Source organism: Cellvibrio fontiphilus (assembly GCF_042646205.1).
Classification (GTDB): domain Bacteria; phylum Pseudomonadota; class Gammaproteobacteria; order Pseudomonadales; family Cellvibrionaceae; genus Cellvibrio; species Cellvibrio fontiphilus_A.
The window spans coordinates 57,672-288,357 of record NZ_JBHRTF010000004.1; the positions used below are offsets into that span (position 1 = coordinate 57,672).

General features: G+C 51.0%; 200 protein-coding genes and 1 tRNA gene (2 of these 201 only partly in view). 127 read left to right on the forward strand and 74 right to left on the reverse strand.

The features are described 5' to 3' along the window. The 21 genes from gspF to ACFODX_RS09025 form a co-directional block, all read left to right on the forward strand. Positions 1-224: the end of a type II secretion system inner membrane protein GspF gene (gspF, locus tag ACFODX_RS08925; RefSeq protein ID WP_378118222.1), read on the forward strand. 1,012 nt of this gene lie to the left of the window's left edge; 224 of the gene's 1,236 nt are visible here — the last part of the coding sequence; its start codon lies beyond the left edge, outside the window; it ends in the stop codon at positions 222-224. A 41-nt stretch (positions 225-265) separates the two neighbouring features. Next, on the forward strand, positions 266-727 hold the full coding sequence (gene gspG / locus ACFODX_RS08930) for a type II secretion system major pseudopilin GspG (protein WP_378118224.1): 462 nt from the start codon (positions 266-268) through the stop codon (positions 725-727). Positions 728-751: 24 nt separating this feature from the next. After that, complete coding sequence (locus ACFODX_RS08935; RefSeq protein WP_378118226.1) at positions 752-1,324, forward strand: prepilin-type N-terminal cleavage/methylation domain-containing protein; 573 nt, start codon at positions 752-754, stop codon at positions 1,322-1,324. Further along, positions 1,321-1,806, forward strand: a complete 486-nt coding sequence (gspI, locus tag ACFODX_RS08940; RefSeq protein WP_378118228.1) for a type II secretion system minor pseudopilin GspI — start codon at positions 1,321-1,323, stop codon at positions 1,804-1,806. The genes ACFODX_RS08935 and gspI overlap by 4 nt, the downstream gene beginning before the upstream one ends. Continuing rightward, on the forward strand, positions 1,784-2,485 hold the full coding sequence (gspJ, locus tag ACFODX_RS08945; protein WP_378118230.1) for a type II secretion system minor pseudopilin GspJ: 702 nt from the start codon (positions 1,784-1,786) through the stop codon (positions 2,483-2,485). Before gspI ends, gspJ begins: the two co-directional genes overlap by 23 nt. Then, a complete protein-coding gene (gspK, locus tag ACFODX_RS08950) occupies positions 2,454-3,596 on the forward strand; it encodes a type II secretion system minor pseudopilin GspK (protein ID WP_378118232.1) in 1,143 nt (380 codons plus the stop codon). The genes gspJ and gspK overlap by 32 nt, the downstream gene beginning before the upstream one ends. A 36-nt stretch (positions 3,597-3,632) precedes the next feature. After that, positions 3,633-4,904, forward strand: coding sequence for a type II secretion system protein GspL (gspL, locus tag ACFODX_RS08955; RefSeq protein WP_378118234.1), 1,272 nt, complete (start codon positions 3,633-3,635; stop codon positions 4,902-4,904). A gap of 10 nt (positions 4,905-4,914) precedes the next feature. Continuing rightward, positions 4,915-5,391 carry a type II secretion system protein GspM gene (gspM, locus tag ACFODX_RS08960; protein WP_378118236.1) on the forward strand — a complete coding sequence of 159 codons (477 nt, stop codon included), beginning with the start codon at positions 4,915-4,917 and terminating at the stop codon, positions 5,389-5,391. Positions 5,392-5,436: 45 nt separating this feature from the next. Then, entirely contained in the window at positions 5,437-6,231 is a 795-nt protein-coding gene (locus ACFODX_RS08965; RefSeq protein WP_378118238.1) for a type II secretion system protein N, read from the forward strand. Between the two features lie 14 nt (positions 6,232-6,245). Next, positions 6,246-7,223 (forward strand): FAD:protein FMN transferase, encoded by a 978-nt coding sequence (locus ACFODX_RS08970; protein ID WP_378118240.1) that lies wholly within the window; start codon positions 6,246-6,248, stop codon positions 7,221-7,223. 336 nt (positions 7,224-7,559) lie between these two features. After that, entirely contained in the window at positions 7,560-8,111 is a 552-nt protein-coding gene (locus ACFODX_RS08975) for an AraC family transcriptional regulator (protein WP_378118242.1), read from the forward strand. After that, positions 8,111-10,048: a hypothetical protein gene (locus ACFODX_RS08980; protein WP_378118244.1), complete on the forward strand. Its 1,938-nt coding sequence runs from the start codon at positions 8,111-8,113 to the stop codon at positions 10,046-10,048. The genes ACFODX_RS08975 and ACFODX_RS08980 overlap by 1 nt, the downstream gene beginning before the upstream one ends. Then, entirely contained in the window at positions 10,045-12,909 is a 2,865-nt protein-coding gene (locus tag ACFODX_RS08985; protein WP_378118246.1) for a tetratricopeptide repeat protein, read from the forward strand. Before ACFODX_RS08980 ends, ACFODX_RS08985 begins: the two co-directional genes overlap by 4 nt. Then, entirely contained in the window at positions 12,896-13,630 is a 735-nt protein-coding gene (locus tag ACFODX_RS08990; RefSeq protein WP_378118248.1) for a tetratricopeptide repeat protein, read from the forward strand. Before ACFODX_RS08985 ends, ACFODX_RS08990 begins: the two co-directional genes overlap by 14 nt. Then, on the forward strand, positions 13,623-14,000 hold the full coding sequence (locus ACFODX_RS08995) for a hypothetical protein (RefSeq protein WP_378118250.1): 378 nt from the start codon (positions 13,623-13,625) through the stop codon (positions 13,998-14,000). The genes ACFODX_RS08990 and ACFODX_RS08995 overlap by 8 nt, the downstream gene beginning before the upstream one ends. Before the next feature lie 39 nt (positions 14,001-14,039). Then, entirely contained in the window at positions 14,040-14,723 is a 684-nt protein-coding gene (locus tag ACFODX_RS09000; protein ID WP_378118253.1) for a MotA/TolQ/ExbB proton channel family protein, read from the forward strand. A 59-nt stretch (positions 14,724-14,782) separates the two neighbouring features. After that, positions 14,783-15,325: an ExbD/TolR family protein gene (locus ACFODX_RS09005; protein ID WP_378118255.1), complete on the forward strand. Its 543-nt coding sequence runs from the start codon at positions 14,783-14,785 to the stop codon at positions 15,323-15,325. Continuing rightward, positions 15,322-15,840 carry an ExbD/TolR family protein gene (locus ACFODX_RS09010; protein ID WP_378118257.1) on the forward strand — a complete coding sequence of 173 codons (519 nt, stop codon included), beginning with the start codon at positions 15,322-15,324 and terminating at the stop codon, positions 15,838-15,840. Before ACFODX_RS09005 ends, ACFODX_RS09010 begins: the two co-directional genes overlap by 4 nt. Before the next feature lies 1 nt (position 15,841). Continuing rightward, the gene (locus ACFODX_RS09015; RefSeq protein WP_378118259.1) at positions 15,842-16,813 is read left to right on the forward strand and encodes a TonB family protein; all 972 of its coding nucleotides are present in this window, start codon (positions 15,842-15,844) and stop codon (positions 16,811-16,813) included. A 438-nt stretch (positions 16,814-17,251) separates the two neighbouring features. Beyond that, positions 17,252-18,403 (forward strand): AGE family epimerase/isomerase, encoded by a 1,152-nt coding sequence (locus ACFODX_RS09020; RefSeq protein WP_378118261.1) that lies wholly within the window; start codon positions 17,252-17,254, stop codon positions 18,401-18,403. A 270-nt stretch (positions 18,404-18,673) separates the two neighbouring features. Continuing rightward, positions 18,674-19,675 carry a right-handed parallel beta-helix repeat-containing protein gene (locus ACFODX_RS09025; RefSeq protein ID WP_378118263.1) on the forward strand — a complete coding sequence of 334 codons (1,002 nt, stop codon included), beginning with the start codon at positions 18,674-18,676 and terminating at the stop codon, positions 19,673-19,675. A 143-nt stretch (positions 19,676-19,818) separates the two neighbouring features. On the opposite strand, the gene ACFODX_RS09030 is transcribed toward ACFODX_RS09025, so the two are convergent. Continuing rightward, positions 19,819-20,820: a LacI family DNA-binding transcriptional regulator gene (locus ACFODX_RS09030; protein WP_378118265.1), complete on the reverse strand. Its 1,002-nt coding sequence runs from the start codon at positions 20,818-20,820 to the stop codon at positions 19,819-19,821. Between the two features lie 305 nt (positions 20,821-21,125). Between ACFODX_RS09030 and ACFODX_RS09035 the strand changes: the two genes are divergently transcribed. The 8 genes from ACFODX_RS09035 to ACFODX_RS09070 all read left to right on the forward strand — a co-directional run bounded on the left by ACFODX_RS09035 (position 21,126) and on the right by ACFODX_RS09070 (position 31,229). After that, the gene (locus ACFODX_RS09035) at positions 21,126-22,997 is read left to right on the forward strand and encodes a sodium:solute symporter family protein (protein WP_378118267.1); all 1,872 of its coding nucleotides are present in this window, start codon (positions 21,126-21,128) and stop codon (positions 22,995-22,997) included. Between the two features lie 145 nt (positions 22,998-23,142). Next, positions 23,143-24,324, forward strand: coding sequence for a 4-O-beta-d-mannosyl-d-glucose phosphorylase Mgp130 (gene mgp130, locus ACFODX_RS09040; RefSeq protein ID WP_378118269.1), 1,182 nt, complete (start codon positions 23,143-23,145; stop codon positions 24,322-24,324). A gap of 3 nt (positions 24,325-24,327) precedes the next feature. Further along, complete coding sequence (locus ACFODX_RS09045; RefSeq protein ID WP_378118271.1) at positions 24,328-25,539, forward strand: AGE family epimerase/isomerase; 1,212 nt, start codon at positions 24,328-24,330, stop codon at positions 25,537-25,539. A gap of 39 nt (positions 25,540-25,578) precedes the next feature. Beyond that, positions 25,579-26,949: a glycoside hydrolase 5 family protein gene (locus tag ACFODX_RS09050; RefSeq protein ID WP_378118273.1), complete on the forward strand. Its 1,371-nt coding sequence runs from the start codon at positions 25,579-25,581 to the stop codon at positions 26,947-26,949. A gap of 141 nt (positions 26,950-27,090) precedes the next feature. Next, positions 27,091-28,293, forward strand: coding sequence for an alpha-galactosidase Aga27 (gene aga27 / locus ACFODX_RS09055; RefSeq protein ID WP_378120071.1), 1,203 nt, complete (start codon positions 27,091-27,093; stop codon positions 28,291-28,293). 140 nt (positions 28,294-28,433) lie between these two features. Further along, a complete protein-coding gene (locus tag ACFODX_RS09060) occupies positions 28,434-28,856 on the forward strand; it encodes a TonB family protein (RefSeq protein ID WP_378118275.1) in 423 nt (140 codons plus the stop codon). Between the two features lie 119 nt (positions 28,857-28,975). Further along, entirely contained in the window at positions 28,976-30,433 is a 1,458-nt protein-coding gene (locus tag ACFODX_RS09065; protein WP_378118277.1) for an alkaline phosphatase D family protein, read from the forward strand. Between the two features lie 28 nt (positions 30,434-30,461). Then, positions 30,462-31,229, forward strand: coding sequence for a hypothetical protein (locus ACFODX_RS09070; RefSeq protein ID WP_378118279.1), 768 nt, complete (start codon positions 30,462-30,464; stop codon positions 31,227-31,229). A 95-nt stretch (positions 31,230-31,324) separates the two neighbouring features. Here the strand turns inward: ACFODX_RS09070 and ACFODX_RS09075 are convergent, their stop codons facing one another. From ACFODX_RS09075 to ACFODX_RS09085, 3 genes are all read right to left on the reverse strand, one after another. Then, complete coding sequence (locus tag ACFODX_RS09075) at positions 31,325-32,824, reverse strand: response regulator (RefSeq protein WP_378118281.1); 1,500 nt, start codon at positions 32,822-32,824, stop codon at positions 31,325-31,327. Positions 32,825-33,013: 189 nt separating this feature from the next. After that, complete coding sequence (locus ACFODX_RS09080; RefSeq protein WP_378118283.1) at positions 33,014-34,732, reverse strand: protein kinase domain-containing protein; 1,719 nt, start codon at positions 34,730-34,732, stop codon at positions 33,014-33,016. Beyond that, positions 34,732-36,210, reverse strand: coding sequence for an MFS transporter (locus ACFODX_RS09085; RefSeq protein WP_378118286.1), 1,479 nt, complete (start codon positions 36,208-36,210; stop codon positions 34,732-34,734). Before ACFODX_RS09085 ends, ACFODX_RS09080 begins: the two co-directional genes overlap by 1 nt. 360 nt (positions 36,211-36,570) lie before the next feature. Between ACFODX_RS09085 and ACFODX_RS09090 the strand changes: the two genes are divergently transcribed. Further along, the gene (locus ACFODX_RS09090; RefSeq protein ID WP_378118288.1) at positions 36,571-37,473 is read left to right on the forward strand and encodes an SMP-30/gluconolactonase/LRE family protein; all 903 of its coding nucleotides are present in this window, start codon (positions 36,571-36,573) and stop codon (positions 37,471-37,473) included. Here ACFODX_RS09090 and ACFODX_RS09095 read toward each other — a convergent pair. Genes ACFODX_RS09095 through ACFODX_RS09105 form a run of 3 tightly spaced genes read right to left on the reverse strand, consistent with a single transcriptional unit; the run spans position 37,466 to position 39,297 of the window. Beyond that, positions 37,466-37,954, reverse strand: coding sequence for a CC0125/CC1285 family lipoprotein (locus tag ACFODX_RS09095; RefSeq protein WP_378118290.1), 489 nt, complete (start codon positions 37,952-37,954; stop codon positions 37,466-37,468). The two genes, ACFODX_RS09090 and ACFODX_RS09095, sit on opposite strands and share 8 nt — an antisense overlap. Positions 37,955-37,994: 40 nt before the next feature. After that, positions 37,995-38,765 (reverse strand): anti-sigma factor family protein, encoded by a 771-nt coding sequence (locus ACFODX_RS09100; protein WP_378118292.1) that lies wholly within the window; start codon positions 38,763-38,765, stop codon positions 37,995-37,997. A 10-nt stretch (positions 38,766-38,775) separates the two neighbouring features. Continuing rightward, a complete protein-coding gene (locus ACFODX_RS09105) occupies positions 38,776-39,297 on the reverse strand; it encodes an RNA polymerase sigma factor (RefSeq protein WP_378118294.1) in 522 nt (173 codons plus the stop codon). 202 nt (positions 39,298-39,499) lie between these two features. Between ACFODX_RS09105 and ACFODX_RS09110 the strand changes: the two genes are divergently transcribed. Beyond that, a complete protein-coding gene (locus tag ACFODX_RS09110; protein ID WP_378118296.1) occupies positions 39,500-40,939 on the forward strand; it encodes a S8 family serine peptidase in 1,440 nt (479 codons plus the stop codon). Here ACFODX_RS09110 and ACFODX_RS09115 read toward each other — a convergent pair. Both ACFODX_RS09115 and ACFODX_RS09120 read right to left on the reverse strand, forming a co-directional pair. Further along, positions 40,894-41,826, reverse strand: coding sequence for a hypothetical protein (locus ACFODX_RS09115; protein ID WP_378118298.1), 933 nt, complete (start codon positions 41,824-41,826; stop codon positions 40,894-40,896). The genes ACFODX_RS09110 and ACFODX_RS09115 overlap by 46 nt on opposite strands. 54 nt (positions 41,827-41,880) lie before the next feature. Beyond that, on the reverse strand, positions 41,881-42,612 hold the full coding sequence (locus tag ACFODX_RS09120) for a hypothetical protein (protein WP_378118300.1): 732 nt from the start codon (positions 42,610-42,612) through the stop codon (positions 41,881-41,883). A 305-nt stretch (positions 42,613-42,917) separates the two neighbouring features. Between ACFODX_RS09120 and ACFODX_RS09125 the strand changes: the two genes are divergently transcribed. From ACFODX_RS09125 to ACFODX_RS09180, 12 genes are all read left to right on the forward strand, one after another. Further along, positions 42,918-44,237 (forward strand): amino acid deaminase, encoded by a 1,320-nt coding sequence (locus tag ACFODX_RS09125; RefSeq protein ID WP_378118302.1) that lies wholly within the window; start codon positions 42,918-42,920, stop codon positions 44,235-44,237. Between the two features lie 11 nt (positions 44,238-44,248). After that, on the forward strand, positions 44,249-45,613 hold the full coding sequence (locus ACFODX_RS09130) for a GntP family permease (protein WP_378118304.1): 1,365 nt from the start codon (positions 44,249-44,251) through the stop codon (positions 45,611-45,613). 40 nt (positions 45,614-45,653) lie between these two features. Next, positions 45,654-46,526, forward strand: coding sequence for a MurR/RpiR family transcriptional regulator (locus ACFODX_RS09135; RefSeq protein WP_378118306.1), 873 nt, complete (start codon positions 45,654-45,656; stop codon positions 46,524-46,526). Positions 46,527-46,543: 17 nt separating this feature from the next. Further along, positions 46,544-48,010 carry an N-acyl-D-amino-acid deacylase family protein gene (locus ACFODX_RS09140; protein ID WP_378118308.1) on the forward strand — a complete coding sequence of 489 codons (1,467 nt, stop codon included), beginning with the start codon at positions 46,544-46,546 and terminating at the stop codon, positions 48,008-48,010. Between the two features lie 113 nt (positions 48,011-48,123). Next, positions 48,124-48,519 carry a RidA family protein gene (locus ACFODX_RS09145; RefSeq protein ID WP_378118310.1) on the forward strand — a complete coding sequence of 132 codons (396 nt, stop codon included), beginning with the start codon at positions 48,124-48,126 and terminating at the stop codon, positions 48,517-48,519. A 23-nt stretch (positions 48,520-48,542) separates the two neighbouring features. Then, positions 48,543-50,939, forward strand: a complete 2,397-nt coding sequence (locus ACFODX_RS09150; RefSeq protein ID WP_378118312.1) for a beta-N-acetylhexosaminidase — start codon at positions 48,543-48,545, stop codon at positions 50,937-50,939. A 207-nt stretch (positions 50,940-51,146) separates the two neighbouring features. After that, complete coding sequence (locus tag ACFODX_RS09155; RefSeq protein ID WP_378118314.1) at positions 51,147-51,977, forward strand: helix-turn-helix domain-containing protein; 831 nt, start codon at positions 51,147-51,149, stop codon at positions 51,975-51,977. Between the two features lie 304 nt (positions 51,978-52,281). Then, a complete protein-coding gene (locus ACFODX_RS09160) occupies positions 52,282-55,587 on the forward strand; it encodes a TonB-dependent receptor (RefSeq protein ID WP_378118316.1) in 3,306 nt (1,101 codons plus the stop codon). 139 nt (positions 55,588-55,726) lie between these two features. Continuing rightward, positions 55,727-57,262, forward strand: a complete 1,536-nt coding sequence (locus tag ACFODX_RS09165) for a tryptophan halogenase family protein (RefSeq protein WP_378118318.1) — start codon at positions 55,727-55,729, stop codon at positions 57,260-57,262. Next, a complete protein-coding gene (locus ACFODX_RS09170; protein WP_378118321.1) occupies positions 57,263-58,279 on the forward strand; it encodes a cupin-like domain-containing protein in 1,017 nt (338 codons plus the stop codon). It abuts the gene before it with no gap. A gap of 46 nt (positions 58,280-58,325) precedes the next feature. Next, positions 58,326-59,834, forward strand: a complete 1,509-nt coding sequence (locus tag ACFODX_RS09175; protein WP_378118323.1) for a tryptophan halogenase family protein — start codon at positions 58,326-58,328, stop codon at positions 59,832-59,834. Between the two features lie 593 nt (positions 59,835-60,427). Continuing rightward, entirely contained in the window at positions 60,428-60,967 is a 540-nt protein-coding gene (locus ACFODX_RS09180) for a glutathione peroxidase (RefSeq protein ID WP_378118325.1), read from the forward strand. 116 nt (positions 60,968-61,083) lie between these two features. On the opposite strand, the gene ACFODX_RS09185 is transcribed toward ACFODX_RS09180, so the two are convergent. Then, positions 61,084-61,341: a hypothetical protein gene (locus ACFODX_RS09185; protein WP_378118327.1), complete on the reverse strand. Its 258-nt coding sequence runs from the start codon at positions 61,339-61,341 to the stop codon at positions 61,084-61,086. 203 nt (positions 61,342-61,544) lie between these two features. On the opposite strand from ACFODX_RS09185, the gene ACFODX_RS09190 reads away from it, so the two are divergent. Both ACFODX_RS09190 and ACFODX_RS09195 read left to right on the forward strand, forming a co-directional pair. Continuing rightward, positions 61,545-64,727 carry a TonB-dependent receptor gene (locus ACFODX_RS09190; RefSeq protein ID WP_378118329.1) on the forward strand — a complete coding sequence of 1,061 codons (3,183 nt, stop codon included), beginning with the start codon at positions 61,545-61,547 and terminating at the stop codon, positions 64,725-64,727. Between the two features lie 43 nt (positions 64,728-64,770). Further along, positions 64,771-67,428: a hypothetical protein gene (locus tag ACFODX_RS09195; RefSeq protein WP_378118331.1), complete on the forward strand. Its 2,658-nt coding sequence runs from the start codon at positions 64,771-64,773 to the stop codon at positions 67,426-67,428. Positions 67,429-67,945: 517 nt separating this feature from the next. On the opposite strand, the gene ACFODX_RS09200 is transcribed toward ACFODX_RS09195, so the two are convergent. Beyond that, positions 67,946-69,706, reverse strand: coding sequence for a hypothetical protein (locus ACFODX_RS09200; protein ID WP_378118333.1), 1,761 nt, complete (start codon positions 69,704-69,706; stop codon positions 67,946-67,948). Between the two features lie 315 nt (positions 69,707-70,021). Between ACFODX_RS09200 and ACFODX_RS09205 the strand changes: the two genes are divergently transcribed. Continuing rightward, positions 70,022-71,215 carry a class I SAM-dependent rRNA methyltransferase gene (locus ACFODX_RS09205; RefSeq protein ID WP_378118335.1) on the forward strand — a complete coding sequence of 398 codons (1,194 nt, stop codon included), beginning with the start codon at positions 70,022-70,024 and terminating at the stop codon, positions 71,213-71,215. Between the two features lie 46 nt (positions 71,216-71,261). Here ACFODX_RS09205 and ACFODX_RS09210 read toward each other — a convergent pair whose 3' ends face one another. Next, positions 71,262-71,918, reverse strand: coding sequence for a histidinol-phosphatase (locus tag ACFODX_RS09210; protein WP_378118337.1), 657 nt, complete (start codon positions 71,916-71,918; stop codon positions 71,262-71,264). Positions 71,919-72,162: 244 nt separating this feature from the next. Here ACFODX_RS09210 and ACFODX_RS09215 point away from each other — a divergent pair, with 244 nt between their 5' ends. From ACFODX_RS09215 to ACFODX_RS09270, 12 genes are all read left to right on the forward strand, one after another. Beyond that, a complete protein-coding gene (locus ACFODX_RS09215) occupies positions 72,163-72,666 on the forward strand; it encodes an RNA pyrophosphohydrolase (protein ID WP_378118340.1) in 504 nt (167 codons plus the stop codon). A gap of 31 nt (positions 72,667-72,697) precedes the next feature. Continuing rightward, positions 72,698-74,965 carry a phosphoenolpyruvate--protein phosphotransferase gene (gene ptsP, locus ACFODX_RS09220; RefSeq protein WP_378118342.1) on the forward strand — a complete coding sequence of 756 codons (2,268 nt, stop codon included), beginning with the start codon at positions 72,698-72,700 and terminating at the stop codon, positions 74,963-74,965. 78 nt (positions 74,966-75,043) lie between these two features. Beyond that, positions 75,044-75,847 carry a prolipoprotein diacylglyceryl transferase gene (gene lgt / locus ACFODX_RS09225; protein WP_378118344.1) on the forward strand — a complete coding sequence of 268 codons (804 nt, stop codon included), beginning with the start codon at positions 75,044-75,046 and terminating at the stop codon, positions 75,845-75,847. Positions 75,848-75,869: 22 nt separating this feature from the next. Beyond that, positions 75,870-76,709, forward strand: a complete 840-nt coding sequence (locus ACFODX_RS09230) for a thymidylate synthase (RefSeq protein WP_378118346.1) — start codon at positions 75,870-75,872, stop codon at positions 76,707-76,709. 57 nt (positions 76,710-76,766) lie between these two features. Further along, positions 76,767-77,270 (forward strand): dihydrofolate reductase, encoded by a 504-nt coding sequence (locus tag ACFODX_RS09235; protein ID WP_378118348.1) that lies wholly within the window; start codon positions 76,767-76,769, stop codon positions 77,268-77,270. Positions 77,271-77,534: 264 nt separating this feature from the next. Next, entirely contained in the window at positions 77,535-78,317 is a 783-nt protein-coding gene (locus tag ACFODX_RS09240) for a DUF3450 domain-containing protein (RefSeq protein WP_378118350.1), read from the forward strand. Then, a complete protein-coding gene (locus ACFODX_RS09245) occupies positions 78,314-79,681 on the forward strand; it encodes a MotA/TolQ/ExbB proton channel family protein (protein WP_378118353.1) in 1,368 nt (455 codons plus the stop codon). Before ACFODX_RS09240 ends, ACFODX_RS09245 begins: the two co-directional genes overlap by 4 nt. 11 nt (positions 79,682-79,692) lie before the next feature. Then, positions 79,693-80,220 carry a MotA/TolQ/ExbB proton channel family protein gene (locus tag ACFODX_RS09250; RefSeq protein WP_378118355.1) on the forward strand — a complete coding sequence of 176 codons (528 nt, stop codon included), beginning with the start codon at positions 79,693-79,695 and terminating at the stop codon, positions 80,218-80,220. Between the two features lie 38 nt (positions 80,221-80,258). Next, a complete protein-coding gene (locus ACFODX_RS09255; protein ID WP_378118357.1) occupies positions 80,259-80,663 on the forward strand; it encodes an ExbD/TolR family protein in 405 nt (134 codons plus the stop codon). Between the two features lie 6 nt (positions 80,664-80,669). Beyond that, positions 80,670-81,296, forward strand: a complete 627-nt coding sequence (locus ACFODX_RS09260) for an energy transducer TonB (protein WP_324259992.1) — start codon at positions 80,670-80,672, stop codon at positions 81,294-81,296. A gap of 13 nt (positions 81,297-81,309) precedes the next feature. Continuing rightward, positions 81,310-82,686 (forward strand): tetratricopeptide repeat protein, encoded by a 1,377-nt coding sequence (locus ACFODX_RS09265; protein WP_378118360.1) that lies wholly within the window; start codon positions 81,310-81,312, stop codon positions 82,684-82,686. Between the two features lie 118 nt (positions 82,687-82,804). Then, complete coding sequence (locus tag ACFODX_RS09270) at positions 82,805-83,281, forward strand: hypothetical protein (protein WP_378118362.1); 477 nt, start codon at positions 82,805-82,807, stop codon at positions 83,279-83,281. Positions 83,282-84,033: 752 nt separating this feature from the next. Here ACFODX_RS09270 and drt3b read toward each other — a convergent pair. The 4 genes from drt3b to ACFODX_RS09290 all read right to left on the reverse strand — a co-directional run bounded on the left by drt3b (position 84,034) and on the right by ACFODX_RS09290 (position 88,424). After that, the gene (gene drt3b / locus ACFODX_RS09275) at positions 84,034-85,449 is read right to left on the reverse strand and encodes an antiviral reverse transcriptase Drt3b (protein ID WP_378118364.1); all 1,416 of its coding nucleotides are present in this window, start codon (positions 85,447-85,449) and stop codon (positions 84,034-84,036) included. 371 nt (positions 85,450-85,820) lie between these two features. Continuing rightward, positions 85,821-86,645, reverse strand: a complete 825-nt coding sequence (gene drt3a / locus ACFODX_RS09280; RefSeq protein WP_378118366.1) for an antiviral reverse transcriptase Drt3a — start codon at positions 86,643-86,645, stop codon at positions 85,821-85,823. 163 nt (positions 86,646-86,808) lie between these two features. Further along, entirely contained in the window at positions 86,809-87,930 is a 1,122-nt protein-coding gene (locus tag ACFODX_RS09285; RefSeq protein ID WP_378118368.1) for an IS1595 family transposase, read from the reverse strand. Between the two features lie 209 nt (positions 87,931-88,139). Then, positions 88,140-88,424 carry a hypothetical protein gene (locus ACFODX_RS09290; RefSeq protein WP_378118370.1) on the reverse strand — a complete coding sequence of 95 codons (285 nt, stop codon included), beginning with the start codon at positions 88,422-88,424 and terminating at the stop codon, positions 88,140-88,142. Between the two features lie 184 nt (positions 88,425-88,608). Between ACFODX_RS09290 and ACFODX_RS09295 the strand changes: the two genes are divergently transcribed. Further along, complete coding sequence (locus ACFODX_RS09295) at positions 88,609-89,577, forward strand: hypothetical protein (protein ID WP_378118372.1); 969 nt, start codon at positions 88,609-88,611, stop codon at positions 89,575-89,577. 94 nt (positions 89,578-89,671) lie between these two features. Here the strand turns inward: ACFODX_RS09295 and ilvD are convergent, their stop codons facing one another. The 5 genes from ilvD to ACFODX_RS09320 all read right to left on the reverse strand — a co-directional run bounded on the left by ilvD (position 89,672) and on the right by ACFODX_RS09320 (position 96,330). Beyond that, positions 89,672-91,516: a dihydroxy-acid dehydratase gene (gene ilvD, locus ACFODX_RS09300; protein ID WP_378118374.1), complete on the reverse strand. Its 1,845-nt coding sequence runs from the start codon at positions 91,514-91,516 to the stop codon at positions 89,672-89,674. A gap of 188 nt (positions 91,517-91,704) precedes the next feature. Then, complete coding sequence (gene argA, locus ACFODX_RS09305) at positions 91,705-93,018, reverse strand: amino-acid N-acetyltransferase (protein ID WP_378118376.1); 1,314 nt, start codon at positions 93,016-93,018, stop codon at positions 91,705-91,707. Positions 93,019-93,068: 50 nt separating this feature from the next. Then, positions 93,069-94,223 carry an acetylornithine deacetylase gene (gene argE, locus ACFODX_RS09310; RefSeq protein WP_378118378.1) on the reverse strand — a complete coding sequence of 385 codons (1,155 nt, stop codon included), beginning with the start codon at positions 94,221-94,223 and terminating at the stop codon, positions 93,069-93,071. A gap of 130 nt (positions 94,224-94,353) precedes the next feature. Next, entirely contained in the window at positions 94,354-95,628 is a 1,275-nt protein-coding gene (locus ACFODX_RS09315) for an inorganic phosphate transporter (protein ID WP_378118380.1), read from the reverse strand. 24 nt (positions 95,629-95,652) lie between these two features. Continuing rightward, positions 95,653-96,330 (reverse strand): TIGR00153 family protein, encoded by a 678-nt coding sequence (locus ACFODX_RS09320; RefSeq protein WP_378118382.1) that lies wholly within the window; start codon positions 96,328-96,330, stop codon positions 95,653-95,655. A 274-nt stretch (positions 96,331-96,604) separates the two neighbouring features. Between ACFODX_RS09320 and ACFODX_RS09325 the strand changes: the two genes are divergently transcribed. Continuing rightward, positions 96,605-98,368, forward strand: a complete 1,764-nt coding sequence (locus tag ACFODX_RS09325; RefSeq protein ID WP_378118384.1) for a GspE/PulE family protein — start codon at positions 96,605-96,607, stop codon at positions 98,366-98,368. 33 nt (positions 98,369-98,401) lie between these two features. Here the strand turns inward: ACFODX_RS09325 and ACFODX_RS09330 are convergent, their stop codons facing one another. Beyond that, a complete protein-coding gene (locus tag ACFODX_RS09330) occupies positions 98,402-99,184 on the reverse strand; it encodes a sulfite exporter TauE/SafE family protein (protein WP_378118386.1) in 783 nt (260 codons plus the stop codon). A gap of 277 nt (positions 99,185-99,461) precedes the next feature. Continuing rightward, positions 99,462-99,992 carry a glycine zipper 2TM domain-containing protein gene (locus tag ACFODX_RS09335; RefSeq protein WP_449245248.1) on the reverse strand — a complete coding sequence of 177 codons (531 nt, stop codon included), beginning with the start codon at positions 99,990-99,992 and terminating at the stop codon, positions 99,462-99,464. 275 nt (positions 99,993-100,267) lie between these two features. Between ACFODX_RS09335 and glnE the strand changes: the two genes are divergently transcribed. The 8 genes from glnE (at position 100,268) to ACFODX_RS09375 (ending at position 113,620) form a co-directional block, all read left to right on the forward strand. Continuing rightward, positions 100,268-103,252: a bifunctional [glutamate--ammonia ligase]-adenylyl-L-tyrosine phosphorylase/[glutamate--ammonia-ligase] adenylyltransferase gene (gene glnE / locus ACFODX_RS09340; RefSeq protein WP_378118388.1), complete on the forward strand. Its 2,985-nt coding sequence runs from the start codon at positions 100,268-100,270 to the stop codon at positions 103,250-103,252. 94 nt (positions 103,253-103,346) lie between these two features. Beyond that, on the forward strand, positions 103,347-104,276 hold the full coding sequence (locus ACFODX_RS09345; protein ID WP_378118390.1) for a branched-chain amino acid transaminase: 930 nt from the start codon (positions 103,347-103,349) through the stop codon (positions 104,274-104,276). A 140-nt stretch (positions 104,277-104,416) separates the two neighbouring features. Beyond that, positions 104,417-105,496 (forward strand): lipopolysaccharide heptosyltransferase II, encoded by a 1,080-nt coding sequence (gene waaF / locus ACFODX_RS09350; RefSeq protein WP_378118392.1) that lies wholly within the window; start codon positions 104,417-104,419, stop codon positions 105,494-105,496. A 12-nt stretch (positions 105,497-105,508) separates the two neighbouring features. After that, positions 105,509-107,467, forward strand: a complete 1,959-nt coding sequence (rfaP, locus tag ACFODX_RS09355; RefSeq protein ID WP_378118394.1) for a lipopolysaccharide core heptose(I) kinase RfaP — start codon at positions 105,509-105,511, stop codon at positions 107,465-107,467. 14 nt (positions 107,468-107,481) lie between these two features. Continuing rightward, on the forward strand, positions 107,482-108,690 hold the full coding sequence (locus ACFODX_RS09360; protein ID WP_378118396.1) for an O-antigen ligase family protein: 1,209 nt from the start codon (positions 107,482-107,484) through the stop codon (positions 108,688-108,690). Further along, positions 108,687-110,459, forward strand: coding sequence for a lipid A export permease/ATP-binding protein MsbA (msbA, locus tag ACFODX_RS09365; protein ID WP_378118398.1), 1,773 nt, complete (start codon positions 108,687-108,689; stop codon positions 110,457-110,459). Before ACFODX_RS09360 ends, msbA begins: the two co-directional genes overlap by 4 nt. 107 nt (positions 110,460-110,566) lie before the next feature. Further along, positions 110,567-111,991 (forward strand): bifunctional D-glycero-beta-D-manno-heptose-7-phosphate kinase/D-glycero-beta-D-manno-heptose 1-phosphate adenylyltransferase HldE, encoded by a 1,425-nt coding sequence (gene hldE / locus ACFODX_RS09370; RefSeq protein ID WP_378118400.1) that lies wholly within the window; start codon positions 110,567-110,569, stop codon positions 111,989-111,991. 84 nt (positions 111,992-112,075) lie between these two features. Beyond that, on the forward strand, positions 112,076-113,620 hold the full coding sequence (locus ACFODX_RS09375; protein ID WP_378118402.1) for a methyl-accepting chemotaxis protein: 1,545 nt from the start codon (positions 112,076-112,078) through the stop codon (positions 113,618-113,620). A gap of 126 nt (positions 113,621-113,746) precedes the next feature. Here ACFODX_RS09375 and ACFODX_RS09380 read toward each other — a convergent pair whose 3' ends face one another. The 6 genes from ACFODX_RS09380 to ACFODX_RS09405 all read right to left on the reverse strand — a co-directional run bounded on the left by ACFODX_RS09380 (position 113,747) and on the right by ACFODX_RS09405 (position 118,816). Beyond that, positions 113,747-114,901: an iron-containing alcohol dehydrogenase gene (locus ACFODX_RS09380; protein WP_378118404.1), complete on the reverse strand. Its 1,155-nt coding sequence runs from the start codon at positions 114,899-114,901 to the stop codon at positions 113,747-113,749. Positions 114,902-114,943: 42 nt separating this feature from the next. After that, positions 114,944-115,276 (reverse strand): Rieske (2Fe-2S) protein, encoded by a 333-nt coding sequence (locus ACFODX_RS09385; protein WP_378120075.1) that lies wholly within the window; start codon positions 115,274-115,276, stop codon positions 114,944-114,946. 24 nt (positions 115,277-115,300) lie between these two features. After that, positions 115,301-116,344, reverse strand: coding sequence for a S1C family serine protease (locus tag ACFODX_RS09390; RefSeq protein WP_378118406.1), 1,044 nt, complete (start codon positions 116,342-116,344; stop codon positions 115,301-115,303). 36 nt (positions 116,345-116,380) lie between these two features. Beyond that, the gene (gene htpX, locus ACFODX_RS09395) at positions 116,381-117,253 is read right to left on the reverse strand and encodes a protease HtpX (RefSeq protein ID WP_378120078.1); all 873 of its coding nucleotides are present in this window, start codon (positions 117,251-117,253) and stop codon (positions 116,381-116,383) included. Between the two features lie 354 nt (positions 117,254-117,607). After that, the gene (locus ACFODX_RS09400; protein WP_378118409.1) at positions 117,608-118,402 is read right to left on the reverse strand and encodes a Crp/Fnr family transcriptional regulator; all 795 of its coding nucleotides are present in this window, start codon (positions 118,400-118,402) and stop codon (positions 117,608-117,610) included. Between the two features lie 126 nt (positions 118,403-118,528). Then, the gene (locus tag ACFODX_RS09405) at positions 118,529-118,816 is read right to left on the reverse strand and encodes a TfoX/Sxy family protein (protein ID WP_378118411.1); all 288 of its coding nucleotides are present in this window, start codon (positions 118,814-118,816) and stop codon (positions 118,529-118,531) included. 228 nt (positions 118,817-119,044) lie between these two features. Between ACFODX_RS09405 and ACFODX_RS09410 the strand changes: the two genes are divergently transcribed. From ACFODX_RS09410 to cysE (ACFODX_RS09425), 4 genes are read left to right on the forward strand one after another with little or no spacing between them, the layout of a single operon-like run. Continuing rightward, positions 119,045-119,719 (forward strand): M15 family metallopeptidase, encoded by a 675-nt coding sequence (locus ACFODX_RS09410; protein ID WP_378118413.1) that lies wholly within the window; start codon positions 119,045-119,047, stop codon positions 119,717-119,719. 30 nt (positions 119,720-119,749) lie between these two features. Then, positions 119,750-121,129: an MFS transporter gene (locus tag ACFODX_RS09415; protein WP_378118414.1), complete on the forward strand. Its 1,380-nt coding sequence runs from the start codon at positions 119,750-119,752 to the stop codon at positions 121,127-121,129. A 56-nt stretch (positions 121,130-121,185) separates the two neighbouring features. Continuing rightward, positions 121,186-121,890, forward strand: coding sequence for an HAD family hydrolase (locus ACFODX_RS09420; RefSeq protein WP_378118416.1), 705 nt, complete (start codon positions 121,186-121,188; stop codon positions 121,888-121,890). A gap of 2 nt (positions 121,891-121,892) precedes the next feature. Beyond that, positions 121,893-122,720 (forward strand): serine O-acetyltransferase, encoded by an 828-nt coding sequence (gene cysE / locus ACFODX_RS09425; protein WP_378118418.1) that lies wholly within the window; start codon positions 121,893-121,895, stop codon positions 122,718-122,720. Positions 122,721-122,743: 23 nt separating this feature from the next. Here the strand turns inward: cysE (ACFODX_RS09425) and ACFODX_RS09430 are convergent, their stop codons facing one another. After that, positions 122,744-123,013 (reverse strand): hypothetical protein, encoded by a 270-nt coding sequence (locus ACFODX_RS09430; protein WP_378118420.1) that lies wholly within the window; start codon positions 123,011-123,013, stop codon positions 122,744-122,746. 203 nt (positions 123,014-123,216) lie between these two features. Between ACFODX_RS09430 and ACFODX_RS09435 the strand changes: the two genes are divergently transcribed. The 5 genes from ACFODX_RS09435 to ACFODX_RS09455 all read left to right on the forward strand — a co-directional run bounded on the left by ACFODX_RS09435 (position 123,217) and on the right by ACFODX_RS09455 (position 129,076). Further along, positions 123,217-124,020, forward strand: coding sequence for a hypothetical protein (locus ACFODX_RS09435; RefSeq protein WP_378118422.1), 804 nt, complete (start codon positions 123,217-123,219; stop codon positions 124,018-124,020). 107 nt (positions 124,021-124,127) lie between these two features. Beyond that, positions 124,128-126,251, forward strand: coding sequence for an AsmA family protein (locus ACFODX_RS09440; RefSeq protein ID WP_378118424.1), 2,124 nt, complete (start codon positions 124,128-124,130; stop codon positions 126,249-126,251). Positions 126,252-126,441: 190 nt separating this feature from the next. Beyond that, positions 126,442-127,581, forward strand: coding sequence for an A/G-specific adenine glycosylase (gene mutY / locus ACFODX_RS09445; protein WP_378118426.1), 1,140 nt, complete (start codon positions 126,442-126,444; stop codon positions 127,579-127,581). Between the two features lie 8 nt (positions 127,582-127,589). After that, entirely contained in the window at positions 127,590-127,868 is a 279-nt protein-coding gene (locus tag ACFODX_RS09450) for an oxidative damage protection protein (RefSeq protein ID WP_378118428.1), read from the forward strand. Positions 127,869-128,008: 140 nt separating this feature from the next. Then, a complete protein-coding gene (locus ACFODX_RS09455; RefSeq protein WP_378118430.1) occupies positions 128,009-129,076 on the forward strand; it encodes an extracellular catalytic domain type 1 short-chain-length polyhydroxyalkanoate depolymerase in 1,068 nt (355 codons plus the stop codon). Positions 129,077-129,147: 71 nt separating this feature from the next. Here the strand turns inward: ACFODX_RS09455 and ACFODX_RS09460 are convergent, their stop codons facing one another. Next, positions 129,148-131,514 (reverse strand): cellulose-binding domain-containing protein, encoded by a 2,367-nt coding sequence (locus ACFODX_RS09460; RefSeq protein ID WP_378118432.1) that lies wholly within the window; start codon positions 131,512-131,514, stop codon positions 129,148-129,150. A 425-nt stretch (positions 131,515-131,939) separates the two neighbouring features. Here ACFODX_RS09460 and ACFODX_RS09465 point away from each other — a divergent pair, with 425 nt between their 5' ends. Next, positions 131,940-132,788, forward strand: coding sequence for a penicillin-binding transpeptidase domain-containing protein (locus ACFODX_RS09465; protein WP_378118434.1), 849 nt, complete (start codon positions 131,940-131,942; stop codon positions 132,786-132,788). A 23-nt stretch (positions 132,789-132,811) separates the two neighbouring features. Here the strand turns inward: ACFODX_RS09465 and ACFODX_RS09470 are convergent, their stop codons facing one another. The 8 genes from ACFODX_RS09470 to ACFODX_RS09505 all read right to left on the reverse strand — a co-directional run bounded on the left by ACFODX_RS09470 (position 132,812) and on the right by ACFODX_RS09505 (position 140,969). Then, positions 132,812-134,038: a beta-ketoacyl-ACP synthase gene (locus ACFODX_RS09470; RefSeq protein ID WP_378118437.1), complete on the reverse strand. Its 1,227-nt coding sequence runs from the start codon at positions 134,036-134,038 to the stop codon at positions 132,812-132,814. After that, a complete protein-coding gene (locus ACFODX_RS09475) occupies positions 134,035-134,526 on the reverse strand; it encodes an ApeP family dehydratase (protein ID WP_378118439.1) in 492 nt (163 codons plus the stop codon). Before ACFODX_RS09475 ends, ACFODX_RS09470 begins: the two co-directional genes overlap by 4 nt. Before the next feature lie 7 nt (positions 134,527-134,533). Next, positions 134,534-135,538 (reverse strand): LpxL/LpxP family acyltransferase, encoded by a 1,005-nt coding sequence (locus ACFODX_RS09480; RefSeq protein WP_378118441.1) that lies wholly within the window; start codon positions 135,536-135,538, stop codon positions 134,534-134,536. Next, positions 135,538-136,275 carry a glycosyltransferase family 2 protein gene (locus ACFODX_RS09485; RefSeq protein WP_378118443.1) on the reverse strand — a complete coding sequence of 246 codons (738 nt, stop codon included), beginning with the start codon at positions 136,273-136,275 and terminating at the stop codon, positions 135,538-135,540. Before ACFODX_RS09485 ends, ACFODX_RS09480 begins: the two co-directional genes overlap by 1 nt. 42 nt (positions 136,276-136,317) lie before the next feature. Next, the gene (locus ACFODX_RS09490) at positions 136,318-136,731 is read right to left on the reverse strand and encodes an ApeI family dehydratase (RefSeq protein ID WP_378118445.1); all 414 of its coding nucleotides are present in this window, start codon (positions 136,729-136,731) and stop codon (positions 136,318-136,320) included. A gap of 92 nt (positions 136,732-136,823) precedes the next feature. Then, on the reverse strand, positions 136,824-137,396 hold the full coding sequence (locus ACFODX_RS09495) for a COG4648 family protein (protein ID WP_378118447.1): 573 nt from the start codon (positions 137,394-137,396) through the stop codon (positions 136,824-136,826). 5 nt (positions 137,397-137,401) lie between these two features. Further along, positions 137,402-139,330 (reverse strand): glucans biosynthesis glucosyltransferase MdoH, encoded by a 1,929-nt coding sequence (gene mdoH, locus ACFODX_RS09500; protein WP_378118449.1) that lies wholly within the window; start codon positions 139,328-139,330, stop codon positions 137,402-137,404. A 1-nt stretch (position 139,331) separates the two neighbouring features. Beyond that, complete coding sequence (locus tag ACFODX_RS09505) at positions 139,332-140,969, reverse strand: glucan biosynthesis protein (RefSeq protein WP_378118451.1); 1,638 nt, start codon at positions 140,967-140,969, stop codon at positions 139,332-139,334. A gap of 327 nt (positions 140,970-141,296) precedes the next feature. Between ACFODX_RS09505 and ACFODX_RS09510 the strand changes: the two genes are divergently transcribed. The 7 genes from ACFODX_RS09510 to mscL all read left to right on the forward strand — a co-directional run bounded on the left by ACFODX_RS09510 (position 141,297) and on the right by mscL (position 148,690). Then, positions 141,297-141,599, forward strand: a complete 303-nt coding sequence (locus ACFODX_RS09510) for a hypothetical protein (RefSeq protein ID WP_378118453.1) — start codon at positions 141,297-141,299, stop codon at positions 141,597-141,599. Positions 141,600-141,792: 193 nt separating this feature from the next. Beyond that, positions 141,793-144,186 carry a response regulator gene (locus ACFODX_RS09515; protein WP_378118455.1) on the forward strand — a complete coding sequence of 798 codons (2,394 nt, stop codon included), beginning with the start codon at positions 141,793-141,795 and terminating at the stop codon, positions 144,184-144,186. Between the two features lie 106 nt (positions 144,187-144,292). Beyond that, a complete protein-coding gene (gene trxA / locus ACFODX_RS09520) occupies positions 144,293-144,622 on the forward strand; it encodes a thioredoxin TrxA (RefSeq protein WP_324259948.1) in 330 nt (109 codons plus the stop codon). Between the two features lie 415 nt (positions 144,623-145,037). Continuing rightward, on the forward strand, positions 145,038-146,297 hold the full coding sequence (rho, locus tag ACFODX_RS09525; protein WP_324259947.1) for a transcription termination factor Rho: 1,260 nt from the start codon (positions 145,038-145,040) through the stop codon (positions 146,295-146,297). A 184-nt stretch (positions 146,298-146,481) separates the two neighbouring features. Then, on the forward strand, positions 146,482-147,963 hold the full coding sequence (gene ubiD / locus ACFODX_RS09530; protein WP_378120080.1) for a 4-hydroxy-3-polyprenylbenzoate decarboxylase: 1,482 nt from the start codon (positions 146,482-146,484) through the stop codon (positions 147,961-147,963). 31 nt (positions 147,964-147,994) lie between these two features. Continuing rightward, a complete protein-coding gene (locus tag ACFODX_RS09535; protein ID WP_378118458.1) occupies positions 147,995-148,186 on the forward strand; it encodes a CPXCG motif-containing cysteine-rich protein in 192 nt (63 codons plus the stop codon). Positions 148,187-148,276: 90 nt separating this feature from the next. Further along, the gene (gene mscL, locus ACFODX_RS09540; protein WP_378118460.1) at positions 148,277-148,690 is read left to right on the forward strand and encodes a large-conductance mechanosensitive channel protein MscL; all 414 of its coding nucleotides are present in this window, start codon (positions 148,277-148,279) and stop codon (positions 148,688-148,690) included. Positions 148,691-148,759: 69 nt separating this feature from the next. Here mscL and ACFODX_RS09545 read toward each other — a convergent pair whose 3' ends face one another. From ACFODX_RS09545 to ACFODX_RS09560, 4 genes are all read right to left on the reverse strand, one after another. Further along, the gene (locus ACFODX_RS09545; protein WP_378118462.1) at positions 148,760-149,659 is read right to left on the reverse strand and encodes a hypothetical protein; all 900 of its coding nucleotides are present in this window, start codon (positions 149,657-149,659) and stop codon (positions 148,760-148,762) included. A 101-nt stretch (positions 149,660-149,760) separates the two neighbouring features. Then, positions 149,761-150,159: a hypothetical protein gene (locus ACFODX_RS09550; protein ID WP_378118464.1), complete on the reverse strand. Its 399-nt coding sequence runs from the start codon at positions 150,157-150,159 to the stop codon at positions 149,761-149,763. A gap of 198 nt (positions 150,160-150,357) precedes the next feature. Beyond that, on the reverse strand, positions 150,358-151,173 hold the full coding sequence (gene cysE / locus ACFODX_RS09555; RefSeq protein WP_378118466.1) for a serine O-acetyltransferase: 816 nt from the start codon (positions 151,171-151,173) through the stop codon (positions 150,358-150,360). A gap of 81 nt (positions 151,174-151,254) precedes the next feature. Next, entirely contained in the window at positions 151,255-152,238 is a 984-nt protein-coding gene (locus ACFODX_RS09560) for a serine/threonine protein kinase (protein WP_378118468.1), read from the reverse strand. 223 nt (positions 152,239-152,461) lie between these two features. Here ACFODX_RS09560 and ACFODX_RS09565 point away from each other — a divergent pair, with 223 nt between their 5' ends. The 4 genes from ACFODX_RS09565 (at position 152,462) to ahpF (ending at position 156,351) form a co-directional block, all read left to right on the forward strand. Further along, positions 152,462-153,223 (forward strand): ParA family protein, encoded by a 762-nt coding sequence (locus ACFODX_RS09565; protein WP_378118470.1) that lies wholly within the window; start codon positions 152,462-152,464, stop codon positions 153,221-153,223. A gap of 43 nt (positions 153,224-153,266) precedes the next feature. Further along, the gene (locus ACFODX_RS09570) at positions 153,267-153,722 is read left to right on the forward strand and encodes a tetratricopeptide repeat protein (protein WP_378118472.1); all 456 of its coding nucleotides are present in this window, start codon (positions 153,267-153,269) and stop codon (positions 153,720-153,722) included. Positions 153,723-154,128: 406 nt separating this feature from the next. Further along, positions 154,129-154,692 carry an alkyl hydroperoxide reductase subunit C gene (gene ahpC, locus ACFODX_RS09575; protein ID WP_378118474.1) on the forward strand — a complete coding sequence of 188 codons (564 nt, stop codon included), beginning with the start codon at positions 154,129-154,131 and terminating at the stop codon, positions 154,690-154,692. 93 nt (positions 154,693-154,785) lie between these two features. Further along, positions 154,786-156,351 carry an alkyl hydroperoxide reductase subunit F gene (gene ahpF, locus ACFODX_RS09580; protein WP_378118476.1) on the forward strand — a complete coding sequence of 522 codons (1,566 nt, stop codon included), beginning with the start codon at positions 154,786-154,788 and terminating at the stop codon, positions 156,349-156,351. A 61-nt stretch (positions 156,352-156,412) separates the two neighbouring features. Here the strand turns inward: ahpF and ACFODX_RS09585 are convergent, their stop codons facing one another. After that, positions 156,413-157,969, reverse strand: coding sequence for a sensor histidine kinase (locus tag ACFODX_RS09585; RefSeq protein WP_378118478.1), 1,557 nt, complete (start codon positions 157,967-157,969; stop codon positions 156,413-156,415). After that, positions 157,969-158,877: a hypothetical protein gene (locus tag ACFODX_RS09590; protein ID WP_378118480.1), complete on the reverse strand. Its 909-nt coding sequence runs from the start codon at positions 158,875-158,877 to the stop codon at positions 157,969-157,971. The genes ACFODX_RS09585 and ACFODX_RS09590 overlap by 1 nt, the downstream gene beginning before the upstream one ends. Before the next feature lie 262 nt (positions 158,878-159,139). On the opposite strand from ACFODX_RS09590, the gene gdhA reads away from it, so the two are divergent. Beyond that, on the forward strand, positions 159,140-160,486 hold the full coding sequence (gene gdhA / locus ACFODX_RS09595) for an NADP-specific glutamate dehydrogenase (protein WP_378118482.1): 1,347 nt from the start codon (positions 159,140-159,142) through the stop codon (positions 160,484-160,486). A gap of 78 nt (positions 160,487-160,564) precedes the next feature. On the opposite strand, the gene ACFODX_RS09600 is transcribed toward gdhA, so the two are convergent. Continuing rightward, a complete protein-coding gene (locus ACFODX_RS09600) occupies positions 160,565-161,200 on the reverse strand; it encodes an RBBP9/YdeN family alpha/beta hydrolase (RefSeq protein ID WP_378118484.1) in 636 nt (211 codons plus the stop codon). A 147-nt stretch (positions 161,201-161,347) separates the two neighbouring features. After that, complete coding sequence (locus ACFODX_RS09605; protein WP_378118486.1) at positions 161,348-161,962, reverse strand: LysE family translocator; 615 nt, start codon at positions 161,960-161,962, stop codon at positions 161,348-161,350. A 101-nt stretch (positions 161,963-162,063) separates the two neighbouring features. Between ACFODX_RS09605 and ACFODX_RS09610 the strand changes: the two genes are divergently transcribed. Next, positions 162,064-162,405 carry a hypothetical protein gene (locus ACFODX_RS09610; protein WP_378118488.1) on the forward strand — a complete coding sequence of 114 codons (342 nt, stop codon included), beginning with the start codon at positions 162,064-162,066 and terminating at the stop codon, positions 162,403-162,405. A gap of 321 nt (positions 162,406-162,726) precedes the next feature. Then, positions 162,727-163,194 carry a nuclear transport factor 2 family protein gene (locus ACFODX_RS09615; RefSeq protein WP_378118490.1) on the forward strand — a complete coding sequence of 156 codons (468 nt, stop codon included), beginning with the start codon at positions 162,727-162,729 and terminating at the stop codon, positions 163,192-163,194. Positions 163,195-163,283: 89 nt separating this feature from the next. Here ACFODX_RS09615 and pelA read toward each other — a convergent pair whose 3' ends face one another. The 10 genes from pelA to dksA form a co-directional block, all read right to left on the reverse strand. Next, entirely contained in the window at positions 163,284-164,492 is a 1,209-nt protein-coding gene (gene pelA, locus ACFODX_RS09620) for a pectate lyase (protein ID WP_378118492.1), read from the reverse strand. A 94-nt stretch (positions 164,493-164,586) separates the two neighbouring features. Next, positions 164,587-165,426, reverse strand: a complete 840-nt coding sequence (gene panB / locus ACFODX_RS09625; protein ID WP_378118494.1) for a 3-methyl-2-oxobutanoate hydroxymethyltransferase — start codon at positions 165,424-165,426, stop codon at positions 164,587-164,589. A gap of 40 nt (positions 165,427-165,466) precedes the next feature. Continuing rightward, positions 165,467-166,150, reverse strand: coding sequence for a deoxynucleoside kinase (locus ACFODX_RS09630; protein WP_378118496.1), 684 nt, complete (start codon positions 166,148-166,150; stop codon positions 165,467-165,469). Positions 166,151-166,225: 75 nt separating this feature from the next. Next, positions 166,226-166,711 carry a 2-amino-4-hydroxy-6-hydroxymethyldihydropteridine diphosphokinase gene (gene folK, locus ACFODX_RS09635; protein ID WP_378118498.1) on the reverse strand — a complete coding sequence of 162 codons (486 nt, stop codon included), beginning with the start codon at positions 166,709-166,711 and terminating at the stop codon, positions 166,226-166,228. A gap of 3 nt (positions 166,712-166,714) precedes the next feature. Then, positions 166,715-168,094 carry a polynucleotide adenylyltransferase PcnB gene (gene pcnB / locus ACFODX_RS09640; protein ID WP_378118500.1) on the reverse strand — a complete coding sequence of 460 codons (1,380 nt, stop codon included), beginning with the start codon at positions 168,092-168,094 and terminating at the stop codon, positions 166,715-166,717. 853 nt (positions 168,095-168,947) lie between these two features. Continuing rightward, positions 168,948-170,348: a sigma-54-dependent transcriptional regulator gene (locus ACFODX_RS09645; protein WP_378118502.1), complete on the reverse strand. Its 1,401-nt coding sequence runs from the start codon at positions 170,346-170,348 to the stop codon at positions 168,948-168,950. Between the two features lie 84 nt (positions 170,349-170,432). Beyond that, the gene (locus ACFODX_RS09650) at positions 170,433-173,402 is read right to left on the reverse strand and encodes an ATP-binding protein (RefSeq protein WP_378118504.1); all 2,970 of its coding nucleotides are present in this window, start codon (positions 173,400-173,402) and stop codon (positions 170,433-170,435) included. 80 nt (positions 173,403-173,482) lie between these two features. Continuing rightward, complete coding sequence (locus tag ACFODX_RS09655) at positions 173,483-173,665, reverse strand: hypothetical protein (RefSeq protein ID WP_378118506.1); 183 nt, start codon at positions 173,663-173,665, stop codon at positions 173,483-173,485. 72 nt (positions 173,666-173,737) lie between these two features. Next, positions 173,738-174,691: a tRNA glutamyl-Q(34) synthetase GluQRS gene (gene gluQRS, locus ACFODX_RS09660; RefSeq protein ID WP_378118508.1), complete on the reverse strand. Its 954-nt coding sequence runs from the start codon at positions 174,689-174,691 to the stop codon at positions 173,738-173,740. Between the two features lie 41 nt (positions 174,692-174,732). After that, positions 174,733-175,176, reverse strand: a complete 444-nt coding sequence (gene dksA / locus ACFODX_RS09665; protein ID WP_078044117.1) for an RNA polymerase-binding protein DksA — start codon at positions 175,174-175,176, stop codon at positions 174,733-174,735. Positions 175,177-175,437: 261 nt separating this feature from the next. Between dksA and sfsA the strand changes: the two genes are divergently transcribed. Then, positions 175,438-176,193 (forward strand): DNA/RNA nuclease SfsA, encoded by a 756-nt coding sequence (gene sfsA / locus ACFODX_RS09670; RefSeq protein ID WP_378118511.1) that lies wholly within the window; start codon positions 175,438-175,440, stop codon positions 176,191-176,193. Here sfsA and ACFODX_RS09675 read toward each other — a convergent pair. Beyond that, the gene (locus ACFODX_RS09675; RefSeq protein WP_378118513.1) at positions 176,144-177,013 is read right to left on the reverse strand and encodes a DMT family transporter; all 870 of its coding nucleotides are present in this window, start codon (positions 177,011-177,013) and stop codon (positions 176,144-176,146) included. The genes sfsA and ACFODX_RS09675 overlap by 50 nt on opposite strands. 13 nt (positions 177,014-177,026) lie before the next feature. Here ACFODX_RS09675 and ACFODX_RS09680 point away from each other — a divergent pair, with 13 nt between their 5' ends. After that, on the forward strand, positions 177,027-177,173 hold the full coding sequence (locus tag ACFODX_RS09680) for a hypothetical protein (protein ID WP_378118515.1): 147 nt from the start codon (positions 177,027-177,029) through the stop codon (positions 177,171-177,173). Positions 177,174-177,178: 5 nt separating this feature from the next. Here ACFODX_RS09680 and ACFODX_RS09685 read toward each other — a convergent pair whose 3' ends face one another. Then, positions 177,179-177,730, reverse strand: coding sequence for a DUF4136 domain-containing protein (locus ACFODX_RS09685; protein WP_378118517.1), 552 nt, complete (start codon positions 177,728-177,730; stop codon positions 177,179-177,181). Between the two features lie 170 nt (positions 177,731-177,900). On the opposite strand from ACFODX_RS09685, the gene ACFODX_RS09690 reads away from it, so the two are divergent. From ACFODX_RS09690 to ACFODX_RS09700, 3 genes are all read left to right on the forward strand, one after another. Further along, positions 177,901-178,719: an undecaprenyl-diphosphate phosphatase gene (locus tag ACFODX_RS09690; RefSeq protein WP_378118519.1), complete on the forward strand. Its 819-nt coding sequence runs from the start codon at positions 177,901-177,903 to the stop codon at positions 178,717-178,719. 95 nt (positions 178,720-178,814) lie between these two features. Further along, complete coding sequence (locus tag ACFODX_RS09695) at positions 178,815-179,759, forward strand: alpha/beta hydrolase (protein WP_378118521.1); 945 nt, start codon at positions 178,815-178,817, stop codon at positions 179,757-179,759. Positions 179,760-179,804: 45 nt separating this feature from the next. Further along, on the forward strand, positions 179,805-181,910 hold the full coding sequence (locus ACFODX_RS09700; protein WP_378118523.1) for an alpha-amylase family glycosyl hydrolase: 2,106 nt from the start codon (positions 179,805-179,807) through the stop codon (positions 181,908-181,910). A 55-nt stretch (positions 181,911-181,965) separates the two neighbouring features. Here ACFODX_RS09700 and ACFODX_RS09705 read toward each other — a convergent pair whose 3' ends face one another. From ACFODX_RS09705 to ACFODX_RS09730, 6 genes are all read right to left on the reverse strand, one after another. Further along, positions 181,966-183,828, reverse strand: a complete 1,863-nt coding sequence (locus tag ACFODX_RS09705) for a sulfatase-like hydrolase/transferase (protein WP_378118525.1) — start codon at positions 183,826-183,828, stop codon at positions 181,966-181,968. A gap of 285 nt (positions 183,829-184,113) precedes the next feature. Further along, on the reverse strand, positions 184,114-184,497 hold the full coding sequence (locus ACFODX_RS09710) for a gamma-butyrobetaine hydroxylase-like domain-containing protein (protein WP_378118528.1): 384 nt from the start codon (positions 184,495-184,497) through the stop codon (positions 184,114-184,116). A 164-nt stretch (positions 184,498-184,661) separates the two neighbouring features. Then, positions 184,662-185,984 (reverse strand): ATP-dependent protease ATPase subunit HslU, encoded by a 1,323-nt coding sequence (gene hslU / locus ACFODX_RS09715; protein WP_378118530.1) that lies wholly within the window; start codon positions 185,982-185,984, stop codon positions 184,662-184,664. Between the two features lie 51 nt (positions 185,985-186,035). Then, on the reverse strand, positions 186,036-186,560 hold the full coding sequence (gene hslV / locus ACFODX_RS09720) for an ATP-dependent protease subunit HslV (protein WP_378118532.1): 525 nt from the start codon (positions 186,558-186,560) through the stop codon (positions 186,036-186,038). Positions 186,561-186,689: 129 nt separating this feature from the next. Beyond that, positions 186,690-187,250 carry an SPOR domain-containing protein gene (locus ACFODX_RS09725; RefSeq protein WP_378118534.1) on the reverse strand — a complete coding sequence of 187 codons (561 nt, stop codon included), beginning with the start codon at positions 187,248-187,250 and terminating at the stop codon, positions 186,690-186,692. Positions 187,251-187,352: 102 nt separating this feature from the next. Next, positions 187,353-189,578, reverse strand: a complete 2,226-nt coding sequence (locus ACFODX_RS09730; protein ID WP_378118535.1) for a primosomal protein N' — start codon at positions 189,576-189,578, stop codon at positions 187,353-187,355. Between the two features lie 328 nt (positions 189,579-189,906). Between ACFODX_RS09730 and ACFODX_RS09735 the strand changes: the two genes are divergently transcribed. The 3 genes from ACFODX_RS09735 to ACFODX_RS09745 all read left to right on the forward strand — a co-directional run bounded on the left by ACFODX_RS09735 (position 189,907) and on the right by ACFODX_RS09745 (position 191,435). Next, positions 189,907-190,191 (forward strand): high-potential iron-sulfur protein, encoded by a 285-nt coding sequence (locus tag ACFODX_RS09735; RefSeq protein WP_324259908.1) that lies wholly within the window; start codon positions 189,907-189,909, stop codon positions 190,189-190,191. A 169-nt stretch (positions 190,192-190,360) separates the two neighbouring features. After that, positions 190,361-190,582 carry a 50S ribosomal protein L31 gene (gene rpmE / locus ACFODX_RS09740; protein ID WP_378118538.1) on the forward strand — a complete coding sequence of 74 codons (222 nt, stop codon included), beginning with the start codon at positions 190,361-190,363 and terminating at the stop codon, positions 190,580-190,582. 10 nt (positions 190,583-190,592) lie between these two features. Then, a complete protein-coding gene (locus ACFODX_RS09745) occupies positions 190,593-191,435 on the forward strand; it encodes a thermonuclease family protein (protein WP_378118540.1) in 843 nt (280 codons plus the stop codon). 9 nt (positions 191,436-191,444) lie between these two features. Here ACFODX_RS09745 and ACFODX_RS09750 read toward each other — a convergent pair whose 3' ends face one another. Next, on the reverse strand, positions 191,445-193,910 hold the full coding sequence (locus tag ACFODX_RS09750; protein WP_378118542.1) for a penicillin-binding protein 1A: 2,466 nt from the start codon (positions 193,908-193,910) through the stop codon (positions 191,445-191,447). 103 nt (positions 193,911-194,013) lie between these two features. Between ACFODX_RS09750 and ACFODX_RS09755 the strand changes: the two genes are divergently transcribed. The 8 genes from ACFODX_RS09755 (at position 194,014) to ACFODX_RS09790 (ending at position 202,439) form a co-directional block, all read left to right on the forward strand. Continuing rightward, positions 194,014-195,081 (forward strand): pilus assembly protein PilM, encoded by a 1,068-nt coding sequence (locus tag ACFODX_RS09755; RefSeq protein ID WP_324259904.1) that lies wholly within the window; start codon positions 194,014-194,016, stop codon positions 195,079-195,081. Then, positions 195,081-195,668, forward strand: a complete 588-nt coding sequence (locus ACFODX_RS09760; RefSeq protein ID WP_378118545.1) for a PilN domain-containing protein — start codon at positions 195,081-195,083, stop codon at positions 195,666-195,668. The genes ACFODX_RS09755 and ACFODX_RS09760 overlap by 1 nt, the downstream gene beginning before the upstream one ends. Continuing rightward, entirely contained in the window at positions 195,668-196,285 is a 618-nt protein-coding gene (gene pilO, locus ACFODX_RS09765) for a type IV pilus inner membrane component PilO (RefSeq protein WP_378118547.1), read from the forward strand. The genes ACFODX_RS09760 and pilO overlap by 1 nt, the downstream gene beginning before the upstream one ends. After that, positions 196,282-196,806, forward strand: a complete 525-nt coding sequence (locus ACFODX_RS09770) for a pilus assembly protein PilP (RefSeq protein WP_378118549.1) — start codon at positions 196,282-196,284, stop codon at positions 196,804-196,806. Before pilO ends, ACFODX_RS09770 begins: the two co-directional genes overlap by 4 nt. A 6-nt stretch (positions 196,807-196,812) precedes the next feature. Continuing rightward, complete coding sequence (gene pilQ, locus ACFODX_RS09775; protein ID WP_378118551.1) at positions 196,813-198,996, forward strand: type IV pilus secretin PilQ; 2,184 nt, start codon at positions 196,813-196,815, stop codon at positions 198,994-198,996. Next, positions 198,996-199,511, forward strand: a complete 516-nt coding sequence (gene aroK, locus ACFODX_RS09780) for a shikimate kinase AroK (RefSeq protein ID WP_378118553.1) — start codon at positions 198,996-198,998, stop codon at positions 199,509-199,511. The genes pilQ and aroK overlap by 1 nt, the downstream gene beginning before the upstream one ends. Positions 199,512-199,627: 116 nt before the next feature. Continuing rightward, on the forward strand, positions 199,628-200,713 hold the full coding sequence (gene aroB / locus ACFODX_RS09785) for a 3-dehydroquinate synthase (RefSeq protein WP_378118555.1): 1,086 nt from the start codon (positions 199,628-199,630) through the stop codon (positions 200,711-200,713). 40 nt (positions 200,714-200,753) lie between these two features. Next, positions 200,754-202,439 (forward strand): AAA family ATPase, encoded by a 1,686-nt coding sequence (locus ACFODX_RS09790; protein WP_378118557.1) that lies wholly within the window; start codon positions 200,754-200,756, stop codon positions 202,437-202,439. Between the two features lie 69 nt (positions 202,440-202,508). Here ACFODX_RS09790 and gcvH read toward each other — a convergent pair whose 3' ends face one another. From gcvH to ACFODX_RS09820, 6 genes are all read right to left on the reverse strand, one after another. Next, entirely contained in the window at positions 202,509-202,901 is a 393-nt protein-coding gene (gene gcvH, locus ACFODX_RS09795) for a glycine cleavage system protein GcvH (protein ID WP_324258638.1), read from the reverse strand. Positions 202,902-202,987: 86 nt separating this feature from the next. Next, positions 202,988-204,076, reverse strand: coding sequence for a glycine cleavage system aminomethyltransferase GcvT (gcvT, locus tag ACFODX_RS09800; protein ID WP_378118560.1), 1,089 nt, complete (start codon positions 204,074-204,076; stop codon positions 202,988-202,990). A gap of 121 nt (positions 204,077-204,197) precedes the next feature. Then, on the reverse strand, positions 204,198-204,758 hold the full coding sequence (locus ACFODX_RS09805; protein ID WP_378118561.1) for a YbhB/YbcL family Raf kinase inhibitor-like protein: 561 nt from the start codon (positions 204,756-204,758) through the stop codon (positions 204,198-204,200). Positions 204,759-204,780: 22 nt separating this feature from the next. Next, complete coding sequence (locus ACFODX_RS09810; protein ID WP_324258635.1) at positions 204,781-205,812, reverse strand: FHA domain-containing protein; 1,032 nt, start codon at positions 205,810-205,812, stop codon at positions 204,781-204,783. Next, positions 205,809-207,224 (reverse strand): S1 family peptidase, encoded by a 1,416-nt coding sequence (locus ACFODX_RS09815; protein ID WP_378118563.1) that lies wholly within the window; start codon positions 207,222-207,224, stop codon positions 205,809-205,811. Before ACFODX_RS09815 ends, ACFODX_RS09810 begins: the two co-directional genes overlap by 4 nt. A gap of 185 nt (positions 207,225-207,409) precedes the next feature. Next, a complete protein-coding gene (locus ACFODX_RS09820) occupies positions 207,410-207,922 on the reverse strand; it encodes a ComF family protein (RefSeq protein ID WP_378118565.1) in 513 nt (170 codons plus the stop codon). A 353-nt stretch (positions 207,923-208,275) separates the two neighbouring features. On the opposite strand from ACFODX_RS09820, the gene bioB reads away from it, so the two are divergent. From bioB to ACFODX_RS09905, 17 genes are all read left to right on the forward strand, one after another. Next, positions 208,276-209,334: a biotin synthase BioB gene (gene bioB, locus ACFODX_RS09825; RefSeq protein WP_378118567.1), complete on the forward strand. Its 1,059-nt coding sequence runs from the start codon at positions 208,276-208,278 to the stop codon at positions 209,332-209,334. 69 nt (positions 209,335-209,403) lie between these two features. Further along, on the forward strand, positions 209,404-210,597 hold the full coding sequence (gene bioF, locus ACFODX_RS09830; RefSeq protein ID WP_378118569.1) for an 8-amino-7-oxononanoate synthase: 1,194 nt from the start codon (positions 209,404-209,406) through the stop codon (positions 210,595-210,597). Further along, complete coding sequence (bioC, locus tag ACFODX_RS09835) at positions 210,590-212,173, forward strand: malonyl-ACP O-methyltransferase BioC (RefSeq protein ID WP_378118571.1); 1,584 nt, start codon at positions 210,590-210,592, stop codon at positions 212,171-212,173. The genes bioF and bioC overlap by 8 nt, the downstream gene beginning before the upstream one ends. Further along, entirely contained in the window at positions 212,166-212,864 is a 699-nt protein-coding gene (gene bioD / locus ACFODX_RS09840; protein WP_378118573.1) for a dethiobiotin synthase, read from the forward strand. The genes bioC and bioD overlap by 8 nt, the downstream gene beginning before the upstream one ends. Positions 212,865-212,885: 21 nt before the next feature. After that, entirely contained in the window at positions 212,886-213,575 is a 690-nt protein-coding gene (locus ACFODX_RS09845; protein ID WP_378120082.1) for a DUF2459 domain-containing protein, read from the forward strand. Between the two features lie 169 nt (positions 213,576-213,744). Further along, complete coding sequence (locus ACFODX_RS09850) at positions 213,745-214,002, forward strand: flagellar basal body rod C-terminal domain-containing protein (protein WP_378118575.1); 258 nt, start codon at positions 213,745-213,747, stop codon at positions 214,000-214,002. A 32-nt stretch (positions 214,003-214,034) separates the two neighbouring features. Beyond that, positions 214,035-214,913: a putative metalloprotease CJM1_0395 family protein gene (locus ACFODX_RS09855; protein WP_378118577.1), complete on the forward strand. Its 879-nt coding sequence runs from the start codon at positions 214,035-214,037 to the stop codon at positions 214,911-214,913. Between the two features lie 153 nt (positions 214,914-215,066). After that, positions 215,067-215,143: transfer RNA gene (locus ACFODX_RS09860), tRNA-Met, on the forward strand. Between the two features lie 299 nt (positions 215,144-215,442). Further along, a complete protein-coding gene (rimP, locus tag ACFODX_RS09865; protein WP_378118579.1) occupies positions 215,443-215,940 on the forward strand; it encodes a ribosome maturation factor RimP in 498 nt (165 codons plus the stop codon). A gap of 110 nt (positions 215,941-216,050) precedes the next feature. Beyond that, positions 216,051-217,532, forward strand: coding sequence for a transcription termination factor NusA (gene nusA / locus ACFODX_RS09870; protein ID WP_378118581.1), 1,482 nt, complete (start codon positions 216,051-216,053; stop codon positions 217,530-217,532). A 59-nt stretch (positions 217,533-217,591) separates the two neighbouring features. Continuing rightward, the gene (gene infB, locus ACFODX_RS09875) at positions 217,592-220,360 is read left to right on the forward strand and encodes a translation initiation factor IF-2 (RefSeq protein ID WP_378118583.1); all 2,769 of its coding nucleotides are present in this window, start codon (positions 217,592-217,594) and stop codon (positions 220,358-220,360) included. Positions 220,361-220,518: 158 nt separating this feature from the next. Then, entirely contained in the window at positions 220,519-220,941 is a 423-nt protein-coding gene (gene rbfA, locus ACFODX_RS09880) for a 30S ribosome-binding factor RbfA (RefSeq protein WP_378118585.1), read from the forward strand. 6 nt (positions 220,942-220,947) lie between these two features. After that, a complete protein-coding gene (truB, locus tag ACFODX_RS09885; protein WP_378118588.1) occupies positions 220,948-221,922 on the forward strand; it encodes a tRNA pseudouridine(55) synthase TruB in 975 nt (324 codons plus the stop codon). Between the two features lie 180 nt (positions 221,923-222,102). Then, the gene (gene rpsO / locus ACFODX_RS09890; protein ID WP_324258620.1) at positions 222,103-222,372 is read left to right on the forward strand and encodes a 30S ribosomal protein S15; all 270 of its coding nucleotides are present in this window, start codon (positions 222,103-222,105) and stop codon (positions 222,370-222,372) included. A gap of 290 nt (positions 222,373-222,662) precedes the next feature. Further along, the gene (gene pnp, locus ACFODX_RS09895; protein WP_378118591.1) at positions 222,663-224,789 is read left to right on the forward strand and encodes a polyribonucleotide nucleotidyltransferase; all 2,127 of its coding nucleotides are present in this window, start codon (positions 222,663-222,665) and stop codon (positions 224,787-224,789) included. A gap of 155 nt (positions 224,790-224,944) precedes the next feature. After that, positions 224,945-225,127 carry a type II toxin-antitoxin system HicA family toxin gene (locus ACFODX_RS09900; protein ID WP_378118593.1) on the forward strand — a complete coding sequence of 61 codons (183 nt, stop codon included), beginning with the start codon at positions 224,945-224,947 and terminating at the stop codon, positions 225,125-225,127. A gap of 68 nt (positions 225,128-225,195) precedes the next feature. Beyond that, positions 225,196-225,612, forward strand: coding sequence for a type II toxin-antitoxin system HicB family antitoxin (locus tag ACFODX_RS09905; RefSeq protein ID WP_378118595.1), 417 nt, complete (start codon positions 225,196-225,198; stop codon positions 225,610-225,612). 216 nt (positions 225,613-225,828) lie between these two features. Here the strand turns inward: ACFODX_RS09905 and ACFODX_RS09910 are convergent, their stop codons facing one another. Beyond that, the gene (locus tag ACFODX_RS09910) at positions 225,829-226,500 is read right to left on the reverse strand and encodes a ChrR family anti-sigma-E factor (protein WP_378118597.1); all 672 of its coding nucleotides are present in this window, start codon (positions 226,498-226,500) and stop codon (positions 225,829-225,831) included. Then, positions 226,497-227,099, reverse strand: coding sequence for a sigma-70 family RNA polymerase sigma factor (locus ACFODX_RS09915; RefSeq protein ID WP_324258617.1), 603 nt, complete (start codon positions 227,097-227,099; stop codon positions 226,497-226,499). Before ACFODX_RS09915 ends, ACFODX_RS09910 begins: the two co-directional genes overlap by 4 nt. 311 nt (positions 227,100-227,410) lie before the next feature. Between ACFODX_RS09915 and ACFODX_RS09920 the strand changes: the two genes are divergently transcribed. Together ACFODX_RS09920 and ACFODX_RS09925 are read left to right on the forward strand one after the other, a co-directional pair. Beyond that, the gene (locus tag ACFODX_RS09920) at positions 227,411-230,248 is read left to right on the forward strand and encodes a DUF4397 domain-containing protein (protein WP_378118600.1); all 2,838 of its coding nucleotides are present in this window, start codon (positions 227,411-227,413) and stop codon (positions 230,246-230,248) included. A gap of 170 nt (positions 230,249-230,418) precedes the next feature. After that, positions 230,419-230,686 carry the 5' end (the start) of an ABC transporter ATP-binding protein gene (locus ACFODX_RS09925; RefSeq protein WP_378118602.1) on the forward strand. 608 nt of this gene lie beyond the right edge of the window, so the window shows 268 of its 876 coding nt (coding positions 1-268); the start codon lies at positions 230,419-230,421; its stop codon lies off the right edge, out of view.

Here is a 230,686-nt window from a genome sequence, read left to right on the forward strand (position 1 = left end):
TTCCACCGCTGTTGGTGCAATTGGTCGCCAGCGGTGAAACCAATGGCACCCTGCCACAACAGCTGGACAACGCCTCCAAAGATCAGGAGCGCGAACTGGAAATGATGTTGGGCGTAGCCATGGGGTTACTTGAACCCGCCACGATTATTTTTATGGGTGGTGCCGTGTGCGTGATTGTACTGGCAATCCTGACCCCGATTTTTGAAATGACAAAACTGGGTTAACCCGGTGTAAACCCAAAACACGCGACACTTTAGGAGCTTTTATGTTTAACAAAACGCAAGTCTCTTCGGCCAAATCTCCGCTGCGTCAGGCAGGTTTTACGCTGGTGGAAATTATGGTTGTAGTAATCATCATCGGCCTCTTGGCTGGCATTGTGGTTCCCAACGTGATGGATAACCTGGATAAGGCCAACGTGCAGAAGGCGCGTGCCGATTTCAGTGCAATTCAAACTGCCTTAAAGCTGTATCGCATCGATAATTTCAACTTCCCGACCACCGAGCAAGGCCTGGAAGCGCTGGTGACCAAAACTTCGATCGCGCCAGTGCCACGCAACTTTAAATCCAGCGGTTATCTGGACTCGCTGAGTAAGGATCCATGGGGCAACGACTATCAATACATGAGCCCGGCGGATGGCCATGAATACGATATCTACAGCCTGGGTGCCGATGGGGTAACCGGTGGGGAAGGCCAGAATGCTGACATCAGCGTGTGGGATGAGCAGTAACCAGTATGCAACGGAGCTGATCGAGTGAGTGCTCGCGAGCGCGGATTTACGCTCATCGAAATTATTTTTGTCGTGTTTATTATCGGCATGGCGGTGAGCGTTATCTCTATCTCGGTTGGCGGTAATTCCTTTGCTGAGCGCACAAAAAAAGCCGCTGAAACATTTATGTTGCAGGCTTCTTATGTCGCTGAGCAATCAGTGCTTAAAGGTGAAACCCACGGTTTGTTCGTGGAGTTGCGCCCAGCGCAGGACATAGATGCCACTGAGCAGTGGTGTTACACCTGGATGCGCATCCGCGATAGCCAATGGCAGGCGGTGCCTGAGTTGCCCCAGTCTTGTCTCGATGAAGGCTTGGTCATTGAATTCAGGTTAGAGGATGAACTTTGGGAGTTCGACCCCGAACTGGAGATACAGGAACCGGTCTTAGGTTTTTTCCCCAGTGGCGATGCCTCCGCCATGGTAGAAATAAGTTTGTTTCCCGATCAAACACAAAGTGATGACGAAGAGGAGACCCAGCTATTTGAGCTGGAAATTACCGGCGAGCTGCGCTGGATCAACGAAGAAAAACGCTTGGAAGAGGAGCAGCGCGGACGATGAAGAGATTGCTGGGGTTCAGGCCTTGTTGCAATCGCCGGCAGCGGGGATTTACGTTGCTGGAGTCCATGATCGCGCTGATGATTGTGGCTATGGCGCTACCGGCCCTGATCACTCTGGTGATGACCCAGCTCGATGGCTCGGGTGCTATACGCGATAAAACTTACGCGCATTGGGTGGCGGAAAACCAATTGGCGCGTGTGCGCCTCCTGCAACAGCAGAAATCCAAAGGTGCATTGCCCAGTTATCAGGTGCCGGAAAAGGACTCAGGTTTGGTTGATCTGGCCGGGTTGCGCTGGCATTGGCAGTTAAACACCATCGCGATGGATACCCTGCCGGTGAAAGGCTTCAAGCGAGTCGAAATTGCCGTGCGTCTAATGGGGCCGGCAGAGGGCGCTTCGCTGGGTTCGGCGATGTTCAATGAGGATCAGCCGGCACTTGCGCGTTTGACGGGGTATATCAGTGATCCTGACGTTGTCCAGTAAGCCCGGGCGTTTGGCGCAACAGGGTTTTACCCTATTGGAGGTGCTGATTGCGCTGGTGATTTCGGCGCTGATTGCGGTCATGGCCTTCCAGTCATTGGATGCTGCCGATAAAGGCGCCCAGCGCACCAACGAGGTGCTGGAAGAAATTAATCGGCTGGATCGCGCCTGGCAAATAATTGCCGCGGATTTGCGCCATATACAACCGCCCTTGGCGAGCGACAGAAATGCTTTATTCCAAGGCGAAAGTTTGCGCTCCTCCGGTGAAAATGCCGATCAACCTGTGCTGTATTTCAAGCGTCGCGGCTGGGTGAATTTTGCCAACTTACCGCGTAGCGATTTGCAGCTGGTGAGCTATCGCGTTGCCGAGGGAAAGTTGTGGCGTGATTTTATGCCCGAGTACAACCGCGAACTGGCGGATATCGACATGGAAGAGGATGCATTGCATCAACTTTTGTTGGAAAACGTGGATGATTTACAGCTGCGGTTTTTACATCAGGGCATTATCACTTCCCGCGGTAAGAGTGCATTGGAAGGGCGTGAGTTTGCCGATGACTGGCTGCAACAATGGCCGGATAGCAGCTTACAGGGTGCCGTGGGATTACCTCTGGCGGTAGAAATTACCATCGACGTGAAAGGAGTAGGGCCCAGTGCGCGTCTTTTTGCCCTGCCCGAGCAGTAATACCTGCTCTGCCTTTGGTGGCTCACCAGCAGCTCGCCAGCGCGGCACAGTATTGGTACTGGTGTTGCTCATAGTGGCGCTGGTAGCAGGGCTGAGTGTGAAATTTGCAGCGCAATACCAATTGGGTTTGGCGCGTGCCGAATCACGTTGGCACGGCGCCCAGGCGAGGGCGTTTTTGGAGGGCACGGAAGAGGTGGCCAAGTTGATGTTCAGTGTGGCCGATAACGACCCCAACATCGACTTTCTGGGCGAGGATTGGAGCGCTCAGGTGCCAATTGAGGATGAGGGTGTAACCGGTGTGGCGCAGTTGGCTGATGCCAGCGCCCAATTGAACATGAATGATCTGCTCAATCCTCTGGTGGCTGAAAAACCCATTGGCGACCCTGAGCGTTATTCGGAACCCCAGCGGCGGTTCATTCGCTTGTTGCAGACTTTTCCGGAGTTTCCGCTGAGTCAGAATGAGGCGGAGTACTTGCTTGAGGCTGTTGTTGATTGGATTGATCCCGACGATACCGAATCGGGTATGGGTGGGGCAGAGTCCAATTATTATCAGGGTTTGCAAGACGGCTATCTGCCGGCAAATGCACCCTTTAAATCGATTGATGAATTGCGCTTGGTGCGCGGTTTTAATGAGTTGCCACAACTGGTATTGCGCCTGCAGCCCTTTGTGACTGTGCTTCCCGGCGACAAGGTGGGCATGAATATCAATACCATTGATCCGGTCAGCCCTTTTGGTGAAGGCATTAACAACCTGCTGTTAACTCTGAACGATGCCACCAACCTAGAGCCCCTGAGCCCCGCTGAAGCGGAACAGTTCATCGCCGAGCGGCCGGAGACCGGCTTTGCGGATGCCTCGGTAATCAGCGAGGCCTGGAATAAATTATTCTCGGGGCGCAACCTGGTGCTGGATGGTTTAACGGTAAAAACAAATTATTTTTGGCTCAATGCAACCGTGCAATTGGTAGAGCAGCGCCGCAGTATGCGCACCCTGATGCAGCGCGGTGAAAATAACAGCCTCAAGGCTATCCAGCGCGATGATGTATTTGAATTGCCCAGCGCGGTGCGCAATGAACAAGATAAAAAGAGTGGCAAAACCGAGTTGGTCGATTAAGCCGCAACCCTAATGTGATCAGAGTTAGAGCAAATTATGTCCATGCAATTGGTGCTCGCCGTAAATACCTCCGAAGATGGTAAAAGCCTCGCCGACAGCTTTCGCTGGTGCTGGCTGGGAGCGGATGGAACCCCGGCCAATGATGCTATTGCCTGTGGCGACCGCGAAGCGCTGCGCCTGGCAGTCAGTTCGCACACCAGCGCGCCGCTGGGTGCTTGGGTGATATTACCTGGCAGCCGTGTCAGCACGCGTCAATTGGAATATTCCGATAAAGAAAAGAAACATCTGCGCAACCTCTTGCCGTTCCAGTTGGAAGATTCAGTTGTGGGTGACGTAGAAGAGCTGCACTTTGCGCTAGGCACACCTGCGGAGGGCAAGGTAGTGGTTGCCTACGCCGACAAAACCTGGCTGCAGGCCGCTTTTGCCGAGTTGGCAGCCATGGGCATTGAGGTAACTCATTGCTGGAGTGCGCCGCTCACCCAGCCTTTGGCGCAGGATGCTAGCAGCGAAGCCGGTGCCCACTGGACACTGGGGCTCTATGAGGGACAGGTGCAGCTGCGCTATGCCGCGACCATGGGGTTTAGTGTCGCCTATGCCCAAGGGCGGTTGGCACTGCAGTTGTTGCTCGCCGAGCAAGTGAGTGGTGAGCAGTTGCCCGCCCTGCATTTGCGCGCGGCCAGTGAGCAAGATCTGGCGGCACTGGTAGAGATGATTCCGCCCGGGCTGCAAGCGCAAATTGCGAGTCAAACCCTTGCAGACCCCTGGGCGCTGGATTTTAGTAACAGTTCTATCGACCTGTGCCAGGGCGATTTCTCCCAGCGTTTGCCAGTTGAACGCTGGTGGAAGTTGTGGCGCTCTATCGCCATTTTTGCTGGCGTTTGTGTAGCGGTTCACTTGGGCACACTACTTTATGAGATTCATAAACTAGGAGCCGATAACCTCAAAATTCGTCAGCAAATCGAAGCGGCGGCACGCCTCGCCATTCCGCAGGGGCGGGTGGTGGATGCGGAAAAACAATTGGCTGCGATCTTGCGCCAAAATCAACCAACGGGCCAATCAGCCAGCGTAATCGAGCTGCTTGCAGTGGCTATGCCGCAAATTGCCGGTGTGCCCTCGGTGAGCATTAAAGGTATTTCCTACGCCGGGGATTTGGGCGAGCTGAATATCAACATCCAGGCTGACAGCTTTGGTGCATTTGAATCGCTGAGTCAGAAAATTCGCGACCAAGGGCTGAACGCCGAGGTTCTGAGCGCCAATGCTCAGGGCAATGTGCAGTCGGCGCGTCTCAAAGTCAGCAAAAATCCTTAGGGCTTAGACAATGAACCAGCTATTTACCCTGCTTAATAAATATAACCGTCGCGAGCAACTGATGATTTTGGTGTGCGCGTTGGCCGTCGCTCTGTACTTGCTGTGGTTAGTGGTGCTAGTGCCAATCCAGAATAAACGCGATCAGTTACTAGCGGCCAATACCGCCTCAACCCAGGCGCTCGGCAAGGTGCAAATTATGGCGGCGCAAATCCAGCAAATGCGCAGTGAGGGTGCCAATACCAATGCCGGCAATATTAGCGGGGTGATTGATTCTTCCCTGCGCGCCAACGGTCTCAGCATGAGTGGCTTCCAGCCGGGTGCCAACGGTGAAGTGCGGGTGCGATTGGAGCGCGCTGCCTACGAACCGCTCATGCAGTGGCTCTACGAAATGGAGTTCAAGCAGGGTATTAGTGTGAGTGATTTATCCATAGCTGCCACGAATGATGTGGGGCAGGTCACTGTCAACCTGCGGTTGCAAAAGCGCTAACCGCCAATCCTCACCGATATTTATTCTCTTCAGCTAGCGATCACTATGACCCCAATAATCAACTCACTGTCTGCGCACAAAAAATTGTGGATTCCTCTCGGTTTGGCGCTTTTTTTAGTGTTTGCTATAGCGCGAATTCCCGCTTCCTGGGGCGGTTATTTATTGACTCGCGGCTCAGGTTTGGCGCTGAGTGGCATAACCGGCACCCTCTGGGATGGTCGCGCCAGTCTGGCAAGCCTGCGCACCCCAACACGCGAGTACTCACTCGGCCAGTTAAGCTGGCAGTTAAAGCCATTTTCACTGCTCACCCTTTCGCCCTGCGCCCAGCTAACCACCCGCTTGCCCCAGCAGCAGTTTGAAGGGGAGGTTTGCGCCGGCAGCGGTGGTCGCTTGCAAGTGCACAGTGCCGATATTTTGGTGCCTTCCGCGCTCTTGCAAACTTATTTGCCCGTTCCTATTCAGGGCCAGTTTTCATCCCATATCGACCATTTGCAATTGCGTGGCAATGTACTCGAATCCCTTCAGGGCAAGCTGACCTGGAATGGTGCCAGGGTAAATACCGGCACAAACTGGCTGGATATTGGCAGCTACGCCGCCGAACTTGCCGACAACGGCAATAATGGTATCAAGGCGCAGTTGTTTCAGCTGGCGGGGCCAATCGATGTCAACCTGACCCTGGAGTTTATGGCGCCCAGCGGTGGCAAGGTGACTGGCGAACTGGCCGGGCCCAAAGCCTTTTTCCAGTCGGCTAACGCCATGGATCTGCTCGCCATGTTTGCGCAGGAGGATAGGGTGGATGAACAGGGCAAAACGCATTACCGCGTAGATATGAACCTGTAAATCGGCCAATACAGATGCGCCTCATACTGATGCTATTGTTGCTCGCTTTTACCGCCGCCGCCCAAGCCAATTGGCACAGTAAAACCTGGGATGCCATGGGCACCCGTCTCAGCCTGACCTTTTGGCTTGAGGATGAGGCAGCCGCCGCCAGGGCGCTTGCCGAGGTCATGGCAGAAATGGAGCGCATCGACCAGCAGTTCAGCCCCTATATCGACACCAGTGAATTGTCCCGCGTCAACCGCCAAGCGGTACATGCGACTGCAGAAAAACCACTGGCGATCTCACCTGAACTTAGCCGCTTGATCGATAAATCGCTGTATTACAGCGGGCTTACCCAGGGGGCGTTTGATATCACCTTTGCCTCTTTGGCGCGCTATTACGATTATCGCAACAAGCTATCTCCCAGCGAAGCCCAGCGCGAGGCGCTGCTACCCGCGATTAACTATCGTTTGATTCACCTGGACAAAAACCGGCACACAGTCTGGTTTGCACATCCGCAGCTGTATATAGATTTGGGTGGCATTGCCAAGGGTTACGCGGTTGACCAAGGGGTAGCGATTTTGCATCGCTACGGTATAACCCATGCCAGTTTCAGCGCGGGTGGCGACAGCCGGGTGGTGGGCGACAAGCGCGGTCGCCCCTGGTTGGTGGGTATTAAAAATCCGCGCGCTGATGCTGTGGCCATCAGCCTGCCGTTGGAAAATGTTGCCGTGTCTACCTCCGGCGATTACGAGCGCTACTTTATTGCCGACACTGGCGAGCGAGTGCATCACATCATCAATCCGGGCACTGGCAAGCCCAGTAAGGGCATTAATAGTGTGACCATCATTGGGCCTGTTGGGTTTGATACCGATCCGCTCTCTACCAGCGTGTTTGTAATGGGCCCAGAGCGCGGCCTGGCGTTGATCAATCAGCTGCCGGGTTTTGATGCGGTGATCATCACCAGTCAGGGCAAAGTGCTTTACAGTCAGGGTTTGACCGACCCCCGCTAGCGGTGCGATGGTTGATTGACCCTTGTATGGATAGAGCATCGCTGAAGCCGCGCCTCGCCGATTGCGCGCAAATTGTTAATTGACGACATAAAACGTAAGTTGGCGCTCTCCTCTGGTTGAACAAAAAGTGCCCGCCGCACAAAATCCCGGCTTCCACAAAACCAAACGCTATTATTTTTCTCATATCTATGCGTATTGGTTCGCATAATAAAAGTGACGCAAGTTGCTAATTAGGCGGTTTTTATCGCGGCGTGCTAATTGGTCTACAAAATGCTTTGGGCTTTCCGATTGCCGCCCAAGTTAGTGAGCGATCTATTCATTCAGTGGAGACAAACCATGTTTCACTTCTTGCGCCGGCAGCTTTCTCTGGCAGCACCTCTTTCATTGCGCAACTTGTTGGCGACGGTGTTGGTCACCTGGCAACTACTGGGCCCTGCGGCCTGGGCGCAAACAGCGGGCCAGGTGGAATCGCTCAAAGAGTCGGTGCTCACCCTCAACCGCGATTTGCTGATTTTGGAGGAGGAATTGTTATACCCCGCCAGTACACAAATCGCGGTCTATGTCTCCATGGATCTGGGGCAGTATTTTGCGCTTGATGCCATCAAACTGGAGATCAACAACCAGTTGGTTGCGAGCGAGCTGTATACCGATAAACAAACGAAAGCGCTGTTCCGTGGCGGCGTGCAGCGCTTGTATATTGGCAATTTAAAGAGCGGCGAACACGAAATCAGCGCCTTTTTTACCGGCCGTGGCCCGCAGCAAGACTATAAACGCGGCGCCAAAATTACCCTCACCAAAAATCAGGAGCCGGTGGTGCTGGAGTTGAAAATTGTCGATTCCACGGCACAGATGCAGCCTGAGTTCACCATCAAACAATGGCAGATGTAATGCCGCGTATCGCCTCCTGCCTCAGATATTGTCTCTGGCCCTCCTTGTTGCTGGCGGGTTGGGCGCAGGCCGATGAGCCGCTGAAAACAGCGGTGGCTGACTTGCGCTACGGCGTGGCGCTCTACCACTACTATCAGCAGGATTATGTCAGCGCGATTGCCGAATTAATGGTGGCGGACAGCCGCGATGGCATTCAGGGGCACAGTGATAACCCGGAGTTGATTGCCGGCGGTATCAGCCTCGCCTTTGGCATGCAAAACCATGCCGAATCGGTGTTTAACCAGATTCTCCAGGATGAGCGCCGGCCCCAGTCAGTGCGCGATGCCGCCTGGTTTTACTTGGGCAAACTGCATTACACCCGCGGTGATTGGGCCGCCGCCAATCAGGCGTTCAATCGCGTCAGTGCCGGGTTTTCGCCGGGGCTGCGCGCCCAATTGCAGGCGCTGCAAATCAATATCCTGATCCGCAACGAGAACTTCAGCCAGCTGACGCCCAAACAAATCGAGCAACAGGAATTGGGCAGTTGGAGTCCTTACAGCCTCTTCAATTTGGGGGCAGCCCACGCCCGTCTCGGCAAATTTGATCAGGCACAGCCTTTTTTTAACGCTCTGGCCGATATGGATGAAACCGGTGATATACGCCGCCGCAAAATCCACTGGGCCATGCAAGACAAGGCCTATACCGCCCTAGGTTATGCCTACCTTGCAGAAAAGAAATACGCTGCGGCCATTCGCGAATTCACCAAGGTGCGGCTGGAGGGGAGCTACGCCAATCAAGCCCTGCTGGGCTACGGCTGGGCCGCTGTCGCCCAAGAGGAATACACCAAAGCCCTGCAGCCCTGGCAGTTGTTGCGCAGCCGCAGTTTGATGTACCCCGCCGTACAGGAATCGCTGTTGGCGCTGCCCTATGCCTATGAAAAATTAAACGCCCAGGGCGAAGCGGTAGCCGCCTATGAACAGGCGGAGGAGTTACTGGCGCGCGAAATCCAGTTGATTCGCGATATGCGTGCCACCCTTACCGAAGGTGAGTTATTAACCCTGATTGACAGCAAGCCTTTGCCAGCCAAAGAGGCGCAAGCCGCGCTGCAAACGACCGGCGATGGGGTGACCGCAGTGATCACGGATGATGGCCAGAACTGGCTCAAGTTAGACAGCACCAGCATCATCAAAACCCGCTCTGCCTACCTCAGCGAATTGTTTGCCCAAAGCCGTTTCCAGACCGCGGTATTGGAGCTGCGCGATTTACTGCGCCTGCAGCGACTCCTGCAAGCCTGGCAGCCAAAGTTGCAGGCTTACCGCGATTTACTGCAGGAAAAACAAGCCCTGCGCGGCCGCCAGGAGCGCCAGTTGGCACAGTCGGCATTCGCGGCGCAGACACGGGCGCTGCAAGCGCGTCGCGATGAGTTTGCCGCGCGCCTGGAACAAATCACTGCCGCTGACGATTATCTCGCCCTCGCCGATGAAGAAACGCGTGAGCTGCAGGCGCGGGTTACTCGGGCCGGTGAAACCATTGCGCGCATGCAAGCGGCAGGTCAGGCGACGGATGAACTGGCGCAGCGCCATAAAATGTTTGCGGGGATTTTGATCTGGCGCGCCGCACAGCACTACCCCATTGCCCTGGCCGCGCAGCAGCGCGAATTGGCGCAGATCGACAGCACCTTGGCCGCTGCGCAAAAAACACTGGCCAATATCGATGAAATTACTGCTACCAGTTTGGATATCCAACCGCTGTTAGCGCGCCTGCTGGCATTGCAAACAGAAACGGCCGGCCGCCTGCAGGCCACAGACGAACTTATTGCTGCGCAAACCCGCTTGTTGCGCGAACAGGTGGATCAACAATTGGCGAGCCATGAATTGCGCTTGAAAAATTATTTGTCGCAAGCGCATTTGGCGGTTGCTCGTTTGTATGACGCAGAGTTGCGGAGGCAACCGGAATGAAGCGCCTGATTCTGGTTCTCGCAATTGCCGCCGCCCAGCTGCAAGGCTGTAGTTATGTTGGCTTGGGCGATGATGGCCGCGGCAAAACCCTGGCTGATTTACCCGAGGCGACGTTGCCCGATGCCAAAGCCAAGGTGGCGGTGGTGGATATGGCGCGTATTGAGCAGAGTTACCAGCGCGCCTTAGCCGTCGCGGAAGACCCCAAATTGCGCCAGCAAATTCTGGTGCGCCTCGCCGACCTGGAAATGACCCGCAGTGAAAAAGCGCAGCTGGATGCGACGGACATGCGCCGTTTTTACGACAAGCCAGTGGCCATGTATCGCGAATTGCTGCAATCCCAAGCGGAGGGCACTGCGCCTGCAAACGGTATTGCGGCCGATCAACTGCGTTACAAACTGGCCAAGGCCCTGTCGCTGGATGGTCGCAACGACGAGGCCGCACAGGTATTGGATCAGTTAGCGGAGACTGCACCCGATTCGGGGTTTATTGCGGAAACCCAATTCCGGCGCGCGGAAAAATCTTTTGCCGATGGCGACTATGCAGCGGCCGAGCGCAATTACGCGGCAGTGGTCAATGGCAGCAATCCGGAATTAAAACAAAATGCGCTCTACATGCGCGGCTGGTCGCAATTTAAACGTGGCGATTACGATTTAGCGCTGTTGTCATTTGCGCAGGTGCTGGATCAGCTATTGGGCAATGCGGCAAACCCCGAGGAGGTGGATGCGGTTCTGGGCGATATAGGCCCATCAAAAGCCAATTTGGTAAAAGACACCTTGCGCGTAATGGGCTTGTCGCTGTCTTATTTGGATGGGGCAAAATCCATCGTCAATTTGCAAACCGAATTGGGTGGCCGCCGCGCTTACGAATACATGTTGTACCAGCAGTTGGGGCAGTTGTATCTGGAGCAGAAGCGCTATACCGACAGCGCCGAAACCTATCAGCATTTTGTGCAGCACAATCCCGATTCTGATTTTGCCCCGAGTTTTAGCATCAAAGTGATTGATGTGTATCAGGAGGGAAATTTTCCCAGTTTGATACTGCCGGCAAAACAGGATTTTGTTGAACGCTATGGCATCAGCAGTTTTTATTGGACCAGTCGCAAAGGTGTGATTGGCAATAATTCCCTCGCTTATTTGCACCAATCCTTGCAGGAATTGGCGCAATACGAACACGCACAGGCGCAGTCACTCAAAGCAAAAAATAATTCCGAAGCTATGCGTGCCTTTGCGCGCGCGGCAAAATGGTATCGCGAATTTGTGCAAACTTTTGCCAAAGATGCGCAGGTGGCAGAAATGACTTTTTTGCTGGCCGAGTGTTTGAACGAAGCGGGCGATTTGCCCGCGGCCATGGACGCTTACGAACAAGTGGCCTATGGCTATATGGATAAATTGCGCGGCGCTGATGCCGGTTACGCGGCCATTTTGCTGCCGCAGCAATTAATCCAATCGGCGCGCAGTTTGCCCGATAATCGCCAGGACGAATGGCAGCGCCGTAAAATCCAAAATGCGCTGAATTTTGCCGATGTCTACAAAACCGATCCGCGTGCGGTGGTGGTATTGGCAGAAGCGGCAAATGATTTGCTGCAACAAAATAATTATGAAGAGGCAAAAACAATTGCCGAGCGCGTGATCCAATGGCAACCCGCCGCCGAGGGTTCCCTGCTATTTTCCAGTTGGCTGATTTTGGGGCACAGTCGTTTTGAAACCAAAGAGTATGCCGCTGCCGAGCAAGCCTATATGCAAGTGCTGAACTTGCTACCGGCCTTTGGTAAAAAACCGGGCGCACCCAGTGTGCAACAAGTGCAAGAGCGCATCGCGGCCAGTATTTATCAGCAAGCCGAAGCGAGTCTAACTTTTGGCGATAAAGATACCGCTATCGCCCAGTTAATGCGCATCACTCAAGTGACACCCAATACCGAGATAGCTGCCAAAGCACAGTACGATGCCGGCGTTTATTTAATTGAGCAGGAGAAGTGGGCCCAGGCTGAAAATGTATATTTGGGTTTTCGCAAAAAATATCCCGCTAACGCGTTAACCGCGACCCTGCCCGCCAAAATGGTGTTGATTTACCAAAACCAAAATAAATGGCAACAAGCCGCAGATGAATTGGTGGTGATGGAGCGCACCAGTAGCGACCCGGATGTAAAACGCCAGTCGCTGTACATGGGCGCCGAACTCTATGAAAAATCCGGCAAGCGCGCCCAGGCGATTGAACAGTATCGCCGCTACGCGACGGAATATCCGCGCCCCCTGGCCAACAACCTTGAAGCGCAATTTAAATTAACCGAATTGTATAAAGCCTCGGGCGAGCGCGATAAACGTCTCTACTGGCTGCAAAATATTATTAACACGCACCAGCGCGCTGGCGCCGCTAAAACGGATCGCTCTACTTATCTGGCAGCGAGCGCTCAAGCGGAATTGGCACAGCCCGCCTACGATGAATTTACTCGCATCCCACTGACGCTGCCGTTAAAAAATAGTTTGCAGCGCAAACGTGCTGCATTGGAAAAAGCACTTAAAGCGCAAGAGCAAATATTGAGTTACGGAGTGGCTGAATTTACCACTGAGGCGAGTTTTAAAATTGGCGAGATTTACGCGCAACTCAGTCGCGATTTAATGGCCTCGCAGCGCCCCAAAGAATTGGATGAACTGGCGCTGGAGCAGTATGAAATTTTGCTGGAGGAGCAAGCCTATCCCTTTGAAGAAAAGGCGATTGAAATCCATCAGGCCAATATTCAGCGCAGTTGGAAAGGCACTTACGATGCGGGGGTAAAACGCAGTTTTGACGCACTCGCCAAACTTTTGCCGGCGCGCTACAACAAACCGGAAACGCGTGTGGAGGTGAGCAATGACATTCACTAAGCGCGCAACATGGGTCTGGTTAATAGCGGCGCTCAGTGTATTGTCCGCCTGCTCCAGCAACGCGCCAAAAAAAGCGACGGGTAAAAAAACTCCCGCAGCAGAAGCAACTCTGGCCGCACCGGGGGCGAGTATTTTGCCGGCCGGCCCGGCAACGCCTAACCCTTATCTGCAAAATAGGCCGGCGGTCAGCCGTGAACTCAACCAACAGTTTGCCGATGCCACGCGCGCTATGCGCAATAAACAATGGGGGCAGGCAGAAAATTTGTTGCAGCAAATTATTCAGGCCGATCCCAAATTGTCGGGTGCGCATTTGAATTTGGGTTTGGTTTATCGCGCTCAACAGGAAAATAAACGTGCAGAGCAAGCGTTTAACAATGCGCTCAACGCCAATCATACAAATTTGGATGCCTACAACCAGCTCGCCATTTTGCAGCGCGAGGCAGGTAATTTTGCGGCGGCAGAAAACAATTACAAAAAAGCCCTGAGTGTTTGGCCCTATCATCCCGACAGCCACAAAAATATTGCGATTCTCTACGATTTGTATTTAGGCAAAAGCGCCGAGGCCTTGCCGCATTTTGAAGCCTATTTGGCGCTGACGGGCGGCGAGGATAAACAGGCAAAAAGTTGGATTGCTGATTTGCAGCGCCGCTTGGGAATTGCCGCCAAGCCCAAAGCAACAGAGGCAGCGCCAGCGGCTGCTGAGGGGGATTCGAATGAATAAATTATGGTGTTTGATAGCGCTGTGCGCTTCGCTTGCCAGCGTTGCACAAGAGGATGAAGTGCAAAACCAAACCGTTCAAAACGAAGCTCCGTCGGCAACAGAAATAACAGGCGGTGCAACAGAAACAAAAAAAAGTGCAGCGCCGAATCAGCCTGCGCGCGGCGAAGCCAATATCAATTTGCGCACGACTGTGACCGGCAATCAGGAGCAGCCGCGGGTTATGTATATTTTGCCCTGGCAATCCCCGCTCAGCCCTGAGCTGGATATGGAAATGTTGGGCAGTGAAGCCGATGCTGTTTTCGGTCATGTAGAGCGCGATGAATTAACCCGCCAGCTGGAAGCAGCGGGCGAGTTGGATACGACAGATTAATTTTTTTAAACATTCTCTTTGGGTGAGGTTGATAGCGTTATGGATACTTTGATTCGTTTTTTTCAGGATGGCGGCGCATTTATGTACCCCATTGCCATTGTATTGGCGGCGGGTTTGGCAATTGCTATTGAGCGCTGGATTGTATTGTCCACCGCCAAGTCGGCCAATCGTCAGGCATTTGAGCGCATTCTGCCCATGCTGCAGAAAAAGGATTACAACGGGGTAGTGAATTTGGGTAAATCCAGCAGCGCACCTATCGCACGGATTATTGCATCGGGCATTGCGCGTATGGCGCAATCCCCACGCCGCGATGACATTGAATTGGCGATGGAAGAGGGGGTGATGGAAGCTATGCCGCGCCTGGAAAAGCGCACACCTTATTTGGCGACTCTCGCCAATATCGCCACCCTGCTTGGGTTGCTCGGCACTATTATCGGCCTGATTCAGGCGTTTACTGCCGTGGCCAGCGCTGACCCGGCGGAAAAAGCCGCGCTCTTGTCATCATCAATTGCGGTGGCGATGAACACTACCGCGTTTGGTTTGGTCGCGGCGATTCCGCTGCTGTTAATTCACTCCATGATTCAAAGTAAAACCACCGAAATTATCGACAGCCTGGAAATGGCCGGCGTGAAATGTTTAAACATCATTGCCCAGAGTAGCGAAGTGGTTGTTCGCAACCGCGCGCCGGAAGCTGCTGCCAAACCGCAGTCAAGCGCTCAATAAAACAGCTGCCCGTTGCAGTTATTACGCAATTTGCAGTGGTCGTTATTGGGGAACTTTTTATGCGTATAAAACGCCGTTACAAAGAAGATCCGGATCTCGATATCACCTCCTTTATGAACTTGATGATCATATTGGTGCCGGTGTTATTGATGAGCATGGTGTTGGCACGCACCACCGTGCTGGATCTCAAATTGCCTGATATGGCGGATTCAAGCACACCGCCTACCGAGGAGCCGCCACAGCAGTTGGAGTTGATTATCCGCGCCGATAAATTTGAAGTGAATTATCCGGCGGGCATCAAATTAAAGTGGGTTGAAAAAACCGCTGATGGCCAATACGACTTTGCGCTGCTGGCAACTGTGTTGCAGGAAACCAAACGTTTATTGGAAGACAAAGGCATACAGAAAAAAGATATTTATATTCTTTCGGAAAAAGACACCGACTACCAAACGCTGGTTACCACTATGGATACCGCGCGCTCCTTTAAGGCCGTGGTTGCGGCGAGTGTTGTCGATGCAGAATTGTTTCCCGAAATTTCGCTGGGCGATGCCCCCGCGCCCGGTGCTTCAACCGGCGCTGTGCAAAACGGAGGTGCGCAATGAAACAATCGCTGCGCGCCAAGCGCATGGCTAAACACCATCGCCGTTTAAAACAAGGCTCCAAATTAAATCTGGTTTCACTCATGGATATTTTTACCATTTTGGTATTTTTCCTGTTGGTGAATTCGGGTGATGTAGAAGTACTGCAAACGGATAAAAGCATTAAATTGCCCGCATCAGTGTCGGATCAGGTGCCGGAAAATAATTTGCTGGTATTGGTTACCGCAACCCAGGTAGTTGTCGCTGGGCAAGCGGTAGGTTCCGTGCAGGAATTGCTCGCGGCGCAAGGCGATCAATTTGAGCCATTGGCCAAAGAGTTGAAATATCACGCACAAAAAGCGGGCCCGCTTGCCGAAAAAGATCAGCTCACCGGGCGCCCGGTAACGGTTATGGCCGATCAGAAGGTGCCCTACCAATTGCTGAAAAAAATCATGGCAACCTGTGCGGCGGCTGAGTATCGCGATATCTCATTGGCGGTGACCAAAAAAGAATTGCCTGCACAGAACGGGGAGGGGTGAGATGACCGGCACCCTGTTAAATACCCAGTTGCCCTGGAGCGCGTCCGCGCAAGACGATCAGCGGTTTACCAAAATTTTGTCTGCCAGTTTGGTGGTGTTGCTGCTGCTGAGTATTGGCGTCACCCTCATCAAGGTTCCTGAAATCAGCCGTGCGGAAAAAGAAAAACTGCCGCCACAGTTGGCGCGAGTTGTTTTGGAAAAGAAAGAGTTGCCGCCCCCTAAACCGGTAGAACCGCCCAAGGTGGAGGAAAAAAAGCCTGAACCAAAACCGGAGGAGAAAAAACCAGAGCCAGTAGTAAAACCGCCGGAGCCGGTGAAAAAACCGGTGGTGGCGCCCCCCAAGGAAAAGCTGGAAAAAGCCCGCGAGCAGGCCGCCAACTCGGGGGTTATGCAGTTTAAAGACGACCTGGCCGAAATGCGCGACATGATGCAGACCTCGGCAGTGGAAACGGCGGCGACTACCGTCACCAATAGCACTGGCGAAGCCGCGCAGGTGGATCGCGCTATGATTACCAGTGGCGCCAAAACCGCAAGTGGTGGCATCAATACCGCCGCACTAAGCCGCGACACTGGCGGTGTGGCGCTTTCGGGCCGTGAAACCACCAAGGTAAAAAGTGGTTTGGCTGAGGCGGGGAATAAGTCCGCCCAAGCCGCTCCCGGCAACAGCGATGGTGCCGGTGGCTCAGCGCGCAGCGAGGAAGAAATCCGCAAGATTATGGAGCAGCACAAAGGTGCCATCTATTCCATCTACAACCGCGCCTTGCGGCAGAATGCGGCGCTGGAAGGCAAGATGGTAGTAAAAATAGTGATCGACCCCAGCGGGAAAATTGTCGAGGCGTCATTGGTGTCGAGCGAATTGGGCGATAGCGATTTGGAAGCGAAAATCCTGCAGCGCATTCGTTTAATCAGCTTCCCGGCCTCCAGGGTGGCGCGCACTACCATCAATCAAACCTTTGATTTTTTACCGCAATAGTTCGTCTTTAGTTAGCGACTTACCCCGGCTTGCCGGGGTTTTTCTTTTTACGGCCAGCTACTGGTAGTCGCGGTTGTTGATGTGATTATTAAAATGATTGAAACCGGTTACATTTTTATTCATAATGCACCCCGCTAAGGCCCGTTTATTCATGTTTTTTATCGGTAACCGATTAAGCTGGTAAGCATTTTTGCTTGCTCCTTGGGTAAAGTTGCCGGTAACTGTGAGTGATTAATGGTTAAGCCGTAGCCCGCTGTTGTGTTTTTTTACCCCGGTTCTCCGGGGTTTTTTCTTTATCAGCGGTTAGCTTTTTTATCGGTGTTCCTGGTGCTTTGTCTGGTTGTTGTTAAAAGTGCCGCGTAAAATTCATCATCAATCCGCCATAATCCCCAAGGTTCATAACTCACTGCAACCGCACTGGCGGTAAATGGAACATTTATGTCACAAGCATTGCATGCGGCGGCCAGTCGCCTTGAAAACTGGATCAAACAGGACGCCCTGCCACTCTGGTTAGCGCGCGGGTTAGTGCCTGAAACCGGCGCTAATTATGAGCGCCTGACCCCGGCCGGTGTGCCGGATCTGGAGTCCAGTACCCGCGTTCGGGTACAGGCTCGCCAAGCCTTCTTTTTTGCCGCTGCCTACCAGCGCGGTTGGTGTCCCGAGGGTAAGTCGGTCGCCAAAAAGTTGCTGGCATTTGTACAGCAACATGCTGCCCACCCCACTGCAGCTGCGGGTTATACCCATCTGCTCGACAAAAACTTCAGGGTGGTGGACACCAAACAAGACCTCTACGACCACGCGTTTTTCCTGCTTGCCAATGCCTGGTGTTATCGCGCGTTTAAGGAGGATGCCTACCTGCAGGAAGCGGATAAATTAATCGCGCATTTGGATGCCGCTTTTGGCTCTGCAGTCGGCGGTTGGATTGAAGGTGATTACGCCTACGCCTGTCGCCGGCAAAACCCCCACATGCATTTATTTGAGGCTTTCCTCGCGCTGTTTGATGCTACCGGCGATGCAAAATACCTGGCGCGGGTAGGTGAATTATTTGCGCTATTCCAAAGCCACTTTTTTGATGCGGAAAAAGGTGTGCTGTTTGAATTTTTTGATGACCATTGGACGCGTCTGCCCAATGCCAAAGGCGATACGGTTGAGCCGGGCCACATGATGGAGTGGGTCTGGCTATTGGACTGGTATCACCGCCGCAGCGGCCGCCCGGTAGCTCAATACACCAGCACACTCTACGCGCGCGGTTTGGAAATCGGTATGGATAAATCCGGCTTGTTATTTGATGCGGTGAGTTACACCGGTGAAGTGATTGATCGCAATAAACGCTGCTGGGGCATCACTGAATTAATTAAAGCCAGCCTGGTGCAAATTCGCGCTGGCAATCCGCAGGCCGAAGCTATTGCCATTAAAGGCGTGGATGATCTGTTCACATATTACCTGTGCGCCGCAACGCCCGGCTCCTACGTAGACCAACGCGGCGCGCAGGATGAAATAGTGGTTGATGTTGCACCGGCAAGCACGCTTTATCACTTGATTGTCGCTGCTATGGAATTGCTGGATCACTTTGAATTAATCAAAACCTAATTTTATTCATGTGTAGTGCCGCTAAAAAAACGGACAGCGAGGTTATCGCTGCCCGTTTTTTTGCACAAATATTGGGCGCGGAAAATAAATATAACCCGCAGTGGTTATACGAAACTTAATGGTTATAACAAGAGATTAGATTTTTTTTTGCTATAGGCGCATTTTTCATTAATGAGCTGCACTTTGGGTCTAGGCTGAATTAAAGGGCGGTAGGGTCGTGCGATAAGCGGATCCTGCAATAAGAAAGTCCTGCAATAAGAGAGACCTGCTATGAAAAGTCATCGCCTCACTTCCGGATTAGCCATCGCGTTAACCATTTTGTTCACTTTGAGCGCAGTACCTGCACTTGCGGTGGAAGTGAAAGAAAAAACCTGTGACGCCATCCAAAAAGCGATTTATCAATTGCCGCCAGAAGGTGGTGAGGTGAGCCTGTTACCCGGCACATACAGCTGCAGCGCTCCCATCATTATGGATCGGCATAACGTAACCCTGCGCGGTACCGGGCCTGCAACTTTATTGCGGCTTGCCGATAAAGCTAACGCACCGGTGATTATTATGGGTATGGCCGAGGGCATTCCCAGTCGCACCACCCGCTATATAAAAGTGCGTGATTTGATGATTGACGGCAACCGCGCCAACCAGCTCTCGGAATGTATGGGTGGGCCTTGCAGCATGGAATTTCCATTGCGCAATAACGGCATTAGCATTCGCCGCTGTGAGGACTGTGCGGTGCAATCGGTCACAGTGTTTGGCGCTATGTCCGGTGGCTTGGTCACTGAATTGGGCTGCCGCCGGTTAAATATCCGCGACTACACGTCATTTGATAATGAATTTGATGGCCTCGCCGGTTATGAAACCGAGGACAGCACGTTTACCGGCATTCATTTGTACGGTAACAAAGCGGCCGGTATTTCCACCGACATTAAATTTAATAACAACAAATTTTACGATGTGACCATCAGCAACAACGGCACAGTAGGAATTTTTATGCGCGATTCGTTGGATAACGCATTTACCAATATGCATATTCGCGACAATATCCAACACGGTGTTTTTCTTGCGCAAGTCAATACCGATGCCGCTACAGGCGCGACAGGAAATACCTTTACTTCCGTTGTTATTTCACAGTCCGGCGGTGTGGGTTTCTTGGCCAACGATGCCAGCTGCGTTAACAACATGCTGGTGGGCGCACAGTTTGTAAATAACCGCCACGGCTGTATTGGCGAGGCAGCATCGGGACTGGTGGAAAATATAGGTGCTATTTGTCGCTAAGCGTTATTCAAGGCGCTTGCTATTAAGCAATTAAACGGTGTTCGGAAAATAAAAAACGCGTTGCGGGAATTCCGTAACGCGTTTTTTATTTTTGCTGATTTTTTTTCGGTGATTTGTTTTTAGCGATTATTTAGCGCAGGGTTTTATTTTTTACTCGGCGCAGGCCCGGTGCTTTTGCGAATAATAAATTCTGTGGGCAGTACACATTCGCGTTGGCTGAGGGGTTCGCCCTCTATCACTTTTAGCAGCATATCCATTGCCATTTTGCCCATTTCTTCGGCGGGTTGGGAAATGGTGGTGAGGCTTGGGTCTGAGTATTTGGCGTAGGCGATATCGTCAAAGCCGGTGACCGACATATCTTCCGGAATGCGAATGCCCTGGTTTTTTAAAGTCTGCATGGCACCTATCGCCATTTCGTCGTTCATGGAGAAAATCGCGGTGGGGCGCACTTTCATATTGCAGAACTGGAAGGCGGCATTCAGGCCAGACCACATGGTGAAGTCGCCCTCGGCAATTAAATCTTTTTCAAAGGGAATACCGGCTTCGGCCAGCGCTTCTTTGTAACCCTCCAGGCGGTCGATGGCGTGTGGGTTGTCCTTCAGGCCGGAGATGACACCAATGCGCTTGTGACCCAGTGAAATCAAATAATTCACCATGGTTTTGGCGGCGGCGCGGTTGTCGATACGAATTGCCGGGCCGGTGGTGTATTCGCAGCCGCAGGCGTTGACGCAGGGAATATCGGGCGGAATGTTGTTCTGGCTTTTTTCCGAGCTGGGGCGCAGCTGCACTATGCCGTCGGCCAGGCGGGTTTCCACGCGGCGAATGTATTCCATTTCACGCTCGGGGGTGCCGCGGGTATCGCCCAGCAGCACGGCGTAGCCTTTTTGCTGGGCGCGGTCTTCCAGGGCGCGAATAAACAGCGAATAAAAGGGGTTGGCTATATCGGGCACCAATACCACCACCGCGTAGGCGCGCGCCGAGCGAAAGTTGCGCGCCAGCATATTGGGGCGATAGCCCACTTGGGCGATGGCTTTATGCACCTTGTCCAGACTGTCATCGGATACTTTTTCAGGGTTGCTCAGGGCGCGTGAAACAGTGGCAACGGAAACGCCAGCCAAGCGGGCGACATCGCGAATATTGGACATAGAAAACGACCTTAAAGAGCCGGAAATGGGCGGATGGCGGTAGATGCATCCAGAAAATGACTTATTTGACTGAAAATTTACTACAGCTCCTCACAAGAGACTAGAAAAATAAAATGTAAACGGTTACATTAGCTTGTCGCCAGGGTGCTTATAGTCTTATGTGCTATTTGTTTCCTGCCGATGCATCCTGGGGGCGGTGATGCCCGGTCGCCGCCTTCGGGTTATGCCGTTTTGTATAAATACAAACAGTAAAAACAAGCAGTAAATACAAATAGTCATCCACATAATAAATCCGGATTTTGTTAATGAATCTTCCCCTGTTGGATATAGCGATCATCCTCGCCTACGTGGCTGCGACATTGTTGGTAGGTTTTTGGATTTCCAGTCGCGCCTCCAAAGACATAAAAAGTTATTTCCTCGGCGGCAATAAATTGTCCTGGTGGCAATTGGGTTTATCCAACGCCTCCGGCATGTTCGATATTTCCGGCACTATGTGGCTGGTGTATTTGTTATTTGTTTATGGACTGACCAGTGTATTTATTCCCTGGCTCTGGCCGGTGTTCAACCAAATATTTTTAATGGTTTTTCTCTCCGCCTGGTTGCGTCGCTCGGGAGTGATGACCGGTGCTGAGTGGATTACGTTTCGCTTTGGCGAGGGCAAGGGCGCGCGCCTGTCGCATTTAATTGTGGTGCTGTTTGCACTGGTCAATGTGATCGGTTTTATCGCCTACGGCTTTATCGGCATTGGTAAATTCGCCGCGGTATTTATGCCCTGGCAGCTGGCTGAAGATCCGCACCTGAACGATGTTTGTTATGGTCTGATTATCACCGCGATTACCACTGTGTATGTAGTAAAAGGCGGCATGTTCAGTGTGGTGTTCACCGAGGTGCTGCAATTTATCATTATGACGATTGCCTGTATTGCGGTGGGCATTATTGCCATGCAGCGGGTGTCCCCGGAGATGTTAAACGCGGCCATTCCGGAAGGCTGGACCAGCATTTTCTTCAGCTGGGAATTGCAGGTGGATTGGTCAGCAAAACTCGCGGCGGCACAGCAAAAAATTGATGCCGATGGTTACGAGTTGTTTGCCATCTTTTTTATGCTGATGTTGTTTAAGGGCATGTTGCAAAGCATGGCTGGCCCGCAACCCACTTATGATATGCAGCGCGTGCTCTCCGCCAAAACTCCCAAAGAAGCGGCCAAAATGAGTGGTGTGGTGACGGTAGTGCTGATGTTCCCACGCTATATGCTCATCACCGGTTTAACCGTATTGGCGCTCGGTTTGTTTATGGACGACTTAAATGCAATGGGCGACAAGCTGGATTTTGAACAAATCCTGCCCATGGTATTGGCGGGCGATATTTTGCCGAGTGGATTGCTGGGTTTATTGATTGCCGGTTTGCTCGCCGCCTTTATGTCCACTTTTGCGGCCACGGTAAATGCCGCTCCTGCCTATGTAGTTAACGATTTATACAAGCGCTACATCAACGCCGATGCCGCGCCCAAAACCTACGTAAAAATGAGTTATCTCATTTCTGTTTTATTTGTGATTTTGGGTGTGGCGATTGGCTTTTTTATTCCCAGCCTGAATCAGGTTATCCAGTGGTTGGTGAGTGCACTTTACGGCGGCTACACCGCATCCAATGTGCTGAAGTGGTATTGGTGGCGGTTTAATGGCTACGGTTATTTCTGGGGCATGGTCACCGGTTTTGCTATCGCGTTCCCGCTGATATTTACCGACATAGCACCAATTCATGCCTTCCCCTTTATGTTTGTTGCCTGTATCGCCGCCTGTGTAATTGGCTCGCTGTTGACTGCACCGGACGATATGGAAGTGCTGAAAAAGTTTTACACCAAAGTGCGCCCCTGGGGTTTTTGGGCACCGGTATTGGCCGAAGCGCAAAAGGACTACCCGCAGGTACAAGCCAACAACAATTTTGCGCGCGATGCCGTCAATGTGGTGGTCGGTATTGTGTGGCAAACCGCACTGGTGGCAGCGCCAATTTTTATGGTGATCAAACACTGGCCGGAATTTATTGTCGCCATGCTCGTTGCTGCGGTAACCAGTATTGTTCTCTGGTTTAACTGGTACAAAAAATTGGAGGACTACCCGGCAGATACCCCGGCCGCGGTATTGCAGGGTAGCAACGACGAGGCACTGATCGCAAAGCGTTAATGCGCGAGTAATTTTTTTTGCGCGTTTGCTGACGGCGGCGCGCAAAAAATTTTAGCGCGCAATGTAATCGATTACGTTTTTTTATGGCCAATATCTTCATGGGTATTGGCAAAAAGCAAACATCACTCACCGGAGTATTCATTGCATGAGTAGTTTTACTGAAAGAGCCAAAGCGCTGTTGCAGGAGCATGAAGCGCTTGTTAGCAAAAAAAATAAACCTGCCGCCAAAGGCAACGGCATTTACACCACCTATGAGCACCCGATTCTCACCGCTGAACACGCTCCAATTTTTTGGCGCTACGATTTAAATGAAAAAACCAACCCGCATTTGATGGAGCGCCAGGGCATTAACGCCGCGTTCAACTCCGGTGCCATGTATTGGAATGGCAAATATATTTTGGCGGTGCGTGTGGAAGGTGTGGATCGCAAATCTTTTTTTGCGATTGCGGAAAGCCCGAACGGTATCGACAACTTTCGCTTTTGGGATTACCCCATCACCATGCCGGAAACAGATCGCCCGGATACCAATGTGTATGACATGCGTTTGACCAATCACGAAGATGGTTACATCTACGGTTTATTTTGTACCGAGCGCAAAGATTTAAATCACCCCAACGACACTTCGGCGGCAGAAGCCCAGTGTGGTATTGCACGCACTAAAGATTTAATCAACTGGGAGCGCTTGCCGGATTTAGTGACCTATTCAGGCCAGCAGCGCAACGTGGTGTTGCACCCGGAATTTATCGACGGCAAATACGGTTTGTTCACGCGCCCGCAAGATGGTTTTATCAGTGTGGGCGCCGGTGGTGGTATAGGTTGGGGTCTGGTGGATGACATGACTCGCGCTGAAGTGAAATCCGAAGTGATTGTGGACGGCAAGGTCTATCACACCATCAAAGAAGTAAAAAATGGCCAGGGCCCCGCGCCGATAAAAACAGCGGAAGGTTGGCTGAATCTGGCCCACGGTGTACGCAATACCGCCGCCGGTTTACGCTATGTGCTTTATATGTTCATGACCGAATTGGAGCGCCCCTGGGTAGTAACCCATCGCCCGGCCGGGCATTTTATTGCACCGCACGGTGCTGAGCGCGTGGGCGATGTATCCAACGTAGCGTTTTCCAATGGTTGGATTGTGAATGAAAAAAATGAAGTGTTTATTTATTACGCTTCATCCGACACGCGCATGCATGTGGCTACATCGACGGTGGAAAAACTTATCGATTATTGCAAAAACACGCCGGAAGATGGCCTGCGTTCAGCGGCATCGGTCGCGGTGCGCAATCAATTAATCAGCGCTAATTTGCAAGTGATGAAGGAACTGATTTAAACCATGAACGCCGCCATGCTTCCTTTATCTGCACAGATTTTACAGCAGGAATTTCGCACAGAATTAGTGGCGATTGCCGATTGGTGGGCAGCGCACACCCTTGATCAGGATCAGGGTGGTTTTTACGGTGAAGTGGGTGCAGACAACCAGCCTGTGCCCAAGGCCACCAAAGGCATTATTCTGAACGCGCGCATTTTGTGGTTTTTTAGCGAAACCGCGCAGCAGCTTGATAACCCTGTGTATCGCCAGTGCGCCACGCGCGCTTACGATTATTTGTGTGAACATTTTTTTGATAAAAAGCACGGCGGTGTTTATTGGGAATTGGACGCGGCAGGGCAGCCCATCAACACCAAAAAACAAGTCTATGCACAAGCCTTTACTATTTATGCACTCTGCGCTTATTTCCAGTTGACTGCTGATGCACAGGCAATCGCGCGCGCGCTGGAATGTTTTAATCTGGTGGAGCAGTTTGCCATCGACCGCGAGAATCAAGGTTACCTGGAGGCCTTTACGCGCGAGTGGGGGTTGATTGAGGATTTGCGCCTGAGCGAAAAAGATTTGAATTACCCCAAATCACAAAATACCCATCTGCATATTTTGGAAGCCTATACCACCCTGTATCAGGCGCACCCAAGTGCAGAAATTCGCGCGGCATTAAAATACAACATCGATATGTTTGATAAATACATGATCGATAAAAATACCTACCACCTGCGCATGTTTATGGATTTGCAGTGGCGGGATTTTTCACCGGGTTATACCTATGGCCACGACATAGAAGCGAGTTGGTTAATTGCCAAAGCACTGGAATCCTTGGGTGATACGGATTACACCCAGCGGCTCACACCCACCTTGATCAATATCGCGGAAGTCACCTTGCAAGAAGGGATTGGCGAGCAGGGGCAGGTGTTGGACTCTTACGATTTTGCAACGGCCAGTGTTAATCGCGAAGCCGTGTGGTGGGTGCAGGCCGAAGCGCTGGTGGGTTTTCTCTATGCGTTTAGCGTGACCGGCGAGAAAAAATATTTTTCAGCCGCAGAAGCAGTGTGGGCGTTTACCAAAAAATACCAAATTGATCGTGAGGGCGGCGAGTGGTTATGGTTATCGCGCTTGGACGATAATTCCCAGTCACATTACAAAGTCGGCTTTTGGAAATGCCCCTACCACAATGGTCGGGCGATGATGGAAGCGCTCCAGTATTTACACGCCGATTAACCCGGCATTGCCTTATAAAATAAATATCCGGAATAGCGAATGAAAAAAATAATATGTCTGCTCGCCGCCTGTTGTGCACTGGTGTTAACTGCGTGCAACCAAAAACCATCTGCGCCTGCAAATTCATCGTCACCAATAGCAGTCAGTGCCGCTGGCGCGCAGCAACATGCGCAGCAGGATTTTGTCCGTGTGAAGGGTGGCCAGTTTGAGCGCCGGGGCAAGCCCTATGTCATCACCGGGGTAAATATGTGGTATGCCGCTTATTTGGGCGCGCCCAATCAGGTGGGTGATCGCGAGCGTCTTGTTAAAGAATTGGATCATCTTCAATCCATCGGCGTGAACAATTTGCGCGTATTAGCCGTTTCCGAAAAAAGCGAAATTAATTCGGCGGTTAAACCTGCAGTGACTAACGGCTTTGGCAATTACGACGAAGAACTTTTGCAGGGGCTGGATTATTTGTTAGTAGAACTGGCCAAACGCGACATGACGGTGGTGCTCTACTTTAATAATTTTTGGCAGTGGTCGGGCGGTATGACCCAATACATGAGCTGGATTGATGGCGAGCCAGTGCAAGACCCGAACGTGACCCAGGAATGGGAAAAATTTATGGCCAAAGCGGCGAGTTTTTATCGCAGCGAAAAAGCCCAGCAGGAATATCGCAACACCCTGCAAAAAATTATCACCCGCGTGAACACTCTCAATGGCAAAGCCTATGTGAATGACGCCACCATTATGTCCTGGCAATTGGCCAACGAGCCGCGCCCCGGTAATTCACAAACCACAGCGGAACAGAAAAAGATTTATGTCGATTGGGTACACGCCAGCGCGGCTTACATTAAAAGCCTGGATGCCCATCACTTAGTGAGCAGTGGCAGCGAAGGCGAAATGGGATCGGTGAATGATATGCAGGTTTTTATCGATGCCCACGCCTCGCCAGACATTGATTACCTCACCTATCACATGTGGATTCGCAATTGGAGTTGGTTTGATAAAACCAAACCGGCGGAAACCTGGCCATCGGCCTGGCAAAAAGCGCAGCAATATATGTTGGCGCATATCGATGTCGCCAAACAATTAAATAAACCGCTGGTGCTGGAAGAGTTTGGTCTGGATCGCGATATGGGTTCCTATGCGATAAATTCCACCACTGAATATCGCGATCGTTATTTTCGCGGTGTATTTGAATTGCTGCTCACCAGCTTAAAACAGGATGAGCCCAGCGCAGGCTATAACATCTGGGCCTGGAACGGTTACGCTCGCACCACGCGCGCTAATTATTGGTGGCAGGAGGGCGATGATTTTATGGGCGACCCGCCGCAGGAAGAGCAGGGCATGTATGGTGTGTTTGATACCGATACTTCCACCATTACGATCATGCAAGAATTTAATCGGCGTTTTCAGACACACTAATAAATGCAAAGCGCTGTTAAAAACTGCAATACAGATTGCAGTTTTTTTTAGCGTTGAATTAAATTATAAGATTATTAATACAAGAAGCTATTCGACGATTTCTCCACGACAAAAAAGGTCAACACCATGATAAAAAAATTAATGATAAATGCGGGTCTATTTGCAATCGCACTGGCTGCCAGCATGGGCGTCAGCGCGCAAAAATTTGAGCAGCTTGCCAAAACGCCGCAGCTCGGGTGGAACAGTTGGAACACCTTTGCCTGCGATGTGAATGAAAAAATGATTCGCGAAATGGCCGATGCCATGGAGGCATCCGGCATGAAAGATGCGGGTTATGAATACATCAATATCGATGATTGCTGGCACGGCGAGCGCGATAAAAATGGTTTTATCCAAGTCGATAAAAAACATTTCCCTTCTGGCATGAAAGCGCTCGCGGATTACGTGCACAGCAAGGGTTTGAAACTGGGTATTTATTCTGACGCGGGCAATACTACCTGTGCCGGTCGCCCGGGTAGCCGCGGTCATGAATATCAGGACGCCATCACCTACGCGAGCTGGGGCATCGATTATGTGAAATACGATTGGTGCGATACCAAAGATATAAACCCCAAATCCGCCTACGCCACCATGCGCGACGCCATCCACAAAGCCGGTCGCCCGATGCTGTTCAGTATTTGCGAGTGGGGCGATAACAAACCCTGGGAATGGGCGCAGGACGTGGGCCACTCATGGCGCACCACAGGCGACATTTATCCTTGCTGGAATTGCGAGCACAACCACGGTTCCTGGTCGTCCTGGGGCGTATTGCCGATTCTGGATAAACAAGTTGGCTTGCGTAAATACGCCGGCCCCGGTCACTGGAATGACATGGACATGATGGAAGTGGGCAACGGCATGAGCGAAGACGAAGACCGCGCGCACTTTTCGCTCTGGGCGATCATGGCATCGCCGTTAATTGCCGGCAATGATTTGCGCAACATGAGCGAGACCACCAAAAAAATCCTCACCAACAAAGACATGCTCGCCATCAATCAGGACAAACTCGGCATTCAGGCCATGAAATGGATTGATGAAGGCGACATGGAAATTTTTGTAAAACCCTTGGACAAAGGTGATTACGCGGTACTGTTTTTAAACCGCGCGGATACCAGCGTAAATTACAGTCTGGATTGGAATTTCCATTACATGAAAGACGATATTTTTAAACACGAGATTTTCTTCGATAAGAAAAAATTCAACTGGCGCGATATCTGGAACGGCGGCAAGGGCACCACAGCGGAAAAACTAAACCTCACTATGGCCGCCCACAGCGTAGTGGTGTTGCGTTTAACACCACAGTAAAAATAATTATGGCAACCAGAGCCTGCTGGAGCAGGCTCTGGTAATATCCGGGAAGCTGTATTCATTGGGGATATGGCGCATCACCCTCAAAGTGACAAGATAAAACTTCTTAAATAATCACTAACGGCAAGGAGCTAAAAATGAAAAAATTCACCATGGCATTGTCCTTGGTTTTGGCGGGCTGTTCTTCTACGCCAACTACACAAAAAATTCCGCATTATCACCCCACACCTTCAATTACCCAGTCTGCTGAAGGGCCCACTTATTGGTTGAGCGATGTCATGGTGCCACCCGATTATCCAAGGGCTGCCCTGATGCGTGGTATTGAAGGTTGCGCCAAAATTGGCTTTACGATTACTCCCGATGGGACAACCGCCGATCCATTTGTAATGCAGTCTTTTCCTGAAGGGGCATTCGATGAAACCTCAATTCAAACTGCCCTGAAATTGACCTACAAACCCGCGGAAACTAATACCAACAGAATTGCTGTCATCGGTTCTAATATTTTTACCTATGGCCAAAGCAACCGCTCTTTTGAATCGCTGTCCGCACCATGTAGATAACAGTTGTTTTTGGATACACAACAAAATACAAAGCCGGCATTTGCCGGCTTTGTTGCATTTTGACTGGCGCAAAAACCTGTATATAGTGCTGCCTTGCCTTATCTGCAGGGAGAACTCAGGTGCAGTTGTTTGCGTACAACCTAATCGGCAAGCCCGATGAATGTTTAATTTGGGTTGGTGTGTTGAGTGTTTACCCGCCGCCTAACGTCTGTTTTGAAATTGCCGGTCAGCCGGTGGCTGCACAATTGTTAGCGCCGGGTTTTTTACCGCTGGGCGATGAGGTTTGTGATGCGCGCGGCAAGGCCATTAATTACAGTGGAGTTTTTCAGCTGGACTGGCCGACCACCAGCGAGCGTTTTACCCTCAAGGTTAGCGCTAATGCCTGCGTCACTACACTCACCAGCCGCCGGCCGCCGCTGCAATTACCGGCTAAAACCTGCGCCAGTTTTAACCTGCTGCTCTCCTCTTGTTATTACCAACCTAATGATAAAAGTCGCGCGCTGGCGGATATTATCAAGCAGATCAAACCCGCGCCGGATTTCACCCTGCTTGCGGGTGATCAGGTCTATTTGGATTTGCCTTCGCAGCAGGATTTGCCCTGCGATAAACAAGCACTCGCCAAAACTCTCGGCAAAAAATATCAACGTAACTGGTTTTCCAACAATCTGCAGCAGCCTGGCCTTGCTGATATTTTGCGGCACGGGCCGGTGCTCTGTGTGCCGGATGATCACGAATTCTGGAATAACTTTCCGCTGTTTCAAGCGCAATTGGACAATACCCACTGCGAGCAGGATCGTGCGAATTGGGCTGAACTCGCCAATCGTTTGTATGAGCGCTACCAGCGTTCGCCCGCGCAAGCCGCAGGATTTTTCCGCATGGATATTGCCCCCTTAAGCATGTTGTTTTTGGATGGCCGCACCCAGCGCGATGCTGAGGGGCTGCACATGTTTAACCCTGCAACTCACGCCGCGATTGTGCAGTGGAAACAGGATTTGCTCGCGCGCAAACAACAAGGTTTACCCGCAGTGGGTTTATTAAGTTCCGGCCAGGCATTGCTTATCGAAACCCCCGGCCCCTGGGCGCGCAAAATCGCCGATATGGAAATGCCCAATTACGCCGACTTTGCGCTGCTCACCCAGGCGCTTGCCGAATTATTTGCCGCTGAAATTCCGGTGCTCTATATCACCGGCGATGTGCACTGGGGGCGCATAGTAGAAGGTAAAAATGCGCGCGGAAAAACCCTGTTTTATGAAGTGATTGCCTCGCCCTCGCGTTTGATTGATACCAACTGTGTGGACGAATACAAAATTGCTCGCAATAACTGGCGCAGCATGTTTGGTCAGGGCGAGGATTTCCCCCTCCACCCCACAGCGGCGGAAGTGGATTGTTTAAAGTTCGCCAATTTGCGTTTGAGTATTAAACATCGCCAGCGCGGTGATCATGTCGCGCTGCTGCGTTTTCACGGCACACCGGCTGGCCTTGAATTTAGCGTGGATTATGTTTGCACCGACGCCAATGAAACATTGCGGCGCGCCTACAGCAAAAGTTGCGGCCCATTTAAAGTAAACAGCTTATAAAAAATTCGAACAAATTGAGGAAAGGAAAATGATCAAACAAACACTGGCCACGCAAACTATGTTACCGGCGGATGTGCACCCGCTGCCGCGCAATCCCGCGGAAAGTAACGAACAATGGCTGCCGCGCGCCTATCAGGATCTGGTATTGGGCGATGGCAGCCAGTGGAGCCTGGTGGTGCTCGCCGGCGGTAAGGACGTCGCCTCGTTTCGTCTGCGCGTGGCCCAATCCCATCTGCGTGGCGATATGCTGCCGTCCTACTGGTCTGACTGTGCGCTGCTGAATGTGAATCAGGGCGATTTTTCCACTGCGAGTTTTTTTAATTTGCCGCTGTTCCAGCCCGCCCATGCCAGCTACGCGCCCACGCGCAACGGCCTGATTGAATTGCCACTGGCACAATTGCCCAGCCAAAAAGATTTTCCCAATTTGGCTCTGCTCGCGATTCCTGTACCCCAGGAAAAAATTCTTGCATCGCTAGCGGATTATCAAAAAGCGCGCGTCAGTTACGATGCGGTGGAAAATATTTTGCCCTGGCTCGCTTTTGTCTGGGGTGCAGGTAATGCCGCTAATCCGCTAATGCAAAATATCGGTTTCCCTTCGGCGATGATGCTGAACCAACTCTTTAGTGCCAACGGCTTTGACTTGGCGCCCGGTGTGAACGCCAATTTATCCGCCCCGGAAACTTTTTGGAGCGGCGTAAAACACTGGCAAGCGTTTTACAGCAACACCCAGGAAAATGGCTTGTTGCCCAAGGCGAGGTTTGTGATTGATCATATGTACGATATTGATGAGCATTAATGTCGCACCTACAAAATGCTCGCCCTAACACCGGGCAATAAAAAAGCGGAGCTGAAATTTAGTCTCCGCTTTTTTATTATCGATTTTGCTGAATTTTATTTGGCTTCCACCAACACCAATTCAATGCGATTATTTTTTTGTGCAATCGCATTCCATTCGCCGGCGAAAAACGTGGGCAGGCGTTCGGGGTATGGCTCTGTGCCTTCCATCGCGTGAATATCTACGCTCAGGGTGCTGTTAATGCTGCCGGTTAAGTTGCGCAAAATCATTTCGGTTTCGCGGGCGTAGTCGGCGCGCAGGCGGTCCATGCCGTATAACTCGCTGGAGAGCATGCAGTTGCTCAGGCTGGTTTCATCGGCGGCGAGTTGATCCATGCCGTTTTTATCTTTGCCGATACAGAAATCGCCAACATAAATACTAATGACCGCCATGCCTTTAAAGCCGCGACTGGCGAGGCGGTGTAACAATTCATGCAGGCGCAGCACAGTGCTGGTGTCTATGGTGTACTGGCGAAACGCCAGCGCGCCCTGCTGATTGAATGTCCAGGCCAGATCTTCCAGGTAATTATCGGATTCTGCGGCGGATGTCGGCGCAGCAGTGAGCTGCGCGTTGGGAGAGGTTGGTTGCGCTGTGCTTTCCGTTGGCAGTTGCGCTGTGCTTTGCGATGCTAGTTGCGCTGCGCTTTGCGATGGTAGTTGTGCTGCGGGTAATTGGGGCGAGAGTAGCGGTGTTGCTGGCGATGGCATTTGCAACAAACTCTGCAATTGTTCGCTGAGTATTTCCTGTTGCTGTTGTTGCTGCCCGAGTTGATTTTTAATTTGAATTAAAAAATACAAACTCAGCGCAACCCCAATCACTAACACAAAACCCAACACCCAGCGATTGCCGCTGTTGGATTCAACCGGGGCTGCTGGTTCTGCAGCGGCTGGTGGTGTTTGTTGCTGCAAAATATCGCTAAATTCCTGCCGCAAACTTTGCCGCAAGCCCTGCAGCTCGCGCGATACCCGCGAGGTAATAAAACGGCGGTTGTCTTCCAAACTGTGTTCCATATGGCTGAGGCGCAGTTCAATATTGCGCGCCTGTTCCATGGCGGCTTGGTTGGGCGCGCGCCGCTCCAGTTGCGAGCTGGCAGTGGCGGTAACCTTATTTGCGGCCGCAATTAATTCCGGGCTTTCCACGCTGTGGTGTGGGTGATTGTCGGGCGCGGCGGATTTGGGCAGTGGATAAATATGAATGGTTTCCATCACCCGCGATAAATCCGTGGCGTTGATTCGGTCTTTGCTGACTACATCCAGCGCGCCCAGTGCACGCGCCTGGCCGGTGTATACATCGCCACTTTTGGAGGTGTACATAATCACCGGAATCATCGCCGTTTCCGGGTGGGATTTAATAATTTGCAGCGCGCGAAAACCGTCCATGCCCGGCATCAGGTGATCCATAAAAATCACGTCGGGCGAGTGGTGTGCAAGGTAGCGCAGTGCGGCTTCACCGGAGTCGACAATATCTATATCGAGCGGGTAGGCGCGCAGCATTTTTTTGAGGCGGTATTGGGCGGTGGTGGAGTCATCCACAATCAGTGCACGTTTACTGGCCATGACAAACATCCCTCTGCGGTGTCGCTGGAATTTTCGAGGTTTATGGTTATTAGTGTTGCGGTCTTATACAGGCGTTTGCAGCAGGCGGGAGCCTAACAGAAAATGGCCGCACCGGGCGGCCAAGTTAATCACAGCTTGGAGGGGTTTTGATTGATCGATCAATGAATCCTTGATCGGCTGCTCGCTCGATCAATGCAGGAAGATGAAGGCTGCGAGGGCTGTCAGCCAGCCGCTAATCGCCAGCACTTTCCATACGCGTTCCGGGTGAGTTTCCAATAGCGGCTGCGAGCGCGCCACCAGCCAGTCGGGGTTGGGGCGTTTTAAATCCTGTAACCATTCGGAGAGTGCTTGATAGCGGTGGTTGGGGTTGATGCTGAGCGCTTTTTCCAGTGCGCGATCCAACCAGTAGGGTACAAGCGGATTAAATTTCATCGCCGAAATATATTTCAATTTCTGGAAGCTTTTTAAGTCCATCGCCTTGCTGTAGCCACTGCCGTAGGGCTGTTTGCCGGTGAGCATTTCATACAGCAATACCGCGAGTGAAAACTGGTCCGAGGCTTCGCTGGTGCTGCCGCCGTAGCGGTATTCCGGCGCGGAGTAATCCAGCGTGCCCAATACCAGGTCGCGTTCAATCGGCGCGCCGGCCTCTTGCACGCCGGCCACCCAGCAGGAGCCAAAATCCACAATCACCGGGCCTTTGCCGCTAATCACTATGTTGTCCGGTTTTAGATCCTGATGCAGGGTTTCCTTGCGATGAAAGGCGCGTATGCCGCGAATCAAACCCTCGGTGAGTTCCACCGCATCGAGTATGGCTAAAACCCCGCGCTCTTTTAATAACTGGGTGAGCGTGGGGCCGGCAATATATTCAGTGAGGTAGTACAAACAGGAGCGCGCTTCCGGGGCGGGAATAACCCGCACTACGCCGGTGCTTTGAATGCGCGCACCGATCCAGGCTTCCATCACAAAACGTTCGATGTAGGCTTTATCGTCCTGATAAATAACCGAGGGTGTTTTCATCACCAGCAAGTGTTTTTTTTCATCCTCCACCAAGTACACCTGGCTGCGTGTTGATTCGTGCAGGATTTTTTTAATGGTTAAACCATCGATACTTTGGCCCGGTGAAAACACTGGCGGAAAAGGCAGGCGCGATAATACCTGCACCGCATCGGTTTGCCCGGCGGTACCCAAATTGTCGATGCGCAGCGCCTGAATGCTCAGGTTGTCTTCACTCTTGTGTTGCAATGCCAGAGGCAGGGCTTGATTTACCAGCGCATCCAGATTGTGTTGTTCGGCAATAATCAGCGCTTTGAATTCGGCGGGCGGAATATGCTCGTGAATGCCATCGCTGGATAAAATAAAAATATCGCCGCGCTGCAATTCCAAGCTGTGCATATCCACTTCCAGGTAGGGATCGGCACCCATGGCGCGGCTTAAATGGGTGGTGTGTTTGTCGATGCGTTGGGTGTGGTCGCGGGTGAGTAATTCCAGATTGTTTTCGCGCAGGCGGTACACGCGGGTATCGCCCACGTGAAAAATAAAACCGCTGTCGCCTTTTAAAATTAACGCCGAAAAGGTGGTGAGGTAGCCCTCGCCATAAATGGAATTCTGGCTGCGCCCCCACAAGCTGGAGTTCAAACTTTGGATCACGCGCATCGCCGATTGCTGGGTGCGCCAGGTGTCGGGGGTGGCGTAATAGTCGCTGAGGAAACCGGCAATCGCGGTCTGGCTGGCTTCACGTGCAGCCGTGCTGCTGCTCACCCCATCGGCAATCGCAATGGCGATGCCTTTGGTGGTGAGTAAATTGCCTTCGGGAATGCGTGCGCCTACCGTATCCTGATTTTCCGGCTTACGGCCTGCGTCACTTTTTTGTGCGAAGGAAATTTGCAGTACTGATTGCAGGTGATCCATTAACTCACTTCAATTTTATGCAGTGAACCATCTTCATTGACTTCAACCGTATGCCCCTTGGGTTCTTTCAGAAATTGCACAAATACCAGCCCAATCGCAGCGGCACCGGCGAGCATCCAGAAAAACATTTGGGTGTCGATGAACGTATTCATGGTCAAAAAGAAGAGTGCACCCACGTTACCGTAAGCACCGGCAAGGCCCGCAATTTGGCCAGTCATGCGGCGTTTGATTAAGGGTACAACCGCAAACACAGCGCCACAACCGGCTTGCACAAACAGCGAGCAAATAAACACGGCGGTAAATGCAAGGTAGAGCGGCCAGCTGGCGTTAATTTGTGACAGCAGCAAATAACCTACACTCACGCCCGCGAGAATAATACTCATGCTAAAGCGGCGACCAAATTTATCGCTCACCCAACCGCCGCCGGGGCGCGCCACCAAATTCATAAAGGCGAAAGAACCGCCCAGCATCGCCGCCTGGGTTACGCTCAGGCCTTCAAAGGTGGTCATAAAAAACGCCGGCAATACCGATACCACCGCAATTTCCGAACCGAAGGTTGCAAGGTAGGCCCAGCTTAAAATCGCCACTTGTTTAAATTCATATTTATCGTGTTCGGCTACGCTGCCTTTTTTCAGCATGTCTTTATTGACGCGATAAATTTGCGAGAACTGGAAGACAAAGAGCGCAAACAATACAGCGTATAAAATGTAAGTTGTTGCGGTGCTTAATAAGGCCAAATTGGTAGGCGACATTTTCCACGCGAGTACCGCGAGGATCAAATACATAGGCACGTTCATCAGCAGGTAAAAAACAAAATCTTTGCGATTACTCACTTCCAAACCGCCAGATTTTTTTGGTTTGAAATAGGTGGAACCTTTGGGGGTATTGCGCACGCTGGCATAAAACGCCACGCCATAAATCATCGCGATAATCGCCGCAGTGCCCATGGCATAACGCCAGCCGTCTTCACCGCCGTAAACATGAATCGCTAAAAACGGCAGGGTAAAACCAGCCGCTGCAGCACCAAAGTTACCCCAACCACCGTAAATGCCTTCGGCCAAACCAACCTGGCGTGCAGGGAACCATTCGCTCACCAAACGAATACCAATTACAAAACCGGCGCCGACAAAACCGAGTAAAAAACGAAACAGTGCGAGCTGTTCAAAACTTTGGGCACAGGCAAATGCAATTAATAAAGCGCCGGAGAAAATCAGCAGTGCCGAATAAATTGCGCGCGGGCCAAATTTATCCACCAGGCTGCCCACCACAATACGTGCAGGAATAGTCAGTGCAACGTTGAGCGTTAATAGCGCGGCCCATTGTTGTGGTGTCATCGCAAAGGAGGCGGTGATGAGTGGTTTTAGCGGCGGCAAGCTAAACCACATCACAAAGGTGAGAAAAAACGCGAACCAGGTGAAGTGCAGGGTCGCTACAGATTTATTGGAAAAATCCAACAGGGGGAAACGATAAGTGCTCATGGAAGATCGCCCAAGCCAGTTAGGAAAATAAAATGTCGCAGCGATTTCCATTTTGGTGCGTCATGGTTTTTCGGTGCGAGTTAAGCGGGCTTTTGCAACGGCTATGCCAATACGAAAATAGTGCGAGATTTCTATCGCTTGCTGCACTCATGTGCGCTACTGGTGCTTTCGTTGCACCGGTTTATGCTCCAATAAAATGCTGCACACTGAGTTTTTGTGAATTAATGGTGCATTTTGTCTGCCCCTGAAATGCGCAGTAAGCAAAGACTGCCGGGCTTTTATTGCGCAATGGCTTTGTGTTATCTATGCCCAACCACTACAGCGGCTCTGGCAGATAGTTAACAATACAAAGAGGTCGCTATGAAAAATGTCTTATTTAGGTTTGTCTATTCGCAAGCACTTTCACTCCTGGCGCTTGCGAGCTGCGCCAGCGCACAAACCACCGATTATGTGGGCGATGGCGTCTTCACCCAGGGCATAGAAGGCCCGGCGGTGGATGCGCAAGGCCGTTTATATGCCGTGAATTTTGCCCAAGAGGGCACCATCGGGGTTGTTGATCAACCACACAATGCGCAGCTATTTGTCACGCTGCCAGAAGGCAGTACCGGCAACGGTATTCGGTTTGGTCGCGATGGCGCTATCTATGTGGCGGATTACACCGGTCACAATGTTTTAAAAATCGACCCAACAACCAAAGCGATTAGTGTGCATGCCCACAGCGCGCAAATGAATCAACCCAACGATATCGCCATCGCTAAATCCGGCGTGATTTATGCCAGCGACCCCAAGTGGGCAGACGGCACCGGCAACCTTTGGATGATCTCCCCCGCCGGCAAGGTCAGCCTGCTTGAGGCCAATATGGGCACTACCAACGGCGTCGAAGTGAGTGCGGATGAGCAACACCTCTATGTGAACGAAAGTGTGCAGCGCCGGGTATGGAAGTACGACATAGATAAAACCACCGGCGCCCCAAGCAACAAACGCCTGTTGATGGAGTTTGCCGATCACGGGCTGGACGGCATGCGCAGCGATGTACTCGGTAATTTGTATATCGCTCGCTACGGTGCAGGAGAAGTCGCGGTGGTATCACCCCATGGCACCCTGCTGCAGCGCATCAAACTCAAGGGCCAAAAGCCCACCAATGTCGCCTTTGGTGGGGTAGATGGTAAAACCGTCTATGTGACCCTGCAGGATCGCGGTGCGATAGAAACCTTCCGCAGCGAACAGGCCGGGCGCGAGTGGCAGTTGCTGCGGGCTAAATGATCGTTTGGGTGGTGTCGGCGTCGTAGCTGTTTTTCTCCGGGCGCACGCCGCGCCCCATTTGGATTTCCAGCAGTACCAGGGTGAAAACCTCATCACCAAACGGGTCTTCATTAGGTCGCTCATAGCGTGTGCTGCGGCAGCCGAGCAGGCCACAACGGCGCTGGGTAATGGTCTCGCGGCGAGCGGGAAACGCCGGTTCATCCTCCAGCCGGCGTTGGGTTTTTTTAATTACCACAAACCAGTCATAACCTTGTTGCAATGTCAGTTCAGCAGCGCGTCGCAGTGCGTAGCGCTCAGCAGTAGCGCGCTGTTGGCCGCGCAACTTGAACTGTACCCGATAGTGGGTTTCGCCCAGCGCCAGTTCTTTATAGCCAGTGCCATCGCCCTTGGCGGGTTGATAGTGGCGATCTTGTTGTTGGCTCCCTTGGCTGGCGCAGCCAGTGAGCAATACCAGCAAACACAACACAATCAGTGATTTCATCTTGCCAATCTCCTGTGTTTGGCGAGCGCAGCGCCGGTGGTTAAGGGGCGCTGCGCCAGTGGTTTTTGATCGCTGCCGCTTCGGCTGCTGCATCAAAGGCATCGCCCTGCATCATGTTATCCAGGGCGTTTTCAATCAGTATATGGTCACTGCCGCTGGCGGTTTGGTAATCATCTGCCGCTGGTCTGGCCTGGCTGTGCACACTCAGGGTTAATTGCCATTGGTTGTCGCGGCGGCAGGCGATATTTTCAGCGCTGCTAGTGCGGCTGGATAAATGGAACTGGCGACAGTAATCGCCCACCTGATCGATAAAACTCAGGCGCGGTATAAGCTCACTGCCATCGGCCAGTGCACGCTGCTCGCCACTGCGGGTGGTATCCAGCGCTTGGGCGATGGCATTCCAGTTATCGCTGCTACCGGTATTGCCCGGCAATAATTGCGCGGCACCAAAACCAATCACCAGCGCCACCGAGGCGGCCATGGCTGCGTGTTGCTGCAGGCTGCGCTGCATGCGGCGCCACAGCGGGAAGGTGATGACGTTGTTGGTTGGCTGCTCGTCGCTTACTTGTGGCTCGTCACTTAAAAGGCGGGTGATGGCCTCCGGCATGGGTTGTTCATCAATGCGGCGATAGTGGCTGGCCACCCGTGTATCCACCATGGCTAACTCTGCCAGGCGATTGGCGAGGTTTTCGTCGCGGCTGATCTGCTCGCGCATAGCCTCCATTTCTGCGGCGGGCAGCTCGGCATCCAAAAAGGCGGAGAGCTGTTCATCGGACACTTGCTGGGGTGACGGTTGATTCAAAACACTCATGGCGGATTCCTCACGCGCCTTCAGCGGCGGGCGGTTGTTCGGGATTTAAAAATCGACACAGGGCGATACGCGCCCGGGCTAACCGGCTCATTACCGTGCCGGTGGGAATGCTCAGGGTGTCGGCCACCTCCTTGTAGGACATACCCTCCAGCGCCACCAGTGAAATAATCGTGCGCTGGTCGTCGGGCAATTGCTGCATCGCGGCATCCACCTCCGTCAGGGCGATCTGGTCTTCAATCGCTTGTGCGCCATCGGCCACCGGCTCCTCGCTGTCCTCAATGGCGTAGTTAAGGTGCTGGCGAACCTTGCGCGCGCGGTACTCATCAATCCAAATATTGCGGCACACGCGAAAGGCCCATTTGGCCAACTCAATATCCTCGGGCACACCACGGCTCAGCAATCGCTCAAGGGTATTTTGCAATAAGTCGTCGGCATCGGCGGGGGAACCGGTGAGCGAGTAGGCAAAACGCCGTAAGGCGGGCGCGAGTTGGGTTAATTCCTGTTTCATGGCGATACTGGTGTCGGTCTTCATAGGCGCTGATTTCAGGTCTGGTGTTGGGGGCTCGTTTGAGGAGTAGTTTTTGGTGCTCTTATCCAGTAAACGGCCCGCTGTTGGTTTTATTCCCATCCCAGTGATTATTTTTGGAATTTTTATTCCCCGCAAACGTTAACCAGGTAATGAACCCAGCCATTTTTTGTGGTTAATTTACCCTATTACTCGCCATGGTGACCCAATGAAACCTTTTTACCGCCGTCATTTTCGTCTTGGTTGTTTGCGTATTGCCTGCAGCAGTCTTGTGCTCGCCTGCCTGTGCCAGCCGGTTGCTGCCCAATTGTTGGAGCGCCTGCCGGTGGACACCACACTGGACGGCGTAACGCGGGAACTGGACGACACAGTCCGCCAGGTGCAGGAATCGGTGCAAAAGGATTTACTGGAGGAGTCAGTATTGCGCGACGCCTTGATACAACCGGTCGATACCGCCCTCGCCAAGGCTCCCGCGCTGGTGCCCGATCTGCTGTCGGCGGTGCTGCCGATTGTTGATCGCCGTGGTGCCACGGTGTTGGTAGATGTCAAAGTGGAAGATGGCTGGCGCGCCGTGGAGCGCGAATGGTTGTTATTGGTCGACCAAACTGCGTTGGCGGAGTTGGCCAAGCTTGATGTTGAAATCATTGAGCAGACCCGGTTTGCCGGACTGGGGCTGCAACTGGTGCGCTTTCGTGTGCCCGCCGCTCTGGATTCCCGCGCCGCGCTGCGCCAGCGCTTGCCCGCCAGTTTGCATCCGCAGCTGGATCGCAATCATATCTATTCGCCCCAAACTGCTGCCCCTCAGTCCTCGCAACCCGCTTCATCACCCATATCATCCACATTGCCACCTCAGGCTCCGGCCTGTGTTGATGACTTGTCTATCGGCATCATCGATACCGCGATTGATAGCGCTCATCCTGCGTTTGCCGGGGTAAAAATCCGGCAGCAGGATTTTATCGGTGCCGATATCGAATCGCCCAAAGCCCACGGCACGGCGGTGGCGGGGCTGTTAGTAGGAAAAGGCGATGAGCTGCAACCGCTACTGCCGGGCGCGACCCTTTACGCGGCCTCGGTATTTTACCCGCGCAATGATTACACCCAGGGTGCCACCATGATGAATCTGGTGCGGGCTTTGAATTGGCTGACAGAACAAAAAGTGCCGGTAATTAATATGAGCCTGACCGGCCCGGACAACAGTATTCTGGCGCAGGCGATTGCGCGGGTAATCGCCGCAGGCAGTCTGGTGGTGGCAGCAGCAGGTAACGAGGGGCCAGCGGCGCCGCCCTTGTATCCGGCCGCCTATAAGGGAGTGATTGCAGTGACGGCGGTTGATCAACAGCAGCGCCCTTATCGCTGGGCCAATCGGGGTGACCATATCGCCTTTGCGGCGCTGGGGGTGTCGGTTGTCACCGCGCGTAGTGCTGGCGGTTATGGCCGTGAGAGCGGTACCTCTATGGCGGCGCCGCTAGTCTCGGCCTTGGTTGCTTGCGAGCTGGCAACTACTCCTGCTGAGACGGTGATGGCGCAATTAATCAAGCGCGCACAGGATTTGGGCGCGCCGGGCCGCGACCCGATTTTTGGTCACGGCCAATTGCAGCGTCATCAAAATGTGGCTTTCAAGGTGAGTGAGGCGCGGGTTTCGGAATAGTCCGCACTGCGCAGGTTGGATTGATAATCGCCCCGTTCCAACTTGCCCACCAGCGCCAACCATTCATGGGTATTGATCTGCCATTCCAGATTTACTACCTGCAGGGTATCGTCGCGTTTGGCTTCCAACGCCGGGGTGATGGCCGAGTAATCGCGCTCCTCATAGCGCCAACCCAGTTGCAGCTTGGTCTTTTTGCCCCAGACGGGGAACTGGTGATTAATGCTGGTTTTTACGCTGATGGCAGTCAAATCAAAGGGATCGCTGGCGGCATTTTCCCTCTCATGGTTTAGGCCAAACGCCACAAAGGTGGTGCCCTGGTTAAAAAACACAAACACATCGCCCGCCACACCCAGGTTATGCGCATTGCGCCCGGCACTGGTGGGAAAATCCTTGTCCTGATAATTCACCGCCCCGCGCACAAATGTGCGCTGATTGAACAGGCGCGACAGGTAAACACTCTGCTGGCGCAGGGTTAAAAAATCGGTGCCGTCCAGCGCGGCGTCGGCCTGGTGATAGCTCAGGCCCAGCTTGAACAGCGGCAGTTCATAACTGGCATCGGCAAACAATTGTTGAATGCCCAGGTCAAACGCGCTCAGGTCTTGATAGGTTTTGCTGTTGTAGCTGGCACCGGCTTTAAATATCGCCTTGGGTGTCGCCTGCCACTGGGCATTTACGCGCGCATTGGCCAGCAGTGCCCAGTCGCCAGCGCTGGAGTATTGGTCAAGCTCAACGACCGCCAAATTGGAATCGTATTCGGCGCCGCTTTCCAGCTCCACATCCAGCTTGTTGGCCCCGTGGGCGGCAATGCTACAGAGGGCGATGACTAAAGGGCTGATAACCCAACGGCCAAGGCTAATAATCAGTTGTTTATCACTGCGTGGGTTCATGATGGTTGCTCCGCAAAAGGCAAAAAAAATCGGCGCCGGAGCGCCGATCTCTTATTACAAACCGAGGTTCAAGCTGTCGGTTAAGGCCGCGCTGATATTGTTATTCACGGTGCTATCCACAGTGTCCTGAATGCTCGCAGCGATGCTGTTGTTGATGGCGCCTTCTACCGCTGTGTTTACCGAACTGCCAATGGCTTGCTCGACTGAGCCAGTGACCGAGCCATTTACCACGCTATCTAACGAGCTATCTACCGAACCGCTAACCAGCTGTTCTGCCGAACCTTGCAGGTTGCTATCGGCAACCAACTGCTGGGTTGAATTCAGCTGCTGGCTAATCGCGCCGTTGGCGGCGGTGCTGGTGGCATTCACAGTGGCGGAGAGATTGGCCGAGAGGTTTTCCTGTGCCGCCGCCCCGCGCTCCAACAATTGGTTTGCCTGTTGGCCGATGGGGGTGAGCACTGCCTGTGCATCCACTGCTGCATTGCCGGTCGCTGCTGCAGAAACGGTGCCGGCGGTTTCTGTTCCGGCATTGGCTTGGTCGGTGTTGTTTTGCTCCGCTTCTGCACCGCTGTCAGTTGCTTCGCTGTTGACATTAGTGCTGGTCGCTGCGCTGGCATTTTGTTGCAACCCAAAAGCGGCGCTCAATGTGCCTTCTTGGGCAGAGAGGCGAGCATCCGCTGCAGTCTGGGTGTTGGCGTTTGTATCTACGGCCAATGACGCGTCTTGTGCCCAGCAAACGCTGGAGGCCAGGGTGCAAGCAGCAATCAATAAAGTGTGTTTGTTCATGGTGATGTCCTCATTCGTTTCAGGGTTTGAAAGCGGGTTGCGCTGCAGCCCGTTTTCGTCGACTTGCAACCTGTTAACGCGGGGGGAGTCATTTTTATTCCCGAACCTGAAAAAATATTTGATGCGGGAAGCAAATGAGGAGGGGGTGGGGGGGGGGGCTAAACAAGGGAATCCCGGTAGGCAAAACCCTGAAAGAAGTTTTCAGGCAAAAACGTCTTTTTGTAAATAATTTTCTTAACATGGCGCATTTTTGCTGGTAGCCTTGTAAAAATGCTCGATTTTTCTGCTATTGGCACAAAAATAATATGACTAAAGAAAATAATTTACAGTCAAACCTGAAAATCAGACCGCTTAGCCCTGTGGGTAAGGGGTTAGGTATTGCGGCTGGGGATTCGCTGGCACAACCCTTGGTGGGCGAGATTGCCGCGCAGGGTTGGAACCTGCTGCGCGAGGATGTGAGTCTGCCCGTGGCTGTGCTCAGCGAGTCTCGCCTGCAGCATAACCTGCAGTGGATGAAAGACTTTATCGCCAGCTACGGGTTGAAACTCGCGCCCCACGGTAAAACCACCATGAGCCCCGCGCTGTTCCAGCGCCAGTTGGATAATGGCGCCTGGGGTATCACCCTCGCCACCGCGCCCCAAGTTCAGGCGGCTTACCACTTCGGTGTACGCCGGGTCATTCTGGCGAATCAATTGGTGGGCCGCGCCAACATGGCGATTATCAGCCGCCTGCTGCAAGACCCGGATTTTGAGTGTTACGTGATTGTGGATTCGGCAGCGAATGTCGAACAGCTCGGGCAGTTTTTTGCCCAAACGGGCCAGCGTTTGAATCTGCTTTTGGAGTTGGGTGTTGCGGGCGGCCGCACCGGAGTGCGCGACGCCGCAACCCGCGCCGCCGTGTTAGAAACCATCGCCCGCTACCCGCAAGCACTCGCATTACGCGGCGTAGAAGTTTATGAGGGTGTACTGAATGACGAAGCCGCCATTCGCGAGTTTCTGCGTTTGGCCCTGCGCGATTTGATGACCTTGGAAGCCCATGGCCAGTTAGCTGCAGGGGCGGCAATACTGACCGGCGCTGGCTCGGCCTGGTTTGATTTGGTGGCGGAGGAATGGGCCGGTGCCTCGTTGGGCGATGCCCGCGTGCTGGATATCATCCTGCGCCCCGGTTGTTACCTCACCCATGATGTCGGCATTTACAAAGCCTCCGAAGCTCGTATCCAAGCTTGCAACCCCATCGCCCGGGCTATGCACAGCAGCTTGCTGCCCGCGCTACAACTCTGGGCTTATGTGCAATCCATTCCCGAACCCGGTCTGGTGATTCTCGGGCTGGGTAAACGCGATGCGGCGTTTGATGCCGGTCTGCCGGTTCCCGCTTTGCACTTTCGTCCTCACAACAAAGGTCGCCCCGGTGATGAAAAACCCGCGCCTGCTCCAGCGGACTGGCAGCTGACCAAAATGATGGATCAACACGCCTTTATGCATGTGCCTGCCGGTGCTGATTTGCAGGTGGGCGATATGCTCGCGCTGGATATTTCCCACCCCTGCCTGACCTTTGATAAGTGGCGCCAGCTATTGGTGGTTGACGATAACTACACGGTGATCGATGCCGTGGAAACGTTTTTTTAAGGCGCGCGGCGATGGATTTTTTTTCTAATGCATTAACATCAGGCCAGTGGCTGTTGGTGTATGCGGCGCTCAGCATTATCGCGCTGATTTTATTAATCGCCCGCTACCGTTTGAATCCGTTTATTACGCTTACCCTCGTTTCCCTCGGTCTGGGTTTAATGGCCGGTATTCCCGCCAAAGATGTGGTGTTTGTGTATGAAGCCGGTGTGGGTAAAACCCTGGGGCACATCGCACTCGTTGTGGCGCTGGGCACCATGCTCGGAAAAATGATGGCGGAATCCGGCGGCGCGGAACAAATCGCGCGCACCATGATTCGCTGGTTCGGTGAAAAAAATGTGCACTGGGCGATGGTGTTTATCGCTTTCCTCGTGGGCTTCCCGATTTTTTTCGAAGTCGGTTTTGTATTGTTAATTCCCATCGCCTTTAACGTGGCGCGCCGCACCGGCACTTCCATGTTGTTAGTGGGTTTACCCATGGTCGCGGGTTTGTCGGTAGTCCATGGTTTAGTGCCGCCGCATCCGGCCGCGATGATTGCGGTAGGCGAATACCAAGCCAACGTTGGTCGTACAATTTTTTATGCGCTGTTGGTTGGCATTCCTACCGCGATTATTGCCGGGCCAATTTTTGCCAAATGGATTGCACCCAAAATTCATTTGCCTGGGCACAACCCACTCGAAGAACAATTTATTCATGCCGATAGCGAGCGCCAGTTGCCCGGTTTTGGTATCACGCTCGCGACTATTTTATTGCCCGTAGTTTTAATGTTACTTGGCGGCTGGGCCGATTTAATTGCTGAGCGCGGCACAGGTCTGAATGACTTTTTATTATTTATCGGCAATTCCGTTGTTGCGCTCTTGATTGCAACGCTCGTGAGTTTTTACACCCTCGGAATTGCGCGCGGTTTTAATCGCGATTCGATTTTAAAATTCAGCCACGATTGTTTGGCGCCCACCGCTGGCATCACCTTATTGGTCGGCGCCGGTGGTGGTTTAAACCGCATTTTAGTGGAAGCTGGCATTGCCAAAGAAATTGTTAATTTTTCTTCCGACATGGCATTAACGCCATTATTGATGGGCTGGTTTGTGGCGGCGTTAATGCGCATCGCCACTGGTTCCGCCACGGTTGCCATGAGTACGGCGGCAGGCATTGTTGCGCCGATTGCGCTCGCCGCCGGTTATCCACACCCTGAGTTATTAGTCATTGCCACCGGCGCGGGTTCATTAATTTTGTCGCACGTGAATGACGGCGGTTTTTGGTTAATCAAAGAATATTTCAATATGACCGTTACCCAGACCTTAAAAACCTGGACGGTATTGGAAACTATTATTTCGTTTGTGGCCTTGGGTTTTGTGCTGCTGGTTGCGGCCTTTATGTAAACCCGCTGCAAGCGCTAACAGAAACAATCAAGTGAAAAATATGACTGCACTTTTCGATATTGTTTACCACATTCGCTCCAATCGCGACCGGCTGTCCGCTACTGAACAAAAAGTCGCGGATATTATTCTGGAGGATATTGCGTTTGCAGCTTCTGCCAGCATTGATCAACTCGCGGCAAAAACCAACGTGAGCATCGCCACTATTTCACGCTTTGCCAAATCGGTTGGGTGCGATGATATTCGCGATTTAAAATTAAAACTCGCACAAGCCAGTGCCGTGGGTACGCGCTTTTTGGCGGAGATTCCTGCACTGGAGGAAAGCGCTTTCTATTCACAAATTTGCAGCGAAGTAGAATCCACCCTGCGCGCGAATCTCGTGCGTTTTGTGGAGGCAGATTTTCGCAGTGCTGCACAATTACTGAATAATGCGCGACTGATTTATGTGGGCGGCATGGGCGGTGCATCCACCATGCTGGCAGATGAAGTGCAATTTCGTATCGCACGCCTGGGCATTGCGGTAACGGCTTATCACGATCCTGTCTTGCTGCGCATGTTTGCCGCGACACTCACCGAAAAAGACGTGTTGGTATTGCTCTCGATTACTGGGGTCACGCCCGAATTATTGGAAGTGGCCGATATCGCGCGCGAGTACGGTGCGCAAATTATTGTGCTCTCCGCGCCCGATTCTCCACTCGCGCAAAAAGCCAGTTTATTTATTCCAATCGTCACCGAAGAGACGGATTTTATTTACAAACCTTCAGCGTCGCGCTACGGCATGTTACTCGCGATAGATTTGTTGGCGACTGAGTTGGCATTGGTGCGCAAAACCGAGAGCAAGGAATTATTGCGCCGGGTGAAGTTTGCGCTGGATGAATATCGCGGCGGCGACAACCGTTTGCCGCTCGGCGACTAAACCAAGGGAAGCGAATAATGCAGGCGGTGAAATTCGATTGTGTCATTTACAACGCACTTATTCTGGATGGCTCAGGCGCTAGCGCGGTGCGCGGTGATTTGGCAATTCACAATGGAAAAATCGCCGCGCTCGGTGACCTTGCCAATGCCGAATCTCACCAGCGTTTTGATGCCCAGGGTTGGGTATTGGCACCGGGTTTTATCGATGTGCACACCCACGACGATATTCAAGTCATTCGCACACCTAATATGCTGCCCAAAATTTCCCAGGGCATTACCACTGTAATAGTGGGCAATTGCGGTATTAGTGCCAGCCCGGTCACCTTAAAAAATGGGCTGCCGGATCCAATGAACTTGCTCGGCACAACAGAAGATTTTTGTTTTCCTGATCTGGCAAGTTACAAACAAGCCGTGAATAAAATGGTGCCCGCTGTGAATGTGGCTGCGCTGATTGGTCACACGGCTTTGCGCAACAACCATATGGATAGTTTGGATCGCAGTGCCAGTGATTCTGAAATTACCGCCATGCGTGAGCAGTTGCGCGCAGCCTTAAATGAAGGTGCGCTGGGTTTATCCACCGGCCTTGCCTATGCCTCGGCAATTTCCAGCAGCACCGATGAAGTAAAACAATTGGCGCAGGAATTAGCGGCAGCGGGTGCCATTTACACCACCCATTTGCGCACCGAGTTTGATGAAATTATCGCGGCGTTAGATGAAGCCTTTGCCATAGGGCAGAGCGCCAAAGCCCCGGTGATTGTGTCGCATTTGAAATGCGCTGGTGCCGGCAACTGGGGGCGCAGTGGCGAAGTGCTGCAAAAAATTGAACAGTCAGCCGCAACACATCCCATTGGCTGTGACTGTTATCCCTACAGTGCCAGTTCATCCACTCTGGATTTACAACAGGTCACCAGCGATTTCGATATCGTCATTACCTGGAGCAAGCCGCACCCGGAACAGGGTGGCAAAAAACTCGCCGACATTGCGCGCGAATGGAATACCGATTTGCACAGCGCTGCCCAACAATTGCAACCCGCTGGCGCTGTGTATTACGGCATGAGCGAAGCGGATGTGCAAAACATACTCGCACACCCACTCACCATGATTGGTTCCGATGGGCTGCCCGTAGACCCGCTGCCGCACCCGCGTTTGTGGGGCGCCTTCCCGCGTGTGCTGGGGCATTACAGTCGCGACTTAAAATTATTTGAACTCGCTGAAGCGGTGCGCAAAATGACACGCTTATCAGCAGATCGTTTTGGATTGGATGATCGCGGTCGCATTGAAATTGGCGCAGCGGCGGATCTGGTTATCTTTGATCCCGCAACAATAAAAGATACAGCAACATTCGCACAGCCACAGCAATTAGCCGAAGGTATTCAGGCCGTGTGGGTAAATGGTGTACTGACTTATCACAACAAGAAAATTACCGGTAAACGCGCAGGAAAGTTTTTGGAAAAGCAGCGGGATTTACGTATCGGATTTTATTAGCTTAACCCCCCCCCTAGCCCCCCCCCCCTTGATAAGGGGGGGCTAGGGGGGGTTAAGCTCCCTTGATAAGACGGTGTAAGCGAAGCGATAAATTACTTAAAGAGAAAAACAAAATGTCAGCAATAAAACGTTACGGTGTTGAAGGTGGTAAAGGAACCGGTGGTCAGCATTTACCCTTTGCGCGAGCAGTAGAGGCCGATGGTTGGTTATATGTATCCGGTCAAGTGCCCATGGTGAATGGTGAAGTCATTGAGGGTGGCATTATCGCCCAATCACATCAGGCGATTAAAAATGTTATCGCGATTTTGAGTGAGGCCGGTTACGGCGTGGAAGATGTGGTGCGTTGCGGAGTATGGCTGGATGACCCGCGCGACTTTATGTCATTCAACCGCGTGTTTATGGAATATTTTGGCGAAAATCCACCCGCGCGCGCCTGTGTAGTATCCAGCATGGTGGTGGATTGCAAAGTGGAAGTGGATTGTGTGGCCTACAAAAAATCTAACCAATAATGTAGTTATTTAATAACAGTGGAATGAATTTTATGTGGCGTGTGTTGTTGTTTTTATTCTGTGGTGGTTTAGCACTGGTGGCGGTCGCGCAAGAATCCGCGCTGCCGCTTATGCCCTATCCACAACAACTCACACATCACAGCGATAAACCTGCGCTGGTGTTAGGAAAAAACTGGACGCTTGCAGTTAAGGGGGAAAAATCCCGCGAGCTGGATGCTGCACTTAAGCGCTTTGCAGATCGTGTCGAACGGCAAACCGGCACTGCAATTCGTTTCAAAAACACCGGTGAAAATAATGCACAGCTGCTGATAGCGATTAAAGAGTTCACGCCCATGTCTCCCTTTATTAAGGACTGGGATGAATCCTATGAATTAGGTATTAACCATCAGCAAATAACACTCAGTGCCAAACAAACCCTGGGCATTCTGCGCGGCCTGGAAACCTTGTTGCAATTAATTGGGCTGCAAGAAAAAACAATTCAACTGCCGCAAGTAGCGATAAATGATTTTCCCCGTTTTAAGTGGCGCGGTTTACTGCTGGATACCTCACGCCACTTTTTTTCAGTGGATACCATCAAGCGTCAGCTCGATGCCATGGCTGCTGCAAAATACAATATTTTTCACTGGCATTTAACCGACGACCAAGGCTGGCGTTTTGAATCCAAACGCTACCCCAAGTTGCAGCAATTAGCCTCGGACGGTGAGTTTTACACCCAAGCGCAAATGCGCGATATTGTTGCCTACGCCCAGGCCCGCGGCATTCAGGTTTTACCGGAAATTGATGTGCCGGGGCACGCCAGTGCGATTGCGGTGGCCTACCCGGAATTAATGTCTGCCCCCGGCCCCTATGTCATGGAATATCGCTGGGGTGTACACAAGCCCACACTCAACCCTGCCAATGAAAAAGTCTATGAATTTGTGGATGCATTGGTTGCAGAAGCCAAAGCGATCTTTCCCTTTGAGTATTTGCATATTGGCGGCGACGAAGTAGATCCCGAACACTGGAATAACAATGCCGATATTCAAGCGTTTATGCGCGCTAACAAGATTAAGGACAGTGAAGCACTGCAGGCATATTTTAATCAGCGTGTGCAAAAAATATTGCAGAAGCATCAACGCCATATGATTGGCTGGGATGAAATTCTTCACCCTGAGTTGCCATCCAATATCGTCATCCAATCATGGCGCGGACAAGACGGCGTCAATCAAGCGGCAGCTGCTGGTTTTCAAACGATTTTATCCACGGGTTATTATTTGGATCAGCCGCAAACAGCGGCGTATCACTATCGCAATGATCCACTGCCATCAGTGCCGGATGAAAATTCATTTAGCGGTTTGATCGAAAATAAAAAAGTGGCCGAAACAATCGCCAGTTGGTCATTTGAATTGCCGCGTAAACGCGGGAGTCCGGTCACAGGTAGTTTTAGTTTGATTAATGGAAGTAAGGGTTTTATTGATTTTGCCGGTAAATCGCGCCGCGCGGTAACTGTTCAACTGTGGACAAAAAGTGCGGCGGTTTTTTCGCTGGATAGCTGGATGGGGCCGGTTGAATTTCGTGTGGAATTTATTGGCGATGAGGTGCAGGGCAGGGCGATAGTGGGCAATGCCCCCTACCGGTTGAGCGGTAAAAAAATTGCACCACAAGTGATGGCAAAAACTCAATTAATGATTCCTACAGGTGCACAGGCGCAGGCATTGGTTTTGGGGGGCGAAGCAGCATTATGGGCTGAAATAGTGGATGAGCAGTCAATTGATATACGTATTTGGCCGCGCGCCTTTGTGATCGCGGAACGCCTCTGGTCGGCGCAAGAATTGCAGGATGAAAACGCCATGTACTTGCGCAAAAATGCGGTGGCTAATTGGGCAGAGGTTTCCACCGGCTTATTGCATCGCGTGCAAAGCCAGCAGGCACTGGAAAAATTATTTGGTAAAGGGTCACTGACGGCTGTGTCAGCGTTTATTGAATTATTGCAGCCCGCTTATTACTACCATCGCCAGCATGAAAAATCGGCATATGAAACTTATTCCAAGGCTGATCCGCTCAATCGTTTGGCGGATGCTTTGCCTGCAGAGAACGAGCGCCTGCGACAATTTGAACGGCAATTGGAGCTCTGGTTACAAAACCCCGGGTTCACTGACAATTACCAATATTTGAATGCTGAGTTGCAGCGCTGGGTTAACTTGCATCAAGCGCTGATTCCCTATTTTAAAGAGCAGTTGTGGTTGGTGCCCCTGGCAGCGAAAAACAAAGAGCTGATTGTATTAACACAAGAACTTTTGCGTTTAGTGCATGAGCGGCAAAATATATCTGCTGTGCAAAAAGCACAATTGCAAAAGCGCCTGTTAGCTTACTCACAGATAGAACAGGAAATGATATTTGCGCTGGTATTTTCAGCACAAAAAATTCTGGATTCACTGTAATTTCCCTGCGCAAAAAGAATTGAGTGGGAAAATTTGTAAATTTGTTTGACAACGTTGTCCTTTCGCGCTTAAGTAGCCCTTGCCGGAGGCAACCAGATTGCGCAGGAATCAAAAAATAATTAACGGAGCGCAGCTTGTCACTGACGGCTGCACCAGGCGTTAGCCAGCTCCATGCGTTGCGGCTTAATTTGCCTATGGGTAACTCAAATGTTTGAGCTTGCACTGCCAGTCATTAAAGACCTGTCACTGCTAATGAGCGGTGCCCTGGTATTGATACTGGTGGGTTTATTAATAATGCGCCCACAGAGTAGCGCGTTGCGCCTTGCCTATGGCGGCTGCCTGTTGCTGTTTTTTGCGCTGGGTGTAGTGCGCATGCTCGCCGCTTTATTGCACTGGGATATAGCCATGCATGCGGCGCTGTTGCTGGTGATTAATAACCTGTTGTTTATGTTTGCCTTTGTCTGTTTTTGGTTTGGCCCGCGCTTTTTTACCAAGGTGCAAGCGGTTCAAAAAAATGCTGCAGTATCAAGTGGCGTTGCCACCAAAAACAGCGCCTTGTTTTCTGCGGTTGATGCAGCGCCGCAACCGGTTATGGATCAAACTCACAACCCTAACCCGGCAATGGAAAGCGAGCAGGCACACGCCGATGTGCAGCCCCAGCTGGCAGCAAAACTAACCGAATTTATGCGCACCCATAAACCCTATTTGGAACCGCATATCACCGTAGAGCGGTTGGCGATTAAATTAAATGTATCGCCAAAGCTATTGTCGGCAACGATTAATAGTGAATTGCAGATGAATTTTTTTGAATTGATTAGCAACTACCGGGTAGTGGAGGCAAAGCAGCGTCTGGCGGATGCCAGCCTGCAGGAAAAACCCATTTGCGAAATTATGAAAAGCTGTGGTTTTAACAGTAAATCGGTTTTCAATCAGGCCTTTAAAAAATCCGTTGGCGTCACGCCCAGTATATACAGGCTGCAGTGTGCACAAGTGAATTGCCACCCACCTGTGGAGCGCCTGGAGCAACGGAATTATTAGTGAGGGCAACACCCTTTAATGGGTTGCATCAAGTAACTTTTTTTGAATTTGTTAGCGTTCGACTTTTGGTAAAAACGGTACGACTTTGGTTTTGCTGTGGCACTTGAAAAAACAGAATGCTAGCGTCGGAATTTGCGCTTTAACAACAAAATACAGGCATTTTTGTTTGCCATTTACGGTTTCTTGTAAAGGGTTTGGACAGAAAAAGTGCCGCAGGTGCAAATGGGGAAAGGCGTCGGTTTTATAAAGTGTTAGCCCTTTATAAATGCCGGTTTTTGACGAAAAAAATGAGAAGGGGTTACTTATGTTTAACAGCAAAAAAGGTGCGGCAGTAATGTCAGGCACTCACTTTAAACGCTCACTGCTTGCAGCATCGATTATGGCGCTCAGTGTGCCATCGTTTGCGCAAACCAATAATGCTGCCACGGCCGAAGTAGAAGAGGTTGTGGTAACAGGCATGCGCAACAGTATAAATACCGCGCAGGAATTAAAACGTAATTCCGATACGGTAGTGGATGTGATTACCGCTACTGATATTGGCGCACTACCAGACAAGTCTGTCACCGAAGCGCTGCAGCGTGTACCCGGTGTTACTATCGAACGTTTTGCATCTTCTGATGACCCAAAACACTATGCCGATGAAGGAACCGGAGTATTGGTGCGCGGTTTGGATCGCGTGCGCTCTGAAGTGAATGGTCGCGATGCCTTCAGTGCAAACCCCTGGGGCGGATTAAACTATGAGGATTTCCCGGCGGAATTATTGGGTGCGGTTGAGGTTGTAAAAAACCAAACTGCTGACCGTATCTCCGGCGGTATTGCCGGTACCGTTAACCTGATTACGCGCAAACCGTTTGATTCCGATGAGCGTTTGTTGTCAGTGAACGCCAAAGCCAACTACGGCGATTATCGTGAAGAACTCACTCCCTCGTTCTCTGCTTTATTTGCGGATAACTGGGAAACCAGTGCCGGTAAATTCGGATTTTTATTAGCGGGTTCCCACTCCGAATACCAAACGCGCGGCGATGGTGTTGGTTTGGGTAACTTCCACAGTCGCGGTGTGATAGACACCTTTTCCTACGATGAGTGGGGCACACCCACCCCCGGTGTAGTCGCTGGTCAATATTCACAGCCTTGTATTCCCGGTGATCCAGGCTGGCGCGCCTGTAGTGCCGCGCAATTGCAAAACGGTGCAAAACAATATTCACCGGATGATGCTGCCGCTTACGTTCCCCCTTATGAAGGCGAGGCATTGGAAGGGCAGCCCGAAGGTGTAACCTGGTATGCGCCAGCCAACTATCATGTGAGCATGGCGGAAAATGATCGCAAGCGCACTGGTTTTACAACATCGGCGCAGTGGCAAAATGCCGATGAAACTATTACCGCCACTCTCGAACATATTAATTCCAAAGCTTCATTGGATTGGCGCGAGCGTGTGATCGCCTCCGGTGATCGCGGCTTCCTGCCTTACGTGCCCAACACTATCCAATGGTTTGATGAAGCGGAAGATGGTCATCCACTCACTGTAGACAAAAATGGTTTCCTCACCTCGGGTGTGGGTCGCGCTAATCACCCGGAAATGCCATTACAATTCCGCTCGCGTTACAACTACAACGAAAATACTGTTGAAGATACCTCCTTCAGTCTCACACTTAAACCGACTGAGCGTTTAACCGCGAGTTTTGATTTTCAGCATGTGGATTCCGAACAAGTTGTTCACAACTACGGTTTGACCTCGCGCATTAACGGCAACCAAACTGCCGTTAACGCGCCTTTTTTCATGGATTTGCGCGGTTCAAACCCCACCATTGAATTCCTGAATGAAAATGTGTCTTTCCCGGCAGATGTTGCAGAAAACACCAATCCGATTTTGCGTTTGGCGAGTGGTATGCAACAGGAAGTTCATGCGACGGCAAAATCCGACAGCGTTAAATTAAATCTGCAATACGATTTGGATGGTGTGATCACCGCAGTAAAAACCGGTCTTTATTATTCCGATAAAGATTTGAATATGGGTGACACCGAATACGAAGGTTGGCAGGCACTGGGAACGCCCTGGAATGCGCAGGCGTCTTACAATGCATCACCCCAAGCGGCACCGCAATTATTTGAACGTGTGAGTTTTGCCGATCAATACAATGGCAAAGTAGTGAAGGGTGAATACAACAGTTTCCTCTTCCCCAAAATGGAATTGGTTGAAAATTATATCCAGACCCTGCGCGATGGTTGCGGCAGCTGGAGTGCCGCGGGTAATGCTATGGGGCCAACCAAAGCCGGCGTTGCCAACTGCGCGGTTCCCTATGAGGATTTGGCGGATCGTGTATACAGCCATTTTGCGCCACGTCACCTGAGTTCAACTAATGAAGAGCGCACCGAGTTTTATGTGCGTGCTGATTTTGAATTTGATGAATTGGCGGTGCCGGTAAAAGGTAATGTGGGTTTGCGCCATGTGACTTATCAATTGGAATCTACCGGTGGTATGACTTTGCCTGCTGCTTCACGCCGCGGCACCAATCCATCGCAATCGCTTTACCAAGTGATGCAACAAAAATATCCGAGTATTTTTGCGCTGGCTTCCGGCGAAGCAATTTCCAGCACGGTGAAAGGCACAGATTACGACACAGTATTGCCGAGTTTGAATATGAGCTTTGGTGTGGCGGATGATGTGGTTGTGCGTTTTGGTGCATCAAAAGGTTTGTATTACCCAACCCTGCTGGATGCGCGCAACAGCATGGTAGTGAGTCTGGATTACACCGAAGTTTTGCAAAATCCTAACGCCGGTAAAGACGATGATCCAACCAGTGCCAACTACAATCCAGTGGTGGATTTAACCAATATCGAAGTCAGTGCAAACGCGCGCAACGCATACCTTGAGCCGGAAGAATCAGTGAATTTTGATTTGACCACCGAGTGGTATTTTGCCGAGGCAGGTTCATTGGCCGTTGGGCTGTTCCACAAAGATTTGGACAACATTATTCGCAATAAACAATTTGATTTGGAAATTGATTACGCCGGTAATTCTTATCCGGTTTCGGCCTACGGCCCTGACAATACCGGTTCAGGAACCATTCGCGGTGTCGAATTCTCCTACTCACAGTTTTACGATATGTTGCCCGGCGCCTGGAGTGGTTTGGGCTTGCAGTTGAACTTTACTTACATCGACCAAAATGGTTTGGAAGATCCTAACGTGAATCCATCCGAACCGATTCGCTACAACGGTGCCGGTGTGCCTATCACCGATAATCGCAACAGCTTCCGCACCTTTACCGGTTTGCCGCTGCAAGGTTATTCGAATGAAAACCTGAACATTGTGGGCATGTACGAATACAACGATATTTCCTTCCGCCTCGCGTACACCTGGCGTTCGGAATATCTGCTCACTATGCGTGAGTCAGAAGAATTTGTACCGGCTTACGCTGAAGCGCAGGGCATGGTGGATGCGAGTTTGTATTACACCATCAATGACACCTGGAAAGTGGGTCTTGAAGGCAGCAACCTGTTGAATGCCGAAACCAAAACCCAGTATCAATTGAATCAGGCTGGCGATAGAACCGATGCATTAAGTTTCACTACGGATCGTCGTTATGCTTTGAGTGTGCGCGCGACTTTTTAATGGAGAGATTTGCATTGATAAGTTGTAGCCAAGAGGGCTAGTAAGCAAAAGCGCGCCGCAAAATTGCGGCGCGCTTTTGTGGTTTTTATCGCTGGCTAGAGTTAATTGTGTGTATCACCCATCATCAAAGACGCGGCCTATGCAAAATACCCTGACATCCATTTGTATTCTTGGTGGCGGCACTGCCGGCTGGATGGCGGCCACCTTGTTGTCTTCGTCACTGCAGGGCAGCGGTATCAAAATAACCCTGGTTGAATCGCCGGATATAGCCACCATTGGTGTGGGCGAATCCACTGTGCCATCGATGATGGAATTTTTGCGCGTCTGTCAGATTGATTTAAAAGCATTTATGCAAGCGACTGCAGCAAGTTTTAAATTGGGTATTCGTTTTGCCGATTGGACAACACCGGGTGATGCTTTTTTTCATCCCTTTGGTGCCGTAGGGCAAGACTTGCAGGGTTTTGATTTTTATCAGGCCTGGTTAAAAACTACCGCCGATAATTCGGCTACGCGCTGGCTGGATCACTCCCCCAGTGCGGTGATGGCGGAACATAATCGTTTTATGTTGCGCTCGCCCCAAGCGCAGCACTGGGTCTTACAAAATTACAGTTATGCCCTGCATTTGGATGCGGTGTTAGCGGCGCGTTATTTACGCGATATTGCAATCGCCCGTGGAGTTGAACGTATTGAAGCAACTGTCGATCAGGTAATTGTCGATGAGCGCCAATTTATTCAATCCCTGCTATTAACCAACGGCCATTGCGTTGGCAGCGATTTTTTTATCGATTGCACCGGCTTTCAAGCGCTGTTAATCAAGGGAGCGCTGGGAATAGGCTACGAAAATTGGAGCCACTATTTACCCTGTGATCGCGCCGTAGCGGTGCAAAGCGAAAACACGGCGGCACCCGTACCCTACACCCTGGCAACTGCGCGCGACGCCGGTTGGACCTGGAAAATTCCATTGCAACATCGCACCGGCAATGGATATGTATTTGCCAGTCGCTATTGTTCCGACGATCAAGCCGTTAATACCTTGCTCGGGGCGGTGCAGGGGCAATTATTAAACGAGCCGCGAATTATTCCTTTTGTCACCGGCCGGCGCCAAAAAATTTGGCACAACAATTGTTTGGCTCTGGGGCTGGCCTCCGGATTTTTGGAACCGCTGGAATCCACCGCGATTCATTTGATCTACAAAACCTTGATCCGGTTTATCAGTGATTTTCCTGACCGGGATTTTGATGTGGCCGCCGAGGCCTCGTTTAATCAAAAAATAAATAGTGATTACGCTGAAATTCGCGATTTTATTATTTTGCATTACTGCACCAGCGGGCGCAGCGATACGGAGTTCTGGCGCTGGTGTAACACTATGCCCCTGCCGGATTCTCTGCGTGAAACCCTGCAGCGCTTTCACGCGCGCGGTCAAATCAACCACACGGCGGAACAGTTTTTTAGCAAGGACAGCTGGTTTTCTATATTGGAAGGCATGCACCAGCGGCCACACAAGTGCCATCCACTGATGCATGCTTTTAATACCACCCAGCTGTCTACTTCATTGCGCGAAAGCGCTGCAAATATTCATGCAACGGTGATGCAAATGCCATTACATGCGGATTACTTAAGCAAACATTGTGCGGCTACTATGCAAAACCATAAGCTGTTTGAGGGTCAGTATTAAATGGCCATTTATAAAGCCCTTCCTGAATTTCACGGCCTGGCTACCGAACAGTTTTTTGCCGAGTACGCCCCGCGCGCGCAACCCCTGGTTATTCGCGGTTTTGCACAGCAGTGGCCACTGGTGGCTGCTGCAAAAATATCGCCCGAAGGTTTTGTGAATTATTTATTGCGTTTTTATCAGGGTAAAAAAGCGCGCATTTTTGTGGCGCCACCCGCAGCGAATAAACGTTTTTATTACAACGAAGCTATGACCGGCGTAAATTACCTGAGCGGTGAAGAGCGGCTGGATTTATTTTTGGGGCGTTTATTGGAATTGCTGCCCAGAGCAGAATATCCCGCCATTTCTTTGCAGAATTCGTTGATTGAAGAATTGCTGCCCGGTTTGGTCAGTGAAAATCCAACCGGTTATTTTCCCGATGTGATGCCGCGTTTGTGGATTGGCAACGAGGGAATTGTAAGTGCGCATTATGACGGCGCTGATAATATCGCTTGTGTTGTGGCCGGGCGCCGCCGTTTTATTCTTTTTCCGCCGGAGCAAACGGCCAACCTTTATCCCGGGCCGCTCAATTTTACCCCTGCCGGTGCACCTACCAGCATGGTCGATTTGAATGCGCCCGATGTTAATCGCTACCCGAATTTTTCCATCGCACTGGCAAATGCCTACAGCGTGGAGCTGGAACCGGGCGATGCGATTTTTATTCCCATGCTCTGGTGGCATCACGTGGAGTCATTGGAAAAAGTAAATGCGCTGATGAATTACTGGTGGAATGGCTCTTCATCGCCACATGCCATATCGCCCAGCCCGATTGACAGTTTAAACATAGCACTGCTTGCCATGCGCGATTTAACGCCGGCACAGCGCAACGCCTGGCGCCAGATGTTTGACCATTATTTATTTAAGCAGGGCGTTGATCCGGCCAGTTATATTCCCGAGCACCAGCAGCATTTATTGGGAAAACTGGAGCCTGATTATATTCGCGCAATTAAAGATTATTTTATTGAAAAGCTTAAAAAATAATAAACCCCACACTAATAATTGTGGGGTCAATAGTGAGTAATAACCCATGCGCAGCAACTCGCAAAAACCCAAAAAAATCCTGATTGTCGGCGGCGGTACGGCGGGGTGGATGGCCGCGAATTTGCTGGCGGTGCGCTGGCCGGATATTGAGATTTCCCTGTTGGAATCCTCCGTGATTGGCATTATTGGCGTAGGTGAGGGCAGCACGCCGCATTTAAAATTTTTCTTTGATGCGATTGGTGTAACTGATGCGGAATGGATGCCGCGCGCCAACGCAACTTATAAAAACGGTATTAGTTTTGTCGGCTGGTCAGCGCTGCCGGGGTTTGAATCCTATTTTCATCCCTTCCCGGCGCAGACGGACGATATTTTTACCCTGCCGGTTTTTTTTAATCAGATCAACACCCGCGTGCAGGGCGTGGATGTGAATGCCCATCCGGATCATTATTTTTTAGAAACATATATCACTCGCCATAACTTGGGGCCAATTCCTGCAGAGACTTTTCCATTTGCCGTGGCCTATGGTTACCATTTTGATTCGGCGTTACTCGGGCAATTTCTCGCAGAAAAAGCCATGGGGCGCGGTGTGAAAAAAATTGATGCCACTGTGGATGAAGTATTGCTCGATGCAACTGGTGCGATCAGCGGTGTGCGATTGAACGATAGCCGTGTGGTAACCGCCGATTTTTTTATCGACTGCTCCGGTTTTCAATCGCTGTTATTGCAGGGCGCGCTCAAGGAGCGGTTTATCAGTTTTAGCGATAATCTGTTTAATAATGCAGCCGTAGTTATGCCCAGCGCGATTGCCGAGGTTATTCCGCCAGAGACACGCGCCACGGCGCTCTCCTCGGGTTGGGCGTGGAAAATTCCCCTGACTAATCGGTTTGGCAATGGTTATGTGTATAGCAGCGCTTACCTCAGCCCTGAACAGGCGGAGGTGGAATTGCGCCAGCATTTGGGTTTGATGGATGCCGATATCAATGCGCGGCACTTGCAAATGAAAGTGGGGCGAGTTGAAAAACACTGGCAACAAAATTGTGTGGCGGTAGGTTTGGCCCAGGGTTTTATTGAACCCCTGGAGGCAACCGCGCTGGCACTTTCATTTGACACTATCTCGCGTTTTATCACCCACTTTGAACAGGGTTTGTTTACCAATCAATTTCAGGATTTATTCAATCGCGAAATTAATGCAAAGTTTGAAGGCGTGCGCGATTACATAGTGTGTCACTACAAGGCTAACCAGCGACAAGATAACGATTACTGGCGCGCGAATGCCGCCAATAGCAATATTTCAGAAAGGCTGCAGCGCATATTGCAGTTGTGGCACAGCAGCAGGGATTTTGCGCGCGACATGTATGAGCAGCAATTAGTAGCCAGCTATCAACCCAAATCCTGGGCTTGTTTGCTTGCTGGTTATGGCGTGTTTCCACCGTTAAATACGGCACCACAAAATACGTTAACGTCCAGTTCCCAGGGCCATGCCCAAGTTGCTGATTTTATTCGCCGCTGCGGTTTGAATTTTCCTGCACATCAAACCTTATTGGTCGGGCTATAAAATGCAGTGCGTGCAATGAAAAAAATTATCCGGCGGGTTCGACTTTTCTCCCTACCAAAAAACGTAATTGCCTGCCGGTTATTCTGCTGCTAGTTTTTAATCATCGATTGATTTACTTGCCCGCGTTAACTGCGGCTAAAAAATCCAGACAATGACAAATAAAATACTTATCAAACGCAATTTATATATCACCTGTTTGCTGTTAAACGCCGGTTTGTTGCTGGCACTGACGGTCACGCTTTTGTTTCACTGAAGGTGTTTTTGTTGTAGGTTGTTTCCCGTATTTGCCAGGCTTTTGCCTGGCTTTTTTTTAGCCCACGGCGCGTGCAGGGTAAGGATTGGTTAATCCCGCCGCGTGTGGCTGGCAGGGCATCCAAAAAGGCTTAGACTGCGTAATCACAGCAAGATTAATTCAGCAGCACAATCGCTTAACTAAACCAATCACTTAACTAAACTAATTACGCAACAACACTAACAAGCCTGACCCGCAGGTCAAACTGGCAAACCAAAACAGAAAACAGCAGGATTCAGCGCTGTCGCTACCGGTTTTTGGTTTGCCCGCTACCGGGCGGGGCTCAACAAGAGGAACCACCGTGAAAACCCTATTATCTTCCCTGACATTCTTGGCGGCATTGGGATTGGCGCCGCTTGCCAGCGCTGCCTGCCCGGACTATATGCAAGGCGACTATCGCAAGCTTCACTCCAAAGACACAGTGAACCTGTGTGAGCTGATGGAAAATAAAACCGTGTTAGTGGTGAACACTGCCAGCCACTGTGGTTTTACCTCCCAGTTCAAAGGGCTTGAGGCGCTGCATAAAAAGTACAAGGATAAAGGTCTGGTCGTTGTTGGCTTTGCCAGCGACGACTTTAAACAGGAGGATGCCAGCGAAGAGAAGGCGGCAGAAATCTGCTACCTCAATTACGGTGTGACCTTCACCATGCTTTCGCCCACTGCCGTGACCGGCGACAAGGCCAACCCGCTGTTCAAGGCGTTGGCCGCACAGAGCAAAGAGCCGAAGTGGAATTTTAATAAGTACCTGCTCGGGCAGGACGGCAAGGTGATCAAACATTTTGGCAGCATGACCAAGCCGGATTCGTCCGAGTTGTCCGAGGCGATAGATGCTGCGCTCTAAGTTTTTATAAGTCGGGTAGCTTGAAACCAAGTCAGTTGCGCAGCAAGCGCCCCTGGCACTAGCGCTTCTATACCCGTCACCCCAAAACCGGCAAGGTTAACGCTTTGCCGGTTTTTTTATGGGGCTAAAACCGCGACCGCTTTGACGTTGGCAGTTGTTATCCTTCTTTTTACGGTGATGAAACCGTATCCATTTTGGCGCCAGATAAAAATCGTTTTTGCATATAAAACGCCGCTAAAACTAAAAAAATGTGCAATTTTGGTATCTTTTTGGTCAAAATTTTTATTCCTTTGCCATTTTTTGCTTGTTTTATCCTCTGTTATCCCTCTTTTCCTTTCTGTGCGGTCTGCAAAATAAGGTGTAACCGTTATCATTTTTGTCTTGAAACCGATTACATTTTAATCCATTATCATGGCACCTAAAGGTCTAATTGCCGCTGTGTATTGGCGGGCAATTCAAATAATAAAAGCGAACAACCCCTGAGCGAGAGATCTTCCTTCGTTTGCTATTCCCCCGCTTTTTATGTGACCCGCCGGCACAGAGTTAGATATACCAATAACAAGATGAGGATTTGAGCATGAGTTATCCCAACGGTTTTAACCCCAGAAGAAAAGCTCTGGTGCTGGCGATTAGCTGCGCACTGGGCGGCTTGTCTACTGCCACATTCGCGCAAGAAGCGCCGGCAGCGGATGAGAATCTGGAAGAAGTGATAGTAAAAGGTGTGCGCGCTTCCCAAGCCAAAGCGATTGACATCAAGCGCGGTTCTGCCGTGGTGGTGGATTCAATCGTGGCGGAAGACATAGGCAAATTGCCGGATATGACCATCACCGATTCGCTGCAGCGTGTGACCGGGGTGCAAATCAAGCGTGAGGCTAATGAGGGAACCTCGCTCAACATTCGCGGTATGCCGCAGGTGCTCACGACTTTGAACGGCGAGCAGTTTCTCAGCCCCTGGAATATCACCGATGTGGGTGCCAACTACTCCGATGTGCCGGCGAGCATGATTCGTGGCGTGGATGTTTATAAATCCCAGGGGGCTAACGCTATCCCCGGCGGTATTTCCGGTGTTGTTGATCTGAAAACCATTCGTCCTCTCTCGCTGGAGGAGGGGATAACTGCCAACTTGCGTTTGGAGGCGTCGCAAGGCGAACGCTCAGATAAAGAGATGAAAAGCGATGGCACCACCGGCAGCCGTTCGCCCGATGACAATATCAACCTATTTGTGGGTTACAAACCCAATGACCGTATGGCGGTGACCTTGGGTGCTTATACTTCCAGTACCTACAACGCCAACTATCAGATGTCCCAAACCCAGGCATTTGCCTTCCTGGATAAGCGCAACGGCACCCCGATTGACCCCTCAGACATCAATGGCGACGGTGATCTGGTCAATGACTGGTATATGGTTCCCACCAATTATGGTGTGGAAAGCAGTTTCATGGAGCGTGAGCGCGAAGGTGGCTCTACCAGTATTGAAGTGGAGCTAAATGACTATTTCACTCTGCGCGGCGATGTTTTCTACACCAAGATGGAACAGTTCGATCGCTACGTAAAAGCTAGCTTTGATGGTGCTGACACACCTTGGGCCTATTCAGTCAATGGTGATTTACGCGGCCCGGACAATGCTTTTGGTGAGGAGTATGCCGCGTTTGCGCCTGACGTGCAGTACAAGGAAAATGGCTTGTACAACGTAATTCTTCCGGGGTCGGTGGTGTCCCCGGCAGGACAATTTACCTATGTTGATGATCAGGGCCAAACCCAAACCCGCGACTTGCACACCTTGCGTGTCGCCGAGATTTTGTCATCCAGCTTTGGTTCTACCTCTGGTACCCGTATCAACCGCACCGGGGCCATTAACAGCAATATCCAGCTGGATTACGACAATCAGGACAATATCAAAGCCAGTGTGCGTTACATTTATGCCGAGGCTGAAAAAGAAAGTCGCTTTGCTAACCTGCAACAGGGCACTCCGGCATGGCACTGGGTAGATGCCGATGGTGTCAATGGTAAGGATGTGATCAAACCCTACCGTGTTACTGTCGATTATCGTGGTGAATTCCCTTCTTTCTCTTACACGGCCGATTTAGCTGATGCCAGTAACCTGACTTATTACCAGGCCATGGCCGATGGTAACAACACAGATGCAACGCTCAACGTATTGCGCGGTGACCTGAGCTACCAACTTGACCTCGGTATTCTGGCTTCGGTGGATGTGGGTGCACGTTACGGTGTTCGCGACGCGGAGTACACCAAGTTCTATTACGTGACGCCAACCGGTCGTTACAGTAACGATCAGCGTATCCCCTTGGCTAAACGCAACCAGCTCTACTCTGGCAACCTGATCTGGCAGCGCTATCCGGATTTCCGTACCTTTGACTACAACCTTGAGAATCAGGCTTTGCGTGATGCAGGTCTTTACGATAACGGATTCCGTGCCAATGACCCGCTGATTGTCCCCTTCACTGACTTTGGCCCGTTTAAGGGCTTTGAGAATGGTGTTGCGGCGGTAAATCCAGCCGCATGGGACAACCCGCTCGATTTTATGAATCGTCTCTATCCAGGCACCAAAACGGTGGACGATCCTGCCTACGCCTATCGCGTGGAGGAGGCATCAACCGCGACCTATGTGCAGCTTAATTTGGATGATGCCGAGGGTGTGTTTGGTATTCCCTATAGCGGTAACCTTGGCCTGCATGTAATGCGCACTGACCGCACCGTGGATCGGAACAATATTCCGGAGGTGTTGGATATCTACAACTCCATAGGTGCAGCGGACTATCAAAAGCTGGCATTTGTGTATGACGTAGAAACCAGCAAGCGCTCCTTCACCCAATACCTTCCGTCACTCAATCTGAACTTCTTCCCGAGCGACGATGTGATACTGCGTTTTGGTGCGGCTAAAACCACCTCGCGTAATAATCTGGAAAATGTAGGCGCAGGCCTGAGTCTCTGGTTATCGCAATGCCCCAAAACCGATGAAAACGGCAACCGGGTTATGTTTGTAAACGGCTCCGGCCAGCTGGAAGGTGAAAACGTGACCTGTACCGGTGGCGGTAGCGATCAGGGCAATATTGACATCAAGCCCTGGGAAGCGAACGTCTATAACACCTCGGCGGAATGGTACTTTGCCGAGAACTCTATTGTTGGCCTTGGTGTCTTCCTGATCGATGTCAACACCGCCGTACAAAGCTTCCAGGAGCGTCGTAGTTTTGTGGACGCCGATGGTATTGACCGGGGCAATACCGGCAATGTCTGGGTGTCCAGAAATGTGGGGGCATCAAACCTGTATGGTGTGGAATTAGGCTACAAGCAGCCATTTACCTTCCTGCCTTCCATCCTCAGTTCAACCGGTATCGAGTTTAACTACACCTACTCCGAAAGTGATTCTGGCGATGAGGATCTCTACGATAACTCACTGCCGCTGCAATCCAACTCCAAACACCAGAGCAACCTGATTCTCTGGTACGACAAAAACGGTATCAACGTGCGCTTGGCCTACAACTGGAAAAGCGAGGAGTACGAAGGTCGCGCCGGGCTCAATACCAGTGGACAGCCACTCAATTTGGGCAACTGGATCGAGCCAACGGGTTATCTGGATTTGTCGGTCAACTACTGGCTTAACGAGCATGTCAGTTTCTCGCTCAGCGGTACCAACCTGACCGAGCAGAGCAAGAAAAGTTACGCGCAATTTGAAGACCAACTGCAATCCATTTGGGTGCAGGAGCGTCGCTTCAATGCCGGTGTAACCTTCACTTACTGATAAACCCATTGCCAAGAATAAAAATTTACATTGGAGTCTGAATATGAAATTTAAGTTAGGTTATCTGGCGCTTTTATCGAGCAGCTTGTTGCTACAAGCTTGCGGTGGCGGTGGTCTCGCGGGCGGCAATGACAAAGACGTGGATACTATTCGCCCTGAAGCGGGCGTTGAGGATGAATCGGCGCGCCCACGTCCACCAGAGAATGCGGTGGTCATCACTACCGACCAACATTTTATTTACGATGCCGCAAAACAACCGATATTTTTACGTGGTGTTAACCATCTATACGCGGCTAATCCCAATGAGCGCATCAATGGTATCCCGGCAATTAAAACTGCGGGTTCCAACGTGATTCGTTTGCAGCTCGATGAAACCACCACCGAAACACAATTTGAAGGTGCCATGGCGCGGATTGTGGAAAACAAAATGGTGGCACTGGTGACGCTCACGGCTGAGGGTAACAAGCTGACCTGTACTGAAGACAGTACCTATCTGCTGAAAGCGGTGGATGATCTGTGGCTGAAAAAGTTCATGCCGGTATTAGTACAGGATCGCTTCCAACCGCACCTGATGCTCAACATCGCCAACGGCTGGGGAATTATGGATGTATTCAATCCAGACAGCCTCGGCTATCAGGAATATCTGGATACCTACAAAGCGCTTATCCGCAAATTCCGTACCGCCGGTTTTAAATTTCCGCTGGTGATCGATGCTCCCAGCTGCGGCCAGGATTTTAATGCCTTCCTCAGTGGTCGTTCGCGCGAGCTGATGGCTGCTGACACTGCCAAAAACCTGGTGTTTGGTGTGCATGCCGAGGGTGCCAAGTGGAATTCCAGCGATAAAATCGTGCATGCGGCGACCCAACTGTACAACGAAAAAGTGCCGTTTATCGTGACTGAATTTGCCGGTTCGGGAGTTGCGGGTGTTGATGAAACACCTATCGACCATAAAGACCTGATCGCTAAATCTGCTGGTGATGTCGCCTTGGCTTTTAATTTCCCTTGGGTGACTAATAGCGACGAAGCAGCCTATGTCATGACCCTGGAAAATACCTTGGATTTGCGCGGTGGTGCGGTGCTCTCCACCAATGTTTTCCTCGATAAGCTTTATGCAGAATTTGAGCTAAATAACTCTGGCCAATTTGTGCAGCGGGGTAAGCTCAGCTTCGCGCTCTATTTGAAAGATGCCAATGGCAATGCTTTGCGGGCAGGTAGTACCTCGGCTCTGGATCTGCGCAGCAATCAGTGGAGTAAATTAAGTTATGACCTGCCCAAATCCGCTAGTGATATTGACCCGGCGCAGCTGATGAATGGCGCCACCAGTTTTGATTTGACAGCGGTAAAACAAGTCGGCATCCAAATTATGGCCAACGGTAAGGCGGCTTCACTCAAAGCGCCGGTCAAGTTCGATGAATTGAGTATTCTGCCGGGTGTGCCGCCAGTTTACGTCGCCAGTTTTGATAGCGCCAATGAAGAGTGGATCAAAGCCTGGGGCGCGGTCGATGTTGGCCTTGCCAATGGCGCCTTCACAATGAAACCGACAGGTGGAGATTACGCCATCCAGTTGGCGGGTTGGAACGGCCCCAGTATCAGCACTATTCCGTTCAATAAAACCCTGGAAGCCACTTTCCGTATCTACTTGCCAAGTGAATATGCGGGGAAAAACTTGTGGGCTAAATTGTTTGGTCAATTTGGCGCGGGCTGGACTTGGGTTGAAACATCGTTAAATGCATCGGCACTGGTGCCAGGTCAATGGACTGAGGTGAAAGCATTGATTGCCTTCAATGAATCAATCAGTGCGGGCGACATCAACACAGCACAAGCGTTTGGTTTACAAATTGGTGGTTTCTCCGGCTCGGAAGTTGAGCCTATTCTGCTGGATTCCATCAGCATTTCGGATCCCAATGCGCGCCCGACCAAAACCGTTACTGCTTTGCAATACAAAGCCAGCTTCACTAAAGGGACTGAAGGATTTGTGAATGCTAACTGGGATGGTGGGCGGCCAGTACTGGATGCATCCAACGCGGAGTTAGCCGTCACTGTGCCTGCGGGTGATTTTGGTGCAATTAACAAGGCTGATATTAATTCCATTTCAGAAATAGATTTCCGTGGTGGCATCACAGTGAAAATGAAATTATTTATTCCTGCTGATTGGGCTGGCGATGATTTCTGGCTGAAATTCTTCTTTCAGGATGGCAATTGGAGCCACTTTGAATTCACTCCTGCATTGACGACAGCTACGCTGACCGCTGGTGAGTGGAATGAGCTGGAGTTTAAAGTTACCGAATTCCCTAGTGGTTTTTCGCGCACACTCAAGCCTCAAATGTTTGGTATGCAATATCGCGCTGTATCAGCGGGTACAGTCAAATTGGATGACATTGAAATTTATGGTGATATCCAGATTGATGATTCGCAGCCTATCCTGCATGTGGACTTCTCAACGCAAGCCCAATACGACGCCTTTACGTTTGATTTTGCCGGCGGTGGTTTCTCTGAATCAGCCCTTGCCACCGCAAAATATTCAGATTGGCGAGTGGTTCCTTTTGGCTGGACTGCAAGTTCATGGAAAGGCCATACGGGCGATAAAGCTCCACTGGATATTTCGCTTGATGAGGGGTTGGTAAACCTCACTGAGCGCGGTGACGAAATCGTAAATGGCTCCTTGGGAATCCTTGAGACATCAGTGCAAGCTAATTTTTAAGAATAAGTTGATGTGAGCGAAACTCGCGCGATATTTATCGCGCGAGTTTTCACAGGCTGTTGTTTGTTTATCTGCGTGTAAACGCTTGTTGAGCGCCGCCAATGATTGTTAGATGATTGGTGTCTTGTATATCAAGTAAGTGCCATGCCCGCTGGATTTTTACTTTCAATTTCTCTCCATTAACCAACGAATTGTGTTTCGCAGTACGCTTGGCAATATCTCCCGCGCTAGCCCACCATTAACCAACTCACGTTTGCTGCTGCAAATCTGCCGTCATTATTAGACTTATTTGTATGTTGCTAAGGTGCTTCTTTTGGTATTGGCTATTTGTTGCTCCGTCCTCTGTTTGTTATCAATCTCTTCTTACGCTTTCGTATCAGCTTATTGCTGATGATTGTCGCTGGGTATCGGTGAGTGAATAGTTTGTTGACTTATTGATACTCAGGATTATTAAAAATAAAAAGCCCCGAACTGGTCGGGGCTTTTTATGGGTTGGTAAAATTACATTTCTATGAATCTAGAGGAAGTTGATACCAAAGTTTTCGCTAAAGGATTCATCAGTTGAAACTTCAGCTTTAACTGAGAAGGCTGCGTTTACAGGTGCCGCCGGATTTGCTGCGACACTGATGGGAATACATGCAGCATTGGGTGTATTAGGTACAACAGTGTCCAATGTGGTGGTCATCCCAACAGGCGTCCCGTTGAGTGTTAGCTTGGTTCCGTTGGGAAGGCTATTACCATTTTCATCTTCAGCGCGCAAATAAACTGTACCTCTGGCTCCTGCGATAGAGCCGCTAAATGCTGAGCTGCACGCCGGGTCGCTCCAGAGTGACAGGAAACCGCTCGAACTGGACATGGACAAGACGATACTGTCGCGAACAGTAACTTTATCATCCGTACAAAGTCCTTCATCTTTCTGCTCTTTGTAGCAAAGTGTGCCGTTGTAGACGTTGCTGACGCTGGCGCTGTCGCGTTCCAGTGCTTTGTGCGCAGGCAGGGCTACATCGACAAAACGCTCACCGATTTCATAGGAGTTGTTTTCATTTGCGTCGAGGAATGCTTCCCCCAGATTGGATACAGGCTCTAAAGCACCGGAGGTTGCTACGCGGTTATAGCGTCCATTTGAATCGACATCGGTGAAGTTTTCGTTGCCGGATGAGAAGGCCAAAATAGTAATGCGGCCGTCAGCAGGTCTAAACTCTTGTGAGAACCACTTCACCGAGCACGAGCCGTCCAGGGTTAGACAGCTGGCGCCGATTCGGCCGCCCTCGGTCCAAAAGCTTACTGCTGTGTTATCGACAACCGGGTTACCGAAGTCATCTGCCATGCTCATAGTCAGTGTTACTTCAGTGTTGTCCCTGTCCCAAGCTCTCGGATTTAGCTGGGTAGCCGAAAGGGAAATGGAGCGCTGTACCGGAATCCCGGAAGAAATAATCAGTTCGTTGGATGAAGTGGAAATGTTGGTGCCAACAATAGTGGCAGATACGCTGACAGGTGTTGCGACATTGCCCGCTGTGATGCGTGTGCTGACATAGCCTTCGCTGTTGGAAATTGCAGTTGCAGGGCTAAACGTCAATCCGCCAGGTGTCGAGGCGATACTGAAGTTGACCTCAACCTGGTCGAGTGGTGCGCTGTTCTCATCTACTACACGGAAGCGCACTAGCGAGGTTTCCACTCCGCCACTTCCCTTGAGGCTAATCTGCTTGGGTGCTGCATCAGTGAACTGAATGCTGCCAGCAACACCTTGAGCGATATTTAAAACGATTTGTGCATTTTTCACTGAGCCGTTGATGCTGGCCGAGGCAACAATTGTATCGGCGCCGCTACAGCCATTGGCTTTGTAGTTGATGGTCGCGCGGCCATTGAGTGTAGTGGCGCTGGTGGCCGGAGCGTTAGCGCTGTTGGTCAGTGTTGCTTTTCCTGCCGCCACGCAGTCAGAGATAAAGGAAACGGTAATCGGTGCCGCCGCGGGGGTGTTGGTGCTGGTTACAACATAGACATTTAATGTGGTAAATCCGCCGGCGGATAAATTGGTTAATCCGTTGGTTGCATCCATCTCGCCTTCGCGGAAGTTGGCACCGCTGCCAGCACCTATTTTTTGAGGTGATACGGTATCAACACTGCTCGCTGCACCTGAACTAGGCTGGGTCGCGCTGGTGCTCGCACCTGACGAGGCTCGCGGGGGGTCAAGAGGTGAACTGCCGCCGCCGCCGCAGGCGGAAAGTAACAGGCTCAGAAACGCTGCACTGACGATCGTCTTTGTTTTTAGGGTTTGCATGGTGTCTTCCTAGGTTACCGGCCGCTCTGCATTTGCAATCCAGGCGGAAGCAGGTAGTGAAATCAATGATATAAATGGCATAAACATTCTGCGCTAAGCTCTTGAGCTTATTAGGACTTATTGCCACAGCTTACGTTAGCCTATTCCCCTGTAATGATAAAGTCCTGCATGTTTAAAAAATGTGCTGGCTGGCGCATATATCCAGATATTTGTGCGGTTATTAGCATTTTGCCTTGCCTTCCGTTTTATTTCGGTAAGCTGGGGTCTCAGGGCTTATAATCGCGCCACTTTATATTCTGCCAAACGAGTCTTCTCATGAACTTGCCTGCTCTTGTACTGAAACCCCAAGCTGATCGTCGTTTAAAACTGGGGCATTTGTGGATTTACAGCAACGAAGTTGATACCGATAAGTCGCCGCTCAAGACCTTCTCAATGGGTCAGCAGGCGCTGGTGACCACCCACAGCGGTAAACCGCTAGGTATTGCGCTGATTAACCCTAACGGCTTGATTTGTGGCCGCTTGGTCAGTCGTGATGAAAAATACCCTCTTAACAAATCCCTCTTGGTGCACCGCATCAAACAGGCGCTCGCGTTACGTGAGCTGGCTTTTGCTGAGCCTTACTATCGCCTGATTTACGGTGATGCAGATTTGTTGCCCGGGTTGGTGGTGGATAGATTTGGTGACTACCTGGTGGTGCAAATCGCCAGTGCCGGTATGGAATTGGTGAAAGATGAAATTGTGGAGGCCTTGGTGCAGGTATTAAAACCCGCCGGGGTATTGCTGGCCAATGAGCACAGTGCACGCAGCTTGGAAGGACTGACGGAATATACCGAGGTTGCCTACGGCGAGGTGCCTGAGTCGGTAGAGTTAATCGAGAATGGTGCGCGCTTTATGGCGCCAGTTCACGGCGGGCAAAAAACCGGTTGGTTCTACGATCACCGGATGAATCGTGCCCTGCTGAAGCAGTATGTGCAAGGTAAACGGGTGTTGGATGTCTTCTCCTACATCGGCGGTTGGGGGGTGCAGGCCGCTGTCGCAGGAGCGAGTGAAGTTTACTGTGTGGATGCTTCCGAAGCGGCGACCGATGCGGTGCTGGAAAATGCCCAGCTTAATGGCGTGGCAGATAAAATGGCGGCGATTCAAGGCAAGGCTATTGATGTATTGAAAGAGTTAATTGCCGCAGACGAACGCTTTGATGTGGTGGTGCTCGACCCTCCAGCCTTTATCAAAAAGCGCAAGGATCAAAAGGCGGGCGAAGCGGCTTATCGCCACATTAATGAGTTGGGCATGCGCCTGCTGGGGCGCGATGGTTTGCTGGTGTCAGCATCCTGTTCGATGCACTTGGGCAAGGATACGTTATTGGAAATAGTCCGTGCGGCTGGCCGCCATTTGGATCGCCATGTGCAAATTATTGGGCAGGGTGGGCAGGGGCCGGATCATCCTATCCACCCGGCCATTCCTGAAACCGATTATTTGAAAGCGGTATTTGCGCGCGTCTATTTGGCTTGATTCGGCTTCAAGCTCATCGGGCCTGCGTCTTTGCCTTTTGTTTGGGTCAGGCGCGCAGGCTGATGATGCTCCAGTTGCGCTCGTTCGCTATGGCGGTGAGGCGCTCATCCGGGTCGACCGCCACGGGGTTATCCACTAGCTCCAACAGCGGTAAATCGTTGATGGAATCGCTGTAAAAATAAGCGCCCTCAAGCGAGTGATGGTTGTGCTGCAGCCACTCTTTTAAGTGAGTTATTTTTCCGCCCTGAAAGCAGGGGGTTCCGACAAACTTGCCAGTATGGCGTCCGTTTATCACTTCGGGATCGGTAGCGAGTATGTCGTCTACGCCAAGGCGTTTGGCAATCGGACGGGTAATAAAACCGTTGGTGGCAGTGATGATCAGCAAGTGATCACCTTGGTTGCGATGTTTTTCCAGTAGTGCCCTGGCCTTATCGAGCAGTAAGGGTTCGATATGCTGCTGCATAAATTCGCGGTGCAACTGCTGTAGTTCGTCCTGATTAAAGCGCGTCAGCGGTGCGAGTGAAAACTCCAGGTAGGCGCGTATATCCAGGGTTCCGTTTTTATAATCCTGATAAAAACCCTCGTTGGCGATGCGGTAAACCTCGGCATCCACCAGTTTTTTCTCCACCAAAAAAACACCCCAGCTGTAGTCGCTATCGCCGGCAATCAGGGTGTTATCCAAATCAAAAATAGCCAGTGCCACGGGTTGAATCCTCTGTATATAAGCTGGAGCTTGCGGTCGGCGGAGTGCGCGATCAAGGGGGCGCTAGGATAGCGATAGTGACTTGGCGGCTCAATGCAATTTCATTTCCAAGATTCAGGGTTGCGGCTTTGGGCAAGCCTGATATAGTGCGGAAATCGCTATTTCGTGGAACATAACTGCCACTGTTTTAATCATTTGGCGGATGTCCCGGCAGCAAAACCCTTTTAAATGGATGATTCTCCCCGTGATAGATTCCGACGGATTTCGCCCTAATGTGGGCATTATTCTGACCAACGATCAGGGGCAGCTCTTATGGGCTCGCCGTGTCGGTGGTCATGATGCCTGGCAATTCCCCCAAGGCGGAATTAATCCGAACGAAAGCCCTGAGCAAGCCTTGTACCGCGAGCTATACGAAGAGGTAGGGCTGCGTCGAGAGGATGTGGAAATTCTTGCCTGCACGCGCGGCTGGTTGCGTTACCGGTTGCCGCATCGGCTGGTTAGGCATAATTCAGTCCCGCTGTGCGTAGGTCAAAAACAGAAATGGTTTTTACTGCGTATGCGCAGTTCAGATAGCAAAGTCAGCCTCAATAATGGTGGGCGCGCCGAATTTGATGCGTGGCGCTGGGTGAGTTACTGGTATCCCCTGGGCAAAGTGGTTGCTTTTAAACGCGATGTTTACCGCCGGGCACTCAAAGAGCTGTCATTATTTCATTCGCTCCATGAGGATCGACGCAGTCGCGCCAGCTAAACCATTCCATCCAACGGGCTTTATCCAACCTATGTTGAACTCTCTCAGATCCATCGTTCAGGAAGTAAACGCAGCGCGCGATATGAAATCGGCGTTGGCGATTATTGTGTCGCGGGTCAAAGAGGAGATGAAAACCCAGGTCTGTTCAGTCTACTTGCGTGATATTAAAGGCGATTACGTATTAATGGCGACTGATGGTCTTAATGCGGATGCTGTGGGTAAGGTGCGTTTGGCGGCGGGTGAAGGTCTGGTTGGTCGTGTTGTGGTGCGTGAAGAGCCCATCAATCTTGAGCATGCAGAGGCTCATCCCAGCTATCAATACTTTCCCGAAACCGGAGAAGAGCGCTACAGCAGCTTTCTTGGTGTGCCCATCATCCACCATCGCAAAGTGCTTGGTGTCTTGGTGGTGCAGCAGGTAGAGCAGCGTCGTTTCGATGAGGGTGAAGAAGCTTTTTTGGTCACTATGTCAGCACAGCTGGCCGGTGTGATCGCCCATGCGGAGGCTACCGGCGGCATAGTTGCGCCCGGTGCAAAAGCCACTCAAGCCAAGTTTTTGGGTGTCTCTGGAGCTTCCGGGATTGCCATCGGCGAAGCGGTAGTCTTGACCCCAACGGCCGACCTGCGTGCTGTGCCCTATCAGGCCTGCAAAGATGTCGATGCGGAAATTGCGTTTTTCCAGCGCAGTTTGACAGCAGTTCGCGATGACATTAAATCCCTGGGGGAACAGTTGCGCGCCCGCATTAATCGCGAAGAGCAGGCGCTTTTTGATGCTTATCTGGCAATGCTGGATGACGCGTCCCTGGCGCGCGAAGTAACTGATCGTATCCGCAAAGGTGCCAGTGCGCCCTATGCTTGGAGCGAGGTTATCATCGAGCACGAAACTATTTTCAATAGTATGAATGACCCTTACCTGCGCGAGCGGGCCACTGATGTTCGCGACTTGGGGCGGCGCGTGCTCGCCTACTTGCAGGAGTCCAATCAAAAAGCGAGGGTGTATCCCGACAAAACTATTCTGATTGGCGAAGAATTGACCGCATCCATGCTGGGAGAGATTCCCAAGGAGAAGCTGGCAGGGTTGGTGTCGGTATTAGGATCATCCAACTCCCATGTGGCGATTTTGGCGCGGGCAATGGATATTCCCACGGTAATGGGCGCTGTGGATTTGCCTTACGCGCAAATGGATGGCCGTCCGGTGATAGTTGACGGTTACAAGGGGGCGGTTTATTCCGACCCGAGTGCTCAACTACGCAAACATTACAAGGCGATTTACCTCGAAGAGCAGGCGCTGGTAAAAGGGTTGGAGGCGCTTAAGAATCTGCCTTGCGAAACCCAGGATCGCTATCGTTTGCCGCTTCATGTAAACACGGGTTTGATGGCAGATGTGGTGCGCTCATTGGAGCGCGGCGCAGAAGGTGTCGGGCTTTATCGGACCGAGGTGCCGTTCCTGTTGCGCGACCGTTTTCCGAGTGAGGAAGAGCAGCGTGGAATCTATCGGGAGCAGTTAGAAGCCTTTGCTCCACACTCGGTTACTATGCGCACACTTGATATAGGTGGCGATAAAGCTCTGCCTTACTTTCCGATTGAAGAGGACAATCCATTTCTTGGGTGGCGCGGCATCAGGGTTACGCTTGATCATCCCGAAATTTTTCTGGCGCAGATTCGTGCCATGATTAAAGCCAGCGAAGGCTTGGATAATTTGCGCATTCTGCTACCGATGATCACCAATATTCAGGAAGTAGATGCGGCCAAAGCGTTGATCCAGCGTGTTCACAAAGAGTTGCTTGAAGAGGGATTCAGGGTCCGTAAGCCGCAAATCGGTGCGATGATTGAAGTCCCTGCAGCTGTTTATCTTGCACCCGAGTTGTCGCGTCGGGTGGATTTCCTGTCGGTAGGCAGTAATGATCTCACTCAGTATTTGCTCGCTGTAGATCGCAATAACGCTCAGGTAGCAGACCTCTATCAGGCGTTTCATCCTGCCGTGCTGCGTGCCTTGCAGTACATTGTCTATGCGGCCCACGATGCTGGAATCAGTGTGAGTATCTGTGGTGAGTTGGCCGGCGACCCCGGCGCTGCCATTTTGTTAATGGCAATGGGGTTTGATGTTTTGTCGATGAACGCGACCAACTTGCCCAAGGTTAAGTCTGTGATCCGGGGTATAACTTTTGCGCGCGCAAAAACCTTGTTGGAAGAGGTGATGCGAATGTCCAATGGTGACCAGATCCGTGATCATATCGCCCGTGAACTGCGCGACTCTGGTTTGAATCGTTTGATCCGCCCGGTTACCTCCGACAGTAATTGAGCGTAAAGCCTACAAATTTGTCATAAATCCGCGTCATAATCCCCGGCCCTTCGCCGGATGATTCAGGTTTAAGTGTTTATGCTGCAATACCCCGATATAGACCCAGTTGCGTTTTCCCTCGGCTCATTTAAGGTTCATTGGTACGGCATTATGTACCTGTGCGCCTTTGTCAGTGCTTGGCTGATTGCCATGCATCGCGCCAAGCAGCCGAATGCTTTTATCAATAAGTCTCAAGTAGAAAACCTTATTACCTATGGTGCGTTTGGCGTCATTCTCGGTGGCCGATTTGGTTATGTGGTGTTTTATAACTTTGATTATTGGCTGACAGATCCGTTGTGGTTGTTCCGGGTTTGGGAAGGAGGCATGTCATTTCATGGCGGTCTGATTGGAGTGATTGTGGCGATGTTCCTATATGCCAAGCGAATAGATCGTTCCTTTGTCGGACTCATGGATTTTGTTGCGCCCATAGTTCCCCTTGGGCTGGGTTTTGGTCGTCTCGGTAATTTTATCGGTCAAGAGCTTTGGGGGCGTGTAACTGATGTGCCTTGGGCGATTGTCTTTCCAAAAGCGATGGATCCGGAAGGTGTTGCACGACATCCGAGTCAGTTGTATCAGGCATGTTTAGAGGGGTTGTTGCTGTTCATTATTATTTTTTGGTTTTCTTCGAAGCCTCGTCCGCGAGGTGCAGTTTCGGGGTTATTCCTTATTGCTTACTCCAGTTTCCGTTTCACGACCGAGTTTGTGCGCGAGCCAGATAAAGGTGTTGAGTTGATTGGTTGGATGACGCGAGGACAGTTGCTTTGCATTCCAATGTTTGTTGGGGGGATAGTCTTGCTGGCTTTTGCCTACGCTGCACCCCGCAAAGCCGCTGGCGCCCAATAACTTCTGTTTTACAGGTAGCACAATGAAGCAGTACCTTGATTTGATGCGTGATGTAGTTGAAAACGGCATTTCGCGCGGCGACAGAACTGGCACTGGAACCCGTTCAGTTTTCGGTCGGCAATTGCGTTTTGATCTTAGTGAAGGGTTTCCTTTGGTAACAACTAAAGTTGTTCATCTTAAAAGTGTAATAGTTGAACTTTTATGGTTTTTACAAGGTCGCACAGATGTTACCTGGCTTAAGGAGCGGGGTTGCAATATCTGGAACGAGTGGGCAACTGAGGCGGGCGACTTGGGGCCTGTGTATGGTAAGCAGTGGCGCAGCTGGCATTGCCCTGATGGCACTACCATTGATCAAATTTCGCAGGTCGTAGCGCAGATCAAAAAGAATCCTTATTCGCGCCGTTTAATCGTCAGCGCCTGGAATCCTGCTGACTTGCCGGATGAGACCCTGAGTCCCCAGCAAAACGTTGAGCAGGGGCGCATGGCTCTGGCTGCTTGCCACACCCTGTTTCAGTTTTATGTTGCTGAAGGTAAGTTGTCGTGTCAGTTGTATCAGCGTAGTGCTGATTTGTTCCTGGGGGTACCGTTTAATATTGCCAGTTATGCATTGTTAACACACATGATTGCCCAGCAGTGTGATTTGGATGTTGGAGATTTTGTGCATACCTTCGGTGACTGCCATCTCTACAATAATCATATAACTGACGACATAGTTTACGAACAATTAACACGCGAACCCAAAAACTTACCTACACTAAAGATCGTCCGGCGACCCGACTCAATTTTCGGTTATGAATTAAGTGATTTTGTATTTGAAGGTTACGATCCGCATCCCCGCATAGTCGCGCCTATTGCTGTTTAACTGGGCTGTTGTAGGTTGTTGCAAGTAAAAACTTTTAATAAATAGCGAAGGCTCCGCATGAAATTAGCCATCATTGTGGCAGCAGCAAAAAATGGTGTTATTGGCGTGGGCAACGAGCTCCCCTGGCATCTCCCGCAGGATCTGAAATATTTTAAATCAGTGACTATGGGCAAGCCTGTGATCATGGGAAGAAAAACTTATGAATCAATTGGTCGTCTTTTGCCTGGGCGCGTGAATATTGTTGTGACGCGTAACAAATCATGGTCTGCACCTGCGGGTTTGTTGGTTGTGCATAGTCTTCAGGATGCAATTGATTCTGCTGCCAAGCTGGCGGGGCCTGAGTTGGATGAGATAATGGTGATTGGCGGTGCAGAGTTGTATCGTGAAGCGCTTCCTGTTGCAGACAAGGTCTACCTTACGGAAGTCGCTATTGAGCCAGATGGTGACGCTTTTTTTTCATTGCCTGATGTGCGGAATTGGGTGCTTGAGTCGTCTACAGCAGGTGAAGAATTGGCTCCGATCTCGCACAGATTTTTGGTTTATCGGCGTCAGGCTGCCTGATTAAATTGGCGTCAAGAATTTTTGGTAGGCAAATTTTTTCTATTTTCTGTGTTACCGGTATGCGCGCTGTTATTGGCAATGTGTTACCGGGTTGATACCGAAGTACACACGTGAAGAGCATAAGGATAAATCATTGGAAGTAGGCTATGTCGCTTATTACAATGCCGGCGTTCTTAGCCGCCTCTAAAGAGGCAACGTGGATAACGCGTCTGCGGCAGCTTGTTGCCGCAAACTCACTTGATTGAACACCCAGTTGGGGGGATTATGAAAAAGCAGCGATTGAAAGCGGTGGCAATAACCACAATGCTTTCTGCCGGCGCGCTAATGGGTAGCGTGGCAATGGCAGATCAAACACTGGATGCAGTGCTTAAAGCGGGGCAGGCCAAAACTACTTTGGCGCAAGATTCCCAAAAGCGCATCGACAGATTGGCTCAGGAAACTGACGATCTGACACAAGAGTTCAAACAACAAAATAAGTTGATTGATGATCTTCGTGTATTTAATGCCCAGATGGAAAAGCAAGTTGCTAAACAGCTGGTTGTTGTTCAAGAACTCGAGCAGTCAATCGAGAAAGTGACTGTAATTGAGCGTCAAATTCAGCCGCTTGTCTTCCGCATGCTGGATAGTCTCGAGCAGTTTGTGAACTTGGACAAGCCATTCCAAGTAGAAGAGCGCAAAGAGCGAATTTCTATGCTTCGCGCCAACCAAGACCGTGCTGACATTTCTGTGTCTGAAAAATTCCGTCAGGTCTTAGAGGCATACAAAATCGAATCTGCTTACGGTAGCACCATTGAAGCATACAAAGGTACTTTGCCCATTGATGGTCAGGATCGTGAAGTAAATATTCTTCGTGTTGGCCGTATTTCTTTGATGTACCAGACAACTGATGCAAAGCAGTGTGGTACATGGGATGCATCTCAAGGTCAGTGGGTATCACTTGATAGCTCATACAACTCCTCCATTCTTAAAGGGCTTCGCATTGCTCGCAATCAGGCATCTAAAGATATTATGACTATGACTGTTCAGTCACCGGAGGCAGCACAATGAAAATGAAGTTAGTAAAAAGCTGTCTGATGCTCGCTGTTGCTGGCTTGTTGGGCAGCAGTTTTGCAGTTGCGCAAGAGAAAGCGCAAACCCTTGATCAATTGTTAGAGATGGTCAAAAAATCACAGATTAGCGAGTCTGCGGAGCACAAACAACGTGAAGCTGAGTTTGCCCGTGACAAAGCAAATCAGGCTAATTTGTTGGCTCAGGCAAAAGCGACGCGCCAAGCTGAAGAGGCTCGTTCTGCAGCCCTTGAAAAGAAGTATCAAGAACAAGACCTTTTGGTTGCAGCTAAGAAAACCCAGCTGAATGAGCGTTTGGGTTCCATGAAAGAACTGTTCGGTCACCTTACCTCTACAGCTGGTGATCTGCGTGCAACTCTTGAGACATCTATTGTAAGTGCTCAATACCCAAATCGCGGCGAATTCCTTGATACATTGATCGAGAAAATGAACAGCAACACCCAGTTGCCTGACATTGAAGAAATTGAGCGTCTGTGGTTTGAAGTTCAGCGTGAAATGGTTGAGACCGGTCGCGTAGTTAAGTTTAACACTACAGTCATTAAACCCAGTGGTGAGCAGGCTCAACAAGAGGTTGTGCGTGTTGGTGTTTATAACTTGGTATCAAATGGCATGTACCTGACATTTGATGGTTCCAAAATCCAAGAGCTGCCACGTCAGCCTGCTGATCATCTCGCCGGTGCTGCTGCACTGCAACAGTCAACATCTGGGATAGTTGATTTTGGTGTGGATCCAACGGGCCCTGCTGGTGGTCAGCTGTTGACTGCATTGATTGATACACCGACCTTCCTGGAGCGTGTAGATCAAGGCGGTACTGTAGGTTATGTAATTGTTGCGGTAGGTTTTATAGGCGTATTCCTTGGTTTGTGGCGTATGTTGGTACTGTTTGTCATGACCGGCAAGGTAAAAGCACAACTCAAGTCGGACAAGCCTAATATGAACAACCCATTGGGTCGTGTTTTGAAGGTTGCCGAAGAAAACAAAAATGTTGATACAGAGACCCTTGAGCTGAAACTTGAAGAGGCTGTTCTCAAGGAGCGTCCATCAATCGAAAGTGGTCTGGCTGTACTGAAAATTATCGCTGCTGTTGCTCCTTTGTTGGGTCTCTTGGGTACTGTTACCGGTATGATCGAAACTTTCCAAGCGATTACTATCTTCGGCGCTGGTGATCCCAAAAACATGGCGGGTGGTATTTCTGCTGCGTTGGTTACCACTGTTCAAGGTCTTGTTGTTGCTATCCCGGTTGTATTGATGCACACCTTTGTAAATGGTCGCGCCAAAGGCGTTATCCAAATCTTGGATGAGCAGACCACCGGTATCATTGCTGAAAACTCTGAACGCAAGTAGGGGATAAAAAGATGCAGGCTTTAACGGACGCTTTTGCAGCCATTGGAGCCTTTATGGATCAGGGCGGGCCATTGATGTATTACATCGCCGCCCTTACCTTTTTAATGTGGACTCTCGTGTTTGAACGAGTAGTCTACTTTAAAGGTGGTCTAAAAGGTGAAGTCCAACAGGCTTTGAATAGCTGGGAGCAGCGTAAAGAGCGCAAATCGTGGAACGCGCATCAAATTCGTGCGGCGATGGTTTCGCGTATGTCAGCGAAGATCAATAAGAATCTGGACATGATTACCACGTTAATTGCGCTTTGCCCACTTATGGGGCTCTTAGGCACTGTGACTGGTATGATTGAAGTGTTTAGTGTTCTTTCTCTGACTGGTGGTGGTGATGCTAAATCAATGGCGGGTGGCGTTTCTAAGGCTACCATCCCTACCATGGCGGGCATGGTTGCTGCGTTATCCGGTCTATTTGTTAACACGTACCTCACTCGAATTGCTGAGCGTGAAGATCGCTTATTTGCTGACCATTTGACTATGGATCACTGAGTGAACGGCAGTATTAACCTGTAATTAAGAGATGTCTCATGAGCAGGAACAACGCAAAACCAGATGAAGAACCCCAGGCTATCGACCTCACGCCGATGCTTGATGTTGTCTTCATTATGCTAATTTTCTTTATCGTTACTGCAACGTTTATCAAAGAGGCTGGGAAAGAGGTCGTTAGACCGGACGCAGTTACTGGCGATTCCAAGCCTAATGCAAGCATTCTTATTGCTATCGGAGATGACAATGAGATTTGGGTTGATAAGAAGCAGGTCGATCCTAGGGGACTTGTTAAGGTGATTGAACGTATGCGTGCCGATAATCCTAACGGTTCAGTTTCAATTCAGGCGGATACCAAAGCTCGCATTGAATTTGTATTGGAGGTCGCTAACGCCGCTCGTGAGGCTGGTGTTACTGATGTTTCTGTCTCCACTGAAGAGAAATAGGTAGCTATGAACTTCGCAAAAATAGGTATAGCAGGGCTTCTGGGGGTTGTAACAACCCTGTTGCTTTTATTTTTAATGTATCAGTTGGTTAATAATGATTTGGGTGATGTCTCACAGAAAAAAACTGTGAAAATTCCTGATATCAATATGCCTGATACAAAAATCGAAACTCGCTTTGAAGATGCCAAACCAGAAAAACCTGAGGCACCTGAAACTCCTCCAGATCTTCCGGAGCCTGAATTTGAGGCGCCCAATGTTTCAGGCGAGGCGCTGAACATGACGGCTCCAATTGCTAAAGCGGGTATAGATGTGGGAAGTGGTTCGTTAGCTTTTAGTGAGGGTGAGTATCTTCCTATAGTTAAAGTTCCGCCAGAATATCCGAGTACTGCTTTGTCGCGTGGCATTGAGGGTTTCTGTACAGTTGTCTATACGGTAACAGAGACAGGCACAACCAGAGATCCCGTTCCAATTGAGAGCGAATGTATTACAAAAGACGGCAAACCAACTTCTGTATTTAATCGTGCTTCTGTGAGAGCTGCACTTAAGTTTAAATACAAACCAAAAGTCGTAGATGGGAAGCCAGTTGAAGTTCCTGGTGTAAAGAATCGCTTCACATACACCATGCAGAAATAAAGGGGTAAAAGAAATGAGACAAGTGCTACCTTCTGTTTCTGTTGCTCTTGGTAAAACTTTGTTAGCAACAGCCATTGCTCTGGCACCGGTTGTTGTTAATAACGCTGCCAACACTTTTGCTCCGGGTGTTTTTGAGATTGGTGTTGCTAATGCGCAAGTCAAGGCAAAAAATAAATATGCCTCAGCGCAGCAGCGTAAGTTTCCCAATGTAACTGAGTCTTTCGGTAAAAAGATTACTGAAGCTGCCAATTATCTGCAGCCTCAGGATGAGTCGGTTAAGCCTGATCCGCGCAAAGCTATGCAATTGCTAAATGAAATGGCTGCTAACTCAGCTAAAGCTAATGCTTACGAGTTGGTGCTTTTGCATCAGTACACCGGTTATGCCCATCTTGGTGCTGAGAATTATGCTAAGGCAATCGAAAGCTTTAACAAAATGCTTGCCCAGACGCCGAACATGCCGTTGGCTACAGAGGCATCAACTATTCGTATAGTTGGCCAGCTGTACTCGCAACTGGACAATCCAAAAAAAGCATTGGAAACATTGCTCAAATGGACAGATTATGCAGAATCTTTGAAGCCTGAAGATTCATACATGTTTGCTACGCTTTATTATCAGCTAGAAGATAATAACAATGCGCTGCTAAATATTAATGAAGCGGTCAAGGCTCAAGAGTCTGCAGGCAAAGTTCCAGCTGAGTCTTGGTACATCCTGCAGCGTGGCTTGTATTTTGATAAAGAAGATTACAAGAGCGGTTTGGTTGTTCTTGAAAAGCTTATCAAGCATTATCCCAAGTCTCAGTATTGGAAGCAGTTGTCGCAGGTTTATCGCATGATGGATCGTACTCAAGATGCGCTGCATGCACTTGAGACTTGTTATCTGATGGGTGGTGTGACTACAGAAAAAGACCTGGTCAACTTAGCTTATTCATTCCTCGAAGCGGAAGTGCCCTACAAGGCAACCAAAGTTTTGAAGAAGGGTATCTACACAGACAAGGCTATTGAACCCACTGCAAAGAACTTGAAACTGTTGGCTGACGCATATCGTCTTTCTCAGGATGCTAAAAATTCTTTAATTGAGTATGAAAAGGCTGCTCAAAAGTCCACTGATGGTGAGCTGATCATTGGTCTGGCACAAGCATACCTTGCTAACGATAAATTCAAAGAAGCATCTAAATGGGGTCGCGATGCGTTGAGAAAAGGCGGTATTAAGCGTGTTGATCACGCAAACATAACCGTTGCTCAAGCTGAGTTTGAATTGAAGAATTTTGATGAGGCTGTCAAATTTTTCAAGGAGGCCGCTAAAGATGCAAGAAGCTCCAAAGTCGCCAATCAATGGATAACTTATTCTGAGCGTGAAAAAGCGAGATTAAGTGCTTTAGCACAGCAGTAATTGAGAGTTGGATCATTGGTCACGAAAAAGCCAGCGTATGCTGGCTTTTTCGTTTTCAAACGCTATTAGGTAGCTGTTGCACATGAATATTCTGGGGGAACATATATCATGCTCCCCCATGAACGCTAAAATACCCTCATCTTTAAAATGGCTAATGGTTACTTACCAAAAGCACATGCAACAGCTAAATCAGCTCGATGGGCAGCTAAACGAGATATATCGCCAGAGAAAGTTACTACTTGATAAAATTGAGCCATTGAAAAAGGTTATAGGTCTTCATGAGGTGCCTATAACCGCCAGTGACATCCCTTCTCTAAGAAAGAAAACAAAGCAATCTGGATTGGCTTATGGGGAGGTAACCAAATTGATATATAAATATCTTGGCTCTCTTCCTGAAGGTCAGGATGCCTCTGTTTCAGAAATTTTCTACTACTGCATGGGTGAGTTTATTATTTCAGCAGCTAATGATGCATCCGATCAACTTCTATTAAAATCAGTGCGAAAACAATTAAAAAATATGGCGTATAAAGGCAATATTGCCATAACCTTTTCAGGGAATACTTACAAAGATTCTCGTTATAAAAGGTTAAATTGAGATGCTATGACAGTTTGCCTGGTCGGCGATCCAGTTATATAGGTGTTGAATCCGGCTCGATTCTGATTTTATATATAAGTGAGCAGGCGCACCTTAGTGTGTCGTGTATTTTTCGTACACGTCCATCCATTCAGTCTTTCAAATATTGCATTACCTGAAAAAGCCAAACAGAGTAATATGCGGAACGCCCACCCACTTACTCAAATCGTAACACCGCAAAAATTATAGTTCAACTCCTTAATATGGCGACTTTTGTTCTGCCTTTTTCAAGAACTCGAAAAGTTTATTCTTTGCTCGCCAATCCATAAACCATATGCGCTTGGAGGTGAAATCTAAAAATTTCTTACTATTAAAATTCAACTTTTGATCGCCAATTTTTGAATCCACCTTTCTATGGATAGCTTTTGCCCATTGCTTTTTATAATCAACACCAATCCATGGGCAAGACATCAAATCTAAAACAAGTATTACATCGTGAGAGCATATTGGATTAAATTTTGAAGAAAAATATTCTGAAAATTTATCGCAATAACTTTTTTGTAAAAAATGATATTCGGCATGATTTGACGCATAGTAAATGATAGTAATAATAGAAAAGTAGCAAAAATCATCAGAGTGATGTTTTTTGGATTTCTCAAGCCAATAAATTAGCGTATTTTGATTGATTTTTTCATATTCCCATATTTCACCTAAAACAAGAATTAGATTCCACTCTTCAACATTTAAATTAATGTTGTTGTCGATTTTTGTTTTTATGTGGTTTGTTGCCTGCTCAAAAAAACCCGAGCAATGTTTGGCTTAACTTTGCTATTCTCAATTTTAAAGTGATTAAATATATCTAAAAAAAACAAACAAATAATATTTGTCGTTCTGTAATTGCTATCATAGGAATACAGGACAAACATGACATTTATTAAATAGTGTGAAAGCTCAATAGATTGATCATCTGTGATAGTCGAGCTTTTTAATGTTTTCTTTGCTATGGATGATATTGATTGCAGTGCATACCTTGAAATACTGGAAAAATCGATTTTGTTTGCAGTGACGCATTTTTTTATGTTTTGCAAAAGCTGATTGCATGATAATCTAGGATTAAAATATTTGTTATAACCCTCGGCAGTAATTGCTTTCTCGAAAAACTCATCGATAACACGTGATATTTCTATTTTTGCATTTGATTCTGAGGTCATGAATGGTCGTTCATATGACTCAGTTTTACCTTCATTTATGTATAATTTTATTTTAACTAATTCAGATTTTAATGCTTCTATTACTTTATCCCGCACTGAAAGATTATTTGTAAATATAAAATAGTCATCAACATACCGACATATAGTGTAATTTTCTTTGATCTTTATCCCGGCGGAATGAAGCTTTCGAGAGACATTTTGGTCTACTCTTTGAAGAATTATCTCAGCAAATATTCTTGATATCTCAGGGCCTACAACAATCCCATTTGTTTCATTGTAATTGCTTTCCATCATTAGTCTGTCGAACTCACTTTCAAAGCTAATTTTTCCTTTTCCTGAGTTGGACTTTGCATACCATTTATCTTTAACTGACCACCCAATCGTATGCGTATATATATTGTAAAAGCATTTTGAAATATCCAGCATTTCCAGATATTTAAACTTTTTTTCAATGTGAAGAAATTTCCATGAATCATAAAAATTGAAAAGATAGCTATATGGCTTATAGACGAAAAAAGATCTATATGTGCTTGACTCTGTTGAAAATGGGTCGCCAGCTGTTTCAACATTGCCGTCATTATCTAAAACATTTTCTTCATCTTTGCTTTCGTTGTCAGCATAGTAATATTTGAAGTTGGCGAATGGGCGACGAAGGGAGAATTCACTTTTGCTGCAAAGATACAAAATATAGTCTTTATTTTTTTCATAAAAAGATGAGATTTCAATTTGCTTTGCTGGATGAATTATGGATAAAACCCTGGAAGATCCATGTTTACTGGTGATATGGTAATCATAGGGAATAGTATATGATGTTGTAATCAGCAGCTTTTCCAAAAGACTTGGCAAGCTGTTCATATATTTATTTACAGATGAATGGAAAGAAACATTCGTGAAAGGAAATAGCTTTTCAAACGGCAATGTCTCCGTCAGTAACGCTCTATGCCTATCTGTTATCCTTACCTTTTTTTTATTTTCCATACCAACACCTTTTAATAAACGATATGTCGCTCATTGCATAATCATGGGTTATTAAATTCTTGAATCCGGCTACAAATGAAATTCTTTTAAGCCTCATCTGAAGTTGATTTGACATTAATATATTTCTGGATTTGGCAAGTCCGTCATTTGAAAAAATATGATATCTAAGAAACGAGTCTAGGCCTTTTAGTGAGTTTTCGCACGCTTCTGCCAGATGATAATTGTAGTGAATACCAGAAATTATATTTTGTTTTTTCTCTGCACCAGATAATTTAAAATTACTAGCCAAATACTCTATTCTTTTAAAGAAAATGTTATCGTAACCTGTTTCAGAAAAATCCAGTATTGAATATATAATTCGACTTTTTATTTTATTTATTTTTTTTCTTTGCTATATCTACTTCTAGCTGTTCATTTTTCCTGAACCTGTAACCCAAGAAATCAAAATCTATATCATTGTAGCCATCATTTTTTTCGCTAGACATAATTCGTGTTTTCGCGGAATTTAACGATAGTGGTAATTTAATTATTTTTTTTATTTGGTTATAGATATCTCTTGGATTTCTATAGCAAAAAATTACAATATCATCTACAAATCTCCCATAGTAATAAATCCCATCAATCTCTTTTATCCGTTTGTCTATGGGTTGCATGTAATATTCTGAAAGCGTGGAGCTAAGGCAAATGCCGCGAGGTAGTCCACCTTGGGAATGAGATGCTATAGTATCTAAATATTTTGTGAGTAATGTTTTTGAGCCATTCGAGAGCAGATTATTCTCTTGTATTTTCTTAATAACTTCAGCATGAGGAATTGACTCATAAAAGCTTTTTAAATCTAGCTTCAATACATAGAACTTAGTCTTTTCTTCCGCCAGATATTTAGTCAACCAGACTATGGAATTTCTATTGCTGGATTTTATTCTGAATATTCTCTTTACATTATCATCAAGTTTTCTCATCAAAAGTCTATTTTCTAATGAGCCAGCGGAAATATATTGAAATCCATTAATTTTTCCTCTTTGAAAAGGACTAAACTGAAAATGGGAATTTGAAATACTTTCCTCAAGGCTCGTTAGTCTTGGTAATAACTGATCAATACTTCTGTAGCCGTTCTCTCCATGGAAATCAGTCCTTTTAAGAAGTCGCTGGAAATTTTTTACAGTAAATGATTGATCTAACCCTTTTGTTTTTTCCATGTTTATTATCCAATATACATTTGTTTTAATGAGGATTTTTTAGCTTACATTTTAATTACGAGCTGTAATTCTAAATTTATAAGCTATAACTGCGAATACAACAGGGAAAAAGTGGTGTCCATAGGAACAATTCTTGAAATTGTTGCTCCATCACTTTTATTGGTTAGTCAATTGGCACTCGCATCTCGTCATTACGCTTTGCTCCTTGCCAATAGCCTCTCCACCATTTTGATAACCCAGCACTCAAAGTTTTTCCTAGCAAATCAGAAAGTCTTTCCTTTTCCGTTTTCTTTCTGCAATCTTCTCTCCAGGCCATTTCATTTGCATAATCAATCATGTATTTAGCCATCATTCGATGAAAAACTCCATACTCGCTTCTTCTGAGGCGACTAAAAAATGACTCCGCCTGATTATTATTTACGCCATTAACAGTTGAATACTCCTTTGAGTGCTCAACTGTCTCATGCGTAAAATACATTGAGTAGCTTGTGTATGCTGGGCTTTCGTCTGTTCTCACCAAACTTCCTTTCTTTATATAATTTTGCGCAATATGTTTAGCGGTTTTTTCATCTTCAGAAAGACTAAGCAGACAGCGAGTTTTAACTCCCCCCAATCCAGGAACAACTTCTCGAATAACCATCACAATCCTGCGGTTACGTTTTTTTCGATTAAAGTTTGCTCTCGACTGGGAGCTACGTTTTGCACCTTGGCTTTTGCCAAGCTTAATTTTATTGGCAATATCCTCTGGTTTGGCTTTATGCCTAAATTGCCCACTCCTGGGTTTGCCCCCAAAGTGGCCGCCATCAACATGGATTTCTCCGGAAAACGGAGCATTATCGATAGCTCTGGTAATGGATTCCCTCAATTTATGGCAGAACACCCAAGCGGTTTTGTAGGTCACCCCGAGCTTTCTTGAGAGAGATGATGCTGAAATGCCATTAGGGCTGGCGGTGAATTCAAACAACATCAATAACATTTTTTTAAATGAAAGTTTATGATCAGCCAATGGAGTTTTTGTGGTAACACTAAAATATGCATCGCAATGTTTGCATCTCCACTGAAACCGTGTTTTGCGAAAATAATGAGAATCTAAAACACCGCATGTAGGGCAGGATTGCTCATCTTTAACTCCCCATCTCTGCTTGCGAAAGAATATAAAAGCGTCTTGTTCTGACATGTCTGCAATATCAATAAGCGATAAATCCCTTACCGCCCGGGATAATAACCAATGTTGCCCCATAGGATCAGCCTTGCGCCGCCGCAGTACTGTACCCGTCTGGCGCATTAATCTGTAAACTTGGATGACTGAGGCAATAGGAGGCCTAACCCGGCAATCAAAATATGATTACCGTGTTGACAACCTAATATGAAAAGAACAAAATCGTGGGAATCAAAGGCCGTCTAAATCTTTGATGAACCACTTAAGCCAGATGTTTGCCGCATCTGGCTTTTGTCTTTTATAGCCCCTCTCTTATTTATCTAGATTTATTTATCTCATTGATTTACCTCATTATTTTCAGGTGTTTCATTCATTAATCTCTGCTTCGCCAACCAAAAGGCAACATCTTTAGCAAGAGCAAACTTTCCGCGTCGACTCTTAATTGAGAAAACCTTAACTGGTACGGTTTTTCTTACTATCGCTTGCCTAAGCGCTTCTGTGGATCGGTATCCAAGGCAATTGGATAGAGATTTGCCGGTTAAAAGAGCCGTTCCGTGCAGCGTCATTATTTTTTCCTCTAAATGAGCTGCCAGCAGCTCGACTTCTTTTTCAGTAGCCAAAGTTATTTATCCTAGTTTCTAAGTGACAGAGCCAGACTAACTGTGATTGGATTGAGTTAATATGGCTTTTTTGAGGGGCTAACAACCAGTCAAATATATAGAAAAATAAATAAAGTACTTATATTTCAAAGTGTTATGATTTTTTAGCGGTTGTGGCATACCGAATGCGAAATTTATCTTAGAAATGTTTTCATTCAAAAATTACAAAAAACTGAACTACACAGTTCGTTCCATCACGACCAGATATTGGGCTGAAGTAATAAAGGGGCTGCTGGGAGCTGATTGTGCAAACCAAATATTGGCTGCTCATAAGAACCCTAATGGGACAATGGCTCCTGGATGGTCGAATAATATGTCAAGGTATTGGAATAGGATGCTCAGGGGGGAGCCTGCTTCTAGAGAGAATAATGTAAATATTACTGAATCAATCCTGCCTGGTACCAAAGCGATTTTCAGTCACCCTCTTTGGCACTTACTTGGCGCCACGGATATAACTCATAAGCTATTAATGCAAGTATTCTTGGCCCTTCCAGCATTTTTTCATTCGAAATTATATGAGACTGCACCCAATGGTCTTATTTATCGAAAAAGAACTGTTAATAAAAGATTTCTTATTCACCTATCATCGCTAAATTCGCTAGATGCCCTGACCTGTTTGTTGGCATTGGCTCTAGAAGCGAAATTAGAGGGGAATCAGAACTATCTTCTTCGATATGAAATGGGAGTGATTAAGGTTTTGCTTAGGTTGTCAGTATTATCGGAGATAAAATTTATTTACGGTGGTTTGTATCAATCTATCAGCGCTCGTATGAACCAATCTCAATCAGATCTTGAAAGATTGAGTACTCATGATTTTCGTTTGATGCCCCCTTTAAGAATCCTTCCTGACGACAGATTTAATATTGATCGTGCAGTCGCCATTTATAGTAATGCGTTGGAAATTGCATCCAAGGTGGGATTGGTATCAGATAGGAAGGAGCAACAATTCTTATTTCTTTACTCTGTCAACCATGTTGACTTGGGTAAGGTATGTGTCGAGTTGAACTCATTAATGCAAGGCGATTTACAGATTAACCAATTAAGTGAAGCGACCAAAGACACCTTAAGAAGATTTGATCGTTTACTGAAAAAACCACGAAGAGGCGCGAGGTAGCTTTGGGCAACAGCTACCTAATAGCGTTTTCAAAATGCCTTAACAGGCTGCTCCTAAGAAGCCGTTAAATGCGCTTCTTAGGATAGGTTGAGTTTTATAGCAGTTTATCCAAATCACGCACTGCCCCTTTGTCTGCACTTGTCGCCAACATTGCGTAAGCTTTTAGTGAGGCAGAAACTTTGCGTGGGCGAGTTTCAGTTGGCTTCCAGGCTAGTGGGCCTTTGGCTTCTTCCTTGGTGCGACGTGAATTCAATTCGGCATCAGTAAGGGCAACATTAATACTGCGATTTGGAATATCGATACGGATGATGTCGCCTGTTTGAACCAGACCAATGGCACCGCCCGCAGCAGCCTCGGGTGAAACGTGGCCGATGGATAGACCCGATGTTCCACCGGAAAAGCGACCATCGGTTAATAATGCACAGGCCTTACCTAAACCTTTGGATTTTAAATAACTGGTAGGGTAAAGCATTTCTTGCATTCCTGGCCCACCTTTAGGGCCTTCGTAACGGATGACCACTACATCGCCTTCTTTGACTTTCCCATCCAGAATATCGGCAACTGCTTTATCCTGACTCTCTACTACGTAGGCTTTACCTTCGAATACCCAGCAACTTTCGTCAACACCAGAGGTTTTAACCACGCAGCCATCTACTGCAATGTTGCCTTTAAGCACTGCCAAGCCACCCTCTTTGCTATAAGCGTGTTCTACTGAACGAATACAGCCTTCTGCGCGATCGCCATCAAGGCTTGGCCAGCGGGTGGATTGACTGAACGCAACCTGAGTTGGAATTCCTGCAGGCCCAGCTTTATAAAAGGTAGCCACAGCCTCGGAGGAGGTGCTGATGATGTCCCATTTATCCAGAGCCTCTTGAAACGTCTTACTATGCACAGTGGGAAGATGATTGTGGAATAAGCCTCCGCGGTTTAGCTCAGCAAGAATCGCCATTACACCACCCGCCCGGTGTACGTCTTCCATGTGATATTTCTGGGTGTTGGGTGCGACCTTACAAAGCTGCGGAACCTTGCGGCTCATACGATCAACGTCAGCCATTGTAAAGGGCACATCACCCTCTTGAGCGGCGGCAAGCAAGTGAAGGATTGTGTTGGTTGAACCACCCATTGCTATATCAAGTGCCATGGCATTTTCGAAGGCCTCGAAGCTGGCGATAGATCTGGGTAGGACGCTATTGTCGTCCTGTTCGTAATAGCGTTTTGTGATTTCAACGATGCGACGACCTGCTTCCAAAAAGAGTTGTTCTCTGTCTGCATGTGTGGCGAGCAGTGAGCCGTTACCTGGAAGGCTTAAACCGAGTGCTTCCGTAAGGCAGTTCATAGAGTTGGCAGTGAACATGCCCGAGCAAGAGCCGCAGGTAGGGCAGGCGGAGCGCTCATAAGCTTCTACTTTTTCGTCGCTGGCTGAGTCATCGGCGGCGATTACCATAGCATCAACCAGGTCGAGTTTATGCTCTGCAAGCTTGGTTTTGCCGGCTTCCATTGGCCCGCCGGAAACAAAAATAACCGGGATGTTTAGGCGCATAGCCGCCATCAACATGCCTGGGGTTATTTTGTCGCAGTTGGAAATGCACACAATTGCGTCGGCGCAATGGGCGTTGACCATGTATTCAACCGAGTCGGCAATAATGTCACGACTGGGAAGGCTATACAGCATGCCGTCATGGCCCATCGCGATGCCGTCATCCACTGCGATAGTGTTGAATTCTTTTGCCACGCCACCAGCTTTTTCAATTTCACGCGCTACCAGTTGCCCAAGGTCTTTCAGGTGGACATGGCCGGGCACAAATTGGGTGAAGGAGTTTGCGATAGCGATAATCGGTTTATCAAAATCGCCATCTTTCATTCCGGTTGCGCGCCATAGTGCGCGGGCGCCGGCCATGTTGCGGCCGGAGGTGGTGGTTTTGGAGCGGTAAATAGGCATAGCAAATGACCTCGTGGAGCCGCTAGCAGACGGCTAGCGGCGCTGGCAATTGGTGGGTGAAATGAGCAAAATCATAGCAGAAATCGCCTCTAATCGGCATATCAATGCACATGCGGGAATTTACTGGAAGAGTGGGGTTTGTGATTGCGGCGCGCCTTTGGGCCGGGCCGCAAGCATAAGTATGTAAGTTAGAGGGCTTTGATAAATATTTTTGAATTGCGCTGGTAGTTGTATAGCCGCTGGCGTTCAACCGGTAAGTCTTCCAGCTTGCCTTGCACAAACCCCTGCTCGATAAACCAATGTGCGGTTTGTGTCGTTAACAAAAAAAGTTGTTTCACTCGCAGTTTGCGTGCCTGGTTTTCCATCTGCTGCAGCAACTGGGCGGCACGCCCGCTATTGCGGTATTCAGGATGGGTCGCCACGCAGGAGAGTTCAGCCATATCGCCATAGGGGTAGAGCGCTGCGCAGGCCACGATGGTGCCGTCCTTATCCATCACATGAAATTGATTGATTTCAGTCTCCAGCAATTCGCGCGAGCGGCGCACCAGAATACCCTGTTCCTCAAGGGGGCGAATCAGTTCCAGAATGCCAGCAACATCGTCAATGCTGGCCATACGTAGTTGCTCGTATTGGCCAGAGTAAATCATGGTGCCCAGACCGTCGCGGGTGAAGAGTTCGGTAAGCAGCGCGCCGTCGGTTTCATAGCTGATAAGTTGGGCGCGTTGCACGCCTTGTAAACAGCTCAGGTAGCAGGCGCTCACTGCCTGTTGCAGGTCTGCCGTCATGGTTTCGCCTCGGTTTGCCAGATACTCCTTACATTCCGGCAGCGATAACTGACGGATAAGATTGCCCTCATGGTCACTCAAGCCATTGCCTGCAACAAATGCCAATAGCTTGTCTGCCTTGATAGCACTGGCGACATGGGTGGCAACATCGCTGAAAGAGAGATTAAAAATTTCTCCAGTGGGCGAATAGGCGAGTGGTGATAAGAGCACCACGGCGCCTGAGTCGAGCGCTGCGTTTAGTGATTTGGTGTGAACCTTTCGAACTTTGCCTGTGTGTTGTAAATCAATACCATCGATGACTCCATGGGGCATAGCCACGACAAAATTGCCGCTAATTACCTGCATATCAGCGTCTTGCATAGGGGAGTTGGGTAGGCTCGTTGATAGCGCTGCTTCGACTATGGTGCGCGCTTCGCCAATCGCTTGAATAACCAGGCTCAGGCTTTCGCTGTCGGTGATGCGCAAATTGTTGTGGAAGCGGCTAAAGGTGTCTGCTGCTTGCAAGCGATCGTCGATTTGTGGACGCGCGCCATGTACCAGTACCAAACGTACATCCAAGCTGCAAAGCAGGGCGATATCGTGGACGATATTGTGGAAATTGGCGTGTGTTATCGCCTCTCCCGGCAACATGAGCACAAAGGTCTTGTCACTATGCCTGTTGATATAGGGGGTGGAATGACGAAACCATTTGACGTAATCCTGAGTGTTTGCAGGCACTGTATATGTCTTCCCAAAACTAAGAGTGAGTGATCGGGGTTAAGTTGGCGTTACAAGCAGAAGCGTTCGATTAACCCACGTAATAATTTAACAGCTGGTTCAATTTGATTAAGGGGGATGAATTCATCGGGTTGGTGTGCCTGATCGATGGAGCCAGGGCCTATCACAACCGTCTGCATTCCCAGTTGTTGCATAAAGGGCGCTTCAGTCGCAAAGGCAACGCTATCGCTGGGATTGCCAGTTAATTCAGCGCAGATTTTTATCAGCTCACTGTGACTGTCTTCCCCAAAGGGATCTACCCCTTCAAACAGCGAGGAAAACACGATATCAGTCCCGCTCCGTTCAGCGATGGGCGTCAGGCGGCGCTGGATGGCTGCACGCAACTCCTCATTGTTCATGCCGGGGAGCAGGCGTAGGTCAAAATGCAGCTCGCAATCGCCACAAATACGATTGGCACCATCGCCGCCATGAATACAGCCGAGATTCAATGTCGGGGTTTGCACGGCAAATGTTGGATCGCGATATTGTTGTTGCAGTTCGCTGCGCAGCGCCAACAGCTCGGTCATAACCTGATTCATGGCTTCCAGTGCGTTATTACCCAGTGCTGGGTTGGATGAATGGCCGCTATGCCCACGCACCCTTATCGCCTCCATCATAATTCCTTTGTGAGCGCGAATTGGTGTCAGGTTGGTCGGTTCGCCAATCACGGCATAACGTGGCGATAAACCGCCCAGTCCTTCCCGGGCGAGCGCTCGCGCACCACTCATGCTGCTCTCTTCGTCAGCTGTCGCCAGCACGATTAGCGGATGCTTGAATTGTCTGTGACGATAAGGTTCCACGGCAGCCATGATCACCGGGAAGAAACCTTTCATATCGGTGGCACCCAGGCCGTAGAGCTTGCCATCTTTTTCGGTGAGGCTAAAAGGGTCTGACTGCCAGCGGTTGGCGTCATAGGGAACGGTATCGCTATGACCTGCCAGCACCAGCCCTCCCTCGCCTTGTCCCATGGTGGCAAGCAGGTTTGCCTTGCCTTTTTGCGCAAGTGGCAGCACGCGGGTGCTAAAACCCAGGTCAGAAAAATCGTTGGCCAGTTGATCAATGACCGCTTGATTGGCCATATCCCATTGGGCGACACCGCAGCTTACTGAGGGCAGTGCTACCAGTTTATGCAGTTGGTATTGGTAGCGTTTGAGGTCGATGGTCATGATCAGGCTCGCAATAAAACATCCGCGAAGTTATCGGCCATTGCGCCGCAAAATGCAAGCATGTGCTGGTTTGCGGGCAATAAAAAGCCCGAGGCGGATATCCGGCTCGGGCTTGAGGTATAGCTGGTTATCAGCTGAATACACCTTTAAAGAAATAGAAGAACAGGATAGACAAGCCGGCGCCTGCAGGCAGGGTGATAACCCATGAGGCAAAAATACCGCTAATAACGCGCAGGTTCAGGGCGCCAATACCGCGCGCCAAGCCAACACCCAATACCGCGCCAACCAGTGTGTGGGTGGTGGAAATGGGCAATCCAAGGCCTGAGGCAATAACGACTGTAGCGGCGGCAGACATCTCAGCCGCAAAACCACGGCTCGGAGTCAGTTCGGTAATCTTTTTACCGATAGTTTGCATTACTTTGTAACCGTAAGTGGCCAAACCAACAACGATGCCGACACCACCAAGAAGCAAGACCCAAGGCGCAACGGCCGCTTTGGCGCCAACCGCGCCAGATTGCACAACACTTATAACGGCGGCCATGGGGCCAACTGCGTTAGCGACATCGTTGGAGCCGTGGGCGAAGGCCATGGAACAGGCGGTAAAAATCATCAGTACGCCAAATACGCGCTCAACGCTTGAGAAGCGGTTATCTTTATCAGCGGCTTTATCCTGACTAATTCGGCTGAGCAAGAACATACCGAAGCCTGCCACTACCACGCCAATCACTGCGGCGATCAGTGCGCTTTCCATAAAGCTGAGGGACAAATGGTGGGAGCTCAGCACGTGCTTCAGGCCTTTGAGCAATGTCACCATGGACAAGAAAAAGCCTACTGCAAACATGTAAATGGGAATGTAGCGTTTGGCGTTTGTGAATGGATCTTCGGTATCCAAAATCAGGTGTTGTACAGAGCGGAAAATCCAGAAGGACAGCACACCGGCAAGCATCGGAGTAATAACCCAGCTGCCTACAATGCCCCAAACCTTGCCCCACTGGACCGCATCTACCGAGATGCCCACCGCAGCAAAACCAATAATCGCGCCGACTATGGAGTGGGTAGTGGATACGGGCCAGCCTAAAATACTGGCAATAAGCAGCCAGCTACCCGCTGCTAAAAGCGAAGCGAGCATACCGTATACAAACAGGTCTGGATGTTGGGTCATTACATCCAGTTCGACTATGCCGCTGCGGATGGTTTCAGTTACCTCACCACCTGCCAGATAGGCGCCGGCAAACTCGAATACCATTGCAATCAGAATGGCTTGTTTCATGGTCAATGCGCGAGAGCCAACCGAAGTGCCCATGGCATTAGACACATCGTTGGCGCCTATGCCCCAAGCCATAAACAGGCCAAAAGCGCACGCCAGAATGAACAGCACTTGGCCGTATTCAGCAAATAGAGTCATTTTTGAATTCCCCTAGGTAAAGGATTAATGCGCCAGCAGCAGCTGCAAACGGCCGCCCACATCATGGGCACGGTTGGCGATATCACCCACCCAGTCGATGATGTTATAGAGGAACATCACATCCACGGGCGGTAGCTGGGCTTCGAGGGCAAAGAGGGAGGTGCGCACACCAATTTCCAATTGGTCTGCTTTCTCTTCAAGAATGTCTAACTCCTTGATCATATTTTCAACAACGGTTAATTCTCGACCGCTAAAACCGGTTTCCAGCAGTTCGTCCAACTCATTGATAGCTGTCAGAGCTTGTTCTGCCGCTGCAACACTGGCACGCACAAACTCGTTCATTTGGGGTTTCATACTTTCGGGGATGGCCATGCGGCGGCCCATAATGATGCCGGCTATGTCTTTGGCACGGTTGGGGATGCGATCCTGCATGGTGAGCAGTTCCAGCAAATCCGTGCGTGGCACTGGCAGGAACAGGCTTTTGGGCAGGTGCAAGCGCAGATGCTTTTTGATTTCATCCGCATCATTTTCATGTTTTACCACTTGTTGCTGGATATTGCTGGCCTGTGCCCAATCGCCACTGGTAACCGCTTCAAAAAAAGGTATCAGCTCGGCAGCAGCCTTCACTGCCAGAGCCATATGCTCTTGCATAGGCTTGATGGGCGAGCGGCCAAACAGGTTCGACAAGTTTGCAAAAGGCATGGTTATCCCCCCGGGGTTGAAAGTGTGCGCAGTATAAAAACATCACTCTCCAAGGTCACGCAGCTTTATTACTTATTTATGACAAAGTTGTGATGCTTTTTGGTCAGAATTTTGGTAGCCGAGTCTGCATAATTGCCGCGGGATTATGGGTTTGGGGCGACGGCGCTGGTGAGCACGGCCTTCAGCCTGTGGTGCGCTGGGCAGACTGATGCCGGCTGAGCCGCTACAATCAGCGCAACTTCCCTTCGATATAGTCAATAACAGGAATAACCCAATGGTGCTGGATCGGGTATTGGATTTGCGCGGCTTGATCAATGATTTGGTGGCGGACGGGCGTATGTCCCAAACAGACGCCAATATGCTATTGGGTGCCTCGCGCAGTCGCGAGCAGGCCATCATGCACCCGCTCGCCTACATAGCAACCCAGAATCTGGAGGATTTACAGCGGCCCGGCAAAGTATTGGATGCCGAGGTGCTAACGGAGTGGTTGGCGAATAAAGCACGTTTGCCCTTATTTCACATAGACCCAATGAAAATCGATGTTGCCAGGTGCACCGAGGTCATCAGTTACGCTTTTGCCAAACGCCATGGGATTCTCTGTGTAAAGGTTGAGGCTGATCATGTGCTTATCGCCTGTACCCAGCCTTTTATGTCTGGTTGGGAGCCGCAGGTGGAGCATGTGGCGCGCCGCGCGGTGAAGCGCGTAGTGGCCAACCCCGCCGATATCGAGCGGTTTATGGTGGAGTTTTACACCCTGGCGCGCTCGGTGTCGGGGGCTAGCGGCGCCACGGCGGCATCGGCTATTACCAATTTTGAGCAGCTGGTCGAGTTGGGTAAAGCCAGCGACCCGGATGCCAACGACCAGCACATAGTTAAAATTGTGGATTGGTTGCTGCAGTACGCCTACGACCAGCGCGCCAGTGACATTCATATTGAGCCGCGCCGCGATGTAGGTCGCATTCGCTTCCGTATCGACGGTGTACTGCATTATGTGTATGAATTGCCGGCCAATGTGTCTACCGCCGTGACCAGTCGCTTCAAGGTGTTGGCGCGAATGGATATCGCCGAAAAGCGCAAACCGCAGGATGGCCGCATCAAAACCCGGCGCAGCGATGGCAGTGAAATCGAGCTGCGTATGTCCACCTTGCCCACCGCCTTTGGCGAAAAATTGGTGATGCGGATTTTTGACCCCGAAGTGCTGCTGCGCAGTTTTACCGATTTGGGTTTGGTGGGTGACGATTACGCCCGCTGGTATTCCATGCTCACGCGCCCCAACGGTATTTTGCTGGTCACCGGCCCCACCGGTTCCGGTAAAACCACCACGCTCTACTCCTCGTTGCGACAAGTGGCGACGGATGAGGTGAACGTCAGCACCATTGAAGACCCGATTGAAATGGTGGAAGAGCGTTTTAATCAAACCCAGGTACACCACAAAATCGGGCTGGATTTTGCCGCCGGTATTCGCAGCCTGATGCGCCAGGACCCGGACATCATCATGGTGGGGGAAATCCGCGATTTGGAAACCGCGCAGATGGCGGTGCAGGCTGCGCTCACTGGTCACTTGGTATTGTCTACCGTCCACACCAACGATGCGCCCTCCACCGTGGCGCGCCTGCTGGATTTGGGTATCCCGTCCTACCTGATTAATGCCACTCTGCTGGGGGTGATGGCGCAGCGGTTGGTGCGCACCCTCTGCCCCCATTGCAAGGAGGAGGGCAGCATCAGCGCGTCCGATTGGCAAGAATTGGTGGCGCCCTGGAAGGTGAATGTGCCCGCCAAAGTCTATCGCCCGGTGGGCTGTTTGGAGTGTCGCAATACTGGCTATTTGGGGCGGCAGGGTTTGTATGAAATTCTGCTGCTGTCGGAATCACTCAAAGAAAAAGTTACGCGCGATTGCAACCTGCAAGAGCTGCGTAAGCTGGCGATGAAAGAAGGAATGCGCACCCTGCGTTTGTCGGGCGCCCAGAAAGTGGCCGCCGGTTTGACGACTATGGAGGAGGTGCTGCGCGTGGCACCGCCACCGGAAAAGGCGAGCTAACTACTCGCCCATCTAGTAGAAGTGCTCGCTTCATTAAAAGAGCAGTTTGAAACCCACAAATACCAACATGATGGCCAGTGCCGGGCGCAGATAGTGATCGGCAACTCGGTTGGCTAAATGGCTGCCGAGGTAAATGCCCGGCAGTGAACCGATCAACAGGTTGACCAACAGCCCCCAATCCACATTGCCCAAGCCAGCGTGCCCCATGCCTGCGACCAGCGTGAGCGGAACGGCGTGGGCGATTTCAGTACCCACCAAGCGCACCGTTGGTAGCAGCGGGTAGAGCATAAACAGCGCCACTGTACCCAGCGCGCCAGCGCCGATTGACGTCAAGGTAACCACCGCGCCGAGCACCACACCAGTCGCTACAGTAGCTATAAATTGACTGCGACGACTCATGCGGGTAATCCAGCTGTTGTTCTTCTTGCTGTAATCAAAAATGCGGCGCTTGAATAGAATGGCGATGGCGGTGAGGATCAGGGCGTAACCGAGGGTGGTTTTAATAACACTGTTGAGCGTGTCGGTATCCAAGCGAATGCTGTGCAGCACCCACAGGGTAATGGCTGCTGCGGGCAGGCTGCCAAGCGCCAGCTCGCCGGTAATTTTCCAGTCGATATTTTTCTTTTTGTGGTGCACATGGATACCGCCGGCTTTGGTGATGGCGGCATAGAGTAAGTCAGTGCCCACGGCGTTGGCGGGGCTAACGCCGAAATACAATAAAATCGGGGTCATCAGCGAACCGCCGCCAACGCCGGTCATGCCGACAATAAACCCCACTGCCAGCCCGGCAATCACGTATCCAATTTGAAAATCCATAAAACTCCGCGCATCAACCGGCTACAGCTAGCGGTCACTACTAATTATTGCTTGTGGTAGCTGTTGAAAAATAAACAGGGCGCGCAGGCTAACAGCCCGTCAATCTGGCTGCTAATAATCAATAGTTAGAAGCTTATAACTGAAATGCTGGCTAGTGGCTGGAAAAGGTGATGCGAGAAGAGTGTGGTTCTGAAGAGGTATATTTCTAAGGGGGGCTGGGTAAATGGGTAGCGTCCTTGCTCCCGGGGGGGGATTGCCAATCCTTGTGATTGGGCAGCTATTGGCGATTTAAAACCAGCTCGCCATTCTCAACCGGGATACGTGTGCCCGGGTCATAGTCCAGTCGCAGCGATGACTCTTTATCCTTCAGGCGATAGGTTACATCGTAACCGGTGATGTCCTCGCGGCTGTCGTAAACGGTTTTACAGCGCTGTTCGACGGTGGTGTAGGTGTCCTTGGCCTGCATATTGGCCTGTACCTTATCGCCCGCATAACCGCCGGCTACTGCGCCCGCTACGGTTGCCACTTTTTTGCCGTTACCACCACCCACCTGGTTGCCCAAGGCGCCACCCACTACCGCGCCGATGACTTTCCCGGCAATACGGTTGGTATCCTTTACCGGTTTTTGATGCACCACGGTTTCGTTATGGCACTCTTCGCGGGGAATCTTGGTGGTTTTAGTCACCGGAACCGAGCTGATAACTTCCGCATAGGAAGGCTCTTTTAAAAACTGGTAACTGGCGATGGCGCCCCCGGTAGTGGCTATGCCCACGCCCAACAGTGTTCCCATAATCATCGATTTGTTCATGGTTAATCTCCTGCATAAATGCCCATTTGCCTGAGCGATGCGCCAGTTTAAGCAGGGTTTTTCTTAACATCAGCTTAACGATTTTTGCGCCATTGCCAGACTGAGAAACAGCTGGCATTTGGCTTGTGGTGCACCTTGCAAAATCAGCCTGCCGGCGCAATTGCGGAGATAGGCAAATCCTGTGAATAGAAACTGCTAGTATTTCGCTATCGCTTTTTGTTTCATCTTATTTCTCTGGTGTGGTGTTGATTGCCGCGTTAACGAGTGTCGCTTATATGTTGAATTTTTCTGGAATCCCCGCCGAATTACAGGCTCCCGCCCAGCGCTACTGGGATCAGTTTGAGCTTGCCTTGGCGCAGCAAAACCTACCTCCTGTGCGCGATTTATTGCCCGCCGCGATTGACGCGGGCAGCTTTTCCCGGCAGTTGACCCGCGCCTTTGTGGCCAGTGAATTTATCGCCAAAACTTCGGCCCAACGCCCGGCTTATCTGCTGGAATTGGTGCAATCTGGCCGTTTGTTTGAGGCGCAGACGGATACACAGCTGGAGGCTTTTGCGGCAGTAGTAAATAGTTGTAATACCGACGCTGAATTGGATGCCTGCCTGCGGCGCGAGCGCCAAAAGGCAATGATCCGGATTATTTGGCGCGACCTGAATCGCCTTGCCAGCATGCAGGAGGTGACGGCGGAGCTGTCGCGGTTTGCGGATAAATCCATTGCGGCAGCAGCGGAGTTTCACTACCGCGCGCTGGAGAAAATCTACGGCACGCCCATTGGTCGCGAATCGGGTGTGGCGCAGCCATTTATGGTGTTGGGTATGGGCAAATTGGGCGCTGGCGAGCTGAACATATCCTCCGATATTGACCTGATTTTTACCTTTCCCGAGGGTGGTGAAACCAATCATGCCAGCCGTGCCATTAGCAACCAGGAGTTTTTTATCAAGCTCGGTCAACGGCTGATTAAAAGTCTGGATACAGTTACCGCCGATGGCTTTGTGTTCCGCGTGGATATGCGCCTGCGCCCCCATGGGCAGAGCGGGGCTTTGGCTTTGAGTTTCGCCGGCATGGAGGACTACTACCAAACCCAAGGGCGCGAATGGGAGCGCTACGCCATGATCAAGGCGCGCACTGTGGCTATGGCGGGCGGTGTGCAGCAAGCTGAGGCGCGCCAGCTGTTGGGTAAATTGCTGCAGCCGTTTACCTATCGCCAATACATAGATTTCAGTGCGATTGAATCCCTGCGTGAAATGAAAGGTTTGATTGCACGGCAAGTGCAGCGCAAAGGCATGAACCTTGATGTGAAGTTGGGTGAGGGGGGCATTCGCGAAGTGGAATTTGTGGTGCAGGTGTTTCAACTGATTCGCGGCGGGCGCGATGCTCGCCTGCGCAAGCGCAAAGTGCCGGTGCTGCTGCCGTTTCTGGAGCAGGAAAATTACTTGCCGCCCGGTGCCGGTTCTGCGCTGCTGGAAGCCTATATTTTCCTGCGCAATACCGAGCACGCCATTCAGGGGTATCAAGACAAACAAACCCAATCCCTGCCAGTTGATCCGGTTGGCCAGTTGCGCCTGGCGTGGGTGATGGGGTTTGCCAGCTGGGATGATTTTTTTGCCGAGCTGAGCCGCTATCGCCAGCGGGTGAATAGTGAGTTTAAAGCGGTGATTGCCGCCCCCGATGAAGAGGACAGCGTGGATCAACAGGCCCTGGCCTTTTGGGTGGGCTTGTGGGAGGGCAGTTTGCAGGGCGAGGATGCTATTCACGCCTTGACCGAGCGCCATATTGAAGGGCCGGCGGCGCTGCTGAAAAACCTGGCTGACCTGCGCGAGGGGCGCGCTGTATTGTCGATGCAGGCCAGCGGTCGCACTCGTTTGGATGCGTTTATCCCGCGCTTGTTGCAGGTGATTGTGCACGAAGCCTTCGGGCCAAAACTGCCCATCACTATCGCCGAAACCTTTGCGCGTGTGGTGCCGCTGATTGAAGCGGTTGCGCGCCGCAGTGCTTATTTGGTGCTGCTGGTGGAGAACCCCACAGCGGTGCAACAACTGGTAAAACTCTGTGCCGCCAGCCCCCTGATTGCCGATCAGATAGCCCAGTATCCCGCGCTACTCGATGAATTGCTCACCCCGGAAAGCCTCTACGCGCCGCCGGATAAAGACCTGCTGCGTGATGAATTGCGCCGCGATGTATTGCGCCTGAATTGGGATGACCTGGAAGGGCACATGGAGGCTTTGCGCTATTTCCGCTCGGCCCACGCCCTGCGTGTCGCCGCCAGTGAAGTTGCCGGCGCCCTGCCGCTGATGAAAGTGAGCGATTACCTGACATACATCGCGGAAGTGGTGCTGGAGCATGTGCTGCAACTGAGTTGGGAGCACTTGGTTGAACGCCACGGGCGCCCGCGCCGCGCCGATGGTTCGGTGGATAACGCGCCGGATTTTGTGATCGTCGGCTACGGTAAATTAGGTGGCATAGAGCTGGGGCATGGCTCGGATCTGGACTTGGTGTTCATCCACAATGCCGACAGCAATCTCAGTACCGATGGCGAGCGCGCCATTGATAACACGACTTTTTACACCCGCCTCGGTCAGCGCATTATTCATGTGCTCAACACCTATACCCCTTCTGGAAAGCTCTATGAAGTCGATATGCGCTTGCGCCCCTCGGGTAACTCCGGTTTGCTGGTGTCTTCCCTGGTGGCGTTTGAGAAGTATCAAGCCAATGAGGCCTGGACGTGGGAGCATCAGGCGCTGGTACGCGCGCGGGTTGTGGCAGGCGATGCGGCGCTGGCCGAGCAGTTTGAGCAGGTGCGTCAGCGCATCCTCAGTCGCGCGCGCGACTTAACCAAATTGCGCGCCGATGTGAGTGATATGCGCCGCAAAATGCGCGAGCAGTTGGGCAGTGAAGCCAAAGGCAAAAACAGCGCGGCAAATGCGGCAAAAACACCGGCATTATTTAATTTGAAACAGGATGCCGGTGGTATCGTGGATATTGAATTTATGGTTCAATACGCGGCCTTGGCTTGGGCTCATCAAGCGCCCGAGATCATCCGGTACACGGACAACATTCGCATACTCGGATCACTGGAAGCGGCAGGTTTACTCGATGCCGAATCCGTGGCCCACCTGATCGCGGCTTACAAAGCATATCGATCCACCGGACACCGCCTCGCGCTACAGCGTCAGGAGGCGGTACTGGAAGGCGACCATCATTTCCTCAGCGAGCGCCAACAAGTCACTGCACTGTGGCACCGGCTGCTCGACGAGGTGTGATCGCGCCCGGATTACGGCGTGCGCTTGCGCCCACGCTGCCTAATCCCGTAAACACACAGAATTTTTTTCTCACACAGAATTTTTTGGAGTTGTTATGTCTTTTGCCGACCGCGACGGCGTTATTTGGCTCGATGGTGAACTGATTCCCTGGCGCGATGCCAAGGTTCACGTACTGACCCACACACTGCACTACGGTATGGGTGTATTTGAAGGCGTGCGCGCCTACAAAAGCGACAGCATGGGCACCAGCATTTTCCGTTTGCAGGAGCATACTGATCGCCTGTTCCGCTCTGCGCACATCATGCGCATGAAAATGCCTTACACCAAAGACCTGGTCAACGAAGCCCACAAAATGGTGGTGCGTGAAAATGGTCTGGCGGAAGCCTACCTGCGCCCTATGGCGTTTTACGGTTCAGAAGGCATGGGGCTGCGCGCCGACAACCTGAAAGTGCATGTTATGGTTGCCGCTTGGCACTGGCCGTCCTACATGTCGCCTGAAGCGCGCGATTTGGGTATTCGTATTCGCACCTCCAGCTACACCCGCCACCATGTAAATATCTCCATGTGTAAAGCGAAAGCGAATGGTCACTACATCAACTCACTGCTGGCGTTGCAAGAAGCGCTGGACAGTGGTTGTGAAGAGGCGCTGCTGTTGGATAACGAAGGTTATGTGGCAGAAGGCAGCGGCGAGAATTTCTTCTTGGTGCGCGATGGCATCATTTATACGCCGGAATTAACTTCCTGTTTGGACGGCATCACCCGCAACACCATTTTCCATTTGGCAGCGGATTGCGGTTATACCATCAAAGAAAAGCGAATTACGCGCGATGAAGTTTACGTGGCCGATGAAGCTTTCTTTACCGGTACTGCTGCAGAAGTATTGCCGATTCGCGAATTGGATGGACGCATTATTGGTGAAGGTCGCCGCGGCCCCATCACCACCCGCCTGCAGGATTTGTATTTCAAATCTGTGCGCGGCGAACTGCCAGAGCACACCAACTGGTTGGCGCCAGTGGCAAAATAATCGCCAACGAAACGGAGCCGCAAGGCTCCGTTATTGTTTTTGTGCCATTGTTTCTGTGTAATTGTTTCTGCTTGATTGTGTTTGCCTGCCGGCTATATCCGCAATAATTTTATCTCTCTGCCAAGATTTGTATCTCGCCTATGACAGAAATCAATTTCCCTGCCGAGCTAAAAAAAATCCAAAAAATATTGGTGATTGGCCCTGCATGGATTGGCGATATGATGATGGCGCAAACGCTGTTTAGATTACTCAAACAACGCAATCCGCAAGTGCAGATTGATGTGCTGGCATCAAACTGGACGCGCCAATTAATTGCCCGCATGCCAGAAGTCAATCGGGTCATTGATATGCCCTTGGGGCATGGTGTATTGGGTTTTGCGCAGCGGCGCGCACTGGGTAAATCACTCATCCCGGAAGCCTACGAACAGGCGATTGTATTGCCCAATTCATTTAAATCCGCACTGATTCCTTTTTTTGCAAAAATCCCACTGCGCACCGGTTGGCGCGGTGAAATGCGTTACGGTTTATTAAATGATTTACGCATTCTGAACAAACAACAATTCCCTCTCATGGTGCAACGCTATGCGGCGCTCGCCTTGCCGAAGGGTGTTCCTGCGCTCAGCGAATTCCCCTATCCGCAGTTACAGGTCAATGTGTCGCAGCGACCACAATTATTAACAAAGTTTGCGTTGCCCCTGACGCGCCCGCTGTTAATAATTTGCCCAGGCGCTGAATACGGCCCGGCCAAACGTTGGCCCGAACATTATTTTGCTGAAGTAGCCGATAAAAAAATTCGCGCGGGGTGGCAAGTCTGGTTGATGGGTTCGGCAAAAGATAATGCCGTTACCGATGCGATTCGCAATTTATTGTTGGATGAGGAGCGCCAGCACTGTTACAACCTGGCGGGAATCACTTCACTAGGTGAAGCCATCGAGTTAATTGCCTGTGCCGATGCGGTATTAAGTAATGACTCAGGTTTGATGCACATTGCTGCCGCATTGCAAAAACCGCTCGCGGTTATTTTTGGTTCTACTTCGCCCGAACACACACCGCCACTGTTTGAGCGAGTGAGTATTATCACCAACAAAATCGAGTGCTCGCCCTGTTTTGAACGCGAGTGCCCCAAGGTGCATCACAAATGCTTGCGCGAATTAATGCCAGAGCAGGTGTTGGCAGCGCTGGATAAGTTGCTAGGCGACGCGATTAATGTCGCTCAATAAACGGAACTTACAATGAAATTAGCTGTGGTGATATTTCGCTATTTTCCGTTTGGCGGCTTGCAGCGCGATATGCTGGCGATTGCACAGGAAGCTCGCCGTCGTGGTCACCAAGTCACTGTTTTTTGCGGTGCCTGGCAAGGAGAAAAAATCCCCGGTATTGATGTGGTGATCATAAACGGCAAAGGTTTTTTAAATGTCGCAGGCGTCAGCCGTTTTGTTAAGGCCTTTCAACAAGAGTTTCAGCGCGATCAATTTGATTTATTGGTCGGTTTTAACAAAATGCCGGGGCTGGATGTCTATTTTTGTGGTGACTCTTGTTTCGCAAAAAAGGCCTATGAAGAGCGCGGTTTTTTTTACCGCTTAACACCGCGAGCCAGGCTTTATCTGAACTATGAAAAAGCGGTTTATTCGCACCTGAGTTCTACCCAAATTCTTGAGATAGCCACGGATGAGCGAGCCGCTTTTGCCAAGTATTACGCCACACCGGTTGAGCGACAATATCTATTGCCTCCCGGCGTGGATCAACGTTTAAAACTGGAAACTGTGCAGCGCGCTGCGGCACGACAAAAAATTCGACAAGAATTGGCACTTGCCGACAATGAAAAATTGATTCTTTGTGTCGGGTCCGGGTTTAAGACCAAAGGGCTGGATAGAAGCATTCGCGCATTTGCTGCATTGCAACAAAAAATGCCCTCTGCAGTATTGGCTGTTGTTGGTAATGGTAATGCGCGTGCGTTTCAGCGGTTGAGTAACCGCCTTGGTGTTGGTAGCAGTGTTAAATTTCTGGGGGGCCGCAATGATATGGCTGCAATTTACGCAGCAGGTGATTTGCTGTTGCATCCAGCCTACAAAGAAGTCGCGGGAAATGTGTTGTTGGAGGCAATGCTTTGTGGTGTGCCGGTATTAGCTACAGCGGTTTGCGGTTATGCACATTACATCGAAACCTATGCATTGGGTGAGTTATTGGACGCACCGGATGATGCCATTGCTGTATCCAACCAAATGGAAAAGGTGCTGGCAACAGATGCACAGCACTGGTTATGCCAGGCAGAGTTTTTTGCCGGTAACAGCGATATTTTTTCGCGCCCCGCGCGTGCTGTTGATCAGATCGAAACAATATTTCATCGAGGGAGCGTCCCTTCAGTGTTGCGACTGGAAGATAATATTGTGCTTTGTGATGAATTAATCACAGCCTGGCAAGGACAAGACATTTTTCAGCTAATGGAAAATATTCAAGGACAAGTTGCACGGGAAATGCCTGATCGCCAAACCCTCAGGTTTGAACTTAGCGGCCGCACCTATTATCGCAAATGGCATCGCGGTGTTGGCTGGTGGGAAATTATCAAAAATATACTGCAGCTTCGTATGCCGGTATTAGGTGCAGACAACGAATGGGAGGCGCTCAATAAATTAAGGGCGCTGAATATTCCCAGCTTGTTGACCGTTGCCTACGGTAAGCGCGGCATTAGCCCGGCGCACCAGCAATCGTTTATTGTGACGCGTGAGCTGGCGGATGTGGTTCAGCTGGATCATTATTTTGAGCAGCATTCAGTGGCGATTAAGCCTCGCCGGCAAATTATTGGCAAGGTTGCGCGGATGGTGCGAGCGCTGCACAACGCAGGCATTAACCATCGCGATCTGTATCTTTGTCATTTTATGCTAAGGCCCGAGTCAGTAGGGGCAGTTACCGGGCCGGATATTTATTTGGTCGATCTGCACCGGGCCCAGTGCAGGGCGCGGGTTCCGCATCGCTGGCGAGTTAAGGATTTGGCGGCGCTTTATTTTTCCACGCTGAATTTGGATTTAAACCTGCGTGATTATTTGTTTTTTTTGCAGTGTTATTTTGATCGGCCATTGCGTGCCATCTTGCGCCAAGACAAACGGCTGCTGGAACAGCTGCAGCGCCGGGCGATAAAAATGTATCGGCGTGATTTCGGTCATGCTCCGGGCGCAATTAAATTTTTCTCATAAGGCACGGTGGTTGGATGTCCTTGGCTTTTTTTACCAACAGTCTTGTGCGGGAGCGGAAAATAGCCTCCTGGAGCAAGGTAGGGTTGTTGGTTTTTATCAGTGCATTTTTATGGGCGCCTTCGCGCGATGGCCTTGAAGCTATTTATGCGCTGGCCTTTTTTATTCCCATGTTGTGTCTGCTTTTGTGGCGCAAACCTTCACCGGGAGAATACGGCGGTCGCTTTACCGGTTTGGCATTATGGTTCGGCGGTTATTCGGCGCTGACAACCCTGTGGGCAGCCCAACCTGACCCGGGCTTTTTCATCTTGCAGTTTGTCATACTGGCTACCTGGCTCTGTGGTTTAGGGTGGATGGCACAACGCGGGCTTATTAATATCGCTGTGGTGATTAAGCTTCTGGTGTTGGTGGGCGCGATAATGTCTGTCGTCAACCTGATAGTTTTCTATTCCCTTCACCCCTTGGTGGATCGGCTGGAGGGATGGAGTGTTACACGTAATCCCAACCATATCGGTGCTACTTATGCAGTACTGTCCTTATTGGCTTACATCGAGTGGTTGCGAGCACCGGATGTTAAACGGAGCAGTTTTTATCTGGTTGGTTTTGCGCTGTTAATGCTGTCGGTACTGGCATCCCAAAGCCGTGCTCCGCTTGTTGGGTTGGTTATCGTGATGCCTGTGGCCGCACTCTTGTATTGCCGAAGTCGCTCCAAGTGGTTAGCTCAAGCTGCCGTTGTGTTGCTCCTTGTGGGTGTTGCTTTTTGGCTGCGCGACATCATTCAGAATCTGCTATTGGGGCGTGGGTTGAGTGTGCGCGATACGATTTGGGTTGATGTTTGGAACCAAGCATTACAACAAAATCCACTCTGGGGTGCCGGCCTGGAGAAAGAAGGGCGAATCACGCTAGCTGATGGCAGCCTGTTTAATCATGCGCACAATGCCTGGTTAGATATGTTCTATCGCACTGGATTGGTGGGGGTGATATTGAACCTGATGTACCTCGGCTATCTTATGCGCCATGCCATGAGCCAGCCACAGCTAAGGCCTTTGGCGCTCTGGCTGGCCTTGGGGTGTATTTATTCATTGTTCGATTCGCGTGGCTTTTTTTGGCAGATTGATCCCAAGTGGTTTTGTATTTGGCTTCCCGCTGGTTTGATAGGAGCCTTGCTGTGTGCCCAAGGTTACCAAGGGGCTAATGCCAGCTTTAAACAGGAAAATAACTCATGACACGCAAGGTTTCCGATATCCCCGAGGTTTCTGCCTGGCGCATATACCAGCGCTTGCTGCGCTATCTCAAACCCTATGTGTTTTGGTTTGCGCTGAGTGTACTGGGTTACATTATTTACGCCGCGGCAAATGTTATGTATTCACACGTGATGGAAAAGCTCGTGGTCGCCATTGAGTCTGAAGATCCCGCCGCGCGGTGGTTGGTGCCTCTGTTAATTGTTGGCGCCACCTTAATGCGCGGTTTAGGCATGTTTATCGGCGGTTACTTTATGGCGAAGGTGGCTTTTAATGTGGTTAATGATTTGCGTGTGCAAGTGTTTAACCACATGACACGTTTGCCTGTTGGGGTGTTTGATGAAAAGCCCAGCGGTCACCTTATTTCTTTAATCACCTACAACATTAACGGCGTGACTGTTGCGGCGACGGATGCCCTTAAAAAAGGAATTCGCGAGGGCGCGACAGTGATAGGTTTGTTGGGCTGGTTGTTTTACCTGGATTGGAAATTAACGCTGCTATTCCTGTCGGTGGCGCCCATCATGGGGTTGCTGGTGACTAAAGTAGCCAAGCGTTTACGTCGCCTGAGTAGCAAGGTGCAGGATTCAGTGGGCGATATTACTCAAGTGTCGAGCGAGATGATCAATGGCTACCAGGTAATGCGCACCTTTGGTGGTGAGGCTTATGAGCAAGATCGTTTTATGCAGGCGAGTAAGAAGAATTACGCCCAGAATATGAAGATTATTGTCACCAGCGCGGCCAATGCGCCGGTAATGCATTTATTGATTGCGGTGGCGATGAGTTTGCTGATTTATGCCGCGCTGAGTTTTATGCAGATGGACAGCACGGCGGCCTTTATTGGCTATATCACCGCGGTAGGTTTGATTGTGACGCCCATTCGCCAACTGGGTGAAGTGGCTCCGATGATTTTAAAAGGTGTCGCGGCGGCGGACAGTGTGTTTACGTTGTTGGATATCAGCCCGGAAAAAGATACTGGCACCTACGAGACGGCGCGCGTAAAAGGTGAAGTGGATTTCAACAATGTCAGTTTTACCTACGCCAATCAGGAGCGTCCGGCACTACAGCGGGTGAGTTTGTCGGTGCGCGCGGGCGAGGTCATTGCGCTGGTAGGTAAGTCGGGCAGTGGCAAGTCTACGTTGGTGAGTTTGCTCAACCGTTTCCATGATATCAATGAGGGCGATGTGTTGATTGATGGCGTTTCAGTGCGCGATTATCGCCTGGACAATTTGCGCAGCCAGATTGCCTTGGTAAACCAAAATGTCACCCTGTTCAACAACAGTGTTGCGGGCAACATCGCCTACGGCAGCCTGCAGCAGGCCACGCCTGAGGCTATCCGTGCTGCGGCTGATGCGGCTTACGCCACCGAGTTTATCGAAAAGCTTCCTGAAGGTTTTGATACGGTCATTGGCGAGTCGGGCGCGCGTTTGTCAGGCGGTCAGCGCCAGCGTTTGGCGATTGCACGAGCCCTGCTAAAAGACGCGCCTATTCTGATTCTGGATGAGGCCACCTCCGCGCTGGACAACGAATCCGAACATTACATCCAAGCGGCTTTGGAGCGGGTAATGAAGGGCCGGACAACTTTTGTCATTGCGCATCGTTTATCGACCATCGAAAAAGCGGATCGCATTATTGTGATGGAGCAGGGCGAGATAGTTGAGCAAGGGACTCATGCGGAACTACTGGCGCGCCATGGGCACTATGCGCGCTTGCATGCAAAAGAGTTCGATGAGTTGGATAGCGGTTTCGCAACTTAGCCAAGCCGCCAACTTGTGTGTAGTAAAGTGGGTTGAGTAGGCCCTTAAGAGTCAGGTAAACAATAGGAGAGGGTGTTCGAATGGACTTAATTCAAGCAGGAAATCCTATGTATATAACCATGCCACCGTTTGAGAAGGCCCGTGTATTGGTAGTGGGCGATGTAATGTTGGATCGCTACTGGCACGGCGTAAGCACACGTATTTCTCCTGAAGCGCCAGTGCCGGTGGTGAATGTGAGCCAGACGGAAGATCGCCTCGGCGGTGCCGCTAATGTGGCGCTCAATATGAGTGCGTTGGGGTGCAAGGTGTCACTGGTGGGCGTGATCGGCAAGGATGAGGCAGGTCAGATTCTGCAGCGCAGTCTGACTGCTGCCGGTATTCATGCGGATTTGCAGGTATCTACCACTAAGCCCACGGTGACTAAACTGCGGGTTATCAGTCGTCATCAACAGCTGCTGCGCATGGATTTTGAAGATAAATATGGCGCTGAAGACAGCAGTGAGTTTGTGGTCAAGGTCGAGCGCTTGTTGGCTGACGCCGATATCATGGTGCTGTCGGATTATGCCAAGGGTAGCCTGCAGGATTGTCAGGCGCTGATTGCGCTGGCGCACCGGTGCGGTGTACCGGTATTGGTTGATCCCAAGGGGCATGACTTTAGTCGTTATCGCAACGCCAATGTGATAACGCCTAACTTTGTGGAGTTTGAAGCGATTGTGGGAAAGTGTGACTCTGAGCGGGAAATCGTGGCGCGCGGTAGTCGCCTGATGGCCGATCTGGATTTGCAAGGTGTGCTGGTGACTCGGGGCGAACAGGGGCTCAGTTTGTTACGCCCTGATAAACCTGAACTACACCTGCCTGCCCGTGGACGTGAGGTATTTGATGTCACTGGTGCGGGTGATACGGTTATTGCCACCTTGGCGGCGGCTCTTGCTGCTGGTCAGACCCTGCCAGAGGCGACGGCGTTGGCGAATATTGCGGCTGGTATTGTCGTAGGCAAGTTAGGTACGGCGAGTGTCAGTGCGGCTGAATTACGACGTGCAATCATCGCTGATCAGGGCGCCCAAAGTGGCGTAGTCACCGAGGAACAACTATTACAGGCGATTGAAGATGCGCGCGCCGCTGGCGAGCGTATTGTTTTTACCAATGGTTGCTTCGATATTATTCATGCCGGCCATGTAGGTTATTTGGAGGAGGCACGTAAACAAGGTGATCGACTGATTGTGGCGGTCAACTCGGATGCATCCATTCGCAAGCTCAAAGGTGAGGGGCGACCCATCAACCCGCTGGATCGACGTATGGCGGTGCTTGCCGGCCTGGAGTCTGTGAATTGGGTGGTACCTTTTAGCGATGACACGCCCGAACGCTTGCTGCGGCGCGTAAAACCGGATGTATTGGTGAAAGGGGGCGATTACAGCGTCGATCAGGTTGTTGGCGCCTCTCTAGTCAAAGCCAATGGTGGTGAGGTGCGGGTGCTGGGGTTAGTAGAAAACTGCTCCACCACGTCCATTGTGAATAAAATCCTGCACCACTGATCAGTGTACTTATTTTCCCCGGGGTGTTATCACTAATCGACTAGACTTCGTAATAAGCAGTCCAGTCATTAGAGGCTAACCCCCGTGAACCATTCAAGCGCCCGCTCTTCACCCTATCAATCGGTACCTGGTCGTGGGCTGGTTGATTTTGTCAGCAACTATCGCCTGCATATCGACGACATCATGCTGTGGGTCACCGCCCTGGCGTGGTTTTTATCCTTTCTCTACGCTTCGGTGCATAACACCTGGATGCTGGCTCTGTTGCTGGGCGGCCTGTTCATGGGGATCAACTGGCTGGCCATCAAACTGCTCAATCACCCGCAGATTACCCCCGCGATTATCGCTGTGGTGTACATGCTGTTTGTATCGCTTCATGTGCATCAATTGAAAGGGATGATTGAGGCCCATTTTGGCTATTTTGTGTTTTTGGCGGCATTGTTTACCTACCTGGATTGGCGCCCACTGGTGTGGGCGGCAGCCGCGGCGGCGGTCTTGCATGTGGTGATTCATATGCTGCAAAACGCCGGTGTACCTATTTACCTCTTCCCTGACCATATGCACTCCTGGTCGATAGTGGCTATGCACGCTTTTTACGTAGTGATTGAAACCGTGGTTTTGGTCATTTTGGTGCGCTTGGCCAGCCGTTTGTTGGTGGTGGCACAAGAGCTGGTGGTAGTCACCGAAACCATGATTGTGGACGATCAACACATTAACCTGAGTGTGCGTTCGCAGGCGCGTAACAATGCCATTCTTGACCATTTGAACTGGTTACTGGAGGCCATAGCAACTGCCGTGCGCTCAGCGCTCAGGGCGCAGCAGGAAGCTGACAATAACCTGGGAGTATTTGCCAGCAATACCGGTGAGCTGGTGAATATTTCTGGTCAGTCGCACCGCAGTGCAGAGGTGATTCGCCAGGAGATGGATCATATGCACGACTCTTTTGTTGCGGTTGCCGCGCAAATACAGCGTGCAGCAGTGCTTACCGATGAGACCGTCAGCGCCCAGCGCGAAGGGCAGGTGGCCGTACAAGCGGCGCGCGATGGGGTTGTTGAGTTGTCGCGCATTCTGGGTGATACCGCGCAGGCTATCGATGCCCTCGCCAATGATTGCGCGGCAATCACCAGCACCTTGGCAGAAATACAAGGTATTGCCGAGCAGACCAACTTGCTGGCGTTGAATGCGGCTATCGAGGCGGCACGGGCCGGTGAGCAGGGGCGGGGCTTTGCTGTGGTTGCCGATGAGGTGCGTGCGCTGGCTCAGCGTACCCAGGTATCCACCGAGAACATTAAACAAATCGTTAATCGGCTGGTGACTGGCTCAAGTGCATCGGTGCAGGCGATGAGTGATAGTCGCCAACGCGTTCTGGCAAATGTTGCTGGCTCCGAGGCGGTAGAGCAGGTCTTCCAGCGAATCGGCTCCTCGGTGACAGAAATTCACCACATTAGCCAGCAGATTGCACGGGCAACCGAAGCCAATACCCAAACCTCCGAGGCAATCACCCGTCAGACCGGTGAATTGGATAGTTTGAGTGCACAAACGGCCGGTATTGTGACGCAGAATCAGCAGATGATTGCGCTCTTGCAGGCCGCCTTCTCCGAGCTGCAACAGGCGCTCACCAAATTTCGCTAGCTGGCTTGGTGCTGCTGGTAACGTGAGGCTGTTGTCGATGAGCCAATGAAAAAGCCCCGCCAGTGCTCTTGGCGGGGCTTTTTCATTTGCGGGTATTACTGCTGATAAGGCTGGCTAGGGTATTGATCAGGCAGCCAACTCCAGAATTTCACGCGAGGCTTGCGGGGTGATTGCGCCGTGCTCCCCCAATGCCACCAGGTCGTGTTTGACCAGCATATCCACCAATTTGGGGATGGAGTCGCGTCCGACACCGTAGCCGCCGAGTGTGGTGGGGGTGCCCATCTGCTCAAAGAAAGCGCGGGTTGCCGCTATTGCAGCGTCGATAACCGCGTTCTCATCAGGCTGCGTCAGGTTCCAGACACGGCGGCCATATTGCACCAGTTTGGCGTGTTTCTTTGCGCGCTGGTGTTGCATTACCGCAGGCAAGACCACGGCGAGGGTTTGCGCATGATCCAAACCGTGCATGGCAGTGAGTTCATGGCCAATCATATGGGTTGCCCAGTCTTGTGGTACGCCCACACCGATCAAGCCGTTGAGCGCCATGGTTGCCGCCCACATTACATTGGCGCGCACCAAATAGTTGTCCGGCTCTTTAAGCGCGCGCGGGCCTTCTTCAATCAAGGTCATCAATAAACCTTCAGCGAAGCGATCTTGTACCTTGGCATCTACCGGGTAGGTCAGGTACTGCTCCATGGTGTGGACAAACGCATCCACTACTCCATTGGCGATCTGGCGCGGCGGTAAGCTGTAAGTTGTGGTGGGGTCGAGAATCGCAAACTGCGGGTAAACCAGCGGGCTGCCAAAGGCAAGTTTTTCCTGGGTAGCCGCCTTGGTGATCACTGAGTTGCCATTGCTCTCGGTGCCGGTTGCCGGCAGTGTGAGTATGCAGCCAATCGGCAAGGCGCTATGGAAGGGCGCGTGTTTGGCCAGTATGTCCCAGGGCTCGCCCTCAAAATTGACTGCCGCGGCAATCAGTTTGGTGCCATCAATCACGCTGCCGCCACCCACAGGCAGTAGGAAATCGATGTTTTCCTGTTTCACTAACTCAACCGCGCGCATCAGGGTTTCGTAGTGGGGATTGGGTTCTATGCCACTGAATTCAAACCAGGTTTTGCCTTCCAGCGCTTTTACCACCTGATCGTAAACGCCGTTTTTCTTGATCGAACCTCCGCCATAGGTGACGAGGATGCGGGCATTGGCAGGAATGAGCTGAGCGATTTCTTTGATTTGGCCTTCGCCAAACACAATTTTAGTCGGGTTGGAAAATGTGAAATTTTGCATTAGTGGTATCTCCAAAGCGCGGGACGCCGGGTCCCAGACAATTTAAGTGGGCGTGAATTTGCTTTCTATGAGCAATTGATTGCCGTTGACAAAACAGGGGACCGGCTGAAGTTTGCGGCCACTGCAGGGGCCAGCAACACACAAGCCGGTATCAATCACAAAAAGTGCGCCGTGATTGGCGCACTGGATCATGCTGCCGCTGGGGTCCAGAAATTGGTCTTTCTCCCATTCCAGCGGTATACCCAAGTGCGGGCATTGGTTGTGGTACACAAAGGGTTTGTGCTGGTGTTTCACCACCAGCAGTTTAAGCGCTCCCAGTTGGAAGCCGCGGCTAGTGCCCTCGGGTAGCTCATCTAATGCACACAGGGGAATCATGTTACTCAAGGTGTTTACCGCGCATTACTGGGGGGCGGTCAGGCGCAGTTTGCGGCTCACCAGCTTGCCATCGCGCATCAGACTCACGGTGACTTGATCGCCGGGTTTGTAATGCTCCAGTGCGCTGAGCAGTTGGTCGTCATTGGTGACCGGGTAATCCTCTATCGCGACTATCACATCGCCCAAGCTGATTTGCCCCCAACTATTGCGTTTGGCGCCCTGAAGGCCGGCTTTTTCCGCTGCCGAGTTGGGCTCAACACGCAAAATCGCCACACCTTGAATACCCAATTGCTGCGCCCAATGGTCTGGTGCTACCGCAATCCCCAGTACTGGCCGAACAATACGGCCGTGTTGAATCAATTCCGGCACCACCTCTTTTACAGTGTTGACCGGAATCGCAAAACCTATGCCGGCACTGGCTCCGCTGGGGCTGTAAATCATCGTGTTAACACCGATCAGCTTGCCTTCGGAGTTGAGCAGCGGGCCGCCCGAGTTACCGGGATTGATGGCGGCATCAGTCTGGATCACATTCGTAATTTTGCGCTGGTTGGGCGATTCAATTTCACGCCCCAAGGCGCTGACTACACCGGTAGTCAGGGTGGCATCCAGCCCAAAAGGATTGCCGATAGCGAGCACCTTGCGGCCCACGCGCAGGTCAGATGAGTCACCCAGTGGGAGTGGTGGCAGTTGCGTGGAGGGCGCTTTGATTTTAAGCACCGCCAAGTCGCGCTCGGGGGCAAGGCCCACTACTTCGGCCGGCCAGTTGGATTGGTCTTGCAAGGTAATCGTAATTTGGCGCGCACCCTCCACCACATGGTAGTTGGTAACTATGTAACCGCGTTTATCCCACACAAAGCCAGTGCCGGAGCCGCGCGGCACAGTGACCAGATCAAACGAGTAGGGGTTGCGTGCCAGTTGTTGATTGGTGACAAACACAACGCTTGGTCGGGCGGCATCAAACACCTCCATACTGTTGCGTTCGTCATCGGTAGAAAAGGCATTAGCGACAGCGCTCAAGGCGCTGGCGCCACTCATGAATCCAAGAAGCAGCCAGCGCCAGAGTGTCATAGTGATATTTCTCTATAGCTTGATAATGCGGGCGACTTAGGCTGCGTCGCGCAGGGCCTGGATACGTGCTTCCAGCGGTGGGTGGCTGGCGAACAGGCTGCGCATACCGCCGCTGATACCAAAGGCGCGCATGCTGCTAGGCATAGCGCTCTCAGCGGCACCACTTTCGGCTTGCAGGCGTTGCAAGGCGCGGATCATAGCGCCGCGATCAGCGAGGGTTGCACCGGCATGGTCGGCGCGGAATTCGCGGTAGCGAGAGAAAGCTGCCACGATCATTGAGGCCAGGATGCCCAGTACAATTTCAGCCACAAAGGTAGCGATCATAAAACCAAAACCGCGGCCATCTTCGTTCTTCAGGAGTACGCGGTCGACCAGGTCGCCAATGATGCGCGCAAAGAACATGACAAAGGTGTTTACCACGCCTTGGATCAGGCTCAGGGTGATCATATCGCCGTTGGCAACGTGACCAATTTCATGGGCGAGTACCGCGCGGACTTCATCGCGCTCAAAGCGTTGCAGCAGGCCAAGGCTCACGGCAACCAGCGCCGCGTTGCGGTTCCAGCCGGTCGCAAAGGCGTTGGATTCCTGTGCGGGGAATACACCAATTTCCGGGGTTTTGATGCCCGCTTTTTGCGACAGCTCAACCACGGTATTAACCAGCCATTGCTCATCGGCATTGCGGGGCTGATCAATCAGTTGCACACCCATGGTTTTTTTCGCCATCCACTTGGAGATAAACAGCGAGATAAACGAGCCAACAAAGCCAAACACGGCGCAAAATACCAGCAGGTTCTGTAAATCCAGACCACCTGCTGAACGATAGCTACCCACACCCAGAAGGCTGAGCACAATGCCGGCTACAACAAGAACCGCAAGGTTGGTTAACAGAAACAGGCCAATACGTAACACGATAGGATCTCCCATAGATAGTTGATGCGCTGGTTTATACGCAGCGTCGAGGGAGTATATGTGTACGGAATGTGATTATTTCAATCGGGATAGGTTAAGAATCGCAAAAATTAGCGGGGATAAAAATGGCCGCCCAAGGGGCGGCCCAAGCAACCGTGTTAGCCAAGAGACTAATGCATGAAACGCACAAGAAGTCCCAAGGGGGGTGAGTGGCTATGGCAATCGACTTGCAGGGCGATTACTAAATCCGCTCAGCTGCCAAGGGGAGAAATTTCCTCGACAGCCAGTTAACAATAATCGTTCTCATTAATAAGGTCAATGGTTTTTGAGAATAATTCTTATCTGTTGGGGCGATCAGCTTTCGCTGCTCTTGAGTTGCAACAGCTGGCCATTCAATTGGTTAATTTTGGCGGCCATCTCTTCAATCAGGCCCATACAGATCTGGGGTTGATGTTCGATCAGGGTAATAAACTCTTCCTTGCGCACGGCAAGCAGGGTGCAATCACTGGTGGCAACCACAGAGGCCATGCGCGGTTGGCGGGTAAATACTGCCAACGCGCCAAATATTTCATTGGCGTGAATCTGGCCCACGGTGACACCATCACAGACGGCATCGGCCGAGCCTTCAAGCAATGTATAAACCCGGTCGGCTGTATCGCCTTGGCGGATAATGATTTCGCCGCTGTGAAAATGCAGGAATCCTGCTGAGGGCTGAAACTCACCGCGCAATTCCTGGCTCATCGCCTGTTCAAAATAGCTGCTGGAGCACACCAGGTAGTGGGTCCAGTTGCGCAGGTATTTGAGGTCATTGTTGGCTTGTTCTACCAGGGCATCGCGTTCATAGGCAAGCAGTTCAACCGGTTGGCTGCAGCTGAACTGGCCTTGGGGTAGGTTCAATGCCCGCGCTAATCCCAGCAGGTCGCCGGCTTCAAAATGCATGACCAGCTTGCCGTGCAGATGGTAATCCACCCGACCCTCCACAAGGCGAAGCAAACGGTTGGGTGCTATATCGACAAAAAGGTCATCGCTGGCAGCGACCTGAAAGGGCGCATCGGCAGGGGCTACTGGTGCGCAAATAAGCTCGGTCAGTGCCGCCAGTTTGGCGGCCAGTTCCGACATTAATTCAGATTGTTTGGTTGAAAGATACATAGGTTCCCCGTGAACAAAACACTCGATAAGGCAAGGTTTTAGTGTAGCCTGTAGGGGAGAAAAAACTGCGTGTAAAACCACATCTATACACAGATGTGGTTTTTTTTGTGTGTGCAGTGCTTGGGTTTAGGCGGTGGCTTGGTTTAGTTCTGCCGAACACTCGGCGGCTTGCACCAAACGCGCTTTGAGATCCGGAGGGATATCATTCCAGTGAATGTCCATCAGTGCGCCTTCAAGGGCATAGAGCATCACTTTGGAAACATGAATATTGCGGGCGCGAATGCGGCGATAGGTTTCAACAGCACCCAGGCGTTGAAGATCAGCATGGGTGTTGATCCCAACGGCACGCAGAATATTGACCGAGGCTACGCCTAAATTTTTTAATTGTAACAACTCACTTTGACAGGCTGTCATACAGTGCGACTCTCCATTCTTGTTGTCAGACCATTATTGTTATCAGGTGATCTTTAAAATTTTCCGTTTACGGCGGGCCTTATCTTACAGGCTTGATTGGGTCGTGCAATTCTTTTTGCCGCAGGCTGAGCAAAAAAAGCGTTATAAATTAACCACTTTTGCATGCGGTTCAACATAAAACCCATATCTGCTGTGGAGTATTCTGGTCATTAAATTATGCAGGTGTTGATGAAACAATTATTACTGGGTTTGGATGAGCGCGAATTAGTGGAACTGCCGCAATTACACTGCCGGGTGCACAGTGCAATTGCAGCACCACTGTTGGCGCTGCAAACACGTGCCGCTGTTGCGGGTTTTGAGTTGCGCATTGCCAGCAGTTATCGCAGCTTTGAGCGCCAGCGTTTGATCTGGAATAACAAAGCGCTGGGGTTGCGCCCGGTGCTGGATAGCCAGGGTGCACCGCTGGATGTGACTTGCATGAGCGAGCGCGAGTTGGTCTTCGCTATTTTGCGATGGTCTGCGCTGCCCGGCGCTTCGCGTCATCACTGGGGAACCGATGTTGATGTTTACGATGGCTCGCGGATGGCGCCCGATTATCAATTGCAGCTGACGGTGGCCGAGACGCAGGGCGATGGTCCTTTTGCGGAATTTCATCGCTGGTTAAACGAAGAATTGCAAACAGAGGGCTGTGATTTTTTTCGCCCCTACGCTGTGGATCGTGGTGGTATTGCGCCTGAACCATGGCATTTAAGTTATGCGCCGCTGGCGAATCAATTGGCGCGGCAATTCAATGAAGAATTGTTGCGCGAGCAATTGCTTGCCACTGATCTGCAATTAAAAACAACGGTGCTGGACAACCTGGCTGAGATTTATCAGCGCTTTATTGCTATCGCTGATGAATGACAACTATTCATAAAAAACGGGGAATATTTTTTGACTGACTCTGGATTAGCTTCGCCGCCTGCATCCAAGCGCGCCATTCGTTCCTGGATGTTATTTGATTGGGCGGCCCAGCCATTTTTTACGGTGGTTATCACCTTTATTTTTGGGCCTTATTTTGTTTCGCGCTTGGCGGAGGATGCAGTTCAAGGGCAGGCAGCCTGGGGTTATACCGTGACGATTGCCGGCGCCATTATCGCGCTGCTGGCACCGGTTTTGGGGGCGGTGGCCGATGCCACCGGCGCACGCAAACGCTGGATTGCTTTTTTTGCGTTGATCAAAATTATCGCCTTGTCGCTGCTCTGGTTTGCGTCGCCCGGCTCTGCGTTATGGCTGCCCATGTTGTGTGTTGTCTGTGCGATGGTCGCCGCTGAATTTTCGATTTTATTTAACGATTCGATGATGCCGCGTTTAATCGCCCCGCAGGACATAGGCCGCGTTTCCAATCTCGCCTGGGGGCTTGGTTATCTCGGTGGTTTGGTGGTGTTGTTCAGTGTATTGCTGCTCCTGGCGGGCAACCCTGACACGGGCAAAACGCTGCTGGGGATTAAGCCCCTGTTTGGCCTTGATGCAACCCAGGGGGAGGATGCGCGCATCACAGGCCCTTACGCCGCACTCTGGTATCTCATTTTTATTGTGCCTATGTTTTTATTTACCCCGGATGCCAGTCGCGGCGTGTCTTTGTCCAGTGCTGTTGGCAGTACCTTGCGCGAATTGAAAGCGACACTGGCCGAGGCCTGGCAGCGCAAAGCCTTGATGCGCTTTTTACTGGCGCGCATGTTGTATCAGGATGGGGTAAATGGCTTGTTGGCCTTGGGCGGCACTTTTGCTGCCAGCATGTTTGGCTGGCAGACGATTGAAATGGGCATCTACGGTATTTTGTTGCTGCTGGTAGCGATTGGCGGTTGCGCCTATGCCGGGCGCCTGGATGCGCAGCTCGGTTCCAAGGTGGTAGTGCTGCTGAGTTTGTTGTGCTTGCTGGTGGCGACTCTGGGCATAGTGTCCACCGGGCCTGGCTATTCGCTGTTTGGTTTATGGTCATTGTCGAATGTTGATAACGGCGGTTTATTTGCAACCGGCGCCGAAAAAATTTATATCGCCTTCGGATTATTAATTGGCATCGCCTTTGGCCCGGTGCAAGCATCGTCGCGCGCCTATTTAGCGCGCAGTGTGGGTGTCGATGAAGCGGGGCGCTATTTTGGGCTCTATGCATTATCTGGTCGTGCCACCGCTTTCTTGGCGCCTATGGCGGTGGCGACATTAACGCTCTACACCGATTCAGCGCGCATAGGTATGGCTGCTTTGTTGGTATTTTTAATTGCCGGTTTGGTCTTGCTAATAAAAATTCCCTACCCGGCACAGCAACAGCATTAATAATGTGGCGGTAAATTTTTTTGTAATAGAAAGTGTTGCAGCAGTGCGAGGTATTCATGCTGGTTATTTTTGATTGTGATGGTGTGTTGGTGGACAGCGAGATTATCTCGGCGCAGGTGTCCGTGGACTGTTTGAAAGAGGTCGGTGTCGAGCGCAGCCTGGACTATATTTTGGAAACTTATCGCGGCAAATCGGTGGCGGATTGTATTCGCATGATCACCGATGAATTGGCCACGGCAGCTGATTGGAACTCTTTAACGGACAGTGAAAAAGCCGAGCGGGGGGCGCAGTTTTGGCGCCATGTGCAATTGCAAACCCTGGTGGTGTGCGAGCAGCAGCTTGAGCCAGTTGCTGGGGTGATGGCGGTGCTGGATGATTTGCGCGCGCAGCAAATTCCGTTTTGTGTGGCCTCCAACGGCAAGCATGAAAAAATGCGTATGACCTTGAACAAAACCGGCATCATGCCTTATGTGCAGGGGCGCGTTTTCAGCTTTGAAGATGTCACCCGCGGCAAACCCGCGCCGGATTTATTTTTACACGCGGCAAAAACGCTCGGCGTTCCGGCCACTGAAGCAATTGTGGTGGAAGATTCGCTTACCGGTATTCAAGCCGCCGTAGCGGCCGGCATGCGTCCCTTGGGTTATTGCCCGCCGAATCACGATGGCAGCGACAATTGTTTGGTGAATGATATGCGCGCGCTGGGTGCGACTGTATTTTTTTCGATGGATGAATTAATGCCATTAATTTTGAAACAGGCTTAAGCATGGTAATGCAATCTGCAGGGGCAATTTTTCCGCCCGATCTGGATGTGTGGCAAGAGATTCGCGCCGAGGCAAAACAGGCGAGCAAAGATGAACCGGTGCTCGCAAGTTTTTATCACGCCACTATTTTGAATCACGCGTCGTTTGCGGCGGCAATCAGTTTTCATCTTGCCAATAAATTGGACAGTCAGGCGCTGCCGGCGATGATGTTGCGCGATGTATTTGCCGAGGCGATGCATGCCGATGCGAGCATCGAGCAGGCGATGCGCGCCGATATTCGCGCTCACCGCGAGCGCGATCCGGCGTGCAATAAATTTTCCATGCCGTTTTTATTTTTTAAGGGCTATCACGCTCTGCAATCCTGGCGCATTGCCCACTGGTTATGGCAGCAAGGGCGCAACGCCCTGGCGCTGTATTTCCAGAATCAAATTTCGGAAGCCTTTGATGTGGACATCCACCCGGGCGCGCGCATAGGTCAGGGCATTATGGTGGACCATGCCACAGGTGTGGTGATTGGTGAAACAACCGTGATAGAAGATGATGTATCCATGCTGCACAGCGTCACGCTGGGTGGCAGTGGCTGTGTCAAAACAGACCGCCACCCTAAAATCCGGCGCGGCGTGTTGATTGGCGTTGGGGCCAAAATTTTAGGCAATATTGAAATTGGTGAGGGCGCAAAAATCGGCGCGGGCAGTGTAGTGCTGGATGCAGTCGCGCCACACACAACCGTAGCCGGAGTGCCGGCCAAACCCATTGGGCGACCTAAAGGTGAATCGCCTGCGCTGGACATGGATCACCGCTTGGGCGATGACCCCTCGTCACTCATTTAGTACTTGCCCGCGTGGCAACCAAGTCAGGCGCTGCGTTTGTCGGGCAGGCTGCTGGTTTCATCGTCGCAGCCATCCATCAACCATTTGAGCACCGACTCGCGGCTTTTGAGCATGGACTCATAGTGCTCGATCAACATGAGATTGGGGCGCGGCTGCAATTTCATCGCCGCAATGCGGTCGGTGAGAAAACTGATGTCCTGCTCCACCTTGATGCGCGCGTTGCCGTGTGGGCTCGTCAGCTGATCGCCGGTGTAGCGGTTGTCCTGCAGTTTTTTGTCAATAAAGGGCAGCATAGCGTTATTACTCCCTGAGTGGTCAGGTTAAAAGTATGGTTGCGCCAACCGCTGGCTGCCAGTGGTCGTTAAGACTAATTGGTTACATTCTGTGCACTGGTTATCGCTGTTGTTAATGCCAATCCCGCTGCGGTTGCACACGTCAGCCTGAACAAAGCGGCAATGCTATTATTGCCTGCATCCCCAGCTACAGGATTCATCCCATGAGCACTCCTGAATACGACATTATTTTTCGCGGCGACATAGTTTTTGGGCATCAGCTGGCTGAGGTAAAACTCAAGCTGCAGCAGCTGTTTAAAGTGGATGCAGCCAAGGTTGACGCACTCTTTACCGGGCGCCCTGTGCCGCTCAAGCGCAAGCTGGATGAGGCCACGGCCAACAAGTACCGCGAGGTGCTGATCAAAGCGGGGGCGCAGGTAGAGGTCTGTGTCAGCGCGCCATCCGCGCCTGCCTCGGCACCATCCCAACAGCCGCCGGTAGCGCGCCCCAGGGTCAATATCGATGCGAGTAGCACTAACGCACCGGCGCCGGTCGCCGCGTCATCACCCAGCCCTGCTCCGTTGGCGCCTGTTTGGTCGATTGCCCCGGCGGGTGCAGATTTATTGCCCGCTGCGCAACGCCCTGCCGCGCCGCCACCGGTAGCGGTGGATATCTCCGGCCTGAGCCTGCGCGCCCAAAGCGGCAATCTGTTGGATGCCAGCGAAGTGGCCCCGCCGCCAATCGCACAGGTCACTGTGCCCAAGCTGGAAGTGGCGGAGTTGGGCGCAACCCTGGCGGATGAAAATCACTTGCCCCTGGCCCAATTAGACATAGAGCTGGATTGGGAAATCGCCGAGGCCGGCGCCGATTTACTGCGCGCCGAAGAGCGGCCGCTGGTGGTGCCAGTCGCGGTAGGGCCGGTCGATTTTGGTTTGGCACCCGCCGGCAGCGATTTGGGGCAGTTAAAACCTAAAGTACAGCCACTAAACCCCGATATCAGCGGTTTGCGTTTGGCCGATCCCTCCTGATTTCATTTCATTGAGGTGCTGCGCGGGGATTTTCAGTGGAACCCCGCCCGCGCCCGCAGGTCAAGATTGTGACCACTTTTTCTTTTGCTAATTAACAAGGAGTCCCTATGAAAACGGTGGGAAAAATACTGCTCGCCCTTATCGCCGTGCCAGTGATTGCTGTGCTCGCGCTGGTCCTGCTGGTGGATGTGAATCGTTTTAAACCGCACATCGAAAACGCCGCCAAGGAGCAGGGCATTGCCCTCTCCATCAAAGGCGATTTGGGTTGGAACCTCTGGCCCAGTATTGGGGTGGAAATTAATGACCTGAGTGTGGTGGCGCTAGCCACACCGCAACAACCGCTGGCGGAATTAACCCGCGCCAGTTTGCTGTTGAAGTTAATGCCTTTGTTCTCGGGGGATTTCCAGGTCGATCACCTGTTGGTGGATGGTGCACGCATTAATCTGGCGGTGGATAAAACCGGCACAGGTAATTGGGAGGCGCTCACCAAAACGGATACCAACGGCGATGCCAAACCTGCCACCGCCGAAACATCCACTGACCCCGCTGCGGATTTAACTCTGGATATCCAGGACATCAGCCTCACCAATTCGCAGGTGAATTACAGCGATGCCCAGAGCGGCCAGACACTGGCACTGCGCGCTATTAATTTGCACCTGACTGACGTGAATACCCGCGCCGAGCCTTTTCCATTGACCCTCGCGCTGAACGTGGAAATGGCGCAAGACGGAGCGGCGCCGCTGCTGTTGGATATCGCCCTCAACAATACCCTGAGCCTGAATGCCCAGCTGAGTGACATCACCCTGAGCGATGGCGAATTGCAATTGGGAGTGGGCAAGGCCGCGCCTTTGGTACTTGGCTATCAAATGGCGCTGAGTGATGTGCAAAACAAACCCGCGTACAAAGGCCAGCTCAGGGTAAAAGAAACCAACCTGCGCGGGCTGCTCGCCGCGCTCGGCACTGAATTGGAAACCGCCAATAGCGATGCCTTAACACAGTTCAGCTTTTCGGCGGCGATTGATGGCAATGACCAGCAAGTGCAATTAACGAATCTGGTGCTGCAATTGGATAAAACCCGTTTTGATGGCGCTCTGGCAATTACCGATCTCGCTACCTCCGCGCTCAAGGTGGATCTCAAAGGCGACAGTATTAACGTTGATGATTATTTGCCGCCGCCCAGTGACACGGAAGCCACAGAATCCACCGCCGCGCAGGAAGATACCCCCTTGCCGCTGGAAGCGATTCGCGCGTTAAATCTGAATGCAAAGTTTGCTTTGCAGCGCATGATCATCAAACAAATGGCGCTGGAAAATATTCTGCTCACAGTGAATGCTAAAAATGGTGTGGTGGATCAAAACCTCACGGCTAAGGCTTACCAGGGCGAGGTGAAATTCACTAGCAAAACCGATGCGCGCAGCGATAAAGCCGCACTCAATTTTGATGGCGCGGTGCAAGGTTTTGAATTGGCACCACTGTTAAAAGATTTGCAGATGGATGAAAAAATATCGCTCTCCGGCGCGCTTCAGGCCAATACCCAAGGTGCGGCGCAGGGCGCTACGGTTAATCAGTTAATGGCGTCCATGAACAGCACCGCCAATTTTTCCGGCGCGCAGGTGCGTTTGGCGCCGCTCAATATTGAAGAGCAATTTTGTAAGCTGGTGAATTTGGTGACGCAAAATCAGGAACAAGTAACCTGGGACGCCTTTACCGAAATGCGTCAGTTGGACGGCAATATCGTCTGGCGCGACCAAGTGATTAGCCTCAACAGTTTCAACGCGGGCGTATCGCAATTATTGCTGGCCAGTACCGGTCAAATTAATCTGGCGAACGACCAATACGAATTTAAATTGCCGATTAAAATCGCCTCCGCCAGTGCCGCGGCACAACTCAAAGGTTGTAGCCTGGGCACCACTAATTATTGGGTGGATCGCGGTCTCTCGTTGCTGCGCTGCAAAGGCAGTGTTGGCGCACTGGATCCGGTGAAAGATTGTGGTTTTGACAAGAGTGCACTGGGCGATTTAACCAAGGATTTTGCCGAGTACAAACTGCGCGAAAAACACGGCGCTAAAATTGAAGAAGCCGAGCAAAAAGTCGAAGCGAAAAAACAGGAAGTGAAGCAGCAGGTGGAAGAAAAGAAACAGGAGTTAATCAATAAACTGCAAAACAAACTGTTTAAAACGCCTGCTTCGGCGGCAGCATCCTCCAGCGCCACTGAAGCAGCTGCTGAATAGCTTTTTGTTCGATACGTTATGCGCATATTTTGCTGCATAACATTGTGTTACCTACTATCTGGATCAATCACTGCAATCGCTATACCACTGCGCCCGGCTATGGGCGCAGTGGTACACTCACACCATAGTTCTATGGCTTGCATCCTGCGCCAGCTCACCCCGTTTATTACAGAGATATGTTCCCCAACCTATGACCAGCGAATTATCGATAAACCAGGATTTTTCCCGTCGCGTATTGAAATGGTTTGATCAATACGGGCGCAAACATTTGCCCTGGCAACAGGACATCAGCGCCTATCGTGTGTGGCTGTCAGAAATTATGTTGCAGCAAACCCAGGTCACTACGGTGATTCCCTATTTCGAACGATTTATCGCGCAATTTCCCAGTGTGCAATCGCTCGCCGCTGCGCCAATTGATGAGGTGCTGCATTTATGGACGGGGTTGGGTTACTACGCCCGCGCGCGCAATTTGCACAAATGTGCGCAGCAGGTGGTGAATCAATACGGCGGAGAATTTCCCGCGACAGTGGAAGCGCTGGCTGAATTACCCGGCATAGGTCGCTCCACCGCCGGTGCAATTGTGAGTATCGCCTTTGGGCAGCGCGCCGCTATTTTGGATGGCAATGTGAAACGGGTGCTCGCGCGCTACCACGCAGTAGAAGGCTGGCCGGGGCAGAGCGATGTGGTCAATCAACTGTGGGAAATTGCCGAAACCTACACACCCAAAAAACGCGCCAATCACTACACCCAAGCCATGATGGATATGGGCGCTACACTCTGCACACGCAGCAAACCCAAATGCGAGCAGTGTCCACTGCGCGAAGGTTGTATCGCCTATGCGCAAGGCAACCCGCAGGATTACCCCGGCAAAAAACCGAAAAAAGCGCTACCGGAAAAAACCGTACAGTTATTAATGCTGCGCAATCCCGCCGGTGATTTATTGCTGCAGCAGCGTCCGGCGCAAGGCATTTGGGGTGGTCTCTGGAGTTTTCCTGAATTGGCGCTGGAGGCGGATGCACAAGAATATGCCGAACATCATTACGGCAAAGTGGTTGCGCTGGAAACCTGGAATACTTATCGCCACACCTTTAGTCACTACCATCTGGATATCACCCCGGTATTAATCCAGCTCGCCAAAGCCCCGCGCGCTATCGGTGAAGCCACCACACACTGGTACAATCCCCATCAACCCAGTGCGCTGGGTTTGGCGGCACCGGTTAAAAAGTTGCTGGAAAAAATCGCCCAGCTTGACCCGCGCCACAGTGCTGCGCCCAAACGCACATCAACCGCTAAACCAAACGCACGTCAATCGCTAAAAAAAGTAAAGTGAGAAAATTTATGGCCAGAATGGTTTTTTGCCGCAAATACAAAGCAGAAATGGAAGGCTTGGATATGCCGCCATACCCCGGCGCCAAAGGCATGGATTTATTCAACAACATTTCCAAACAAGCCTGGCAAGAATGGATGGCCCACCAAACCCTGCTCATCAATGAAAAACGTTTAAACGTAATGGACATGGGCACCAAAGTCTATTTAACCGAACAAATGGAAAAGTTTTTGTCCGGCGAAAAAGTAGACGAAGCAGAAGGCTATGTGCCGCCGGCGAAAGCGGAGTAACTAAGTGCGCTAATGGCTTGGATGAAGATGTAAAACAACAAACCGATGAGTAGCGATTTAAAGAACAAATGCTTTGCTCAGCTGCGGTTAATCTTGTGTTGGTTAAAAGTATCTTTTCAACATCATGCATGGTGTTTCTTATGAATACTTTATCGGCTTCAATGAATTCCTTGCGTTGCTGTATCGCCGCACTCTGTGCGGTTTTTTGTTTGTGGTCGGCGCCACTGGTGGTGGCGAAGAGTGACGATGGTGATGCGACTCTGCGCGAGCGGATCAAGCAGCGTGTTGCTGAGCGGAGAGCGGAGCGTCAACCGGAACAGATGGATTCGTCTACAGCAGAAAGAATCCAAAAGCCGGGCGATTATGTGCGTTCACTCAAACAGGATGGCCTCACCCGTCGGTATCGCATTTATGTTCCCAAAACTTATCAGACATCCAAACCTGCACCTCTGGTCTTAGCCTTTCACGGCGGCGGTGGCGATATGGATTATATGGCGAGGGATGAATATTACGGTTTGCTTTCCAAGGCGGAGGCCGAAGGTTTTGTGGTGGTATTCCCCAATGGTTACAGCAAATTTAAATCCGGTAATTTTGCGACCTGGAATGCCGGCAGCTGCTGTGCCGATGCGCGCGATAAAAATATGAATGATGTCGAATTTGTGCGAGAAATAATTAGCCGTGTGACGCGCGAATTGAACATCAATCGCCAAATGATTTTTGCAACCGGTATGTCAAACGGCGGCATGATGTCGTATCGCCTTGCTTGCGAAATGGCGGATACCTTCGCCGCTATTGCAGCAGTGGCCGGCACCGATGGCACACTTAATTGCCAGCCGTCCAAGCCGATTTCTGTGTTGCACATTCACGCTAAAAACGATGATCGGGTATTGTTTACTGGCGGCGCCGGGAAAAAATTCCGCGATGAATCCAAAGTAACTGATTTTGTTTCGGTGCCGGATACCATCGCCAAGTGGGTGAAACTCAATCATTGCAGTTCAACACCGCAACCGGTATTCACAAAACCGGGAGCTTATTGTGAGCAGTATTCGCGGTGCCGCGCAGGTGTAGCAGTGCAGTTGTGCGTGACCGATACTGGTGGGCACTCCTGGCCGGGCGGCACCAAACCCCGTGGCAGTGAGCCACCCTCAACAGCGATTTCAGCAAATGATGTGATGTGGGATTTTTTTATCGCCACGAGTAAAAAATAAATAAACCTTCTGTATAAAAAACGGCGCAAGCTTTCACTTGCGCCGTTTTTATATCGGCCGAAGCAATATTTTTATTGATAGTACTTGTCGTACAGCGGCGCTGTGCCGGTCACACCTTCCACTAATTGCAAACGGTAATCGTGTTTGCGCGTGCGCGTTTCTTCACCGTTGTACAGATGATCCACATTGCTGACCACTGCGACCACAACACCATTTTTGGGTGCTTTGGTAAGATCCAAACAAGCTTCACCACTGGCAACAGGTTTGCTGTAAACCGCACTGCCATCTGCGGCGCGATAGGCCAATTGCACACGCATGTTTTGGCCAATGGGTTGGAAGTTCACACGCACTTTATTGCCAGTAACTTTTAACGGAATCTGATTGGCGCCAGACCAACCCGGCAACGTGGTTGTGCTCGGCACCAGTGTTGTACCTTCTTGCGTGGTGGCTGAATAAAACGTTAAACGATGCGCGCCCGGATCTTGCAAAATGCCGCCATCGATTCGCTCGGCATTAATTGTTCTGCCCCAGTTATTATTAATCGGTACTTTAAAGGCGTTAGACCAGGGGCCGAAATCCACCATCGCCTGACGCGCGCGGAACTCCATAATCATGCGCTGCACTTGCTCCTCGCCTACACCGGCAGAGAGTGAACGCAGAATATGGTTGTGCGGCCCTTTGGCCCAAATCCAGGCATTCGCACCTTTGGAAACATGCACACCGAGGAAGTGCGGGAAGGCGGCGTTATATTGGTTGCCGCCTAGGTATTCGCGCCAGGTGGAAATTTGTTGGCCATTCACACGGCGATCAACACCCTCTGCATTCGGGCCACCAAAAGTGCCGTCTTGTAACCAGCCGCTGTAATTTTCGATGGGCATGTGCGGTGCGAGGAATGAGGTTGCATCCAAAAATCCGACGCCATAATTGCCGGTGCGCGAGGCTTCCAAATTCATCTGCAACCAGGTGTTGCCACCCTCGTTAAACCAGGCCGCTTTGTTACCGCGGGTCGCCATAATAGTGTGAATAAATTCGTGCGTAATGCCGCCGCGTTCGCTTGGCGTGACAACAGGGTAGTAAGACAACAGCACCATCGGATAACCATTAATACCACTTTGCCAACCGCCGCGTTCGGTGTTGGAGGCGCTGTCAGTGCACAGGCCGGAACCATAGAGGTAGATATTGCTGAAGTAGCCTTCCTGCTGCAGTTTATCCACCGGCCAACCCATCACATTGTGGATGTAGTCGGCATCTTCATTCAGGTTGGTGAGCACGCGATCTATATCTGCATCGGTAATCGATGGATTGCGGTTGTGTCCCCAAATAAACGCAAAACGCCCTTTGGTTTTTACCCCGGCGATGGTGCTTGCAGGGCAACCGTTATAGACCTTGAATTTGCTGGTATCCACTTGGCCAAAGTCGGTGCGGAAATCGTAATTTAAATCCGGCTCGTATTTCGGCCAGTCGTAAGCGCTGCACTGCGCCACACTTGGCGCGCTGCTACTGGAGTTACTGCTGGATGATGCAATTGCACCCGCGGCAGTGCCTGCAACGCGCCATTCCAAAATACCGGTGGATTGTTGTGTGTTTAGCATAGAAACGCGCAGGCGATTAGTCACAACACCGTTCAACGCCACAGTATTAAATGCATTTTTAGCCAGCGGCACATTACCCGCATTCACCCAGCCGCTGCCGTTCCAATATTCGAGATAAGCGCGCGTGGGTGTTAATACACCGCCGTTGTCATCAAACCAATAAATTTGTGTTGAACTTAAGGCGTAGTGTTGCGGCCAATCGTACTGCACCCATTGAATGGAATTAGGGTTATTCCAATTGCCATAGGCACCGGCAGATTTGTCATTGGAGTTAGCGGGGTTGCTGTTATCGTTTACCGCGCGCAGGGTTTCCCAGGGCGATACATAAGACGTAGTTGCTGTCGCCAATCCAGCGATATTGACGCTGTTGGTAACGGACGCCGTTGATGAGCGGGCCGCGCTCGCGACTATGCTGGAATTGATGCTGGAGGAGCTGCTGGCGCTGGAGTTCGCCGCCGCACCACAGGGTGCACCGGAGATAGTTGGCCTTTCCGGCGCGCCGCCGTTGGTGACACCCTGCAGGCCAAACTCGGCCGACTGACCGGGCTGCAAACTGCCGTTCCAGCCGAGATTGGTTGCGCTGTAATTGCGGCTGCCTGCGCTGCTGAGCTGCGCGTTCCAGGCATTAGTGACTGTGTTGTTACCGTAGGCCCAATTGACTTGCCAGCCGTTAATCGCCGCGGCGCCATCGTTAGTGACGCGGATAGTCGCGGTAAAACCGCTGCCCCAGGCATTAGTGATTGTGTAGCTACAACTCGCCGATGCTGCCGTGCCCCAGGTTGCGGTCATTAACCCCAACCCGAGCACAGCCATTAGGCGATGGCTCTTTGCTTTGTGAAGACGCATAAGAAATTCCTCCATGCAGATGAATATTGGTTACAACAGGGATGGCGCCACCAGCCGGGTTTTGTTCGGTTAGCGCCGTGACGGTAGTTGACCGTTGCTACTGCTTATTGCCATTCATCGAGCGGATGTAGAGGGTTGAATGCATCTGTCTCTTTTTTATTTTTATAAAATTATTTTTATATTTGAATCGGTTGCCGCTTGGCATACTAGGGATCGAGCAAACCTGTATACAAGTGATTTTGGCTGGAATAGCGATAACAATTGTTAAAATCAGATGAAATACCGGGGGCAGAGTGATCTACTTGGTATTTATGTTGGAGCGAGCTAAATCAATCAGCGGTGATTGTTTTTTTTGGGGCGTAATGGTTGTTGTAAACGCGCCAAACAGTTTGGAAGAATATATTTTCTGGATTAAAAAATGAGTAATGGAGAAATCATCAGTGAAAATAAAAATTGTTGTTGCCTTGGTGCTATTAATGCCTTTGCTCAGTGCGGCGGAGGTTTGCAAAAGTGCCAAGCCTATTGATACAACCCCCTACCGCGCCGACATTGGCACCCGACAAGTAACTTTTTTGGTGTTGGATTACCGCAGCAACGAATGCCGCTATATCAATAAAGCGGGCCTGACTGAGCGCCACGGGCCTTATTCCACCTTTAAAATTCCGCACAGCTTAATTGCGCTGGAAACCGGCGCGGTGAAATCGGTTGATGAACGTGTTGAGTGGGATCCAGAAAAATACCCAGCCAAAAATTTCTGGCCAGAAACCTGGAAACAATCCCACACACTGGCATCGGCTTTTAAACATTCAGCCGTGTGGTACTACAAAACCCTGGTCCCGCGTATAAAACCCGCCGACTATAAAAAATGGTTGGCAAGATTTCATTACGGCAACCAAACATTTACCCCGGGCAGCAATGAATTTTGGCTCAATAATCAATTAACAATTTCCCCGCAAGAACAAGTCAACTTTATCGCCTGTTTGCTTAAAAACGGCTGCGGTATCAGCGCCAATAATGTTGCGCTATTTGAAACCATTGCCTTGCAAGAGACACACAACAATTTATCGCTCTACGCCAAAACTGGCGCCGGTTCTATCGACCCCAATAATAACGATGGTGCATTTAATGGCTGGTATGTAGGTTATGTTAAAGATAACAAAGGAAAATCGGTCGCGGCCTTTGCGCTGTATATGGAGGCAGAAAATTTTGCGGCGCTGAAGGATTATCGCAAAGCGCTATCGCTGCAGTTGCTGGGGGATTTGGGGTTGTGGTGAGCGGCTTTTTAAGCGTGTAGTGGCTATACACGCTTAAAAATCAGTGACGTATTCACCCCGCCAAACGCAAAGTTGTTGCTCATAAAATACTGCGTTTTTATTTCTCGTACTTCATGGCGGATGTAATCCAATTGGCCGCAGTTCTCGTCGATCTCGTCCAGGTTCAGGTTGGGGGAGAACCAGTTTTCGTTCATCATTTCTATGCCGAGCCATGCCTCCAGCGAGCCGCAGGCGCCGAGGCTGTGGCCGATATAACTTTTTAAGCTGCTGAATGGAATATTGCTACCCATAATTTCCTGAGTGGCGAGTGATTCGGCAATGTCGCCGTGAACTGTGGCGGTGCCGTGACCGGAGATGTAACCAATTTGTTCGGGATTTAATTGTGCGTCACGCAAACTGTTTTGCATGACTTTTGCCATGGTGGCTTGGTTAGGGCGCACTAAATGACTGCCGTCGCAATTGGTAGCGAAGCCGACAATTTCTGCCAGGATATTTGCGCCGCGTGCGATGGCGTGATCCCAGTCTTCCAAAATTAAGGTGCATGCACCTTCGCCCAATACCAAACCATCGCGTTGCGGATCAAAAGCGCGCGGCGATAATTCCGGCGTGGCATTTTTTAAACTCGCGGAATAAACCGTATCAAACACTGCGGCTTGGGTGGGGCAGAGTTCTTCAGCGCCGCCGGCAATCATAATGGTTTGTTGGCCGCTGCGAATCGCTTCATAGGCAAAACCAATACCCTGGCTGCCGGCGGTGCAGGCGCTGTTGGTGGTGTACATGCGTCCGCTGGTGCCAAAGAGTACGCTGATGTTTACTGCGGCGGAGTGGCTCATCATGCGCAGGTAGGTAGTGCCATTTAATTTCGCCATGGATTTATGTTCAAGCAGGCTAAAAAATTCCATCGCCGCTTCACTGCTGCCGGTTGCTGAACCGTAGGCGACGCCGGTGGCATCGCTGCTGATAATCGGGTCTTTAAATAAGCCGGCGTTAATTAGCGCTTGTTCCGTTGCCGCCACCGCCATTTGTGCCACACGCCCCATGCCGCGCTTTTTTTTCAGGGTGTAGTGCGCGGGCATGACAAAATCATCAACGGGTGATGCGAGGCGAGTTTGCAGCTCTGGGTATTGATCCCACTCGTGCATGTAACGCACACGATTTTTTAATTGCAAAATATTTTCACGAATGGTTTTCCACTCGTGACCCAAAGCCGAAATTGCACCGGCACCGGTAATGGCAACACGTTTTGTCACGCGTCGGCTCCTGTTGCTAATGTATTGGGTTGTGCATCTTCCTGCAGCGGTTTGCGAAACACGGATAATTTGGCCGAGGCGCAGCGGCTGTTGTCGCGCAGATTGAAAATGTCACATTGAAAATTGGCGAGGCTGTCGCCAACCACGGCGATTTCTGTACAGCGCACTTGCAGCTGATCGCCTTCCTGAAAATAGGGAACAAATGCTTCGTATTTACGTGTGCCTAATAACAAACCTAAATGCGGCGCGACTGTGCCCTGCTCCAATTGGTAGCCGGCAATTAATGCAGCGGTTTGCCCCATGTACTCCACGCCTATCCAGCTGGGCACACCTTTGCCCTGAATAAAAAATGATGAATCTTTGGTGATATCAATTTCCGTGCAAGAAACGTTATTCCCTAATTCAGTCACACGGTGAATGAGCAGCATGGGCTCACGGTGTGGAATTAATTCATAAATGCGCGGCTCGATGTGGCAGGCTTCTGTCATTGTTTACTCAGTCTTGTGCCGTCAGCTTGTGGGCTGATTCGTTTGCTGCCCGGCTGCTGCTCCAGTAGGGATAAAAATTAAACCATTGTAATGGCGCGCGCGCCGCCTGCTGTTCAAGGGCGCTGGCATATTGCTGGGCATAGGCTTGCAATTGTGCGCCACCGTCTTTGCGTGGCAGTGTGACTTGCTGCGCAAAGGGGACTAATTCAAAATAAATTTTCTGTGCCTTGCGATAGGAAAACATCAGTTGCACTTCGCATTGCAACACCTTGGCGAGCATATAAGGGCCAATAGGAAATTGCGCCGGGCGACCGAGGAAATCCACCGTCACGGTGCGCGCTTCACCGCTTAAAGGAATGCGATCTCCGGCGATAAATAACCATTCGCCCTGTTCGATTTTAGCTTTGAGTTGCAGGATCAGCGGAATATCCAATTCATTGACTTGATAAATGTGAATGCGCGATTCCGGATTAATTTTTTGCATGGCCGCCACAAAATTAGCGGAGTGCTGATCGTAAACCAGAGCGTTAATACGGCGCGCTTTGTAGCGCTGCACAAACCCGCGACAGTATTCCAGGTTGCCCAAATGCGAACCGATAATTAATTGGCCGGTGGTTTTTGCCATAAATTCGGCAAGTAATGGCTCCTGGGCGATTTCAAAATCCTGTTCGCGAATCGGCGTACTCCAGGCGAGCAGTTTGTCCAGAATACATTGCCCAAATGAATACATATGGCGAAACACATCGCGGTAGCCGGGTAATTTCCCCTGCCAGTAATCGGGATATTTAGCGGCATGGGTTTGTAAAAACTCGAGAGAAGCCTGACGTGCCCGGCGATTAAACATAAAAAAATAAATCATCACCGGATAGAGCAGGGCATTGAAAAAGCGGCGACCAAATACGCGCTGTAACCATAGCATAAATAGAATGCCACGAATGGTGCCTGACTCCTGTAGGTTGGACCAATGGGCTTGTTGCCCGGTGGCGTTATGGGGCGCGTGTTTGAGTTCCATTATTTGCCTCGCACGCGCTGCCATAACAGCAGCGGCAAACGCACTAACATGCCAAGCATTAAACGGCTGTGTAATTTGATCAGCAGCAAGTTATCGCGCAGGTAATTAAAGTGCGACACACTCTGTTCGGGGTAAATCACCTTGGTATTGATAAAAATCAACGGTGTATTTAGCCACACCGCTTTCACCAGCAACTCGGTATCAAAATCCATGCGGTTGCCGACAAAATAATGATCAAAGACGTTTTCAATTTGTGTTAAGGGGTAAATGCGAAAACCGCACAAGCCATCTTTAATGCGCAGCGATAAGGTTTCCAGTGCGACCCAAAAGTCGGTGACCTTGCGACCGTAGACACGCGCTTTGGGGGCTGAGGTATCAAACACCGGTTTGCCACAAATAATCGCGTCCGGGTGCTGCTGTGCAAGGCGCAAAAACGCTTCGACATCGGCAACATTGTGTTGGCCGTCAGCATCGATTTGTAAGGCGTGAGTAAAGCCCAGGTTGCGCGCAAATACGGCGCCGGCTTTGACGGCGCCGCCCTTGCCGCGATTGCGTTGCAGCGTAAAAAAATAGGTGTTTGGATACTGCGCCAGTGCGCTAGCCACCTGCGTGCGACTGCTCTCATGGCTGCCATCATCGACCACAATCAGCGGCAGACCGGTTGCCACCAGTTGCGGTAAAAACGCAACAAATTGGCGCTCATGGTTGTAGTGTGGAATCAATAAACAACAATTCATAGCAGGTTACTGTTCATGGCCTAGATGACTGTTCAGCGCGCATTACTGCGCTGGAGTGAGCAAGCGGTGAAAGATCAGCTTGCCTTCGGAATACATAATATCGCCCTGGCTGTAGCGAAATTTAATGGCGCTGTGAGCGTCAGTCTCACTGTAGTCGAGTGTTAATTGCAATTGTTGCTGCGGCAGTATCACTTGCTGGAATTTTAAATTGTCGATGCGAATAAATTCATCGCCCACAGCAAACAGGAATTTTGCCAACTCTCCCGCCCAATGTGTTTGCACCACGCCGGCGACTACCGGTTGCTGCGGGAAGTGGCCGGTGAGCCAAGTGATTTGAGGGGCTATATAGAGATCCAGTACGCACTGGTGTTGCTGTGTTGTTATGCCATCAAAACGCGGCCATTCAGCGGTAGCAAAATGGGTGTGCAGTGTGGTGAGAATAGTGGTATCGCTCATTGGTTATTATCGGCCGTGTTGCGGGCGGGAAAGGTTAAAGGCGGATCGGGCGCCATGATACTCCAGCCCAAGCGCCAACCCAAACCCGGGCGTTACGCCGGTTCGCGATACTTGTGGATGTAATAGCGGCGGTAGGCGTATTCCAATGCAAAAAACACCGCAAAAAAAACATAGGACACCAGGCCATTGTAGAGCGCCCAGCTTTTCAGGCTGGCAAAAATCGCCAGATACAGCGCGACCAGTGCATTGCCAAGCAGCAGCAGGGCCCAAATCAGGGTTAGTTTGCGGGTGTAGCTTTTGGCGCGCGGGGTGATGGTTTCGCCTGCAAGACGGGCGAGGCGCTCAATCAGGCTTTCGGGCGCGCGCAGGCTCAAAGCAAACAACAGGGCTACGCAGAGGCTGATAAGTACCGGGTAGAAGCGCAGCATTAATTCGCTGTTGGTGATGACCAGCGTCAGGCTGTAACCCAGGGCGATTATCAGCAGTGTCAGTTCTGCGGTTTCCGGTTTGCGCCCGGCGCGGCGTGCAGCCATGAACTTGGCTAGCGCAAGGCTTGCCAGCACCAGAGCAAACAGCGCCGGGCTCACATGCTGGATGCCCAGATATACCAATAATGGATAGGCGACAGAGACCAGTACCAGAATCAGATTCAGTAATGGTCTCATAGTCGTTAGCGCGTCACCGTTTGGTAGTCATCCATGTCGCGGTGTGGCATGGCGACCCAATTATCCGCCGGCAGTGCGGGAATAGGGGCGGGTACTGCCAGAGGTTTATGTTCCTCTTGCAGAAGTTTGGTTAGCTCGGTGAGCACAGGGTCTTCCTGGGTTTCACTGGGAGTTAAGAATATTTTGCGCAGTCGCGCACTGCGGCCCCAATCCAGACTGCTGGAGTAGCGAACCATGGGGGCCGAGAGCACCAGTCCGGTAATAACCGGCAGCAGCCACCAGAAAAATATCGGCGCATAAACATAGGTGACATAACCCCAAAGAATCGCCGCTATGGTCATTTTGGAAGTGCGCGCTATACATTCCTTCCAGGGTAATAAACGCCCTTCACGCTCTTGGGAATCCCAGTTCACTTTAAAGCCAAGCAGTACCGAAATCACAAAGTACGCGTGGTAAATCATCATGATGGGGGCGATGAGCACTGCAAAAATGGTCTCGACCAGCGCACCTTTGATGATTGCGCGCGTGCCGCCAAACTGTTTGCGTCGGTGGGTGATGGTCACCAGCACACCAAGCAATTTGGGCCCCATCAGCAACAGGGTTGTCAGTAGGATAAGTGCAATAATCAACTCGGTTTTGGCGATGGGCCAAGTGGGGTAAAGCTGGTGCATCTCGGTAAAGTAAACATTCGCATTAATGGCGCGAACCACAGCGTCGGCTGTACTCAGAACCAGCAGCAGCATCCACACCAGCGAGGTGATATAGGCTACGGCACCCAGCAGGAAATGCAGGCGGCTAATCGGGTGTAAATTTTTGGTGCCGAGCAGCCCCAGGTGTTGGATATTACCCTGCACCCAGCGGCGGTCGCGTTTGGCGTAATCGATAATGTTACAGGGCACCTCTTCGTAGCTACCCTCCAAATCGGCCAGCAAAAACACATCCCAACCGGCGCGGCGCAGCATGGCGGCTTCAACAAAGTCGTGGCTGAGAATATCGCCGCCAAAAGGTGCGCGACCAGGCAAGCTCGGTAAACCGCAGTGGTCGATAAAGGCGCGCAGGCGGATGATTGCATTGTGGCCCCAATAATTGGCCGCATCGGTTTGCCAAAAGGCCAGGCCGGTTGCCAGCATAGGGCTGTAAAGTACGGCGGCAAACTGCACAAAACGGCCAAAAAAAGTAGTTTGACGCACCGGAATAGGCACTGTTTGGATCAGCCCGCAGCGCGGGTTGGCCTGCATGGCGCGCACCATTTTTAACAGACATGCGCCGGCCATCACGCTGTCGGCGTCGAGCACAATCATCTGCTCGTAGTTGGCGCCCCAGCGCTGGCAAAACTCCGCCAGATTGCCCACTTTACGGCCGATGTTTTTCTCCCGGCGGCGATAAAAGGTTTGCGCTCCCAGTGCGCCCAAACGCTCCTGCAGCTGTTGCCAGGCATCGCGCTCAGCCTGGGCAATAGTGAGGTTGGTGGTGTCGCTGAGCAGGAAAAAATCAAACTTGTCGATCTGGCCAGTTGCTTCGAGTGAGCGCAGGGTAGCCTCAAAACCAGCAATCACTCGCTGGGTATCCTCGTTGTAAACCGGCATAACCACCGCTGTGCGAGTAGTGATCGGTGAGTCATCCAGGCCCATAGTTTTTATGGATTTTAGGCTCAGCGGATCAATTTTCAGCATTTGCAGGATAAACCCGAATACACCACTCCAGAATGCGAGGCTGAGCCAAGTGAAACTGATGCCAAAGAGCACCATGATGACAGTCTCCAACGGCTTGAGTTCGTTGGCACTTAATATGTCAAACATGATGTAGATACCGCAGGCCGCTGTTATGAGGCTCAAGAGGGTATATACATAGCGGCGCAAGGCTTTGCCCGGGATGCGAAAGGCATCCGCGGGCGCTTGGGATAAATCAGCAGGGGCGCGAAAGCTGTCGGTCATATCAGATGGCATCCGGGTACCAGACATAGCTCCACACTTCGCTTAGGCGCTGATCGCGTAACTTCAGGAACAGGCGCATATCGGCCACGTTATTGCCATCCGGTTCCAGCTTGAATGATGCACGCCAGGTGCGGCCATCGGGCAGTTGGCGCACACTCAGCTCACTGATGGCGCCGGAGGATTGCTGCATCTCGGCAATCAGCGGTGCATCGGCTGACAGGTTATCCAATTCACCACCACGGAAATCAATAACAAACTTGCGTTTGCTGACTGGCGGTGGATTAGCTTGGCCCGGGTTTGCTCCCCAGCCAATGCGTGTGCGTATGACCTTGGCGCCGGTGTTTTCAGCCAAATGATCATCAAAGCTGCGCAGGCGATATTTGTAGGTTGCGCTGCTGCCGGCCTTCATCGCCTTGGCGGGCACCCAATAGGCAACAACGTTATCGTTGGTTTCGCTATCGCTTGGGATTTCCACCAGCTCGGCGCGACCTTTACCCCAGTCGCCCTCGGGCATGATCCACATGCTCGGACGCTTCTCGTAGCGGGCTTCCATATCCATGTAGTGATCAAAATCGCGGTCGCGCTGCAGCAAGCCAAAACCGCGAGGATTTTCATCCAGCATCGATGAAACCCGCAGTTGGCGATGGTTGCTGATCGGGCGCCATATCCACTCGCCGTTTGAGGCCGCCATTAACAAACCATCGGAATCGTGAACTTCCGGACGGAAATCATCCACAAAGCGGGTGTGGTTTTCGCCCCACATATACATACTGGTGAGTGGTGCTATGCCAACTTTCAAGATGTCTTTGCGCGCGAACAAACGGGCTTCAACCGCCATTTCCGTGGGTGCACCGGGGATGATTTCAAAGCGATAGGCGCCGCTGATGGATGGGCTGTCCAGCAGTGCGTAAATCACCATGCGGGTATCTTCAGGCGCTGGTTTGATCAACCAGAATTCGCGAAATACCGGGAATTCCTCACCTTTGGGTTCTGCAGTATCGATTGCCAGACCACGTGCGGAAAGCCCATACGCCAGGCCGGGGCCTACCATGCGGAAGTAAGAGGCGCCCTGGAAAACAACAAATTCATCTTTGTATTCATTGCTGTTGAGCGGGTAATGGATGCGAAAGCCGGCAAAACCAATGTTATTGGGAGCAATGCCGGCGAGCGGTGCCGCTGGGCCATCGTAGCTAAAAAAGTCTTGCTTGAATTGCACAAATGAATCGGGCGCGTCGTTGGCCATGTGCAGCACTATGGGTTCGCGGTAGAGAAACCCCGGGTGAAATAGCTGTAACTCAAACAAGGATTCTTTGTGCCACAGTGCAGCTTCAGGGCGAAAGCGAATCGAGCGATATTGGTCGTAATCCATCTTTGCCAAAGCATCGGGAATATTTGCTTCTATGGGTTTGTACTCGCGCTTGGCAAGTTTTTTGGCGCGTTCTGCAATCGCATCGAATAGATCGGGTTTGACTATGTCGCTCGCCGCTGCCGGCGCAATGGCTGGTGCGGATGACGATGTTTGGGCGAGCGCCGAATAACTGACTCCCAGTCCCAGCGTGCAGCTCATTATCAGCCCCAGCAGACGCTTGTGTGCGCTTAAATTGCCGGTGGTTTTGTTGTTGTTACACAGGATACTCATCCAGTTTACTCCGCCTTGGATAATTGAGATGGGTTGTGAAAGTGAATCTGCCCGGAACGGGTAATGGCTTGAATCTGATAAAAATCTAGCGCCATTTTTCAGTGATATGAAAGGTTATTAAAGGTGAAGCATTGTAAACCATCCAGTGCTAAAAATAGCGGCTGTTCCGGAGGCAGGGAAAGTTTTTTTATATTGGTCCTTGTGGCAATAAGTGGGCTTGAGACTTTGCGTTTCAACGCCTCTTGTTATGACTAATTAGTCTTTGCACCCGGTGCTATGTCGGCTTAACTCAACAGAAGGGGGAGCGTCCCAAACAGGAGTGAGTTTATGCCAAGCCCAAGCATCCATCAGACAGTCAATCAGCCCACGCTTTTGCCAGTCGTCCGGCGCGTTATCCTGCAACTTGATCAACTCTATTTGGAGTTTTCCCATCTTGGCGATGCGGTGGATCGGGAGCGCCTTGCTGAACTCTATGTCCAGTGGTTGTCGGCAGGCAGGACTGGCCCTTCCGGGCTGCGTTTTTATGCGCAGGCGCTTGGTGCATCCTTGCCGGACGGCGATTCACGTGTCGCCTTTACCGCACAGGCAGAAGGTGTATTGGTGCATTTGCAGTCCGGCTATGCGCATTAGTTTCTCCTCGGTCTAACCGGGCATGTTTGAGGGCGCGAGCCGGGTAATCGAGCGAGTTATCGAGAGGGCAGTTAATCCATCCTCGACTTGAATGCTCGACAATTGATTGCCCGTCAATGTTAGGTGCTACACTCCAAGCATTGCCCACTTTACTGTAAATGCGATGAGTGACATGCCTGGTATAAGACGCTACATGCGCGAAAACCCAATAGCCGCAAGGCTGCTTGGGCTCATTATTATCAGCAGCTCAATCATCACTTTGGTCGCCGTGTTGCTGCAGTTGCACAGCAATTTTAACGACGACATAGCCGCACTTGAAAAGCGCATCGATCAGGTGCGTATTAGCACCCTCGCCAGTATTACCAAAAGCCTTTGGGGGTTTGACCAGGAGCAGCTGAATATCCAGATCCACAGTGTTCTGGCGGTGGATGATGTAGTACAGGTGCAGGTCATTTGGCACGACTGGAATAACACCGAGCAGACGCTGGTTGCCACCAACAACATGTATGACCCCAAAGAGCTGGAAACCAAGCGCAGTCAATTTTTGGTGCGCAGTTATCCGCTTATCTATGAAGACGCCAGTACCCCGCAGCAGCAGCTTGGTGTACTTACCGTTACCGCCAGCTTGAATAGCATTTACGAAAAGCTATGGCAGCGCGCGATTTTTATCGCGTTGGTGCAGGGCACTAAAACCCTGGTGATTGCGCTGTTTATTGTGTGGTTGGTACATACGCTGTTGACTCGTCACATGAAGGCGGTTGCGAATTACGCGCGCAATCTCAATTTGGAAACGCTCACCAAACCGCTCAAGCTAAAACGCTTGAAAGTTAATTCAGCACCGGATGAATTGGATAATGTGGTCAGTGCTATTAATCACATGCGTGAAACCCTGCTCGATGATATTGAGCAGCGCCATGCGATTGAAATCGCACTGCTGACAGAAAAAGAAGAAAAGCTGGAAACGCGGCGACAAAAAAATGCAGCGGAAGATGCCAGTCGCGCCAAAAGCCAATTCCTGGCAACCATGAGCCACGAAATCCGCACGCCCATGAATGGCGTTATCGGCATGCTGGAGATGCTGCGCGATACGCCCTTGGATGAAAACCAAAAACATTACATCGACGTTATTCATCGCTCGGGTGAAACCCTGCTGACCATCATCAATGACATCCTCGACTACTCCAAAATCGAAGCGGGAAAAATGGAGTTGGAGGAGACCACATTTGAGTTAGATGAATTAGTGGAAAATTGCATCCAGTTATTTGGCGCAACGGCGAATAAACGACAAATTGAACTTTTTGGTGGGCTCTTGCCGGGAGTTCCCCAGTGGTTGCGTGGCGACCCTACGCGCTTGCGGCAAATTATTATTAATCTTTTAGGCAATGCCTTTAAATTTACCAGCGAGGGTTTTATTTCCCTGCAGGTGAGTGTGCTCCAGCAATTGGATAAGGATCAGATTGAATTGCATTTTGCTGTGCAAGATAGCGGCATAGGTATAGATATGGCGAGTGCCGGCAATTTGTTTGATTCGTTTAATCAGGCTGACGCTTCTACCACGCGCAAATATGGCGGCACGGGATTAGGTTTGGCAATTTGTAAAAGTCTCGCCGAACTCATGGGTGGCAAAATCGGTGTGGAAAGCGAAAAAGGTCGCGGCTCGACCTTCTGGTTTACCGTCAGGCTGAGCAAGGAATCGGTGTGTGATCTGACTGGTGATTCCCATGAGCAGAGCGGGCATTTGTTGCGCAATAAAAAATTATTGCTAGTTGAAGGTGGAGTCATGCTCGCCGAATTTGTCAGTCGCTGCTGTCGCGAGTGGGGTGTCAATGTAGAGGCTGTACGTTCTGCAAAAGCGGCGCTGGCGCAACTGAAACATGCCATGCATTCTGGCGAGCCATTTGATTTTGTTGGTGTCGATTACTCGCTACCCGATGCCAGCGGTTTGGAGTTTGCACAGTGGCTGCGCGATAGCCCGGAGTTTGTCGACCTGTCATTGTTTATGTTCAGCTCGGGCGATGTTTATCATGACCAGGCGCAATTGCGCCGGCTGGCCGTGCACTCTATTGTGCGCAAGCCTATATCTATGAAGCTGTTGCGACGCGAACTGATTGCCTTGTCCGGTCACGAGGCAGCCCCCGAGTTGCCAGTCGAGCGCAAGCAGCAGGATTTGGGCAAATTCTCCCATTTACGGGTGCTGGTCGCAGAGGATAATCCGGTCAACCGGATGGTGATCAAAGGCTTGCTGGGCAAGCTTGGGATAACCCCGGTATTTGCTGAAAATGGCGCAGAGGCATGCGATGCGGTGCAGGATGCTGACCAGCGTTTCGATTTGGTTTTGATGGATTGTGAAATGCCGGAAATGGATGGCTTTGAAGCGACTCGCAGCATTCGTGACTACGAGCGGCGGGAGGGGTTGATTCCGATTCCTATTATCGCCCTGACAGCGCATGCATTGCAGGAGCACCGCGAAGCGGTATTTGCTAGCGGCATGAATTATTACCTTTCCAAGCCTATTACTCTGGATACCCTTTATGCTGCGTTTGAGGCTGCAGGTTTGATGTCGCCTCCGCATAGCGCGCTCCTATAGCGTTGATTGGTTTTTTCTCCTTGCCTGTCCTGAGGTCAGTCCTTATTATGAGGCCCATTCATTGGGTTCGCCCGGTACCAGTTAACCGATAGTTTTGGAGTGATTTATGGGTAGCGATGCAATTGTTCATGTAAGTGATGCCAGCTTTGAGCAGGATGTGTTAACTGCAGACTTGCCAGTGCTGGTGGATTTCTGGGCTGCCTGGTGCGGGCCATGTAAAATGATTGCGCCAATCCTCGATGATTTGGCCGAACAATTTGAAGGTAAAATCAAAATTGCCAAAATGGATGTCGATGCGAATAAAGACACTCCGGCGAAGTTTGGTATCCGCGGTATCCCAACATTGATCATTTTCAAAAACGGCGCAGCCCATGCAACCAAAGTGGGTGCACTGAGTAAGCCGCAGCTGGTCGACTTTATCAATTCTTCACTTTAAGTATGCTGGGCCATCACTCGATGGCCCAATTTGTTTTTGCACTTGGAGATTTTTGTGGCTATACTCCAAGCATCCAATGTTTGTTGCTGAGTGAATCCCCTTCCCGGTTCTGTTAAATAGCAAACAAACTCTAAATTCCCTGCTGTTGTCCTTGCCCCGGTATCTGATACGCGAATAACTCAACCGACCAGCTATCTACTAACAAAAAATGATCGGGCTTCTTCACGCCCATCATGGTCTGACTGGCTAATTGATTATCCGCTACACATTGCCCGATTCCATCGCAAGCCAAACGGCATAATGAGTATGAACTTTCTACCTGTTTTAAATTTCTATAACGCGTTTCAACATTCTAACCAGCATCGCTTTGGCGATTCCCTGCAATAAACCTACATCCATCTATAAAGTCTTTCCTATGAACTTAACCGATCTTAAAAAGAAACCGATTGAAGAATTAATTGATATCGCTCATGGAATGGGGCTGGAAAATATCGCCCGCTCGCGCAAGCAGGATATTATTTTTAATATCCTCAAGCGTCATGCCAAAGGCGGCGAGGATATTTACGGTGACGGTGTTTTGGAAATTTTGGTGGATGGTTTTGGTTTTTTACGCTCCGCCGATAGCTCTTACCTTGCGGGTCCCGATGATATCTATGTGTCGCCCAGTCAGATTCGCCGCTTTAACTTGCGCACTGGCGATACTATCTCCGGCAAAATTCGCCCCCCTAAAGAAGGTGAACGTTATTTTGCCCTGTTAAAAGTTAACGACATTAACTTTGATAAGCCCGAAAACTCCCGCAATAAAATTCTGTTTGAAAACCTCACTCCGCTGTTCCCCAATGTTCGCTTGCCCCTCGAAGCCGGTAACGGCTCTACCGAAGACCTCACTGGTCGTATCATCGATTTGATTGCACCTATCGGTAAAGGCCAGCGCGGTTTGATCGTAGCGCCGCCAAAGGCGGGTAAAACCATCATGATGCAAAATATTGCGCAGGCGATTACGCGCAATAATCCCGAATGTCATTTGATCGTATTGCTGATCGACGAGCGTCCTGAAGAAGTAACGGAAATGCAACGCTCCGTGCGCGGCGAAGTGGTGGCTTCTACTTTTGACGAGCCGCCCGCGCGTCACGTGCAAGTGGCTGACATGGTGATTGAAAAAGCCAAGCGTTTGGTTGAACACAAAAAAGATGTGGTGATTTTGCTGGACTCCATCACTCGTTTGGCGCGTGCCTACAACACTGTCATTCCTTCATCAGGCAAAGTATTGACCGGTGGTGTGGATGCCCATGCATTGGAGCGCCCCAAACGTTTCTTTGGTGCCGCGCGTAATATCGAAGAGGGTGGCAGCCTGAGTATTATCGCCACCGCACTCGTTGATACCGGCTCCAAAATGGACGAAGTGATCTACGAAGAATTTAAAGGTACGGGTAACCTGGAATTGCACCTTGATCGCAAAATTGCAGAAAAGCGTATTTACCCTGCGATTAATGTGCGTCGCTCTGGCACTCGCCGCGAAGATTTATTGATGAAAGAAGACGAGCTGCAGCGCGCCTGGATTTTGCGTCGTTTGTTAAACGATATGGAAGATGTAGCAGCAACCGAATTTTTGCTCGATAAATTAAAAGATTTCAAAACCAACGACGAATTCTTTATGTCGATGAAACGTAAATAAACAACCCCCTCCCTGCCTCCCCCTTAGTAAAGTGGGAGGAGTAATTCCCTCCCCTGCCAAGGAGAGGGTTAGGGTGGGGTAAGCGTGTAGCCCGTATGGAGCACAGCGTAATGCGGGAAATTTATCCCCGTATAAGCTGTGTGCCCTACGGGTTTTGTTTTTCTATAACCATGGTTTTTACATGATGAAATATAAAGACCTTCGCGATTTTATCGCCCTGCTGGAAGCGCGCGGTTTGTTAAAGCGCATAAAACAAGAAATCGATCCGAATTTGGAAATGACGGAAATTTGCGACCGCACCCTGCGTGCCGGCGGCCCCGCATTGTTATTTGAAAATCCCAAGGGTTATTCCGTGCCGGTGCTTGCCAATTTATTTGGTACGCCCGAGCGAGTTGCCTTGGGTATGGGGCAGGAATCGGTGAGTGCCCTGCGTGAGGTGGGCAAATTGCTTGCGTTTTTAAAAGAGCCAGAGCCACCCAAAGGTTTTAAAGATGCCTGGGAAAAACTACCGCTGTTTAAACAGGTGTTAAATTTGGCGCCCAAGGTGCTGAGCAAAGCGCAATGTCAGGAAGTTGTATTGGAAGGTGATGCGGTGAATTTGGATTTGCTACCCATCCAAACTTGCTGGCCGGGCGATGCGGGGCCCTTAATGACCTGGCCTTTGGTCGTTACCCGTGGCCCTCATAAAGAGCGCCAGAATCTGGGCATTTACCGTATGCAAAAAATCGGTAAAAACCGGTTGATTATGCGCTGGCTTTCTCATCGCGGCGGCGCGCTGGATTTTCGTGAATTCCAAATCCAAAACCCTGGCAAAAATTATCCCGTTGCCGTTGCTTTGGGTGCTGACCCGGCAACGATTCTCGGTGCTGTTACACCCGTGCCGGATACACTTTCTGAGTACGGTTTTGCGGGTTTGTTGCGCGGCGATAAAACCGAAGTGGTGAAATGTATCGGCAATGATTTACAAGTGCCGGCATCTGCAGAAATTATTTTGGAAGGTTATATCGCCCCCAATGACCTGGCACCTGAGGGGCCGTTTGGCGATCACACCGGTTATTACAACGAAGTCGATAATTTTCCAGTGTTCACTGTCGAGCGCATTACCCACCGCCGCGATCCGATTTATCACAGCACCTATACCGGGCGTCCGCCAGATGAGCCTGCGATTCTCGGTGTGGCGTTGAATGAAGTGTTTGTACCGATTTTGCAAAAACAATTTCCGGAAATTGTGGATTTTTATTTACCACCCGAAGGCTGTTCTTATCGCATGGCTGTCGTCACCATGAAAAAACAATATCCCGGTCATGCCAAGCGCGTGATGATGGGGGTGTGGAGTTTTTTGCGGCAGTTTATGTACACCAAATTTGTGATTGTCACTGACGACGATGTCAATGCGCGCGATTGGAACGATGTGATCTGGGCTATGACAACCCGTATGGATCCGGCGCGCGACACGGTGATGATTGAAAATACGCCGATTGATTATTTGGATTTTGCCTCACCGGTATCGGGTTTGGGTTCCAAAATCGGTTTTGATGCCACCAATAAATGGCCGGGTGAAACCACGCGTGAATGGGGTACGCCGATTGTGATGGATCAAGCGGTAAAAACGCGCGTTGATGAAATCTGGGCTGACTTGGGTATAGATTTACCAACGGCTTATTAATTTATTTTCTGCTGATAGTGGGAGTTTGTTTATGGCGTTACAGGAAGAGTGTTTTCTGGATTGCCCTTATTGCGGTGAACCTATCACTGTGCTGGTTGATTGCTCGGTGAGTGAGCAAAGCTATATTGAGGACTGCCAGGTTTGCTGTAGGCCTATCTCACTCCATGTGGTTGTGGACGAGGACGGATTGCCCGAGGTGCATGCCCAGCGCGATGATGAATAACACCCACCTTGGCTTTGCCCGGGTTATGCGCTATAAGTTCCACGTGGTTTGCAATGCGGTTATTACTTCCAATTTGAAAGGAGAATTTAAATGAGTTTCGCAAAAGAGTTCAGAGAATTTGCCATGCGTGGCAATGTGGTGGATATGGCAGTGGGTATTATTATCGGCGCCGCATTCGGCAAGATTGTCAGTTCATTGGTGAGCGATGTATTTATGCCGCCCATTGGCTGGTTGATTGGCGGTGTAGATTTTAGCGATTTGGCTGTCACCCTGCCGGCGCTGATTGAAGGTAAAGAGCCGGTGCTTATTGCCTACGGTAAATTCATCCAAACCGTGCTGGATTTTACGATAGTCGCCTTTGCGATTTTTATGGTGATTAAAGGTATGAATCGCCTGAAACGCAAAGATGAGCCAGCACCCGAAGCGCCGGCAGAGCCAGCGCCAAGCAAAGAAGAGTTGCTGTTAACGGAAATTCGCGATTTATTAAAACAGCAGCAAAAGTAATATTTCACGGCGGTTTGGGGCGTTATGCTCCTGGCACCAGAAAAGCGATCCAGAGATGGATCGCTTTTTTTATGGCTGGGATTTTGGGGTGGGGTTAAGCAACGTCCATTGTTCAAGCTCTGGATGGAAAAATCCGCACTCACGGTAGGCGCGCTCAATCGTGCCTTTCGCGCGCAATTGTGCAGTGCCAAGGCTCAGGGCGCGATAAAACTCATCGGCCATGGGGTGTTTTTTGCTCACCGGCCAATGACGGCTGCCACTGATGGCGATTTTTATTCCCTCAATCGGGATTAATTTTATGCCGTCCACATTAATTTCTTTGGTGGGGTTGTTGGCAACGGGCGATAGACTCAGGTCCACCCGTCCGGCATTTAACATACGCGCTATGTTTACCCAATTGGGCGTAAACATAATTTTGTCAAAACCCATGTGTTGCAGCGTATTGAGGTCGGGTTTCCATTGGCGACTGGTAGCCACCTTGAGCTGGGTTAGCTGCGCCAGGTTTTTACTGGCAAGCGCGCGTTGATTTTTGGGTGAAGTGTAAAGCCCCACAACAAATTGCCCCTCCTGCACAATCGGCGCAGAAATGTGCAATTGGTTTTGTTGATTGATCAGATCTTGATACCAGATAGTGCTGCCAACGCTCAGGGTTTTGCCATCAATCACGTTGCGAATACTGCGAAAGTAATTCTCTTCATCCACAAACTGGATGGGATGGGTAAATCCCCCCAGCGACAAAGCCTGCAACATCAAGACTAATTCAATCACATCGCGGCGGGCGTAAGCGCCACCGTAATAAGTCACAGCCCTTACATCGCGATTGGCAAGAAAGCGTTGGTAATCATTGTGGATATCGGGTAGCACGGCGATAGGGGCGGTTTGCGAGGCAAGGCTCTTCCCGGCAAACAACAGGGCCGGCAGCAGGACAAGCAATAGACAGCAGGTTTGCAGGCGCCGAATGGGGAACATAATCAATTAGTCATCCAGTAGCTGGAATTACACGCCGGGTCATACATTCAGGGCGCAGCTGATCACCATTATTTTGGGCGCCATTTTGCAGGTCGTCCAGCTTAAAGAATAGGCTGGCCGCGATACATACGCACAGGTTTTTCTACCGCAGGCGCGATGGGGCTGAGTATTTCGCTGCGCACCACATCCGGCTCTGCCACTGCTGGCTCATGGCTAGCCTCTTCCAGTACGGTTTGTCCGCGATAGACCTTAACCACCTGGCGCGGCAAGTCTTTATTATCGGGCTGTGCCGGCTCCAATAGGGTCGCCCAGGGCGGCCCTGCCATAAACAATAATTCTTTGATCAGCGCTTTGGTAATGGTGTCTTTGCTGTGGTGATGGTAGTCGGCCAATTCTTTTAACAGCTCGGGGTTGGCCATTTTCACGCCGGGTTTCATTGCAGCATCAACCCGGCGCCGAATTTCGTACACCAAATCAACCATGGGTTTAGTGTATTGCATCTTCGCTCTCCTCCGTTGTGGACGAGCCTTGTGGGCCCAGATCAAGACTTGAGCAAAATCCAGACCAAAGCCTATTTACAGCTTAAGTCGGTATTTTTTATTGCTTTTATAACTAACAGAAGGCTCTTTTTGGTGCGCGATGATTTTTTGGGTGCGGCTGGCTGCCTCTTGGTTGGGCGCCAGCCTTGGTGGGCGGGATTAGCGAATAAGGTGATCCATCTCACGGGCGGGTTGTGAACACTGTGTCTCGCCAATGATTTGCGCGGGCACACCGGCCACTGTGGCGCGTGGCGGGACATCTTTTATCACCACACTGCCAGCGCCCACTTTGGCGCATTCACCCACAGTAATATTGCCCAATATCTTGGCTCCGGCGCCAATCAGCACCCCTTTGCGCACTTTGGGGTGACGGTCGCCCGCCTCCTTGCCGGTGCCACCCAGGGTGACGGATTGCATGATGGACACCATATCCTCAACCACCGCGGTTTCACCAATCACAATGCCGGTGGCATGGTCAAACATAATGCCCTTGCCAATACGCGCGGCCGGATGGATATCCACCGCAAACACAGCCGAGATGCGGTTTTGCAGGAAGAGGGCGAGTGAATTGCGCCCCTGATTCCACAGCCAATGGGCGATGCGATAAGCCTGTAGTGCATGGAAACCTTTGAAATAGAGCAGGGGGGTGACCAATGAGCAGCAGGCGGAGTCGCGCTCACTGACCGCCTGCAGGTCGGCGCGCACTGACTCTACTATACCGGGGTCTTTGGCCATGGCCTCTTCAATGACTTCGCGGATCAGCATGGCAGGTAGGGCCGGGCTATCGAGTTTATTGGCCAGGTGAAAGCTCAGCGCGGCTTCCAGGGTGTCGTGATTGAGGATGGTAGAGTAAAGAAAGCTGGCGAGCACCGGTTCGGCCTCGGCCTGTTTGCGGGTCTGCAGGCGGATGGCTTCCCAGAGACTGTCGAGCACCAGGGCTTTGCTGGCGGCAGTGGCGGTTGCGGTGGCATTCATGGCCAAATCCTTAGAGGGAAAACTAAAAAACCATTATTGGGGGCGCCGGCCAATAATTCCAGCGCGCCACCAAGTTTATGTTCAATAAATAACCAGTGGTGGTTCCTGTAGCGCGGCCAACTGCTCGCGCAATTCCAGGATATGCTCACCCCAATAGCGCTCGCTATTAAACCAAGGAAAGTGATGGGGGAATGCAGGGTCAGTCCAGCGCCGCGCGAGCCAGGCGCTGTAATGCATGATACGCAGGCTGCGCAGGGCTTCGATCAGCGCCAGCTCGGCCAGGTCAAAATCGCAAAATTCGCGGTAGCCCTCCAGTATCTCGCTCAATTGCAGCGTCTGCTGTTCGCGCTCGCCAGAGAGCAGCATCCATAAATCCTGAATCGCTGGCCCCATGCGCGCATCATCAAAATCCACAAAATGTGGCACTTCATCGCGCCACAAAATATTGCCGGGGTGGCAGTCGCCGTGCAGACGGATAGGCCTGTACTTCACCCGCGCAAAAATGCGTTCACAGGCGCTCAGTAAATCGGCGCCCAGAGTGCGATAAGACTCGCGCAGGCTGGCGGGGATAAAATCGTTGGCGAGTAAAAAGTCATAGCTGTCGCGGCCAAAACTCTGGATATCCAATGCCGGGCGATGCTCAAACGGTTGGGCTTGCCCCAGTGCATGAATGCGCCCCAAGGTACGGCCAAGGCTGAGCAGCGCATCAAAGTCGTCCAGGTTGGGCGCATGGCCGCCCTGACGTGGGTAGAGCGCAAAGCGAAAGCCCTGGAACTCGCGCAGGCTATTGCCTTGGTCATCCAGCAGCGGCGGTACTACTGAAATCTCCAACTCCTTAAGTGCAGCGGTAAACCGGTGTTCCTCCACAATTTGCGCATCGCTCCAGCGGTCGGGGCGGTAGAACTTGGCGATGAGCGGGCTGCCTCCTTCTATGCCCACCTGATACACGCGGTTTTCGTAGCTGTTCAGCGCCAGAATACGCGCGTCGGTCAAATAGCCGGTGCTGTCGATGGCATCCAGCACCAGGTCAGGTGTGAGTAATTCGTAGGGATGGTTTTGGGTCATGGCAAGTGCTCGCAAGAGTAGAGGGCGATTGTACGCCCTTGCCAGCCACCCGGTGCGAGTCAAATAGCATTGTGGTGCAGATCTTTTTCTGGCGGTTAAATTTTGTGTAAGGCGGTTAAAAATGCTACAAGTAATAATTCGTTGAGCCCGAACCTAACAACATTCATTACGGCAGTCTTTACAACAGTCACTGCGACAGCCACCGCTAATAAACGGAATTGCCATGATTAAAATCGCCTTCTACAACCTCAAGGGTGGGGTGGGAAAAACCACCACCGCCGTCAACATGGCTTACATGGCCGCTGCGGCTAAAAAAAATGTCATCCTCTGGGACCTGGACCCGCAGGCGGCGGCCAGTTGGTTTTGTCAGCAGGAGCCGGGCACGGGTAAAGCGATCAAGCTGTTCAGCAAAGGCAAATCCATCGCCGAAATGGAATTATTCAGCCCCTTTCCCAACCTGATGTTAATTCCCGCTGACCTCAGCCTGCGCAGCTTGGACAGCGAGTTTGATGAGCTGGGCAAGGACAAAAAGTTCTTCAAGCAGCTGCTCAAACCCCTGAGTGAAAAAGCCGATATCCTGATCTTTGACTGCCCGCCCACCCTCTCGCCCAGTGTTGAACAGCTGTTGCAAGAGGTGGATATATTGTTGATCCCGATGATTCCCAGCCCACTTTCCATGCGCGCCATGGAGCAGGTGATTGAATTCCTCGCCAGCAAAAAATCGGCCCCCAAGCGCATTGTCGGATTTTTTAATCAGGTAGATATGCGCCGCAGCCTGCATCGCGAGGCAATAGAAAACAGTAAAAAGATGCCGCTGCCCATGCTCAAAACTTATATCCCCAACGATGCCGCCGTGGAGCAAATGGGGCTGCGGCGCGCGCCCCTAACCAGCTACAATCAGCGCAGCCGCGCTGCGCTGGCCTACCTGGATTTATGGAAAGAGATAGCGCGCCTGCTTAAAGCCGCGGCCAAAGAAAACGAATAATCGCCCAGCGATTGCCAACCGTCTCACCTGAACGAGTTATCCAATGATCAAGCACTGTTATTCGCTGTGTCTTGCCAGCCTGCTATTAATGCTGGCCGGTTGTACCACCCAGTCCAACTACCCCTCGCCGCAACCGCAACCCGCGCCCAAACCCGCCGCGCCACCACCGGCTGTCACCTACCCGCAACCGGGCGCAGTTACCCCGGCGCCAGCAACACCCGCAGTCATGATCAACCCCGCCGCCCTCAGCCTTGCCCGTCAGGGGCGCAGCCAATATCAGCAACAGGATTACCAGGGTGCCATAGCCACCGCCGAGCGCGGCCTGCGCATCGACCGCCGCGCCGCGGATTTGTACCTGTTACTCGCAGAAAGTTATTTGCAACTGGGCCAACCGGATAAAGCCCGCCTGTTCATCCAGCAAGGCAAACGTTTTGCCAGCGCAGGCTCAGAGGCGGCGCAAGGTTTACAGCGTTTGGAGTTGATGGTGCAGGGGTATTGATCGCGTAAGAGTTAATAAAAAGGCAATCGGCAAGTAACGCGATTGCCTTTTTTATTGTGTTGATTTTTGTTGCGATTGCTGCAGTGAATTTTTAATCGGTAGGGAGTTTTACAGGTACAGTGCAGTACAACTATTTAAACAACAAAAATAGTTCTTCGATGTAATTAAAATATTGCCAGGTAGCTCGGGTGTATTGCTTGTACATCTACAAGCGTGAGCATTTATTTGCTTCTGCGTTTTTTATAAAAATAATAAATCACGTAGATTGTCTTTTTTTATCCATAAAGTTTTCAAATCGCTTGCATGGCGATTATCAATTAGCGCTGCTGCCCCTTAGTCCTTAATCTGCTCCCCGTAACGCAAGTAACCCACGGGCGTAGCCCATATAGACTCAGGAGTGTAACTCATGGCAAGTATCAATTCAGAAATCAAACCATTCAGTGCCCAGGCTTATCACCAAGGCAAATTTGTTCACCTGACCGAATCAGACCTGAAAGGTAAGTGGTCGGTAGTATTTTTTTACCCCGCTGACTTCACCTTTGTGTGCCCCACTGAATTGGGCGATTTGGCGGACAACTACGCTGAGTTCCAAAAAATGGGTGTAGAAATTTACGCAGTATCTACTGACACTCACTTCACTCACAAAGCATGGCATGACAGCTCTGAAACCATTGGCAAAATCCAATACCCAATGATTGGCGACCCAACTGGCACCATCACGCGCAATTTTGGTGTGATGATTGAAGAAGCTGGTTTGGCTGATCGCGGTACTTTTGTGATCGATCCACAAGGCAAAATTCAAATCATTGAAATTAACGCCGGCGGTATTGGCCGCGATGCATCTGAACTGTTGCGCAAAGTGAAAGCCGCGCAATACGTTGCTGCGCATCCAGGTGAAGTTTGCCCGGCAAAATGGAAAGAAGGTGAAGCGACCCTGGCTCCATCACTTGATTTGGTTGGCAAAATCTAAGCTGACTTTTTTATCTCGCGTTTTTTATCCAGAGCGCTAAAAAAAGCCCGCTCACAAGGCGGGCTTGCATTACAAAATCCCACGGAGACGACCATGTTAGATGCCGCGATTAAAGGCCAACTCACTGCCTACCTTGAAAAATTGCAAGCGCCCATTGAATTGGTAGCAAGCCTTGATGCCAGCGCCAAAAGCGCAGAAATGTTAACGCTGTTGGAAGAGATTACCGCGCTTTCCAACAAAGTCAGTTTGCGTCAAAACGGCAGCGCGAAATTAACACCGTCGTTTCATGTGGGTGCTGTTGGTTCCAGTGCACGCATTCAATTTGCGGGCATCCCTATGGGGCATGAATTTACTTCGCTGGTATTGGCGCTGTTGCACAGCGGTGGTCATCCACCCAAAGTGGATATAAAAACCATCGAGCAAATTAAAGCGATTGATACACCATTACATTTTGAAGTGTTTGTATCGCTCTCTTGCCACAACTGTCCGGATGTAGTGCAAGCCGTGAATTTAATGGCCGCATTAAACCCCAAGATCACTGCCACCATGATCGATGGTGCCTTGTTCCAACAAGAAGTGGACGCGCGCAAAATCATGGCGGTGCCTACAGTGTTTGTGAATGGCGAACACTTTGGCCAAGGCCGCATGACCTTGGAAGAAATTATTGCAAAAGTCGATACCGGTGCGTCCGAGCGCGAAGCCAAAGCCTTGAGCGAGCGCGACCCTTACGATGTGCTGGTTATTGGTGGTGGCCCCGCCGGTGCAGCCGCGGCAATTTATTCCGCGCGCAAAGGTATTCGCACTGGTGTCGTTGCCGAACGCTTTGGCGGTCAGGTATTGGATACAGTATCGATTGAAAATTTTATTTCGGTGAAAGAAACCGAAGGGCCAAAACTCGCGATGGCACTGGAGCAACACGTTAAAGAATACGACGTGGATGTGATGAACCTGCAAAAGGCCGCGCAGGTAATTCCCGGTGATAATCACGGCGATTTGATTGAGGTTAAACTTGCCAGCGGTGCCAGTTTAAAAAGCAAAAGTATTATTCTCGCCACCGGTGCACGCTGGCGCGAGATGAATGTGCCCGGTGAACAGGAATATCGAGGCAAGGGTGTGGCCTACTGCCCGCATTGTGACGGCCCTCTGTTTAAAGGCAAACGCGTTGCTGTCATTGGCGGTGGTAATTCCGGTGTGGAAGCGGCGATTGATTTGGCCGGTATAGTCGCCCATGTCACCTTGATTGAATTCGATTCCAAATTGCGTGCCGATGCAGTGTTGCAGCGCAAATTATTTAGCTTGCCCAATGTGACCGTTATTACCGAAGCCATGACTACCGAAGTGATTGGCAACGGCGAAAAAGTGACAGGTTTGAAATACAAAAGCCGCAATACCGATGATATTGCGACCGTGGAATTGGAAGGTATTTTTGTGCAAATCGGCCTGCTGCCCAATACCGATTTCCTAAAAGGCACAGTGCAACTAAGCAACCGCGGTGAAATTGAAATTAATGCGCGCGGTGAAACCTCGGTGCCGGGTATATTTGCAGCGGGCGATTGCACCAATGTGCCTTACAAGCAAATTATTATCGCCATGGGCGCTGGCGCCACTGCATCGCTCGGTGCGTTTGATCACTTGATTCGTACCAGTGCACCGGCTTAATTCGCTGTGAAAATAAAAACCGCGTGATGCTGGGTTGTCACGCGGTTTTTTATTTTTTCGGTTATTCAACACCCTGCAAGCTAAACCAAAACAGGCTGCCGCCGTCCCCGGTTTTTTCGTAACCCACGTCGCCATTCAAGGCGCGGGCAATACGTTTAACGATGGAGAGGCCAAGGCCGTGGCCGTCGGCGGATTTGTGTTCAAATTGCACAAACAAGTCAAAGAGTTGTTGCTGTTCCAAATCACTGAGGCCGGGGCCAAAGTCTTTTACCCAGCATTTCACCATGCCATTGTTCAAGCGTGTTGCACCCAGTTGCACCTGCGGTGCAGTGCCGCCGTATTTGAGTGCGTTGGATAAATAATTTACCCAAATTTCTTCCACCCATTGCGCTTGACCCAAGGCTTTTGGCCAATCATGGGCGATACTGATTTGCCCGCGATTTTTTTCAATCAGTGGCTCCAGTCGATTGCAGGCTTCAATCGCGATAGCCTGGATATCCAGCGGCTGCAGATTGATCTGATCGGTTTTGCGCAGGCTTGCCAGCAGTAATAATGCATCAATAATGGACTGCATTTTCTGCGCAGAGCGCTGTAACCCAAGCAAGAGTTGACGCTTCTTTTCATCGGATAAATTGATACCAATACTCACCGCGCTAAGCATCGCGGCACTGGCTGCCATGTTGGTGAGCGGTTGTTTTAAATCGTGCGCGACAGTATGGGCGTAAGCATCCAGTTCGTAATTTTGTTCCAGTAATTCTGCGGATTGTTGTTCCAATACTTTGGTTTTGTCCTCCAGTGCAATGGTTTTTTCTTCCAATGCCTGGGTGCGCTCGGCCACTAATTCTTCTAACTTGTTGCGGTGTAATTGCAGTTCTGCCATCAAGCGATTGCGGTTTTCAAGATCGTCGCGGATGCGCAAACGCATTTGATTAATCGCTTCCACCAGTGTTTCCAGCTCGTCGGGTTGATGAGGGGCTACACGGGTTAGTTTAAGTGGCGCTTCAAGATTATTCAGATCCAATTGCTGTGCGTAAGCGGCCATTTTTTCCAGATGGCGACTGACCCACAAGTGGATAATAAACAATACAAATAACGCACTGAGCAACAGGCTGCTGAGGGTGGTGATCGCAATGCTCTGCGCTGTCCTGCGCAATTCGCTAATGATGCGGTTATTCATTAAGGAGACTTGCAACTGGCCGAGCAAAAAAGTTTCGCCGTTATCTTCATAGCTAATCGCCAGGCGCAGGGTTTCCAGCGGCGTATCAAAATCGCTATGGCGTTTTGCCCAGCGGTTGCCTACATCGTCCTCCAGCAGTACCTCGCCTACGTCTGGCAGTTCAGCTATGCCTTTTACCAGCGCAGTAATGCGCGGTTCATCCACGGACCACATAGCGGCCGCCAGCAGCGGCAAATAATTGCGCTCTATATCTTGTGCACGCAACCGCGTTTCATCCAGCGCGTTTTGATAGGCGTTGTAAATTTGAATGCTGGATACCACGACGGCAAATAAAAGCGTGCAAAGCAGTACGGTGGCGACAATGCGAAGGCCGAGACGATGAGGGCGATGGGCACTGATACTGGTTGTGGTGGCAGTGGATGGCGGCGCGGTTTGATGCATCAAAAACCCCGGCTGACGTCAAACCAGAGAGAGGGATTGTCCAGAGGAGTCTCCGCCGATAGCAGCGGATTTTCCAAACGGATAATGTCGCGTTTATCCAATGCCATGTGTTTGATGCTCTCGCCAAAATGTTGCAAAAATAATTCGCGCATACTGCCATCCTCCATCGCGATTAATAAACCGCGTTCTATGGCTTTGGCTAAATCGGGGCGCTGTTTATTAACAAAGTAGTAAACCGGCGCGGGGTAGTAAAGCACCCAGCGCGGCGCAATGACGAGGGGAATCTTTTCCTGGGTTTTTATCTCCGGCAGCACTTCGGTGAGTGCGCGCGGGAAAAAGGCGATACGCCCGCGCTGCAACATATAAAACAGCCCTTGGTAGTTAGTGGTGGGCGTGATCTTGAAACCATTGTGGCGCAGTATCGGATAGTCGGGCCAGTCCTGCTCCTGACCGCAGCGCAGGTCTTTTAATTGCTCAAGGCTAAGTGAGGCAAAAAGCTCACTGTTCTCCGGCTTGATTAGCAGCAAACGCCACCCCAACAAGCCGCGATCCAGCGGGATGCGAATCGGCAGTAAACGTGTCTCGCGCTCCGGTGTTGTCAGTGTCCAGGTAATATCCAGTTCGCGCCCCAGTTCTACATGGCGCAGGGTGCGCGATTGGGATAGATCGTGGCGCGCCGCCAGTGGGGTATAGTCACCGCCCGCTTTGGCCAGCGCCAGCTTCAGTAAGGCGACCGGATAGTGGCCGCGCTCATCCATGCTGCGCGACTCAGCCCAGGAATAAACTACGTTTTCAGCGGCATGCGCTGGCAATGCCAGCAGCATAAGTAGCGCCAGCGGTGCGACTCCATAACGCCAAAAACTCCCTGCAAGACAATAAATAAGCAGGTGTTGCATAAAAAAACTCATGTGCAATAGCCAGGAGGGCGCGGTGCCCCAACGGCAAATAAAGAAGGCAGGCGAGCAGTGGGAATACCAAAAAGTATAGACGCTTTTCGTGCCAGCCGTGCTCTGTGTCAGAGTTGCGCCAAGCGCGACAAGGCTTTTTTGTTTAATGTCTCTTGCACCATTTCGGTTCTTTTTGGGTTGACTATCGGCGAGGTATGGTAGAAATTGCACCTTGGTTGCATCAACTTGGTGCATTTTTGATGTTTGGATCAGGATAAAATCGATGAGCGATGTGAATACACGGTTGGAGCATATTTTTCAGCAGGTGGTACGCCGCAATCAGGGCGAGCTTGAGTTCCATCAAGCAGTAAAAGAGGTGATTGAAACCCTCGGCCCGGTGCTGGAGAAACACCCTGAATACGCCGAGCACAAAATTATTGAGCGCATTTGTGAGCCGGAGCGCCAAATTATTTTCCGTGTACCCTGGCAAGATGACAAAGGCGAGGTGCAAATCAATCGTGGTTTTCGTGTCGGTTTTAACAGCGCGCTTGGCCCTTACAAAGGCGGCCTGCGTTTTCACCCTTCGGTGTCGCTTGGCACTATCAAGTTTTTAGGCTTTGAGCAGACCTTTAAAAATGCCCTGTCGGGCATGCCGATTGGTGGCGCCAAAGGCGGTGCGGATTTTGACCCCAAGGGCAAATCCGATGGGGAAGTGATGCGTTTCTGCCAGAGTTTTATGACTGAGCTCTATCGTCACATTGGTGAGTTCACCGACGTACCTGCTGGTGACATAGGCGTTGGCGGCCGCGAGATTGGCTATTTGTTTGGCCAATACAAGCGCATCACCAATCGCTACGAATCCGGTGTATTAACCGGTAAAAACCCCAGCTGGGGTGGCGCACTGGTGCGCCGCGAAGCAACGGGTTACGGCGCGGTATTTTTTGCTGAAGAAATGTTGAAGGCGCGTGGCGAATCTATTGAAGGTAAAACCTGCGTGGTATCCGGTTCGGGTAACGTAGCGATTTATGCGATTGAAAAATTGCATCAACTCGGCGCCAAAGTGGTTGCCTGTTCCGATTCCAACGGCGTGATTTATGATCGCAACGGCATCGATCTTGAACTGATGAAACAAATCAAAGAGGTGAAGCGCCAGCGCGTGAGCGAATATGTGAAATCGCATCCGCACGCCCAGTACATTGAAAAGGGTAATGTATGGGATGTGCCTTGCCAGCTCGCCTTCCCTTGTGCGACACAAAACGAATTGGATGAAGCTTCTGCCAAAGTCTTGGTTGCCAACGGCCTGATTGCCCTGAGTGAAGGTGCCAACATGCCAGTGACTCCTGGCGGCATCAAAGTGCTACAAACGGCGGGTGTTTCCTATGCGCCGGGTAAAGCGGCTAACGCCGGTGGTGTGGCAACCTCGGCGCTGGAAATGCAGCAAAATGCCAGCCGCGATGCCTGGTCATTTGAATACACTGAAGAGCGTCTGCACAAAATTATGTGCAACATTCATCGCGATTGTTTTGAAACGGCTAAAGAATACGGTCAGCCCGGCAACTATGTTGTGGGTGCCAACATTGCGGGCTTCCGCCGCGTTGCAGAGGCGATGGTCGCCTTTGGCATTATTTGATAGCTGTTATTTAATCGTTGTGATTCGTTTGGTGTAAGGTAATTTTTTATCACCAGTTAAAAATCGCGCGGTGTTTGGTTACGCCGCGCGATTTTTTTTGTGCGCAACGCCATGTTGTTGCGCGCGTGTTGTTAAGCCTTTGCGCAACAAACTCTGCAATTCATCTGCCCCCTCTTGCCACACGCCTAACTGTGAATCACTGTTGATGTGCCCTACATTTTTCAAACGCAAAAAATCAGTTCCCCACAGCAGTGCCCAGTAAGCGGCTTTACTTTCACTGAGCCAGGGATCATTGCTGCTGGCGATGATTTTGCCCGGCACATTCAGTGGCTGCTGGGGCAGGTGTTGTGCCAGTTGAAATTTATCCGGGTCCGCTGGCGCCACTAAAAAGAGTGCGGCAATTTGTGCCGGGTTTTCGGCAGCGATACTGGCACTGGCCAGTGTGCCGAAACTGTGTGCGATGACTATGGCGGGTTTATCGCTGTTGTTTAATTCAGTGCGAATGGCGGCTTTCCATTTATCCAGATCCGGCGTTGCCCAGTCATCCAACTGGATGCGTTTGCTGTGTGGCACCTGTGCTTGCCACACGCTTTGCCAATGATGTTCATCGCTGTTGCGCAAGCCCGGCACAATAATTACCGAAAATGCTTCCAGCAGATGCGGGAGCCGCAAAGGTTTATTTGGTCGTAGTGATTGATGCGCGATGAGTGCCACCCGTTTGCTCCTCCGGTTATTTTGCTCTGGTGAATGTTTATCACCCGTTGGGAGGCAGCTTAATGGCCGTACATTTTTTTGAGAAAGAATTCTTTTGTCTTTGCTTATTCCATTGCTAGCGGATTCTATGGCTGGCTGATGGTGCAGTTATAACTTGCTAAATGCGAGTGCAATACCGGCTGCTACTAATAAGCCTCCTGAAATCCAATTAAACCAACGCTGGTTTGCCGGGGTTTTTAGCCAATACATAATACTGCGCCCACCCAGTGCGTATACACTCATCCAGACTAAATCCATAGCGACAAAAATCACCGTGAGTAGCAAAAACTGCGGTGCAAGGCTGTGCTGTACATTAATAAATTGTGGAAACAGCGCACCAAAATAAATTAATCCTTTGGGGTTGGTAACCGCGATAATAAATGCGCGGCTAAAAATTTGTTGATGGTGAGCCGGTGCGCTTATCGCAGTTGTAGTGATGGGAGATGCGCGCATCAATTGCAGGCCCAAATAAACTAAATAGGCTGCACCTATCCATTTAATGCTGTGAAAAATCCATTCGGCCTGTTCAACCAATAGGCCCAAACCCAGCGCCGAGAGAAGCATCAACACCAGGTTGCCAAGCGTGGCTCCCGCCATGGTGTAAAGCGATTGTTGAAAACCGTAGCGCCCCGCATCGATCATACAGGCAAGCATTACCGGGCCGGGGCTGGCAGAGACTACCAGGGTGATGCTGATAAATAACCAAAGTTGTTCGAGCGGCATAGTGGTTCCTTGGGCGAGGCGCGCAGTCTAGCAGAGCGAGGTGCGGCGTCACTAAAGTCTTCTATACTCAAACCACACTATAGACGTTTAACAGGTGATTTATGTCCAGCAGCATCGCACATGCAATCCAGACCCTTGAGGAGTTATTAAAAGGCTTGGATCAAGCCTATTGGGAAGCAAACAGTTTGGATCGCAAAGATTTTTTTTACGATTTAATCAGCGCGTTGCATGCGGAGTTATCGGAGCTGAATAAATTAAGTGTGCAGGATCATCATCTGGAATATGAATCAGTGACTGAAGAATTCCGTGCAGCGCGCCCCAAGCTCAGCCGCTTGCGCAAATTGGTGGATGATTTTGCCTTGCGCTCTACTACAGCCGTGCGGCTGGAAAATCTGATCAACCAAACGCTGGTATTAATGGGGCGACCCAGCGGCTTGCTGTAATTGCCGCCCGGCTTGATGGTGTTGCGGAGGTTATAGCCATTTCGTATGAGTGGTTTTTGGTTATCGCAAAATAATTTAAAAGTTGTCAGACAAAAACTGGCATCGCGCAAAAAGCGAGCGATACTTGAAATACCGGAAGCGAAAGTTCCTGTGGGGTAAAAGGCATGAGTGATTGCCCCATCGATGTAGGAGCCAGTGGTGCTTTTGGGCGGGTTTTTTAGTGGCCCGGTTTGGAATCCCTTTCTTTGTAATCTAGTATGGTCTTGGCCGGCATCCTGTGGTGTCGGCTTTTTTTTGTTTTTTTGAGCCCGAGGCATGACCATGAAAAGAAACCATTTGATCATCGGGTTGTTTGCTCTGGGGTGGAGTGGTCAGCTCGCTGCGCAAAGTTGTTTGGAATCCGAGGCATTAATCGCACTGGATGGGCGTTATGAAACCGCGCTGCAAACCGGCGACGTCGAATTTTTACAAGCCTTGCTCGCCCCCGAGTTTTCCTGGGTACATAACCTGGCGAGCATGAAAGAAACCAAGGCTGGATTGATTGCTCGCCTGCAACAGGAAAGTGAGCAACCCAAAGCGCGCAAATCTCACGATATAACGACTCATCGCCTGGGTAATACCGCGGTATTACAGGGTGTCAGCAGTGTGGAAAAATGGAATGCGGATGGTAAAACCTATCGCACCCTGCGCTATCAATTTATACGCACCTATGTGGCACAGGGCAGTCAATGCAAATTGCTGGCAGTGCAGACCATGAAAGTCTCGTCACCTGAAAGTCAGGTTGAGTGATTCATCCTGAATCAAATTTCTGCCCGCGGTAAAAAGCAAAAGGCGCTATAGGCGCCTTTTGCTTTTTAGTTTATTGCACACCGGGTTAATCAGGCGCGCGGATATTTTTTTGCCCATTTCGCATAGCGTTTTAATACGGCGTTGGGTGAGTTGGTATACCAGGCGTAACCTTCGCGCCGCTCTTTAGAGACCTTTCCTACCTCGTAGTGAATGGAGTCATCGCGATCACCAAAAATGGGCTTGTTGGTGCCCAGTTCATAAAAGCGTGCCCACATGGGCGGCGCGTCTTGTTTGTCGGTGAGTGTGGCCGCGCCACGCACCCAGGTTTTGCCGGTGATTTTGGTGGTTTCATACCAGGCGGCAGCTGAGTGCACGGCGTTGATAATCGCCGGGCTTGGGTTGTCCAGGGTCATTAAAAAATCCAGCATCCAGACACTTTCCGAACTGGTGAGCGCGGCCATTTCATAGGCGCGGGCCTTGGCTGGCTGCAGGGTTTTGGCATCGTGCTGGGCGCCCCATACCGTGAGCACGCCGTTGTTCATCACCTGGGATTTAAGGACGCATTCCAGCGCGCGCTCAAGACTTGCCTGTGCCGCCTGGCGTTGGGCCGGGGTGACAAAATCGAATTCGTTTTTGCCCTTGGCGACACTATGTAACACCACCATCAAATCGTGCATCAGCGCATCGTTATAAGTGATGTGATCGTGGTATCCACCCACCAGTGGGAAGCTTTGGGGCCAGCCGCCGTTGGGGTACTGGGCGCTGAGGATTAATTGCAAACCGCGCTCAAAGGCGGTGCGGTAGCGGTTGCCGCCAGTGGCTTTGAATGCGCGCGCCAGCAGGGTGACCTGGGTGCTGGTGGCGCCGTTATCGAATGTGGGAATGTAGTCGTCCTCTACCCCAAAGGCTTGCCCGCGCAGGCGTGGGTGGGCGGCCATATCAGTGCGTTTGGACCAGCCGCCAGAGGGGGTCTGGAAGGACAGGATGATATCCATGATGCGTTTGCCTTCCGCGGTGTTGAACCACTCCAGCGGTTGCTCGGTATCAAAACCAAATTCTTTGGTGGGGGCCGGACGGGATGGCGATTTCTGCCCCAGGACTTTTAACTCGGCCTCCAATACTGCCTGATCCTGCTGCTGTAATTGTTGTGAGCTGGCCAGATAAGCCGCCCAGTCATTCGTTTGTTGCTGGGCAACGGCGCCGGATTCATTTGACGGCTTGGCGCTAGCGGCGGCATTGGTGTGCGTCAGGGCAGCGCAGGCCATGAGCGCAAGGGCTAAAGCGGATTGTTTGAACATAACTCATACCTGGTTGGGGCAGTGTGAATAGGAATTGTCTGCCAGATGACCGAATTTTTATGCCGGGGTAATGAGTGTTATTGCAGACAATAATCTAGTTAAAGATATTGTCATCGCCAGGGAATAAACCTGACTTTACATCCGCCACGTATTTTTGCATGGCACCGGGGATGTCGTTGGCTTCCAATAAAAAATTCTTGGAGAACTTGGGTGGTTGCTCGGTAAGGCCGAGGATGTCGTTGATCACCAGCACCTGCGCGTCAGTATCGCGCCCGGCACCTATGCCAATCACCGGAATCGGAATCTCGCGGGTGATGCGGGCGGCGAGGGCTGCGGGTACGCATTCCAGCACCAGCAAATCAGCACCAGCCTCGGCGAGCAATTTGGCGTCGCTGAGGATTTTGTCTGCGCCGTTTTCATCGCGCCCCTGCACCCGGAAACCGCCAAATTTATTCACCGATTGCGGTGTTAAACCCAAGTGCGCACACACAGGTACACCGCGTTCGGCGAGCATACGAACAGTTTCGGCAAGCCAGGCGCCGCCTTCCAGTTTCACCATCTGTGCCCCGGCCTGCATGATGCGCATGCAGTTGCGCATGGCGTCCTCGGGGGTGGCGTAGGTCATAAACGGCAGGTCGCCGATGATGAGCGATTTTTTATTGCCGCGCGCCACCGCCTCCACGTGATAAATCATCTGCTCCATGGTGACCGGAATAGTGCTGTCGTACCCCAAAACCGTCATGCCCAGTGAATCGCCAATCAAAACCACTTCAACACCGCAGCGCTCGGCCATGGCAGCCATGTGCGCATCGTAAAGGGAAATAACAACAAACTTTTCGCCATTGGCTTTTAATTTATTGAGCGTATTGATGGTCACGTTTTTAGTGAGCGCGGTATTGGCGGTAGATGTGCGGTTAATGGTGGAATAGGGCATGGCGATTCTCGCTGCAGAAAACGAAAGTGATGCGATTAGCTTAAAGCGCAGGCACCGGGTTGTAATAGTGGCGACCACTTTTAATGGTCAGGATATATTGCACCAGCTGTTTAAAGTGATCGCGATTTTGCGCCAGGTTTAAATCCTTGGCATTAACGATCAGTAAGGGCGCACCATCGTAAAAGTGAAAAAATTCGGTGTAGGCATCGTTGAGTGCTTTTAAATAATCAGCGCTAATGTGCTGTTCCGCGCTAATACCGCGCTGGCGAATACGCTCAAGTAACACATCGAGCGGTGCCTGCAAATAAATTACCAAATCCGGACGCGGGGCGTTGATCACCAGTTTGTCGTACACCTGGCGATAAATATTCAGTTCGTCGTCATCCAGTGTGGTGCGGGCAAATAATTGGTCTTTTTCGATCAGGAAATCTGCCACCCTGACCGGTTCAAAAATATCGTCCTGCCGCAGTGCTTGTAATTGGTTGGCGCGCTGGAATAAAAAAAACAGTTGGGTGGGCAGCGCGGTGGATTTTGGATCGCGATAAAAGCGCTCCAGAAATGGATTCTCTTCCGGCTGCTCCAAGAGCATGTCGTAATTAAATAACTGTGCAATATTGCGCGCGAGGGTGGTTTTGCCCACGCCAATGCAACCTTCTACGGCGATATAACGCGGCAGTTGGGCATGGGTTAAATCCAATCCAAGTTCTTCGAATACAGCGTCCACATTAACTCCTTGCAACTTCAATTCTGAGTTGGCCGATGTAGGCCAGCAGGCTCTTGGTTAGCCACTATCAGGGCGTTAGCGCGCGGGGGATATTCTATTTAAGCCATCAGGCGGGCATTGGGCCAGCCAGTCGCGCAAAACGCTGCCATCTGGCAGATGTAAATCCGGTGTTATGTCCGCCAGCGGGTAGAGGACAAAACTGCGCTGGGTGAGATAGGGGTGAGGAACCGTCAGTCGCTCATTATTAATGATCGCATCGCCGTAGAGCAGGAGATCCAAATCGAGCGTGCGCGGCCCCCAATGCTGGATGCGCACCCGCTGGTGGGCTTGTTCTATCGCCTGCAGTGCGTCCAGTAATTCCAGCGGTGCCAAGTGGGTGTCCAACAGGGCGACGGCGTTGGTGAAGTCGGGTTGTTGGGGGCCAACAGGCGTGCTGGTATAGATTGCCGAGCGCTGCAACAACTGGGTGAGCGGCAGCTGCGATAGCTCGACAAACGCGCGGTTTACCTGCGCCAGTGGATCTTCCAGATTACTGCCCAGACCAATATAGGCCAGCGCCATGGGTTATTCGTTCCCGCCGGGAGCTGCAGCTGGTTTGCGCGAGCGACGGCGGCGCGGTTTGGCTGCGCTTTTGGAGCTTTGTTTGGCCAGGTTTTTAACCATCTCCTCGCGCTCCTCGTCATTGGCGGTCTGGTAGTTGGTCCACCACACACCCAGGCCATCCAGGGCTTCGCCAGCGGCTTCGCGCATCAACAGGAAGTCATAAGCAGCGCGGAAGCGCGGGTGATCAAGCGTGCGCAGGGCGCGCATACCCAAACGGCTTGGCAGGCGCTGTTGTAAGTCCCAAATTTCGCGCATAGGAATCAAGAAACGCTTGGGAATAGCGGTGCGGGTCAGCTGGAGGTTAATCACATTCTGTGCAGCCTGCGCCCAGGCTTGGGCGGGCGTCATCTGGCCTGCCAACTGTTTGAATTGCTGTTGCAGGGCTGGCCAGAGTAGTGCCGCATAAATAAATGCAGGCGTTACCGTTTTGCCGCTGCGAATGCGCTTATCGGTATTGATCATGCATTGTTCGATCAGGTTGCCACCAATTTCATCACCGGCTTTTAAGGCTTTATCGGTGGCGGGCAATAGGTGAGTCAGCAGGTCATAGTCGCGCATCAAGCCAAAGGTGGCGGTCGCTGAGCCATTGAGGAAGAGTTTGAGCACTTCTTCAAACAGGCGGGCGTCAGATACGTTGAGTAATAATCCTGCCAGCTCACGGATGGGTTTGGCGGTATTGGGTTCCAGCGTAAAGCCCAGCTTGGCGGCAAAGCGCAGCGCGCGCAGCATGCGCACCGGGTCTTCCTTGTAGCGCGTGGCCGGGTCGCCAATCATGCGTAAAGTACGGTTTTGCAGGTCTTCCATGCCATTGCAATAGTCGATGACCGAGAAGTCTTTCAGGGTGTAATAGAGCGCGTTAACGGTAAAGTCGCGGCGCATGGCATCGGTTTCAAGCGTGCCGTATACATTGTCGCGCAACAGCATGCCGTCTTCGCTGCGTGCTGCGTGCTGGGAGCTGTCGTCATGGTGACCGCGGAAGGTCGTTACCTCAATGACTTCGCGCCCCATGCGCACATGGACTATCTGGAAGCGACGGCCAACAATACGCGCGCTGCGAAACAGGCGTTTTACTTCATCCGGCGTGGCATTGGTGGCCACGTCAAAGTCTTTAGGGTGGCCGCCCAACAAAAGATCGCGAACCCCGCCGCCTACCAAATAAGCTGCAAAACCCGCATCTTCCAATTGTTTGATGATTTTAATCGCGGCTGAACTAATGTTCTTGCGGGAAATCGTATGTTGATCGCGAGGAATAATAGCGGCGCCATCGCGATTGCGCGCAGGGGGCGTTTTTGTAGAATCCTTGGAACCGGAAGTGAAGAGGTTTAGCAAGCGTTTGAGCATGGTGTCTCGCTGGGGGCGTCAGTTGCACAAGAGTGGCGAGTTTAGCAGAAGCTCGGGGTTCTTTACGACCTTGGCCCGGCTGTGGTTGCTTGAATGATAGCTTGGGTGATCTCAAGACCCGAAAATCTCAAGGCAGTAAATTTTAATAGTGTCGTAAAAGCAAAACGGGAAAGCTTTCGCTTTCCCGTTGGAGGGGGCACCGAGGTGCTGCAAATGGCATTTAATGGGGTGCTTCCGTGCCCATATCCAATCTCGCGTGCTATCCCATCCAGTGCCTGATTTGTATCCGCTTTATTTTAGTGTCTTATTGCTCTTGTTTTCTAGCGTGGCCAATCTACGTCTACGTTATTGTTTTACTTATTTTTATTAATATTTCTGTTGTTATTATTTGTTGTTGTTATGTTTCAGTTTCTACGTTTCTTATTATTTCTTGTTGTTATTTATTAATCTCATTTTCTTATTGTTTGTTGTTGTTATTTTGTTTTTTCCGTTTTTTATTATTTGTTGTTGTTATTAGAGTTTCACATTTAATTCTTATTGTTTGTTTTTGTTATGGCGCTCTAAAAGCAGTTGTTGTGCCATATTTAAAAATGTTAATAAAAACAATAGGTTATGTTTTTTGGTTGGCTTCATATACCTTTTAGTTATTTCGGACGGTTACATATTTAGCCTGTGATTGTTACCGGGAGGCGGGGAAGTAACAGATTTTTTACGGTAACACTTGCGTGACATGGGGTAACAGCGTGGCGGCAAAAGCTGTTTTTTGGCATCAAAAGTTATCAATTTTGTCACCCAAACAAAAATCCCCGCGAGCCTGGAGGCTGGCGGGGATTTTTGTGGCTGGGTGGGGCTGCTACTTGCCGCTACTGGCTCCGGCTTTGGTGCGGGGAATACCCAAGCGCTGGCGGCGCTCCCACAGGCACTTACGGCTTACTCCCAGCTTGCGCGCCAGCTCGGTTTCGCTCATGGTGTCTTGATGTTCCAGTACGAAACGCTGGAAATAGTCCTCCAGCGAGAGATCCTCGGTTGAATTACTACTGGCACGGCTTGCCAGTCGAGCGGGTTCAAATACCGAGCTGCCGGTATTGTCATTCAAATCCGGTGAATCCATATCAATAGAGAGCAGGTGGTCGCCGATTTCGGTGCTGTCTTCGCAGAGAATCACCGCGCGCTGCATTGCATTTTCCAATTCGCGCACGTTACCCGGCCAGTTGTAGCTCATGATTGCATCCATTGCCGCCGAAGATAGTCTGAGCTGAGGTTTCCCAAACTGTGTGCAATAGCGCTGCAGCAGTGATTCAGCAATGCTGATGATGTCGCGACCGCGCTCGCGCAGTGGCGGCAATTCCAGCTGCATCACATTAATGCGGAAATAAAGGTCTTCGCGGAACTTGCCTTCGCGCGCCAGTTTGCGCAGGTCGCGGTGGGTTGCGGCGACAAGGCGCACATCAACCTTGCGCGATTCCACAGAGCCTAGTGGACGCACTTCACCCTCTTGCAAGACCCGCAGCAAGCGGGCTTGGGCTTCCAAAGGCAGCTCGCCGATTTCATCCAAAAACAGGGTGCCACCGTCGGCAGCGGCAACCAAGCCTTCGCGATTGTTGGAGGCGCCGGTAAAAGCGCCTTTTTCATAGCCGAAGAGTTCAGATTCGATCAGTGTGTCGGGAATGGCGGCGCAGTTGACCGAGATCATCAGATGGTTATTGCGATTACTCTCTTCGTGCAGTGCGCGTGCGACTAGCTCTTTGCCCGTGCCGGTTTCACCGTGAATCAAAACCGTGGCGTTAGTTGGCGCTATTTTGTGGATACGGTTATACAAATCTTGCATTACATCGCTGGAGCCAATCATGCCGGCGATGGTGGTGCTGGCGGTTTGGTTGTTGGCGGCAATTTTATTGGCTGCCTTGGCCTTGCCTATGACCCGCTTTACCGCATTGACCATTTCATCGTGGTCAAAGGGCTTGGCAATGTAGTCAACGGCGCCCATGCGCATGGAATCAACCGCTGAACGCAAGCTGGCATAGCTGGTCATGATCAGCACTGGCGTGTCGCCAGCGAGTTTGATCAGATCGGTTCCCGGCGCACCCGGCAGGCGCAGGTCGCTGACGATCAGATCAAAATCCTTTAGTTGGAACTTGGAGGTGGCCTCCTTGACAGAGGGTGCTTCGCTAACCTCGTACTGGTTGCGCTCAAGCAATTTGCGCAGTGCGGTACGGATGATGGTTTCGTCTTCAACAATCAGAATCTTACTCATAGCTATCCGGGTCTTGCGTCTAGTGTTACTGGTAAATAGCTGGCAAGGCGCGCTTGCGAGCCGCGGGTGTTGATTGGGTTACATTCAGGCATCCATTAAGGAGTCAAGATGGCGCGGCAGTGTTATCTCAAAGCGGGCGCCACGATTGTGTACAGTATCGGCGGGGCTAATGATGTCCATATGGCCGCTGTGATCTTCGACAATGCTATACACCATGGCCAATCCCAAGCCTGTACCTTCACCGGGTTCTTTAGTTGTAAAGAAGGGTTCCAGGATGCGTTCGATCAGCTCGGGTGGAATACCATGCCCCTCATCGGTAACAAAAACTGTTACCGAATCCTCATCTTCGTTACTTTCTAGCATAACACGCCCTTGCTCGGGGCTGGCATCCCGGGCGTTAGATAAAAGGTTTATAAAAACCTGAATCATCCTCTGTGCATCGCCAGCGATGATGGCGGTTTTGGGTATGTCGTTGCAGAAGAGCACCTGGTTTTTGTCCTTTTGCAGTGACAACAGGTGAATTGCTTCGTTGGCGCAGTCGCGCAAGGACACCGCTTCGAATTCAGTTTTACTGGCGTGACCAGCGTGGGAGAAACTTACCAGGGACTGCACAATGCGCCCAACCCGGTCGGTCTGACTGAGGATTTGCTCCGCAGTTTCCAGTACTTCTGCTGGGTCAGTCGAATCATATTTGAGGTTTTGGGCGAGGCAGGCGATACCGGTAATCGGGTTGCCGATTTCATGGGCAACCCCTGCTGCCAAGCGGCCTACCGACGCCAAACGCTCGGAGTGCACCAGCTCTTGCTCCAATAGCTGGGTTTCGGTGACGTCTTCCAGCAGCATGACCTGATCGTAAACACCGGCGGTAAGTGTGCCTTCAATATGGGCTTTGTGCAGGCTGATCCAGTGGGGGCGATTGTCCAGTTCTATCTCACGGCGATAAAAATGCGGTTCGTTGCTTTGGCTGAAATCAATCAGCAGGCTGCACCAGGGTTCGGGGATGTCCTCCAGATAAGAGCCGGTTACATCGCCGCTGGGAATGCCGGTCAGCTCCGCCATGGCGCGGTTCCACATTAGCACTTCCATATCGCGGCCCAGTGAGCAGACTGCCATGGGCAACTCTTCCAGGGTTTTGCGGTGATAGAGGCGCAGGGTGTTGAGTTCGGCGGCCATGCCGGTTAAGTGTTCCCGGTACTCGGAGAGGCGGCTCTCGATCAGGTTGATATCCACGGTGTTGCGGGTTTCTGCAACCACATGGGGGATGTAGGTATCCATGATTTCGCTCGCCACATGAATACCCATCAGGCTCGACAGGTTGCCCTCGATCTGGTCGCGCAAGCGGCGCAGCGCATAGGGGCGGCGCTCGTCTATGCCCAGACTCAATTCTTTCAGGGCTATATCCACCTCGCGGCTGGCGGTCACTTTGCCCAGGGGTTTGGCGAGGCGATGTTTGAATTCGGCGGCGGAATGCACATCCAGCGCCTGGCGTACCGGATGGCTAAGTTCGTCGGCGGCGCAGACATCGGCGCTGTATTGCTCGTCATCCGTTTGTGTGGTTGCCAGCGAAATCACCACAAAACACAGGGTGTTTAAGCTGATGGACAGCAGGGTGACCTGGCTCCAGTATTCGATGCCAACCGGAATTGCCCAGTCCACTAAAGGTATGGGTAGATATTCCATGCCTGTCAGCATTGGCACTAACAGCCCCAGCGCCCATATGCCGGTGCCGACACCCAGGCCGGCAATGACTCCGCGCCGGTTGCCCTTGCTCCAAAAAACAATCGCAAAGGTAGCGGGCAAGAATTGCAGGGTTTCGATAAAGGCGGTCATCGCCAGATGGCTCAGGCTGAAGCGGTTATCGAGAATCCAGTAGAGCAGGTAGGCACCCAGGAAAATAGTGGCGATCAAAATCCGGCGCAGCCAGATAAGTTGGCTGTAAAGATCGCTGCGGGTACGCAGTTTCAGGCTGGGCAATAACCAGTGGTTCATCACCATAGTGGACAGTGCCAGAGAAATAACCACCATGGCGCCGGTGGCGGCAGATAAGCCACCAATAAAAGCAAGCAGTGTCAGGCCGGGTGAGTCAAACAGAATGGGTACACCCAGGGTGTAGTACTGGGGCGGTAGCGGAACCGAAAGCTCGGTGCCGGCCCAGAGGATGGGGAAAATCGGTAGTGCCATCAGCAACAGAAACAGGGAAAACGCCCAGGTCACAGTGCGAGAGTTGCGCATCAGCGGGTTTTCAGCCAAACCCAAATGGAAAATATGCGGCATGGTGACGGCTGTCGCCACAAACACCAGCAGCAGTGTATGGGTTGAGTCGGTGTGGATGGGGCTGTGCAGCAGTGCCAGGTTTTCCGGGTGATCCAGCAGCCACTGATCCAAGCCTTCCAGCCCATCAAATACGCCAAAAACTGCCACTAATCCAATCGCACAGAGGGCGCAGACTTTAACCAATGACTCAAACGCCATGGCGGTGATCAAGCCCCGGTGCTGGTCGCGGTTGGCGCCAAATGAAATGGTAAAAAAAGCGAGGATGGCGCAGTAGCACAGGGCCATCAAATCCTTAAAGGTAAGCCCTGTGCCTTGCAGTGGTAGTGATGGGTTACCGCTGACGGTGAGGATATGCATGGTGTCGGCAATTGCCTGAATCTGCAGTGCCATCAGCGGCAAAATGCCGCACAGCATACACAGGGTGGTGAGTGCTCCCACGCTGTGGCTGTGGTAGCGGAATACCAATAAGTCGGCGAGAGAGTGAACCTGATGGCGGCGCGCCAGCTCTGCCAAAGGGGCGAGCGCAACGGGCGCAAATAAAAACAGTGCGCCTGTGCCAATGTAATACGCGAGCGCGCCATACCCGTATTGGAAGGCCAGGTCGATAACGCCGTAAAACGCCCAGGCGCTGGCAAAAATACCCAGCGATAAAATGTAAGTAATCGGGTGAGAGGTGACCACCTCGGGTATCCAGCCGCGCTCGGTGATATAGGCAATGCCAAAGAGCAGGAGCAGATAGCAGAGGCCGATAAGCGCAACTTGGCTGAGATCAAATGTCATTATGCAATATTCTTATAAAAGTGGATTGCTGTCCGGCTGGAGTGTGGTGCCGGGGTTAATCAGTCCGGTCTGTGTGGTTATTAATCAAAGTCCTGATGGTTCTTGCGCCGGATTTGCATCACAAACGCCACCAGAATTACGCCCACCCAGACAATATACGGCCGATACCAGGCGCCTTGGGGGTCGAGAATCCAGTTGAACAGGCTAGGGGAGAATATATAGGCCACCAGCAGTAGCAAAATAACCAGGCGTTGATTGTTCATGAGAGTAATTCCTGAGCACTGCCCTTAGTGGTTTGCAGCTGCGCTTGTTGCGACCGTGAATCTTCGCGGTTGTTATTCTTCTTGATACCAGTAACCAAGGCCTTTAATGGCTTGGGGCTGCCAGTGTGCCTGCGCCCAGTCGAGTAGTTCGGAAGTGGAAGCGCGCGCCAAGTCCGCAGGGGGATTCTGCCCTAAAAAGGCTAGCCCATGCCACAGGTTCCTGCCTGCCTTGTTGTTATCCAGCGCTTTGGCCTGATTTTGTTTGCTGAGTTTCTGGCCATTGGCTTGTAGCGCCAGGGGGATGTGCCCATAAGCGGGGCGCGGCGCTTCAAGCAGGTCAAACAGACGCAGTTGGCGGGCGGTTACCTCCAGCAGGTCGCTGCCGCGGATAATATGGGTAATGCCCTGAAATATATCATCGACCACTACGGCTAATTGATAGGCATAAAAGCCATCGCGCCGTTTAAGGATTTGATCGCCCGCCTGGGTGCGCAGATTTTGCGATTGGGCTCCCTGAAATAGATCGACAAATTCAATGCTGTCATCGCAAGGGTGGCCGGGAATATCGTAAAGCTTGAGGCGGATGGCTTGCGGGCTGCTGTCATTCCGCTGGCGGGCACGGCAGCGGCCGTCATAAATACCGCCCATGGCAGCCAGTTGTTGGCGTGAACAGGTGCAAGGGTAGGCGAGTTCACGAGCGATCAACCCGTTGAGGCTGGCTTCATAGGCGCTATGGCGGCTGCTTTGGTAGATCAGTGTTTCATCCCACTCAAGTCCGTGGGTTTCGAGGGCTTGCAGGATTAGATCGGCTGCACCGGGTTGTTCGCGCGGCGGGTCTAGATCTTCCATGCGTACCAGCCAGTGGCCGCGATTGGCTTTGGCGTCCAGAAAGCTGGCAAGGGCCGTGACCAGAGAGCCAAAATGCAGCGGCCCGGTAGGTGATGGCGCAAAGCGCCCGCGATAAGGCGAGGTTGCGGTAACCGGTGGTTGTTCAGGGATTGGTGCTGGGAGTGATGAGGCAGGCATAAAATAAAAGAGGCGGGTTTCCCCGCCTCTGCGAACCGGCTTTAACCGCCGATTTGTTTTTCTTTGATTTCAGCGAGGGTTTTGCAATCCACGCACAGTGTCGCGGTTGGGCGGGCCTCAAGGCGACGAATGCCGATTTCTACACCGCAGGCATCGCAGTAGCCGTAGTCGTTGTTTTCAATCAGCTCCAGAGTGCTGTCGATTTTTTTGATCAGCTTGCGCTCGCGGTCGCGGGTGCGCAGTTCAAGGCTGAACTCCTCTTCCTGGCTGGCGCGGTCGGCCGGATCAGGAAAGTTAGCCGCTTCATCTTTCATGTGGCTAACGGTGCGATCTACTTCTTCCATCAGCTCTGAACGCCAGTTGAGCAGCAATTGTCTGAAATGCGCCTTCTGGTTATCGTTCATATACTCTTCGCCTTTTTTCTCCACATAGGGAGTGAAAGGGCGGAGTGCAAAGGTTTCAGTAGAAGGTGATTTTTTCGCCATAGGTAGCGCCTCGTAAGACATCCTGGATCATCAATCAGCTGCACCAGGGGGTGGGCAGAATTAGAAGGGGGAGCAAGCTATCAGATAACATATGGGAGTGCTAGCGTTTTTTCGCTGCATGCGGCCCGGTTAGCCTTGGCGGCTCAAATCCTGCCCCGACTTATGTCCTAAACCAAAACTATAACCGTAAAGTGCGGCATTTGTGCTTCAATTTGTTGCCGTTATCGCGGGTTTTTTGGTCTTTTATTGGGTTGTATAACTATGAATTTATCTGCCCCTTGTGGTTTTGAGAATGGTGTGGGGGAGGTGGATTCTCTTTATCCTGCTGTGCTGCTCAGGCGCTACAAGCGCTTCCTTGCCGATGTTCGCCTCGCGGACGGCAGCGAAATAACCATCCATTGCCCCAATACCGGCTCGATGAAAAATTGTGTGGTGGTTGACGGCCCCTGTTGGTATTCGGTGTCGCCCAACAAAACCCGCAAATATCCACAAACCCTGGAAATTGTCACTGCGCCGGGTGGTCACTGGGCGGGCATTAATACCGGGCGCGCCAACCAACTGGTTGCTGCGGCACTGGAGGCCGGCGTGATTAAGGAGCTTCTGGGCTACAAGCATATCCAGCGCGAGCAGGTGTATGGCGACGAAAAATCACGCATCGATTTTTTACTGACAGATCACTGCTCGGATAAATGCGCCTGTTATCTGGAGGTGAAAAACCTGACCTTGATGGAGGCGGAGGGCGAAGGGTATTTCCCTGATGCTGTCAGTGCCCGCGGCACCAAGCACTTGCGGGAATTAAAGTTAATGGTGGCCCGGGGGCAGCGCGCAGTGCTCTTGTTTTGCGTGCAGCACACAGGTATCCGGCAGGTCAGCCCGGCAGATCACATCGATAAACTTTATGCCGACACCCTGCGCGAGGTAAAAGCGGCCGGTGTTGAGGTTATCGCTTATGGCGTGCCGCAGGATGCTAGCTTGCATCCCTGGCGTTTGGTGCAGCCGCTTCCGGTGGTTTGTTAGGGGTTTTTCCGCCAAAGTTGACCACTGCTACGGCCCCCAGAATCAGTAGTGTCGCACTGTATTCGGGCCAGCCCGGCTGTTCGCCCAGAAGATAAATACTGGATATCACCCCAATCAGCGGAGTCATGAGCGAGGAGAGTGAAGATACGCTGACCGGCACCAGGCTGACCAAGCGCACCCAGGCCCAGTAACAGAACATAAACGCAAAAAACACGTTATAAACCACGCCCCACAGGGCTAGCTTGGAGGGAAGTTGCCGCGGTGCCCCATCTACTATCGCTGCCGCCACCATAATGGGCAGGCTGGCCAATAGCAGTAGCCAGCCGGTTAACACCACGGTGTTGAGTGGAATTTGCCAGAGTTTCATCAGCACTGTGCCGGCAGCCCAGGACCAGGCTGCCGCTACCATCAGTAGCGCACCGAGCAGGAGTTGTATGTTCAGCGGGCCGCTAAACCAGGCGATTAAAGACTCGCTCATCAGTGCAGCTATACCGCCAATCCCCAGTAGCAGGGCAATACCGACCCGCAGGCTGAATTTGTCCTGTAATACCCAGACCGAGAGCAACACCGTCCAGATGGGCATGGTGTAACCGAGTAATGCCGAGCGCCCGGCCGGGAGCAGGCTCAGGCCGTAGGTCGCCATCACATTCCAGCCAACAATATTCAGCAGGCAAACCCAGCAGAGTTTTTTGATGTAACCCACCGGCAGTGCAATGGATAAACCCGAGGCGCGCGCCAACCCGAGTATGCCCAATCCACCAAAGAACAGACAAAAAGCGCGAAAGCTCAGCGGTGGAATTTCGCTGATAATAAATTTCATGATGGGCCAGTTAATGCCCCAGCAAATTGCCAAGCCAATTAACAATAAAATGCCTTCAACAGAAAGGCGCGGTGAGTTGGGCATAGTGTTGTTTATCGATCTTCCGGCGGATGAGTATTCAGGCGGCGACCGCCTTGGGTATAACTGGTTTGGTGGATAGCTGTTTTATGGCGCAACTTTCGGTGGGAATTGGCCTAACAGTTGCGCCATGGTATCGCCCAGTTTTTGTTCGGCGCTAAGGGAAAACTGAATGAGTGGAATACCTTCGGCGCTGCCACGCCATATGAGGGTGTTGTCACTGGCGCGCGTGACATCAATCAACATCACGCCCTCCTGTTTGCCGCGGTTCAATAATTGTGATGTGCCCAAGCCAACACTGCCGTGTCGCCCTACTGGCATGCCTATGCCAATACCTATGCTGCTATTACCACTTTGGCTTTGGCGCGAGAAAACCTGCAGGTCCAGTAACAGCTGGGGTTGATTTTTGTCGAGAATAAATCCCTGTGTAGCCAGTTGTTTGTCGGCGAGGCGAGTGAGTAATGCTTGGTCAGTGCCGCCTATGTCCAGGGTGATTGCACGCCAGTTGTAAGTTTTCAAATTGTTAAATTGGGTACCGGATTTGTAATCATTGGCGTAGTGCACGCTGGCGCAGCCGCTAAACAAGAGCGAGGCAACAAGCGTAAAGAGCGCATAAATACGGGTATTAGCCTGATACATGATGACTCCTTTAAATGGCGCAGAAACAGAAGCCGAGTATACTCCGCGCCGCCGCGTGGAGCTGTGCAAATTTGCAAAATAGCTACTGCTCCCGCAGACTTGGCGTATTAATTGCGTTGTTTTTGTGTTGCGACTGTTTGGTGATTTCAGCCTTAAATAAAGGAGTTTTTGTGGATTTCGTTCTTGTAATAAAAGCGATTGTGATGGGTATAGTCGAGGGCGTTACAGAATTTCTACCCATTTCCAGTACAGGGCATTTAATCGTAGTCGGTGATTTAATTAATTTTCACAGCCCCGGGCGTGTGTTCGAAATCGCTATTCAGTTAGGTGCGATTTTGGCAGTAGTTGTTGAGTACAGATACAAGTTTACCCAGGTTGCATTTGGCATGTTCAGCGATACCCAGGCGCAGCGTTTTGTTCTCAATTTGTTGATTGCGTTTTTGCCCGCTGCAATAGTCGGTGTCATGTTTATATCAGTGATAAAAACCTATTTGTTTAACGCCCTGAGTGTGGCGACCATGTTAATACTTGGTGGTCTGGTAATTTTGTGGGCAGAGCGGCGGCAGCATGATATTCGTGTAAAAGATGTGGATCAGATGACGTGGCGAGACGCCTTGAAGGTTGGGCTATTCCAGGTGTTATCGATGATCCCGGGGACATCCCGTTCCGGTGCAACCATTATTGGTGGATTGTTTATCGGTTTGGATCGCAAAGTTGCCGCTGAGTTTTCATTTTTCCTTGCCGTCCCTACGATGGTGGCGGCAACTGTTTTTGATATCTACAAACATCGCGATTTGCTTGATCTGAACGATTTTCCTATTTTTGCGGTTGGTTTTGTCACGGCGTTTTTCAGTGCGCTGGTTGCAGTACGCACCTTGGTGCGTTATGTCGCAAATCATAGTTATGAAATTTTTGCCTGGTATCGCATTGCGTTTGGCATATTGATACTTATTACCGCCTATACGGGCGCTGTAAGCTGGAGCATTTGATTTATTTACAGGTGTTCACTGAATACGTATGTAGCACCTGCTTAACCTGAATGTGACTTGGTACTATTTTGTGCAAACCTTAACTGGGCTTGCTTATGAAATTTGTTACCAGTCTTGTGTTGTGCCTGTTTGTGCTGGGCTGCAGCAGTCAATCTACTCACCATCAACACTATGCGGCTGCTTCAGTGCAGCCGCATATTGATTATCTGAAATCCTTTCCATCGCAGTATGTTCAGCCGCGCAACGTGGAAGTATGGCTGCCGCGTCAATATTTTTTGAACCCCCAGGCTTCATTTCCTGTGCTCTACATGCATGACGGACAAAATCTGTTTAACCAAAAAAGTTCTAATTTTGGTGTGGCTTGGGAGGTGGATGATATAGCCCAACAATTAATGGATAAGGGGGAAATAGCACCGGCGATTATCGTAGGAATTTGGAGTACGCCAAAACGGCGCATGGAGTATTTCCCCGAGCGCGCCGCGCAGTACTTTTCCACGCAGGATGCAGAGCTTATCGCGCAGCTCAAACAACATTTGGGTGAAGGTAAAACGACCGATTACCTTGCCGATGAATACCTGAATTTTATCGTCAAAGAATTAAAACCCTATATAGATTCCCACTATCGCAGTGAGCCTGATCGTGACAATACCTTAATTGCTGGCAGCTCAATGGGTGGTTTGATTTCCATTTACGCCCTGGCGGAATACCCGGAAGTGTTTGGCAGTGCTGCAGGCGTTTCTACGCACTGGCCGCTATTTTTTAATAACGACCGTATGGGGCCAGCAGAAAAGCTGCGCGATTATTTGCGCACTGCGCTGCCGATGGCGGGTCAACATCGGGTGTATTTTGATTTTGGCACTGCCACGCTCGATCAGTATTACGAAATACATCAGCGTCAGGTCGATACCATCATGGTTGATAAAGGGTTTACCCGTGGGCGTGATTGGGTAACCAAAAAATTCCCCGGTGCCGAACACAACGAGCAGGCTTGGCAAGCGCGCGTGCCGGACATTTTAAAATTCCTGCTACCGATCAAATAAAAATATTTCACTAAAAATTTAACAATAACCACGAGAGATTCAACCATGAAAACAATTCGATTTATTTCGCCCGGGCTGTGGCTGTTGGTGTTCACCTTATTGCTGGGTGCTTGCGGCGGTGGCGGTGGTGGCGGGAGTAAACCGGCCGCCTCCAGTGTGCCGCCGAGCAGTGCTCCGGCATCTGTTGCTTCCAGTTCGAGTTTATCCAGTTCAGTTGCTGCCAGTGTTGTTTCATCCCAAGCGCTTTCATCACAAGCAGCGTCCTCTGTAAATAACACCATCACCACCGTGACGATTCGCTATAAACGCAGTGCGGAGGATTACACCGGCTGGGGTTTACATTTATGGGGAAGTGCTATTGCCACAAGCACAGCGACAACCTGGGCGGCGCCGCACCCGTTTGATGCGATTGAAAATGGCTGGGCGGTGGCTAGTGTGCCGGTAACAAATCCAGCCGTGGCGTTTAACCTCATCACCCACAAAGGCGATTTTAAAAGTCCCACCGCTGATTTAAGTTTTGTGCCTAACGTCAATGGCGCAAATGTGTGGGTGGTGCAGGACAATAATAATTTATTTTTTAACGAGGCCGAGGCGAATGCCGCTGCCGCGTTAATTGGCAATGCTTCCGGTGCTTTGGATTTATCGCCGGTGGCTCCCATGACTGTGGATAGCGAATTGCCTGATGGGTGGAATAAACGCGCCAACTTTATGCAAATTTTTGTGCGTTCTTATCAGGATTCTGATGGCGATGGACGCGGTGATTTTCAGGGGTTAATCAGCCGTTTGGATTATTTGCAAGCGCTGGGTGTGACCGGTATCTGGTTAATGCCGATGATGGAAAGTAGCGATAACGACCACGGCTACAGTGTGATTGATTATCGCAAGGTGGAAAGCGACTACGGCACCATGGAGGATTTTGAAACCCTGCTTAGCGAAGCCCATGCGCGCGGTATAGGTGTCATCATCGACTATGTAATGAATCACAGCTCAAGTTCGAATCCACTATTTATTGATGCTTCGTCTACTGCCACCAACAGCAAGCGCGATTGGTATATTTTTTCCAGCAGCAATCCCGGTTGGACTAGCTGGGGCGGTAATGCCAGCTGGCACTCGGCAGCAAACAGTTTTTACTACGGAGTTTTTACCTCTAGCCTGCCGGATTTTAATTTGCGCAATAACAGCGTAGTTGCTTACCACATGGATAACTTGCGGTTTTGGTTAAACAAAGGCGTGGATGGTTTCCGTTTTGATGCAACCGGTGTGCTGTTTGAAAATGGTATTAACGCCTGGAGTGATCAAACGGAAAATCATGCGTTACTTGCAGAGGCACAAGCCGTTATTAACAGTTATGACAATCGCTACATGATTTGCGAAGCGCCGGATGCGCCTGCACTTTATGCGGTGGATACTTCCTGCATTAATTCCTTTGCATTTGGTTATCAGGGCGCAATTAAATCCACGGCGACCAATCGCAGTTTGAATTCATCACTCGCCACTTTGCTCAACTCTGCCACCAAAGCGACTATGCCGCTTATTTTATCCAATCACGATTCTTTTGCGGGCAATCGCCCGATTGGCGAATTGAGTGGAAATAATTTGGGTGATTATCGTGTGGCGGCAGCTATCACTACGCTGGTATCCAGCACACCTTTTGCGTATTACGGTGAAGAGATTGGTATGGCAAACGGCAATCAAAACGATGACGGAAAATTGCGCACACCAATGAGTTGGACTGCCAATACCACCAATGCTGGTTTTACAACCGCCACACCTTATCGCAGTTTATCAACCAACGTTAGCACGCGTAATGTTGCAGCCCAGAACGGCGTTGCAGGTTCATTGCTGGAACACTATCGCGCACTCTATGCGGTGCGCAATGCTGTGCCACTATTAGGTAATGGCAATTTGAGTTTGCAATCTGCGGCAGGTAATAGTCATGTCATTTTTACCCGCAGTGGTGAAGGTAAGGTGGCTGCAGTGCTAATTAATTTATCGCTTGCCGCGCAGAATCTCACGGTCAATACCGGGTTAAATAACACTGCCTTTGTGCAAAAACTGCCTGCAGGTGATGCGCCATTTACTAGTAATGGCGCAGGTGCAATCAGTTTAAGTGTTCCAGCGCAAACTGCAGTGGTGTTGATGAGTCAGTAAAAATCCAAATAAATTTTCTTTGCAGAAAAAATAGCGCCCACAGTGGCGCTATTTTTTAATGTTTACCGGAGACTAGTGCACGTGAATTACTGTCCCTAAAAAAGCGCCGCTCTTCATCTTGTACTTGATGCAGTTTTTGTTTGTCCAGACTAATCGCCGTGTTGTTGATATCAGTCCAGGCGTATTGTTTGCCGTTGCTCCTGTCCAGCACTGTGCCCTCTACCCAGTAGGCGTTATTGTAATAGGAGGACATCACCAGGCTGCGTGTCTCAGGTAGCGCAAATAAATTGGCGCCGGTGCTGTAAGCTTCGCGGGCGGTGCTGCAACCAAGCACATTTTCCATAAGCGTCGGCACTATATCCTGATGGCTGGATACCCGCTGTTCACGCTGGGCAGTGGTTTGCCCAGGGGCGTGAACCAAGAGCGGGGTGTGAGTTTGCCAGCGGGTAAAATTACTGCCGTGCCCCCAAAATCCCGCCGCATTTTCATTGAATTCTTCAGCGTGATCGCCCGTAACAATAACCCAGGTGTTTTCCAAGGCGCCGGTTTTTTTCAAATGATTTAATATTTTTCCCAGAAGATGATCAACGTAGTACAAGCTGTTGTAGTAATCATTTTTATAGGGCGTATTGTCAGCGTATTTATTAAATGCATAACCGCCTTTCACACTGGGCAAAGGTGTAAATCGGGTAAATTTTTTCGGATATTTATAGGGTGAGTGAGACGAGGTTAAAAACACAAAGTCAAACCGCGCCTCGGTGTGTGAGGGTTTATAGTGTTGTAAAAATTGATCTACTACTGCCGCGTCAGTTTTTTTTTGGTAAAAATTTTCTGCAGGAACTCGTGGAAAAATCAAACTGCGCATTGCAAAGCGATCAAGGTTGGAGTTGGTAAAAATATGTTGTTGATAGCCGCGCTCAGCCAGGGTTTCGGTAAATTCACTGGGGTTGGCCGCAGGCGTTGCCTTAAACGCGGGGTAATAGCTCGCATGCAAGCCATAGAACAGGCTGAATAAACCCGGGATGGTGGCCGAGCCGCCGGAAATATGCTGGTCAAATTGTGTAGCTTGCTGGCTAAACCGAGTAACGTTTGGCATTACTTCTGCATTCAGTGCGGCTGCTTGCCAGCTCTCTACCACCAGCATAATGATGGAGGGTTCAGCGGCAGGAGCTGCACATTGCAATGGCTCTAGCGGATAGCGCACCACACTTTTTTCCTGAATTGCTGCGCGATCCATTTTACCTTTTACCGGAGGCAAGATTGCTGGCGCCAACTGCGCCAGGGTTTCAGCATGTTTGCTGCTGGTGACCGGGCGATAGACTGGTAAATAGGGGTTGATATAACTCACTTCCTGGCGATGATATTTATTCGCCCAAATATTAAGTGAAGAATTGATGGCAAATAAAATCGCCATGATTGATATCACCAAATATAACGGTGCTGCGCCAAAAACCAGGCGATCACTCTCCTGCGTAGGTGTTGCTTTTTTATGTACCCAGCGGCTCAGCCATCCGCATCCGGCAATTATTAATACTGCTGCGGCTATAGCGGTAAACAAAATAATATTGGGAAGGCCTAGTCCTTCAAAATCCATTACAAACATTTCCAGCATTATCCAATCCACATGAAATAAATACAGGCTAAATGTGGCGACATCCACGCCTAAAAAAATAAGCCAGAGCGCAAGCAACAGCGCATAAAGGGGACGGGTAAATCTTGTCATCGCCAGCGGCAGGCATAGCAGGCCAATAATGGTTAATAAGAGGCCGTAATAGCCAATGCTGCTCAACAGGTATAGCTGTCCGTGAGTGCTATCGGGTGATGGCATCATCCACCAATAACTGGCGATAGGAATTAACGAGAAGAGCAGCACTAACAACGTAAAATAGCCGTGCGCAACAAAATGCCTTTTATTCATGGATATAAATCTCTGTCTAGCGATATTCACGAAAGTTTTTGCAAGTGCATTTCGCTCACATAAAGAGCGGAATAAAAAGTTTACAAATTGCAGGTAAATGAATGCCGTGTCGGTGAATAAACACTGACGCAGTTCTGCAGTTTGTCGTTTTTGTTATTAGCGGTGGTTGTTATTAGATGTGGTGTTTTGTCAGCCAAGGCTGCGCAACCAGAGAAGGCTATGCTCTATTAAAACGGTGATAGTTAATTGCACCTGTTAACAGAGGCTGCGTATATTGCTTGCGATTCAAGCCTGTGGATCGATAAGTCGAACCACACTGGTATTGGCTTCCCGGCTTTTGCCTGCTTTGTGCAGTGCTTGTAAGTAGCTCTCCCAGAGCTGCTCTTTATTTACGCCCAAGTGGTGTAAATACTCCCAGGTGTAAATGCCTGTAGAGTGCCCATCATCAAACACTAATTTCAGCGCGTAATTACCTGCACGTTCAAGCGCTGTGATGGCGACATTTTTTTTGCCGTATTGCAATACTTCCTGGCCCGGGCCGTGGCCTTTAACTTCTGCACTGGGCGAATGCACCCGCAAAAATTCTGCCTCCAGTAACAACACTTCTGCACCATAGTGCAGCTCTAATCGTTGCGAGTTTTTATGAAAGCGAATTTTTGAAGGTGTCATCGAGTAATCTTTTGGGCTGCGGGAGCGCTAGCTCCCTGTATTGCGAAATTCTTACTGATTTGCATTTGCGGTACAACTTACACTTGTCATAAAAGTGTAAGCTGCAACAAGAATGCGGTTAATTGTTCGCCTTTACGGCGGTGAAATTAACAGCAGCAAATGTGTTAGAGGATAAAGCGACTCAGGTCTTCGTTTTTAGCCAACTCACCCAAGTGGCGCTCTACAAAAGCAGCGTCGATGGTCACGCTATTGTTTGCATCGCCGGCGCTGAATGACACGTCTTCCAGCAGGCGCTCAAGAATGGTGTGCAAGCGACGTGCACCAATATTTTCAGTGCGCTCGTTGACTTCAAAGGCGGTCTCCGCAATGCGGCGAATACCATCTTTGGTAAAACTCAAACTGACACCTTCCGTTTTCAGCAGGGCTTCTTGTTGTTCAGTCAGCGATGCTTTGGGCTCGGTTAGTATGCGTTCAAAATCGTCGGGTGTGAGCGCCTGCAGTTCTACGCGAATGGGCAGGCGGCCCTGTAGTTCAGGAATTAAATCGGAAGGCTTGCTCAGATGGAATGCGCCCGAGGTGATAAATAAAATATGGTCTGTTTTTATCGTGCCGTGTTTAGTGGTGACAGTGCAGCCTTCAATCAGCGGCAACAAATCGCGCTGCACACCTTCGCGTGAAACATCGGCACCGCTGACATTACCGCGGCGCGCCACCTTATCTATTTCATCGATAAATACTATGCCGTTTTGCTCGGCTGCTTCTATCGCCTGCGCTTTGATATCTTCGTCGCTCACCAGTTTTGCTGCTTCTTCGTCTTGCAATTGTTTGAAGGCTTTTTTAACCGTGAGTTTGGCTTTTTTGGTTTTATCGCGGCCCAGTGAAGAAAACATGCTTTGCAATTGATTAGTCATGTCTTCCATACCGGGTGGCGCCATGATCTCTACGCCGACACTTGCGGCGGCCACATCGATTTCAATTTCTTTATCGTCCAGTTCGCCCTCGCGCAATTTTTTGCGGAAAATCTGGCGAGTGCCGGATTCATGTTTACTTTCTTCGGGGGATAAATTTCGCGCGGGTGGCAGGAGTGCATCCAGAATGCGCTCTTCGGCGGCTTCGGCGGCGCGGTGCTGTACCGATTTAACCGCCTGCTCGCGGCGCATTTTGATGGCGACATCGACCAAATCGCGAATAATGGATTCCACATCGCGACCAACGTAGCCCACTTCGGTAAATTTGGTTGCTTCAACTTTAATAAACGGCGCATTCGCAAGTTTCGCCAAGCGTCGCGCAATTTCAGTTTTGCCAACCCCGGTGGGGCCAATCATTAAAATATTTTTGGGTGTAATTTCATTGCGCATTTCGGCTGGCACTTGCATGCGGCGCCAGCGGTTGCGCAAGGCAATGGCTACTGCGCGTTTGGCATCGGCCTGACCAACAATGTGTTTATCTAATTCGTGCACGATTTCGCGCGGAGTCATGGAGGACATATAAAAACCCGTCAATTAAGGTGTTTGTGCAAGCGGTGCGCTGCACAAGAATTAATAATCCAACACTTCAATGGTGTGGTTCTGGTTGGTAAACACGCAGATGTCGCCGGCAATTTTTAAGCCTTTTTCCACAATGCTGCGCGCATCCAGGTTGGTATTTTCCAGCAGTGCGCGTGCGGCGGCCTGCGCATAATTGCCTCCCGAACCTATAGCGATCAAATCGTCTTCCGGTTGGATGACATCGCCATTGCCGGTGATGATGAGTGAGGCATCTTTATCGGCGACTGCCAGCAGCGCTTCAAGGCGGCGCAGGCTGCGATCGGTGCGCCAATCTTTGGCGAGTTCCACGGCGGCACGAGTGAGTTGGCCGTTGTGAGCTTCCAGTTTGGCTTCAAAGCGCTCGAACAGCGTAAAGGCATCGGCAGTGCCGCCGGCAAAGCCTGCCAGCACCTGGTTTTTGTAGAGGCGGCGCACTTTGCGTGCATTGCCTTTCATGACGGTATTGCCGAGTGAAACCTGGCCATCGCCGCCGATAACCACTTGCCCATCGCGGCGCACAGAGAGGATTGTTGTCACGGGAATTCCTATTGAGTTGATTCGGAAAAGGCTGTGTATACCAGCCGGGGTATTGTCGCGTTAAGTCGGGAAAATGGGGGCAGCCGCGCCTTTTTCAAGGCGCGGGTGAGCGATGTCAATCAGCGGGGATTACTTGGTTTTAGCGCGTTTCAGAACCAGTGCATTGTATTGGTTGTTCACCAATTGGCTGCGGGCGCTGGTTAACTCGGCTTGTGTGTTAAATGGTCCTACCACAACGCGATGCCAGACTTCACCTTTGCGAATTTCTACAGTTTCGATGCGCGCATCCAGATTGATCATAATTAACTGGGCGCGCAATTTGTCGGCATCTTCTGCTTTGGGGAAAGAACCTACCTGCAGGAGATACTCGATTTTTTGTTGGTCAGCGGCCGGCTTTTCGTCATTGATGGTCTCGCTGGCCGGCACTATGGTTTCGCTTTCCTGCAGTAATTTATAAAAATCAAACCGCGGTTTTGGCGTTTTGTTTTCCTCCACCTTGGGTTTGGGTTGCTCTTGCGGCGCAGGAGTCGTAGTAGGGTTTTTAATAAAATACAAACTCGCCGCAAAGGCGCCCAGCACCAAACCTGCCACAAAAAATAGCCATCCAGGTGTTTGGCCATTATTGGCGGAGCGGCTGGAGGCACTGCGGCCTGCCGGCGCGCGGCTCTTCTTGGCGAAATCTCTACTCATGAAATATAGGTATCTATAGGGGTGACACAACAGGTGACACGGAAGGGTGGCTACAGGGGCGCGATTGTAAACGGCTTGCCTTCCCCAGTCACTACGCGGTCTTTATGCCATGTCTTGCGGGTCTACATCGATTGACCAGCGCACTTTGCTGGCGAGCGGATGGGCTTCCAGTTGGAGTGCCAGTTGGGACAATAAGGCTTGCAGGGGTTTGCGTTGGGCGGCGTTGAATTGCAGTTGATAGCGGAATCGGTCGCCGCGCTTTTCCATCATGGCGGGCAGTGGGCCCAGGTAGCTCAGCGCTGGGCTGGGTGCTTGTATCGCTTCGGCTAACTGGCGTGCCTGCTGTAAAAAATGCACCGCTTGTTGCGCCTGCTTGCTCTCTGCCCGCAGCAGTGCCAGATGGCGAAATGGCGGAAGCTGGGTGAGTTGGCGCTCCTGCAGAATTAGCTCCGCGAGGGCGTGGTAGCCTTTGTATATCAGTGTCTGCACCAACGGGTGATCGGTGTGATGGGTCTGCAACAGGACGCGGCCGGGTTTTTCGGCGCGACCGGCGCGACCGGCGACTTGAAGCAGGAGTTGACCCATGCGCTCCGGCCCGCGGAAGTCAGTGCTAAACAGACCGGCATCGGCATCGATAATAACTACCAGAGTTACATCTTCAAAATGATGCCCCTTGGCCAGCATTTGGGTGCCTACCAAAATACAGGGCTCGCCTGAGTGCACATCGGCCAGCAGGGTTTGCATGCTGTTTTTATTGCGGGTGGAGTCCCTGTCTACCCGAATCACTTTGGTCGCCGGAAATAACTCCTGCAGCACCAGCTCGCTACGCTCTGTGCCCTGGCCAAGAGGTTGTAACTTGCTGCTATTGCAGCTCGGGCAACGTTTGGGCAGGGCGCGCTGGTGATCGCAGTGATGGCAGTGCAGATGGCGCGGGTTATTGTGTACCGTCATGCGAGCATCGCAGTGATTACAGCTCGCCAGCCACCCGCAGTCATGGCACTCCAGTGCCGGGGCGTAGCCGCGCCGGTTGAGGAAAACCAGCGCTTGGTTGCCCCGTTTCAGAGTGTCGCCAATCGCATTGATACTGGCTTGGGCAAACCCCTCGTGAAGTGTTTCACCGCGAATATCCAGTAGCTCTATCTCCGGCGGTTTGGCATTGCCGGCGCGCGCCTGCAAGCGTAAATACCGGTAACGCTCCAGTTTGGCGTTATGTAGGGTTTCCAGTGAGGGCGTTGCCGAACCGAGAATTAACGGAATGCCTAAACGATGCGCCCGCATTGCTGCCAAGTCGCGAGCAGAGTAGCGAAAACCGTCCTGTTGTTTGAAAGAACCGTCGTGCTCTTCATCAATAATAATAATGCCCGGCTCTTTGAGGGGCGTGAACAATGCCGAGCGAGTGCCGATAATAATGCGTGCAATACCTGCTCGCGCTTGTAGCCAGGCATCCAATCGCTCGCGATCATTCAAACCCGAGTGCAGCGCCACAATCGGTAAATTAAAGCGGCGCTGGAAGCGTTGCAGGGTTTGTGGGGTAAGACCAATTTCCGGAACCAGCACTAACGCTTGTTTACCATTCTTGAGCGTTTCTGCGATGGCTTGCAGGTATATTTCCGTTTTGCCACTGCCGGTAGCGCCATCCAGCAGGTAGGTATTAAAGCTGTGATACTGGATTTGCTCAAAGGCGGGTCGTTGTTCATCGCTCAATAGCAGTGGCGGTTCGCGCAACAGGGTTGCCGGTTGCACTCCGCTATCGGGAGTAACCTCTATTTTCTGTGCCAAGCCTTTATCGATAAGCGCTTTGGCAATGGTGCCGGGGATGTCGAGCTCGCTTAATTCGCGCAGCGCAAGTTGCCCTCGCTGTTGCAATGCTGCCAATAACGCGGCCTGTTTGGGAGAGCGCTTAAGCGCGCCCTCTGGCAGCCCCTTGCCCTCGGTAGTCAGGCGCAGAACGGGTTCGCCGCGCAGGCGAGCTTGCTCCCCTTGGCGCAGCAAGGCGGGTAGTGCAGTGTGTAAGCCTTCACCCGGCGCGCATTGGTAGTAGTTGGCGGCCCAGGAGCAGAGTTCCAGCAGTTCCGGGCTTAGGGCGGGTTGCTCATCAATCACGCCAAATGCAGCGCGGAGTTTATGTTCGGGTTGTTCACTAAGGCTTTTTACAGCTACCAGTACCCCCACCAGTTGCTGTCGCCCAAATGGGACGCGCAGCAAAACTCCCGGTACTAGTTGCGCCAGTTGTTCTGGCGACATGTCGGCAGGCGGCAAATAGTCGAAGTGTCGTCTAAGTGGGACGGGCAGCGCGATTTCGAGCAGAGGGATTTGGGTGGCTGTCATTACTGTGGCTGATGAATCAAACAGTCGCCAAGAATAGCCTATATTGATTAGCGGTGTTATGGCCGCGAGTTACTGGCCTATTTTTATCCATGCAACGTATGTGTGTATTTGTATCCGCATCGTTATTTATAGGTTGTGTCTGAATATGGGTTCTTTTCAGTGAGGTTACCCCAAGAGCTATTCGGGCTAGATTCATATCAATAACTTTTTAATAGGATAGTTGTTAAATGATGCCCAGCGCATCGCCACAATAAGATCATGAAAAATGATCAAAAGTAGTTGAAAACCACCGTGTTAGGTCAATTAATAAACCCAAGAGGTAAAACCTATGAAGCGTAGAGACTTTATAAAACTGTCTGGTATTGGTGCTGGTTTGGCGCTTATTCCGGTTACTAATCTGGCTGTGGCTGAGACCCCCAAGGTAAGCCCAACAGAGCCGCAAGCAAGCGCATTGGGATATGTGGAGCAAAGCCCGCAAGCGGGATCTAATTGCGCAAACTGTGCCCAAGCCAAGGGTGATTTAGCGGGAGAGTGGGTGGGTTGCAACATTTTCCCCGGTAAGGAAGTGAAGGCTGCTGGTTGGTGTAAGGTTTGGTCGCCTCGCCCGCAGTAAGCCAAGTTTGAATGTTGCTGGATGTTTTTTGCGCTAAACGGCTGTTTTGGGTTGCGCCCAACCGGGTTTCTGGTAATATCGCGCCTCCTTGAAAACAGCCGTTTTTCTTAACCATGTGCGGTGCTCGGCAAGAGATCGGGTGGCGGCACAGCTCACAAAGGCATTCATCATGAAAGCAGACATTCATCCAAATTACGTTGACGTTGCAGTAACTTGCAGCTGCGGCAATAGCTTCACTACTCGCTCTACTCTGGGTAAGGCATTGCACGTAGACGTATGTGGCAGCTGCCACCCTTTCTACACTGGCAAGCAAAAAATTGTTGATACCGGTGGCCGTATCGATCGCTTTACCAAGCGTTTCGGCAGCCGTATCGGTGGCGCCAAGAAGTAAGGTTAACGACTTGTCGGTTAGCCTTATTGCCAAGGTGCTGAAGACGCCGGGAATGAAAATTCCCGGCGTTTTTTTATGTGCTTTTTTCTCCTTTTCCTCTGCGGCGGATTGCGGTTATCCAGCCGGCGCCTTTTATGAGGTCGCCAAGGTTGCTGATGGCGACACCATCAAACTGGCAGATGGTCGCTCGGTTCGGGTGTTGGGTATCAATGCGCCCGAAATTGCCCATGGTAAAAGTGCGGCGCAGCCTCTTGGTCGCGAATCCCGTGCGGCGGCGCAAGTATTTGTCCGGCAGGCAGGTGGGCGGGTGCGGCTCGGATTTGAGCGTGAAAAGTCAGATCGTTACGGCCGACTGCTCGCTCATGTTTACGACAGTAACGGTCGTAGTTTGGCGGTTGAGTTATTAAAACAAGGAATGGCGCTGCAAATATCCGTTCCCCCGAATGTGACTCAGGAAGCATGTTTGCTCAGCGTTGAGCGCCGCGCCCAAGTGCAGCGTTTAGGGGTGTGGCGCAATCGGTATTGGAATGCCTTTCCCGTTGAGTCGCTAAAACCCGGCGATGAAGGTTTTCGTTATTTACGAGGGCGGGTTGTGCGAGTGGATGTCAATTCATCTGTTTGGCTGGAGCTGGATGGAAATCTGGTGGCGCAAATATCAAAGCGTGATTGGGCGGGTTTTGGTTATAGCAAACAGCAATGGCTGAAACTGAAAGGTCAGCACATCCAACTGCGAGGCTGGGTTAGAGCGCGCAATGTTACCCGGTCTGGAAAAACGCATAATTTCAAGCCGTTGGTAGTGCAATTGCGCTCACCCGCTGCTTTGCAGGTGAGTGCTGCAGATACCAAGGATTAAAAGAGGGTTTTAGAATAGCTCTTCAGGTAACGTAACCTGTTCACTCGCTTCGTTCCCTGCCGCTGATGTGCGAGCGGTGTCTTCGCCTAAAAATACCTCAAAAATAGCATCCGGGTCGCCTGGCATGGCGGGTTTGCCTGTGTCCGGGTTGATTCGTACAGTGACAATGCCTTCAGGTTGACGAGGTAGGTTGTCCGGTACTCCCTCAAGGGCGATACGCATAAAATCAATCCAGATTGGCAGTGCTGCCGAGCTGCCAAATTCGCGTTTACCCAGCAGGGTATTTTGGTCGAACCCAACCCATACTGTTGTTGCGATATTGGGGTTGTAGCCAGAGAACCATGTGTCGCGTGGGCCATTGGTTGTGCCTGTTTTTCCCGCCAAATCGCGGCGTCCCAGTTGTTTCGCCAGGCGCGCGGTGCCTTTATCAACTACATCGCGAAGGATTGAGTCCATTAAGTAGGCTATGCGCGCATCAATAATTCTTGGTGCTCGCTCACTCGTGTCCAGGCTGGGAACTGCAGGTAGCTCTGAACCGTCTTCAGCGTAAGTGATGGATCGATTTTCACACTCCTTACATACTCGTTTAGGGCGCGCTTCGTAAACGACCCTGCCCTTGTCATCTTCTATGCGGGTAACCAGATAAGGGTCAACCTTGAATCCACCATTTGCAAAGCTGGCGTAAGCAGTTGCCATCTGTAGCGGAGTGAGCGCATGGGTGCCCAGGGCAAGAGTGAGATCGCGCGGAAACTCCTTAGGATTAAAGCCAAAGCGCGCAAGGCTATCCAGGGCGGTTTGCATACCAATACTGCGCAGCAGGCGAATTGATACCAGATTGCGTGAACGATAAAGCGCTTGTCGCAGACGCATTGGCCCTACAAATTTGCCATCGTCGTTTTCCGGACGCCAGGCGACCCCAGTGCTGGTATTTTCTATGACAATAGGTGCGTCATTGATAATAGATGCAGGAGTAAAGCCATTTTCTAATGCGGCAGTATAAAGAAGGGGTTTGAAGCTGGAGCCTGGTTGGCGGAATCCCTGCGTTGCACGATTGTAGTGGCTTTGGTTGAAGTCAAATCCACCTACCAAAGAGCGTATAGCGCCATCCAGTGGGTCAAGCGATACCAATGCTGCTTGAATGGCGGGAACCTGACTAAATTGCCACTGGGCATCATCATTTTTAGTGATACGTACCACATCACCGGCTTTAAGAAAGTCAGTTGCTTTGGTGTAGGCGGGGCCTCGGCTGTCTTCAGTGATGTATGGCCGCACATTCGATAGCCCCTGACTCCAATCCAGATCAATCTGTTCTCCATTGCCCAGCAGTACTTTGATAGTTTTTTCGGTAACTTGCAAAACGGCAGCGGGATCTATTCCTCCAAGGCTTGGAATAGTCTGCAGTTCGTCTTGCCAATCTGACAGGTCAGGCTGTGTTGAAGGTTTAAGGCGGCGTTCCGGCCCGCGGTAGCCGTGGCGCTGGTCGTATCCTAATAGCCCTTTTAGTACGGCCGCCTGAGCTGTGGCCTGCATTGCGCTGTCAACACTGGTATAAACTTTGTACCCTTCGGTATAGGCTTTGTCGCCGAAGCGATCCAGCACTTCCTGTCTAGCCATCTCCGAAATATAAGGCGCTTGAACATCCAGTGTGGTGCCGTGATAACTGGCGGTATTGGGTTCATTAATGGCTGCTTCGTATGTCTGCTGATCTATGTGGCCCAGCTCATACATACGGCCGATGATCCAATCACGGCGAATCATGGCTCGTTTTAGATTGGCTAAAGGGTTGTAGGCGGAAGGGGCCTTGAGTACACCCACGATCATGGCGTATTGGGCAACGCTCAGCTCTTTAATATCTTTCCCATAGTAGATTTGCGCGGCGGACTGTAGGCCATAAGCGCGATTACCAAAAAACATCTTGTTGTTAAATAACTCAAGGATTTCCTCTTTAGTAAATTTTCTTTCAATTTCAATGGATAAGAGGATTTCGTTAAACTTACGTGAGAAGACCTGTTTGCGAGTGAGAAAGAAATCACGCGCCAACTGTTGAGTGATTGTACTTCCTCCCGATTGGATGGCGCCGGATTTTAGAATTTGTGAAGCGGCGCGCAACATGCCTTTTATAGAAACTCCATGATGATCAAAGAACTCTGCATCTTCGGCGGAGAGGAGTGCTTTTATATAAAGGGGAGGGATCTGATCGTAAGTAAGCGGGGTGCGGCGCTGTTCACCAAATTCGCCAATAAGCTTGCCGTCGCTTGAATAAACGCGTAATGGCGTCTGTAATTTGATTTCACGCAAAGTCTCTACTGAAGGTAATTTGGGGCTTAAGTAGAGATAAAGCCCGGCAAGTGTCACCAAGGTAACGCTAATGCCGGCCAGTAACAGCCAAAAAATAATGCCAAAGAGGGATTTTTTACTGAACATTTTTTCTATGTGAATTAATGGGTTAGCGAAGCTGCTGCAGGTGGCCGGCATTATACGGGCTTTTTGCCTGTTTACATATTCATCGGTTTGTTGCAGGCTTAAGTTAAAGTGCTATAACATAAACAACGTCTAAGTTACGGATATAGATAGAAAAATGGGCATTTTCAGTTTCCTCGATAAGAAAGCAAAACCGGTGATCGGGCTTGATATAAGCTCCACCTCGGTCAAGTTGCTTGAACTCAATCGTGTGGGCGACCGCTATCGGGTTGAGTCCTATACCGTAAAAGCGCTTCCACCAAATGCAGTCGTTGAGAAGAACATAGCTGACCCAGCCGCTGTGGCTGAGGTTATCCGCTCAATGGTCAAGCAATCTAAAACCAAACTCAAACATGCTGCTGTTGCTGTAGCTGGTTCAGCAGTGATCACGAAAATGATCGACATGCCGATTGACCTCAGCGATGACGCCATGGAGAGCCAGATTGCCGCCGAGGCAGATCAATATATTCCTTTCCCTCTTGAAGAGGTGATGCTCGATTTTGAAGTTCAGGGCATATCCCCACGCAATCCTGACCAAGTCGAAGTCTTGCTTGCAGCTTGTCGTCGCGAGAATGTTGACGTGCGCCAGCAAGTATTAAGTGATGCAGATCTGATCGCTGAAAAGATTGATATCGAAGCCTATTGCATGGAGAGAGCCTTTGAGTTGATCGCTGAGCAGTTGGAGGATCAGGAGGGGCAGGTAGTTGCGATTATCGATATAGGCGCAACCATGACCACACTCAGCGTGTTGGTGGATGGTAAAACGGTGTATACCCGTGAACAGCTATTTGGTGGCCGTCAGCTTACTGAGGAAATTCAGCGTCGATACGGTTTGTCCCGTGAAGAAGCTGGGCTTGCTAAAAAGCAAGGTGGATTACCAGACGATTATGAGATGGAAGTGCTGGCGCCATTTAAGGATGCTGTTGTGCAGCAAGTCACTCGATCTCTTCAGTTTTTCTTTTCCGCCAGTCAATACAATGATGTTGACTACATTATTCTCGCCGGTGGTGTTGCCTCGTTAGAGGGATTGGTTGGTCTGATCGAAGAAAAATTGGGTACACAAACAGTTGTTGCCAATCCCTTCGCCAAAATGTCTGTTTCCTCAAGAGTTAATGCCGTGTCTTTGGCTAATGATGCGCCTGCATTGATGATTGTTACTGGGCTGGCAATGAGGAGTTTCGACTAATGGCCAAGATTAACTTATTACCTTGGCGCCAAGCCTATCGCGAAGAGAAAAAGCGCGAATTTATTGGAATTATTATTGCCATTGTCATGATGGCATTGCTGGGGGCATATGCTTGGGTTGCGAGTGTGCAATCGGCAATAGAGAATCAAAATGCTCGCAATCAGTTGCTTAAACAAGAGATTGCCAAACTTGATGCTCAGGTAAAAGAAATTAGCGAGATTAAAAAGGTTCGTGATGATTTATTGGCTCGCATCAAGGTTATTACTGATTTGGAAGGAACACGTCCGGTTATTGTTCGCTACTTTGATGAAATGGTAAGAGCCATTCCTGATGGTGTGTGGCTGACTAGCATTGATCGCAAAGGGGATCTGGTCACTATCGAAGGGGTTGCTGAGTCATATAATCGAATTGCAAGCTTTCTCAGAAATCTTGAGGCTTCTGAATGGTATGCATCACACAATCTCATTTCTGTGGATGCGGCCCCAGATGAAGGTGAAGATGCAAGTGTATTCAAGATGACTGTTCAGACCTCAGCTCCAGTAGATCCTCTTAGCGAAGCAGCGCAATCTGCTGGAGGAAAAAAATAATGTCGTTTCAGGAAACCCTCGATCAATTAAAAGATTTTGATGTCAACAATATTGACTTCGACAAGGCAGGTGTATGGCCTTGGCCCGCCAAGCTTTTTGTCTGCCTTATCTTGATCTGTCTGATATTTGCGGGCACTTACTATTTTAAGATTAGTGATTTGAATATCCAACTTGAAACTGTTGTTGCTCAAGAGGCCACGCTCAAAGCTACCTATGAAAAGCGTAGTTTTGAAGCTGCTAATCTGGATGCCTACAAAGCGCAGATGGAAGAAATGAAAGTGACATTCGATTCGCTTCTTTCTCGCTTACCAGCAAAAACAGAGGTTCCAGGTCTGCTTGAGGATGTGGGGACGCGCGCAGGTGAAAGCGGTTTAACCAATATCAATATTAATTTTAGACCTGATGTAGTGGCCGAATACTACATTGAGGTGCCTATCGATATTTCGGTAGATGGTGGTTATCACGATATGGGTGGGTTTGTCAGTGGTGTTGCTGGTATGCCAAGGATTGTAACTCTGCACGACTTTTCTATCAGCTCTTCAAAAACAAATAAAACGCTGAGCATGAAAATTGTTGCGAAAACGTATCGTTACAAAGCTCAGGAGGGAGACAAATGATGAATGCCTTTCGTTATGTCCCCTTGGTGTGTGCCTTATTTTTGGTTGGGTGTGAGCAGTCTAGCCATCAGGATATTGTTAATTTCATGGAGGAGGCTAAGCGGCGCCCTAAAGGGCAAATAGAGCCTTTGCCGACTTTCAGCCCTTACCAGCCATTTGCGTACAGTGCGATGACGTTGCGCAGCCCTTTTGAAAAACCTATTCCAGTTGATGAGACTGCTGCAAAAGGAGGGCGTACAGTTGTTCCTGATTTAACACGGGAAAAAGAGTTTCTCGAGCGATTTAACGTAACCGCGTTGAAAATGGTAGGAACCATAGAGAAGTCGGGGAAATTGTGGGCTTTAATTGATAATGGTGAGCGTGATGTAGTGCCGGTCACTGTTGGCAATTATCTCGGAATGAATCACGGCAAGATTATTACAACTAGTCCATCACAGATCGAAATCATGGAGATCGTGGGTGATGGTTCAAATGGTTGGGTTGAACGTCCCAGAATTATTAAATTAGAAGAGAAGGAATAAGCAGATATGCGTGCTCTATTCACTCCGGGGTTGAATATGCGTAAATTTTTAACTGTATTGGTTGGCTTCTTGGTGGCACCAATATCTTTGGCAAATACATTAACTGACATTGGTTTTTTTCAGTTGCCGGGAGAGCGTTTTGAGGTGCGGATGTCATTTGACTCTCCGCCTCAGATACCCCAAGGTTATACCATTGAAAAACCAGCGCGTATTGTGCTGGATTTCCCTGATGCCGTGAGTGCACTTAAGGAACGTCGTTATCCATTAGCTGTGGATAATGGGCAAAGTGCTATGGTCCTCACGAGTGAAGGCCGCACGCGTTTAATATTGAACCTCAATGATTTGGCGCCCTACACAACTCGCACTGATGGCAATAATTTTATTGTCGAGGTCGGTGCTGCCAAAGGCATGGAGGGTAAGCAAGCTGTTCGTCCATCCGTGGATATAACTCAAAAAAGCGGATTAAAAGATACCGACATTACACCCAGTCAAACACGAATCACTAACGTAGATTTTCGCCGTGGCACAGCAGGCGAAGGGCGAGTAGTGATTACTCTCTCAGATCCAAAAGTTTCTGCTGATATGGTGGGTACTGGCGCCGGTGTGCGGTTAACATTCAAAGATGCATGGCTGCCTCCAGAGCTTCGCCGTCGACTTGATGTTGTTGATTTTGCAACTCCTGTGTCTTTAGTTAGCGCTGGACAAGAGGGTGAAAGTGCTGTGCTGAATATTGCTGCAGGTGGAGACTTTGACTATTTGGCTTATCAAACTGATAAGGAATATGTTGTTAGTATTAAGCCTCTTACTGAGCAGGAAAAGCAGGAAAAGAAAAAAGATTTTGAGTACACCGGCGAAAAGTTATCGCTTGATTTTCAGGACATTGAAGTTCGTGCTGTATTGCAAATCATCGCTGATTTTACTGACTTGAACCTAGTTGCCAGTGATACCGTTCAAGGCCGAATTACGCTACGTTTGCAAAATGTACCTTGGGATCAGGCTCTGGAAATGGTTCTAAAGAATAAAGGGCTGGATAAGCGTCAAGTTGGTAACGTTCTGATGGTTGCTCCTGCTGCTGAAATTGCAGAGCGTGAGCGTCAGGAAATCACGACCAAAAAGCAACTTGAGGAGCTTGCTCCACTGAGAACTGAGTACATTCGTGTTCGTTATGCAAATGCAAAAGAAATGTTTGAATTATTCCGCGGTGATTCGGGAGGTGGTTCTGGTGGCGGTGCAGGCGGTGGGTCTGGTGGTAGCCGTGCAACTGGCAGTGTTCTCTCTGAGCGCGGTCAGGGGGTTGTCGATGAACGCACCAACTCTATTATCATCACTGATACGGCAGAGCGAATCGAGGCATTTAAGCGTTTGGTGGATCAAATTGATATCCCAATACGCCAGGTAATGATTGAGGCCAGAATCGTAATTGCCAACACCGATTTCCAACGTGAGCTTGGTGTTCGCTGGGGGGGGATAGGCTATAACGAAAAACCAGGCAGCCGGATCATTGATTTTGCCGGATCAAGAGAGGGGCTAGATGATACTGATGGTACAAGTCCGCGAGATTGGTTTGTGCAAGGCCCTGATGACAATAGATCATTTGATATAAATGAAGCTGACGCAGTTGATCTTGCTGTTGCCAACCCTTATGCCAGCGCAGCAATAGGTGTGCTAACAGACAATACCTACTTGGATTTGGAGTTAAGCGCACTGGAGAATTCTGGTTATGCGGAAATCGTTTCCCAACCTAAGGTGATTACTAGCGACAAGCAGTTGGCAGTAATCAAGTCCGGTAAAGAGATTGGTTATCAGGAAACGGCTCCGAGTGGCGGTACAACTACAGGTTTCCGTGAAGCAGTGCTGAAGCTGGAAGTGACTCCTCAGATTACGCCCGACAATCGCATTATCATGGATTTGATTGTTTGGAAGGATTCGATTGGTCAAAACACTCCTTCTGGTGTGCCGACTGTCGATATCACACGTTTAGAAACAAAAGTGCTTGTAAACAATGGTCAAACAGTGGTTCTTGGTGGAGTCTTCTCTTTGGAGGGGACGAAGGGGGAAAACAAGGTTCCTGTATTAGGGGATATTCCTTACTTGGGACGCTTGTTTAAGAAAACAGTTGATAATCAATTCAAGACTGAGCTGCTGATTTTTGTTACGCCAAAACTGATGTCGGATACCTTGTCAAACTAATGCGAAAAACGAATGTATTTTTGGTCGGCCCCATGGGGGCCGGCAAATCAACCATCGGCCGCCTTTTGGCGGCCGAACTTAATTTAAGTTTCCGTGATAGTGATCGCGTCATAGAGGAGCGCACCGGGGCAGATATTCCCTGGATATTTGATATGGAAGGTGAAGAGGGTTTTCGCGAAAGGGAAACAGCCGTTCTTCAGGAGTTGGCAGGTGAGGCTGATGCAGTAATTGCAACTGGTGGCGGTATTGTTTTGCGAGAGCAAAATCGTAATCTTATGCAACAATCCGGTTATGTTTGTTACTTGACTGCTTCTATCGATCAATTGGTTGAACGCACTGCGCGAGATAAAAAGCGCCCGCTCCTGCAGGTAGAGAATCCACGCCAAAAGATTATTGATCTCGTGACCCAGCGTGATCCGATCTATCGTGCTGCTGCTGATTTTATTGTAAGCACAGATCGCCGTTCCCCCAAAGCGGTTGCGCAGGAAATCGCATCCCTTGTTCAAGGGGGCTAAGCCCCCCCCTTTCATTGTTGTTTCTTCTTTGCCGCGCTTCGGCACTTTCTCTTTGATTATGATGCTTTGTGGTAAAGTGCGTACCTTTCCATAATTATTCCATCAAGGCGATTTATATGCAGGTTTTGAGTGTTAATTTGGGTGATCGCAGTTATCCCATTTACATCGGTGAAGGATTGTTATCGCAGCCTGAGCTCTTGACTAGGCATATTCGCGGGCGGCAGCTGTGCATAATAAGTAATGATCGCATTGCGCCTTTGTATATGGATAAACTTTGCAGTTCCTTAACTGGTTTGCAGATCAGCAAAGTTATTCTGCCTGATGGTGAAAGTCATAAAACCCTTGAGATTTGGGCTAGTATTTTTGACACCTTGCTAGCCGAAAAACACAATCGCACAACAACACTTATAGCGCTTGGTGGGGGTGTTGTTGGCGATATGACGGGCTTTGCGGCGGCTTGTTACCAGCGAGGGGTTGATTTCATCCAAATTCCAACCACTCTGTTGTCAATGGTTGATTCATCGGTTGGTGGAAAGACCGGTGTTAATCATCCTCTTGGCAAAAACATGATTGGAGCCTTTTATCAGCCTCAATGTGTACTTGCCGATATTTCATTACTTTCCAGTTTGCCTTCTCGCGAATTATCAGCAGGCATCGCCGAAATTATCAAATACGGTTTGATATCTGATTACGATTTTTTTGTATGGCTTGAAAATAATATAGATGCATTGCTTGGTGGTGACGCATTTGCCCTGACCTATGCCGTTCAGCGTTCTTGCGAGAATAAAGCGGCTGTTGTTGCACAGGACGAACGCGAGGGTGGGTTGCGCGCTATTTTGAATTTTGGACATACCTTTGGTCACGCTATAGAAACTGCTCAAGGTTATGGGAATTGGCTGCATGGCGAAGCTGTCGGGGCAGGTATGGCAATGGCTGCTGATTTATCATGGCGGCGTGGTGCGATTAGTGACTCTGAACTTGCCCGTATTGTCGATTTGTTGCACAAAGCCAAGTTGCCAACCAAAGCGCCGGCCGATATGTCGCCAGCACAGTTTATGGAGTTAATGGGGGTTGATAAAAAAGTGCTTGATGGTCGTTTGCGCTTGGTATTACTTGAGTCAATGGGTAAGGCGATTACAACCAGCGATATAGATTTGGTGATGTTGCAACAGACTTTTGATGCCAGCAAAGCAGTTATCTGATTGATGTATTGAGAGGTTTTTCATGACGGGACACCCGCCATTGCGAGCACAGCCTGATAGTCGATTGGTTGATCAGCCTGCGGGCCAGCAAGGTTATTTGTTTGATGTACCTGGCGCTGAGGCTGATGAACAATTGTTGGCCGATTATCGCCAGCGTTACGGTTTGTCCGAAGATCCTTTTGCCCAGGATTACTCCTTTCCGCTATTCACCGGTGCAGGTCGACGTCAATTGCTCGATCAGTTATTGCACCTGTGCCAATTCAGTAACAGTCTACTGGTTGTTCTGGGCGACGTTGGTGTAGGTAAAACTCGCACTGCCCATGCATTCATGGATTCCTTGTCTGATCACGACCAAATCTGTTTCTTAAGCCTGCAGTCGAACCAGAGTCTGGAGCAAGTGCTTACCGCTATTACCCAGACCTTTGGGATCAATACAGGGCCATTGCCGTCGGCCGAAAATTTATTGAGTGCGATTGAAGCGTTTATTGCGGAAGAAGCACAGGTTGAGGATGAAGGGCTGGCAGTTGTTGTTGTCGATAATGCCCAGTTGTTGGATGATCAGACACTCGCTGTGCTGTCTGCACTACTTAATAATTTCCCCCAACAAAATCGGTTGCATCTTGCCTTTTTTGCTGAGCCTAGTTTTTTACGCCGTCTGGAGCGCATCAGCCCTGAAAGTTTGTTGATCAACGATTTTCATTTGCAGCCATTCACCTTGGCAGAAACTGTAGATTATTTAAACTTCCGGATGGAAATGGCTGATTACCTCGGTCCGGAAATTTTTACGGAATCTATGGTTGATCCCTGGTGGCGCCAAGCGCAGGGGCACTTGGGAATCCTTCATGAATCTGCACAAGAGCGGTTACTGGAATCAGTCACTCCCAAACTTACATTCGATAAACGCAGTCTGCCAGTTGCACACATAGTAGCGATTGCACTGCTGATTGCTGTAGTTGGTACGGCCTTCTTGTACATGGGTGAGGATGATAACCCGGCTCCGCCAGTGGCAGTGATGCCGCCACAGGTGCCTGCGACCGGTCAAGCGGCAACTAGCAGTTCGCTTGAGCTTACCTCCACCCAAACGCCGGTTCAGCCATTGCTTCAAACACTGCCTCAGCCGCAGCAGCCAAACCAGATTGCTGCTACCCAGCAGCCAGTAGAGTCGTCGCAAGCACCACAGGTAACCGGCGAGAGTGATACTGGTTTCGCGCGTGAGGAGGTAGTTCCACTTGCACAGTTGCCGACGGTACCGGCCAAGAAGGTCGAGCCGGTTGCTCAGGTGCCGGCCTCAAGTGCTGCACAATCGACAGCTGCATCTGCCTCCGTTGTTGCTGAACCCGCCCCAAAACCTGAACCTAAGCCCGTTTTAGTCGAACAGCCCGCTCCAAAAGTGATACCGGACAAAAAACCATTGGCTACAACAGCCAGTTCACAGGAGCGCAATATTCTTGCCTGGAGCCCTAGTGAATACACAGTGCAGTTACTGGGGGTGAGTAATCGCAAGGCCGCGCTGGACTATATGGCTGCCCAACCTAACAAGGGCGAACTACTGATGTTTAAAAGTAAGCGTCAGGGAAATGATTGGTTTGTAGTAATTACCGGTCGTTTTTCCAGTTCCGCTGAGGCGCGTCAAGCTATTGCCCGTTTGCCTGCATCACAGCGTGATGCAGGTCCATGGCCGCGCGATGTAAAAGCTATCCAGTCGGAAATTAAGTCTGCGCTGTGATATCCGGGAGTAAGTTTCATAAAAAACGCGACTCTAGGTCGCGTTTTTTATGGGAGGCTGAATTTGAAGTTAGTCTTCGCTCTCGATCAGCTCGCGATATTCCGCTGCGTCCATCGCCTCGTCGAGTTCGGCTAAATCGTCAGGTTTTACACGGAAGAACCAGCCATCGTCGTAGGGTGAGCTGTTTACGGTTTCGGGGGCATCTTGCAGGGTTTCGTTTACCGCAACCACTTCGCCAGATACCAGTGAATAGATGTCAGAGGCGGCTTTTACCGATTCCACTACCCCGGCTTCTTCGCCCACTGCTACGCGTGAGCCAACCTCTGGTGTTTCTACGTAGACGACATCGCCCAAGGCATCCTGAGCATGATCGGTAATACCGATGGTGACTGTGCCGTCTTCTTCCACGCGAGCCCATTCATGACTGCTGAGGTATTTCAATTCTTTGCGTATGTCGCTCATGATTATTTCCTGTGAAAACTTTTTAACGTTGTGAAATGTTAGTTTTGCTTGCGCCGGCTTTCAAACGGGTGCAATCAATAAATCAATTAAACCAGGGCCTTGCCATGGCGCACAAAATTCGGGGCAACCACCTCAACAGTAACCAGCTTGCCGCGCATTTCTACTTGGCACTGGCTGCCTATCGCACGCGGTACTCGCGCCAGAGCAATAGAATAGCCCAGGCTAGGGGAAAATGTGCCGCTGGTAATTACGCCTTTTTCGTCGCAGCCATCCAGGGTAATTAGTTGTTCAGCGCGCAGTACACCGCGCTCGCGCAGGACTAACCCCACCAGTTTCTGGCTATCGCCAGCGGCTTTCTGCGCTTCCAGAGCTTGGCGGCCGATGAAGTTGCGGTTTTCTGGCGACCAGGCGATAGTCCAGCCCATGTTGGCGGCAAGAGGTGATACCTGCTCGTCCATTTCGTGACCATAGAGATTCATACCCGCTTCAAGGCGCAGGGTATCGCGTGCACCCAAGCCACAGGGAGCAACATTGGCGTCTGCCAATGCTTGCCAAAAAGCGGGCGCTTCAGCGTTAGGCAACATGATTTCCAAGCCATCTTCACCGGTGTAGCCAGTGCGACCAATAAACCAGCCGCCCGCAGGCAGGCCCTGAAAAACTTTGAGGCTGGCGATAACAGCGGCAAGCTCGGGGCTGACAAGGGAGCTGGCGATACGGATCGCCTCGGGGCCTTGTACTGCAATCATGGCCAGTTCCGGGCGCTCGATGATACTGACGCTGAAGTCAGCGGCTATCTTATTCATCCAGGCCAGATCTTTCTCGCGAGTGCTGCAATTGACAACTACACGATACCAATCTCCCAGGTTGTAAACGATAAGGTCATCAATTACACCGCCTTCAGGGTTGAGCATACCGCTATAGAGTGCCTTGCCCAGTTGCCCGTCGAGTTTGGCCACATCGTTTGCCAGCAGGTATTGCAAATAGGCTTTGGCATCGCTACCGGTGACATCCACTACGGTCATATGTGATACATCAAACATGCCGGCGGACTGGCGCACTTTGTGGTGCTCTTCGATTTGCGAGCCATAGTGCAACGGCATATCCCAGCCGCCAAAGTCCACCAGTTTTCCGCCCATGGCTTGATGGGTGGCATAGAGAGCGGTTTTATTGCCCATGGGATTTACCTGCAAAAAGGAGGGAGGTTACAGAAGGGGCGCCATTCTAGGGCGGTGTGCCTGTACTGTCCAATTACTTGGCGCCGGAGGAACTCTCCCCCGCCGCCGTTAACACTGGTTACTAGCGTCCGTAATAGGCGGTAAAACTGGTTTGTGCGATGCGATTGGCGTTAATCATGTAGCCGATCAGCGCTGCCGTTGCACCTTCAGGAATGTCCAGCTTTTCAGTGCTGAGCGCGTGCAGGGTGAAAATATAACGATGGGGTTTATCGCCAACGGGAGGGCAAGCGCCGCCAAAACCGGTACTGCCAAAGTCAGTGCGCCCTTGGGCGCTACCGGCCGGCAGTTGTTTGCCATCCACAGTGCCCGCGCCGGCAGCAATCTTATTGGCATCGGCTGGAATGTTGTAAACCACCCAATGCCACCAGCCGGAACCTGTAGGAGCGTCAGGATCATAAACCGTCAGGGCGTAGCTTTTGGTGCCTTGTGGCGCATTGCTCCAGGCAAGTTCAGGAGAAATGTTCTTTCCAGTGCAGCCAAAACCATTAAAAACCTGATCCACACTGAGTGTGGCGCCGGGTTTAATGCTTGGGCTGGAGAGCTGGAAATCGCCCGCCAGAACACTGCTGGCGAATAGGCTGGCGGCGAGGCCTATGCTGGTCAATAAACGTGTTTTGATCATGTCTTAATCTCCTGTCAAATGATCATGGTTGATCTGGCGTGTCGGTGCCTGGGCTGCTGGTATCGGCAGAATCAACGCTGCCGGCTGGGGTATTGCTCTCATTTTTTTCGCTACTTTCTTTGCGATCAGCGTCCACTGTGGCTTGAAGCTCATCGATATTGCTCATCAATTCCGCAAGGCTGACATCGCGGCTTATACGCAAAGCTGGCGGGTAGAGTTGACTCAAATACAGTGCATCGCCCAAGTGATTGCTGGCTTGGTATTGTTTGGTCATGGAAATACCCGTGCCCGCCAGTGCCAAGGCCAGCAAGTAGAATTTCAGGCGACCAGGCTTTTTATTACCGGCTGTGCGCAGGTGGAAATAGAGCGCTATGGCGCAGATAAAAATAAGTGGGTGAACGGTGAAATGTGCCAGTACCTCCCAACTGAAGGCGTAGGCGAGCATGCTGCTCAGGTAGTCCCACACTTCCAGGCCGGTCAGGCACAGGCTTACGATAAACAGATGGCGCCCAAAACGCGCATGGCCGCTAAACAGTTTGCTGAAAATTGCCCAAATGCCACTCCAGCCCAAAGCGAAGCCGAATACGCTCACTAACTCCAGCAGATATTTGCCCAAACTGCCTTGGTTCAGGTCGCTCAGCCAGGTGGTAAGCAGCCCGGTTGTGAGCAATAACAGCAGGCCGACGGTGGCTGGTAGCAACCCTTCCCAGCGGTGATTGGTAAAGTCTGTTTGCTCGGCGGCGACTTGATAATCGGGAGTGCGTATACGCAAGCGAGTGTGGCCGAGGCGATAAACAGCATCGCCATCCACCACAAAAAAGCGCTCACGGCTATTGGCGCGGGTGATGCCATTGAAGCTGTCCAGGTCGCTGATAATCAGCTCATCCAACTGGTTCAGTTCAATTTGTGCATGGTGCGCCGCGGTGTGCGGGTCATCCAGAATAATGTCGTTGTCGTAGGCGCGACCAATGCGGATTGGCAATTGGTTGTGCTTGTGGCGATGGAGGACTTCGCCATCGGGAGTCAAGAGCTCAATAAACACCGGGCGGCTCATGGTTGCACCTCCGGGTTGGCTTTATCACTCGTTTCTGTTGCAGTTCCTGCGGCAGTGCGACGGCGATCAATCCCTTGAATAAACTGCTCGATCAGCCGCGTACCGTTGGTGTAAGACACTCCCTGAATATTAATCATGCTTTGCAGGCTCATTTGGCTGTCGTCAGTACTGGCGGTGATCAGCGTGAAATCGTAAAGATCCTTGAACTGGTGGTAAGCCTCAGCACAGACCAGTGCTCGCAGGGAAATGGCATTGAGAGTGACAAAATCTTCAGTACAAGCTGCCGGCGTGATGGTTTCGCTTTTGGCTGTGCTGTACACCTGACCTTCGAACATATTGCTGGTCAGCTGGGCAAACTGAAGGCTATTGAGCTTGCGGTTGCGCGCATACTGGTGGCGCACGGTGACATGGCCGGTTTGCAGTTCACCGGAGACAAAAATCGCAGATTCCATGGAGCAATTGATGCTGGCGACGGTATAGGCTTTTTTGGCTGAGCTATCGGAGTTGCCCCAGCAGCGCACCTGATCTGATTCGCGCACCGGAACCGCATAGGGGCCGAGTTGTTTGATACTGAAAGGCTTATCCAATAGGGTATCCACCATCACTTTTTGATGTTGCAGCAGTTGCTCACCAATGATGGGTTTGAAGTCCCCGGGCGCGGCCATATCGCTACTGACGCTGGCGAGCAGGGTTTGCACATAGCGCGCTGGCACCAAAAAGCTTACCAGCTCGCCATCGCGGCGGTGAGCGACATTCACCCCCGCCACTTGCCCCTCTGCGGTCACGTTAGGCCCGCCGCTCATGCCCGGGTTAACCGGGCCGGTGAACATCAGGTGATCGGAAAAACCGCGTGCACTGATACCGTTATAGGTGCCCTCGGAAATGGTAAAACCCAAATCCAGAGGATTGCCCAGCGAATAAAGCTTCTCGCCCTGACTCAGGGTTTTAAGCGCTGGTTGTTCGGTGCCATCCCGGGTGTGCGGCACCTGGAAAAACCCCGTGCCTTGGCGGGCGATACGCACTACCGCCAAATCATGCAGCACATCCACCGCCAGCAACTCGATGGCGCCACTTTTACCCTGAGTATCCTTGTATTCGCCAAAATAGGTGTCAGGCTCCAGTGCGATTTGTGAGATGACGTGGTAATTGGTCACCACCAGATTGGAGGTGCCAATCAAAAAGCCCGAACCCACAGAGGACTGGCTGTTGCCGTTTTTCAGCAGCACCCGCAGCTGCAATAAATCCTGCTGCGCAGCGGCGTAGAGTTGCTGAGCAGTGGATGAGGGCTGTGTAAGGGCTGTGTTTGGAGCAGCTTCGGCCGGGCCGGGCGTCTTGAGTTGGGCTATTACAGGCGCACTCAGGATACTTGCAACGGAAATAGCGCAGGCCAGCAGGCGGTGCGAAATAGTCATGAAATTCCTTAAATTGTGGATAACCTGAAATCGGAGTAGCTATGGCGCCGGATACTGGCGGCAACTAGATACTAGCGACAATTTATCACCCGGGGTAGGAATAAAACGCCGGATTTACCTTGGCTTTACGTACTCGTTCTGAGCGGGGTTCATTCCGTCCTAAGCTCTATGATGCTGAATTCAGTTCAGTGATCGGGGGTGCGTGCCAATGCCCAGATATCTACCCTTGCGGCACCTGCATTAATCAACAATTCACTCAGGCAGCGCGCCGTGGCAGTAGTGGTCACAACATCATCCACCAGCGCAATATGAGCATTTTGGATCTGCGTGAGGTGTTTGGGGGCGATGCTAAATGCCTGACGCAGGTTGCCCATGCGCTCCTGTCGTCCAAGCCCTTTTTGGGCGTGACCGTGATGACGGCGCTCCAGTGCTTGCACCAGCGGTATATCCAGGCTTTTGGCAAGCGGCCGTGCGAGTAGTTCACTCTGATTGAACCCCCGCTGCCAACGCTTGCGCCAGTGCATGGGGACGGGCACTAACAAGTCAGGCTTGGGCAATGGTTCGCAGTGGCGAATCAACAGCTGCGCCAGCTGCTTACCGCTTGCCAGCTGGCGCCGGTATTTGAACTGATGGATTAAAAAATCCAGTGGATGGCTGTAGCTGTAGGGAATGGCGCACTGGGTAAACCTGGGTGGCATGCGCAGGCAGTGGCCGCACAAGGTGGCATGGGCGCCCAGAGGGAGGCTGCATTGAGCACAGCGCCACGGGTGTAAATCCAGTCGTGGAAGTGATTGCTCACACTCGCTGCAAAGCCTGCAATTACTGGCTTGGCCGCAAAGTAGGCAGGGCTGTGGGAGGAGTTTCCCAAGACTATTCAAGGCCAGATGCCACATACAGACTCCTTATGTTTGTGGAGGCGAGTGGGATATTGTCGGTAGCCCTCCCGGCTTTGTCAAAAACCAGTAGTAAACCAAAATTTTTTTTCAGGTTGACAGCTTTCGCCTCTTCGTTAAGATGCCATCATCTATCTTCTTTTTGTTATGGACATTTTATGAACGCCAGTTTTGCTCCCAGCATTCGCCACGATTGGACTCGCGCTGAAATCCTTGCCCTGTTTGAGCTGCCTTTTAGCGACCTGATGTTTCAGGCGCAAAGTGTGCATCGCGCCTATTTCAACCCGAACGAGGTGCAGGTGAGCACGCTCTGTTCAATCAAAACCGGCGCCTGCCCAGAGGACTGCGCCTACTGCCCGCAATCGGCTCGCTACGACACCGGTCTTGAGCGCGAAAAACTTATGGCCGTAGAAAAAGTGATCGAGGAGGCAAAGGCCGCCAAAGCCTCAGGTGCAACCCGTTTTTGCATGGGCGCGGCCTGGCGCTCACCCAAAAACAAAGACATGCCTTATGTCACTACCATGGTGAAAGGCGTGAAAGAACTGGGGCTGGAAACCTGTATGACCCTCGGCATGCTGGATGAAGCCCAGGCCCAGGAGTTGGCCGATGCCGGTTTGGACTACTACAACCACAATCTGGATACCTCACCGGAATACTACGGCGAAATCATCACCACCCGCACCTATCAAGACCGTCTGGAAACTCTCGCCAATGTGCGTAAAGCCGGCATGAAGGTCTGTTGCGGCGGCATTGTGGGTATGGGTGAGGAAGAAAGTGATCGCGCTGGCCTATTGCAGCAACTGGCAAATATGGCCGATCACCCCGAATCAGTGCCCATTAACATGCTGGTAAAAGTGGGCGGCACACCGCTAGAAAATGAAGCCGATCTCGACCCTTTTGAATTTATTCGCACCATTGCCGTGGCGCGCATTCTGATGCCCAAATCCCATGTGCGTTTGTCCGCCGGCCGCGAGCAAATGAACGAACAGACCCAAGCCATGGCCTTTTTGGCGGGCGCCAATTCGATTTTCTACGGCGAAAAATTGCTGACCACGCCCAACCCTGAAGCTAACAAAGATATGCAACTGTTTAAAAAGCTCGGTATTAAACCCGAGGCCTATGAAGTGCATGAAGATGAAAGCGAACAGGAAGCGGCGATTGTGAACAAGCTGCAGGAAGCCGCACTGGATTCGATGTTCTATAACGCGGCGAAATAATTTCTTTCAATCCTTGATGGATCAATATGGCGGGTTGCTTCGCTAACCCGCCCTACGTGTGCCTCATTCATGTCCTCTCATCTTGATCAAACGCTTGCTCCCCTGCTTGCTGAACGCCGCGCTGCACATTTGTATCGCACCCGCAAAACCCTGCAATCGCCACAGCAACCTGAAGTGATGGTTGATGGCAAAAAATATCTCGCCTTTTGCAGCAACGATTATTTGGGGTTGGCCAATCACCCTGATGTGATTGCGGCACTGCAAACAGCCGCCAGTTACTACGGCGTGGGCAGTGGCGCCTCCCATTTAGTCGCCGGGCATTCCAGTGAACATCACGCGCTGGAAGAAGAATTGGCCGCATTTACCGGGCGCGAGCGAGCGCTGTTATTTTCCACCGGCTACATGGCCAATATGGGCGCCATTACCGCATTGGTGGGGCAGGGTGATGCGATTTTTGAAGACCGATTAAATCACGCCAGTTTGCTCGATGCCGGTTTATTAAGTGGCGCCCGTTTCCAGCGGTTTTTGCACAATGATTTGAGTAATTTGCAAAACCGTTTGGATAAAACCGCAGCCGCACGCAAATTAATTGTGGTGGATGGTGTGTTCAGCATGGATGGCGACACGGCGCCGCTGCCAGAACTCGCCGCCGTTGCGCAAAAAAATGCCGCTTGGTTGATGGTGGATGACGCCCACGGTTTTGGCTGCTTGGGTAAAACCGGTGCTGGCACCTGCGAACATTTTGGGTTAACCCAAAATGAAGTGCCGATTTTAATGGGCACACTGGGCAAAGCCGCTGGCAGTTTTGGTGCATTTATCGCGGGCAGCGAAACGCTGGTGGAAAGTTTAATTCAATTTGCGCGCCCCTATATTTACACCACCGCCATGCCACCTGCGGTTGCAGCAGCAACACGCGCGAGTTTGCGTTTAATTCAAACAGAGCATTGGCGCCGCGAGCAGCTGAATAAATTGATCGCACATTTTCGCGCGGGTGCCCAGGCATTAAATTTACAGCTCATGGAGTCCGCATCACCAATTCAACCCGTTGTGATTGGCGATGAAGCCAGCGCTCTATTGATTTCACAAAAACTCGCCGAACGCGGCATCTTAATTATTGCGATTCGCCCACCTACTGTCGCAGCTGGCAGCTCGCGTTTGCGTATTACCTTTTCGGCGCAACACAGTATCGTGCAGGTGGATCAACTCTTGGCTGCACTCGCCGACATACTGCAGGAAATGCCGCGCGAGGTTGCGCATGATTAATCTGGTGCTGATTCACGGCTGGGGTTGCGATAGCCGCATCTGGCAACCTGTCTTGCCTGCGCTGCAACAAATCGCCAGAGTGCAACTGATCGATTTGCCTGGTTTTGGTCAGACTGAGCTATTGGCAGAGTATTCGCTCGATGCGGTGCTCGATAAAATCGCCGCACAAATGCCCCAAGATGCCGTGGTGATGGGTTGGTCGCTCGGCGGCATGTTGGCGGTGCAGTTAGCCGCGCGTCATCCGCAAAAAATCATCGGGGTTATTTCGCTGGCAGCCAACGCCAAATTTGTGGCTGCGCCGGATTACCCCAGCGCTATGGCGCGCAGTGTCAATCGCCAATTCAATCAGGGTTTTGCGCAGGACGCTCAAGCGACTTTAAAACTATTCACCGGTTTATTGGCGCAGGGCGATGAGCAAGAGCGCAATCTTCTAAAACAATTACGCCGCGTGGAAATAGGTGAACCCAATCAGAATTGGTTAGATGCTTTGGTGTTGCTGGCGCAGCTGGATAACCGCGCTGCCTTTGCCAATCTGACCCAGCCCGGTTTGCATTTGTTCGCCGAAAAAGATGCGCTGGTGCCTGTTGCTGCCGCTGCTGCCTTGCGCGAATTAAATCGGCAGCAACAGATTCAGGTGCTGGAAAATACCGCCCATGCGTTGCATTGGAGCAAACCGCAAGCAGTGATTGAGGTGGTGAAATATTTTTTACTCAGTCTCGCATCATCACAGCAATCGTCACAGCTATCGCCACAGTTATCGCCAAAGCAACCGCCCCTGCTGGATAAAAAGAAAATCGCCCAGTCCTTCGGTCGCGCTGCCGCAACTTACGATTCGGTGGCGCAATTGCAGCGCGATGTAGGTACGGCACTCTTGCAATACCTACCCGATGAATTGCCGGCAAATGCGCGCGTGTTGGATTTAGGCTGCGGCACCGGTTTTTTTACCGCGCAGCTTCGCCGTAAATATCCCGCTGCACAAATGATGGGTGTGGATATAGCCCAGGGCATGTTGCAATTTGCGCGCACCACACACGCCGGCGAAATTTATTGGCTCGGTGGCGATGCAGAAAACCTGCCGCTTGCCGACCAAAGTGTCGATGTGATTTTTTCCAGCTTGGCCATTCAGTGGTGCAGCAATCTGCCGCAATTGATGGCGGAATTACAGCGGGTGCTAAAGCCTGAAGGAAAATTATTAATCGCCACCCTCGGCCCATCCACCTTGTATGAATTAAAAGCAGCTTGGCAGCAGGTGGATGGTTATGTGCACGTCAACCGTTTTGCACCGCCTACAGAAATTACCGCCGCGCTGGCGCAGAGTGGTTTGCAGCTGGTGCAGCTAAACCAACATGAATTGACCTTGTATTTTGCGCGGGTAAATGATTTAACGCGCGAATTAAAAGCGCTAGGCGCACACAATATCAACAGCGGCAAACCGGAAGGTTTAACCAGTCGCGCACGCCTCGCCGCGTTTAAACAGGCTTACGAAATGTTTCGCACTGTGCGGGGTTTGCCCGCCAGTTACGATGTTATTTATTTAACCGCGACTAAAGTGGATGCAGAAAAACATCATGGCTAAAAAAGCATTTTTTATCACCGGTACAGATACCAATGTTGGCAAAACATTAATCGCATCGGGGCTGCTGGTGGCGGCAAATAATATGGGTTTGTCGACGGCGGGGTTAAAGCCTGTGGCAGCAGGCTGCGAAAAAACTGACGCGGGGTTGCGCAATAGCGATGCGCTGTTATTGCAATCGGTCATCACCGAGCCTATGGCCTATGAGCAAATTAATCCCATCGCGCTGGAGGCCGCCATAGCCCCGCATATCGCCGCGCAACAGGAAAAACGTGTGCTCTCGGCGGATCGTCTTGCCGGGTTTTGTCGCGGCAGTTTGAATCAGGCCAATGTCACGCTCATCGAGGGCGCCGGTGGTTGGCGCGTGCCCTTAAACCCCAGCGAAACCCTAGCGGATCTTGCGCGCATTTTGCGCTTGCCGGTTATTTTGGTGGTGGGGATGCGTTTGGGTTGTATCAATCATGCACTGCTCACGGTTGAGGCGATTCGCAACGATGGTTTAACCCTTGCTGGTTGGGTTGCTAATTGCGTGGATGCAGACATGCCTGCGTTGCAGGAAAATATTCAAAGCCTCGCGGCGCGCATTCCTGCACCCTGTTTAGGTGTGGTGCCCTGGCTGGAGCCGGCTGAGCCGAATGTGGTGTCGGTTGCGCTTAATCAAGCCGCTATCGCCCAGTTGTTTACTGGCGCTTAATCGTCAGTGAGAGTATTCGTGATGAATGTTATCGGGCGCTTATTGGTTTTGCTCTTAGCAAGCGGGTTGGCCGCTTGCACTAGTCTGCCCGACAAAAACAACATCCCCGTCACTGAGGTTGAGCATACTTTCTATTTTATCTACCGCGAGTGGCACACCAGTTTGATGCTGGATGCCACAACCGTCGCGCGTTACAGCCGTCACATGCAAGCCGAAGCTGCGGGGCGACAGTTTGTGCGCATCGGCTGGGGTGACGGCGATTACTTCACCGGTAGGAGTAAGTCCGTCGGCACAGCGGCCAAGGCGCTGGTCGCCTCGCGCTATTCAGCGCTGCAGCTGCTCAGTTACAACAGCTCTCCGTTTGCGCAAATTCCTGCAGATACTTATGTGCCCATCGCAATCAGTGATGAGGCAATGCGCAAGCTGATTCGCTATCTGGACGATTCGTTTGCCCTGGATACACACGGCCAGCTAATCCCTTTGCCCGCCTACCTTGAAGGAACCGGGCATTTCTATAAGTCCCGCCACGATTATGGCCTGTTCGCCAACTGCAACACCTGGAGCGGCCGCGCTCTGCAAGCTGCCGGCTTGCCGGTGCGCAGCGCCTTCAAGCTGACTGCTCAAAGTGTGTTTGAGCAGGCGCAGCAAATCTCTGTGCATCAGCAAGCTATTGGTTTGATTGGAAAAGATTCACTACCCCGGCCGGAATAATTACTGGTTATATCGCTTCGCTTTTTACAGCTAACTCATCTTAAAAACAAAGTATGAAAGCGGCAATTCTGGCTGTTTTTTGTGCGTCCATGGCGTAGACTTGTCATTAATAGTGGGCGAGTTGTGAGTAAGGCTTGCCGGTCATCCATAATTCTCTGAGGGTAAGCGGATGGACGTAGGTTCAGTTGTCAACCAAGGCCTGATTGGTATGCAGAAAAGTCAGGCATCTATGTTGCAGTCGGCGCAGCAAGTGGCGCAGATGGGTACCACCCAGCGCAGCGATGCCGCTGCTCAGTCCGGACAATCGCAAGATCTGGCCTCAGCCATGGTCAATATGAAGGTGCAGGCTCAGGTATTCGATAGCTCTGCCAAAGTGGTCAAAACGGCGGATGAAACTATAGGCACTTTATTGGACGTCAGGGCTTGAGCTGACTTGCGTGAAATATCGAGGAGATCCAAGTGATCAGTAGTATTCCTTCTAACTATGCCAACACCATTGCGCCCTTTGCGCCAGTGGGGCGCGCACCTGTTAGCCAGGAAAGTGAAGATCTTAAATCCTCCAGTTTTCGCCCAGCGGAACAACTGGCTGAAGCGGGGCGCGCCCTGAATCGCCGCTTTCCCGATGAGCGCCCCAACGATGATGTGGAGCGCGATCGTCTTGAGCGTGGCGCGCGTGAGCAGATCCAGGCCTTGGCAGCACGCGACCGCGAAGTGCGTGCGCACGAGCAAGCCCATGCTGCTGTTGCGGGCCAGCATGCACGCGGCACCAGCTACACCTATCAGCGCGGCCCCGACGGTGTGAGTTATGCGATTGGTGGTGAGGTGCAAATCGACACCAGCCCTATTCCCGGTGACCCTGAGGCTACTCTGCGTAAAGCCCAGCAGTTGCGTCGCGCCGCCAACGCACCGGCTGAGCCTTCCTCTCAAGACGCTCGCGTAGCGGCGCAAGCGGCGCAAATGGAGCAGCAAGCCAGAATCGAATTGCGCGAGCAGCAGGCAATTGAAGCGCAGGAGCGCACTGCGGCAGCGGCGCCGGCTGGCGAAACCTCATCAGCATCAAATGAGCCTAATAGTGAGTTTGATGCCGATGCTCGTCGCGAAGCTGCTGCTCAGGAGGCCGAAGAGAAAAAAGCGCGCCTGGCCGAAGAGGAGCAGCGTTTGCAAGAGGATCAACAGCGTTTTGAGGCTGAGCAGCGTCAGTTGGATCAACGTCAGGCGCGCGCGGAGCTGTTTAATGAGTTCGCCAAGCGCAATATTGATATTAACCGCCGCCTGCTGGAGATAGGGGTATTTGATTCCAGCCCTAGCCTAGGGGGCTTGTTGAATCAGCGGGTTTAGGCTGGGTTATTGCCATCTTTTGATCATCTTGCTCAATAAACCAGCCAGCCCAGGAAATGTCGCTTTTTATTTGTTTTTTTTCCTTGACCGATGCAGGTCGCGTCCCTATAATTCGCGGCCTCACTTGAGCAGTTAGCAAATGTGAGTTTCAGTCGCGGGGTGGAGCAGCTTGGTAGCTCGTCGGGCTCATAACCCGAAGGTCGTTGGTTCAAATCCAGCCCCCGCAACCAAAATTCTTTGCTTCTTGTTTGTTTTAAAGCAAGAAACAGGTTGAGATAGGGTGTCCCGTTTCTCGCCAATAACAAGAAGTATTGAATTTGCCTTGTTGAAAGGCAGATTCAAGTCGAGAAGCCCCTTTATGGGGCTTTTTTGTATTTGTCGTTTTTATGTTTTCGGTTTGATTCTCGCAGAATCAAACCCCGCACACTGGCCTGTGCGGTAAGTGAAGTTATCGTTTGAATGGGCCTTGAGCCCATTTTTGTTTTCTGGGTTGTTGGTTTTTGCAGCCTGATTTATTGCGGATTTAAGCATGGCATCCAAGCAAGAATTGTTAGAGCAGTTAATTGTTCCCGTCACTACCGCCTTGGGTTGTGAACTCTGGGGGTTGGAGTATTTAACCCAAGGGCGCTACACCACTGTGCGTATTTTTATCGACGGCCCTAATGGTGTGTCGTTGGAAGATTGTGAGCGTGTCAGTCGCCAAATCAGCAGTGTGTTTGATGTAGAAGATCCTATCGATGGTGAGTACACCCTTGAAGTGTCTTCACCCGGGATGGATCGCCCACTTTATAAAGAAGCGCAGTATTTGCGTTATGTGGGTGAAACTATCAGTGTGCGTCTGCGTATTGCGCGCGAAGGGCGCCGCCGTTTTAAGGGCGTTATTAGCAAAGTAGAAAACGGTGATGTGTTTTTGCTGGTTGATAATAACGAGGTGCAATTGCCCATCGATACGATTGATAAGGCAAATGTTGAGCCCCGCTATGACGAGGTTATGCGCCAACATAATTTGCTCGACGATAAAGAGTAATTGTCATAAAACGCTGCAAGAATTCTTTTGCAGCTTAATCAGATGGAAAACGTCATTTACTGGTGAGTGTGTGCATCTCACTGGCTTGAGGAGTTAACAGAGGCAAACCAATGAACAAAGAAATTTTGCTGGTCGCTGATGCGGTATCAAATGAAAAAGGCGTCGATAAGGAATTAATTTTCCAAGCGATTGAGACTGCACTTGCTACGGCAACCAAGAAGCGCTTTGAAGAAGATTCCTCTATCGAGGTTGTTATTAATCGCGCGAATGGCGATTACGAGACTTATCGCATTTGGGAAGTGGTTGCCGATGACGCCATGGCTGAGTTAGGCACGCAGTTATATCTGGATGAAGCGCGCGATAAAGATGCGAGCTTGAAAGTAGGCGATATTTTTCGCGAAAAAATTGAAAACGCTGAATTTGGCCGTATCGCGGCACAAACGGCAAAACAGGTCATAGTGCAAAAAGTTCGCGAAGCCGAACGCGCGCAAATGGTTGACGAATATCGTGACCGTATGGGTGAGTTGATCAGCGGTACCGTGAAAAAAGTAACACGCGATAGCATTATTGTTGACTTGGGCAATAACGCCGAAGGTATTTTGCCGCGCGATCAATTGATTGGCCGCGAAATTTTCCGTATGGGCGATCGCATCCGCGCGCTGTTATTAGAAGTGCGCACCGAAGCGCGCGGCCCACAACTTTTACTGAGCCGTTCCAACCCGCAAATGTTGGTTGAACTGTTCAAAATTGAAGTGCCGGAAATTGCTGAAGAAGTGATTGAAATTAAAGGCGCGGCACGCGATCCGGGTTTGCGTGCAAAAATCGCTGTGAAAACCAACGATGGCCGCATTGATCCTGTAGGTGCTTGTGTTGGTATGCGCGGTTCGCGCGTGCAAGCCGTATCCAATGAGTTGGGCGGCGAGCGTGTTGATATTGTGCTGTGGGACGATAACCCGGCGCAGTTTGTTATTAATGCCATGTCACCCGCGGAAATCGAGTCCATCGTAGTAGATGAGGATGCAGGTTCCATGGACCTGGCGGTTAACGAAGATAATTTGGCCATGGCGATTGGGCGTGGCGGTCAAAACGTGCGTCTTGCCTGCGAATTGACTGGCTGGAACATTAACGTCATGAGCGTTGCCGAATGGCAATCCAAGCAGGAAGCTGAATCCGGTAGTTACATCAGCATGTTCATGAATGCGCTGGATGTCGATGAGGATATCGCTGGTGTGTTAGTTGAAGAGGGCTTCACCACTTTGGAAGAGGTGGCCTATGTTCCTCTGGAAGAAATGCTCGCCATCGACGGTTTTGATGAAACTATTGCGGAAGAGTTGCGCGCACGTGCCAAAGATGCACTGCTGACTCAGGCGCTGGCATCGGAAGAGCGCCTGGAAGGTGTTGCTCCCGCTGAAGACTTGTTGAATATGGAAGGTATGGATAATTCGCTGGCTGCCGAATTGGCGCGCCGCGGTATTGTGACTATGGAAGATCTGGCTGAGCAATCGATTGATGAATTAGTAGATATTGAAGGTGTTGATGCGACTCGTGCCGCCGCACTGATTATGAAAGCGCGCGAGCCCTGGTTTGCCTAAGTGTGAGCCACCCTGTGAGCAAAACCCTGTAGGCAACGAACAATTCCCGAGGAAAAACAATGGCAGAAGTAACCGTTAACGAACTCGCCAAATCGATAGGTGCACCGGTAGAGCGTTTGCTTAAGCAAATGCAAGAGGCTGGTTTGCATCACAAGAACGCGGACGCAAAAGTTTCTGACGAAGAAAAGCAGCGCTTGCTGAGCTTTTTGAAAACCAGTCATGGTGAGGCCACCAGTGAGCCTACCAAGATCACGCTACAGCGCAAAATCACTACGACCATTAAAACCGGTACGGGTAATGCAAAGAAAACCGTGAATGTTGAAGTGCGCAAAAAGCGTACTTACATCAAGCGCGAGGACGAAGTGGCGGAAACGGTTGCGGTAGAAATGCCTGAGCCAGAGCAGGAATCGGTAGTAGCTGAAGCTGTGCCTGAGCCTGTTGTGGCGCCAGTTGAAGTGCCAGAGCCGGAGCCGGTTATTGCTCCCGAGCCTGAGCCTGTGGTTGAAGCCGAGGCTCCGGTAGAGGCTGCTGTTGAGGCGCCATCACACCGTATTTCCTTTACCGATGGTATTGAGGAAAAGCGTCGCGCTGCGATTGAGCGTCGTCAGGCGGAAGAGGCCGCGCGTCAAGCAGAATTGAAAGCCAAAGAAGAGGCCAAGCGTGCGGCTGAGGAAGCCAAGCGCAATGCGACGCGTGCTGAGAAACCTGCCGAGAGTGCTGCGGCTGCTCCCGCCAAGCAAGCGCGTCCTGATGCTCGCGGCCCCTCCAAGGGTAAGCCTGCGGTAGCGATTATTGCGCCACCGGCTGAAAAAGAAGATACCAAACACGGCCATGGTCACGGCCACAAGAAAAGTCATCACAAAGCGGATGATATTGATGATGAATCAGAGCGCAACAAGCGCGGTGCTGGTAAGGCAGTCAAGAAAGGCGCCGTACCTAAAAAGAACCCGCGTTTGGAGTTGTTGGATTTTGTGGCAGAAGACGGTGAAGACAGCGATGTATTAGCGCGTCGCAGCCACCTGCGCGCCAGCCACAAAAAGAACAACAAACACGCCTTTAAAAAGCCGACCACCAAGATTGTTCACGAAGTGAATATTCCTGAGACCATTGCGGTATCGGAATTGGCACAGCGTCTGACAGTTAAGGTTGGCGAAGTGATCAAACGCTTGATGAAAATGGGCGTGATGGCCTCCATGAACGAATCTATCGACCAAGATACGGCGGTGTTATTGGTTGAGGAAATGGGGCATCAAGCCGTATTGGTGAGCGAGAACGACATCGAACACGCGCTGGAAAAATCTCTCGAAACCGAGGGTGATTTGGTACACCGTGCGCCAGTGGTAACCGTGATGGGTCACGTAGACCATGGTAAAACCTCGCTGCTCGACTACATTCGTGAAGCCAAGGTGGCCGCCGGTGAGGCGGGTGGTATTACCCAGCATATCGGTGCTTATCGTGTATCCACGTCACGCGGTGAAATCACCTTCCTCGACACCCCCGGTCACGCCGCGTTTACTGCGATGCGCGCCCGTGGTGCCAAGGCAACTGACGTGGTGATTCTGGTGGTGGCGGCTGACGACGGTGTGATGCCGCAAACTGAAGAAGCTATCCTCCATGCCCGTGCGGCAGGTGTACCTATAGTTGTTGCTATCAACAAGTGCGACAAGCCGTCGGCAGATCCGGATCGCGTCACCAACGAACTGGTAGTGAAGGGCGTTATCCCTGAAAACTACGGTGGTGATACCCAGTTCATCCAGGTATCGGCACACACAGGTCAAGGTATTGATGAACTGTTGGAAGCTATCTCCCTGCAGGCAGAAGTGCTGGAATTGACCGCTGTACCTAGCGCTGCAGCTAAAGGCGTGGTGATTGAGGCGCGTGTTGATAAAGGCCGCGGTACCGTTGCTACCATGTTGGTACAACAGGGTACGCTCAAACACGGCGATCTGATCCTCGCTGGCCAAAGTTATGGCCGCGTGCGCGCCATGATGAACGAGCGCGGTCAGCAAGTTCAGGAAGCAGGGCCATCGACACCCGTAGAAATTCTAGGCTTGGATAACCCACCTAGCGCCGGCGATGATTTTGTTGTGCTGACTGACGAGCGTAAAGCCCGTGAAGTGGCGCAGTTCCGTGCGGAAAAAGAGCGTAAAGAGAAATTGGCGCGCTTCCAGGCATCCAAGTTGGAAAACATGTTCTCCAATATGGAAGCTGGCCAGAAGAAGACCTTGACCGTGGTAGTGAAAGCTGACGTGCGCGGCTCTCTGGAAGCGATCATGGCGTCACTCAACGAAATTGGTAACGATGAAGTTCAAGTGAACATTATCTCTTCCGGTATCGGCGGTATCACCGAAAATGACGTGAACCTGGCGATTACTTCGGGTGCGATTATTGTTGGCTTCAACGTGCGTGCCGATGGTGCAACCCGCCGTTTGGCGGAAACCGAAGGCGTGGACATTCGCTACTACAGCATCATTTACCAATTACTGGACGAAGTGAAAGCTGCGCTGAGCGGCATGCTGGATCCAGAGCGTGTGGAAACCATCGTGGGTATTGCAAACGTGCGCGAAGTGTTCAACTCGCCCAAGTTTGGTCAAGTGGCTGGCTGTATGGTGATCGAAGGTACGGTATCGCGTAACAAGCCGATCCGTGTACTGCGCGACAACGTGGTGATCTTCACCGGTGAACTTGAATCCCTGCGTCGTTTTAAAGATGACGTCAGCGAAGTACGCAATGGTTTCGAGTGTGGTATCGGCGTGAAGAACTACGACGTGAAAGTCGGCGATCAGATCGAAGTCTACGAAGTGAAAGAAGTGGCGCGTCAGCTCTAAGCTGGCTGCAACACTCACGCCCCATTCCTGTCCCAGGAGTGGGGCTTTGTTATTTTTGACCCCTCCCCAGCCCTCCCCTTAATAAGGTGAGGCAGTAACAGCTTCTCCCCCTGCCAAGGGGGAGGTTGGGAGGGGGTAATTACTGAGGTTAGTGGCGCATGCCAAGAGAATTTACCCGTTCAGACCGCGTCTCCGACGCCATCCAGCGTATTTTGGCGCAGGTGATTCCCAGTGAAATTCGCGATCCGCGCATTGGCCTGGTGAACATCAATGAAGTGACTGTGACTCGCGATATGGCCTATGCCAAGGTCTATGTGACTTTTGTCGGCGTCGACGACGAACAGGAAAGCACTGCAGCAGCGGTTGCATTGAATAAAGCGAGTGGTTTTTTGCGCACCTTCCTCGCTAAAGAACTGAGTATGCGCACTGTACCCAAGCTGCAATTTATCTATGACAAGACCTCGGTCAAAGGCCAGCACTTGTCCAGCCTGATTGACCGTGCATTAAAAGAAGACAGTCTGCACCCGCATGACGATGAGCCAGCGGATGACGCTGCGCCCGATACCAATAAGGGCGAGTAATTATCCATGGCACGTAGAAAAGGCCGTCCGGTGGATGGCGTACTGTTATTGCACAAACCCGCGGGTATGACCTCCAACCATGCCTTGCAGCGCGCCAAGCGCTTGTTTTTTGTGGAAAAGGCCGGTCATACCGGTGCGCTGGATCCGCTCGCCACCGGTGTGTTGCCGCTGTGTTTTGGTGAGGCCACCAAGTTCTCGCAATTCTTGTTAGATGCCGATAAGGGCTATCGCACCTGTATTCGCTTGGGTGTCACCACGGATACCTGCGATGCTGACGGTGAGGTGCTGGAGCAGAAATCGGCGGCGGGCATCACCCTTGCGCAGGTGGAAGCTGCTCTGCAGCCACTTATCGGCGACATACTGCAAGTGCCGCCTATGTACTCCGCACTCAAACTCAATGGTCAGCCACTCTATAAAATGGCGCGCCAAGGGGTAGAGGTGGAGCGTGCGCCGCGCCCGGTGACTATCCACAAGATGGAGATTCTGGCGTTTCGCGCGGGTGAGGCGGCAGAGGTGGAGTTGGATATCCGCTGTACCAAAGGCACTTATATTCGCTCTATCGCCGTGGACTTGGGGGTTGCCCTCGGCTGCGGCGCCCACGTCAAAACCCTGCACCGCTCACTGGCTGGCCTGTTTGATGAGACCCAGTGTGTGACTTTGGAGGAGTTAGAAGCGCGTTTTATCCAAGTGCAATCTGAAGCAGGCGATGAAGCTGCCTATGCCGCGTTGGATAGCTACTTGCTCAGCGCCGATGCACCGGTGGCCAGTTTGCCTGCCATAGACCTGCCGCCTAACAGCGCCTATTACTTCCGCTTGGGCAATCCGGTGATGGTGTCCAAGGTCTACCGATTTGGCCAGCAAGGTGATATTGTGCGCGTCTTTTGTGCAGAAACCGATCAATCGCCGCGTGCGTTTCTCGGTTTGGGCAGTATTAATGATGAGGGCGGCGTCGCGCCCAAACGTATTTTGGCCAATCGCTGATTCACAAGATCACGCGAGTTTGGCAGCAGAGTTTATCGAGATGGCAATTTGCTAATCGATAAAAAGCCGCGGCTGACATCCAGCGTTTTATATGAGCGCCGGATAATCACCGCAACAACCCACCTGTAAATATGCGCGGCTGGGCTGTAATTAATTTGCATATTCATTGAGGAAAACATCATGGCACTGAGTGCTCAAGAAAAAGCTGCAATCGTTAAAGAGTACCAACAAGCAGAAGGCGATACTGGTTCGCCCGAAGTTCAAGTAGCTTTGTTGACTATCAACATCAACAAACTGCAAGGTCACTTCGCTAGCCACAAGGCTGACCACCATTCACGTCGCGGCCTGATCCGTATGGTAAATGCCCGTCGTAAACTGTTGGACTACCTGAAAGGTAAGGACTCTTCTCGCTATGTTGCACTGATCCAAAAGCTGGGTCTGCGCCGCTAAGTGTGTATTGTGCCCGCCACTTGGCGGGCACTTTATTTTTCAGCCATAAAAAGCCTGGCAACAGAATTTTGGTGTGAGATTGTTTTAATAATTGCAGTTCGGTAATAAACGGCTAAAAAGCTGAAGCGTTAGTTAATAAAGTTGAGTGATAAAGAGTCAGTAATAAAAGCCTTAAGCAGTAAAAAGTGTAGAAGTAGTAAGCAGTTAGTAGTAAATGAAGTGTATGAAGAAGGTGCGTTCCTAGAGTAAAAACCGAACGCAAATTAAATTGAAAATGAAAGGATAAAAGAGTGAATCCGATTATTAAAAAGTTCCAATACGGCAACCAAACCGTAACCCTCGAAACTGGCCGTATCGCGCGTCAAGCGACCGGTGCAGTACTGGCAACCATGGGTGAAGTCACAGTGCTTTGTACCGTTGTAGGTGCAAAACAAGCATCACCCGGCCAAGATTTCTTCCCCCTGTCTGTGCATTACCAAGAGAAAAGTTATGCCGCTGGTCGTATTCCCGGTGGTTATTTGAAGCGTGAAGGTCGCCCCTCTGAAAAAGAAACCCTGACTTCGCGTTTGATTGATCGCCCGATTCGCCCACTGTTCCCGGAAGGTTTCCTGAACGAAGTGCAAGTGGTTTGTACTGTGGTATCCACTGACAAACAATACGATCCGGATATTGTTTCCATGATCGGTACTTCTGCCGCGCTGGCGATCTCTGGTATCCCATTTAACGGCCCGATTGGTGCTGCGCGTGTGGGTTACACCCAGGACGAAGGTTACATCCTCAACCCAAGCTTCAAACAACTCGAAACCTCTGAGTTGGACATGGTAGTTGCAGGCACTAAAGACGCCGTATTGATGGTGGAATCTGAAGCAAAAGAATTGCCGGAAGACATTATGCTCGGCGCTGTTCTTTACGCTCACCAGGAAATGCAAGCGGTTGTACAAGCCTGTGCGGAATTGGCGCGCGATGCTGGCAAACCGCGTTGGGATTGGCAGCCGCCAGCAGCTAACACTGCACTGACCGATGCTTTGGTGAAAAACTTTGGCGATTCAATCGGCATGGCTTACCGCATCACCGACAAAGCCAAGCGTTATGACCGTTTGGGTGAGCTGCGTACACAAGCTGTTGCAGAATTGGCAACTGAAGCGACCGGTTTCTCTGCCGACGACGTTAAAGCCGAATTTGGCATGGTGGAATACCGTTTGGTGCGTTCACGCATCGTGGCCGGTGAGCCACGTATCGATGGCCGCGACAACAAAACCGTGCGTCCGATTAAAGTAGAAGTTGGCGTACTGGGCAAAGCCCACGGTTCTGCGTTGTTTACTCGCGGTGAAACACAAGCGCTGGTAGTAGCGACTTTGGGTAACGCGCGCGATGCACAAATCATCGATTTCCTTGAAGGCACCAAAAAAGATGCCTTCTTGCTGCACTACAACTTCCCACCTTTCTCTGTAGGTGAGTGTGGTCGTATGGGCGCTACTGGCCGTCGCGAAATCGGTCACGGCCGTTTGGCGCGTCGCGGTGTTGCTGCGGTTCTGCCAGCAGAGTCAGATTTCCCTTACACCCTGCGTGTGGTGAGTGAAATTACTGAATCTAACGGTTCAAGCTCCATGGCTTCTGTGTGCGGTTCTTCATTGGCATTGATGGATGCGGGTGTTCCGCTGAAAGCACCAGTTGCCGGTATCGCGATGGGCCTGGTGAAAGAAGCCAACGGTTTTGCGGTATTGACCGATATCCTCGGCGACGAAGATCACCTGGGCGATATGGACTTTAAAGTAGCCGGTACCACCAGCGGTGTGACTGCACTGCAAATGGACATCAAGATCGAAGGTATCACCGAAGAGATTATGGAAATCGCACTGGAGCAAGCTCTGGCCGCGCGTTTGCATATTCTCGGTGAGATGAACAAAGTGCTCGCAAAATCACGCGATGTGGTTAGCGAAAATGCACCACGTTTTGAAACCATCAAAATCCATCCGGACAAGATCCGCGACATCATCGGTAAAGGCGGCGCGACTATCCGTGCAATCACCGAAGAAACCGGTTCTTCTATCGACATCGATGATGATGGCACCGTGAAGATTTACGCTGACAACACCGATGCATTGAACGCTGCTATTTACCGCGTACAAGGCATTGTTGCTGAAGCTGAAATCGGTGCAATCTACGAAGGCACTGTAGTGCGCATCGTAGATTTCGGTGCATTTGTTAACTTCCTGCCAGGCAAAGACGGCTTGGTACACATCTCTCAAATCGCCGACGAGCGCGTAAACAGCGTGAGCGATTATTTGAAAGAAGGCCAAGTGGTTAAAGTGAAATGTTTGGATGTAGACCAACGCGGTCGCATCAAACTTTCCATCAAAGAAGCCTTGGCAGAAGAGTCAGGTGCAGCAGCACCAGCGGAAGTTACTGAAGAGTAATTTTTCCAGCTCCACGCTAATAAAAACGCCCGCCTCGCAAGACGCGGGCGTTTTTGTTCACGGTCAACTTGCTTGTTCTTTTGGGGTTATTGGGGTTATTATTTGTGAGCTTGGCCAATAATATGGATGTAGGTAATTAAGGTGGGAATCTGGAATTGACGAGTGCAGAACTGATCAAGCTGATTGAAACCGAGGGCTGGTATTTGGTGAGAACCAAAGGCAGCCATCATCACTTCAAGCATCCCGAAAGACCTGGGACGATTACTGTTCCCCATCCCAAAAAAGCATTGGGAATAGGTCTGGTTAGGGAAATCAAAAAACAAGCGGGGCTTTTGTGAAAGCGATTAATCCACAAAACCCACCAGTATTTCATCAATATTTATCCGGTAAAAAATAGGTATTACATATGTTGTATCCAGTAGTGATTGAGCCCGGAGATGAAAACCGCGCATTTGGCGTTGTAGTGCCTGATATCCCCGGCTGCTTTTCAGCTGGTGACACCTTTGAAGAAGCAGTACTGAATGCGCGCGAAGCGATCGAAGGGCATTTGGAAATTCTCTGCGAAGATGGCTTGGATATCCCGCAGGCAAGTGATGTGCAATCACACTTGAATAATCAAGATTATGCAGGTTGGGTGTGGGCCTTGGTGGAGGTAGATATCACGCCTTATCTGGGCAAAAGCCAAAAAGTAAATGTGACCCTGCCGGATGTATTAATTAAACGAATCGACGACACAGTCGCGCGCCAACCAATCTACAAAAGCCGCTCGGGCTTTTTAGCACAAGCAGCGCTTCATGAGTTGGGGCGGTTGAGTTCGGTGTAATAAATGTTTGAAAAGGAGAGGCAGTAAGATCGGCCAGAATGGCTTGATCGAGGTTGGTGGCAGAAAAGTGCGTGAACGCATTTAGAGAAAATGTTTAAAACAATTAAGAAACCGCCCGCCTCGCAAGACGCGGGCGTTTTTTTATTGGCAAATTGTTTTTTGGCTTACAAATAAAAATCCCCGCACGTAGCGGGGATTTTCATTTCAGGGTAACTACTAGTGCCACGCCATAAACGGATTAAAAACGCGTTGCCAACCGGTGAATTTCAGTGGTGCATTGAGTACGGTTAGGCAAATGCAATCTTCATTTTGCAGTGCGGTGGGGCTGTGATTGTGGCTGGTGTCGCGGGCGATGAAATCGCCTTCGTGGTACACGCCCAGTTCATCGGAAAAGCCACCGCTGAGAACTACGGTGTATTCAAAACCTTTGTGGGTGTGGTTGGGAACCTTGGCGCCGGCGTTGATTTTTTGCAGTGCGATCTGGAAGCCTTTAATGCCTAACAAGGATGTTAGATCGAACTTGCTGATCTCTTTGGTTTGGCGTTGCCAAGGCAATTCCGCCAGCGGTGCGGGTAAATAACGCAGCAGCGGGTTGTGGAAATGTTGGGTGATACGACCCGTCTCGGTAGCTTCCATTTTCACCTTGGGAACATGGCTGTGATCGTGCGGTTCAAGCGTTGCCATCAGCGCGTCAAACGCATCGTCTTCGGTGCTGGCGGGTTTGATAGTTTCCAACAGGGCGCCGCCCAGGTGATTAAAATTTTTCACCAGATCGCGGCACTCGTGGCAAAAGCAGAGATGCACAGATACCGCTAACGCTTGGGGAATGCTCAAGCTGCCCGCTGCGTAATTCATTAACGTCATATCATCGGGATGATAGGCACTCATATTTCTTTTGCCTCAAACATAACTCTTAATTTTTGCAGTGACAGGCGCAGGCGGCCCTTCACTGTCCCCAAAGGAATTTTTAACTCCTCAGCCACTTCCTCGTGGGTTTTACCTTCGTAATAGACTTTGCGCAGAGCAATCATTTGTTCCTCTGGCAATTTATCGATGGCGGTTTTTACAAACTTTTCGGTCGATAAATTTTGAATGGAACAGATGGTGGTGTCCTCGGTGGGGATCTGCCACAAATCTTCGGTTTCTACGACGACTTCATTGCGGGTGCGATTTAACTTACGCAGCATGTCGATGCGCTGGTTGCGGGTGATGGTGAAGATCCAGGTAGATACCGAGGCGAGTGCCTCTGAATATTTCCCCGCATTGCGCCACACGCTGGTCATTACTTCCTGCACCAGAACTTCTGCGTGCTGACTAAAACCCTGATTGATCGCATAGGCTTTGATACGTGGTGCAAAGTGTTTATAGATCTCACGAAAGGCCGCTTTGTCATCGTTCTCGGCCACGCGGGCCAGCAGTGCGCCCCAGTCTTGGGTGTCGTTTGCTGCGCTTGAGTCATTCATCGACTTGGCCTTTGTCGTCGTCATTTGATGTCTCATTATCGCTCACCGGGTAGTTTTAGATAGTCTCCAGCTGGCTTTTACGCGCTGGTTCTGCCTCTGGATCAACCTTTTTCACTACAAATTAGCTGTTAATTGCGAATTTGTGCCGAAGAGCGCGATTGCACAATTATTTTTCATTTTTTTTACGCTCTTTTGATCTTCCCAAAAAAGTGGGGCGTAAACCCTACCCGCTGTTACCCAACGAAGTAATGGGTTTAGCCCTGTGTTTCCGATCCAGACATGCACCTTTACCGGTGCCGATAACATCAAAACGATCAATACCAGAGGTAAGGAAAATGAAATCACTCAGAGGTTTTTCTACCCTTGCGAAAGGGCTGGGGCTGGCACTGTTCAGTCTGGTGCTCGTCGCATGTGGTGGTGATGACGACAAGAAAAATGTGACTGTCTCAGTGGCGCCAGCCAATGTGACGGTGAAAGTTGGCATGACACAAAATTTTGTGGCGACGGTTGCAGGCGACAAAAACACCAGGGTGACCTGGTCGGTTGATGAGGCGAATGGCGGCACTGTGACTTCGGCCGGTATTTACACTGCGCCGGCAACTCCCGGCACTTACCGCGTGACGGCAACCAGTGCGGCGGATACAACCAAAAAAGCCTCGGCAACGGTCACAGTTGTGCCACTGGACAAAACCACTGTGCGTGTATTCCACGGTTCAGCCGATGCGCCCAAGGTTAATCTCTGGGTGAATGGTGCAGTGGCGGTATCCGGTTTGGATTACCAACAATCCACCGGTGTACTGGAGCTGGATGAAGGCACCTACAACATCGCTGTTGAAGGTGTAATTCCCGGCGGCAATGCCACAGTGATCGGCCCTGTGCCGCTAACACTGGCTGGCAATACCGACTATGACGTTATTGCAGTGGGTGCGGTTGCCGACATAGAGCCGTTGGTTCTGACTGATACCGGCAGCCTGAGTGATGCAAACAAAGTGCGCGTGCGTGTTGCCCACCTGGCCGCTGCAGCGCCCGAAGTTAAGGTGTTTGTTACCGCTCCCGATGCCGACCTGGCCGGTGCTGCGCCATTAGGCACCTTTGAATTCAAAGAAACACTCGGCCCGGTAGAAGTAGATGCAGGTACCTATCAAATCCGTGTGACGCTGGCCGACAACACTGTGGTTTATGACTCTGGCGCCGTTACTCTGGCCGCGGGTAAAGACCTGCTGATCGGTGCAGTGGCCAATGTAGGCACTGGCTCATCACCCGTCAGTCTCGCTGTTTTGGATGGTAACAATGTTGCCATTATCAACGACAAAAATGCCGGTGCTGATGTGCGTGTAGTGCATGCCTCTGCCGATGCACCAGCAGTAGATGTCACCGCTAACGATGGCGCTACTCCTGCAATCGCCAACCTGGCTTTCCCTGAAGCAACTGGTTATTTGAACCTGCCAGCGGCGACCTACAACTTCAAAGTCACTCCTAACGCTGCGACTGAGCCAGTAGTGATTGATGCTGACGTGCCTCTGGCAAACGGCAGTGCTTACAGCATTCTGGCAGTGGGTGCTCTGGCTAACATCGAGCCTTTGGTGTTGACCGACAACAACCGCTCAGTGGCTACCGAAGCCAAAGTGCGTTTGGTGCACGGTTCTACCCTGGCCGGTAATGTGGACATTTATGTAGTTGCTCCTGGCGCAGGCATAGCTAACGCAATGCCCGCCTTCAGCAATGTGCCCTTCAAGGCCAGCACTGGCTACGTGAGCCTGGCGCAGGGTGATTACGATGTGATCATCGCCCCGACCGGCACCAAGGCCGAAGCTATTAAAGCCCCGGTGAGCCTGGAAAACGGTGGTGTTTACACTGCTATCGCCCGTGACGGTGCCGGCCTGACTGCTGCGCTGGGCGTAATTGGTTTGGATGGCTTGGCGCCAAACAAAACCCATGTACGTGTGATTCATGCGTCTGCTGATGCACCCAAGGTAAATCTCTGGGTTGATGGTGGCGAAGTAGCTTCTGGTTTGGATTATCAAAAAACCACTGGTTATCTGGAGTTGGACGCTGGCACCCACAATATTGCTGTGGAAGGTGTGATCCCCGGCGGTAATGCGACTGTGATCGGCCCTGTGGATTTGACCTTTGATGCCAATACCCGTTACGACGTACTGGCGGTTAACAGCGTTGCCGATATCGAGCCGCTGCTGTTGAGCGACATGGGCAAACTGGCCAACGGCAACAATGTGCGTGTACGTGTTGCGCACCTGGCTGCCGCTGCGCCTGAAGTGCGTGTACATGTGACTGCACCGGGCGCCACTTTGAGCGACGCTACCGTTTTGGGCAGCTTTGAGTTCAAAGAAACCCTCGGCCCGGTAGAAGTGCCTGCAGGTACTTATCAAATCCGTGTAACCCTGCCCGACAACACAGTAGTGTTTGACTCAGGTTCTGTTGCACTCACCAGTGGTAAAGACCTGTTGATTGGCGCTGTGCCCAATGTAGGCACTGGTTCAGCACCCATCCAACTGATTGTGGTTGATGGCGCTAACGTGGCAGTGTTGAGTGATGTGAATGCCGGTGCCAACCTGCGCGTGGTACACGCTTCTGCCGACGCTCCGGCAGTTGATGTGCTGGCTAACAACGGTGCAACACCTGCTGTGGCTAACCTGGCGTTCCCGGCGTTTACCAACTACCTGAACCTGCCTGCCGCCACTTACAACTTCAAAGTGGTTCCTACTGGCGTGACTAGTCCCGTTGTGATTAATGCAGACGTGCCACTGGCTAACAGCACTGAATACACCCTGCTGGCGGTAGGTGCATTGGCTGACATAGAGCCGCTGTTGCTGACTGACAACAACCGCAAAGTGGCGACCGAAGCTAAAGTGCGTTTGGTACATGCCTCCACCTTGGCGGGCAACGTGGATATCTATGTGGTCGCTGCAGGCGCCTCTATTGCCAATGTTGCTCCGGCGTTTAGCAATGTGCCCTTCAAAGCAGACACCGGTTATGTATCGCTGGCGGCGGGTGATTACGATGTGATTGTTGCGCCCACTGGTACCAAGACCGAAGCCATCAAAGCCAGCCTGACCTTTGCCAACGGCATGGTATACACCGCTGTTGCCCGCGATGGTGCTGGTTTGACTGCGCCCCTGTCTGTAATCGGCCTGGATGCGTTAGCGCCGCAATAAGTTAGCGCTGAGTGTTCCATCCAGTAACGCCCGGGCTTGCCCGGGCTTTTTTTTGCGTCAGAAAATATAAATTTATCACTCCAGGCTTGTGATGGTGCGGATTGTGTATTAGTGTAGTGATACACATGATTTATGGATCAACAATAAGCACATTGCTCAAGGAGATGTTTATGTCCGCCTGCGTATCGCTAAACAATCTACAGCGCCAATTTTCTCGCGTTACTGTTCTAAAGGGTATTAATGCACGGGTATTTCCGGGGCAGGTGATTGCTTTGCTCGGTAAAAACGGCGCCGGTAAAACCACCTTGCTGGAAACGATTTTGGGGTTTGGTTTTCCCTCGGGTGGCGAAGCAACCTTGTGGCAAGTTAAGGCGACCGATATCAGCGGCGAACTAAAACAGCGTATTGGTTTTGTACCCCAGCAGGATGAATTATTGC

Excerpts from the sequence above, each read along its gene's own strand:
- gspG (WP_378118224.1), top strand. The coding sequence starts at position 266 with ATGTTTAACAAAACGCAAGTCTCTTCGGCCAAATCTCCGCTGCGTCAG.
- gspI (WP_378118228.1), top strand. The coding sequence starts at position 1,321 with ATGAAGAGATTGCTGGGGTTCAGGCCTTGTTGCAATCGCCGGCAGCGG.
- gspL (WP_378118234.1), top strand. The coding sequence starts at position 3,633 with ATGTCCATGCAATTGGTGCTCGCCGTAAATACCTCCGAAGATGGTAAA.
- gspM (WP_378118236.1), top strand. The coding sequence starts at position 4,915 with ATGAACCAGCTATTTACCCTGCTTAATAAATATAACCGTCGCGAGCAA.
- ACFODX_RS08965 (WP_378118238.1), top strand. The coding sequence starts at position 5,437 with ATGACCCCAATAATCAACTCACTGTCTGCGCACAAAAAATTGTGGATT.
- ACFODX_RS08970 (WP_378118240.1), top strand. The coding sequence starts at position 6,246 with ATGCGCCTCATACTGATGCTATTGTTGCTCGCTTTTACCGCCGCCGCC.
- ACFODX_RS08975 (WP_378118242.1), top strand. The coding sequence starts at position 7,560 with ATGTTTCACTTCTTGCGCCGGCAGCTTTCTCTGGCAGCACCTCTTTCA.
- ACFODX_RS08980 (WP_378118244.1), top strand. The coding sequence starts at position 8,111 with ATGCCGCGTATCGCCTCCTGCCTCAGATATTGTCTCTGGCCCTCCTTG.
- ACFODX_RS08985 (WP_378118246.1), top strand. The coding sequence starts at position 10,045 with ATGAAGCGCCTGATTCTGGTTCTCGCAATTGCCGCCGCCCAGCTGCAA.
- ACFODX_RS08990 (WP_378118248.1), top strand. The coding sequence starts at position 12,896 with ATGACATTCACTAAGCGCGCAACATGGGTCTGGTTAATAGCGGCGCTC.
- ACFODX_RS08995 (WP_378118250.1), top strand. The coding sequence starts at position 13,623 with ATGAATAAATTATGGTGTTTGATAGCGCTGTGCGCTTCGCTTGCCAGC.
- ACFODX_RS09000 (WP_378118253.1), top strand. The coding sequence starts at position 14,040 with ATGGATACTTTGATTCGTTTTTTTCAGGATGGCGGCGCATTTATGTAC.
- ACFODX_RS09005 (WP_378118255.1), top strand. The coding sequence starts at position 14,783 with ATGCGTATAAAACGCCGTTACAAAGAAGATCCGGATCTCGATATCACC.
- ACFODX_RS09010 (WP_378118257.1), top strand. The coding sequence starts at position 15,322 with ATGAAACAATCGCTGCGCGCCAAGCGCATGGCTAAACACCATCGCCGT.
- ACFODX_RS09015 (WP_378118259.1), top strand. The coding sequence starts at position 15,842 with ATGACCGGCACCCTGTTAAATACCCAGTTGCCCTGGAGCGCGTCCGCG.
- ACFODX_RS09020 (WP_378118261.1), top strand. The coding sequence starts at position 17,252 with ATGTCACAAGCATTGCATGCGGCGGCCAGTCGCCTTGAAAACTGGATC.
- ACFODX_RS09025 (WP_378118263.1), top strand. The coding sequence starts at position 18,674 with ATGAAAAGTCATCGCCTCACTTCCGGATTAGCCATCGCGTTAACCATT.
- ACFODX_RS09030 (WP_378118265.1), bottom strand. The coding sequence starts at position 20,820 with ATGTCCAATATTCGCGATGTCGCCCGCTTGGCTGGCGTTTCCGTTGCC.
- ACFODX_RS09035 (WP_378118267.1), top strand. The coding sequence starts at position 21,126 with ATGAATCTTCCCCTGTTGGATATAGCGATCATCCTCGCCTACGTGGCT.
- mgp130 (WP_378118269.1), top strand. The coding sequence starts at position 23,143 with ATGAGTAGTTTTACTGAAAGAGCCAAAGCGCTGTTGCAGGAGCATGAA.
- ACFODX_RS09045 (WP_378118271.1), top strand. The coding sequence starts at position 24,328 with ATGAACGCCGCCATGCTTCCTTTATCTGCACAGATTTTACAGCAGGAA.
- ACFODX_RS09050 (WP_378118273.1), top strand. The coding sequence starts at position 25,579 with ATGAAAAAAATAATATGTCTGCTCGCCGCCTGTTGTGCACTGGTGTTA.
- aga27 (WP_378120071.1), top strand. The coding sequence starts at position 27,091 with ATGATAAATGCGGGTCTATTTGCAATCGCACTGGCTGCCAGCATGGGC.
- ACFODX_RS09060 (WP_378118275.1), top strand. The coding sequence starts at position 28,434 with ATGAAAAAATTCACCATGGCATTGTCCTTGGTTTTGGCGGGCTGTTCT.
- ACFODX_RS09070 (WP_378118279.1), top strand. The coding sequence starts at position 30,462 with ATGATCAAACAAACACTGGCCACGCAAACTATGTTACCGGCGGATGTG.
- ACFODX_RS09075 (WP_378118281.1), bottom strand. The coding sequence starts at position 32,824 with ATGGCCAGTAAACGTGCACTGATTGTGGATGACTCCACCACCGCCCAA.
- ACFODX_RS09080 (WP_378118283.1), bottom strand. The coding sequence starts at position 34,732 with ATGGATCACCTGCAATCAGTACTGCAAATTTCCTTCGCACAAAAAAGT.
- ACFODX_RS09085 (WP_378118286.1), bottom strand. The coding sequence starts at position 36,210 with ATGAGCACTTATCGTTTCCCCCTGTTGGATTTTTCCAATAAATCTGTA.
- ACFODX_RS09090 (WP_378118288.1), top strand. The coding sequence starts at position 36,571 with ATGAAAAATGTCTTATTTAGGTTTGTCTATTCGCAAGCACTTTCACTC.
- ACFODX_RS09095 (WP_378118290.1), bottom strand. The coding sequence starts at position 37,954 with ATGAAATCACTGATTGTGTTGTGTTTGCTGGTATTGCTCACTGGCTGC.
- ACFODX_RS09100 (WP_378118292.1), bottom strand. The coding sequence starts at position 38,765 with ATGAGTGTTTTGAATCAACCGTCACCCCAGCAAGTGTCCGATGAACAG.
- ACFODX_RS09105 (WP_378118294.1), bottom strand. The coding sequence starts at position 39,297 with ATGAAGACCGACACCAGTATCGCCATGAAACAGGAATTAACCCAACTC.
- ACFODX_RS09110 (WP_378118296.1), top strand. The coding sequence starts at position 39,500 with ATGAAACCTTTTTACCGCCGTCATTTTCGTCTTGGTTGTTTGCGTATT.
- ACFODX_RS09115 (WP_378118298.1), bottom strand. The coding sequence starts at position 41,826 with ATGAACCCACGCAGTGATAAACAACTGATTATTAGCCTTGGCCGTTGG.
- ACFODX_RS09120 (WP_378118300.1), bottom strand. The coding sequence starts at position 42,612 with ATGAACAAACACACTTTATTGATTGCTGCTTGCACCCTGGCCTCCAGC.
- ACFODX_RS09125 (WP_378118302.1), top strand. The coding sequence starts at position 42,918 with ATGACTAAAGAAAATAATTTACAGTCAAACCTGAAAATCAGACCGCTT.
- ACFODX_RS09130 (WP_378118304.1), top strand. The coding sequence starts at position 44,249 with ATGGATTTTTTTTCTAATGCATTAACATCAGGCCAGTGGCTGTTGGTG.
- ACFODX_RS09135 (WP_378118306.1), top strand. The coding sequence starts at position 45,654 with ATGACTGCACTTTTCGATATTGTTTACCACATTCGCTCCAATCGCGAC.
- ACFODX_RS09140 (WP_378118308.1), top strand. The coding sequence starts at position 46,544 with ATGCAGGCGGTGAAATTCGATTGTGTCATTTACAACGCACTTATTCTG.
- ACFODX_RS09145 (WP_378118310.1), top strand. The coding sequence starts at position 48,124 with ATGTCAGCAATAAAACGTTACGGTGTTGAAGGTGGTAAAGGAACCGGT.
- ACFODX_RS09150 (WP_378118312.1), top strand. The coding sequence starts at position 48,543 with ATGAATTTTATGTGGCGTGTGTTGTTGTTTTTATTCTGTGGTGGTTTA.
- ACFODX_RS09155 (WP_378118314.1), top strand. The coding sequence starts at position 51,147 with ATGTTTGAGCTTGCACTGCCAGTCATTAAAGACCTGTCACTGCTAATG.
- ACFODX_RS09160 (WP_378118316.1), top strand. The coding sequence starts at position 52,282 with ATGTTTAACAGCAAAAAAGGTGCGGCAGTAATGTCAGGCACTCACTTT.
- ACFODX_RS09165 (WP_378118318.1), top strand. The coding sequence starts at position 55,727 with ATGCAAAATACCCTGACATCCATTTGTATTCTTGGTGGCGGCACTGCC.
- ACFODX_RS09170 (WP_378118321.1), top strand. The coding sequence starts at position 57,263 with ATGGCCATTTATAAAGCCCTTCCTGAATTTCACGGCCTGGCTACCGAA.
- ACFODX_RS09175 (WP_378118323.1), top strand. The coding sequence starts at position 58,326 with ATGCGCAGCAACTCGCAAAAACCCAAAAAAATCCTGATTGTCGGCGGC.
- ACFODX_RS09185 (WP_378118327.1), bottom strand. The coding sequence starts at position 61,341 with ATGATAACGGTTACACCTTATTTTGCAGACCGCACAGAAAGGAAAAGA.
- ACFODX_RS09190 (WP_378118329.1), top strand. The coding sequence starts at position 61,545 with ATGAGTTATCCCAACGGTTTTAACCCCAGAAGAAAAGCTCTGGTGCTG.
- ACFODX_RS09195 (WP_378118331.1), top strand. The coding sequence starts at position 64,771 with ATGAAATTTAAGTTAGGTTATCTGGCGCTTTTATCGAGCAGCTTGTTG.
- ACFODX_RS09200 (WP_378118333.1), bottom strand. The coding sequence starts at position 69,706 with ATGCAAACCCTAAAAACAAAGACGATCGTCAGTGCAGCGTTTCTGAGC.
- ACFODX_RS09205 (WP_378118335.1), top strand. The coding sequence starts at position 70,022 with ATGAACTTGCCTGCTCTTGTACTGAAACCCCAAGCTGATCGTCGTTTA.
- ptsP (WP_378118342.1), top strand. The coding sequence starts at position 72,698 with ATGTTGAACTCTCTCAGATCCATCGTTCAGGAAGTAAACGCAGCGCGC.
- lgt (WP_378118344.1), top strand. The coding sequence starts at position 75,044 with ATGCTGCAATACCCCGATATAGACCCAGTTGCGTTTTCCCTCGGCTCA.
- ACFODX_RS09230 (WP_378118346.1), top strand. The coding sequence starts at position 75,870 with ATGAAGCAGTACCTTGATTTGATGCGTGATGTAGTTGAAAACGGCATT.
- ACFODX_RS09235 (WP_378118348.1), top strand. The coding sequence starts at position 76,767 with ATGAAATTAGCCATCATTGTGGCAGCAGCAAAAAATGGTGTTATTGGC.
- ACFODX_RS09240 (WP_378118350.1), top strand. The coding sequence starts at position 77,535 with ATGAAAAAGCAGCGATTGAAAGCGGTGGCAATAACCACAATGCTTTCT.
- ACFODX_RS09245 (WP_378118353.1), top strand. The coding sequence starts at position 78,314 with ATGAAAATGAAGTTAGTAAAAAGCTGTCTGATGCTCGCTGTTGCTGGC.
- ACFODX_RS09250 (WP_378118355.1), top strand. The coding sequence starts at position 79,693 with ATGCAGGCTTTAACGGACGCTTTTGCAGCCATTGGAGCCTTTATGGAT.
- ACFODX_RS09255 (WP_378118357.1), top strand. The coding sequence starts at position 80,259 with ATGAGCAGGAACAACGCAAAACCAGATGAAGAACCCCAGGCTATCGAC.
- ACFODX_RS09260 (WP_324259992.1), top strand. The coding sequence starts at position 80,670 with ATGAACTTCGCAAAAATAGGTATAGCAGGGCTTCTGGGGGTTGTAACA.
- ACFODX_RS09265 (WP_378118360.1), top strand. The coding sequence starts at position 81,310 with ATGAGACAAGTGCTACCTTCTGTTTCTGTTGCTCTTGGTAAAACTTTG.
- ACFODX_RS09270 (WP_378118362.1), top strand. The coding sequence starts at position 82,805 with ATGAACGCTAAAATACCCTCATCTTTAAAATGGCTAATGGTTACTTAC.
- drt3b (WP_378118364.1), bottom strand. The coding sequence starts at position 85,449 with ATGGAAAATAAAAAAAAGGTAAGGATAACAGATAGGCATAGAGCGTTA.
- drt3a (WP_378118366.1), bottom strand. The coding sequence starts at position 86,645 with ATGGAAAAAACAAAAGGGTTAGATCAATCATTTACTGTAAAAAATTTC.
- ACFODX_RS09285 (WP_378118368.1), bottom strand. The coding sequence starts at position 87,930 with ATGCGCCAGACGGGTACAGTACTGCGGCGGCGCAAGGCTGATCCTATG.
- ACFODX_RS09295 (WP_378118372.1), top strand. The coding sequence starts at position 88,609 with ATGTTTTCATTCAAAAATTACAAAAAACTGAACTACACAGTTCGTTCC.
- ilvD (WP_378118374.1), bottom strand. The coding sequence starts at position 91,516 with ATGCCTATTTACCGCTCCAAAACCACCACCTCCGGCCGCAACATGGCC.
- argE (WP_378118378.1), bottom strand. The coding sequence starts at position 94,223 with ATGACCATCGACCTCAAACGCTACCAATACCAACTGCATAAACTGGTA.
- ACFODX_RS09315 (WP_378118380.1), bottom strand. The coding sequence starts at position 95,628 with ATGACTCTATTTGCTGAATACGGCCAAGTGCTGTTCATTCTGGCGTGC.
- ACFODX_RS09320 (WP_378118382.1), bottom strand. The coding sequence starts at position 96,330 with ATGCCTTTTGCAAACTTGTCGAACCTGTTTGGCCGCTCGCCCATCAAG.
- ACFODX_RS09325 (WP_378118384.1), top strand. The coding sequence starts at position 96,605 with ATGGTGCTGGATCGGGTATTGGATTTGCGCGGCTTGATCAATGATTTG.
- ACFODX_RS09330 (WP_378118386.1), bottom strand. The coding sequence starts at position 99,184 with ATGGATTTTCAAATTGGATACGTGATTGCCGGGCTGGCAGTGGGGTTT.
- ACFODX_RS09335 (WP_449245248.1), bottom strand. The coding sequence starts at position 99,992 with ATGAACAAATCGATGATTATGGGAACACTGTTGGGCGTGGGCATAGCC.
- glnE (WP_378118388.1), top strand. The coding sequence starts at position 100,268 with ATGTTGAATTTTTCTGGAATCCCCGCCGAATTACAGGCTCCCGCCCAG.
- ACFODX_RS09345 (WP_378118390.1), top strand. The coding sequence starts at position 103,347 with ATGTCTTTTGCCGACCGCGACGGCGTTATTTGGCTCGATGGTGAACTG.
- waaF (WP_378118392.1), top strand. The coding sequence starts at position 104,417 with ATGACAGAAATCAATTTCCCTGCCGAGCTAAAAAAAATCCAAAAAATA.
- rfaP (WP_378118394.1), top strand. The coding sequence starts at position 105,509 with ATGAAATTAGCTGTGGTGATATTTCGCTATTTTCCGTTTGGCGGCTTG.
- ACFODX_RS09360 (WP_378118396.1), top strand. The coding sequence starts at position 107,482 with ATGTCCTTGGCTTTTTTTACCAACAGTCTTGTGCGGGAGCGGAAAATA.
- msbA (WP_378118398.1), top strand. The coding sequence starts at position 108,687 with ATGACACGCAAGGTTTCCGATATCCCCGAGGTTTCTGCCTGGCGCATA.
- hldE (WP_378118400.1), top strand. The coding sequence starts at position 110,567 with ATGTATATAACCATGCCACCGTTTGAGAAGGCCCGTGTATTGGTAGTG.
- ACFODX_RS09380 (WP_378118404.1), bottom strand. The coding sequence starts at position 114,901 with ATGCAAAATTTCACATTTTCCAACCCGACTAAAATTGTGTTTGGCGAA.
- ACFODX_RS09385 (WP_378120075.1), bottom strand. The coding sequence starts at position 115,276 with ATGATTCCCCTGTGTGCATTAGATGAGCTACCCGAGGGCACTAGCCGC.
- ACFODX_RS09390 (WP_378118406.1), bottom strand. The coding sequence starts at position 116,344 with ATGACACTCTGGCGCTGGCTGCTTCTTGGATTCATGAGTGGCGCCAGC.
- ACFODX_RS09400 (WP_378118409.1), bottom strand. The coding sequence starts at position 118,402 with ATGTATCTTTCAACCAAACAATCTGAATTAATGTCGGAACTGGCCGCC.
- ACFODX_RS09405 (WP_378118411.1), bottom strand. The coding sequence starts at position 118,816 with ATGACAGCCTGTCAAAGTGAGTTGTTACAATTAAAAAATTTAGGCGTA.
- ACFODX_RS09410 (WP_378118413.1), top strand. The coding sequence starts at position 119,045 with ATGAAACAATTATTACTGGGTTTGGATGAGCGCGAATTAGTGGAACTG.
- ACFODX_RS09420 (WP_378118416.1), top strand. The coding sequence starts at position 121,186 with ATGCTGGTTATTTTTGATTGTGATGGTGTGTTGGTGGACAGCGAGATT.
- cysE (WP_378118418.1), top strand. The coding sequence starts at position 121,893 with ATGGTAATGCAATCTGCAGGGGCAATTTTTCCGCCCGATCTGGATGTG.
- ACFODX_RS09430 (WP_378118420.1), bottom strand. The coding sequence starts at position 123,013 with ATGCTGCCCTTTATTGACAAAAAACTGCAGGACAACCGCTACACCGGC.
- ACFODX_RS09435 (WP_378118422.1), top strand. The coding sequence starts at position 123,217 with ATGAGCACTCCTGAATACGACATTATTTTTCGCGGCGACATAGTTTTT.
- ACFODX_RS09440 (WP_378118424.1), top strand. The coding sequence starts at position 124,128 with ATGAAAACGGTGGGAAAAATACTGCTCGCCCTTATCGCCGTGCCAGTG.
- mutY (WP_378118426.1), top strand. The coding sequence starts at position 126,442 with ATGACCAGCGAATTATCGATAAACCAGGATTTTTCCCGTCGCGTATTG.
- ACFODX_RS09450 (WP_378118428.1), top strand. The coding sequence starts at position 127,590 with ATGGCCAGAATGGTTTTTTGCCGCAAATACAAAGCAGAAATGGAAGGC.
- ACFODX_RS09455 (WP_378118430.1), top strand. The coding sequence starts at position 128,009 with ATGAATACTTTATCGGCTTCAATGAATTCCTTGCGTTGCTGTATCGCC.
- ACFODX_RS09460 (WP_378118432.1), bottom strand. The coding sequence starts at position 131,514 with ATGCGTCTTCACAAAGCAAAGAGCCATCGCCTAATGGCTGTGCTCGGG.
- ACFODX_RS09465 (WP_378118434.1), top strand. The coding sequence starts at position 131,940 with ATGGAGAAATCATCAGTGAAAATAAAAATTGTTGTTGCCTTGGTGCTA.
- ACFODX_RS09475 (WP_378118439.1), bottom strand. The coding sequence starts at position 134,526 with ATGACAGAAGCCTGCCACATCGAGCCGCGCATTTATGAATTAATTCCA.
- ACFODX_RS09480 (WP_378118441.1), bottom strand. The coding sequence starts at position 135,538 with ATGGAACTCAAACACGCGCCCCATAACGCCACCGGGCAACAAGCCCAT.
- ACFODX_RS09485 (WP_378118443.1), bottom strand. The coding sequence starts at position 136,275 with ATGAATTGTTGTTTATTGATTCCACACTACAACCATGAGCGCCAATTT.
- ACFODX_RS09490 (WP_378118445.1), bottom strand. The coding sequence starts at position 136,731 with ATGAGCGATACCACTATTCTCACCACACTGCACACCCATTTTGCTACC.
- ACFODX_RS09495 (WP_378118447.1), bottom strand. The coding sequence starts at position 137,396 with ATGAGACCATTACTGAATCTGATTCTGGTACTGGTCTCTGTCGCCTAT.
- mdoH (WP_378118449.1), bottom strand. The coding sequence starts at position 139,330 with ATGACCGACAGCTTTCGCGCCCCTGCTGATTTATCCCAAGCGCCCGCG.
- ACFODX_RS09505 (WP_378118451.1), bottom strand. The coding sequence starts at position 140,969 with ATGAGTATCCTGTGTAACAACAACAAAACCACCGGCAATTTAAGCGCA.
- ACFODX_RS09510 (WP_378118453.1), top strand. The coding sequence starts at position 141,297 with ATGCCAAGCCCAAGCATCCATCAGACAGTCAATCAGCCCACGCTTTTG.
- ACFODX_RS09515 (WP_378118455.1), top strand. The coding sequence starts at position 141,793 with ATGCGCGAAAACCCAATAGCCGCAAGGCTGCTTGGGCTCATTATTATC.
- trxA (WP_324259948.1), top strand. The coding sequence starts at position 144,293 with ATGGGTAGCGATGCAATTGTTCATGTAAGTGATGCCAGCTTTGAGCAG.
- rho (WP_324259947.1), top strand. The coding sequence starts at position 145,038 with ATGAACTTAACCGATCTTAAAAAGAAACCGATTGAAGAATTAATTGAT.
- ubiD (WP_378120080.1), top strand. The coding sequence starts at position 146,482 with ATGAAATATAAAGACCTTCGCGATTTTATCGCCCTGCTGGAAGCGCGC.
- ACFODX_RS09535 (WP_378118458.1), top strand. The coding sequence starts at position 147,995 with ATGGCGTTACAGGAAGAGTGTTTTCTGGATTGCCCTTATTGCGGTGAA.
- mscL (WP_378118460.1), top strand. The coding sequence starts at position 148,277 with ATGAGTTTCGCAAAAGAGTTCAGAGAATTTGCCATGCGTGGCAATGTG.
- ACFODX_RS09545 (WP_378118462.1), bottom strand. The coding sequence starts at position 149,659 with ATGTTCCCCATTCGGCGCCTGCAAACCTGCTGTCTATTGCTTGTCCTG.
- ACFODX_RS09550 (WP_378118464.1), bottom strand. The coding sequence starts at position 150,159 with ATGCAATACACTAAACCCATGGTTGATTTGGTGTACGAAATTCGGCGC.
- cysE (WP_378118466.1), bottom strand. The coding sequence starts at position 151,173 with ATGAATGCCACCGCAACCGCCACTGCCGCCAGCAAAGCCCTGGTGCTC.
- ACFODX_RS09560 (WP_378118468.1), bottom strand. The coding sequence starts at position 152,238 with ATGACCCAAAACCATCCCTACGAATTACTCACACCTGACCTGGTGCTG.
- ACFODX_RS09565 (WP_378118470.1), top strand. The coding sequence starts at position 152,462 with ATGATTAAAATCGCCTTCTACAACCTCAAGGGTGGGGTGGGAAAAACC.
- ACFODX_RS09570 (WP_378118472.1), top strand. The coding sequence starts at position 153,267 with ATGATCAAGCACTGTTATTCGCTGTGTCTTGCCAGCCTGCTATTAATG.
- ahpC (WP_378118474.1), top strand. The coding sequence starts at position 154,129 with ATGGCAAGTATCAATTCAGAAATCAAACCATTCAGTGCCCAGGCTTAT.
- ahpF (WP_378118476.1), top strand. The coding sequence starts at position 154,786 with ATGTTAGATGCCGCGATTAAAGGCCAACTCACTGCCTACCTTGAAAAA.
- ACFODX_RS09585 (WP_378118478.1), bottom strand. The coding sequence starts at position 157,969 with ATGCATCAAACCGCGCCGCCATCCACTGCCACCACAACCAGTATCAGT.
- ACFODX_RS09590 (WP_378118480.1), bottom strand. The coding sequence starts at position 158,877 with ATGAGTTTTTTTATGCAACACCTGCTTATTTATTGTCTTGCAGGGAGT.
- gdhA (WP_378118482.1), top strand. The coding sequence starts at position 159,140 with ATGAGCGATGTGAATACACGGTTGGAGCATATTTTTCAGCAGGTGGTA.
- ACFODX_RS09605 (WP_378118486.1), bottom strand. The coding sequence starts at position 161,962 with ATGCCGCTCGAACAACTTTGGTTATTTATCAGCATCACCCTGGTAGTC.
- ACFODX_RS09610 (WP_378118488.1), top strand. The coding sequence starts at position 162,064 with ATGTCCAGCAGCATCGCACATGCAATCCAGACCCTTGAGGAGTTATTA.
- ACFODX_RS09615 (WP_378118490.1), top strand. The coding sequence starts at position 162,727 with ATGAAAAGAAACCATTTGATCATCGGGTTGTTTGCTCTGGGGTGGAGT.
- pelA (WP_378118492.1), bottom strand. The coding sequence starts at position 164,492 with ATGTTCAAACAATCCGCTTTAGCCCTTGCGCTCATGGCCTGCGCTGCC.
- panB (WP_378118494.1), bottom strand. The coding sequence starts at position 165,426 with ATGCCCTATTCCACCATTAACCGCACATCTACCGCCAATACCGCGCTC.
- folK (WP_378118498.1), bottom strand. The coding sequence starts at position 166,711 with ATGGCGCTGGCCTATATTGGTCTGGGCAGTAATCTGGAAGATCCACTG.
- pcnB (WP_378118500.1), bottom strand. The coding sequence starts at position 168,094 with ATGCTCAAACGCTTGCTAAACCTCTTCACTTCCGGTTCCAAGGATTCT.
- ACFODX_RS09645 (WP_378118502.1), bottom strand. The coding sequence starts at position 170,348 with ATGAGTAAGATTCTGATTGTTGAAGACGAAACCATCATCCGTACCGCA.
- ACFODX_RS09650 (WP_378118504.1), bottom strand. The coding sequence starts at position 173,402 with ATGACATTTGATCTCAGCCAAGTTGCGCTTATCGGCCTCTGCTATCTG.
- ACFODX_RS09655 (WP_378118506.1), bottom strand. The coding sequence starts at position 173,665 with ATGAACAATCAACGCCTGGTTATTTTGCTACTGCTGGTGGCCTATATA.
- gluQRS (WP_378118508.1), bottom strand. The coding sequence starts at position 174,691 with ATGCCTGCCTCATCACTCCCAGCACCAATCCCTGAACAACCACCGGTT.
- dksA (WP_078044117.1), bottom strand. The coding sequence starts at position 175,176 with ATGGCGAAAAAATCACCTTCTACTGAAACCTTTGCACTCCGCCCTTTC.
- sfsA (WP_378118511.1), top strand. The coding sequence starts at position 175,438 with ATGAATTTATCTGCCCCTTGTGGTTTTGAGAATGGTGTGGGGGAGGTG.
- ACFODX_RS09675 (WP_378118513.1), bottom strand. The coding sequence starts at position 177,013 with ATGAAATTTATTATCAGCGAAATTCCACCGCTGAGCTTTCGCGCTTTT.
- ACFODX_RS09680 (WP_378118515.1), top strand. The coding sequence starts at position 177,027 with ATGCCCCAGCAAATTGCCAAGCCAATTAACAATAAAATGCCTTCAACA.
- ACFODX_RS09685 (WP_378118517.1), bottom strand. The coding sequence starts at position 177,730 with ATGTATCAGGCTAATACCCGTATTTATGCGCTCTTTACGCTTGTTGCC.
- ACFODX_RS09695 (WP_378118521.1), top strand. The coding sequence starts at position 178,815 with ATGAAATTTGTTACCAGTCTTGTGTTGTGCCTGTTTGTGCTGGGCTGC.
- ACFODX_RS09700 (WP_378118523.1), top strand. The coding sequence starts at position 179,805 with ATGAAAACAATTCGATTTATTTCGCCCGGGCTGTGGCTGTTGGTGTTC.
- ACFODX_RS09705 (WP_378118525.1), bottom strand. The coding sequence starts at position 183,828 with ATGAATAAAAGGCATTTTGTTGCGCACGGCTATTTTACGTTGTTAGTG.
- ACFODX_RS09710 (WP_378118528.1), bottom strand. The coding sequence starts at position 184,497 with ATGACACCTTCAAAAATTCGCTTTCATAAAAACTCGCAACGATTAGAG.
- hslU (WP_378118530.1), bottom strand. The coding sequence starts at position 185,984 with ATGTCCTCCATGACTCCGCGCGAAATCGTGCACGAATTAGATAAACAC.
- ACFODX_RS09725 (WP_378118534.1), bottom strand. The coding sequence starts at position 187,250 with ATGAGTAGAGATTTCGCCAAGAAGAGCCGCGCGCCGGCAGGCCGCAGT.
- ACFODX_RS09730 (WP_378118535.1), bottom strand. The coding sequence starts at position 189,578 with ATGACAGCCACCCAAATCCCTCTGCTCGAAATCGCGCTGCCCGTCCCA.
- ACFODX_RS09735 (WP_324259908.1), top strand. The coding sequence starts at position 189,907 with ATGAAGCGTAGAGACTTTATAAAACTGTCTGGTATTGGTGCTGGTTTG.
- rpmE (WP_378118538.1), top strand. The coding sequence starts at position 190,361 with ATGAAAGCAGACATTCATCCAAATTACGTTGACGTTGCAGTAACTTGC.
- ACFODX_RS09750 (WP_378118542.1), bottom strand. The coding sequence starts at position 193,910 with ATGCCGGCCACCTGCAGCAGCTTCGCTAACCCATTAATTCACATAGAA.
- ACFODX_RS09755 (WP_324259904.1), top strand. The coding sequence starts at position 194,014 with ATGGGCATTTTCAGTTTCCTCGATAAGAAAGCAAAACCGGTGATCGGG.
- ACFODX_RS09760 (WP_378118545.1), top strand. The coding sequence starts at position 195,081 with ATGGCCAAGATTAACTTATTACCTTGGCGCCAAGCCTATCGCGAAGAG.
- pilO (WP_378118547.1), top strand. The coding sequence starts at position 195,668 with ATGTCGTTTCAGGAAACCCTCGATCAATTAAAAGATTTTGATGTCAAC.
- ACFODX_RS09770 (WP_378118549.1), top strand. The coding sequence starts at position 196,282 with ATGATGAATGCCTTTCGTTATGTCCCCTTGGTGTGTGCCTTATTTTTG.
- pilQ (WP_378118551.1), top strand. The coding sequence starts at position 196,813 with ATGCGTGCTCTATTCACTCCGGGGTTGAATATGCGTAAATTTTTAACT.
- aroK (WP_378118553.1), top strand. The coding sequence starts at position 198,996 with ATGCGAAAAACGAATGTATTTTTGGTCGGCCCCATGGGGGCCGGCAAA.
- aroB (WP_378118555.1), top strand. The coding sequence starts at position 199,628 with ATGCAGGTTTTGAGTGTTAATTTGGGTGATCGCAGTTATCCCATTTAC.
- gcvH (WP_324258638.1), bottom strand. The coding sequence starts at position 202,901 with ATGAGCGACATACGCAAAGAATTGAAATACCTCAGCAGTCATGAATGG.
- gcvT (WP_378118560.1), bottom strand. The coding sequence starts at position 204,076 with ATGGGCAATAAAACCGCTCTCTATGCCACCCATCAAGCCATGGGCGGA.
- ACFODX_RS09805 (WP_378118561.1), bottom strand. The coding sequence starts at position 204,758 with ATGATCAAAACACGTTTATTGACCAGCATAGGCCTCGCCGCCAGCCTA.
- ACFODX_RS09810 (WP_324258635.1), bottom strand. The coding sequence starts at position 205,812 with ATGAGCCGCCCGGTGTTTATTGAGCTCTTGACTCCCGATGGCGAAGTC.
- ACFODX_RS09815 (WP_378118563.1), bottom strand. The coding sequence starts at position 207,224 with ATGACTATTTCGCACCGCCTGCTGGCCTGCGCTATTTCCGTTGCAAGT.
- ACFODX_RS09820 (WP_378118565.1), bottom strand. The coding sequence starts at position 207,922 with ATGCCACCCAGGTTTACCCAGTGCGCCATTCCCTACAGCTACAGCCAT.
- bioB (WP_378118567.1), top strand. The coding sequence starts at position 208,276 with ATGAACGCCAGTTTTGCTCCCAGCATTCGCCACGATTGGACTCGCGCT.
- bioF (WP_378118569.1), top strand. The coding sequence starts at position 209,404 with ATGTCCTCTCATCTTGATCAAACGCTTGCTCCCCTGCTTGCTGAACGC.
- bioC (WP_378118571.1), top strand. The coding sequence starts at position 210,590 with ATGATTAATCTGGTGCTGATTCACGGCTGGGGTTGCGATAGCCGCATC.
- bioD (WP_378118573.1), top strand. The coding sequence starts at position 212,166 with ATGGCTAAAAAAGCATTTTTTATCACCGGTACAGATACCAATGTTGGC.
- ACFODX_RS09845 (WP_378120082.1), top strand. The coding sequence starts at position 212,886 with ATGAATGTTATCGGGCGCTTATTGGTTTTGCTCTTAGCAAGCGGGTTG.
- ACFODX_RS09850 (WP_378118575.1), top strand. The coding sequence starts at position 213,745 with ATGGACGTAGGTTCAGTTGTCAACCAAGGCCTGATTGGTATGCAGAAA.
- rimP (WP_378118579.1), top strand. The coding sequence starts at position 215,443 with ATGGCATCCAAGCAAGAATTGTTAGAGCAGTTAATTGTTCCCGTCACT.
- nusA (WP_378118581.1), top strand. The coding sequence starts at position 216,051 with ATGAACAAAGAAATTTTGCTGGTCGCTGATGCGGTATCAAATGAAAAA.
- infB (WP_378118583.1), top strand. The coding sequence starts at position 217,592 with ATGGCAGAAGTAACCGTTAACGAACTCGCCAAATCGATAGGTGCACCG.
- rbfA (WP_378118585.1), top strand. The coding sequence starts at position 220,519 with ATGCCAAGAGAATTTACCCGTTCAGACCGCGTCTCCGACGCCATCCAG.
- truB (WP_378118588.1), top strand. The coding sequence starts at position 220,948 with ATGGCACGTAGAAAAGGCCGTCCGGTGGATGGCGTACTGTTATTGCAC.
- rpsO (WP_324258620.1), top strand. The coding sequence starts at position 222,103 with ATGGCACTGAGTGCTCAAGAAAAAGCTGCAATCGTTAAAGAGTACCAA.
- ACFODX_RS09905 (WP_378118595.1), top strand. The coding sequence starts at position 225,196 with ATGTTGTATCCAGTAGTGATTGAGCCCGGAGATGAAAACCGCGCATTT.
- ACFODX_RS09910 (WP_378118597.1), bottom strand. The coding sequence starts at position 226,500 with ATGAGTGCCTATCATCCCGATGATATGACGTTAATGAATTACGCAGCG.
- ACFODX_RS09915 (WP_324258617.1), bottom strand. The coding sequence starts at position 227,099 with ATGACGACGACAAAGGCCAAGTCGATGAATGACTCAAGCGCAGCAAAC.
- ACFODX_RS09920 (WP_378118600.1), top strand. The coding sequence starts at position 227,411 with ATGAAATCACTCAGAGGTTTTTCTACCCTTGCGAAAGGGCTGGGGCTG.